This is a genomic window from Aeromonas sp. 602200, assembly GCF_049173895.1.
Taxonomy (GTDB): domain Bacteria; phylum Pseudomonadota; class Gammaproteobacteria; order Enterobacterales; family Aeromonadaceae; genus Aeromonas; species Aeromonas veronii_A.
In genome coordinates this window covers 1-230,686 of the sequence record NZ_JAAKSL010000002.1, presented here as the reverse complement: position 1 = coordinate 230,686, position 230,686 = coordinate 1, and the positions used below count along the sequence as shown (strand labels likewise).

At 58.0% G+C, this 230,686-nt stretch carries 193 protein-coding genes and 3 tRNA genes; 104 read left to right on the top strand and 92 right to left on the bottom strand.

All coding sequences use genetic code 11. The features are described from left to right. Nucleotides 1–128 precede the first annotated feature (128 nt). The 6 genes from G5221_RS04125 to G5221_RS04100 form a co-directional block, all read right to left on the bottom strand. Nucleotides 129–344 carry a YdcH family protein gene (locus tag G5221_RS04125; protein ID WP_005337763.1) on the bottom strand — a complete coding sequence of 72 codons (216 nt, stop codon included), beginning with the start codon at nt 342–344 and terminating at the stop codon, nt 129–131. Nucleotides 345–629: 285 nt separating this feature from the next. Then, nucleotides 630–1,220 carry a hypothetical protein gene (locus tag G5221_RS04120; RefSeq protein WP_204382038.1) on the bottom strand — a complete coding sequence of 197 codons (591 nt, stop codon included), beginning with the start codon at nt 1,218–1,220 and terminating at the stop codon, nt 630–632. Further along, the gene (locus G5221_RS04115) at nt 1,217–2,578 is read right to left on the bottom strand and encodes an MATE family efflux transporter (protein WP_115521104.1); all 1,362 of its coding nucleotides are present in this window, start codon (nt 2,576–2,578) and stop codon (nt 1,217–1,219) included. The genes G5221_RS04120 and G5221_RS04115 overlap by 4 nt, the downstream gene beginning before the upstream one ends. 121 nt (nt 2,579–2,699) lie before the next feature. Then, nucleotides 2,700–4,523: a SulP family inorganic anion transporter gene (locus G5221_RS04110; protein WP_005361668.1), complete on the bottom strand. Its 1,824-nt coding sequence runs from the start codon at nt 4,521–4,523 to the stop codon at nt 2,700–2,702. A 71-nt stretch (nt 4,524–4,594) separates the two neighbouring features. Then, nucleotides 4,595–5,185: a nucleotidyltransferase family protein gene (locus tag G5221_RS04105; RefSeq protein ID WP_421262874.1), complete on the bottom strand. Its 591-nt coding sequence runs from the start codon at nt 5,183–5,185 to the stop codon at nt 4,595–4,597. Further along, nucleotides 5,172–5,432 (bottom strand): GNAT family N-acetyltransferase, encoded by a 261-nt coding sequence (locus G5221_RS04100; RefSeq protein ID WP_005337747.1) that lies wholly within the window; start codon nt 5,430–5,432, stop codon nt 5,172–5,174. Before G5221_RS04100 ends, G5221_RS04105 begins: the two co-directional genes overlap by 14 nt. Before the next feature lie 194 nt (nt 5,433–5,626). Here G5221_RS04100 and G5221_RS04095 point away from each other — a divergent pair, with 194 nt between their 5' ends. Then, complete coding sequence (locus tag G5221_RS04095; protein ID WP_139407190.1) at nt 5,627–5,929, top strand: hypothetical protein; 303 nt, start codon at nt 5,627–5,629, stop codon at nt 5,927–5,929. Here G5221_RS04095 and G5221_RS04090 read toward each other — a convergent pair. The 4 genes from G5221_RS04090 to G5221_RS04075 are packed head-to-tail and all read right to left on the bottom strand — an operon-like array spanning nt 5,926 to nt 9,705. Beyond that, the gene (locus G5221_RS04090; RefSeq protein ID WP_421262873.1) at nt 5,926–7,110 is read right to left on the bottom strand and encodes an iron-containing alcohol dehydrogenase; all 1,185 of its coding nucleotides are present in this window, start codon (nt 7,108–7,110) and stop codon (nt 5,926–5,928) included. The genes G5221_RS04095 and G5221_RS04090 overlap by 4 nt on opposite strands. 18 nt (nt 7,111–7,128) lie before the next feature. Continuing rightward, a complete protein-coding gene (locus tag G5221_RS04085; protein ID WP_040094758.1) occupies nt 7,129–7,647 on the bottom strand; it encodes a hypothetical protein in 519 nt (172 codons plus the stop codon). After that, on the bottom strand, nt 7,628–8,248 hold the full coding sequence (locus G5221_RS04080; protein ID WP_043821368.1) for a TetR/AcrR family transcriptional regulator: 621 nt from the start codon (nt 8,246–8,248) through the stop codon (nt 7,628–7,630). The genes G5221_RS04085 and G5221_RS04080 overlap by 20 nt, the downstream gene beginning before the upstream one ends. 11 nt (nt 8,249–8,259) lie before the next feature. Further along, a complete protein-coding gene (locus G5221_RS04075; protein WP_421262872.1) occupies nt 8,260–9,705 on the bottom strand; it encodes a coniferyl aldehyde dehydrogenase in 1,446 nt (481 codons plus the stop codon). A 212-nt stretch (nt 9,706–9,917) separates the two neighbouring features. On the opposite strand from G5221_RS04075, the gene G5221_RS04070 reads away from it, so the two are divergent. The 3 genes from G5221_RS04070 to G5221_RS04060 all read left to right on the top strand — a co-directional run bounded on the left by G5221_RS04070 (nt 9,918) and on the right by G5221_RS04060 (nt 11,843). Beyond that, entirely contained in the window at nt 9,918–10,211 is a 294-nt protein-coding gene (locus G5221_RS04070) for a hypothetical protein (protein WP_005353197.1), read from the top strand. A 221-nt stretch (nt 10,212–10,432) separates the two neighbouring features. Further along, on the top strand, nt 10,433–11,401 hold the full coding sequence (locus tag G5221_RS04065) for a nucleoside hydrolase (RefSeq protein WP_005337734.1): 969 nt from the start codon (nt 10,433–10,435) through the stop codon (nt 11,399–11,401). 106 nt (nt 11,402–11,507) lie between these two features. Next, nucleotides 11,508–11,843, top strand: coding sequence for a DUF3634 family protein (locus G5221_RS04060; protein WP_005353195.1), 336 nt, complete (start codon nt 11,508–11,510; stop codon nt 11,841–11,843). Nucleotides 11,844–11,931: 88 nt separating this feature from the next. Here G5221_RS04060 and G5221_RS04055 read toward each other — a convergent pair whose 3' ends face one another. After that, nucleotides 11,932–13,137, bottom strand: a complete 1,206-nt coding sequence (locus G5221_RS04055; RefSeq protein ID WP_421262871.1) for a c-type cytochrome — start codon at nt 13,135–13,137, stop codon at nt 11,932–11,934. Further along, complete coding sequence (locus tag G5221_RS04050; protein ID WP_421262870.1) at nt 13,134–15,059, bottom strand: NAD(P)-binding protein; 1,926 nt, start codon at nt 15,057–15,059, stop codon at nt 13,134–13,136. The genes G5221_RS04055 and G5221_RS04050 overlap by 4 nt, the downstream gene beginning before the upstream one ends. Before the next feature lie 613 nt (nt 15,060–15,672). Between G5221_RS04050 and cyoA the strand changes: the two genes are divergently transcribed. From cyoA to G5221_RS04015, 7 genes are all read left to right on the top strand, one after another. After that, nucleotides 15,673–16,665, top strand: a complete 993-nt coding sequence (gene cyoA / locus G5221_RS04045) for a cytochrome o ubiquinol oxidase subunit II (RefSeq protein ID WP_421262869.1) — start codon at nt 15,673–15,675, stop codon at nt 16,663–16,665. A 2-nt stretch (nt 16,666–16,667) separates the two neighbouring features. Next, on the top strand, nt 16,668–18,644 hold the full coding sequence (gene cyoB, locus G5221_RS04040) for a cytochrome o ubiquinol oxidase subunit I (RefSeq protein ID WP_421262868.1): 1,977 nt from the start codon (nt 16,668–16,670) through the stop codon (nt 18,642–18,644). A gap of 4 nt (nt 18,645–18,648) precedes the next feature. Beyond that, entirely contained in the window at nt 18,649–19,263 is a 615-nt protein-coding gene (locus tag G5221_RS04035) for a cytochrome o ubiquinol oxidase subunit III (protein ID WP_041208604.1), read from the top strand. Next, nucleotides 19,264–19,593 (top strand): cytochrome o ubiquinol oxidase subunit IV, encoded by a 330-nt coding sequence (locus tag G5221_RS04030; protein ID WP_139396561.1) that lies wholly within the window; start codon nt 19,264–19,266, stop codon nt 19,591–19,593. It abuts the gene before it with no gap. Nucleotides 19,594–19,604: 11 nt separating this feature from the next. Beyond that, nucleotides 19,605–20,498 (top strand): heme o synthase, encoded by an 894-nt coding sequence (gene cyoE, locus G5221_RS04025; RefSeq protein WP_005347202.1) that lies wholly within the window; start codon nt 19,605–19,607, stop codon nt 20,496–20,498. Between the two features lie 166 nt (nt 20,499–20,664). Further along, nucleotides 20,665–22,035 carry an MFS transporter gene (locus G5221_RS04020; RefSeq protein ID WP_421262867.1) on the top strand — a complete coding sequence of 457 codons (1,371 nt, stop codon included), beginning with the start codon at nt 20,665–20,667 and terminating at the stop codon, nt 22,033–22,035. A gap of 60 nt (nt 22,036–22,095) precedes the next feature. Beyond that, nucleotides 22,096–22,470 carry a DUF805 domain-containing protein gene (locus G5221_RS04015; protein ID WP_421262866.1) on the top strand — a complete coding sequence of 125 codons (375 nt, stop codon included), beginning with the start codon at nt 22,096–22,098 and terminating at the stop codon, nt 22,468–22,470. A gap of 81 nt (nt 22,471–22,551) precedes the next feature. Here G5221_RS04015 and G5221_RS04010 read toward each other — a convergent pair whose 3' ends face one another. From G5221_RS04010 to manA, 8 genes are all read right to left on the bottom strand, one after another. Continuing rightward, nucleotides 22,552–23,655: an ElyC/SanA/YdcF family protein gene (locus G5221_RS04010; protein ID WP_421262865.1), complete on the bottom strand. Its 1,104-nt coding sequence runs from the start codon at nt 23,653–23,655 to the stop codon at nt 22,552–22,554. 326 nt (nt 23,656–23,981) lie between these two features. Next, nucleotides 23,982–24,734, bottom strand: coding sequence for a DNA/RNA non-specific endonuclease (locus tag G5221_RS04005; protein ID WP_421262864.1), 753 nt, complete (start codon nt 24,732–24,734; stop codon nt 23,982–23,984). A gap of 233 nt (nt 24,735–24,967) precedes the next feature. Further along, nucleotides 24,968–26,860, bottom strand: a complete 1,893-nt coding sequence (locus tag G5221_RS04000; protein WP_421262863.1) for a PTS fructose transporter subunit EIIC — start codon at nt 26,858–26,860, stop codon at nt 24,968–24,970. A gap of 442 nt (nt 26,861–27,302) precedes the next feature. Then, the gene (locus tag G5221_RS03995; protein WP_266135106.1) at nt 27,303–29,741 is read right to left on the bottom strand and encodes a GH92 family glycosyl hydrolase; all 2,439 of its coding nucleotides are present in this window, start codon (nt 29,739–29,741) and stop codon (nt 27,303–27,305) included. 305 nt (nt 29,742–30,046) lie between these two features. Beyond that, nucleotides 30,047–32,569 carry a GH92 family glycosyl hydrolase gene (locus G5221_RS03990; RefSeq protein ID WP_421262862.1) on the bottom strand — a complete coding sequence of 841 codons (2,523 nt, stop codon included), beginning with the start codon at nt 32,567–32,569 and terminating at the stop codon, nt 30,047–30,049. Nucleotides 32,570–32,631: 62 nt separating this feature from the next. Then, nucleotides 32,632–35,034, bottom strand: coding sequence for a GH92 family glycosyl hydrolase (locus G5221_RS03985; RefSeq protein WP_266135104.1), 2,403 nt, complete (start codon nt 35,032–35,034; stop codon nt 32,632–32,634). Nucleotides 35,035–35,089: 55 nt separating this feature from the next. Next, on the bottom strand, nt 35,090–37,786 hold the full coding sequence (locus G5221_RS03980) for a GH92 family glycosyl hydrolase (protein ID WP_421262861.1): 2,697 nt from the start codon (nt 37,784–37,786) through the stop codon (nt 35,090–35,092). Nucleotides 37,787–38,424: 638 nt separating this feature from the next. Then, complete coding sequence (manA, locus tag G5221_RS03975; RefSeq protein ID WP_335843680.1) at nt 38,425–39,615, bottom strand: mannose-6-phosphate isomerase, class I; 1,191 nt, start codon at nt 39,613–39,615, stop codon at nt 38,425–38,427. Nucleotides 39,616–39,731: 116 nt separating this feature from the next. On the opposite strand from manA, the gene G5221_RS03970 reads away from it, so the two are divergent. Both G5221_RS03970 and icd read left to right on the top strand, forming a co-directional pair. Beyond that, nucleotides 39,732–40,607 carry a helix-turn-helix transcriptional regulator gene (locus G5221_RS03970; protein WP_421262860.1) on the top strand — a complete coding sequence of 292 codons (876 nt, stop codon included), beginning with the start codon at nt 39,732–39,734 and terminating at the stop codon, nt 40,605–40,607. 156 nt (nt 40,608–40,763) lie between these two features. Continuing rightward, entirely contained in the window at nt 40,764–42,017 is a 1,254-nt protein-coding gene (icd, locus tag G5221_RS03965; RefSeq protein WP_005347179.1) for an NADP-dependent isocitrate dehydrogenase, read from the top strand. 72 nt (nt 42,018–42,089) lie between these two features. Here the strand turns inward: icd and G5221_RS03960 are convergent, their stop codons facing one another. The 4 genes from G5221_RS03960 to G5221_RS03945 form a co-directional block, all read right to left on the bottom strand. Further along, on the bottom strand, nt 42,090–42,266 hold the full coding sequence (locus G5221_RS03960) for a hypothetical protein (RefSeq protein WP_005337712.1): 177 nt from the start codon (nt 42,264–42,266) through the stop codon (nt 42,090–42,092). Between the two features lie 496 nt (nt 42,267–42,762). Beyond that, the gene (locus G5221_RS03955; RefSeq protein WP_005347176.1) at nt 42,763–42,939 is read right to left on the bottom strand and encodes a hypothetical protein; all 177 of its coding nucleotides are present in this window, start codon (nt 42,937–42,939) and stop codon (nt 42,763–42,765) included. Nucleotides 42,940–43,218: 279 nt separating this feature from the next. After that, nucleotides 43,219–43,668, bottom strand: a complete 450-nt coding sequence (locus tag G5221_RS03950; protein ID WP_216953259.1) for a C40 family peptidase — start codon at nt 43,666–43,668, stop codon at nt 43,219–43,221. A 193-nt stretch (nt 43,669–43,861) separates the two neighbouring features. Continuing rightward, entirely contained in the window at nt 43,862–44,770 is a 909-nt protein-coding gene (locus G5221_RS03945; RefSeq protein ID WP_216953260.1) for a hydrogen peroxide-inducible genes activator, read from the bottom strand. 146 nt (nt 44,771–44,916) lie between these two features. On the opposite strand from G5221_RS03945, the gene G5221_RS03940 reads away from it, so the two are divergent. Beyond that, nucleotides 44,917–45,519 (top strand): peroxiredoxin C, encoded by a 603-nt coding sequence (locus G5221_RS03940; RefSeq protein ID WP_216953261.1) that lies wholly within the window; start codon nt 44,917–44,919, stop codon nt 45,517–45,519. A 181-nt stretch (nt 45,520–45,700) separates the two neighbouring features. Here G5221_RS03940 and G5221_RS03935 read toward each other — a convergent pair whose 3' ends face one another. The 6 genes from G5221_RS03935 to G5221_RS03910 all read right to left on the bottom strand — a co-directional run bounded on the left by G5221_RS03935 (nt 45,701) and on the right by G5221_RS03910 (nt 51,897). Then, on the bottom strand, nt 45,701–46,666 hold the full coding sequence (locus G5221_RS03935) for an alpha-L-glutamate ligase-like protein (RefSeq protein ID WP_216953262.1): 966 nt from the start codon (nt 46,664–46,666) through the stop codon (nt 45,701–45,703). A gap of 3 nt (nt 46,667–46,669) precedes the next feature. Continuing rightward, nucleotides 46,670–48,208, bottom strand: a complete 1,539-nt coding sequence (locus G5221_RS03930; RefSeq protein WP_216953263.1) for an inactive transglutaminase family protein — start codon at nt 48,206–48,208, stop codon at nt 46,670–46,672. A 3-nt stretch (nt 48,209–48,211) separates the two neighbouring features. After that, nucleotides 48,212–49,000 (bottom strand): ATP-dependent zinc protease, encoded by a 789-nt coding sequence (locus G5221_RS03925; protein ID WP_227342371.1) that lies wholly within the window; start codon nt 48,998–49,000, stop codon nt 48,212–48,214. A gap of 52 nt (nt 49,001–49,052) precedes the next feature. Further along, nucleotides 49,053–50,030, bottom strand: a complete 978-nt coding sequence (gene cmoB, locus G5221_RS03920; RefSeq protein WP_266135100.1) for a tRNA 5-methoxyuridine(34)/uridine 5-oxyacetic acid(34) synthase CmoB — start codon at nt 50,028–50,030, stop codon at nt 49,053–49,055. Further along, nucleotides 50,027–50,773 (bottom strand): carboxy-S-adenosyl-L-methionine synthase CmoA, encoded by a 747-nt coding sequence (gene cmoA / locus G5221_RS03915; protein ID WP_236768462.1) that lies wholly within the window; start codon nt 50,771–50,773, stop codon nt 50,027–50,029. The genes cmoB and cmoA overlap by 4 nt, the downstream gene beginning before the upstream one ends. Before the next feature lie 275 nt (nt 50,774–51,048). Beyond that, a complete protein-coding gene (locus G5221_RS03910; protein WP_266135099.1) occupies nt 51,049–51,897 on the bottom strand; it encodes a DUF72 domain-containing protein in 849 nt (282 codons plus the stop codon). 162 nt (nt 51,898–52,059) lie between these two features. Here G5221_RS03910 and G5221_RS03905 point away from each other — a divergent pair, with 162 nt between their 5' ends. The 3 genes from G5221_RS03905 (at nt 52,060) to G5221_RS03895 (ending at nt 54,953) form a co-directional block, all read left to right on the top strand. Then, nucleotides 52,060–52,311 carry an FmdB family zinc ribbon protein gene (locus G5221_RS03905; RefSeq protein ID WP_005337686.1) on the top strand — a complete coding sequence of 84 codons (252 nt, stop codon included), beginning with the start codon at nt 52,060–52,062 and terminating at the stop codon, nt 52,309–52,311. Between the two features lie 32 nt (nt 52,312–52,343). Then, nucleotides 52,344–54,110, top strand: a complete 1,767-nt coding sequence (aspS, locus tag G5221_RS03900; protein WP_005337684.1) for an aspartate--tRNA ligase — start codon at nt 52,344–52,346, stop codon at nt 54,108–54,110. 102 nt (nt 54,111–54,212) lie between these two features. Beyond that, nucleotides 54,213–54,953 (top strand): YebC/PmpR family DNA-binding transcriptional regulator, encoded by a 741-nt coding sequence (locus G5221_RS03895; protein ID WP_005337681.1) that lies wholly within the window; start codon nt 54,213–54,215, stop codon nt 54,951–54,953. A 520-nt stretch (nt 54,954–55,473) separates the two neighbouring features. Here G5221_RS03895 and adhE read toward each other — a convergent pair. Continuing rightward, complete coding sequence (adhE, locus tag G5221_RS03890; protein WP_421262859.1) at nt 55,474–58,140, bottom strand: bifunctional acetaldehyde-CoA/alcohol dehydrogenase; 2,667 nt, start codon at nt 58,138–58,140, stop codon at nt 55,474–55,476. A gap of 840 nt (nt 58,141–58,980) precedes the next feature. On the opposite strand from adhE, the gene G5221_RS03885 reads away from it, so the two are divergent. The 7 genes from G5221_RS03885 (at nt 58,981) to G5221_RS03855 (ending at nt 66,738) form a co-directional block, all read left to right on the top strand. Continuing rightward, complete coding sequence (locus G5221_RS03885) at nt 58,981–59,616, top strand: YchE family NAAT transporter (RefSeq protein WP_005337678.1); 636 nt, start codon at nt 58,981–58,983, stop codon at nt 59,614–59,616. A gap of 279 nt (nt 59,617–59,895) precedes the next feature. Beyond that, complete coding sequence (locus G5221_RS03880; RefSeq protein ID WP_421262858.1) at nt 59,896–61,515, top strand: ABC transporter substrate-binding protein; 1,620 nt, start codon at nt 59,896–59,898, stop codon at nt 61,513–61,515. 98 nt (nt 61,516–61,613) lie between these two features. Beyond that, entirely contained in the window at nt 61,614–62,534 is a 921-nt protein-coding gene (gene oppB / locus G5221_RS03875) for an oligopeptide ABC transporter permease OppB (protein WP_005337672.1), read from the top strand. A gap of 14 nt (nt 62,535–62,548) precedes the next feature. Beyond that, nucleotides 62,549–63,460 (top strand): oligopeptide ABC transporter permease OppC, encoded by a 912-nt coding sequence (oppC, locus tag G5221_RS03870; protein WP_005337670.1) that lies wholly within the window; start codon nt 62,549–62,551, stop codon nt 63,458–63,460. Nucleotides 63,461–63,514: 54 nt separating this feature from the next. Beyond that, nucleotides 63,515–64,495, top strand: a complete 981-nt coding sequence (locus G5221_RS03865; protein WP_100646210.1) for an ABC transporter ATP-binding protein — start codon at nt 63,515–63,517, stop codon at nt 64,493–64,495. Next, a complete protein-coding gene (oppF, locus tag G5221_RS03860) occupies nt 64,496–65,491 on the top strand; it encodes a murein tripeptide/oligopeptide ABC transporter ATP binding protein OppF (protein WP_421262857.1) in 996 nt (331 codons plus the stop codon). 302 nt (nt 65,492–65,793) lie between these two features. After that, the gene (locus tag G5221_RS03855) at nt 65,794–66,738 is read left to right on the top strand and encodes a TerC family protein (RefSeq protein WP_005337664.1); all 945 of its coding nucleotides are present in this window, start codon (nt 65,794–65,796) and stop codon (nt 66,736–66,738) included. Between the two features lie 65 nt (nt 66,739–66,803). Here G5221_RS03855 and alr read toward each other — a convergent pair whose 3' ends face one another. Further along, nucleotides 66,804–68,030 carry an alanine racemase gene (gene alr / locus G5221_RS03850; protein ID WP_103422279.1) on the bottom strand — a complete coding sequence of 409 codons (1,227 nt, stop codon included), beginning with the start codon at nt 68,028–68,030 and terminating at the stop codon, nt 66,804–66,806. Nucleotides 68,031–68,203: 173 nt separating this feature from the next. Here alr and G5221_RS03845 point away from each other — a divergent pair, with 173 nt between their 5' ends. Further along, nucleotides 68,204–68,653: a methyltransferase family protein gene (locus tag G5221_RS03845; protein ID WP_421262856.1), complete on the top strand. Its 450-nt coding sequence runs from the start codon at nt 68,204–68,206 to the stop codon at nt 68,651–68,653. 93 nt (nt 68,654–68,746) lie between these two features. Here the strand turns inward: G5221_RS03845 and tapW are convergent, their stop codons facing one another. Both tapW and G5221_RS03835 read right to left on the bottom strand, forming a co-directional pair. After that, nucleotides 68,747–69,886: a type IVa pilus ATPase TapW gene (gene tapW, locus G5221_RS03840; protein WP_139473595.1), complete on the bottom strand. Its 1,140-nt coding sequence runs from the start codon at nt 69,884–69,886 to the stop codon at nt 68,747–68,749. A gap of 58 nt (nt 69,887–69,944) precedes the next feature. After that, the gene (locus tag G5221_RS03835; RefSeq protein ID WP_005353120.1) at nt 69,945–70,301 is read right to left on the bottom strand and encodes a DMT family protein; all 357 of its coding nucleotides are present in this window, start codon (nt 70,299–70,301) and stop codon (nt 69,945–69,947) included. A 112-nt stretch (nt 70,302–70,413) separates the two neighbouring features. Between G5221_RS03835 and G5221_RS03830 the strand changes: the two genes are divergently transcribed. The 3 genes from G5221_RS03830 to G5221_RS03820 all read left to right on the top strand — a co-directional run bounded on the left by G5221_RS03830 (nt 70,414) and on the right by G5221_RS03820 (nt 73,113). Beyond that, a complete protein-coding gene (locus tag G5221_RS03830; protein ID WP_013723600.1) occupies nt 70,414–71,145 on the top strand; it encodes a substrate-binding periplasmic protein in 732 nt (243 codons plus the stop codon). A gap of 97 nt (nt 71,146–71,242) precedes the next feature. After that, nucleotides 71,243–72,250 carry a vitamin B12 ABC transporter permease BtuC gene (btuC, locus tag G5221_RS03825; protein ID WP_421262855.1) on the top strand — a complete coding sequence of 336 codons (1,008 nt, stop codon included), beginning with the start codon at nt 71,243–71,245 and terminating at the stop codon, nt 72,248–72,250. A 65-nt stretch (nt 72,251–72,315) separates the two neighbouring features. Further along, nucleotides 72,316–73,113, top strand: a complete 798-nt coding sequence (locus G5221_RS03820; protein WP_421262940.1) for an ATP-binding cassette domain-containing protein — start codon at nt 72,316–72,318, stop codon at nt 73,111–73,113. Between the two features lie 116 nt (nt 73,114–73,229). On the opposite strand, the gene G5221_RS03815 is transcribed toward G5221_RS03820, so the two are convergent. Continuing rightward, nucleotides 73,230–74,291 (bottom strand): 3-deoxy-7-phosphoheptulonate synthase, encoded by a 1,062-nt coding sequence (locus G5221_RS03815; RefSeq protein ID WP_201995127.1) that lies wholly within the window; start codon nt 74,289–74,291, stop codon nt 73,230–73,232. 144 nt (nt 74,292–74,435) lie between these two features. Between G5221_RS03815 and G5221_RS03810 the strand changes: the two genes are divergently transcribed. Further along, nucleotides 74,436–74,816, top strand: coding sequence for a diacylglycerol kinase (locus tag G5221_RS03810; RefSeq protein WP_005337641.1), 381 nt, complete (start codon nt 74,436–74,438; stop codon nt 74,814–74,816). An 81-nt stretch (nt 74,817–74,897) separates the two neighbouring features. Here the strand turns inward: G5221_RS03810 and serA are convergent, their stop codons facing one another. From serA to G5221_RS03790, 4 genes are all read right to left on the bottom strand, one after another. Continuing rightward, nucleotides 74,898–76,130, bottom strand: a complete 1,233-nt coding sequence (serA, locus tag G5221_RS03805; RefSeq protein ID WP_005337639.1) for a phosphoglycerate dehydrogenase — start codon at nt 76,128–76,130, stop codon at nt 74,898–74,900. A 324-nt stretch (nt 76,131–76,454) separates the two neighbouring features. After that, on the bottom strand, nt 76,455–77,108 hold the full coding sequence (gene rpiA / locus G5221_RS03800) for a ribose-5-phosphate isomerase RpiA (protein ID WP_005353106.1): 654 nt from the start codon (nt 77,106–77,108) through the stop codon (nt 76,455–76,457). 161 nt (nt 77,109–77,269) lie between these two features. Beyond that, nucleotides 77,270–77,866, bottom strand: a complete 597-nt coding sequence (locus G5221_RS03795; RefSeq protein ID WP_005337635.1) for a 5-formyltetrahydrofolate cyclo-ligase — start codon at nt 77,864–77,866, stop codon at nt 77,270–77,272. Nucleotides 77,867–78,078: 212 nt separating this feature from the next. Continuing rightward, nucleotides 78,079–79,413, bottom strand: a complete 1,335-nt coding sequence (locus G5221_RS03790; protein ID WP_106844006.1) for a Na+/H+ antiporter NhaC family protein — start codon at nt 79,411–79,413, stop codon at nt 78,079–78,081. A 333-nt stretch (nt 79,414–79,746) separates the two neighbouring features. Here G5221_RS03790 and dapB point away from each other — a divergent pair, with 333 nt between their 5' ends. From dapB to carB, 3 genes are all read left to right on the top strand, one after another. Then, nucleotides 79,747–80,559: a 4-hydroxy-tetrahydrodipicolinate reductase gene (dapB, locus tag G5221_RS03785; RefSeq protein WP_005347132.1), complete on the top strand. Its 813-nt coding sequence runs from the start codon at nt 79,747–79,749 to the stop codon at nt 80,557–80,559. A gap of 667 nt (nt 80,560–81,226) precedes the next feature. Then, the gene (gene carA, locus G5221_RS03780; RefSeq protein ID WP_216978446.1) at nt 81,227–82,363 is read left to right on the top strand and encodes a glutamine-hydrolyzing carbamoyl-phosphate synthase small subunit; all 1,137 of its coding nucleotides are present in this window, start codon (nt 81,227–81,229) and stop codon (nt 82,361–82,363) included. A gap of 20 nt (nt 82,364–82,383) precedes the next feature. Then, nucleotides 82,384–85,608, top strand: a complete 3,225-nt coding sequence (gene carB / locus G5221_RS03775) for a carbamoyl-phosphate synthase large subunit (RefSeq protein WP_421250390.1) — start codon at nt 82,384–82,386, stop codon at nt 85,606–85,608. A 124-nt stretch (nt 85,609–85,732) separates the two neighbouring features. Here carB and G5221_RS03770 read toward each other — a convergent pair whose 3' ends face one another. Beyond that, nucleotides 85,733–86,767: a sterol desaturase family protein gene (locus G5221_RS03770; RefSeq protein WP_421260292.1), complete on the bottom strand. Its 1,035-nt coding sequence runs from the start codon at nt 86,765–86,767 to the stop codon at nt 85,733–85,735. 257 nt (nt 86,768–87,024) lie between these two features. Here G5221_RS03770 and G5221_RS03765 point away from each other — a divergent pair, with 257 nt between their 5' ends. Then, nucleotides 87,025–88,206, top strand: coding sequence for a DUF1615 domain-containing protein (locus tag G5221_RS03765; protein WP_421250389.1), 1,182 nt, complete (start codon nt 87,025–87,027; stop codon nt 88,204–88,206). 63 nt (nt 88,207–88,269) lie between these two features. Here the strand turns inward: G5221_RS03765 and G5221_RS03760 are convergent, their stop codons facing one another. Both G5221_RS03760 and G5221_RS03755 read right to left on the bottom strand, forming a co-directional pair. Continuing rightward, on the bottom strand, nt 88,270–89,112 hold the full coding sequence (locus G5221_RS03760) for an NERD domain-containing protein (RefSeq protein ID WP_421250388.1): 843 nt from the start codon (nt 89,110–89,112) through the stop codon (nt 88,270–88,272). Between the two features lie 23 nt (nt 89,113–89,135). Beyond that, nucleotides 89,136–89,843: a phospholipase D family protein gene (locus G5221_RS03755; protein WP_219278319.1), complete on the bottom strand. Its 708-nt coding sequence runs from the start codon at nt 89,841–89,843 to the stop codon at nt 89,136–89,138. 481 nt (nt 89,844–90,324) lie between these two features. Here G5221_RS03755 and katG point away from each other — a divergent pair, with 481 nt between their 5' ends. Continuing rightward, on the top strand, nt 90,325–92,511 hold the full coding sequence (katG, locus tag G5221_RS03750; protein ID WP_421250387.1) for a catalase/peroxidase HPI: 2,187 nt from the start codon (nt 90,325–90,327) through the stop codon (nt 92,509–92,511). A gap of 106 nt (nt 92,512–92,617) precedes the next feature. On the opposite strand, the gene G5221_RS03745 is transcribed toward katG, so the two are convergent. Further along, the gene (locus G5221_RS03745) at nt 92,618–93,535 is read right to left on the bottom strand and encodes an autotransporter domain-containing protein (RefSeq protein ID WP_421262939.1); all 918 of its coding nucleotides are present in this window, start codon (nt 93,533–93,535) and stop codon (nt 92,618–92,620) included. 292 nt (nt 93,536–93,827) lie between these two features. On the opposite strand from G5221_RS03745, the gene G5221_RS03740 reads away from it, so the two are divergent. Further along, nucleotides 93,828–95,801 carry a methyl-accepting chemotaxis protein gene (locus G5221_RS03740; RefSeq protein WP_421262854.1) on the top strand — a complete coding sequence of 658 codons (1,974 nt, stop codon included), beginning with the start codon at nt 93,828–93,830 and terminating at the stop codon, nt 95,799–95,801. Nucleotides 95,802–95,869: 68 nt separating this feature from the next. Continuing rightward, nucleotides 95,870–96,745 (top strand): flagellar protein MotY, encoded by an 876-nt coding sequence (locus G5221_RS03735; protein WP_005337611.1) that lies wholly within the window; start codon nt 95,870–95,872, stop codon nt 96,743–96,745. Between the two features lie 84 nt (nt 96,746–96,829). Here the strand turns inward: G5221_RS03735 and gloA are convergent, their stop codons facing one another. The 9 genes from gloA to G5221_RS03690 form a co-directional block, all read right to left on the bottom strand. Beyond that, nucleotides 96,830–97,243 (bottom strand): lactoylglutathione lyase, encoded by a 414-nt coding sequence (gloA, locus tag G5221_RS03730; protein ID WP_005337610.1) that lies wholly within the window; start codon nt 97,241–97,243, stop codon nt 96,830–96,832. A 171-nt stretch (nt 97,244–97,414) separates the two neighbouring features. Further along, nucleotides 97,415–98,056: an endonuclease III gene (gene nth, locus G5221_RS03725; protein ID WP_421262853.1), complete on the bottom strand. Its 642-nt coding sequence runs from the start codon at nt 98,054–98,056 to the stop codon at nt 97,415–97,417. A gap of 13 nt (nt 98,057–98,069) precedes the next feature. Beyond that, entirely contained in the window at nt 98,070–98,831 is a 762-nt protein-coding gene (locus G5221_RS03720) for an electron transport complex subunit E (protein ID WP_407706661.1), read from the bottom strand. 15 nt (nt 98,832–98,846) lie between these two features. Continuing rightward, nucleotides 98,847–99,479, bottom strand: coding sequence for an electron transport complex subunit RsxG (gene rsxG / locus G5221_RS03715; protein WP_005359614.1), 633 nt, complete (start codon nt 99,477–99,479; stop codon nt 98,847–98,849). 43 nt (nt 99,480–99,522) lie between these two features. Then, on the bottom strand, nt 99,523–100,575 hold the full coding sequence (gene rsxD / locus G5221_RS03710) for an electron transport complex subunit RsxD (protein WP_421262852.1): 1,053 nt from the start codon (nt 100,573–100,575) through the stop codon (nt 99,523–99,525). 11 nt (nt 100,576–100,586) lie between these two features. Then, nucleotides 100,587–103,337 (bottom strand): electron transport complex subunit RsxC, encoded by a 2,751-nt coding sequence (rsxC, locus tag G5221_RS03705; protein WP_421262851.1) that lies wholly within the window; start codon nt 103,335–103,337, stop codon nt 100,587–100,589. A 14-nt stretch (nt 103,338–103,351) separates the two neighbouring features. Further along, a complete protein-coding gene (gene rsxB, locus G5221_RS03700; protein WP_005350799.1) occupies nt 103,352–103,930 on the bottom strand; it encodes an electron transport complex subunit RsxB in 579 nt (192 codons plus the stop codon). Nucleotides 103,931–103,932: 2 nt separating this feature from the next. Next, a complete protein-coding gene (gene rsxA, locus G5221_RS03695; RefSeq protein WP_005337600.1) occupies nt 103,933–104,514 on the bottom strand; it encodes an electron transport complex subunit RsxA in 582 nt (193 codons plus the stop codon). A gap of 197 nt (nt 104,515–104,711) precedes the next feature. After that, nucleotides 104,712–105,356 (bottom strand): HNH endonuclease, encoded by a 645-nt coding sequence (locus tag G5221_RS03690; RefSeq protein ID WP_421262850.1) that lies wholly within the window; start codon nt 105,354–105,356, stop codon nt 104,712–104,714. 270 nt (nt 105,357–105,626) lie between these two features. Here G5221_RS03690 and G5221_RS03685 point away from each other — a divergent pair, with 270 nt between their 5' ends. Continuing rightward, entirely contained in the window at nt 105,627–106,094 is a 468-nt protein-coding gene (locus G5221_RS03685; RefSeq protein WP_216953278.1) for a hypothetical protein, read from the top strand. 163 nt (nt 106,095–106,257) lie between these two features. Next, the gene (locus G5221_RS03680) at nt 106,258–106,626 is read left to right on the top strand and encodes a VOC family protein (protein WP_216953279.1); all 369 of its coding nucleotides are present in this window, start codon (nt 106,258–106,260) and stop codon (nt 106,624–106,626) included. Between the two features lie 124 nt (nt 106,627–106,750). Here the strand turns inward: G5221_RS03680 and G5221_RS03675 are convergent, their stop codons facing one another. Beyond that, nucleotides 106,751–108,331 carry an alpha/beta hydrolase gene (locus tag G5221_RS03675; protein WP_421262849.1) on the bottom strand — a complete coding sequence of 527 codons (1,581 nt, stop codon included), beginning with the start codon at nt 108,329–108,331 and terminating at the stop codon, nt 106,751–106,753. A gap of 345 nt (nt 108,332–108,676) precedes the next feature. Here G5221_RS03675 and G5221_RS03670 point away from each other — a divergent pair, with 345 nt between their 5' ends. Both G5221_RS03670 and rluF read left to right on the top strand, forming a co-directional pair. Further along, on the top strand, nt 108,677–108,799 hold the full coding sequence (locus G5221_RS03670; RefSeq protein ID WP_005359634.1) for a hypothetical protein: 123 nt from the start codon (nt 108,677–108,679) through the stop codon (nt 108,797–108,799). After that, a complete protein-coding gene (gene rluF, locus G5221_RS03665) occupies nt 108,789–109,820 on the top strand; it encodes a 23S rRNA pseudouridine(2604) synthase RluF (RefSeq protein ID WP_421262848.1) in 1,032 nt (343 codons plus the stop codon). Before G5221_RS03670 ends, rluF begins: the two co-directional genes overlap by 11 nt. Nucleotides 109,821–109,887: 67 nt before the next feature. Here rluF and G5221_RS03660 read toward each other — a convergent pair whose 3' ends face one another. Next, nucleotides 109,888–111,162 carry a cyanate transporter gene (locus G5221_RS03660; RefSeq protein WP_421262847.1) on the bottom strand — a complete coding sequence of 425 codons (1,275 nt, stop codon included), beginning with the start codon at nt 111,160–111,162 and terminating at the stop codon, nt 109,888–109,890. After that, the gene (locus tag G5221_RS03655) at nt 111,155–111,685 is read right to left on the bottom strand and encodes a nucleoside deaminase (RefSeq protein ID WP_042056572.1); all 531 of its coding nucleotides are present in this window, start codon (nt 111,683–111,685) and stop codon (nt 111,155–111,157) included. The genes G5221_RS03660 and G5221_RS03655 overlap by 8 nt, the downstream gene beginning before the upstream one ends. Nucleotides 111,686–111,794: 109 nt before the next feature. On the opposite strand from G5221_RS03655, the gene G5221_RS03650 reads away from it, so the two are divergent. After that, on the top strand, nt 111,795–112,637 hold the full coding sequence (locus G5221_RS03650; RefSeq protein WP_421262846.1) for a LysR family transcriptional regulator: 843 nt from the start codon (nt 111,795–111,797) through the stop codon (nt 112,635–112,637). 47 nt (nt 112,638–112,684) lie between these two features. On the opposite strand, the gene rsmS is transcribed toward G5221_RS03650, so the two are convergent. The 3 genes from rsmS to G5221_RS03635 form a co-directional block, all read right to left on the bottom strand. Beyond that, nucleotides 112,685–112,840, bottom strand: coding sequence for a pleiotropic regulatory protein RsmS (gene rsmS, locus G5221_RS03645; RefSeq protein ID WP_076493688.1), 156 nt, complete (start codon nt 112,838–112,840; stop codon nt 112,685–112,687). Between the two features lie 94 nt (nt 112,841–112,934). Then, nucleotides 112,935–113,405, bottom strand: coding sequence for an acyl-CoA thioesterase (locus tag G5221_RS03640; RefSeq protein ID WP_227342392.1), 471 nt, complete (start codon nt 113,403–113,405; stop codon nt 112,935–112,937). 20 nt (nt 113,406–113,425) lie between these two features. Beyond that, a complete protein-coding gene (locus G5221_RS03635; RefSeq protein WP_227342393.1) occupies nt 113,426–113,728 on the bottom strand; it encodes a hypothetical protein in 303 nt (100 codons plus the stop codon). Nucleotides 113,729–113,869: 141 nt separating this feature from the next. Between G5221_RS03635 and G5221_RS03630 the strand changes: the two genes are divergently transcribed. Next, nucleotides 113,870–114,508 (top strand): tellurite resistance TerB family protein, encoded by a 639-nt coding sequence (locus G5221_RS03630; protein ID WP_139690650.1) that lies wholly within the window; start codon nt 113,870–113,872, stop codon nt 114,506–114,508. Nucleotides 114,509–114,662: 154 nt separating this feature from the next. Then, nucleotides 114,663–115,121, top strand: coding sequence for a GNAT family N-acetyltransferase (locus tag G5221_RS03625; protein WP_421262845.1), 459 nt, complete (start codon nt 114,663–114,665; stop codon nt 115,119–115,121). 93 nt (nt 115,122–115,214) lie between these two features. Here the strand turns inward: G5221_RS03625 and G5221_RS03620 are convergent, their stop codons facing one another. Continuing rightward, the gene (locus G5221_RS03620; RefSeq protein WP_266135077.1) at nt 115,215–116,630 is read right to left on the bottom strand and encodes a PLP-dependent aminotransferase family protein; all 1,416 of its coding nucleotides are present in this window, start codon (nt 116,628–116,630) and stop codon (nt 115,215–115,217) included. Between the two features lie 122 nt (nt 116,631–116,752). Between G5221_RS03620 and G5221_RS03615 the strand changes: the two genes are divergently transcribed. From G5221_RS03615 to G5221_RS03580, 8 genes are all read left to right on the top strand, one after another. Then, a complete protein-coding gene (locus G5221_RS03615) occupies nt 116,753–118,324 on the top strand; it encodes a cytochrome ubiquinol oxidase subunit I (RefSeq protein WP_421262844.1) in 1,572 nt (523 codons plus the stop codon). Next, nucleotides 118,324–119,463, top strand: a complete 1,140-nt coding sequence (gene cydB, locus G5221_RS03610; RefSeq protein WP_106843987.1) for a cytochrome d ubiquinol oxidase subunit II — start codon at nt 118,324–118,326, stop codon at nt 119,461–119,463. Before G5221_RS03615 ends, cydB begins: the two co-directional genes overlap by 1 nt. Nucleotides 119,464–119,479: 16 nt before the next feature. Next, nucleotides 119,480–119,590, top strand: a complete 111-nt coding sequence (gene cydX / locus G5221_RS03605; RefSeq protein WP_005337572.1) for a cytochrome bd-I oxidase subunit CydX — start codon at nt 119,480–119,482, stop codon at nt 119,588–119,590. A gap of 149 nt (nt 119,591–119,739) precedes the next feature. After that, nucleotides 119,740–120,699 carry an MBL fold metallo-hydrolase gene (locus G5221_RS03600; RefSeq protein WP_042081514.1) on the top strand — a complete coding sequence of 320 codons (960 nt, stop codon included), beginning with the start codon at nt 119,740–119,742 and terminating at the stop codon, nt 120,697–120,699. Next, nucleotides 120,692–121,021: a hypothetical protein gene (locus tag G5221_RS03595; protein WP_201995464.1), complete on the top strand. Its 330-nt coding sequence runs from the start codon at nt 120,692–120,694 to the stop codon at nt 121,019–121,021. Before G5221_RS03600 ends, G5221_RS03595 begins: the two co-directional genes overlap by 8 nt. Beyond that, nucleotides 121,009–121,866, top strand: coding sequence for a DUF692 domain-containing protein (locus G5221_RS03590; RefSeq protein WP_201995465.1), 858 nt, complete (start codon nt 121,009–121,011; stop codon nt 121,864–121,866). The genes G5221_RS03595 and G5221_RS03590 overlap by 13 nt, the downstream gene beginning before the upstream one ends. Then, nucleotides 121,859–122,653: a DUF2063 domain-containing protein gene (locus G5221_RS03585; protein WP_421262843.1), complete on the top strand. Its 795-nt coding sequence runs from the start codon at nt 121,859–121,861 to the stop codon at nt 122,651–122,653. Before G5221_RS03590 ends, G5221_RS03585 begins: the two co-directional genes overlap by 8 nt. After that, nucleotides 122,650–123,258 carry a DoxX family protein gene (locus G5221_RS03580; protein WP_064338242.1) on the top strand — a complete coding sequence of 203 codons (609 nt, stop codon included), beginning with the start codon at nt 122,650–122,652 and terminating at the stop codon, nt 123,256–123,258. The genes G5221_RS03585 and G5221_RS03580 overlap by 4 nt, the downstream gene beginning before the upstream one ends. Nucleotides 123,259–123,371: 113 nt before the next feature. Here the strand turns inward: G5221_RS03580 and G5221_RS03575 are convergent, their stop codons facing one another. From G5221_RS03575 to G5221_RS03545, 7 genes are all read right to left on the bottom strand, one after another. Beyond that, nucleotides 123,372–124,043, bottom strand: coding sequence for an NAD(P)H-dependent oxidoreductase (locus G5221_RS03575; protein ID WP_421206455.1), 672 nt, complete (start codon nt 124,041–124,043; stop codon nt 123,372–123,374). Between the two features lie 167 nt (nt 124,044–124,210). Then, nucleotides 124,211–125,389, bottom strand: a complete 1,179-nt coding sequence (locus tag G5221_RS03570; protein WP_201995468.1) for an MFS transporter — start codon at nt 125,387–125,389, stop codon at nt 124,211–124,213. 487 nt (nt 125,390–125,876) lie between these two features. Beyond that, nucleotides 125,877–126,680, bottom strand: a complete 804-nt coding sequence (gene dkgB / locus G5221_RS03565; protein ID WP_216953294.1) for a 2,5-didehydrogluconate reductase DkgB — start codon at nt 126,678–126,680, stop codon at nt 125,877–125,879. Between the two features lie 65 nt (nt 126,681–126,745). Continuing rightward, entirely contained in the window at nt 126,746–127,042 is a 297-nt protein-coding gene (locus tag G5221_RS03560) for a putative quinol monooxygenase (protein WP_064336428.1), read from the bottom strand. A 151-nt stretch (nt 127,043–127,193) separates the two neighbouring features. After that, nucleotides 127,194–127,748, bottom strand: a complete 555-nt coding sequence (locus tag G5221_RS03555) for a hypothetical protein (RefSeq protein ID WP_136501583.1) — start codon at nt 127,746–127,748, stop codon at nt 127,194–127,196. Between the two features lie 483 nt (nt 127,749–128,231). After that, entirely contained in the window at nt 128,232–128,498 is a 267-nt protein-coding gene (locus tag G5221_RS03550) for a VOC family protein (protein ID WP_421262842.1), read from the bottom strand. Continuing rightward, nucleotides 128,485–128,883, bottom strand: a complete 399-nt coding sequence (locus G5221_RS03545) for a DUF6404 family protein (protein WP_216953297.1) — start codon at nt 128,881–128,883, stop codon at nt 128,485–128,487. The genes G5221_RS03550 and G5221_RS03545 overlap by 14 nt, the downstream gene beginning before the upstream one ends. A gap of 195 nt (nt 128,884–129,078) precedes the next feature. On the opposite strand from G5221_RS03545, the gene G5221_RS03540 reads away from it, so the two are divergent. Then, the gene (locus G5221_RS03540) at nt 129,079–129,981 is read left to right on the top strand and encodes a LysR substrate-binding domain-containing protein (protein ID WP_042081961.1); all 903 of its coding nucleotides are present in this window, start codon (nt 129,079–129,081) and stop codon (nt 129,979–129,981) included. Nucleotides 129,982–130,152: 171 nt separating this feature from the next. On the opposite strand, the gene G5221_RS03535 is transcribed toward G5221_RS03540, so the two are convergent. The 4 genes from G5221_RS03535 to G5221_RS03520 all read right to left on the bottom strand — a co-directional run bounded on the left by G5221_RS03535 (nt 130,153) and on the right by G5221_RS03520 (nt 135,179). Continuing rightward, complete coding sequence (locus G5221_RS03535) at nt 130,153–130,386, bottom strand: hypothetical protein (protein WP_323912228.1); 234 nt, start codon at nt 130,384–130,386, stop codon at nt 130,153–130,155. Nucleotides 130,387–130,579: 193 nt separating this feature from the next. Continuing rightward, a complete protein-coding gene (locus G5221_RS03530; protein ID WP_421262841.1) occupies nt 130,580–132,556 on the bottom strand; it encodes a methyl-accepting chemotaxis protein in 1,977 nt (658 codons plus the stop codon). A gap of 217 nt (nt 132,557–132,773) precedes the next feature. Then, complete coding sequence (gene glpK, locus G5221_RS03525; protein WP_266135069.1) at nt 132,774–134,276, bottom strand: glycerol kinase GlpK; 1,503 nt, start codon at nt 134,274–134,276, stop codon at nt 132,774–132,776. A gap of 54 nt (nt 134,277–134,330) precedes the next feature. Then, nucleotides 134,331–135,179, bottom strand: a complete 849-nt coding sequence (locus tag G5221_RS03520; protein ID WP_005350866.1) for an MIP/aquaporin family protein — start codon at nt 135,177–135,179, stop codon at nt 134,331–134,333. 489 nt (nt 135,180–135,668) lie between these two features. Between G5221_RS03520 and glpT the strand changes: the two genes are divergently transcribed. From glpT to G5221_RS03475, 9 genes are all read left to right on the top strand, one after another. Continuing rightward, nucleotides 135,669–137,027, top strand: coding sequence for a glycerol-3-phosphate transporter (gene glpT, locus G5221_RS03515; protein ID WP_005337540.1), 1,359 nt, complete (start codon nt 135,669–135,671; stop codon nt 137,025–137,027). A gap of 102 nt (nt 137,028–137,129) precedes the next feature. Next, nucleotides 137,130–137,888 (top strand): DeoR/GlpR family transcriptional regulator, encoded by a 759-nt coding sequence (locus G5221_RS03510; protein WP_005347045.1) that lies wholly within the window; start codon nt 137,130–137,132, stop codon nt 137,886–137,888. 317 nt (nt 137,889–138,205) lie between these two features. Further along, nucleotides 138,206–139,693: a glycerol-3-phosphate dehydrogenase gene (gene glpD, locus G5221_RS03505; protein ID WP_005350869.1), complete on the top strand. Its 1,488-nt coding sequence runs from the start codon at nt 138,206–138,208 to the stop codon at nt 139,691–139,693. Nucleotides 139,694–139,789: 96 nt separating this feature from the next. After that, a complete protein-coding gene (glpQ, locus tag G5221_RS03500; protein WP_005337531.1) occupies nt 139,790–140,878 on the top strand; it encodes a glycerophosphodiester phosphodiesterase in 1,089 nt (362 codons plus the stop codon). Nucleotides 140,879–141,096: 218 nt separating this feature from the next. Further along, nucleotides 141,097–141,579: a serine protease inhibitor ecotin gene (eco, locus tag G5221_RS03495; RefSeq protein WP_204383560.1), complete on the top strand. Its 483-nt coding sequence runs from the start codon at nt 141,097–141,099 to the stop codon at nt 141,577–141,579. A 298-nt stretch (nt 141,580–141,877) separates the two neighbouring features. Next, nucleotides 141,878–142,249: a DUF413 domain-containing protein gene (locus G5221_RS03490; RefSeq protein ID WP_005350885.1), complete on the top strand. Its 372-nt coding sequence runs from the start codon at nt 141,878–141,880 to the stop codon at nt 142,247–142,249. Next, nucleotides 142,249–143,121: an HTH-type transcriptional regulator HdfR gene (gene hdfR, locus G5221_RS03485; protein ID WP_204383552.1), complete on the top strand. Its 873-nt coding sequence runs from the start codon at nt 142,249–142,251 to the stop codon at nt 143,119–143,121. Before G5221_RS03490 ends, hdfR begins: the two co-directional genes overlap by 1 nt. Before the next feature lie 171 nt (nt 143,122–143,292). After that, the gene (locus G5221_RS03480; RefSeq protein WP_204383550.1) at nt 143,293–144,234 is read left to right on the top strand and encodes a hypothetical protein; all 942 of its coding nucleotides are present in this window, start codon (nt 143,293–143,295) and stop codon (nt 144,232–144,234) included. Between the two features lie 145 nt (nt 144,235–144,379). After that, the gene (locus G5221_RS03475; protein WP_421254887.1) at nt 144,380–145,570 is read left to right on the top strand and encodes an amino acid aminotransferase; all 1,191 of its coding nucleotides are present in this window, start codon (nt 144,380–144,382) and stop codon (nt 145,568–145,570) included. A 116-nt stretch (nt 145,571–145,686) separates the two neighbouring features. Here the strand turns inward: G5221_RS03475 and G5221_RS03470 are convergent, their stop codons facing one another. Together G5221_RS03470 and G5221_RS03465 are read right to left on the bottom strand one after the other, a co-directional pair. Continuing rightward, complete coding sequence (locus G5221_RS03470; RefSeq protein ID WP_042081972.1) at nt 145,687–146,190, bottom strand: DUF2062 domain-containing protein; 504 nt, start codon at nt 146,188–146,190, stop codon at nt 145,687–145,689. Next, on the bottom strand, nt 146,184–146,702 hold the full coding sequence (locus tag G5221_RS03465; RefSeq protein WP_005350890.1) for a DUF2062 domain-containing protein: 519 nt from the start codon (nt 146,700–146,702) through the stop codon (nt 146,184–146,186). Before G5221_RS03465 ends, G5221_RS03470 begins: the two co-directional genes overlap by 7 nt. A 27-nt stretch (nt 146,703–146,729) precedes the next feature. Here G5221_RS03465 and G5221_RS03460 point away from each other — a divergent pair, with 27 nt between their 5' ends. The 12 genes from G5221_RS03460 (at nt 146,730) to G5221_RS03405 (ending at nt 158,411) form a co-directional block, all read left to right on the top strand. Further along, nucleotides 146,730–148,931 carry a DNA internalization-related competence protein ComEC/Rec2 gene (locus G5221_RS03460; protein ID WP_421262840.1) on the top strand — a complete coding sequence of 734 codons (2,202 nt, stop codon included), beginning with the start codon at nt 146,730–146,732 and terminating at the stop codon, nt 148,929–148,931. Nucleotides 148,932–149,035: 104 nt separating this feature from the next. Next, nucleotides 149,036–150,799 carry a lipid A ABC transporter ATP-binding protein/permease MsbA gene (msbA, locus tag G5221_RS03455; RefSeq protein ID WP_042056299.1) on the top strand — a complete coding sequence of 588 codons (1,764 nt, stop codon included), beginning with the start codon at nt 149,036–149,038 and terminating at the stop codon, nt 150,797–150,799. Next, entirely contained in the window at nt 150,799–151,794 is a 996-nt protein-coding gene (gene lpxK / locus G5221_RS03450) for a tetraacyldisaccharide 4'-kinase (protein ID WP_421262839.1), read from the top strand. The genes msbA and lpxK overlap by 1 nt, the downstream gene beginning before the upstream one ends. Nucleotides 151,795–151,915: 121 nt before the next feature. Continuing rightward, nucleotides 151,916–152,104, top strand: a complete 189-nt coding sequence (locus G5221_RS03445) for a Trm112 family protein (protein ID WP_005347033.1) — start codon at nt 151,916–151,918, stop codon at nt 152,102–152,104. Then, nucleotides 152,101–152,850: a 3-deoxy-manno-octulosonate cytidylyltransferase gene (gene kdsB, locus G5221_RS03440; protein WP_266135729.1), complete on the top strand. Its 750-nt coding sequence runs from the start codon at nt 152,101–152,103 to the stop codon at nt 152,848–152,850. Before G5221_RS03445 ends, kdsB begins: the two co-directional genes overlap by 4 nt. A gap of 212 nt (nt 152,851–153,062) precedes the next feature. After that, nucleotides 153,063–153,707 carry a UvrY/SirA/GacA family response regulator transcription factor gene (gene uvrY / locus G5221_RS03435; RefSeq protein WP_005337448.1) on the top strand — a complete coding sequence of 215 codons (645 nt, stop codon included), beginning with the start codon at nt 153,063–153,065 and terminating at the stop codon, nt 153,705–153,707. Between the two features lie 127 nt (nt 153,708–153,834). Then, nucleotides 153,835–155,688 (top strand): excinuclease ABC subunit UvrC, encoded by a 1,854-nt coding sequence (uvrC, locus tag G5221_RS03430; RefSeq protein ID WP_421262838.1) that lies wholly within the window; start codon nt 153,835–153,837, stop codon nt 155,686–155,688. Nucleotides 155,689–155,887: 199 nt separating this feature from the next. Beyond that, nucleotides 155,888–156,442 carry a CDP-diacylglycerol--glycerol-3-phosphate 3-phosphatidyltransferase gene (gene pgsA, locus G5221_RS03425; RefSeq protein WP_031227442.1) on the top strand — a complete coding sequence of 185 codons (555 nt, stop codon included), beginning with the start codon at nt 155,888–155,890 and terminating at the stop codon, nt 156,440–156,442. A gap of 181 nt (nt 156,443–156,623) precedes the next feature. Continuing rightward, a tRNA-Gly gene (locus G5221_RS03420) sits at nt 156,624–156,699 on the top strand. A gap of 35 nt (nt 156,700–156,734) precedes the next feature. Then, nucleotides 156,735–156,808, top strand: a tRNA-Cys gene (locus tag G5221_RS03415). A 41-nt stretch (nt 156,809–156,849) separates the two neighbouring features. Beyond that, nucleotides 156,850–156,936: transfer RNA gene (locus G5221_RS03410), tRNA-Leu, on the top strand. Between the two features lie 161 nt (nt 156,937–157,097). Continuing rightward, complete coding sequence (locus G5221_RS03405) at nt 157,098–158,411, top strand: tyrosine-type recombinase/integrase (RefSeq protein WP_005350905.1); 1,314 nt, start codon at nt 157,098–157,100, stop codon at nt 158,409–158,411. A gap of 154 nt (nt 158,412–158,565) precedes the next feature. Here the strand turns inward: G5221_RS03405 and G5221_RS03400 are convergent, their stop codons facing one another. Continuing rightward, entirely contained in the window at nt 158,566–158,754 is a 189-nt protein-coding gene (locus G5221_RS03400; RefSeq protein WP_265776019.1) for an ATP-binding protein, read from the bottom strand. Between the two features lie 306 nt (nt 158,755–159,060). Between G5221_RS03400 and G5221_RS03395 the strand changes: the two genes are divergently transcribed. The 12 genes from G5221_RS03395 (at nt 159,061) to brxL (ending at nt 177,614) form a co-directional block, all read left to right on the top strand. Further along, nucleotides 159,061–159,297: a helix-turn-helix transcriptional regulator gene (locus tag G5221_RS03395; protein WP_041980245.1), complete on the top strand. Its 237-nt coding sequence runs from the start codon at nt 159,061–159,063 to the stop codon at nt 159,295–159,297. A gap of 10 nt (nt 159,298–159,307) precedes the next feature. Then, entirely contained in the window at nt 159,308–159,640 is a 333-nt protein-coding gene (locus G5221_RS03390; protein ID WP_100653500.1) for a hypothetical protein, read from the top strand. Beyond that, entirely contained in the window at nt 159,637–161,913 is a 2,277-nt protein-coding gene (locus tag G5221_RS03385) for a DUF5906 domain-containing protein (RefSeq protein ID WP_100653501.1), read from the top strand. Before G5221_RS03390 ends, G5221_RS03385 begins: the two co-directional genes overlap by 4 nt. 682 nt (nt 161,914–162,595) lie before the next feature. After that, nucleotides 162,596–163,150, top strand: a complete 555-nt coding sequence (locus G5221_RS03380; RefSeq protein ID WP_421262837.1) for a hypothetical protein — start codon at nt 162,596–162,598, stop codon at nt 163,148–163,150. Nucleotides 163,151–163,695: 545 nt separating this feature from the next. After that, the gene (locus G5221_RS03375; protein ID WP_100653502.1) at nt 163,696–164,199 is read left to right on the top strand and encodes a BrxE family protein; all 504 of its coding nucleotides are present in this window, start codon (nt 163,696–163,698) and stop codon (nt 164,197–164,199) included. Then, nucleotides 164,196–164,978 (top strand): BrxA family protein, encoded by a 783-nt coding sequence (locus tag G5221_RS03370; RefSeq protein ID WP_100653503.1) that lies wholly within the window; start codon nt 164,196–164,198, stop codon nt 164,976–164,978. The genes G5221_RS03375 and G5221_RS03370 overlap by 4 nt, the downstream gene beginning before the upstream one ends. Beyond that, complete coding sequence (locus G5221_RS03365; protein ID WP_100653504.1) at nt 164,959–165,531, top strand: BREX protein BrxB domain-containing protein; 573 nt, start codon at nt 164,959–164,961, stop codon at nt 165,529–165,531. Before G5221_RS03370 ends, G5221_RS03365 begins: the two co-directional genes overlap by 20 nt. A gap of 15 nt (nt 165,532–165,546) precedes the next feature. Continuing rightward, nucleotides 165,547–169,197 carry a BREX system P-loop protein BrxC gene (gene brxC, locus G5221_RS03360; protein ID WP_100653505.1) on the top strand — a complete coding sequence of 1,217 codons (3,651 nt, stop codon included), beginning with the start codon at nt 165,547–165,549 and terminating at the stop codon, nt 169,195–169,197. A 2-nt stretch (nt 169,198–169,199) separates the two neighbouring features. Beyond that, on the top strand, nt 169,200–171,101 hold the full coding sequence (locus tag G5221_RS03355) for an Eco57I restriction-modification methylase domain-containing protein (protein ID WP_100653506.1): 1,902 nt from the start codon (nt 169,200–169,202) through the stop codon (nt 171,099–171,101). After that, nucleotides 171,098–173,035, top strand: a complete 1,938-nt coding sequence (locus G5221_RS03350; protein WP_100653507.1) for a type II restriction endonuclease subunit M — start codon at nt 171,098–171,100, stop codon at nt 173,033–173,035. The genes G5221_RS03355 and G5221_RS03350 overlap by 4 nt, the downstream gene beginning before the upstream one ends. After that, a complete protein-coding gene (locus G5221_RS03345; protein WP_100653508.1) occupies nt 173,032–175,554 on the top strand; it encodes a PglZ domain-containing protein in 2,523 nt (840 codons plus the stop codon). The genes G5221_RS03350 and G5221_RS03345 overlap by 4 nt, the downstream gene beginning before the upstream one ends. A gap of 2 nt (nt 175,555–175,556) precedes the next feature. Beyond that, the gene (gene brxL, locus G5221_RS03340) at nt 175,557–177,614 is read left to right on the top strand and encodes a BREX system Lon protease-like protein BrxL (RefSeq protein ID WP_210403400.1); all 2,058 of its coding nucleotides are present in this window, start codon (nt 175,557–175,559) and stop codon (nt 177,612–177,614) included. Between the two features lie 781 nt (nt 177,615–178,395). Here brxL and G5221_RS03335 read toward each other — a convergent pair. Then, nucleotides 178,396–179,751 carry an 8-oxoguanine deaminase gene (locus G5221_RS03335; protein WP_421262836.1) on the bottom strand — a complete coding sequence of 452 codons (1,356 nt, stop codon included), beginning with the start codon at nt 179,749–179,751 and terminating at the stop codon, nt 178,396–178,398. 1,148 nt (nt 179,752–180,899) lie between these two features. Between G5221_RS03335 and G5221_RS03330 the strand changes: the two genes are divergently transcribed. Together G5221_RS03330 and G5221_RS03325 are read left to right on the top strand one after the other, a co-directional pair. After that, complete coding sequence (locus G5221_RS03330) at nt 180,900–183,110, top strand: AAA family ATPase (protein WP_421262835.1); 2,211 nt, start codon at nt 180,900–180,902, stop codon at nt 183,108–183,110. A 2-nt stretch (nt 183,111–183,112) separates the two neighbouring features. Then, entirely contained in the window at nt 183,113–184,909 is a 1,797-nt protein-coding gene (locus G5221_RS03325) for a UvrD-helicase domain-containing protein (protein WP_421262834.1), read from the top strand. A 92-nt stretch (nt 184,910–185,001) separates the two neighbouring features. Here G5221_RS03325 and G5221_RS03320 read toward each other — a convergent pair whose 3' ends face one another. After that, entirely contained in the window at nt 185,002–185,643 is a 642-nt protein-coding gene (locus tag G5221_RS03320; protein WP_421262833.1) for a hypothetical protein, read from the bottom strand. Nucleotides 185,644–185,760: 117 nt separating this feature from the next. After that, nucleotides 185,761–187,137: a cysteine--tRNA ligase gene (cysS, locus tag G5221_RS03315; protein WP_041208491.1), complete on the bottom strand. Its 1,377-nt coding sequence runs from the start codon at nt 187,135–187,137 to the stop codon at nt 185,761–185,763. A gap of 212 nt (nt 187,138–187,349) precedes the next feature. Here cysS and G5221_RS03310 point away from each other — a divergent pair, with 212 nt between their 5' ends. The 4 genes from G5221_RS03310 (at nt 187,350) to G5221_RS03295 (ending at nt 193,111) form a co-directional block, all read left to right on the top strand. Then, entirely contained in the window at nt 187,350–187,847 is a 498-nt protein-coding gene (locus tag G5221_RS03310) for a peptidylprolyl isomerase (protein ID WP_033115878.1), read from the top strand. Next, the gene (locus tag G5221_RS03305) at nt 187,837–188,646 is read left to right on the top strand and encodes a DUF4269 domain-containing protein (RefSeq protein WP_421262832.1); all 810 of its coding nucleotides are present in this window, start codon (nt 187,837–187,839) and stop codon (nt 188,644–188,646) included. The genes G5221_RS03310 and G5221_RS03305 overlap by 11 nt, the downstream gene beginning before the upstream one ends. After that, the gene (gene lpxH / locus G5221_RS03300) at nt 188,643–189,398 is read left to right on the top strand and encodes a UDP-2,3-diacylglucosamine diphosphatase (RefSeq protein WP_421262831.1); all 756 of its coding nucleotides are present in this window, start codon (nt 188,643–188,645) and stop codon (nt 189,396–189,398) included. Before G5221_RS03305 ends, lpxH begins: the two co-directional genes overlap by 4 nt. A gap of 278 nt (nt 189,399–189,676) precedes the next feature. Next, on the top strand, nt 189,677–193,111 hold the full coding sequence (locus G5221_RS03295) for an ImpA family metalloprotease (protein ID WP_421262830.1): 3,435 nt from the start codon (nt 189,677–189,679) through the stop codon (nt 193,109–193,111). 177 nt (nt 193,112–193,288) lie between these two features. Here G5221_RS03295 and nrfD read toward each other — a convergent pair whose 3' ends face one another. The 4 genes from nrfD to pdsA all read right to left on the bottom strand — a co-directional run bounded on the left by nrfD (nt 193,289) and on the right by pdsA (nt 196,350). Next, the gene (nrfD, locus tag G5221_RS03290; protein WP_421262829.1) at nt 193,289–194,242 is read right to left on the bottom strand and encodes a cytochrome c nitrite reductase subunit NrfD; all 954 of its coding nucleotides are present in this window, start codon (nt 194,240–194,242) and stop codon (nt 193,289–193,291) included. 69 nt (nt 194,243–194,311) lie between these two features. After that, on the bottom strand, nt 194,312–194,980 hold the full coding sequence (netC, locus tag G5221_RS03285) for an Nrf-like electron transfer protein NetC (RefSeq protein WP_216953315.1): 669 nt from the start codon (nt 194,978–194,980) through the stop codon (nt 194,312–194,314). Next, on the bottom strand, nt 194,977–195,597 hold the full coding sequence (nrfB, locus tag G5221_RS03280; RefSeq protein WP_005346804.1) for a cytochrome c nitrite reductase pentaheme subunit: 621 nt from the start codon (nt 195,595–195,597) through the stop codon (nt 194,977–194,979). The genes netC and nrfB overlap by 4 nt, the downstream gene beginning before the upstream one ends. Before the next feature lie 153 nt (nt 195,598–195,750). Beyond that, nucleotides 195,751–196,350: a periplasmic diheme shuttle PdsA gene (gene pdsA / locus G5221_RS03275; RefSeq protein WP_421262938.1), complete on the bottom strand. Its 600-nt coding sequence runs from the start codon at nt 196,348–196,350 to the stop codon at nt 195,751–195,753. A 258-nt stretch (nt 196,351–196,608) separates the two neighbouring features. Here pdsA and G5221_RS03270 point away from each other — a divergent pair, with 258 nt between their 5' ends. Genes G5221_RS03270 through G5221_RS03260 form a run of 3 tightly spaced genes read left to right on the top strand, consistent with a single transcriptional unit; the run spans nt 196,609 to nt 201,720 of the window. Beyond that, a complete protein-coding gene (locus G5221_RS03270) occupies nt 196,609–198,693 on the top strand; it encodes an OmcA/MtrC family decaheme c-type cytochrome (protein ID WP_421262828.1) in 2,085 nt (694 codons plus the stop codon). Nucleotides 198,694–198,748: 55 nt separating this feature from the next. Next, nucleotides 198,749–199,723 carry a DmsE family decaheme c-type cytochrome gene (locus G5221_RS03265; RefSeq protein WP_421251570.1) on the top strand — a complete coding sequence of 325 codons (975 nt, stop codon included), beginning with the start codon at nt 198,749–198,751 and terminating at the stop codon, nt 199,721–199,723. Between the two features lie 11 nt (nt 199,724–199,734). After that, nucleotides 199,735–201,720, top strand: coding sequence for an MtrB/PioB family decaheme-associated outer membrane protein (locus tag G5221_RS03260; RefSeq protein WP_421262827.1), 1,986 nt, complete (start codon nt 199,735–199,737; stop codon nt 201,718–201,720). Between the two features lie 391 nt (nt 201,721–202,111). On the opposite strand, the gene G5221_RS03255 is transcribed toward G5221_RS03260, so the two are convergent. The 8 genes from G5221_RS03255 to G5221_RS03220 all read right to left on the bottom strand — a co-directional run bounded on the left by G5221_RS03255 (nt 202,112) and on the right by G5221_RS03220 (nt 208,463). Beyond that, nucleotides 202,112–202,867: a substrate-binding periplasmic protein gene (locus tag G5221_RS03255; RefSeq protein WP_216953321.1), complete on the bottom strand. Its 756-nt coding sequence runs from the start codon at nt 202,865–202,867 to the stop codon at nt 202,112–202,114. 127 nt (nt 202,868–202,994) lie between these two features. Beyond that, the gene (locus tag G5221_RS03250) at nt 202,995–203,750 is read right to left on the bottom strand and encodes a substrate-binding periplasmic protein (RefSeq protein WP_421262826.1); all 756 of its coding nucleotides are present in this window, start codon (nt 203,748–203,750) and stop codon (nt 202,995–202,997) included. A 122-nt stretch (nt 203,751–203,872) separates the two neighbouring features. Then, on the bottom strand, nt 203,873–204,619 hold the full coding sequence (locus G5221_RS03245) for a substrate-binding periplasmic protein (protein WP_005359739.1): 747 nt from the start codon (nt 204,617–204,619) through the stop codon (nt 203,873–203,875). Between the two features lie 71 nt (nt 204,620–204,690). Continuing rightward, entirely contained in the window at nt 204,691–205,221 is a 531-nt protein-coding gene (locus G5221_RS03240) for a GDYXXLXY domain-containing protein (protein WP_421262825.1), read from the bottom strand. Beyond that, entirely contained in the window at nt 205,218–206,222 is a 1,005-nt protein-coding gene (locus G5221_RS03235) for a DUF4401 domain-containing protein (RefSeq protein ID WP_421262824.1), read from the bottom strand. The genes G5221_RS03240 and G5221_RS03235 overlap by 4 nt, the downstream gene beginning before the upstream one ends. Further along, nucleotides 206,215–207,153: a DUF2157 domain-containing protein gene (locus G5221_RS03230; protein WP_421262823.1), complete on the bottom strand. Its 939-nt coding sequence runs from the start codon at nt 207,151–207,153 to the stop codon at nt 206,215–206,217. Before G5221_RS03230 ends, G5221_RS03235 begins: the two co-directional genes overlap by 8 nt. A gap of 163 nt (nt 207,154–207,316) precedes the next feature. Then, nucleotides 207,317–207,874, bottom strand: a complete 558-nt coding sequence (locus tag G5221_RS03225; RefSeq protein ID WP_421258514.1) for a TMEM165/GDT1 family protein — start codon at nt 207,872–207,874, stop codon at nt 207,317–207,319. Between the two features lie 259 nt (nt 207,875–208,133). Beyond that, nucleotides 208,134–208,463, bottom strand: coding sequence for a translation initiation factor (locus G5221_RS03220; RefSeq protein ID WP_139428489.1), 330 nt, complete (start codon nt 208,461–208,463; stop codon nt 208,134–208,136). Between the two features lie 119 nt (nt 208,464–208,582). Here G5221_RS03220 and G5221_RS03215 point away from each other — a divergent pair, with 119 nt between their 5' ends. From G5221_RS03215 to G5221_RS03205, 3 genes are all read left to right on the top strand, one after another. Continuing rightward, nucleotides 208,583–208,810, top strand: coding sequence for a FeoA family protein (locus tag G5221_RS03215; protein WP_005337384.1), 228 nt, complete (start codon nt 208,583–208,585; stop codon nt 208,808–208,810). Between the two features lie 128 nt (nt 208,811–208,938). After that, nucleotides 208,939–211,209, top strand: coding sequence for a Fe(2+) transporter permease subunit FeoB (gene feoB / locus G5221_RS03210; protein WP_421262822.1), 2,271 nt, complete (start codon nt 208,939–208,941; stop codon nt 211,207–211,209). Further along, entirely contained in the window at nt 211,206–211,445 is a 240-nt protein-coding gene (locus tag G5221_RS03205; protein WP_005350974.1) for a FeoC-like transcriptional regulator, read from the top strand. The genes feoB and G5221_RS03205 overlap by 4 nt, the downstream gene beginning before the upstream one ends. Nucleotides 211,446–211,544: 99 nt before the next feature. Here the strand turns inward: G5221_RS03205 and G5221_RS03200 are convergent, their stop codons facing one another. The 4 genes from G5221_RS03200 to gltB all read right to left on the bottom strand — a co-directional run bounded on the left by G5221_RS03200 (nt 211,545) and on the right by gltB (nt 219,817). Then, entirely contained in the window at nt 211,545–212,195 is a 651-nt protein-coding gene (locus G5221_RS03200; RefSeq protein ID WP_421262821.1) for a DUF2913 family protein, read from the bottom strand. Nucleotides 212,196–212,293: 98 nt separating this feature from the next. Next, entirely contained in the window at nt 212,294–213,589 is a 1,296-nt protein-coding gene (locus G5221_RS03195) for a DEAD/DEAH box helicase (RefSeq protein ID WP_005337380.1), read from the bottom strand. A 342-nt stretch (nt 213,590–213,931) separates the two neighbouring features. After that, complete coding sequence (locus tag G5221_RS03190) at nt 213,932–215,347, bottom strand: FAD-dependent oxidoreductase (protein WP_042056188.1); 1,416 nt, start codon at nt 215,345–215,347, stop codon at nt 213,932–213,934. A 12-nt stretch (nt 215,348–215,359) separates the two neighbouring features. Further along, entirely contained in the window at nt 215,360–219,817 is a 4,458-nt protein-coding gene (gltB, locus tag G5221_RS03185) for a glutamate synthase large subunit (protein WP_421262820.1), read from the bottom strand. Between the two features lie 611 nt (nt 219,818–220,428). On the opposite strand from gltB, the gene G5221_RS03180 reads away from it, so the two are divergent. From G5221_RS03180 to G5221_RS03150, 7 genes are all read left to right on the top strand, one after another. Next, nucleotides 220,429–221,358, top strand: a complete 930-nt coding sequence (locus tag G5221_RS03180; protein ID WP_421262819.1) for a TIGR01212 family radical SAM protein — start codon at nt 220,429–220,431, stop codon at nt 221,356–221,358. 351 nt (nt 221,359–221,709) lie between these two features. Continuing rightward, on the top strand, nt 221,710–223,854 hold the full coding sequence (locus tag G5221_RS03175) for a type I secretion system permease/ATPase (RefSeq protein ID WP_266135586.1): 2,145 nt from the start codon (nt 221,710–221,712) through the stop codon (nt 223,852–223,854). After that, nucleotides 223,847–225,280, top strand: coding sequence for an HlyD family type I secretion periplasmic adaptor subunit (locus G5221_RS03170; RefSeq protein ID WP_266135587.1), 1,434 nt, complete (start codon nt 223,847–223,849; stop codon nt 225,278–225,280). The genes G5221_RS03175 and G5221_RS03170 overlap by 8 nt, the downstream gene beginning before the upstream one ends. Before the next feature lie 37 nt (nt 225,281–225,317). Next, nucleotides 225,318–226,643: a TolC family outer membrane protein gene (locus G5221_RS03165; RefSeq protein ID WP_216953335.1), complete on the top strand. Its 1,326-nt coding sequence runs from the start codon at nt 225,318–225,320 to the stop codon at nt 226,641–226,643. Between the two features lie 138 nt (nt 226,644–226,781). Next, nucleotides 226,782–227,534, top strand: coding sequence for a transglutaminase-like cysteine peptidase (locus G5221_RS03160; RefSeq protein ID WP_421262937.1), 753 nt, complete (start codon nt 226,782–226,784; stop codon nt 227,532–227,534). A 3-nt stretch (nt 227,535–227,537) separates the two neighbouring features. Further along, on the top strand, nt 227,538–229,463 hold the full coding sequence (locus G5221_RS03155) for an EAL domain-containing protein (RefSeq protein ID WP_421262818.1): 1,926 nt from the start codon (nt 227,538–227,540) through the stop codon (nt 229,461–229,463). Between the two features lie 269 nt (nt 229,464–229,732). Further along, nucleotides 229,733–230,686: retention module-containing protein (locus G5221_RS03150; protein ID WP_421262817.1), on the top strand; the 954-nt coding region annotated here is incomplete at its 3' end.

Below are 230,686 nucleotides of genomic sequence, written 5' to 3'. Positions count from 1 at the left end.
AAAAATGTAACAAACAACTGCTCCTGTCGGTAGTGTGGTGGATCAACTAATTGAGTTAAGAGACAAAAAGCCCGGCGCTTGGGCCGGGCTGAGGGATAAATTGCTTATCCGGATTATCTTCGAGGCATCTATTGTGGATGTTGCTTGAGGATGTCGTATATCTCCTCTTTCAGTTTGAGTTTCTGTTTTTTCAGATCCCTCACCTCGGCGCTATAGTCGCTGGCGTGATGTTTTTCCAGCTTTCTAATCTCCGCATCCAGGTCGTTGTGCAAGTCAAACTTCTTCTGGAAATGGACATCACTGCTCTTCAGTTTCGAGATAAGTTCTCTGTACTCTGGGAACATGTAATGGAGCCTCCTTGGTTTCGTTTGATTGTGCCTTAGAGACCAAACTACCCCTTCCCCCCCCAGATAAATGTGATCCGGATCCAATTCGGCAACAATGGTTTGCTGCATAAAGAGTATGTTTTTTAACTTCTTGAATCAAAAGCAGATCAGACATTCATTAGTCAGAGGGAGAGGGATAAACTGGAATCCTGATCACAGTTGTGACGGCGGGATGATGGTCGCGAGCCGGTAAACGGCAGCAAAAAAGGGGCATAGCGCCCCTTCATATAACCGGTATGGCATTTACTCTTTTTTCTTTTTCTTCTCGGGCAGCGGCTTGCCGTCGCGGTGGATCACCTTGCCCGCTTCAAAGCCAATCTGGGCGGCCAGCTCCTCCAGATCCGCCGACTTGGCCTGATCCCCGATGGCGTATCGATAGTTGGCGATGGAGAGCTTGTCTGCCACCGGCGTGCCCGGGACAATGGGCTCGCGCCAGCCCTGGCCGATGTGAGCCACCAGGGTGCCATTCATCAGCAGCTCGCCAACAATCTCCTGGGTCGGGTTGCCCTTGCCGTAGGTGAGACCCTGCGGGTGCTTCTTGCCGACCAGTGGTTCGTTGCTGGCCGGGATCAGCTTGGTGCGGATCAGCCACTTGGGCTTCTTGGTGTTGCCCACCGCCTTGCCGGTCTGGTACTCGTTGATCTTGATGGTCTTGATCATCTGGGCCATGAAATCCTTGGTCAGCGCCTTCTGGGCGTCGCTGGTTTCATCGATGGCGATGGGGGCCACATACCAGGTCTGGGTGGCTTGAGCCTTGGGAGCGGCAGGGGCAGTTTGTGCCATGGCCAGGGGGCTGAGCAGGATGGCAGCCAGCAAGAGTCCTATCTTCTTCATTGTGATTCCGCTTTTGTTTCAACAAGAATTTTGTTTTGCCAGCGACGACTGCGCCAGCGCCAGAACATAGCCAGACCGCGCACCCACTCGTCGCAGGCCAGCGCCAGCCAGATACCGACCAGTCCATAACCCTGCATGATACCGAGGAAATAGGAGAGTGGCACGGCAATTCCCCACATGGAGAGCAACGCCATGTAGAGGGGGAAACGGGCATCCCCGGTGGCCCGCAGGGCGTTGATCACCACCAGATTGAAGGTGCGGCCGGGTTCGAGGATAAGGCTGATAAGAAACAGTTGCGCCACCTGGGTGATGATGTCGGCATCATCGGTAAAGAGACTGATGATGGTACGGCCATTGAGGGCCGCCGCCACGGCGATGACGCAGGTGACCGCCAGCCCCAGCTTGAGGCTCTTGAGCAGCTGCTGATAGGCGCGTTCGAACTGTCTTGCTCCCGCCAGATGGCCGATGATGATCTCGTTGCCAAGGCCGATGGAGAGGCCAAACAGCAGGATAAACAGGCAGATCTGAAAGAAGTAGGATTGGGTCGCCAGCGCCTTGTCACCCAGCAGTCCGACAAAGGCTGTCACCACCATAAACTGCAGCATCCAGGAGAGGTTCTCTCCTGCCGCCGGCAGGCCGATATGGAGCACCTTGCCCAGCATCTCCCGGCTGGGGTGGACGATATCGCGCACCACCAGTCGAATGCCGGTCTTGCGGGCGACCAGCCAAACCAGCAGCACCACGCCGATCAGGCGGCCCGCGACCGTGCTGATGGCGACACCGGCGACGCCAAGCTGGGGCAGGCCGAACCAGCCGTAGAGCAGCAGCAGGTTGCCGACGAAGGTGATGAGGTTGACGATCAGGGTCACATACATCGCCTGACGGGTGTGGCCGTGAGCGCGCAGGGTGGCCGCCAGACAGAGGGCTGCCGCTTCCGGTAACAGGCAGAGACCGATGATCTGCAAGTAAAGCGTCCCGTCGCTCATCAGGTTGGCGGGCAGGTTCATCAGCGCCAGCATGGTGCTGGCCCCCGCCATCACGCCGATGGCCGCTACCAGACCGATCAGCAGATTGAAGCCGATGGCGGTGTGGATCACCACCCGACTCTTCTCCCGATCGCCGGCCCCCAGATACTGGGTGATCACCACGCTGGTACCGATGCTGACGAAGCTGAACAATGTGATGGCGAGATCGAACACCTGATTGCCGACCGCCAGCGCCGCCACTCCCTGATAGGAGACGTGACCCACCATGAAGGTGTTGAGGGCACCGGTCAGAAAGTGCAGGGCGAGATCGATAAAGAGCGGCCAGGTCAGCGCAAAGAGCGTGCCCGGGCCTGCATGGGATTGAGATTGCATGGCATGTCCAACAGCTGGGAGGGCACGGGGGAGTGTCCTCTGGGGGCGCATTTAACACCAAGGCCAAGGCCGGTGCAATCCTTGTGCAGGATTGCACCGGCCAGGGGAGCAGGCCAAGGGATCAGGCAGGCGTGGCGCCCGCCTCCTGTTCGCTTGGCAAGGTGAGGCGAGCCGAGTCGGGCAGGGCATCATCCTGTGGCCAATTTGAGCGGATGGCATCTGTGGTGCTCTCCACCACCGCATCATCCTTGAACACCGGCTCGCGATAGCAGCGGGTCAGGCGCAGCGCCTGATACATGTCGGGGCAGAGGATGATCCCCTCATCGCCCACCCGCACGCCCGCCTGCTTTAGCCAGTGGGTCATCTGGCCGTGGCGACCCGCCATTACCATATGGATGCCGCGCCGTTTCAGCTCCTTGTGCAGCTCCCCCACCATGCTCATCACGCTGATGTCCTGATGGGTGAAGCAGGCGACCGCATCGATCACCAGACACTTGGGGGCTCGGGGATCCTGCACCAGCAGGGCCAGCACCCGCCGCTTGAAGTAGGGGGCGTTGAAGTAGGTGAGCGGCGAGTTGAAGCGATAGACCAGAATACCCGGGATCGCCTTGGCCTGTTCGTTGTCCCCCAGGGTACGCACCACCCCCTCGTCATCCATGCCGAGCAGCTGGTCGGTGGGGCGCATCACATTGCGCAGGAACTGGAACAGCCCCAGCAACACGGCAAGGGTGATCCCCGGGATCACCCCCATGGTGAGCACGCTGATAAAGGTGACCAGCGCCAGCCAGAAGGCGGATCGATCGGAGTTACGCAGGGCCCAGAGACCGCGAAAATCGGTGAGCGACAGAGAGGCCATTACCAGCACCACCCCGAGGGCGGCGGTGGGAATGTATTTGAGCGGCGCCGTCAGATAGAAGGTGATGAGGGCGATCACCGCCGCGGCGATGATAGAGACCAGCTGGCTCTTGCCGCCGTTGGCGTCGTTGACCGCGGTGCGTGAATCCGCGCCGCTGATGGCAAAACCCTGTGAGACCGCGGAGGCGAGGTTAGCCATACCGAGGGCCCGAAACTCCTTGTCCGCGTCGATTTCGTAACCGTTTTTGGCTGCAAAGCTGCGAGCGGTCAGCATCATGGAGACGAAGCTCACCATGGCCAGGTTAAGGGCGGGCAGTACCAGCTCCCGCATCAGACCGGGGGGAAATTCCGGCATCTGGAACGCAGGCAGGCCGGAGCCCACCGTCCCCAGGGTGGCGATATCAAACTGGCCGAGATTAAAGCCCCACACCAGCGCAGCGGTCACTACCATGGCCACCATGGAGGAGGGCCATGCCGGTTTGTAGCGCTTGGCCAGCAGCAGGGTGAGCAGGGCTACCAGACTCATGGCCAGGGTCGGCAGATGGGTCTGGGTGATATAGGTGGCCCCGCTGGCGATCCGCTCGATGAGGTAACGTTCGCTGAAAGTGAAGCCGAAGATCTTGGAGAGCTGGCCCACCATGATGGTGATGGCCACACCATTGAGCAGCCCCATCAGGATCGGGCGGGAGAGAAAGTCCGCCAGCACTCCCAGCTTGAAGCGGCTGGCAATCAGGCACCAGAAGCCGGTCATGGCGGTCATGGTCATCACCAGTTGCCAGTGACGGGTGGGGTCGCCTGCGGCCAGCGGCGTCACCACAGCGGCAATGACCGCACAGGTGGCGGCATCGGGGCCGACAATCAGCTGGCGGGAGGTGCCAAACAGGGCGTAGACCAGCATGGGCAGGATGCAGGAGTAGAGACCGACGATGGCACCCACCCCGGCAAGCTCGGCATAGGCGATGGCGACGGGCAGCGCCACTGCCGCCACCGAGAGTCCGGCGCGAAGATCTGGCATCAACCAGGCGCGCTGGTAATGCAGCAGGGCGGCGAGGCCCGGTAGCCAGCGTTCGAGAGAGAAGAAGTCGCGCATTATTTAACCCATTGAGTTACAACCAGCTTTTCCCCTAGTGTGCCCAAGGTTATCGAAAGATTGCAATCAGGTTATGGCCAGTTTACCTGAAGGTCAGGCCAGATAGCCTGCCAGCGTTTCTCCTTGATGCGCTGGGTAAAAATCTGTTTGTCCTGGCGACATTTGGGGTTTGCACTCACTTGCAGCGACCAGTTGATGGCAAAGCCGTAGGGGGCAAGCCACTCGAACTCGCCATCTCGGGTGAGGCGTACGCCGATGCAGGTGGGCACCTCGACCCAGTGGCTCAGCGCCTCAAGGCTGCTGGCAAACGGCGCCACCAGCTGCCGCGTGTGCATGCGAGCCTGATTGCGCACTTCCCACTGCTGGCCGGGTAGGCGTTTGGCGAGCCAAGCTTCGTGCTCCGCTTCGGCCAGCCCTTGCAGATCGGTTTTATCGAGATAGATAAGGTCGATATCGTTGAGCGGGGTGGGCACCGCCTTGTGGTGAAGGTGATCCCAGATGAGGTTGCGGATAAAACCGGCCCCCAGCGCCCAGTCGGGCAGATTGAGCTCGGCCGCGACTTGCAGGCAGGCCATCCGCTGCGGATCGGCCCGCAGCAGGGCTTCTGTTTTGGCTTGGAATTGCTGTTCGAGGGCGGAGTTCAGAGGTTCAGTTGTTGGCATTGCGGCGTAACCAGACATCAATGTAGCGGCAGCTCGGCACTATAGTGAGCCCCTCCGCCTGAGTCCAGTTGAAGAAGGCGCGCGCCAGCTGATCGGCAATCCCCTGTACCCGCAGCTCGGGGGGCACGAAGGTGCTGTAGGCGTCGATGGTCTTGGCATCGAGCCGCCGGTAGCGCAGTCTCGACTCTTTCCCCTCCACCATACAGATGAACTGCTGCTGGTTGGCCTGATGGATGATGTCGCTCATGGTGGGCACCTCTGGCATAAAGTTGGGTCTCTCGGCACAACATAACTGTTAGCCAAGGTATAGAACAGATAGTGGATGATGTATCGATTGTTATCAGGATTATTGAGCCAGCTCTTGCTCTCTGGCTTTTATCTTGGCACGAATCGATGTGGCAATAATCAGCAAGTTCGGAAGAGGTAAAAATGGACACGGTAATGTTGAAAGTTACCCGGAAGGTGTTGGCTCAAAGTCAGAACAGCCCGGATCAGCGGCAGATTGCGATTTCTGATGCATCTAACCCTGAACTCAAGGCTCAGTTTGAAACGGCAGGTAAAAATAGAAAAATTCGGCTGTTGTTGGCCAAGAGAATCTCATTGTGGATGGGAGATACGGGGGCTATTTGGTATAGCCACAATCGCGCCAGCAAAAAGAACCAAGAGGATTTTGATCAACTCTTTTCATTGTTGGCGCACCATCCTGATGCGCCATTCCAGTTTATTTGTGAGGTTGCGGGTTAGGCCCATGCTCGCTCCAGCAGGGTGAGTAACTGCTCACGGTCGGCGTCCTTGCGATTGAACAGCAGGGCACCGTCGTTGATCGCCAGATCGCGGATCTCGGTCAGTAGCGAGCGATCGCTTACCCCTGCCTCGCTCATGGAGCGCGGCAGCTTGACCGCTTGCCACAAGGTGTCGCGCAGGGTGCGAATAGCTGTGATGGTCGCCTCCGCCCGCTGATGGGCCGGGGTGGCAGCAAAGCGCTCTGCCCCCACCAGCGGCAACAGCAGCCGGGCCAACTCGCTATCCACCTCGGGGCGGTTGTAGTCGAGCACGGTCGGCAAAAAGAGGTTCATGCACAGCCCGTGGGGCAGATGGCAGCGGGCTCCCAGACTGTGGCCGAGGGCGTGCACCAGCCCCACCATGGAGTTGGAAAAAGCCATGCCAGCCAGCGTGGAGCCTTCCGCCAGTTGCAGCCGCAGCTGTTTGTTTTGCGGGTCGTGGATGATTTGCGGCAGGGCGCTGGCGATCTTCTCCACTGCCATCAGTGCCAGCGCATCGCTCACCGGGTTCTTGGCGGTACCGATAAAGGCCTCGATGGCGTGGGTCATGGCGTCCATGGCGGTAGCGGCGGTGATATTGAGGGGCAGCCCCTGGGTCAGGCGCGGGTCGAGCACCGCCAGCTGGGGCAGCAGGAAGGGGGAGGTGAAGGGCACCTTGCGCCCGCTCGCCTCATCCTTGATCACCGCCACCAGCGTCACTTCTGATCCTGTGCCCGCCGTAGTGGGCACCACCGCCAGCGGCTTGAGGGGACGGGTCAGGCAACCGGCGCCCGAGTAGTCGAGCAGATGATCCCCCCCCATGGAAGTGAGAATGTTGACTGCCTTGGCGGTGTCGATGACCGAGCCGCCCCCCAGTGCCACCAGACTGTCGCAGTCGAGCTCGCGGTAGCGTTTGGCGATCCGCTCCACCACGGCGGTGGAGGAGTCGGCCGGGATCTCGTCCCAGATGGCGGCGACCGGCAGCTCCCCTTCGGCCAGCACATTGGCCAGCAGGGTGGCAAGGCCGGTGGCATTGACCCCCTTGTCGGTCAGCAGCAGCGGGCGACGGGCCCCGAGGCTGGCCAGCTCGCTGGCCAGTTGCTCCAGCGCCTGTTCACCGGCCAGCAGTTTGACCGGGCAGAAGAAATCGTAATAGCGGCTCATTTCAAGGCTCCTTGCGCGTTAGCCGGTCACCAGACCCAGATAGATGTTACAGGCCCGGCCGATCTTGTTGGTCGGGGCGGGATAGTGGCGCAGCAGCGGCCGCGCGATAAAAGCGGGCAGGATCAGGGACTGCAACTGCTCAAGCCCCCGCACCAGATGCATGGCGACGGTCAGGTCTCCCTCCACCAGCAGCCGGTTTTCGCCAAATGCCTGATTGACCCCGAGCCGAAAACTCAGGGCGCGAAAGGCGATATTGGGGTGCTTGAAGCGTACCCGCAGCGGATGGATGGTGGCATGAGGGGCGGCTGGCGCACCGGGATACCAGCGCCCACCCTGCTTGTGCATGTTCATGGCGTAGCCGATGCCGCCTACTTCGAGGCGAATAGCCAACCCGTCCGGCAACGGCGCCAATTCACGGCGCACTGCCTCGTCGGTGCGGGCGGCGCGGCAGAGGGTGCGACCCACCACCCAGAGCAGAGTGGTGATCCAGAGGCGGCGGCCAAGGGCTGCCGCAGGTTCAAACATCCGTGTTTGCATGAGGATTGGCTCCTGAGATGGCTGACCAGAAGAGAGCGAACGCACTGGCTTGCCAGTAGTCGTCCTCTCCCAGCTCCGGTTGATCGACAAACAGTGATGCGCAGGCGAGGAACTGGCCCTGACACACCTCCAGCAACAGTGGCGCGGGAGCCTGCATCAGCTCGCCGCTGGCCTGCCCCTTTGCCAGCAGAGCAGGCAGAAAGCGCAGGGCATCGTTCAGGATCTGGCTGCGGGCCGGTCTGGCCAGCAGCGGAGAGTGAAAGAAGCCCAGCACGAATTTGAGCTCATTGGGATGCGCGAGCATCCACCCCATCGCCAGCTGCCAGTAGTGGCGGGTCTGGTCGTACAGCGGCAGGGTCGGATCTGCTTCATGGATGGCGCTCCCCATCCGGGTTTTCACATCCTGATAGAGGGCGAGGATCAGCGCCTCCTTGCTCGGAAAGTGGTGGAACAGAGTGCCGTTGGCCACCCCGGCCGCCTTGGCGATACGGGCGGTGGCGGCCCCCTGCAAGCCATCTTCGGCGCAGAGGGCGAGGGCGGCATCCAGGATCTGGCGGCGCTTGTCGGTCATGTTTTGTGGCTGCGGGATAGCCTGGTTCATGGTCATCTCCATCAGCGCAGGAAGAAGGCCATCATCAGCTTCTGGATCCAACTGTGGTAGGGCGGATGGATCAGGGAGCCGGTGGTGAACTTGCCGCGGGTCAGCACGGTTTTCGCCTTGGAGAAGGTAAGGAACCCCTCGTGGCCGTGGTAGTGGCCCATGCCGGAGGCGCCGATGCCGCCAAACGGCACATCGTCGGCCGCCACCTGAAACAGACTCTCGTTGATGGCCATGCCGCCGGAGTGGGTCTCCCGGGTCACCCGTGCCTGCAACTCGGGGTCGAAGCTCATCAGATAGAGGGCCAGCGGGCGGGGCCGCTCAGCCACATAGGTGAGCGCCTCCTCCAGGGTGTCGTAGGGGATAAGCGGCAGTAGCGGCCCGAAGATCTCCTGCTGCATCACCTGACACTGACCCGGCACCCCGGTCAGCAGGTGGGGCACCAGCAGGCGACGCTGATCATCGCGGGCCGGACTGCCACAGGGGTGGAGCTGGGCACCCGCCTGCTCGGCTTCATCGAGCCAGCTGACGAGACGTTGATACTGGCGGTCGTTGATGATGGCGCCGTAGTCAGCACTATTGAGCCCCTGAGGGTAGAGCTTGCTGAAGTGGCGGCGATACGCGGCGATAAAGTTATCCACCTCGCTGCGGGGCAGCAGCACATAGTCGGGGGCGACGCAGATCTGCCCGGCGTTGAGGCTCTTGCCGAAGATCATCCGCTCGACCGCGGTGGCGACCGGCATGTCGGGGGCGATGAGACAGGGGCTCTTGCCACCCAGCTCAAGGGTGAGGGGGGTGAGCTGGGGCGCGGCGGCGGCCATCACCAGCTTGCCCACCATGGTGGAGCCGGTAAACAGCAGGTGATCGAACGGCAGCGAGCTGAACGCCGCCGCCATCTGGGCATCCCCTTCGATGATGGCGATCTCGTTTTCGTCAAACACGCTGGTGAGCATTGTGCGCAGCACGGCGTTGGTATGAGGGGTGAACTCGGAGAGTTTCAGCATCGCCCGGTTGCCCGCCGCGATGGCGGTGATGAGGGGGCCAAGGCTCAGCATCACCGGAAAGTTCCACGGCACGATAATGCCGACCACCCCGAGCGGCTGGAAGTGCACCTCTACTTTGGCGGGGGCCAGCAGCAGGCCGGTGTGACGGCGGTGGGGCTGCATCCAGCGCTTGAGCCGCTTCTGGGTGTAGTTGATCTGCATGATGCAGGGCAGCACATCGGCGATCAGGCTGTCGTAGTGGCTGCGCTGACCATAATCTGCCGCCAGCGCCTTGCACAGCTGTCCCTTGTGGGCGAGCAACGCCTGCTTGAGTTTGGTCAGCTGCGCCCGGCGCTCGGCCAGGGTAGGCATGGGGTGAGCCAGACTCGCCCGCTTGAGCCGTGCCAACTGATCCGGCAGGGACAATTTGATGGCGAGGATATCCTCAGGAGTGTGTTGAAGCTGCGCCGCACCCATGTTGTTCTCCGCATGAAAAATGACCGACTGATTAGTCGGTCTAAATCTAGCTGTTTGTTACCGGAATGTAAAGCTGGCAAGCTGTCTGCCGTTCACCACGAGCCGGACGCAAGAGAGAACTGTGTGTCTCCCCACACTTTTGTGGTTTGCTCGTTGGTGGCTTATCTAATAAGGGGTAGTTTTTGGCTATTAACCTACACGGAGAGAGCACTATGACCAGGGAACTGAACAGCTTGTTGGCCCGGCTTGAAGATGTGGTTGAGCGGATGCCGGATTGCTTCAACACCTACGAATTCGCCCAGAAGCTGGCACTGCAATATCAGCCGGAATTCTTTGCTGCGGGCCACTCTCTGGCCGAGCACGAGGGCAAGGTACTGCGGGTGCTGCACCAGAAGATCGCCGAGGCGCTGGCAGGTAGCGAGATGGTTATTGAAGGGGCTCTGCTCCCCTGCGTCACCCCCTGGGGGGAGAAGGCGACCTCACCGCGCTGGCATCGCAAGCACTGAGGGTCGTAGTCAGGCAGATCACTGCCAGATAGCAGATAACGAACAACGATAAAGGGCGCGGCGCTGGCAACAGGGCCGCGTTTTTTTATGCTAATTGTCGCCAGCAGCGCCACCGCTTCCGGGAGCAAAGGCTCGGTCTGTGATCCCATGCCGGGATATGGGGGCGTCAGCCAGGTAGACTCTCCCTTTTGCCGCAGGGTTTGTCACCGTAGGAATTTCTCATGACCCATAAAATCATTCTGGATACCGACCCGGGTATCGACGATGCCATGGCCATCCTGTTTGCCGAGGCCCACCCCGCCATCGAGCTGCTCGCCATCACCACTGTTTTTGGTAACGCCACCATCGACAATGGCACCCGCAACGCCCTCTGGCTCAAGCAGAAGTACGGCATGAAGGCGGATGTGGCCAAAGGCGCTGCCGCCCCGCTGCTGCGAGAGCCGGTCGGCCCCACCACCATAGTCCACGGCCCGAGCGGCTTTGGCGACATGGAGGCGGGGGAGGTGACTATCGCTCCGGATCCCCGCCCCGCCTGGCAATATATTGTCGAGGCGGTCAAAGCCGCGCCGGGGGAGATCACTCTCGTCACTATCGGCCCACTGACCAATCTGGCGCTGGCGCTACAACAGGCCCCCGAGATTGTCTCGCTGGTGAAACAGGTAGTAGTGATGGGCGGCGCCTTTGGCGTCAACGGCCATCGTGGCAACGTCACCCCCTATGCCGAGGCCAATATCCACGACGATCCCGATGCCGCCGACCGGGTCTTTACCGCCGACTGGCCTGTGGTGATCATCGGGCTGGACGTGACCCAGCAGAGCTTCTTCAGCAGCGCCTATCTGGATGAACTCAGAGACAAGGCGGGGGAGCCGGGCCGCTTCCTGTGGGATGTCAGCCGCTTCTACCTGCGCTTCTACTCCGAGAAGTTGGGGCTCTCCGGTTGCCACGTTCACGATCCGTCCGCTATCGCCTATGTGATTGATCCGACCCTCTTTACCCTGCGGGAAGGGCCGGTGCGGGTGATCACCAGCGGCCCGGCCATCGGCCACACCCTGCAAAAGTTCGATGGCAAGCGCCACTCCCACGATGACTGGGCAGCCTATCGTCCGCAGCAGGTCGGGGTGGCGGTGCGCGATGAAGCCTTGCTGGCGCTCTATCGCGAGACGCTGGTGGGCTGGGGCAAGGATTGCTGAGCAAAGGGGCGCTATTGCGCTGACGCGGGGGCTGTGATCGGCGCCAAACAATCGGAGCGCACGGCCGCTTATACTGCCTTATATCAAGAGCTTGGGAGGGATGAAGATGGCCTGGATTTCCTTGATAGTGGCGATTGCGCTGATCTGGTGGTTGATGAAGCTGGGGCGTGGTGCCCTGTTCGAGATCCGTCTTGCACCCGGCAAGGTAGTGGTCAAGCAGGGCAAGGTGTCACCCGCCTTTATTGAGCATGCCAAGCAGATCCTGCGCCACGACACGGTGCGCGGTCGCATTGTGGGGCAGCGTGATGGCGATGGCGTCAAGCTGATCTTCTCCCGATCTATCCCCGAGCCGGTGGCCCAGCGGTTTCGCAATATCTTCCCCTATGGCGATTACCGCCAGCCAACGGCGCCACTGCCGGGGCCAAAATCCCGAAAGGGATAAGCACCGGAACCTGGTTAATCGATAGCAAACGGGCCTCCAGTGGAGGCCCGTTTTTTATGGCACTTGGCCAAGAGAGAGCTGACAGCCCTTACTCCTTGCCGTGCAGCTCGCGCTGGGCCTTGACCGCTGCCGCCTTGACGGCGGTGCCTTCATTGCCCCAGGAGGCGCGCAGGGTGTTGACCAGCTCGGCGAGCCGCTCGTCATCCATGGTCCAGCCATAGCCCGGCATGTGGTAACCCAGATGGCCGTGGGTGACCGGGGTCTCGGCGCCGTGCAGCAGCACGTTGATCAGGCTCGACGGATCGCTCGCCAGCACGGTGCGGTTGTTGACCAGCGAGGGGATGACGTGGTCATTGCCCTGGCCGTTGACCCCGTGACAGGTGGAGCAGTACATGGCGTAGTCCGCCTTGCCGCTGGCACTGGCGTAGGCGCGGGCCCCTTTCTCCGCCACCGGTTCATCTTTCAGATCGGTCAGATAGGTGGCGATGCTGGCCAGATCGGCGTCGCTGAAATACTGGCTGCTGTGAGTGATCACTTCCCCCATGGGGCCCGCGACCGCTTCATGCTGGCTGCGGCCGGTTTTCAGCAGGTCGATCAGCGCCTGCTTGCTGTAACGGCTGCCGCGAATGTCGGGGGCATACCAGCCATCCAGCGCCGCCCCGCTCAGGTATACGGGATCCGCCTCGGTCAGCGCTTTCTCCTGCATGCCAAGCCCGCGTGGGGTGTGGCAGCTGCCGCAGTGACCGGCACCCTGCACCAGATAGGCGCCGCGGTTCCACTCTTCGCTCTTGCCCGCCACCGGGGTGAAGCGGCTGTCATCGTGATAGACCCAGTTCCAGCCCATCAGCGGCCAGCGCATGTTGAGGGGCCAGGGGATGTCGCTCTCCCTGTTGGCGATGGCCAGCGGCTGCACCTCCTTCATCAGATAGTGATAGAGATCTTCGAGATCCTTATCGCTCATCTTGGCATAGGCGGTGTAGGGCATGGCCGGATAGAGGCGATGGCCATCGCGGGCCACCCCTTCGCGCATCACCTTGATGAACTCCGGCAGGCTGTAGTTGCCGATACCGTGGGTCTTGTCGGGGGTGATGTTGGTGGCAAATACGGTACCGATGGGGGTCGGGAACCCTTTGCCGCCCGCCAGCGGCTTGCTGGTTTCGCTGGTGTGGCAGGCGGCGCAATCGCCGAGCTTGGCCACGTATTCCCCCGCCGACATGGCGGGGGCTGCGTTGGCGGCAAGGGCGGGCAGAGCCAGCAGCAGGGCGCTGGCGGTCAGTGACAGGGCGCGGCTCATTGGGCACCTCCCTTGCTCATGGCAACCAGCTCGTTGACGGCGCGCCACGCTTCGTCGATGGCGGCGTGGGCGTAGGGGCTCCAGCCTGCATCCGAGTTGGCGATGGTGATGTTGCCGATCGGCTGGCGACCCAGTTCAATCCATTTTTCGCACTGCGCTTCGTCATCAAACAGGGTGTTGGTGACATAGGAGTAGCCGTGGGACCAGCGGTTGACCGTGATGGCAAGGATATCCTGCTCATGGTTGAAACCGGCGCTGCCGAGCATCCCCTGCAACTGTTCGCGGATCATCTGTTCATGCTGCTCGAACGGCATGCCGAGGATCATGGCGCGCCCCTTGCGGGACTGTTCGCGGGCCGACAGGCCGCTGCCCGGCAGGGTCGGTACATAGACCATGTGCAGGCACATCGGCTGATCCGGGCTCTTGGGATGCTCATAGCCACCCATGCTGACCGGATAGTCGAGCTTGACCCGGCTGTAAGGGGCTGCCGGGGAGTAGACCTCGTGCACCCCGAGCTTGACGAAGGCTTGCCAGTTTTTGATCACCACTTTGGTGTAGACCAGCGGCGCTTTGACGTTTTGGCGCAGCGCCTCCTTCTGGGGCTCCGGCATCTCGGGCACCATGTAGGGGATCATCATGTTGTAGCCAGCCATGATCGACTGCTTGGCCCGCACCCGGTGCAGTTTCCCCTCCTTGATGTAGGTGACATCCACCGCCAGCTTGCCGTCGGCGAGGCGCACGTTTTTGGCCTGCAACGCCGTGCTGCCAAGGCGCAGCTGCACCTTGTGCTCCGGCAGATCGAGCTTGCTGTAGTCAAACTTGGCCAGTACCACATCCTGCATGGTGTGACCCGGCGCCACCTGCGGGATGAGCTTGCGCACCATCAGGCGGGTGAGGCCGGCGTTGCCATCCGGGAAGTGGAAGATGTAGGGATCGTCGAGCTCAGCCTGCTCCTCGGCATCGAGCGGCGTCAGGTTGAGGCCGCCAAAGCCGGGCAGGGCACAGAGGCGGGCGTCGGCGCAGGCGGTGGCATCGATGCCGACAGCCTGAAAATCGTTGGTACGTTGCTGGAAGTAGGTGATGGCTCGTTCGCTCAGGCCCACCTTGTCGCGCAGGAAGGTGGTGTAGCTGTTGCGGGTGATCCACTCATCCTGCTGCTCGCGGGTCATGCCGCTCAGGTAGTCGGTCTTCTCCTCATGCAGGGCCAGCAGGGCGGCCTTGTCGGCATCATCGAGCGGGAAGTCACCGATAAACTCCGCCAGCGGACGGCCATTCAGGCGATCGCGCGGGATGTCATCCGCTACGTTATGGCCCGGATCACCGTTCACTATCTTGTTGACGCCAAAGTGCTTCTCGTCGAAATAGACGCCGCGGCTGAGCCCCAGATCCGGATAGAAGGTCTGCTGGAAGCCGGCGGCCAGCTCGTCGATGTTGACCTCCAGCGCTTTGAGCAGACCGAGCGCCACCGGGCTGTAGACCGAGCGCGGCGATTGCAGAGATTCACTGCCGCCGTAGCCCAGCCGCAGGCCATCGGAAGTGGTGAATTCGTTGCGCTTGGCGTGGCCGCCGAAGTCATCGTGGTTGTCGAGCAGCAGGATCTTTTTATCCGCGCCGAGCAGTTGCTGATAGAAGCAGGCTGCGGCCAGACCGCTGATGCCGGCGCCGACGATCACCAGATCGTACTCCCCCTCAAGGGGAACATTGGCAAAGTCATACTGTTTGCCATCGCGGGCGATGCTGTGGGCCGGTTCGAAAGAACCCGGGTGGTTGCCGCGCAGGCCGGTGAGGGCAGGCGGGTAGACCAGCGTCTTGTCAGCCAGCGCGCTGCCGCCTTCGGCAGCCTTGAGCAGGTTGATGGGGGCGATGCCTGCTGCGATGGTGATGGCGACGCCATTGAGAAAATCTCTGCGTGTGATGCTCATGGCAATCCCTGTTGTTTGAAGCGTTGAAAAAAAGCACAGAGCTGAAATGGTAGCTGGCAAGCAGCAAGGGGACGCAACCTACCGTCATATCCCGGTAGAGTCCATGGCTTTGATAATAAGTTATTAAACAAAATGATGAAGCTTGTAATGGCCAAAACAGGGGTAGATGTCTCCGCTTTGCATATTTATGAGACAAAACCTTGCCGAATTCATGGAATTAATTTGAATTCAGTTTGATTAATTATGGTTTTGATTGAGTTCTTTTTCGTTTTTCATATTTCCAGAGGGCACAAAAACCGTGCGGAAATAGTGTTTGTATTTTATGCGGATAGTTCAAAACCCGTTATTTGACCATGAATAGTACAAGGTTAATTGCGGTTGGTTCTCTAGCTCTGGTGCCAAGCTGATGGAAATAAAAGCAGGGTGAGATGAATTAATGATCAGCTTGTTTTATGCAGCCGCTTATTGGTCACGGGTTAACAACTGTTACATGCAAACGCCAACCTGGGCACAACATCGAGATTAATTTTTCATGTTGTTCACATAGTCAGGTTTTGTTCAGAATGATGCGTTTTTTTTACAACTTTAGCCTTGCGAAGATAAAGGACGCTGCATGAAACCTTTTGCATTAAAGAGGGGTTTGGGTGCTTTGCTGTTGCTCGCGGCCGCCGGCATGCTGACTGGCTGTGACATGGCTCTGATGAGCCCCAAAGGGCAGATTGGTCTGGAACAGAAATCACTCATACTGACGGCCCTTGGCCTGATGTTAATCGTGGTGATCCCTGTAATTATTATGGCCGTGGTATTTTCTCGTAAATACAGAGCTTCGAATACCGACGCCAAATATACCCCTGACTGGTCTCACTCCAACAAGATTGAAGCGGTTGTCTGGACCGTTCCCGTCATTATTATCGTTATTCTTGCCACTATTACCTGGAAAACATCTCACGAACTGGATCCTTACAAACCGCTGGATTCCACGGTGAAACCGATTCAGGTCGATGTTATTTCCCTCGACTGGAAGTGGCTGTTTGTCTATCCAGAACTGGGTATTGCATCGGTTAATGAATTGGCTTTCCCGGTCAATACGCCGGTCAATTTCCGGGTCACCTCCGATACCGTGATGAACTCCTTCTTCATTCCGCGTCTGGGCGGCCAGATATATGCGATGGCGGGCATGCAGACCAAGCTGCACCTCATCGCCAACGAGCCGGGCCAATATGACGGCATCTCCAGCAGCTATAGCGGTGCCGGTTTCTCGGGCATGAAGTTCAATGCCATCGCTACTCCGGATCAGGCCGGTTTTGATGCCTGGGTTGCCAAGGTGAAGGCGTCGCCAAAACAGCTGATCACCATGGATCAGTTCAATGCGCTGGCCAAACCGAGCGAGTTCCATCCGGTGGAGTACTTCTCCAGTGCCGACCCGAAACTGTTTGTCACTCTGATCAACAAGTTCATGGGTGACATGAAGCACGGCCAGCATCAGGGGATGGATCACTCACAGATGAACCATGGCGACATGGCGCAAGACGAACACATGGATCATGCCGGCCATATGAAGATGGCAATGGATGACAACTCTGTGAAAGCGGGATCCGAGGAATAACGATGTTTGGAAAATTAACGCTCGACGCCATTCCGTACCATGAACCCATCATCATGGTGACGGTGGCCGGAATTATTCTGGGGGGGCTGACTGTCGCCGGTCTCATCACCTATTTCGGCAAGTGGCAATATCTGTGGAAAGAGTGGCTCACCTCGGTGGATCACAAGCGCCTCGGGATCATGTATCTCATCCTCGGCATGGTAATGCTGCTGCGCGGCTTCGCCGATGCGGTGATGATGCGGACCCAGCAGGTGATGGCTTCGGCCGGTGGCGACGGCATTCTGCCACCGCATCACTACGACCAGATCTTCACCGCCCACGGCGTCATCATGATCTTCTTCGTGGCGATGCCGCTGGTGATCGGTCTGATGAACATAGTAGTGCCGCTGCAGATCGGTGCCCGTGACGTGGCCTTCCCCTTCCTCAACAACGTGAGCTTCTGGTTCACCGCCGCCGCCGTGGTGCTGATCAACATCTCCCTCGGGGTTGGTGAATTTGCCCAGACCGGCTGGCTGGCCTATCCGCCCCTCTCTGGGCTGGAGTACAGCCCGGGGGTCGGGGTTGATTACTGGATCTGGAGTCTGCAGATATCGGGTCTGGGCACCTTGCTGACCGGCGTCAACTTCTTCGCCACCATCATCAAGATGCGCGCTCCTGGCATGACCATGATGCGTCTGCCGGTGTTCACCTGGACGGCTTTGTGCTCCAACGTGCTGATCATCGCCTCCTTCCCGATCCTGACCGTCACGGTGGCCCTGCTCACCGCCGACCGTTACCTAGGCACCCATTTCTTTACCAATGACATGGGTGGCAACATGATGATGTACATCAACCTGATCTGGGCCTGGGGTCACCCCGAGGTGTACATTCTGGTGCTGCCGGTGTTCGGGATCTTCTCCGAAGTGGTGGCCACCTTCAGCAAGAAGAAGCTGTTCGGTTATACCTCGCTGGTGTGGGCGACCGTCGCCATTACCGTGCTCTCCTTTATCGTCTGGCTGCACCACTTCTTCACCATGGGTTCCGGCGCCAACGTGAATGCCTTCTTCGGCATCACCACCATGATCATCTCCATCCCGACCGGGGTGAAGATCTTCAACTGGCTGTTCACCATGTACCGCGGTCGCATCGAGTTCACCTCGCCCATGTTGTGGACCGTCGGCTTCATTATCACCTTCAGCATCGGCGGCATGACCGGGGTACTGCTCTCGGTACCGGCGGCCAACTTCGTGCTGCACAACAGCCTGTTCCTGATCGCCCACTTCCACAACGTCATCATCGGCGGCGTGGTGTTTGGCTGCTTCGCCGGTATCACCTACTGGTTCCCGAAAGCGTTCGGCTTCAAGCTCAACGATGTCTGGGGCAAGCGCGCCTTCTGGTTCTGGATTGTCGGCTTCTTCGTCGCCTTCATGCCGCTCTACGTGCTGGGCTTCATGGGCATGACCCGTCGCGTCAGCCAGCATCTGGATCCCCAGTTCCATGGCTGGCTGGTGGTGGCTGCCTGTGGTGCCGCGCTGATTGCCGTGGGGGTTCTGTGTCAGGTGATCCAGCTGGTGGTCAGCATCCGTGACCGCGAGCAGAACCGCGATCTGACCGGTGACCCCTGGGGTGGCCGTACCCTGGAGTGGGCAACCTCTTCCCCGCCGCCCTTCTACAACTTCGCCATCGAGCCGAAGATCAAGGGACTGGATGCCTTCTGGGAAGCCAAGCAGGACGGTTCTGCCTATCAGCAGCCCGAGCACTACGACCCGATCCATATGCCCAAGAACACCGGGGCAGGGGTCATCATCGCAGGCTTTGCCACCGTGTTTGGTTTTGCCATGGTCTGGCACATCTGGTGGATGGCCATCGCCGGCTTCATCGGCATGATTGCGAGCTGGATCATCCACAGCTTCAACGACGACGTGGATTACTACGTGCAGGTTGACGAGATCGAGCGGATCGAGCGTCAGCATTTTGAAAATATCAACAAGGTGGCGTGAAGCAATGGCGACCGACGTTCTACATCACACTCACGACGGTGCCCATGATCATGGGCACCACGATGCCGGTGCCAACAAGGTATTCGGTTTCTGGATCTACCTGATGAGTGACTGCATCCTGTTTGCATGCCTGTTTGCAACCTATGCAGTCCTGGTCAACGGCACCGCCGGCGGCCCGAGCGGCAAGGATATCTTCGAGCTGCCGTTCGTGTTTGGCGAAACCATGCTGCTGCTCTTTAGCAGCATCACCTTCGGTTTTGCCATGCTGGCGATGAACAAGAACCAGCTATCCGCCGTCAACGGCTGGTTGCTGGTGACCTTCGTGCTGGGGGCCGGCTTTATCGCGATGGAGATCTACGAATTCCATCACCTGATCGCCGAGGGCTATGGCCCGGATCGCAGCGCCTTCCTCTCCGCCTTCTTCACCCTGGTCGGTACCCACGGTATCCACGTGACCAGCGGCCTTATCTGGATCATCGTGATGATGGTGCTGGTGAGCAAGAAGGGGCTGACCGATCGCAACCGCTCCCGCCTGATGTGCCTGAGCCTGTTCTGGCACTTCCTCGACGTGGTGTGGATCTGCGTCTTTACCGTGGTCTATCTGATGGGGGCAATGTAAATGAGTCATTCCGTTGACAATCACGGCGCCAGCCACGGCAGCGCCAAGAGCTATCTGACCGGCTTCGTGCTGTCAGTCATTCTGACCGCGATCCCGTTCTGGATGGTGATGGATGGCTCCGCCTCCCACGGAACCGTGCTGGCCATCGTGGTCGGCATGGCGGTGGTGCAGATCTTCGTCCATCTGGTCTACTTCCTGCACATGAACACCTCGTCCGAGGAGCGCTGGAATCTGGTGGCACTGGTCTTTACCGTGCTCATCATCGCCATCGTGATCGTGGGCTCCCTGTGGATCATGTACAACCTCAACATCAACATGATGGTCCACTGAGCAGGCTGGCAATGATGATGAAGCAATACCTGCAAGTGACCAAGCCGGGCATAATCTTCGGTAACCTCATCTCGGTTATCGGGGGATTCCTGCTGGCCTCCAAGGGGAGCATGGACTTGCCCCTGTTCATTCTGACCATGGCCGGTGTATCACTGGTGGTCGCCTCCGGTTGCGTGTTCAACAACTACATCGACCGGGATATCGACTGCATCATGGAGCGCACCAAGAACCGTGCTCTGGTGAAGGGTCTGATCGCCCCCGGCGTATCGCTCTGGTACGCCACCGCGCTCGGCATTGCGGGCATTGCACTGCTCTACTTTGCGGCCAATCCGTTGGCCGCCTTGCTGGCAGTGCTGGGCTTCATTGTCTATGTGGGGGTCTACAGCCTCTACATGAAGCGTCACTCGGTCTACGGCACCTTGGTTGGCAGTCTCTCCGGCGCCGCGCCACCTGTCATCGGCTACTGTGCGGTGAGCGGTCAGTTCGACTCGGGGGCGCTGATCCTGCTGGCGATCTTCAGCCTGTGGCAGATGCCGCACTCCTATGCGATCGCCATCTTCCGTTTCAAGGATTATCAGGCGGCCAACATCCCGGTATTGCCGGTGGTGAAGGGGATCCCGGTGGCCAAGCTCCACATCACCCTCTACATCCTGGCCTTTATGGTGCCGACCCTGATGCTGTTCCTCGGTGGTTATGCCGGCTACAAGTATCTGGTGGTGGCCACCGCGGTGAGCGTCTGGTGGTTGGGGATGGCGCTGTCTGGCTACAAGCAGCTGGTGGATGATGCACTCTGGGCCCGCAAGCTGTTCATGTTCTCCATCGTCACCATCACTTGTCTCAGCGTGATGATGTCGGTGGATTTCCAACCGGAAGCAGCTCCCGTGCTGGTGAGCATGCTGCCCTGATAGTGTGAGTTGTGCCCCTAAATGCATGAAATCCAGAGCCGGGAACTTTCCCGGCTCTGTTATTATGGGGCAGCCCCGTCGGGCACTTTTCCCGTATATCGGGCGTGGCATGGCAGCTGTCGGCCACCCCGTTACTCTTCTTTTTCTCTGACCTATCGAGGCCATCATGAATGATTTCACCATGACGAGGGGCGAGCGCCGTGCCACCTGGGCGCTCGGCTCCGTCTTCTCGTTGCGCATGCTCGGCATGTTTATGGTGCTGCCGGTGCTGACCACCTACGGCATGTCGCTGGCGGGAGCCTCCGAGGCGCTCATTGGCCTGGCCATCGGCATCTACGGTATGACCCAGGCGCTGTTCCAGATCCCGTTCGGCCTGCTCTCCGACAAGGTGGGCCGCAAGCCCCTCATCGTCGGCGGCCTGCTGATGTTTGCCCTTGGCAGCGTGATCGCGGCGCTGACCCACTCCATCTGGGGCGTGATCCTCGGCCGTGCCCTTCAGGGGAGCGGCGCCATCTCCGCTGCCGTGATGGCGCTCTTGTCGGATCTCACCCGCGAGCAGAACCGCACCAAGGCGATGGCCTTCATCGGGGTGAGCTTTGGCATCACCTTCGCCATCGCCATGGTGACCGGCCCCCTCATCACTCATGCGCTGGGACTCTCCGGCCTGTTCTGGCTCATCGCCCTGCTGGCGCTGGTGGGCATTGCCGTCACCCTCTGGCTGGTGCCGACACCGACAACTCATCTGCTCAATCGCGAGTCCGGCATGGTCAGGGGCGGGATGCGCACTGTGCTGACCAATCCGCGCCTGCTCAAACTCAATCTCGGCATTTTGTGCGTGCATACCCTGTTGATGTCGAGTTTCGTGGCGTTGCCGCCGCTGCTGGAGCAAGCGGGTCTGCCTCGGGACAGCCAGTGGCAGGCTTATCTGGTCACCATGCTGATTGCCTTCGTCAGCGTTGTACCCTTCATCATCTATGCCGAGACGCGCAGAAAGATGAAGTTGGTGTTCCAGATCTGCGTGCTGGTGATGCTCAGCGCCGAAGTGGTGCTGTGGCAGGCTGGCCTGCAGCTGTGGGGCCTGCTCGCCGGCCTGCAGCTCTTCTTCATCGGCTTCAACGTGATGGAGGCGTTGCTGCCATCCCTGATCAGCAAGGAGTCGCCACCGGGTTACAAGGGTACGGCCATGGGGATCTACTCCACCAGCCAGTTTATCGGAGTGGCTATCGGTGGCAGCCTGGGGGGCCTGCTCTACAGTCTGGGTGGTGGCGCCCTGGTGTTTGGCGGCTGCTCTGCGCTGGCCCTTGTCTGGCTCGGGGTCAGCCTTACCATGCAGGAGCCCCCCTATGTGAGCAGTCTGCGCATCCTGTTACCGGAAGGGGTGGAGGCGAGCCCTGCACTGGAGCAGAAACTCCGAGCCTGCGACGGGGTGAACGATGTACTGCTGGCACGGAAGGAACGTTCGCTCTATGTGAAGGTGGACAGCAAGCGGGTCAGTCGCCAGGATCTGGAGCTGCTGGTGATCGACGCCGGACACTGATCGCGCTAAGCTCGGTTCGGATCTGCAACTACTTGTTTTTGAAAACAGTCTGGAGGCGCAATGAACTGGTATATCTCGGTCCTCAAGCAATATGCGGTATTTAGCGGGCGGGCCCGTCGCACCGAATACTGGATGTTCGTGCTGTGCAACGTCATCGTCATGTTGCTGCTCGGCATGGTGGACAAGCTGATCGGCGGCGATAAGGAGCTGGTAAGCTCGATCTATTCGCTGGCGGTGCTGCTGCCATCTCTGGCGGTGGCGGCCCGTCGTCTGCACGATACCGACCGCAGCGGCTGGTGGCTGCTGATCGGCCTTATCCCCGTTATCGGCACCCTGGTGCTTATCTACTTTATGGTTTGCAATGGCCAGCAGGGGCCAAACCGCTTCGGTGACGATCCCAAAGCGGCCCCCTCACAGGGCTTTATCGTCAGCTAACGGGCGAGGCTTGGCGAATCATCGGTCAATAAAAGAGAGGGAGGCATCGCGCCTCCCTCTCTTTTTCGTGTTGATGGCCGATCAACGCTCGATCAGCGGGGCGGAGCGGTAGCTCCACATACCGTAGGTGCGCAGGGCGTCGCGGTAGATGCCGAGCAGCTCGCTCTCGCTCGGGGTGGCCAGCTCCTCGAGGGGTTTGTCGGGGTAGCTGACGCTCGCCACCTTGATGTTGGCCGGGCCAATCTGGTCGCAGGCGATTTCCAGCACCGTCTGACCGCGGCGTACATGGCTGGCGGAGCTTACCAGCACCGCATAGTCAATCTGGTGGCGGGCGAGGGCATAGGCGCTGTAGAGGGCGTTATCCACCGTGCTGGTGGCGTAGTTCTCTTCAATCAGGCGGCTGCGATCGATGCCGTGGTTGGCCAGCCAGTCGGCCATCAGCTTGCCCTCGGTCTGGCGGTTCTGGGGCATGCCGCCAGTCAGGATGATCAGCGCCTCTGGGTCGGCCTTGGCCAGCGCCAGAGTGGTTTGCAGACGGCCCAGCAGGATCTTGTCCATGCTGCCGTCGGGATTGAGGGCGTAGCCCAGGGTGACGATGGCGCGTTTGCCCTCCCTGCTGGCCTTGACCTGATCCTCGGTCAGTTCGGTCTGCAGCGGGGCGGCGGTGATCCGCTGCACCCGGGCGATGATCTCCTCCAGATCGGCGGCGCGGCCGCCGTTGCGATCCGCCACTTTCGCCAGATAGCTGCGGGAAGCCTCCTTGTTGCCTTTCACCAGCTGCCAGATGGCGAGATAGCTGTTGATGTCGAGATCATCGGGGGCGACGGCCTGCGCCTGCTCCAGCAAGGTGATGGCGCGGCTCAGGTTGCCGTTGTAGATCTGTGCGTTGGCCGCCGAGATGAGCAGGTCGGTGCGGTAGGGTTCCAGCTGGTAGGCGGCCAGCAGCCGCTCGGTCACCAGCTCCATATTGCTTGGCATCTTGGCGGTAAAACCGGCGTGGGAGATTTTGGCTGGCGACTTGTAGATCTGCAGCGCCTCGCCGAGCAACATGTCCACCGCCTGGCGTTTGCTGACCAGGGTATTGAGGTCGTGCTCCATCTGCATCGAGCTCTCGGCCGCTTGCAGGGCGAGGGGCGAGAGCGCCAGCAGGCCGCCGAGGGTGAGGGCAAGAAGGGTCTGTTTCATCAAAAGGTCCTCTGTCGGGCTGAATCGCGCCGTGGCGCAGCGGCTTGTGGGCCGATGGGATAAGGCAAATGTGCGTCAATTCAGTCTGTTAGTGCCAAAGAGAGGGCAATATACCAGTTAACGGTGCGGCAAACTGTGAGTCGGGGCGGGCCGTCGGGTGATGCCACACCAGTTGCCGCAAAAGTGGTCGCAACGGGTCAGCAGCCATCTGAAAAGGGCAGGGGGAGCGTGACTCCCCCTGCTGGGAGGGGCGCTGGCCCCTCCCTCTATCTCTCGCGATTCAAGATAGATGGGGTGTCAATCTATCTGCTGATGAGTATTCGCGGTCAGTTCCACATCTGGGAGATGCGGGCTTCCAGCGTCTCTTGCTGCTCTTCGGGCATATCGCTGAAGAAGTTGAGCTGGGTCTGCTCTTCCACCTCGCGTACCGAGACCCGGTAGTCGGCGATCTGGCTGATGGGCACCTCTTCCTGCGGCATGATAAAGGCGATGGCCTGCAGTCTGGCCGGGTCCATCACGATCTTGTAGTAGGCGCTCGGGATCGCCACACCCTGACCGATGGACTCTTCAGAGCCGGTAAAGATGGGGCCGGTGATCACCTGCACATCCTTGCGGGAGACCGCCCACTTGTTCACCTTGTCCTCCAGCACGCGCCACGCCTTCTGGTTGAGCACCCCGATCTGCGGCGTCATGTTGCTCAGCAGGAAGCTCTCTTTCATGGTGTTCTTGTTCGATTTCATGTCCCCCGCCGGGGCCTGATGGCCACGGTCGTAGCCCGAGCCCTTGTAGTCGGAGAGGGTGGCGCGGTAGGCAACCGGGATCTCCCTGTCCTCGGCGAAGGCATCCTTGCGCGGCACTGTGCCCTGTGCGCTCTGGGCGGTCATCCGGTAGGAGACCCAGTCCGCCACCTTGTAGTCGTAGTTGTAGCCGACCGCATACCCTTCACGGCAGAGCTTCTGATCCGATTCGGAGGGGAGGCCAAAGCGCACGTGCTGGCCGCATTCCCAGTGGGCGGCCAGCAAGGGGGTGGCAGTGAGGGTGAGGGTAACAGCCAAAACCAATTTATTGATTTTTATCATTTTTGTGATGCTCCAGTTTAGTAGGCGGAGCCATTTGACATGAGATCTGACCAGCGCATCAATTGCTGTTTTTTTACACGTCACCGTTCTGTGACGGCTCGCCAAGATCCGTGATGTGACTGGTTAATATGTTTTGAATCAGTGGCTTGGTCGGTGGGATGATATGCGGTTGCTCGGCAGACAACGAAAAGGGGCCCGCGATGGGCCCCTTATGATGAGCGGTCTGACTGCTATCAGGCGGCGTTTGCCTTGTTGCCCAGCGTGCGGGCCAGCAGTGCTTCCGGATTGTGAATCGCCTCCTTGGTCTTCACATCGATGACCTCGATATCGGTGAAGCGTTCACGGTATTTGATGGCCACATCGTGGGCGAAGATGACGCAGCGGGCGTTGGCGACATCCTTGGCGGTGATGCGGTTGATGATGCCGTTGGCGCCCTGGGTCTCGACCTTGATCTTGATCCCCTGCTTGGCGGCGGCCTTCTGCAGGCTCTTGGCGGCGAGGAAAGTATGGGCTACGCCGGACGGGCAAGCAGTGATGGCCAGTACGTCTGCTTCCCCTTCCGCTTCAATGACTTCGAAGCTGGTTTGGGTGGCGGTCACGTCATCTTCTTCGCTCACTGGCTTCTTCAGCAGGTTGACGATGATGGCAGTGGTCAGGGCGCCGAGGATGGTACCCAGGATGTAGCCCATCTTGCCTTCAACAACCGGCAGGACAATCCAGCCACCCCAGGGGGCGTGATTGATACTGTGCATCATGAAGCCGGTGATGTTGCCGACGATGCCGCCTGCGACGATGGCCGGGATAACACGCATGGGGTCAGCAGCGGCGAACGGGATAGCACCTTCACTGATACCGATCATGCCCATGATGGCGGCCGCTTTACCGGATTCACGCTCTTCTTTCTTGTAACGCTTCGGAGACATGAAGGTCGCCAGCGCCATGCCCAGCGGCGGCACACAGATGGCGATACCGACGCCGCCCATCAGCCAGGGCTGGGTGTTGACCTGAGTCTGGGCAAACAGGGTAGCAACCTTGTTGACCGGGCCGCCCATATCGAAGGCGGTCATACCACCGAGAATGGCACCCAGCATCACTTTACCTGAGCCCGCCATGCTGGAGAGCCAGTGGTTCATCCCTTCCATCATGGCGGCGATCGGGGCACCGATCCCCCACATCACGATGCCACACACCAGGAAGGTACCGATCAGCGGATAGATGAAGATGGAGCCAAGGGAGGTCATGGAGTCAGGCAGCTTGATCCGTTTGAGCTGATTGACCACGAAACCGGCGATAAAGCCCACCAGAATGGCGCCGAGGAAACCGGTTTGATAGTGCTGAACGGCAATCCAGGAGCCGATCATGCCCGGGGCCAGGCCCGGCTTGTCAGCCAGCGAGTAGGCGATATAGCCACCCAGCACGGCGGTAAACAGGGTCAGACCGGCGATCCCCATGGTTGCCATGTCTTTGAGGAAGCCCGCTTCCGGCACGGCGCCCTTGCCGCTCATCATCACTGACAGGGAGAGCAGCACACCGCCCGCCACGATGAAAGGGATCATGTGGGAAGTACCAAACAGCAGGTGCTGCTTCATGGTATTGAGGCGATCCTTGAAGGTGCGATCGGTGGGTTCAACCGGAGCAGTGGCAACCGGTTTGGCGGCTGGGGCCGGTTTTTGCACTTTCGGGCCTTGCTTGAGCAGGGTCAGCGCTTGCTCGACGGTGGTGGCGGCTTTCATCTGCTCGATAAAGCCCGGTTCCAGCAGACGGGTCGAGAGCTCGGCCAGCACTTCGATGTGGTGGTTGGCGCCGCCATCCGGGGAGGCGATCATGAAGATCAGTTGAGTTGGCTTGCCATCTTCGGCGCCGTACTCGATACCCTGACGGCTGACACCGATGGCAATGGCCGGACGACTGACCGCCTTGCTCTTGGCATGGGGCAGGGCGACACCCTGCTCGAAGCCGGTGCAGTCCAGCTGCTCGCGGGCCCAGATATCCTTGACGAATTGCTGTTGATCAGACACGGCGCCATCGCGCGCCAGCATCTGTGCCATCTCGTCGAACAGAGCCTCCTTGCTGGTGGCCTTCAACTCCAGGCAGATGAGTCTGCCGTTGGTCATGGTGGGTAACATCTCACTCTCCTTCCCTGTAAGGGCTAAGTCATGCGTTGCGAATTGGGCTCATTATTGCCCTCAAGGGTAGGGTTGGACAGGCGATGAATGTAGCAATAACTGGATTTTTGTTGCATGGTTTTGCTGGTGTGATCCAGCTCGCAAAGTGTTGATCTTTAACTCAGTAGTGGTTTTTGTTTAATTAATGGCAGGATGTGACAGCGGTCAAGATATGACAGAAAAACCCTTGTAATGGGATTTACAGCCATTTTTTGCGGTTTATTGCCCGATTTAAGGCATATTTGAGAAAAACGGCTTAATGGCTGAACCTGGGCTTCCCACTGGAAAATAAAATGGCCCAGCGCTGATTGGATTTTATCAATCCATCTGGCGTGGGCCGTCGGGTATCACAAAGTGACATTTTCGGATTGCGTGCTGAATGTCACTTCAATGCTATCGATCGTTACTTTTGTGGCGGGGTATCGCCCATCACGAAGTGGAGGTTGCCCCCCGGTACAAACTCCTTGTGCTCGAAGAAGAGACCATCCTTGAGCGGTTTGCCATTGATGGTGACCGACTGGACATAGCGGTTCTTGGCGCTGTTGTTATCGGCGATGATGGTGAAGGTTCCCCCCTTGACCGGGATGGTCGCTTTGGCAAATAGCGGGCGGCCAATAGTGTAAACGGGGTCTGCCGCATTCACCTGATAGAAGCCAAGTGCTGACATCACATACCAGGCAGACATGGAGCCCACATCCTCGTTGCCTATGATGCCTGCCGGGGTGTTCGAGTACATGGTGTCGAGGATGTAGTCGACCGTCTCCTGAGTTTTCCAGGGCTCCGATGTCCAGTTGTAGAGGTAGGGGATATGGTGGGAGGGTTCATTGCCGAAGGCCACCTGACCCATCATCCCGGTCATGTCAGCGGTCTCCGACCCCTGACTCTCGGCGGCAAAGGTGGCGTCCAGATTCTGCTTGAAGGCCTCTTCTCCGCCCATCGCGGTTTTCAGACCCTTGATGTCATGGGGCACAAACCAGGTCCACTGCCAGGCGTTGCCCTCTGTATAGTTGCCGGTCTCATGTTCGGTGCCATAGGGATCAAACGGCGTCATGAAGGCGCCATCGATCATCACCGGACGCATGAAACCGGTCACCCCGTACTGGGCGTATTCGGCCGCATTGTGGTCGAAGTAGCGCTGATAGCCGTTAGAACGGGCCAGATAGCGCGCTTCGGCCGCCGGGTTGCCGGCCGCCTTGGCGATCCGGGCGATGGCCCAGTCATAGAAGGCGTTCTCCAGACCGTAGGAGACCGACTCGAGGGTGTAGTCAGCGAAGACGGGCTGACCGTCGATCCGCTGCACTGCCGGGGCAAAGCCGTTCTTTTCGATGTAATCGATGTGGTTGGTCAGGGTCTTGTCCAGCACCGCCTTGTCCCACTCGGTCGCCAGCATGGGGTAGTTGGTATAGGTGGAGGAGTCGATGGCGGCCGTGAGCGCCAGATTTTTCTCCTGCGCAGTGAAGGCATCGGGGTATTTGGTGATGGCGTCGGCAATCACCACCACCGCCGGATAGCCCACCATGGTGCCTGTCTCATCCCCCAGATGCTCCCACTTGGGCAGCAGGCCGCTCTCCAGATACTTCTGGAGCAGGTTCTTGGCATACTGCACGGCGCGGGTGGGTTCGGTGATGGTTTTAAGCGGGTGCAGCGCTCGCTGGGTGTCCCACAGTGAGTAGACCGAGAAGTTGGGCTGATCTTCGCTTGCCTGGCCATAGTGGATGGAGTAGCTGCCCTCCCCCTTGGCCTGCGCCCCTTTGCCCATGCCGCGGTAGTTGCCATCCACATCCTGATGGACGATGGGGGCGATCTTGGTGTGGTAGAGGGCGGTGTAGAAGATCTCGTTTTGCTCCTTGCTGCCCCCCTCGATGGTGAAATTGAGGGCGTTGGCCCACTTCTCGCGGGCGTTGGCGCGGGCCTCGTCAAACGAAACATCCCCTTCGGCCTGGTAGTTGTTCCATGCGCCGGTGGCATCGACCGCCGATAGGGCAACTTTGGCGTTCAGTTGGGCTGAGCCGCCCTCTTCAAATTCGACGTAAGCGGTGACATCCGCTTTGGATTTGGCCTTGTGCTCGGCGCTCAAGCCCTCTACCGGCACACCACCAGCGAGGATGTAGACCCCTTTGATCTTCTTGTCGAAGGTCGCATGGAAGAAGATCTTCTGGTTTTTCGCCCAGCCGGAGAAGTGAGTCGCATCTCGCTCGCCGGTGATGGTGTAGCCATCTTCGCTGACGGTGAGTTTGTTGCGCAGCGAACTCGATCCCCAGTCGCTGTTGAGGATCGAGTTCAAATCGATCTTCAGCCGTTGGGGTTGCCCCTGCGGATAGGTGTAGCGGTGAAAGCCCACCCGCTCGGAGGCGGTCAGCTCGGCCTTGATGCCATTCTCGGCGATGCGCACCGCATAGTAGCCAGGCTCGGCCTGCTCGGATTTTTTGTCCATTTTGACCGAGATGGCTTTGCGGTAATCATCGCTTTGCTCGATGTATTTGGATTTATCTTCGGTAAAGGGCAGGAACAGAATATCCCCCAGCCCCCCCATGCCGGTGCCTGAGAGGTGGGTGTGGGAAAATCCAAACAGGGTATCTTTGTCAAAGTGATAGCCGGAGGAGGAGTGCCAGCCGATCAACTCGGTATCCGGCGAGAGTTGCACCATGCCCTCCGGTACCACAGGGCCGGGAAAGGTGTGGCCGTTAAAGCCAGTGCCAACGAATGGGTTCACATATTGCAACACATTGGTTGGCGTTGGCTTTTGATCGTCGTTATTGTCGCTGCTGTTATCTGAATCGCAGCCGGATAACATGGCTACTGTGCTGGTCAGGGCAATGGCCAGAATATTTTTCTTGAACATATTGAGCGGCTCCATCGGGTAGAGGGTGAGCAGTCATGATCTATTTTTATGAGACCGGAGCGATCCCTGAGCAATATTGGTGCTCGATGGCATTGATCCCGGCGAGCACTATTATTCCCATGCCATCTGTTTCATCGACAGAGTAAAAAAGTGTCATTCACTAGATTTTTGTGGCAAGGCAGTCTGTTTGTGATCCGGGTATCATGTAATTGCGTACGGTATATTTTTGAAAATTTTTGTTAGTGAACAAAAAAGAGGCCCAAAGGAAGCTTTGGGCCTGAACATATATTGATAGTGCATGATGGTTATTTATTATCTGAGCGGATCGGTTTTTGCGCCGTCATGATAAATTTCAGTTCACCACCGGCACGAATATCGCTGTGATTGAACGTCAGGTTTTCCCCCAATGGTTTGCCATTGATGGTGACGGATTCCACATAGATATTTTGGGTGCCATTGTTTTCGGCGATCACGGTGAATTTTCCGCCATCGATATCCATGATCACCTTGTCAAACAGTGGCCGACCTATGGTGTAGACCGGGAGCCCCGGCGTGACCTGATAGAAGCCCAGCGCACTCATGATGTACCAGGCGGACATTTGCCCCACATCCTCATTGCCAATCAGCCCTGTGGTGGTCGGGTGGAAGAAGCTGCGCACCGCCTGATCCACATACTCCTGGGTTTTCCACGGCTCCTTGGTCCAGTTATAGAGGTAGGGAACATGGTGATCCGGTTCGTTCCCCATCACGAACTGCCCGATATAGCCGGTCATATCCCCTTGCGAGGTATCAGCGTTGGAGTTGGCGGTGAAGAGGGCATCCAGATTCTTCCGGAATCCCTCCTCGCCCCCCATCACCTCTTTGAGCCCCTCGATATCGTGGGGAACAAACCAGCTCCACTGCCAGGTGTTGCCTTCGGTAAAGTCCTGCCCCCTGTGCTCGGCCCGATAGGGCCAGAAGATGTCATAACGGCTGCTGTCGTTGGTGTCACAGTTTTGTGGTGGTGTAACGGGGTTGCCGTTTTTATCGATGGCGCAGGAGGGGTAATTGTTGACCCAGCTGCCATCGTAATTTTTGGGGCGCATAAAGCCGGTCGCGCCATAGTTGCCATATTGCGCCGGGTTGTAGTCAAAATAGGCGCGCCAGGTAGTCGCCCGGGCCAGATAGCGGTTCTCCGCGGATTTGTCGCCAGCCAGTCGGGCCAGCTGGGCGATGCACCAGTCATAGTAAGCATTCTCGACACCGTACGAGACGGATTCGTTGACCAGCTCATCGTACTTGTCCTGGGCCATGCCGCCCTCTTCCGGCTTGTATTTGACGTTGGCCGGAACATAGCCGTGCTGCTCGGCATACTGGCCGTGACGGGTCATCACGGTGAAGCGCTTGTCGCCGTTCCAGGGATCCTGATAGGGCACCCAGCTTTTGGTCAGCGCGAGGTCAAAGTTGGCGGAGACATTGGCCGCCTGCAGCGCCAGCTTTATCTCTTCCTGTGTGAATGCATCCGGGTATTTGACGATGACGTCGGCGATGATGGAGACCGCCGGGTAGCCGACCATCTCGCCGGTATAGTCGGAGTGCAGCTCCCATTTGGGCATGATGCCGCCGGTTTTATATTTGTTGAGCAGATCGTGCACATAGTCGATGGATCGCTCTTTTTCGATGATGGTCTTCAATGGGTGAGCGGCGCGGAAGGTGTCCCACATGGAGTAGACCGAATAGTTGGTAAAGCCCGGCTTGGCCTGATGCACCTTGCCATCCATTCCGCGATATTGACCATCCACATCCTGATAGACGAAGGGGGCGATGTAGGTGCGATAGAGCGAGGTATAAAACATCGTCTTGTCGGCATCGCTGCCACCCTCCAGGGTGAACTTATTGAGCACTTTCGCCCATGCCTGCTTGTTCTCCTGCACCACCTGATCGAAGCGGTAGTCATGTTCATCGGCGCGCAGGTTGGCCATGGCCCCCTCAATGCCGGTGCCCGAGATGGCCATCTTCATGGTGATGGGCCGTTCCCCTTTGGCAAAGTTGAGCTGGGTCACCACATCCCGTACCCGGGGTCTGGTTTCGCCATACCCGATGTAATCGGCCAACCCCACCTCGGTGTCGTTGCTCAATTTGCCATCGACATAGAGGATCTGATCCACAAACGGCTCGGAAAACTCGGCGTAGAAAAAGACCGTCTGCCACTGCCCCCACTCGTTGCTGGTTCTGGCTCCGGCAATGGCGTTGTCGCTCACCCGCTTGAAGTAAATATTGCGGGAGTGGTTACCGTACTGCTCCAGCAGCTCGTGCTGCAGATCAAGCTGGACTTTGCGATCTTCACCCGCCGGATAGCTGTAACGGTGGAAGGCGACCCGCTGGGTGGCAGTGAGTTCGGCCTTGATGCCGGTCTCCACCAGATCCGCTTTGTAATAGCCTACTTCCGACTGTTCGCTCGTCTTGTTGATGGTGACCGGGTCGGTATTGCTGCCGATGAAGGGCAAGAAGGCGAAATCATTGAGATCCCCCTTGCCTGCCCCCGAGATATGGGTGCTGCTGAAGCCGGAAAGCTTGGCCAGATGGTGGTGATAGTCGGAAGGGGATCCCTTGCCATTCCAGTTGGCCGGATTCCAGTTGTCCGGGCCCGGCTGGATCATCCCTTCCGGCATGACCGGGGCCGGATTGACATTGCCCAGCCCATCGGTGCCGATCAGCGGATCGACATATTGCAGCACCTGCAGGGCATTATCGGGACGGCCATTGTCAGTAGTCTCATCGTTTGTGTTGCAGCCATAGAGGCCAAGCAGGGCTGTCACCATGATGGCCAGCTTGTGGGGTTTGAACATCGTTGTTCCTCAAATTCCGGAGATGAAAAAGCGGCAAGCCGGGTGGCTTGCCGCTTGTAGAGTTACGGGGTCGGTTGCTGGTTGGTCATCACAAAACGCAGCTCACCACCGGGACGGATCTCGCTGTGGGCGAAGGTGTTGTACTGGTTGAGTGGCTTGCCATTGATGGTGACCTCTTTGACATAGAGGTTGTCCGGGCTGTTGTTCTGCGCTACCACGTTGAACTGACCGTCGGGCAGGTTGATGGTGACCTTGTCAAAGATGGGACGACCGATGGTGTAGGTCGGGTCGCCCGGGGAGATTTGATAGAAGCCCATGGCACTCATGATGTACCAGGCCGACATCTGGCCGACGTCTTCATTGCCGATCAGGCCATCCGGGGTGGTTTTGTAGAACTCCTTATAGACCCGGTCGAGGTACTCCTGCGCTTTCCAGGGCTGGGCGGTGCGATTGTAGAGATAGATGACGTGGTGTGAGGGCTCGTTGCCATGAATGTACTGCCCGATGTAACCGGTCATGTCCTGATGTGCTTCGCCCCCGTTGGGGTCGGCGTTGAACAGGTTGTCGAGCTTGTCGTTCAGTCCCTGCTGGCCACCCATGATCTCGGTCAGCTTGTCGAGATCCTGCATGAAGGACCACTGCCACTGCCAGGCATTGCCCTCGGTGTAGTAGAAGGCATCCGACTTGTAGGGATCGAAATCGGCCGCCGCGTATTTCAGGGCGCACGGGTCACCGTTTTTCAGCTCGGTCGGTACGAAGAAGCCTTTGCCATCGGCATTGCCAGCCTGGGGATCCCAATGTTTGAGCGAGTTGTAGGATCGTGCCTTGAACTCCTGATAGGTAGTCATGTCGCCCGCGGCTTTCGCCATCTCGGCGATGGTCCAGTCGTAGAAAGAGAACTCCAGCGAGTAGGAGACCGAGTTCCAGTTGGGATAACGGACGCACTGCTCTTTCTCGTGATAGCTGAGCTGACCGGCCATCAGCGAGCTCAGGATGTCGTCATGGATCTGCGGGTAATCGGCAGGCCGGTAGTGGGCCGATTTGACCGAGGCTTCCAGTGCCTCTTGCGCATCGATCAGCCCCTTGGTCACCGCATCGGCAAGGATGGCCGCCGAGGGGTAGCCAATCATGGTGCCGGTTTCCGAGCCGTGGCCTTCCCATTTGGGCAGCAGGCCGAACTCCACGTTGGATTTGCGGATCAGATCCTTGGCGTAGAGAGTCGCCTGTGGCGGGTCCATGATGGTCCACATGGGGTGAACGGCGCGGAAGGTATCCCAGGTCGAGTAGATGGAGTAGTTGGGGGTATCGCCAGGTTGCAGGGTGCGCAGGGTGCCTTGCATATCAAGATACTTGCCATCCACATCGTAGAGCTCGATAGGGGCGATCATCATGTGGTAGAGGGCGGTGTAGAAATTGGTCTTTTCGGTTTCCGTCCCCCCTTCGGTTTTGAGTGTTGCCAGCTTTTCGGCCCACGCGTATTCGGCGTCTGACTTCACCTTGGCGAAATCAAAGGTGGGAGCTTCCGCCTCCAGATTCTTCTGTGCTCCTTGCCAGCTCACCGCCGAGATACCGACCCGGATCTCGATCGGTTGGTCACCCTGGCCAAAATTGAGGTAGGCGGTCAGGTCATCCCCTTGATAGACGCTGTTGGGGCGCATCTCCCGGGTGGGCATCTTGTCCTGCTCGCCCAGCATGGCCCTGGCCACAGGTTGGTTGAATTTGGCGTAGAAGAAGATGTTCTGGCCCTGATGGTTCTGTCCCTGGAACCAGCCAGTGGAGGTTTTGCGGCCACGCAGGGTGTACTCATCCACCACTTCGATTTTGTTTTTCAGCGATTGGCCGTTGTTGTTCAGCAGGGTATGACCCAGATCGAATTTCACATTCCGATCCGCTCCTTTGGCGAAGGTGTAACGGTGCAAACCGACCCGTTTGGTGGTGGTCAGTTCAACCTCAATCTCCCCCTTGTTCAGTCTGGTTTTGTAATAACCGGCGCTGGCGTGCTCATTGGTTTTGTCAAAGGCGTTTATCTGGGCGTCGGCCATCTCGGCGTAGGGCAGTACCAGAATGTCGCCCAGATCGGTGGCGCCGGTGCCGGAGAGATGGGTATGGGAGAAGCCGTAGAGCGGAACATCGGTTGCGACGATCTCGCCCGTGAGATAATTGGAAGAGTCCCAGTAGCCGGAGGCTGAGTGCCAGGGGTTGAGTCCGCTCTCGTGATCGGTGTTGGAGCCAATAAAGGTATCCGGCGAGAGCTGCACCATGCCGGCAGGGCGGGTGGCACCGGGGAAAGTGTGGCCTGATGCGGCGGTGCCTATCATGGGGTCAACGTATTTCAGTACCGACAGATCGACAACCGGAGTTACCGGTTTCTCGATAGCGGTAGACTCGCTCTCACTGTTGCAACCGGCGATGCCACCGGTCAGTGCGGCAATCACCGCAAGAGAAAGAAGATTGCACTTGAACATGGTCATTCCATTTTTGAGTGGTGATGGGGGAGGAAGTCCTCCCCCGAACAGGTGATTAACGGGAACCGGCAGGCAGGTCGCCTTCGTGCAGGAAGGTGCCGATACCTTGCGCGGGCGGCAGATCTTCCGGCTGGCTGCCCCAATTCTGGTTGGGGCTATCGCCCATCACGAATTCAAGCTTGCCGCCACTGAGGATTTCCTCATGGGTGAGGTAGCTGCGATTGAACTCGCTGCCATTGAGGCGAGCGGACTGGATGTAGATGTTGTCGCGGCTGACATTCTGGGCCGTGACGGTGAACTGTTTGCCCGCACCCACATCGAGCGAGGCGGTTTCGAACATGGGGGTGCCAATCTCGTAGATGCCGGAGGAGGCATTGACCGGGAAGAAGCCCAGCGCCCGGAACACGAACCAGGCAGAGAGGGTGCCAAAGTCATCGTTGCCACAGATGCCGTCAGGGGTGTTCTTGTAGCAGACGTTGGTGGCTGCCACGATGGCGGCCTGTCCCTTCCAGGGCTGTCCTACGTAGTTGTAGAGGTAGGGCACATGGATATCGGGCTCGTTGCCCTGCACATGCTGTCCCACGTTGCCGGTGTTGAATACCGGGAACTGGTTGTCGCCAGCGTTGCGATCCGGATAGGTACTCCAATAGTCGTCCAGCCGTTTGGCAAACAGTTCGCCCCGTTTGGCCTGAGGATTCTGGGTCTGGTCGAAGCGGGTCATCAGATCGACCAGGCCATGAATGTCATGTTGAACGCTGAAGGCGTATTGCCAGCCGTTGGACTCGGCGAATGACCAGTTGAACATGTCGGGGCGCCAATCCTTGCCCACTGCCCGGCCGGTTTTCGGGTCTACCCAACCGGCATCAATGAAGTTGCCAGCGTAGTCGCGGGCCTTGAACCACCCCTTGTACTGCTTGCCGCCAAAGTCAAACTGCGCCTGCCAGTTCTTGGATCGATCGGCAAACTCCTGATAGCGGGGGTCACTTTCGCCAAATACTGCCTTGATCGATTGGGCGATCGCCCAGTCATTCATGGAGTACTCCAGCGAGTAGGATGAGGTCCAGGCATCCTTGAAGGGGGAGTGAGATTCCCAGTCATTGCCCGGCGGTGTGTCATGCAACTGGGCAGGTACATAGCCTTGCTGCTCGTACTCCTTGATCCAGGCGACCCCCTGGCTGGTGGCTGCGCGGGCGTCGGTGATCATGGCGGTCACCAGTCGCTCCTTGATCTCCTGACGTTCCGCATCGCTGAAGCCCAGCGCGATCATCCGTCTGTCCAGCGAGCCTTTGGAGAGTACGTCGTGGATCACCGGCGTGGAGTGCATCCCCATCATCATGCCGGTCTCGTTACCCTTGAAGGTCCACTCCGGCAATCTGCCCTTGCGCAGGTTGCCCAGATCGTCCATCCACTCCTCCTCGGCGTAGGAGAGCATGGAGAGCACCACATCGGCGAGGCGATCCGGCTCCAGCAGTGACGAGAGGGGTTGTACTGCGCGGTAGGTGTCCCACAGGGAGAAGGTGTCGTAACGGGTAAAGTCCGCTTTGCCATCCCGGTTGGCATCGGCGGTGCGAACCGACTCCTTGAGGGTATCGATCTGCTCGCCCCACGGTGTGTTGCCATCCGGATAGGCGTTGCGCCCCTGATGCACCTGGCGGTAGCGCCCGTCCAGATCAGAGTGAATGGTCTGGCCCAGATAGGTGTGGTAGAGCGCGGTATAGAAGGTCTGTTTGTACTCCTCATCCCCACTGACCCGGATCTTGCCCAGCTCCTTTTCCCATTTTTGGGTCGCAGCCTGACGGACATCGTCAAACGACATATTGGCCACTTCGGTCATGTTGAGTGAGGCGCCAGCGTTGCCATCCCGGCCGATCTCGACGTTGGAGAGGGCTACCTTGGCCTCGACGACCAAGCCCGCCGCCGCGGTATCAAATTCCACATAGGCACGCGCGTACTGATATTTGCCACGGGTCTCGTTGCCGATCTCGGTGGTGCCTTCCGGCAGGTCCAGATAGCGGTTCTGGTCTTTGTCAAAGTAGGCGAAGCGGATGTTTTTGATGGGCTGGTCGAACTCCATCACGAAGAACTCTTTCTGGCTGGGGGCCCAGCCGTCAGAGAAGCGATGGCCCTCGATCCGGTTGTGGGTTTTGTCCCATTTCAGATAGGAGTCGGAGGTGTAGTCCCAGTTGACCTTGAAGCCGAGGTTGACCACGATTTCCGATTTTTTATCTTGCGGGAAGGTGTAGCGATGAACCCCCACCCGATCCGAGGCGGTCAGCTCGGCCTTGATCCCGTAATCCTTCAGATTGACCTTGTAGTAGCCCGCCGTTGCCTCTTCATCCTTGTGGCTGTAGCGGGAGGCCTCCAGATTCAGTGAGGCCGACCCCTCGTTCAGCATGAAATTGGAGCGTGAGTTGATCGGCATCACCAGAATATCGTTGAGATCTCCAGCTCCGGCGCCCGAGAGGTGAGTGTGGGAAAACCCGGCGAGGCGGTTGTCGTGGTAGTAATAGCCGGAGATATATTCCCAGCCATTGGCCCCATTATTGGGCGACAGCTGCACCATGCCATGCGGGGTCGTGGCGCCGGGATAGGTGTTGCCTAAATTACCTGTGCCGATGAACGGATTGACGTAACGGGAGACGTTAGTCTCTTTATTGTTATCGACAGCGGTATCCGAGTCATTTTGACAACCGGATATACCAACCAGGCCAGCCAGTACGGCACACGCGAGCAGGGAACGTTTCAGTTTCATATTTGTCGCCACAGGTTAATGAAAGTAGGGTATCGAACGTATAAAAACAGATAATGCAGAACGCCGGGCCAGCCAATGAATATCTGCCGGATGAGAGAGCCATCTGCATGTATTACCCCGACTGTCACTGGATATAGAGGGTGACGGGGGGAATATCAGCCAGATAAAATGGATCTTGAAAACGATCTGGCCATACAGGCGGAAAAATAAATGCGCAGAAAAATAACAGGCACCCAGAGCCTGATTTAAAAAACGCCCCTTACACTTATGAAATAAGTGGCTGAGCTGTGTTACATCTGGAATATATAAATGCTCTTAAATGTTTTTCCTGCTGCCTGTAAATTAACGGTTTCTATTATTTCGTTGATTAATATCCTGGGACAGAGGAAAAAAATGGCATTAACTGGATTTTTATGACGTGTGGGGAAGGGTGTGAGCTGGCTCGCATAACCGCAGGGTGGCGTGACCAGGGAGGCTAAATGATATTAATCATTATAAGTCAACGTGTTATTCTTAGACGTTGAGTTAAATGGCCGATTTTGTGAGTCGTACTGGGCTCCACATGATCAGATGCGCTGAAAAAAAGAGCCCTGCTGGGCCCTTTGAACAGAGGGTGATGAGGCGATGGCCCACCAGGATCAGCGGTTGCTGGCGCGGGCAAAACGCCCTTCAGCCGTCACGCGATAATCGCCGGTGCTGGCGGGTACAAATGCAGATTGCCCTATGGTCAGTGTCAGACGCTCGCCATCCTGGCCAATGAGGGTGATGGGCCCATCGATGGCGAACAGGATCTCGGCATTGCCGGTGGTGAGGGCATATTCGCCTGCGCCATATACGCTGAAGGTGAAATCCGGTACCGGCACGTCGAAGTGCTGTACTGTGCCTTCCATGCGAGGGGTGAGCAGGATCTGGTCGTCCGGTTTGGCGACACAGCGGGTGCAGGCCAGCAGCTCCGGCACATCCATGTATTTGGGGGTCAGACCGGCACGCAGCACGTTGTCCGAGTTGGCCATGATCTCGAGGCCAGTGCCGTGGATGTAGGCGTGGGGGGTCTGGGCATCGAGGAACATCGCCTGACCAGACTCAAGTGTCACCACGTTGAGCAGCAACGGCGAGAAGAGCCCCACATCCCCCGGGTACTGGTTGGCCAGCTTGCTGATGGTGGCGAAAGTCTCTTCATCCTGATGGGCGGCGGCATAGGCCAGTAGGCCAGCCAGCGCCTCGTCCTTGCGATCACCGCTGAGGATCAGCAGCTGGTGGAAGAAGTGCTGCAGGCCAGCTTCATCCTGTGACTGGCGAAGCGCCGCGGTCAGGTCGACCAGTGCGGGCAGCGCCATGCGATCGAACAGGGCCAGGATGGCCGGGATGGCGCGAAAGCCGTTCATCGCCTGATAGCGAGTGAGGGCAAAGACCAGCTCCGGCTTGTGGTTCGGATCCTTGTAGTTGCGGTTGCTCGCCTTGATATCGATGCCTGCGGCCTCTTCTTTGGCAAAACCGGCTTCGGCCTGTGCCTTGCTCGGATGTACCTGAATGGAGAGGGCTTGCTCGGCGCAGAGCACCTTGAACAGGAAGGGGAGTGAGCCGAAACGAGCCTGGGTAGCTTCGCCCAGCATGGCGACGGGGTTGGCGTCAATCAGGCTGGAAAGCTTCACGGTCTCTCCTGCCAGGGTCACTTCGGAGCAGCCATTGGGGTGAGCGCCCATCCACAGTTCAGCTTGTGGTTTGCCTTCGGGATTTTTGATGCCAAACAGCGTGGTCAGGGAGTCACGACTGCCCCAGACATAATCCTGGATCGGGTTGCACATTAGAAAAAACGGCGGGTAGCTCATGGATGGCTCCTTGTATCAGAACGATTTTTTGGGAATTTCAGTCTGGCGCGGACTATAGCATGGCAGGGGCAGCGCACCGCAATCGGTTGCTCTCTGCATCTTGATCAGGATCATTCATGAGTATCATCTTTACCCAGCTGTTGGACGGCTTTCTAAGTGAGGGGGGAGGCTTTGAGAAGGTGTTGTTTGCCTCTGACAAAGGGGTGCCTCCCTGCTTCAGTTATCAGGTCAATTTTCCGCGTCTCGAGCTGGTATTCAGTGGCCACTATCTCAACCAGATCTGGTCCCCGGAAGGGGATGTGCAGTCGGTACAGATGGGGCCGCGGGAGGCGATGTACATTCCCCCCAACGGCTGGAACAAGCCGGATTGGGACAATGACTGTTCCGTGCTCAGCCTGTTGTTCGGCAAGCGTCAGATAGGGTTCAGTCTGGTGAGCAAGCACAAGGGAGACACCGGCTTCTTCGATGTGCAGAAGCACAGTATTCAGGCCGGTGCCGGACGGGCGCTCGATCATATCCTGCTCTCCCTCAACACCCTTGCGCAGGAGCCGATAAGGGCACCGATGGACAATCACCTGCTGCAGGCGCTGCTAAGTTATTCACGGCAGTTGCTGGTGGAGTCAGAGAGCGGTCGTCCTCGTGGCTCCGATCTTTTTCACGGCATCTGCATCTACATTCAGGAAAATTTCCACCGCCCCATCAGTCGCGAATGCATCGCCGCCCGCTTCAATCTCTCCCCCAGCCATCTCTCACGCCTGTTCCGCGAGCAGGGTCATATGCGCCTTGCCGATTACATCAGCTGGGTGCGGATCGATCGGGCCAAATTCATGCTGAAAAAGTACCGCTTTCGTCTTGAAGAGGTGGCCAGTCGCTGCGGTTACAGTGACGTGAACTACTTCTGCCGGGTGTTCAAACAGAAGACCGGTTTGACCCCTTCCCAGTACCGTTCCCTGAGTCAGCCGCAGGCGGCGGCCAGCGAGCTGGAGGGATAACTGGGCGAGGTCGGAGAGGCGTGGTGACGGCGCACTGGCGGGTGGCTACCTCTTTGGTCTGACATGCTTTCTTGTCGTTTTATTATGAAAATGAATGGGCTAAGATGGCCGCGCGCAACAAACAAGTTGATAACAAACGGAAGTTAGGAGATGCCGATGGAAAGCAAAGTAGTAATCCCGACCCAGGGTCAAAAAATCACAGTCGATGCCAACGGCAAGCTGCAGGTTCCCAACCATCCGATCATTCCGTTTATTGAAGGGGATGGCATCGGTGTTGACGTAACCCCGGCCATGTTGAATGTGGTGAATGCTGCGGTCGAGAAAGCCTACAAGGGCGAGCGCAAGATCGCCTGGATGGAGATCTATACCGGCGAGAAATCGACTCATGTCTATGGCGAAGGTGCCTGGCTGCCGGCCGAAACCCTGGATTTCATTCGCGAATACTGCGTGGCCATCAAGGGCCCGCTGACTACTCCGGTCGGTGGCGGTATTCGCTCCCTCAACGTAGCCCTGCGTCAGGAGCTGGATCTCTACATCTGCCTGCGCCCGGTGCGTTACTACGACGGCACCCCGAGCCCGGTGAAACGTCCTGATCTGACCGACATGGTGATCTTCCGCGAAAACGCCGAAGACATCTACGCCGGCATCGAGTGGAAGGCCGACAGTGCCGAAGCGAACAAGGTGATCGCCTTCCTGCAAAACGAGATGGGCGTGAAGAAAATTCGCTTCCCCGAGTCCTGTGGTATCGGCATCAAGCCGATGTCCAAGGCCGGTACCGAGCGTCTGGTGCGTGCCGCCATCGAGTATGCCATCGACAACGATCGTGACTCCGTGACTCTGGTGCACAAGGGCAACATCATGAAGTTCACCGAAGGTGCCTTCAAGGATTGGGGCTATGCTCTGGCCCAGAACGAGTACGGTGCCCAGCTGATCGATGGCGGCCCATGGTGCTCCTTCAAGAACCCGAAAACCGGCAAGACCATCGTCATCAAGGATGTCATCGCCGACGCCTTCCTGCAGCAGATCCTGCTGCGTCCGGCCGAGTATGACGTCATCGCCTGTATGAACCTCAACGGTGACTACATCTCCGATGCGCTGGCTGCTCAGGTGGGCGGTATCGGTATCGCGCCGGGTGCCAACATCGGTGATGGCGTGGCTCTGTTCGAGGCAACTCACGGTACTGCACCGAAATATGCCGGTCAGGACAAGGTCAACCCGGGCTCGCTGATCCTCTCCGCCGAGATGATGCTGCGCCACATGGGCTGGGTCGAAGCGGCCGATCTCATCATCAAGGGGATGGAAGCGGCGATCCGCAACAAGACCGTCACCTATGACTTCGAGCGTCTGATGGAAGGGGCCACCCTGCGCTCCTGTTCCCAGTTTGCTCAGGACATGATCGACCAGATGTAATCTGCTGCTTGCCAGAAACGCAAAACCGGCGCCATGTGCGCCGGTTTTCTTATCGCGAAAGAGTGCAGGGGCTTATTGCGCCTGCTCTACGTGTTGCTGATAGCGTTGCTGCCATTTGCTGGTTTCTGCTTCATCACCCTGGGCCTTCCAGAAGGCGCAGATGGTGTTGGCAAGTTCCGAAGCCATCGCGTGATCTCCGTCACGTCGGCTCATCAGATAATCTCCCAGCCAGCTTTGATATTGTTTCATTACCCGATCTCCTTATCTCATGTGCCCTTGAAGGTGCCCACCTTGACGGGAGCCTGTCGGCTCATCCTGGGGGGAACATCATCAGGCATGATGGTGCAAAGTCACGACCCGGGCAGAGAGCCCGATGGGCAATCTGGCGGCGAACGTGACGCGAGATGTCAAAAAATGAGCGCCATTTTAGCACAAACTGACCAACTTGGGGAAATTGTCGCCATGGATTGCGACAGAACTGCCCATCCCCTTGTTCTCAAAACAGAAAACCCGCCGTGAGGACGCGGTTGGTTTGGATGAAACCCGGGGAAACAGGGTGGGGAACCCTGTTGTGTCCGGTTGCATCGACGAGCTCGACACTTGGTTCTGGATGAGCACTGTCATGGACTCAAGAAATGGTAGAGGGGGCATGCAAAAGGGCGTTATGCGGGAACTGGCTATGCGCGAAGCAATAGGGGGCAGCCTTGCTGCCAACAGATGGCTGGCAGCAAGGTGACGGTCGGGATCAGGTGGTCTTTTCCAGATGGTTCTGGTAAATCTGCTGCCACTTGTCCAGTTCGGTTTCATCTCCCTGTTGTTGCCAGAACTCGCAGATGGAACTCGCCATCTCGCATGCCATGGCGTGGTCGCCGTCACGGCGACTCATCAGGTATTGCCCCAGCCAGTTTTGATACTGTTTCATTGGATGATCTCCTTATCTATTTAACCCTTGATACTGCTGCTGTGAGCCACCCGTCCGGCAGTGCTGTCACAGCCACTTTCGCTGCTTCGCTTATTGTCAATCAGGACAGATAGCGTATGAGAAAAGCGCGAAAGTGCTAAAAATTGGCCACCACCTTATCACAAAATGGTATGAAAGGCAGGTTTTGGGGCCAATTGAGTTTTCAGTGCAGGGGATTATCTCGACCTGGCGACCGGGATTGACGGAGTCCAGCAGTATAACGGGCAGGTGTTTGAACCTTTACTGGGTTACCCGACGGGCTTGCCAATAGCGGCTGTTCCAGTAGACATTGTCGAGTCTCGAACGGATTACACCCTTGCTCGTGGAGGCGTGGATAAACTCGCCGGCACCGGTATAGACCCCCACATGGTACTGCTGCCAGCCGGTTTTGAAGAAGACCAGATCCCCGTGTTGCAGCCGGTAGCGATCCACCGGTTTGCCGATACTGGCCTGGGATTCGGTGGTTCTTGGCAAGTTGACTCCCAGCACCTGATTGTAGGCGAGCTGGGTGAAGGCGGAGCAGTCGAGTCCGGCGCGGTTGGTGCCGCCCATCCGGTAGGGGACGCCACGCCACTGCTGGTAGAAACCGTCAAAGGCACTGCTCTGCTGACGGGGCGGCGGTGGCTCTGGCGTGCTGGAGCAGGCGGCCAGCAGCAGGGTCAGCAGGGATAGCATCAGCTTGCGGTACATCGGAGAGCTCTCCACAACGGGGTCTACCAATAGAGACGTCTGTTAACCGCCACCCCGGACAGAATGTGGTGACGGCCGCCAGTGGCGTGACAACTTTTCCATCATAAACAGGGATCTGGCTTGATACCTAGTCCCGCAAGGAGAAAATGCGGCAAGTGAGCGAAAAACGCCAGCCTGCGGCTGGCATTCGGGGTCAGTGGGCGGGATTGATCAGTGGGGTAAGCAATTCGGCCAGCTTATAGAAGGTTTGCACCCGGGTGGTACTGGGACGCCAAACCATGCCGATCTCGCGATAGGATTTTTCCCCCGGCAGGGGAATGGCGACCAGATCCGAATTGGCAAGAATGCCGGCGTCGATGGCCATCTGAGGCAGGAAGGTAGTGCCAAGTCCCGCCTCGACCATCTGCACCAGAGTGTGCAGGCTGGTGGCGGCAAAGGGATTGATCTTGCTCTTGTCCCGCAGACGGCAAGCGCTCACTGCGTGCTCGGTGAGGCAGTGCTCCCGCTCCAGCAGGAAGATGCTCTGGTTTGGCAGCTCCTTGTAGTCGAACGGGGTGTGCAGACCGGCCGCCATGCTGGCGGGCATCACCATGTGGAACGGATCCTGGCCGACGGTCTTGCAGTGAAAACCACCGATCTCGATGGGGAGGGCGAGGATCAGCAAGTCGAGCTGACCTTGTTCCAGCTGTTTGAGCAGATTGCTGGTGGTGTCTTCCCGCAGTAACAATTCGAGGTCAGGATAGGTTTTGCTGCATACTTTCAGCAGTTTGCTGAGCAGGAAGGGGGCGATGGTGGGAATACAGCCCAGACGCACGGTCCCCTGCATCACACCACCCTGGTGTTGACCTAGTTCCATCAGATCTCGCGCATCGGAGAGCAAATTGCGAGCGCGCTCGACGATTTCCATGCCGACCGGGGTCATAATGAAGCTCTTGTGGTCCCGCTCCACCAGTTGCAGGTTCATCATCTCTTCCAGCGTCTGGATCCCGGTACTCAGGGTCGACTGGCTGACATGACAGGCCTTGGCGGCGCGGTTGAAGTTCTTGTGCTCGTCGAGAGCGACCAGATATTGCAGCTGTTTGAGGCTGGGCCAACGTTGCATAGGAAAATCCGATTAATGCTATCTATTTAATTTGATTTAACTAATCTACCACCGGGTCTATAGTTTGTCGCTTGAATTAGACGGACTAGGCTCTTGGTAGCCCAATCCTGACTGGATTGTTCACTTCACTTAAAGAGGAATTGAATATGGTATTGGTAGGCCGTCCCGCACCCGATTTTACCGCCGCAGCCGTTCTGGGTAATGGCGAGATCGTTGATTCGTTCACCCTCTCATCCCACATCAAAGGCAAGGCAGCCGTCCTGTTCTTCTATCCGCTCGACTTCACCTTCGTCTGCCCGTCCGAGCTGATTGCCTTCGATCACCGTCTGGAAGAGTTCAACAAGCGTGGCGTGGAAGTGATCGGTGTTTCCATCGATTCCGAGTTCTCTCACAACGCCTGGCGCAACACCAAGATCGAAGACGGCGGCATCGGCCCAGTCAAGTACCCCTTGGTTGCCGACATCAAGCACGAGATCTGCAAAGCCTATGATGTCGAGCACCCGGAAGCCGGTGTGGCGTTCCGTGGCTCCTTCCTGATCGACAAAAACGGTGTTGTTCGTCACCAGGTAGTCAACGATCTGCCGCTGGGTCGCAACATCGACGAGATGCTGCGCATGGTGGATGCCCTGCAGTTCCACGAAGAGCACGGCGAAGTGTGCCCGGCTCAGTGGGAGAAAGGCAAGAAAGGCATGACCGCCTCCCCGGATGGCGTTGCCAAGTATCTGTCCGAGAACGCCGCTTCCCTGTAATCAGGTCTGCGTGCCGGATAGTGAAAAACCGATGCCCAGGCATCGGTTTTTTTATGGCCGTTGTTTGGCTGTCTGGTTCTGTCCCATTGCTCGGCAGGATTGTCGTTGCCGGCAGCGCGCCGATAAACGGCAGTCATAAAAAAGCGCGCCCTTTGGCGCGCTTTTGACATGGGGGGCGGGACTACTCGTCAAAGATACCGAAGTGTTCTTTGGCAAAGTTGACCCGCTGCGCCACGCTCATCTTGACCTGTCCCAGCTTCTCGATGGTCTTGAGGTTGGGCACCAGGCCACGACCGTTGGCGATTTGAATGGCCAGACCCGGGCGGGCGTTGAGCTCCAGCAGCATGGGGCCGCGGAACTTGTCCAGCACCATGTCGGTACCGATGTAGCCCAGACCAGACATCTCGTAACAGGAGGCGGCCAGGGTGAGCAGGGTATCCCAGTGGGGTACCTTGAGCTCATAGAGGTCGAGGCCGGTATCCGGGTGGTGTCGCAGCGGATTGCCAAACTGCACCGCCCGCAGCGCGCGGCCGGTACGCAGGCACAGACCCACCCCAACGGCGCCCTGGTGCAGGTTCGCCTTGCCATCGGAGGCCGAGGTGGAGAGGCGCATCATCGCCATCACCGGGAAGCCTTTGAAGATGATCACCCGGGCATCGGGCACCCCTTCGAACGAGTAGCCGTCGAATACGTCATCGAAGTTGATAAGGCCTTCGACCAGCGCTACGTCTGGCTTGCCACCAAGCGAATAGAGCCCCGCCAGAATGTTGGAGACATGGCGCTCCAGATCCTGGCCGTTGCAGGCGCTGCCGTTGGGTTTGTAGAAGAGACCATCTTCCTGACGCAGGATCACCAGGATCCCCTTGCCGCCAGAGCCACGGGCCGGCTTGATGCAGAAGCCCGGCCAATCTTTTACCAGCTCGGTGATGCGACCTACATCGTGCTGGGCACGGATGGTGCCGATCAGCTCAGGCACCGTCACGCCTGCATCCAGCGCAATTTGCTTGGTCTGCAGCTTGTCATCCACCAGCGGATAGAGGCTGCGCGGATTGTAGCGGCTGATGTAGGAGTGGTTGCGCTTGTTCATGCCGAGGATGCCTGCCTGCGACAGGCTCCACGGGGTGGTGTACTTTTCCCAGAACCACATCTGTTACTTGTCCTTACCCGGGGTGGCGCCAGACTTGATCTCGTCCACCAGCGGCTTGAAGCGCTTCAGCTCACTCAGCTTGTAGCCGGTGTAGTTACCCATCAACAACACGGTCGCCATCAGTACCAGCTGCAGGCCGAGGAAGTTGAACGTGAGGTGACGGATCAGTTCGTTGTCCATGGCCAGATAGGCGATGATGGCCACCAGCAGGGAGCCACCGCCCTGACGGAACACCTCTTTCGGGCCCTCTTCTTCCCACAGGATGGACATCCGCTCGATGGTCCAGGAGAGGATGATCATCGGGAAGAAGGTGATCTTCATACCGTCGGTCAGCCCCAGCTTGAAGGCAAAGGCAGAGAAGATACCGATCATCGAGATCACCATGATGATGATGGCCGATATTCGGGCGACCAGCAGCAGGTTGAGCCGTGACAGATAGGAGCGGATCACCAGACCTGTGCCGACGATCAGCAGGAAGCCCACCAGACCGGTGATCAGCTGGGTCTGGATAAAGGCGACGGCGATCAGCACCGGCATAAAGGTACCGGAGGTCTTGATGCCGACAATCACGCGCAAGAACACCACCATCAGCACGCCGATCGGGATAAGCAGCAAGCCCTTGAACAGGGTCTGCTCTTCCAGCGGCAGGCTGTGGATAGAGAAGTTCATCATCTCTGATTTTTCAAACTTCTGGGCCAGCGCCACGCTGACCGGCTGCTCCTGCTCGATCATCGAGAAGCTGACACGGGAGTTGTGACCACCGGTCACATCCAGCAGGGCGCCGGAGTTGTACTCCCACAGCAGCAGGTTGGCCGGACGGCCCTGTTCACCGGTTTGCGGGTTGAACAGCTTGTAGTCGGTCGGGCTGTTGAATACCTGCAGGTAATCCACCAGCTCCTGACGACGGCGGCCATCTTCCAGATTCAGAGCATGCACCACGCGGGTGGGGACGTCAGCATTGTTGAGCAGCTCGGCGATCAGGTTGGCACGGCTCTTGTGCTTTTTCAGCAGCTCGGCGTTCTGCTCCTGCTTCTCGATCTCCTTGATGATCTCGCGAGTCAGGGTGTAGCCGTCGGCAGAGCGCTCCTGGGCCCGCTCGAGGATCTGCTTCATCGCGGTGGCATAAGGCTCACTCTCGATCTGCTTCTCGATGGCAGGCGGCTGCGGATTGGCGGCCGGTTTGGCATGGGCATCTGCCATCATGTCGACGCGGTAGTAGAGCTCCTGACGGCCGGAGGCGGTGCGGATGGACCACTCGGCGCGGGCATCGCCATCTTTCTCGACAAAGGAGAGGCCGTAGCCGGGGCTGGCGGCGTTCTCGTTCATCAGGGTGAAACCGGGCTGGGTGCCCGGAATGGCCAGGGAGGCGATCACCGGCTCACCGGTCGCCTCAAACTCCAGCTTGGCTTCGATGGACCAGATCTGGCGCTTTTCACCGGGCGTCAGCGGCACATCCAACGCGATATGGTGATAGATCGTCATCCCCAGGCCGACAATGTACAGCAGGGCTACCAGCAAATAGAACGGCTTACGGGAAACCATGGATTATTTCACATCCTTGAGCTTGGGTTTGGGTTGGATATATTCGCGGGCCACATCAACCACGGCGATGTCTTTCAAAAATTCGCGACCCAGCAGCACCGGGAAGGTCATGTCGCTGCGGTCCTTCAGGGTAAATTCGGCTTTCTCGGTCATGTCGCCAATCCGTACCGCCAGACGGACCACCGGACGGCGGTCGAGATCGTCGGCAGAGGCCTGACGCACCCGCACATGGCGTACCAGCGGCGCTTCGATCTGGATCTTGTCATCCACATCCTGATGACTCAGGAAGAAGCGCACCCAGTTTTTGCCATTGCGTTCGAAAATGGTGATCTCCTGGGCACTGATGGAGGAGGTGGTCGCACCGGTATCGACCCGCGCCTGGAAGGCGTCGTTGGCGGCATCAACCCAGATCCACTCCGCTTCACCGACCATCAGCTTGCCATCGATGGTGTGGCCCTGATTGGGGGCCGGGCACTTCTCGGTGGGGATGGCCATCGGTTTGGGTGGCTCGGAGGGGAGAGCTGCGAGCTTGTGATCTACTTGCTTGACGGACTCTTTCATATTGGTGACATCTGTGTTGAGCTGAACCAGCAGGTGCTGTTGCTGCACATACTGCTTCTGTTGCTGTTCCATGGATGTTTGCAGGCGCAGCTCGCTCTGGCTCAGCTCGCTACGAAGCTCGGCCAGCGTCAGAGCGGGAACCTGAGGCGTTTTTTCCATATTGACACACCCGCCGAGACTGAGCAGGGATAGCAGGGTCATTCCTTTTAATTTGCTTTTCATGTCATTCATTTAACTGTGCTTCCTGGAATTGGGTCAGTGTAACTTCCACAAGCGCCACCGGCTAGTCTTTGGCCTTGCGGGCAATCAGTACGGCACGTTTCGGCGCCGGGTGTCCTTCTACCGTGAGTGCCGGATTGTCTGGATCCAGATAGTCACTCAGGGATTCATTAATCATCCAGTCGGTACGACGCTGTTCGTCCGTGCTGGTCATATTCTCGTCTACTATTCGCACGTCGGTGAAGCCGCAGCGCTCGACCCATAGCTTGAGGGCGCGGCTTGAGGGAATAAACCAGACGTTGCGCATCTTGCCGTAACGATCGGTGGGCATCAGTACGTCGTTGACACCGCCGTCAATCACTAGCGTCTCCAGCACCAGTTCGCCATCATCTTTCAATTGATTGCGCAACTGCTCGATGTGCTCGATGGGGGATTTGCGGTGATAGAGCACTCCCATGGAGAAGACGGTGTCAAAGGCACGCAGCTCCGGCAGCTCCTGAATACCGAGCGGCAACAGGTGGGCACGCTGATCATTGCCTGCGAAGTGGCGAATGGCCTCGAACTGGCAGAGGAACAGCGGACTCGGGTCTATGCCGACTGCAAGCCGAGCCCCTTCACCCACCATGCGCCAGAGGTGGTAGCCGCTGCCGCAACCCACATCCAGCACGTAACGGCCCTGGAGCGGGCTGATATGGGGCAGCACCCGATCCCACTTCCAGTCGGAGCGCCACTCGGTGTCGATATGGATACCGTGCACGGTGAAGGGCCCCTTGCGCCAGGGCATGAAGTGGCGCAGCAGGCTCTCGACCTTCTTGCGCTCCCCTTCGCCCAGGCTCTCGGCCGAGCCAATCTCGACCCGGCTTTTCAGCTCGATGTTGCCGGGGGAGACCACCGGCAGCTTGTTGAGGGCGCGGTTCCAGCGCGGCAGATCGCCATGCTGGTTGTCATGTTGCCAGGTGTGCAGCTGGGCGGGCAGGGTATGCAGCCAGTGGCTCAGCCGGTTTTTGGCAATCAGTTGATAGAAATTGGCAAAGTCGATCATGGCTGGGCGTCGCTGGATTTGATGGCAATCATGGAGCCGAAGTTGAAGCACTGGAACCAGAGATCCTGATGGACGAAACCGGCATCCCGCAGGCGTGCCTGATGCACCGGCAGGCTGTCGGTGCGCATCACGTTCTCAAGGGCAGTGCGTTTCTGGCTGATCTCCAGCTCGCTGTAGCCATTGGCCCGCTTGAAGTCGAGATGCAGATCGATGAGCAACTCGTTGACCGGTTCATCTTCGAAGCGGAACTTTTCGCTCAGGATCAGGATCCCGCCCGGGCGCAGCCCATCGTGAATACGCTGGATCAGGGCGGCCCGTTTCTCTGGCTCGACAAATTGCAGGGTGAAGTTGAGCACCACCACGGAGGCGTTCTCGATCTCGATGTCGCAGATATCCGCCTCTACCAGCTCCACCGGCACCTCGGATTTGAAACCGGAGAGGTGGGCGCGGGCGCGTTCGATCATCGGGTGGGAGAGATCCACCGCGGTAATGCGGCAGCCGGGCTGGCTGACATGGCGACGCATCGCCTGGGTCGCGGCGCCCAGTGAGCAGCCGAGATCATAGAGTCGGCTCTCGGGTTGGGCGTAGCGGGCGGCCATCATGCCGATGGCAGAGATGATGTTGCTGTAACCCGGCACCGAGCGCTGGATCATATCGGGGAATACGTCGACGACCTGTTCGTCAAAACAGAAGTCGCCCAATCGGGCGATCGGGGCGGCAAAAATTTGGTCTTTGGTCTGCATGCTGGCGCAACCTGACAGTCGGGACATCACCCGGCTGTATTGTTCAATTGAGTCGTTGGATGATACCCATCAGAGTAGGTCAATCATCTGTTTACGAACGGGGTGGCTGGTCGTGAAATCCTTTGGACCGCTCCTGCTCGTACGGGCCATGTTCCGGACCCTTACTTGGGGCGGTAGTGTAGAGGATTGATGGCCGTTTGTCTTGACGCCAGGGCTTGCCACGCCACAAAAAAGCACTTTTTTTGCAGCGAAATGATGGCCGCAGAATGGGTTGGCTAAAAGCGCAGCACTCCCTGACGTGCGCGATCGTTTTCCCCCGGCCAGGGGGCCATCTCCTGCCCCAGCAGACGACTTACCTGACGGGCCAGCTCGGGGGCTTGGGCGTTGTCGGCGGTGTGGATGTAGAGGTAAAGATCCTTGCCCTCGGCCAGCCACTGGCGCCAGTGGGGGAGCCAGCTGGGCAGGAAGGGGTGATTGGCCGCCGGATCCGGCAGGCCGATAAAGCGCACCATGGGGGCGTTGGCGGTAGCCAGCAGATGCACCGGCAGGCGTGGCTTCTTGCCCTGGGCATCGACAAGGGCTGGCGTGGTTGCTGGCACCGAGAAGAGTGGCCGGCTGTCGAGCATCACCCGGTTCACACCCTGTTCCATCAGCAGCCGGTTCAAGGCCCGCTCGGCCTCCCCCTTGGCGAAAAAGTCGGGGTGACGCACCTCGAGGGCGTAGCGAAACGCCCGTGGCAGCCGCTCGATAAAGGCCGCCAGTCTGGCCAGCCCCTGTGGCCCAAAACGAGCGGGCAACTGCAGGGTGAGCAGCCCCAGCTTGTCGTGCAGCGGGGCGAGCAGGCGAATAAAGTCGGCGACTTGTTTGTCTGCGCTCACCAGATCGCTCTGGTGGCTGATGGTTTGCGGAAATTTGAAGTTGAAACGAAAGTGATCGGGCACCGCATCGGCCCAGCGATGTACCGTATCCGGTGTTGGCAGGGCGTAGAAGGTGGTGTTGCCCTCCACCGAATTGAACACGGTGGCGTAGTGGGCGAGGTGTTCGGCAGGCTTGGCGCCAAGGCCCAGCAACTGGCCGGGCCAGCTGGGGTGGGACCACTGTGGCAGGCCCAAATAGAGGCTCATGATGGCTATTCTCTTCGCTCTAGGTGCATTCGTGCCGATTTTTTGCCCGCTTTTTGCCATCGAGTGCAAAAAACTGGCGAAAGGAGGCCGCTGGCCATTTTACCCAAAAGGGGGTTTTCCTCTATAATGCCAGCCCTTTTGTTTTTCAATTTCTTGTGACCCATGCCTATCTACGAATATCGTTGCGACGTCTGTGGCCATGAATTGGCAAAACTGCAAAAGCTTTCCGATGCCCCCCTGACCGACTGTCCGGCCTGTAGCAAGCCGAATCTGGTCAAGCTGATATCGGCGGCAGGCTTCCGGCTCAAGGGAACCGGATGGTACGAGACTGATTTCAAACCGGGTAAGAAAAAGAATCTGGCCAGCTGTGAGACAGACGGTGCTTGCCAGTCGTGCCCGGCGGCCCAAGGTTAACCGTCTCTCTACAATTTCGAAGGAAGAAGTCCATGCGCTCTATCTATTGCGGACAGGTCAATGAGGCCCATGCAGGGCAGACCATTACATTGTGCGGTTGGGTTCATCGTCGTCGTGATCTCGGCGGTCTGATCTTTATCGATATGCGCGACCGGGAAGGGATCGTTCAGGTGTTCTTCGATCCGGACAAGCCGGACGCGTTCGCCCTGGCCTCCGAGCTGCGCGGCGAGTTCTGCATCCAGGTGACCGGCGTGGTGCGCACCCGTCCCGAGTCCCAGCGCAACAGCGACATGGCCACTGGCGCCATCGAAGTGTTCGCCCACGAACTCAACATCATCAACCGTGCCGAGCCGCTGCCGCTGGACTTCAATCAGGTCAACAGCGAAGAGATCAGCCTCAAGTATCGCTACCTGGATCTGCGTCGTCCCGAGATGGCCAAGTACCTGAAGACCCGTGCCAAGGCCAGCGCCTTCGTACGCCGCTTCATGGACGAGCACGGCTTCCTCGATATCGAGACCCCGATGCTGACCAAGGCCACCCCGGAAGGTGCCCGTGACTATCTGGTGCCGAGCCGCGTGCACAAGGGCAAGTTCTACGCTCTGCCGCAATCTCCCCAGCTGTTCAAGCAACTGCTGATGATGTCCGGCTTCGACCGTTACTACCAGATCGTCAAGTGCTTCCGTGACGAAGACCTGCGTGCCGACCGCCAGCCGGAATTCACCCAGATCGACGTGGAGACCTCCTTCATGACCGCGCCGCAAGTGCGTGAAGTGATGGAAGAGATGATCCGCAAACTGTGGCTGCACATCCTGAACGTGGATCTGGGCGACTTCCCGATCATGACCTTCGACGAAGCCATGCGTCGTTACGGCTCCGACAAGCCGGACCTGCGTCTGCCGATGGAGCTGGTCGATGTGGCTGATCTGCTGACTGCCGTCGAGTTCGCCGTGTTCGCCGGCCCTGCCAACGATCCGAAAGGCCGCGTGGCAGCCCTGAAAGTACCGGGCGGTGCCGAGCTCTCTCGCAAGCAGATCGACGAATACACCAAGTTTGTCGGCATCTACGGTGCCAAGGGTCTGGCCTGGATGAAGGTCAACGAAGCCGCCAATGGTATCGAAGGCGTGCAGTCTCCGGTTGCCAAGTTTCTCTCTGACGCCATCGTGCGCGAGATCCTGGCCCGTACCGGCGCTGCCGACGGCGACATCATCTTCTTTGGCGCTGACAGCAAGAAAGTGGTCTGCGATGCCATGGGCGCCCTGCGTCTGAAAGTGGGTCGCGATCTGGGCCTGCTGGAGAACAGCTGGAAACCGCTGTGGGTCATCGACTTCCCGATGTTCGAGGAAGATGGTGAAGGTGGTCTGGCCGCCATGCACCACCCGTTCACCGCGCCGAGCAACATGAGCCCGGCCGAGCTGAAAGCCAACCCTGTGGGTGCTTACGCCAACGCCTACGACATGGTGATCAACGGCTACGAAGTGGGTGGCGGCTCTGTCCGTATCCACAACAGCGAGATGCAATCCACCGTGTTCGATATCCTGGGTATCACCCCGGCCGAGCAGCGCCTGAAGTTCGGCTTCCTGCTGGATGCGCTGAAGTACGGTACCCCGCCGCACGCCGGTCTGGCCTTCGGTCTGGACCGTCTCAGCATGCTGCTGACCGGCACCGAAAACATTCGGGACGTCATCGCCTTCCCGAAAACGACCGCGGCTGCCTGTCTGATGACAGATGCCCCCAGTCTTGCCAATGCCGCCCAACTGGGTGAGCTGGCGATTGCAACCACCGTCAAGGGCGACGAGTAAGCCGATACCGGCACCGGAGGCCGCCGCCGTGCGGCCTCTGTGTTTCCCTTGGGTTAGTCATGATCAGTGTTACTGACATTTAAAAAATAACGGAGAGTCTCTATGGCAGGTCACAGTAAATGGGCCAACATCAAACACCGCAAGGCCGCTCAGGACGCCAAGCGTGGCAAGATCTTCACCAAGCTGATCCGCGAAATCACTACCTCCGCGCGTCTGGGTGATGCCGATCCGGCCAACAACCCGCGTCTGCGTGCTGCGGTGACTGCCGCCCTGACCAACAACATGACCCGCGACACCATCAACCGTGCCATTCAGCGTGGCGCCGGTGGTGGCGATGGCGAACAGCTCGAGACCATCGTGTACGAAGGTTACGGCCCGGCTGGCTCTGCGGTGATGGTAGAGTGCCTGACCGACAACCGTAACCGTACCGTAGCCGAAGTGCGTCACGCCTTCAGCAAGTGCGGTGGCAACCTGGGCACCGACGGCTCCGTTGCCTATCTGTTCAGCAAGAAAGGTCTGCTGACCTTCGTGGGTGTGGACGAAGATGCCCTGATGGATGCTGCGCTGGAAGCGGGCGCCGATGACGTGGTCACCGAAGAGGATGGCACCATCGAGGTGTACACCACCCCGAACGACTTCGGTACCGTGCTGGATGGTCTGGAAGCTGCCGGCTTCAAGGCCCAGAGCGCCGAAGTGACCATGATCCCCTCCACCGAAGCTGAGCTGGATGCAGAAACTGCACCCAAACTGATGCGCCTCATCGACATGCTGGAAGATCTGGACGACGTGCAAGAGGTTTACCACAACGGCTCCATCTCCGATGAAGTCGCTGCGACCCTCTGATCGCTGAATCGTGCTCTCCCGATGGCAGCCTGATGGCTGCCATTTTTTTATCTTTGCATCGTGGCAACTGCTGATTGATGTGTCGGTTGATCAACCGGTGCAACAACTCTCTTCACTGACAGTCTTCTCCGCTTTCTCTGCGAATTATCATTGCTCTGTCCCTGCTGCCCTGCACGTACGCCAGTCGGCAGTTCTGCTGCGTTGCGTTAGCGAGGCTCCGCTTATCCTGTTTATCATACCTTTAGCTCTGTAGATGACGTTGACTGTTCACATCTGCCCGTCAGGGTAATTCGTTGCGGGTAGGGGATAGGAGGTGATGGGGCGTGCTCTTGTTATCAGAGGGGACCATCAATACAGAGTCACAGGTTGGGATATCGATAGCGGATTGGCTGGGGCGAGTTGGTTGGTTGGGAAGTTAGGGGCTGCACTACCGCAATCGGTTGGAGAGAGGAGCTCTGTGATAAGTGGCAGATAAAAAAAGCCCGCGCAGTGCGCGGGCTTGTTATCTCAGGACTGGTTATCAGGCCTTGGATTTCTTCTTGCCTTCAACCTTGGCTTCAACCGGGGCAGCAGTTACCGGAGCGGCTTCGGTGAACGGACGACCGTAGTAGGAGTCCAGCAGCACCTGCTTCAGCTCGCTGATCAGCGGGTAGCGCGGGTTGGCGCCGGTGCACTGGTCATCGAAAGCTTCGATAGCCAGCTGGTCAACCTTGGCCAGGAAGTCAGCTTCAGTCACGCCAGCTTCGCGGATAGAGGCCGGGATACCCAGGGTAGCCTTCAGCTCGTCCAGCCAGGTCAGCAGCTTCTCGATCTTGGCTGCGGTGCGGTCACCGGCAGCAGTCAGACCCAGGTGGTCAGCGACTTCGGCGTAACGACGACGAGCCTGCGGGCGGTCGTACTGGGAGAACGCAGTCTGCTTGGTCGGGTTGTCGTTCGCGTTGTAGCGGATGACGTTGCTGATCAGCAGGGCGTTAGCCAGACCGTGCGGAATGTGGAACTCGGCACCCAGTTTGTGAGCCATGGAGTGGCACACACCCAGGAAGGCGTTGGCAAACGCGATACCGGCGATGGTGGCAGCATTGTGCACCTTCTCACGAGCGATCGGGTCGTTGGCACCGTTCTGGTAGCTGGACGGCAGGTACTCTTTCAGCATTTTCAGGGCTTGCAGCGCCTGGCCGTCGGAGTACTCGTTAGCCAGTACGGAAACATAGGCTTCCATGGCGTGAGTCACGGCATCGATACCACCGAAGGCACACAGGGACTTCGGCATGCCCATGACCAGGTTGGCATCAACGATGGCCATGTTCGGGGTCAGCTCGTAGTCAGCCAGCGGATACTTCTGACCAGACACTTCATCGGTTACTACCGCAAACGGAGTGACTTCAGAGCCGGTACCGGAAGTGGTGGTGATACAGACCAGTTCGGCCTTCACGCCCATTTTCGGGAACTTGTAGATACGCTTGCGGATATCCATAAAGCGCATGGCCAGATCTTCGAACGCGGTGTTCGGGTGCTCGTACATCACCCACATGATCTTGGCTGCATCCATCGGTGAACCACCGCCCAGCGCCAGGATAACGTCCGGTTTGAAGGAGTTGGCCATCTCGGCACCCTTGCGAACCACAGCCAGGGTCGGGTCAGCTTCTACTTCGTAGAACACTTCCACTTCCATATTCTGTGCTTTCAGCAGGCTGACCAGTTCATCGGCGTAGCCGTTGTTGAACAGGAAGCGGTCAGTTACGACCATGGCACGCTTTTTACCTTCCAGGTCGCTCAGAGCGATCGGCAGGGAACCACGACGGAAGTAGATGGATTTCGGAAGTTTGTGCCACAGCATGTTTTCTGCCCGTTTTGCGACTGTCTTCTTGTTGATCAGGTGCTTCGGACCCACGTTTTCGGAGATGGAGTTACCGCTCCAGGAGCCGCAACCCAGGGTCAGGGACGGAGCCATTGCGAAGTTGTACAGGTCACCGATACCGCCTTGGGTAGACGGAGTGTTGATCAGGATACGCGCGGTCTTCATCTTGTCGCCGAAGTACTTGATGCGGTCAGCGTTGCGGTCCTGGTCGGTGTACAGACCTGAGGTGTGGCCGATACCACCGATGTTGACCATGTCACAGGCCATATCAACGGCGTTTTCGAAGCTGCTTGCACGGAACATACCGAGCAGCGGGGACAATTTCTCGTGAGCAAACTCATCTTCTGCACACAGCTTGACGCCTTCACCGATTAGGATCTTGGTATCAGTCGGTACAGTCACGCCTGCCATCTCGGCAATCTTGGTGGCTGGCTGGCCAACGATGTTGGCGTTCAGGGCACCGTTGATCAGGATGACTTTACGTACCTTGTCAGCATCTTCTTTGGAGAGCACGTGGCCCTTGTGGGATGCAAAGCGCTCTTTAACCTGGTCGTAGATGGCATCAACAACGATGACTGCCTGCTCGGAAGCACAGACCACGCCGTTATCGAAAGTCTTGGACATCAGGATGGAGGCAACGGCACGCTTCACGTCGGCGGTTTCGTCGATAACGATAGGTACGTTACCGGCACCTACACCGATAGCAGGCTTACCGGAGGAGTAGGCTGCTTTCACCATGCCCGGGCCACCGGTGGCCAGGATCAGGTTGATGTCTTCGTGCTTCATCAGGGCGTTGGAGAGCTCAACAGACGGTTGGTCGATCCAGCCGATGATGTCTTTCGGCGCACCAGCGGCAACAGCTGCATCCAGTACCAGCTTGGCAGCGGTATTGGTGGAGTTCTTGGCACGGGGGTGCGGGGAGAAGATGATGGCGTTGCGGGTCTTGAGTGCGATCATGGATTTGAAGATCGCAGTGGAGGTCGGGTTGGTGGTCGGAACGATACCACAGATGATACCTACCGGCTCGGCGATGGTGATGGTACCCATCTGATCATCTTCGCTCAGAATACCGCAGGTCTTCTCGTCTTTGTACTTGTTGTAGATGTATTCGGAGGCGAAGTGGTTCTTGATAACCTTGTCTTCGATGATACCCATACCGGACTCTTCCACGGCCATCTGGGCCAGGGGGATACGGGCGTTGTTGGCGGCCAGGGCGGCGGCACGGAAGATCTTGTCTACCTGCTCTTGAGAGAAGCTGGCGAATTCACGCTGGGCTTCCTTAACGCGGGCGACCAGTGCATCCAGTTCAGCCAAATTGGTTACTGCCATGTTTATCTCCTGATTATTTGAAAACTGTTTAGTAAGACGTTGGCAATGCCCGGCAATTATAGTCGCCTTGTCAAGACGGTATCGTTGCAACAGCTTTTTCACATGCCTTACTAAATCGCTTTCTGAGTCGATTATAGAGCGGGGCTGACTCAGAAAAACTTGATCTGGATCATGTGTAACAAAAGAACAAAAGAAATTTTATTTCACAATCCTTGTTTGACTGATGTTATCGGAATGTGCATCAAAGGGAAAGGTGAGAGACTTGTTAATGCAGAGCAATAAACCACATTTATCAAGTGGTTAATTGCACTCGGTCATAGTATTACAGAGCTATTTTGGCGGTATAGGTTAGCAAATATGAGTGAATTGGTTTCAAAATCACCGACAAACGCACTTTATTCCAGCGTTTGTTGCAAAAATGATTGTTGTTTTAATCCATGACTAATCCGCTTTATTCCCCGAGGACGCCATTTCTGCCCGCTTTCCCGGTTTTTGCATTGTGGCTCTATTACCAAGTCAATGAAGTGATGTCTGGCCTGAAATAGTGGGAAGGCAAAGTGTGGATTCTCTCGAGTCACTTGGTCATTCGGTCAGTCATCGTCGGACTCTCTGGTCATGATTAAGCAGGCTTGCGCTCACTTTTCTGGCGCGTGTCGGGCGGTAGAAAGGGCTTTTGGCATCGGTTTATGCCAGTTAGCGCGGATGCATTAGATGAACTAACTAAAAAACCCTCAAAATGGTGAGATTATTTGATTGGTACCCACTCTGGCTATGATGTAAATTTACGCACGAAATTAATGGACTGGCCCGCTGGGCCCGAAACTCTATTGGAAGGCGCCTATGGCAGCAATTGACGTCTCGTTGTATCTGAAGTTTTTTGTCGGTTTGTTCGCAATTATCAACCCGCTTGGTTTGTTGCCGGTGTTTGTCAGCCTGACCAGCCACCATACCCAGGCCGAGCGGATGAAAACCAATACCACCGCCAATATCGCGGTGATGGTTATCCTGTTGGTCTCCATGTATATGGGGCAGCTGATCCTCGATGGGTTTGGTATCTCGCTGGCATCGTTCCGTATTGCCGGTGGGTCGCTGATTACCCTGATTGCCTGGTCGATGCTGCAGGGCAAGCTGGGCGAGGTGAAGCACAACAAACAGGAAAAGGGCGAACTGGCGGTGCGCGAGTCTATCGCCGTGGTACCGCTGGCGCTGCCGCTGATGGCGGGCCCCGGTGCCATCTCCTCGGTGATTGTCTATGCCAGCCAGAGCCACTGGCAGCAGCTGCTCGGCATGTCAGTGGTTGTCGTGGTCTTCTCCTTCTGCTCCTGGCTCATCTTCCGCGCCGCGCCGCTGCTGTTCAAGATCATGGGCAACACCGGCATCAACGTGGTGACCCGTATCATGGGTCTTATCATGATGTCGCTGGGTATCGAGATCATGGTGGCCGGTATCAAGGGGGTTTTCCCCAGCCTGATGTGAGCCAGCTCCGCTTTATGAAAGCCGGTCCTCGTGACCGGCTTTTTATTGGTTGCTTTTTGCTCGGTCTTTTCTAGAATCGGTCGTTTGTGTGAAAAATGAGCGCTTTGCTGGTGTTTTAATACTGAAAAAGCGCATGCTAGCTGATTTTTTGACCAGAAAATGACGATTACCCTGACAATATCTGTTGCATTATCGGAATTGGCAGGGAATTATGCTGGGAGCGGGTTTTAACCCCGTCACTTTAAAAAATGCATGGAATGTTCTTGTTGGAGTAGGGAAATGACTCATAAAAAAACAATGATTAACACATTGCTGGTGGCTGCACTGTTTGGTGGCGTCAATGTGGCTCAGGCTGCCGATGTTCCGGCGGGAACCAAGCTGGCTGAAGTCCAGCAACTGGTAAAAGGCAACGGCTCCGAGCCTGCGACCCTTGACCCGCACAAGACCGAAGGAACGGTCGAATCCAATATCCTGCGCGACCTGTTCGAGGGTCTCGTTGCATCCGGCCCGAAAGGGGAAATTCTCCCGGCTGTGGCTGAATCCTGGGAAACCAAGGATAACAAGCACTACGTCTTCCACCTGCGCAAAGATGCCAAGTGGTCCAACGGTGACCCGGTCACTGCCCACGATTTCGTTTTTGCTTTCCAGCGTGCCGTTGATCCGAAAACCGCCTCTCCTTACTCCTGGTATCTGGAGATCCCGACTATCGCCAATGCCTCCGAGATCATCGCAGGTAAAAAGCCGGCTGATACGCTGGGCGTGAAGGCGACCGACGACTACACCTTCGAAGTGCAGCTCGAGAAAGCGATCCCTTACTTCGTCAGCATGCTCTCCCACACCACCACCTATCCGGTACCGAAGAAGGTGATCGAGAAGTTCGGTGACAAGTGGACCCAGCCGGAAAATATGGTATCCAACGGTGCCTATACCCTGAAGAGCTGGGTGGTGAACGAGCGCGTCGAAGTGGAGCGCAACAAGCACTACTGGAACGATGGCAAGACCGTCATCAACAAGGTGGTCTATCTGCCCATCCAGTCTACCAACGCTGACCTGAGCCGCTATCTGGCGGGCGAAGTGGACATCACCTATCAGATGCCCATCGAGCGCTTCAAGCAGATGAAGAAAGAGAAGCCGGACGAGCTGAAAGTGACCGGTTATGTTGGTACTTACTACTACCAGTACAACGTCAAGAAGAAGCCGTTTGACGATGTGCGCGTCCGTACTGCGCTCTCCTATGCCATCGATCGCGACGTGATCGCCGACAAGGTGATGGGTCAGGGTCAGACGCCCGGTTACACCCTGGTGCCGGACTTCGTCGATGGCTTCAAGCCGGTCGCCCCCGAGTGGTCGAAGATGACCCAGGCCGAGCGTGATGCCAAGGCCAAGGCGCTGCTGCAAGAGGCCGGTTTCGATGCCAGCAAACCGCTGAAGTTCGAGCTGCTTTACAACACCGATGACAACCACAAGAAAGTGGCTGTGGCCGTTGCCTCCATGTGGAAGAAGCTGGGGGTGCAGGTGAGCCTGGTCAACCAGGAGTGGAAAACTTACCTGGAAACCAAGAAACAGGGTCAGTTTGACGTAGGTCGTGCCGGCTGGATCGCCGACTACAACGAAGCCTCCTCCATGCTGGATCTGATGCAGACCACCCACGGTAACAACGACGGCAAGTACTCCAATCCGGAGTTCGACAAGCTGATGGATTCATCCCGTGATCAGGTCGATGTGGCTGCCCGTAACAAGCTCTACGTCCAGGCTGAAGAGATCCTGGCCAAAGACATGCCGATCGCCCCCATCTACCAGTACGTGACTGCCCGTATGGTCAAACCCTATGTAGGTGGCTACCCGGCCAACCCGCTGGATAACCTCTACAGCAAAGATATGTACATCATTGCTCACTGATTTAAAGCAACAAGTCGCATAACAAGCAGGGCCCGCCGGACGGCGGGCCTTTATTACAACCGCGACCATTTGGAAGCAGTACAGGACAGGAAATGTCTATGTTGAAATTCATTTTTAAACGGCTATTGGAAGCGATCCCGACTCTGCTGGTCTTGATCACCGTCTCTTTCTTCATGATGCGTTTCGCCCCCGGTAACCCCTTTACCAGCGAGCGTTCACTGCCCCCCGAAGTCATCGCCAATATCGAGGCCAAATACGGGCTCGACAAACCCATTGGCATGCAATATCTCACTTACCTGGGCAACCTGGTGCAGGGTGATTTGGGCCCCTCTTTCAAATACAAGGATTTCACCGTCAATGATCTGGTGAGTCAGGCGCTGCCTGTTTCCGCCAAGATCGGGACCACGGCCTTCTTCTTCGCTGTGTTGCTGGGGGTCACCTTCGGTACCATAGCGGCACTGAAACAGAACACCATCATCGACTATCTGCTGATGTCGTCGGCCATGGCCGGGGTGGTGATCCCGGGCTTTGTGCTGGCGCCCTTGCTGGTGCTCTTTTTCAGTATTCATCTGGGTTGGTTCCCTGCCGGTGGCTGGCAGGGCGGTGGCATCCAGTTTATGGTGCTGCCGGTGTTCGGCATGATGATGTACTACATCTCTGCCATCTCGCGGATCATGCGGGGCAGCATGATCGAGACCATGAACTCCAACTTCATCCGTACCGCCCGTGCCAAGGGCTTGCCGCTGCGCCATATCATCCTGAAACACGCGCTGCGTCCGGCCATGCTGCCAGTGGTCTCCTATCTGGGCCCGGCCTTTGTCGGCATCATCACAGGCTCCGTGGTGATCGAGACCATCTTCGGCCTGCCGGGGATCGGTCAGCTGTTCGTCAACGGTGCCCTTAACCGTGATTACTCCATGGTGCTCGGCCTGACCATTCTGGTCGGCGCCCTCACCATCACCTTTAACGCTGTGGTCGATATTCTCTACGCCTTTATCGATCCCAAGATCCGTTACTAATTCGGGAGTTCATCATGGTTGTTTCAACTGAGAAACGCGATGCCGTCGAGGCGTTCGCGCAAAAGGTCGAGGTGGTGGAGGGGCGCTCCCTGTGGAAGGATGCCCGTCGCCGTTTCCTGCGTAACAAGGCGGCCCTGACCAGCCTGATCATTCTGACCATCATCGGTCTGGCGGTCATCTTTGGCCCCCATTTGTCCCAATACACCTTTGACGATCCGGACTGGGGCGCCATGCAGTCGCCGCCGGATATGGAAGCGGGTCACTACTTCGGTACCGACAGCCTGGGGCGCGATCTGTTCGTGCGCACCCTGCTGGGCGGTCGCATTTCCCTGATGGTCGGCATCATGGGCGCCATGGTGGCCGTCATCATCGGCACCCTGTATGGTGCGGCCTCCGGCTTTATCGGCGGGCGGGTCGACAGCCTGATGATGCGGGTACTGGAGATCCTCAACGCCTTCCCCTTCATGTTCTTCGTCATCATGCTGGTCACCTTCTTTGGCCGCAATCTGGCACTCATCTTTATCGCCATCGGGGCGGTGAGCTGGCTCGACATGGCGCGTATCGTGCGGGGCCAGACTCTCAGCCTCAAGAGCAAGGAGTTTATCGAGGCGGCCCACGTCTGCGGCGTCTCCAAGTGGAAGATCATCACCCGCCATATCGTACCGAACGTACTCGGTATCGTGGCCGTCTACGCCACCTTGCTGGTGCCGGGGATGATCATGTTTGAATCCTTCCTGAGTTTCCTGGGCCTTGGGGTTCAGGAACCGATGACCAGCTGGGGTGCCCTGCTGGATGAAGGCTCCAAGTCGATGGAAGTGGCCATCTGGCAACTGCTGTTCCCCGCCTGCTTTATGGTGGTGACCCTGTTTTGCTTCAACTTCCTCGGGGATGGTCTGCGTGACGCCCTCGATCCGAAAGATCGTTAATCGAGCATCGGATCGACAGGAAAGCATCACGAAAGATCGATAAGGAGTTTTTATATGAAGTTACTGGATGTGAAAGATCTGCGGGTCGAGTTCAAGACCCCGGACGGCAATGTGGTGGCGGTCAACGACCTCAATTTTTCTCTCTCTGCGGGTGAAACCCTGGGGATCGTTGGCGAGTCCGGTTCCGGCAAATCCCAGACGGCCTTTGCCATCATGGGGCTGCTGGCCAAAAACGGCATTATTACCGGTTCCGCCAAGTTTCAGGGTGAGGAGATCCTCAACCTGCCGGAGTCCAAGCTCAACAAGATCCGCTCCGAGAAGATCGCCATGATCTTCCAGGACCCCATGACCTCGCTCAACCCCTACATGAAGGTGCAGGATCAGCTGATGGAAGTGCTGATGTTGCATAAGGGCGTCAGCAAGGCTGAAGCGTTCGAAGAGTCGGTACGGATGCTCGATGCGGTCAAAATTCCTGAAGCACGCAAGCGGATGGGGATGTATCCCCACGAGTTCTCCGGCGGTATGCGTCAGCGGGTGATGATCGCCATGGCGCTGCTCTGCCGGCCGCAACTGCTGATCGCCGACGAGCCGACCACCGCGCTCGACGTGACCGTGCAGGCCCAGATCATGACCCTGATGAACGAGCTCAAGCGCGAGTTCAACACCGCCATCATCATGATCACCCACGACCTTGGCGTGGTCGCCGGTATCTGCAACAAGGTGCTGGTGATGTATGCCGGTCGTACCATGGAGTACGGCAAGGTAGACGATATTTTCTATCGCCCGAGCCACCCCTATACCGAAGGCTTGCTGCGCGCCATTCCCCGCCTCGATACCGAAGGGGAAGTGCTGCCCACCATCCCGGGCAATCCGCCCAACCTGCTGCGTCTGCCGACCGGCTGCCCCTTCCAGGAGCGTTGCCACCGGGTCAGCGAGATTTGCGGCCAGCAGTCACCAGTTCTGACCCCGTTCAACGACGGTCGAGAGCGTGCCTGTCACTGGGTTTCGGATGCCATCAACAAGGGGGCCAACTAAATGGGTGCCGACAAAAAATTGCTGTTGGAAGTGTCTGACCTCAAGGTTCACTTCAGTATCAAGAGTGGCAAGGCGTGGCCCTGGGCCAAGCCGTCTGATCTCAAGGCGGTCGATGGCGTGACCTTGCGTCTCTATGAGGGTGAAACTCTTGGTGTTGTGGGGGAATCCGGCTGCGGCAAGTCCACCTTTGCCCGCGCCATCATCGGTCTGGTACCGGCCACCGATGGCAAGGTGGTGTGGCTGGGTGACGATCTTACCAAGCTCGATCAGAATGCCCTGCGCGAGAAGCGCAAAGAGATCCAGATGATCTTCCAGGACCCGCTGGCCTCCCTGAACCCGCGCATGACCATCGGCGACATCATTGCCGAGCCGCTCATCACCTTCTATCCCAACCTGCCGCGGGAAGAGGTGAAGGAGAAGGTGCGCGCCATGATGAGCAAGGTGGGGCTGTTGCCCAACCTGGTCAACCGCTACCCGCACGAGTTTTCTGGCGGCCAGTGCCAGCGGATCGGTATCGCCCGGGCGCTGATCCTCGAGCCCAAGATGATCATCTGCGACGAGCCGGTGTCGGCGCTTGACGTATCCATTCAGGCGCAGGTGGTCAACTTACTCAAATCCCTGCAAAAGGAGATGGGGCTGTCGCTTATCTTCATCGCCCACGATCTGTCGGTGGTCAAGCATATCTCCGACCGGGTACTGGTGATGTATCTGGGCAACGCCGTCGAGCTGGGGACTCGCAAGGAGATCTTCGCCAACCCGTTGCACCCCTACACCAAGGCGCTGATGTCAGCGGTGCCGATCCCGGACCCTGAGCTGGAGCGCAACAAGGTGATCCAGATCCTGGAGGGGGACTTGCCCTCACCGATGAACCCGCCGTCCGGTTGCGTGTTCCGCTCCCGCTGCCCGGTGGCTGGCCCCGAGTGCGCCAAGACCCGCCCCGTGCTGGAGGGGAACTTCGATCACGCGGTCTCCTGCCTCAAGGTCGACCCGCTCTGATGGGGATGTGTTGAACCTGTTTGCGGGGCTCCTTGATGGGGCCCCGATTTATTTCTGGCGGTAGTGAAGATGCCTCTTGGCGTTATCTTTTACCGCTGCTACTATCCGCGCAACAAGGGGAGTAACTTCTCGCCGGTTTGTCGTCATTACGGTGCACCCATTTCCTGCAGTGCACCCGGCAGCCGGGCAGTCGATGCAAATCAGCTGTAAGTGAGACCTTGCCGAGAGGCAAGGTGTATCTGCTCCAAACGCAAACCCATGCCTCTCGGTCGTGGGTTTTGTCGTTTTTGGGAGAAGTGAACATGGGTGAATGGTGGATGTGGACCGGTTTCTTCAGCATAGTGCTGGTCCTGTTATGGATAGACATACGCTTTGTCGGTGGCGGCAAGTCACACAAGGTGTCCCTCAAAGAGGCGGGCGTCTGGTCCCTCATCTGGGTCAGCGTGGCGCTGCTCTTCAACCTGGCCATCTGGCTTTGGCTCGATCACAGCGCGGGCCGTGAGATTGCCAACCAGAAAGGGCTGGAGTTCCTCACCGGCTACCTCATCGAGAAAGCGCTGGCAGTGGACAACGTCTTCGTCTGGCTGATGCTGTTCGGCTACTTTGCCATTCCAGCCGAGCTGCAGCGCCGGGTGCTGCTGTACGGGGTACTGGGTGCCATCGTGATGCGTGCCGGTATGGTGTTCGCGGGCAGCTGGCTCATCGAGCAGTTCCACTGGATCCTCTATCTGTTCGGCGCTTTCCTGCTGCTGACCGGTGCCAAGATGTTGTGGGCGGCCGACAAGGAGCCTGACTTGGCCAACAATCCGCTGCTAGGCTGGATGCGCCGTCGCTTCAAGGTGACCGAGACCCTGGAAGGGGAGAAGTTTTTCGTCTGGCGTGACGGTGTGCGCTATGCCACCCCGCTGCTGCTGATCCTGGTGCTGGTGGAGGTGAGCGATCTCATCTTCGCGGTGGACAGTATCCCGGCCATCTTCGCGGTGACCACGGATCCCTTCATCGTGCTGACCTCCAACATCTTCGCCATCATGGGTCTGCGTGCCATGTACTTCCTGCTGGCGGGTGTGGCTGATCGCTTCGCCCTGCTCAAATACGGTCTGGCGCTGATCCTGATGTTTATCGGGGTCAAGATGCTGCTGCTGGATATCTTCAAGATCCCGACCGGCATAGCACTGGGCGTAGTCGCGTTGATCCTGCTGGCATCCATGGGGCTGAGTCTGTTTGTGACCCGTAAAAAGGCCGCTTGAGCGCGGCAGACAATTAAGCAATCACAACAAGGGCTCCCGCGGGAGCCCTTTTTTATATCGCGTGATCAGCGTTTGATCTTCTTGGGGTTGGTGTAGCCCCAGATGGTGTACATGTCCGCCAGCAGGGCGCCGTTGTACTCCTCGAGATCCGCCTGTTTCACTTCGGCGTCACCCTGACGGCCAAACAGCACCACCTCGTCGCCGGGTTTCACCCCTTTCAGATCAGTCACATCCACCATGATGGTGTTCATGGAAGTCTTGCCGACCACCGGTACCTTCTGACCCTGGATCAGCACATAGGCTTTGTTGCTGAGGGCACGGCGATAGCCATCGGAGTAGCCCAGCGGCAGGTTGGCGAGCCAGGAGTCACGCTTGAGGGTAAAGGTGCGGTCATAACCGACGGTGTTGCCCGCTGCATAGTGGTTGACAGAAGCGACCTGGGTCTTGAATGCCATCACCCGCTTGTATTCGGTGTGGGAGGGGATGGAGTCGCCGTAGAGCAGGCCGCCCGGGCGCACCATGTCGAAGTAGGCGTCCGGCACGGCCAGAGTGGCGAAGGAGTTGGCGGCGTGGATGGTGATCTTGCTGCGATCCAGCTTGCCCGCTTCCAGCAGCCACTGGGAGTCCAGTTTGAACTGGGCCAGCCCCATCTTGACGTCCTCTTTCTCCTCCACCGGGAAGTGGGTCATGATGCCGACCGGGGTGATCCCCTTTAGCTTGAGCATAGCCAGCGCATCCTGCTTGGCATCGGCCAGACGCAGGTCGATGCCGTTGCGGCTCATGCCGGCGGAGTTGAGTGCAATATGCACCGGAATGGTGGTGTGGTGGCGCTGTGCGATATCGGCGATACCCTGGGCACTGACCAGACTGCCGATCAGCTCCTCCATCTTGTAGGGCAGGGCCTGCTCTACTTCATCCGGGGTGGCAGCACGCACCCGCATCAGACGGCCGGTAAAGCCCTTCTCGCGGGCGACGCGCGCCTCTTCGTTGCTGGCGATGCCGATGCAGGGGATATTGGCCTTGACCACGGAGGGGACCAGCAGGTCGATGCCATGACCATAAGCGTCGGCCTTCATGATGGCGCAGATCTGCGGGCCCTTGTCGCCGAGGCGATCCTTGAGGGTCTGGATATTGTGTTCAAAGGCGCCCAGATCCACTTCCAACCAGGCGTTGCTGGCGGTTTGCTCCTGGCCGTTGCGATGATCCGTCGCAAGGGGCAGATAGGGAGCCGCAACGGCTTGGCCCGCGAGCAGGCCGAAGATCAGGGTAGCCAGCAGAGTTTTCTTGTGCATGGTGATTCCTTTTTGTTATTCGCGTTGGATAGTTTGGACGGGGTCGGCCACATTGGTGGTGGTTTAACCACAACTTGTTGTTATTATTATGATCTTTGTCACTCTCAACAGGCGCTGACTGGTTGGGAGTCTACCGCAACACGGGTTCGGCCGACACTCGTCAGGGGAAGAAAATGGTTAATCTTGAGTTACGTTTGCCACCACCGCTGATCTTTCTGCTCTGTGCCGGGGCCATGTGGTGGCTAAGAGAGGAGAGTCAGCCCGGCATCGGGGCAATGGCGCTGATGGCTGTGCTGGTCGTTGCGGGGGCCATCATGGGCTTTGGTGCCCTGCAACGGTTTCGTCACCACCAAACCACGGTCAGCCCCACCAAACCTCAGCACACCAGTCGTCTGGTGACCTGTGGCGTCTATCGTGTCAGTCGCAATCCCATGTATCTGGGACTGCTCTGCTGGCTGGTCGCCTGGGGCTGTTATCTCGGTGGAAGTTGGGTCTGGGTTGGGCCAATCGTGCTGGTGGCCTGGCTGACCCGCTTTCAGATCATGCCGGAGGAGCGGCTGCTATGCGCCCGTTTCGGCGACGAGTATGTGGCGTATTGCCAGCGCGTTCGCCGTTGGTGCTGACTGGCTATGATCTGCGTGAGCTGAGGGATAAGTCGGGTCAGCTGTGCGGGATAAAGAGAACCCCGGGCGGGCCCGGGGTTCTCGAGGGGCTAGTTAGAAAAAATCGCCCTTCTCGTCCTTGGTGGGTTCGAGGCTCCAGCCGGTGGCATCGCTGCTGCTGGCAATCTGCCCCTTCTCCTTCCACAGCTTGATCTTGAGGCGCAGGTTGTTGGCCGAGTCGGCGTTCTTTACCGCCTCTTCTTCCTCAATTACCCCTTCCACTACCAGATCAAACAGGGCACTGTCAAAGGTGACCATACCGAGGGCCTTGGATTTTTCCATCACCTCTTTGAGGCCGCCAAATTCGCCGCGCTTGATCATGTCGCGGATGGTGTGGGTGCCAAGCATGATCTCCACCGCGGCCCGGCGACCGCCATCGGTGGTTTTCACCAGCCGCTGGGAGACAAAAGCCTTGAGGTTGTTGCCCAGATCGTTGAGCAGTTGGGGGCGGCGCTCCTCGGGGAAGAAGTTGATAATGCGATCCAGCGCCTGGTTGGCGTTGTTGGCGTGCAGGGTGGAGATGGCAAGGTGGCCGGTTTCAGAGAAGGCCAGCGCATGTTCCATGGTCTCGCGATCGCGGATCTCGCCAATAAGAATGACATCCGGCGCCTGACGCAGGGTGTTTTTCAGGGCGGCGTGGAAGCTGCGGGTATCCACGCCAACCTCCCGCTGGTTGATGATGCTCTTGCGGTGACGATGAACGAACTCCACCGGATCCTCGATGGTGATGATGTGGCCACCGCTGTTGCGGTTGCGATGGTCGATAAGCGCCGCCAGCGAAGTGGATTTACCCGAGCCGGTACCGCCGACAAACAGCACCAGACCGCGTTTTTCCATGATGGTGTCGAGCAGCACAGGCGGGAGTTTGAGATCTTCAAAGCGGGGGATTTCGGTCTTGATGTTGCGGGCCACCAGAGAGACTTCGTTGCGCTGCTTGAAGATGTTGACCCGAAAGCGGCCGATCTGGGGCAGGGAGATGGCGAGGTTCATCTCCAGATCCTTGTCAAATTGCAGTTTCTGCTCGCCATCCATGATCTCGGCGGCGATCCGCGCCACTTCACCCGGCTCCAGCGGCGTTTCGTTGAGGGGGCGCAGGCCGCCGTTAAACTTGGCGCAGGGGGGCGCGCCGGTCGACAGATAGAGGTCTGAGCCATCCTGCTTGGCCAGGATCTGTAACATGTCTCGCAATTCCATTTTTTTGCCTCGTCGATCAATGAGATGCCATGAGCGGGATGATATTGAGTGTACAGCCTCAGGCGCCGGTCAGTTTCTCGCGAAAGACAAAAAAGACCGCACCGAGAATGCAGAGCCCTGCCCAGAGATAGTCCCATTTCAGATCTTCCTTGAGATAGAAGATAGAGAAGGGGACGAATACGGTGAGTGTGATCACTTCTTGCAGGATTTTAAGTTGGCCCACGCTCATCACCGTATGGCCGATGCGGTTGGCAGGCACTTGCAGCAGGTATTCGAACAGGGCGATACCCCAGCTCACCAGGGCGGCAATGATCCAGGGTTTATGGTTCATGCTCTTGAGGTGAGCGTACCAGGCGAAGGTCATAAAGACGTTGCTGCAGAGCAGCAGACCGATACTGGCGAAAATCGGGTTCATAGGGTTCTCCTTGAAAATCCGGCGCATTTTATCCCTGAACCACGGGTTTTCATACGTGGTGCGGGAGGGTATTTTTAACCAACAGGATAAGCCGTGCGAGGTATGCGACGGGATGGGCAAGTTATGCGGGATTGTGTTGTTACTGTTATTTGCCATGCCGGTGCGAGCGACCCCGACGCTGACGGTGGCCACCGATCTGTGGCCGCCATTTCGCATCCTGCAAGCGGATGGCCGGTTGCAGGGGCTCGACATGGACATCCTGCGCCGGTTGCAACAGGCGAGCGGCATTGAGTTGCAGGTACGGCGGATGCCGTGGGGCAGGGCGCTCAAGCAGATGCAGACCGGTCAGGTCGATCTGATGATTGGCCTCGCCTATACCGCCGAGCGGGCGCAGTTTATCGACTATCTGCAGCCAGCCTACTATCAGTGCTGGCCCGCGTTTTATGGTCAGCCGGTCAATGTGGCCCGGATCCACCAATACCGCGATCTGCAGGGGGTGAAGGTGGGCTATGTGCTCAACTCCGCCTATTTTGAGCCCTTCAACAGTGACAGCCGCCTCGACAAGCACGGAGTACCCACCGAAGATCAGCTGCTGCGCATGGTGCAGCGCGGCCACCTGCCGCTGATGATTGGCACCGACTGTCAGGTGGACTATGCCCTGAGTCAGGGAAATGCCAGCCGGATAGGCAAGGCGGACTACCGCCCCGCCACGCCGGTGACCCTCTATCTGGGGATGAGCAAGCACTCACCTCATCAGTCGTTGCGCCAGCCCTTGCTGGTAGCGCTGCAAAATCTGGTGGCCAGCGGCGAGATAAGCGTGATGGCAAAGCGTTACCAGCCTTGACCTTGGGTGGCAAGCCACTGTTATCATGCCCTTTTCCTGCTTCTTCCCCGGCGCAGCGACAGGGCCGGGGGGAAGCCTTGTTATTCGGGGATCATCCTTGTACCTCTCCCTTATCGCCCGCCAGCAGCGCTGGCAGCGGCGCTGGCTCTGTGGCCTGACGCTGCTGACCTTGCTGCTGTTTCTCTTCTCCCTCGTCTGGGGCGAGTTTGTGCTGCTGCCCTGGCAGCCCCTTGGCGATCTCGAACAGCGCATCCTGCTGGAGCTGCGTCTGCCGCGAGCCTTGCTGGCCCTCTTGGCTGGCGCCGCGCTTGCCTGTGGCGGCGCCGTGCTGCAGGTGATGCTGCACAACCCGGTGGCAGAACCCGGGCTGCTTGGCGTTTCAAGCGGGGCAGGCCTTGCCGCCATGGTGGCGATGGCGGTAGCCAAATCCCTCGGTGCCTATCTGCCCGGCTGGGGGCTGTCGCTGGCGGCCTTCGGTGGCGCCCTGCTGGTGACCATGCTGCTCATTCGGCTGGCTCGCCGGGCGCGTCTCGGCCATGCCCGCTTGCTACTGTTTGGGGTGGCTATCGGTATTCTCACCAATGCCGCCATGACCTGGCTGATGTACTTTGCCGACGACGGCTCCTTGCGTGAATTCATGTTCTGGATGATGGGCAGCCTCTCTTACGGCAGCCAGCAGTTTGCCTGGTGGTGGCTGGTGCTGCCGCTCACCCTGGGCTGGCTCTGCTGGCAGGGCAAGGCGCTGCAACAGTTGCTGCTGGGGGAGACCCAGGCCCGCCTGATGGGGATGGATGTCGACAGGATGCGAGTACGGCTGGTGCTGGCGGTCTGTCTGCTGACCGGTGTGGCGGTATCCCTGTGCGGGGTGATCGGTTTTGTCGGGCTTGTGGTGCCCCATCTGCTGCGGCTCTGTGGCGGTAGCGATCAGCGTTTCCTGCTGCCTGCGTCGGCGCTCGGTGGTGGGGCCCTGCTGCTGGCAGCCGATCTGGTTGCTCGATCCACCCTGAGCGCGGGGGAGTTGCCTATCGGGGTCATCACCGCCTCGGTGGGGGCGCCGCTCTTTATCTATCTGCTATTGAGGCAAACTGCCGATGGTGCTGCATGAATATCTGCATGATTTGGTCGGGGCGCGCAGTCACCTTATTTACCCGTTGTTGAGGCAAGATGTCGATGTCGCCCGCTGATCACATGCCGGTTTCTTCTGGTGCTACTGCGCCGCGGCTGGAGGCGCGCGAGCTCGCCATTGCCGGACGGCTCTCTCCCCTCAATATCCGTTGGCATGACGGCCAGCTGGTGGCGCTGCTCGGCCCCAATGGCAGTGGCAAGTCCACCCTGCTCGGTGCGTTGGCGGGGATTTTGCCCGCTAAAGGCACAGTACTGCTGAGGGGGGAAGTGCTTACTGACCTGAGTTGGCCCGAGCTTGCCAAACGGCGCGCTATGTTGCCCCAGCGTCAGCCCCAGCTGTTTCATATTCCGGTGTTTCAGGTGTTGAGCCTGGGGCTCGATGAGGCGGTTTCGCCCGCCAGGCAGAGCGAGGCGATAAATGCACTGTGCGAGGCATTGGAGCTGGAAGCCTTGTTGGCCCGGGACTTCAGCCGTTTGTCGGGGGGCGAGCAGCAGCGGGTGCTGATCGCCCGCACCCTGCTGCAGGTGTGGCCGAGCCTCAATCCGACCGGCAAGGTGCTGCTGCTGGACGAGCCGCTGGCGGGGCTCGACCTGCATCATCAGCTGGCGCTATTACGGCTGCTGAAAAAGCTGGCCGGGCAGGGATTGCTGGTGGTACTTGCCATCCACGATATCAATCTGGCTATCGACTGGGCCGACCGCATTCTCTGCCTGCAAGGGGGCGCTGTGGTGCGCGAAGGGGGTGTCGAGCTGGTGGATGAGGCACTGCTGGTGCAGGTATTCCAGATCAGCACCGATCGCATCGAAGCGGCAGGCCGGGTGTGGTTTATGCCCAGTTTATAAGTAGGGTGTATAGGAAAGAGCGCGCATGTAGGGTCGATTAGCGAAGCGTAATCGGCCGATAGCAAGAAGAAGGGGCCAGTATCAAAAATACCGGCCCCTTTGGTTTTATTCGCAGTTCAAGCCTGTTTGCTCAGGCGCACCTGCGCCGCCTCTGCCAGCATCGCCAGCAGGGTTTCGGTATCGTTCCACGATAGACAAGCATCTGTGATGCTCTGGCCAAAGGTGGCGGCGCAGCCGTTCTCCACATCCTGACGCCCTTCCACCAGGAAGCTTTCTGCCATGATGCCGGCGATGCCGGTACGGCCGCGGCGCAGCTGATCGCAGATATCTTGCGCCACCAGCAGCTGACGACGGTGATCCTTCATGCTGTTGCCGTGGCTGAAATCGACTACCAGACGCTCCGGCAGGCCCACATCGGCCAGCGCTTCACACGCTTCATCGACACTGGCGGTGTCGTAGTTGGGGCGGTGGCCACCGCGCAGGATCACATGACCAAAGGGGTTACCGGCGGTGCGGTAGATGGTCATCTTGCCGTCCTTGTCCGGCGAATAGAAGATGTGGCTGTGACGGGCGGCGCGCACCGCATCGATGGCGATGCGGGTATTGCCGTCGGTGCCGTTCTTGAAGCCAACCGGGCAGGAGAGGGCCGAAGCCATCTCGCGGTGTACCTGGGATTCGGTGGTACGTGCGCCGATGGCGCCCCAGGTGATGAGGTCGGCAATATACTGGCCGGTCACCATATCGAGGAATTCGGTGGCGGTTGGCATGCCCAGTTCGTTGATATCGACCAGCAGTTTGCGCGCCAGTTTCAGCCCTTCGTTGACATCGAAGCTGCCATCGAGGCGCGGATCGTTGATCAGCCCTTTCCAGCCGACGATGGTGCGCGGCTTCTCGAAGTAGGTGCGCATCACGATGCAGAGGCTCTCTTTATACTGCTCGCGCAGGGCGTTGAGGCGCTGGGCATACTCGCGAGCAGCAGCGGGATCATGAATAGAGCAGGGGCCGACAATGACCAGCAGGCGCTGATCGTCTCCGGCTAGAATGGCTTCCACTTCGCGACGGGCATCCAGCAGATTCTGGGCAATGGTATCGGTGATCGGAAACGCGTGTGCAAGCTCGCTCGGAGTGATCAGTGACTCCAGGCGACGGGTGCGCAATTCATCTGTGTGAATGGACATACAACTCAAGTCTCGAGTGGGTGGTGTCAGCCGCAAGGGGCGAAAAAGCAAAGAGATAAAATAAAGCAAAAGTCCCCTGATTGAAACCTTGGGGGGCTCTGATAGGATGTGAGGCCAAAATCGATTCCAAATGAGGTAGATAGCGTGGCAAAGCCAGGGGCAACCGGGGTCACCCGCATCATCAACGCAACCGGTTACAGCATGAAGGGGCTCAAGTCAGCCTGGATTAACGAGGCGGCTTTTCGGCAGGAGCTGATGCTGATCCTGTTGCTGATGCCACTTGCCTTCTGGCTGGGGGATTCTCTCAACCAGATCCTGCTGCTTATCGTCATCAGTTGGCTGGTGGTGATCGTCGAGATCCTCAACTCCGCCATTGAAGCTGTGGTAGACAGGGTTGGCTCTGAGCATCATGAGCTCTCCGGTCGCGCCAAGGATCTGGGCTCTGCCGCCGTCTTTATCGCGCTGGCCCTTAATGCCCTGGTATGGGGCGCGCTGGTGGGCCGCAACCTGTTGGGATGGTGGTAAGTCACTACGCTGCCTTTAGGTTCTGCTTCATAAAAAAGCCCGTCATCACGACGGGCTTTTTGCTGCGCAGATAAGGGGCTATCAGTGGAGGATGCGGGCACGGATGGTGCCGTTGATCTCCTTGAGCTTGGCTAGCGCCTTCTCGCTGTGCTCGGTCTCCACGTCGATCACCACGTAACCGATATGGCTGCTGGTTTGCAGGTATTGACCGGCGATGTTGATCCCCTCTTCGGCGAAGATCTGGTTGATCTGGTTCATCACCCCCGGCTGGTTGCGGTGAATGTGCAGCAGGCGGCTGGAGCCCTTGTGGCCCGGCAGCGACACTTCCGGGAAGTTGACGGCGGAGAGGGTAGAGCCGTTGTCGGAGTATTTGACCAGCTTGTTGGCCACTTCCAGCCCGATGTTCTCCTGCGCCTCATGGGTGGTGCCACCGATGTGCGGGGTCAGGATCACGTTCTCCAGCCCACGCAGCGGGCTTTGGAACTCCTCGTCGTTGGACTTGGGCTCGACCGGGAAGACGTCGATGGCGGCGCCGGCAATATGGCCGCTCTTGATGACGTCAGCCAGCGCATCGATATCCACCACGGTACCGCGGGCGGCGTTGATAAAGATGGCGCCCGGTTTCATCATCCGCAGCTGCTCGGCTCCGATCATGTTCTTGGTGGAGGCGGTCTCCGGCACGTGCAGGCTGATGACGTCAGACATATTGAGCAGCTCGACCATGCTCGGCACCTGAATGGCGTTACCCAGCGAGAGCTTGTTCTCGATATCGTAGTAATAAACCTTCATGCCGATGCTCTCGGCGATGATGCCAAGCTGGGTACCGATGTGGCCGTAGCCGATGATGCCGAGCTTCTTGCCGCGCGCTTCCACCGAGCGGTTGGCCAGTTTTTCCCACACGCCGCGATGGCACTTGGCGTTCTTCTCGGGGATGCCGCGCAGCAGCAGCAGGATCTCGCCCAGTACCAGCTCGGCGACCGAGCGGGTGTTGGAGAAGGGGGCGTTGAAGACCGGAATACCGCGGATCTGGGCCGCCTCCAGCTCGACCTGGTTGGTACCGATGCAGAAGCAGCCGATGGCGACCAGCTTGTTGGCGGCGTCGAGCACCTTCTCGGTGATCTGGGTGCGGGAGCGCAGCCCGATGAAATGGACGTCGCGGATCTGCTCGATCAGCTCCTCTTCGGAAAGCGAGGTCTTGAGATACTCCACACTGGTGTAACCTGCGGCACGAAAGGTCTCAACGGTGTTGGGGTGAACCCCCTCCAGCAGCAGAACCTTGATTTTATCCTTGTCCAACGAAAACTTGGCAGTCATGACGATCCCTCTGTATGTGCAAACGTAAGTGCAGATTTGGTGTGCGAAGAAAACCGTAAAGTAGCAAAAACGTTTGGGAGAGGGAATATTTGTGACGAAAGTCAAATTCTTTGAAGTTATCAACGAATGTTGTAAACATCCGTATGCAACTTGTTGAGGGATAAATAAAAACGGCGCCATCAGGCGCCGTCATTTATTCACAGTGCAATGTTTGGGTCATATCCCATCTCGGGGCTCAATCAACGCCGCTGTTGCGTCAGGGCTGGTAGAGTGGCGCTGGCGGGCGAGGGAGGATGCCGCTGCACTGTGCTACCGGTGTCGGGATTACTGGGTAATCACGCCGTCCGGCGTACCGATCAGGACAACATCGGCGCCGCGGGCGGCGAACAGGCCGTTGGTGACCACGCCAACGATGGCGTTCAGTCTCACTTCCAGCGCCTTGGCGTCGGTAATGGCCATGCCTTTCACATCCAGAATGTGGTTGCCGTTGTCGGTGACAACCCCTTCACGCCACACCGGGTTGCCACCCAGTTTGCGAATTTCGCGGGCCACGTATTCGCGGGCCATCGGGATCACTTCCACCGGCAGCGGGAACTGGCCCAGCACGTCGACGGTTTTGGTGTTGTCGATGATGCAGATGAACTTGTCAGCGACGGCGGCAACGATCTTCTCGCGGGTCAGGGCTGCGCCACCACCCTTGATCATGTCGCGGGTTGCGTTGATCTCGTCGGCGCCATCCACATAGACGGAGAGGGCGTCGATCTCGTTGAGATCATATACGGTGATGCCGAAGCCCTTGAGGCGCTCGGTAGAGGCCACGGAGCTGGATACCGCCCCCTTGATCTCGTCCTTCATGGTCGCCAGCGCGTCGATAAAGTGGTTGACGGTAGAGCCGGTGCCCACCCCGACGATGGTGCCGGGAACCACATACTTGAGCGCAGCCCAACCGGCCGCCTTCTTCATTTCATCTTGAGTCATGATCGTTCCTTAAGAAAAAAGCGGGCGCATTATATCCAACCCGGTACCCCGTCGCGACCTTGTTGCTCACGTTCCTGGGCAAAAAGAGGGACTTTGTAAATCGTTTGCCTGTTTATTCTGCGTTTGCGCACACAAAGCAGGGGCTGCCTGCCAAAAACAGCCTATTCAAAGCGCCAGCAGTGGCTCGGGGTGATGATCTGGGGCAGCGGCACATCCCACTCCTCTTGCGGGACCGCATCCACCTGCTGGCAGTCGTGGGCAATGCCGAGTGGCTTGGGCCCCAGCTTGTGCTCATGCCAGATGGCGAGGGTGCGATCGTAGTAGCCGCCCCCCATGCCAAGGCGATTGCCCTGGGCATCGAAGGCGACCAGCGGGGTGCAGATAAGATCGAGCGTGCTGTGGGGCACCACCTGCAGGATATCCAGCTCCGGCTCTTCGATGCCGTAGCGGTTGCGCACCATGGGGCTGGTGGCGGTATAGCGCAAAAAGAGCAGGTGACCCGGGGTAAAGGGGTGGAGCACCGGCAGGTAGACCTCTTTGTGCTGGGCCCACAGCCAATGGATGGTGGGCAAGGGGTTGATCTCCCCGTCATTGGCCAGATAGAGGGCAATGCGTTTGGCGGCGAGGATCTCGGGGTGTTGCTTGAACTGGGCCAGCAGCTGTTGGGCCGCCGCCTGCTGCTCGGCCGGACTCAGATTTTTGCGGCGTTGACGAACCAGTTGGCGCAGGGATTGACGTTCGGGTTGGGACTCATGCATGGGGAACCTCTGGTATAGCTGCGCATCGATGGCTTGAACGCGCTCTACCTTAGCACATTCACTCTTGACGTTAAGGGGGACAGGGGAACTCCCGCCCCGGACGGCTGATGCCCGGGACGATGGGATTAATGCTGGCGGGTCCGATAGTGAGTCAACAAGGGCCAGGGTGTGGCCCCTGTTGACAGCATGTCGGCGCGCCAGCGTCTGGTCTGTTACTTGTCAGCTTTGCCGCGCATCTGGTGCTTCACAAACACTGCAATGAGTGCCGCTACCGCGAGTGCCATCGGGTAGAAACTCATGCTCACCACGGCTAGCGGCGACAGGGCGAAGATGGATCCCAGCAGCAGCGCCTGTGCGCCCCAGGGGATCAGACCCTGTACCACGCAGGAGAAGATATCGAGCATGGAGGCGGCGCGTCGCGGGGTGACACCGTGGTGTTCGGCCAGATCCCGGGCTACCTTGCTGGCGACGATAATAGCCACCGTGTTGTTGGCGGTGCAGAGGTTGGTGAGGCTCACCACCCCGGCGATGCCGAGCTCGGCGGCTTTCTCGTTCTGTTCACCATTGTGCTCGCGAGTGAAACGGGCAATCAGGGCGCTGATGCGCTCGCTGATCCAGGCCAGACCACCCTGACGCTCCATCAGGGCGCCGAGACCGCCGATCAGCATGGAGAGCAGGAAGATCTCCTGCATGCCGGTAAAGCCCTGATAGATATCTTTGCTGAACTGACCGATGGCGTAGCCGTTGATCATGCCCACCACTCCGGCGGCCAGAATACCGATCCCCAGCACCACAAACACATTCACTCCGGCGAGCGCCAGCCCCAGGATCAGCAGATAAGGCATCACCTTGAACAGCTCGATGGCGCTGCCGCTGGCAGGGGATTCACCCACTGAGCCCAGGGTCAGATAGAGCAGGATCACCGCGATGGCGGCAGGGGCCGCAATCTTGAAGTTCTCGCGGAACTTGTCCTTCATCTCGCACCCCTGACTGCGGGTTGCTGCTATGGTGGTGTCGGAGATGATGGAGAGGTTATCGCCAAACATGGCGCCGGAGAGAATGGTGCCTGCCATCAGTACCGGATCGATACCGGCCGCCTGCGCCACGCCCAGCGCGACCGGCGCCACGGCACCTATGGTGCCCATGGAGGTGCCCATGGCGGTAGCAATAAAGGCAGAGATGAGGAACAGCCCGGGCAACAGCGCCCAGCCGGGAATGAGGGAGAGACCTAGCGCCACGGTGGCATCAACCCCGCCGGTGGCCTTGGCCACGCTGGCAAAGGCGCCCGCCAGCAGATAGATAAGGCACATCGCCATGATATTGCTGTGGCCGACCCCCTTGAAGAAGGTCTCCAGATTGCTGTTGAAGCTCTCTTTGCCAAGCAGCAGGGCGAGCATCACCGCTGGCAAGGCAGCAACCGGAGCGGGCAGCTGATAGAAGGCGAATTCGACCCCCTGCAGGGTCAGCCAGGTACCGGTACCGATAAAGAGTGCGAGAAAAACCAGAAGTGGCAGCAAGGCCCTGGCACTGGGTTGAGTCTGGATCATGTGTTCCTCTGAAATTGAACAATGACCTCCTGTCATGAACTGCTTTGTGCCTGTATCGGATAGGGATAGGGGAAAAACAGGGCGGGCATCCTGCCGCATTGGGGTGCCCACAGTAGTGAGTCAATCCCTTAAGGTCAAGATAGACGTCCAGATGGATAGGTGTTTTTATCTTTCGATTTTGTCACTCTGACTAAATCCGTTAAATGTTCGGATTAAATTAAATATTTCGTTTATTTGTCGGTTGTCTCTGCTGGCTCACTGTGGGCTTTTCAAAGCTGGCACAGGCTGGTAAAACGGTCTCTTTCCATAATTAAAAGAGATGAGAGGGTGGAGATGGACAATCCGATCCGTGTGGCCGTGATGGGCTGTAATGGTCGTATGGGCAAGGTGCTGCTGGAGGCCATCACCAACACCGATGGCGTGGTGGTCGGGGCTGCGCTGGAGCGGCCGGGCTCGGCGGTGATCGGTCTTGATGCCGGTGAGCTCAATGGGCTGGGCCATCTGGGCGTGGCCATCAGCGACAGTCTGGACAAGGTGCGCGATGAGTTTGACCTCATCATCGACTTTACCCGCCCCGAGGTGACGCTGGCCAATCTGGCCTTTGCGCTGGCCCACCACAAGCAGATGGTGATCGGCACCACCGGTTTTGACGATGCAGGCAAGGCCGCCCTGAAAGAGGCAGGCAAGCAGATCGGTATCGTGTTCGCCTCCAACTACTCGGTCGGGGTCAACCTGGTCTTCAAGCTGTTGGAGCAGGCCGCCAAGGTGATGGGGGATTACACCGACATCGAGATCATCGAGGGCCACCATCGCCACAAGGTGGATGCGCCATCCGGTACTGCGCTCTCCATGGGGGAGGTGGTCGCCAAAACCCTGGGCCGGGATCTCAAGGAGTGCGCCGTCTATGGCCGCGAGGGGATCACTGGCGAGCGGGATCGCAACACTATCGGCTTTGCCACTATTCGTGCCGGCGATCTGGTGGGGGAGCATACCGTCATGTTTGCCGATATCGGCGAGCGGGTGGAGATCAGCCACAAGGCCTCCAGCCGCCTGACCTTCGCCAACGGTGCTGTGCGCGCGGGCAAGTGGCTTGGTCAGCAGGGTGCCGGTCTTTATGACATGCAGGACGTGCTCAATCTCAAGTGATGTCTCTGTGCTGCACTTTCGTACTACAGCTGACAGCAAAAACCCCGGCTTGCCGGGGTTTTTGCTGTCAGTCAGCCAGAGTTTGTGTAAAAAGGCTCGCTTCCTTCAATTTTTATCTGAATGCCTTATAAATCACATTATTGCTTTATCCACCATATTTTCCCTTCCTGAATGTCATCACCAGGTAACAGATTTGAGCATCTTTATGGCGGATTAAGCCATTTTTTTACACGACAAAGAAGAGACTAAAAATTCAAACAAGGAAAAACGTTTTCCATTTTTTATGTTCACTCTTGTCATCATAAAAGCGTCAAATCTGTCATTAATGTTTTTTATGTAAAAATAAACAACATTGTTTTAATTGGTTTTTTTGTTCATTTTTGTTGCTATTGCTGGCTTGGCGGCATCTTTTGTTGGTGGTTTTTCCTTTTCTTTCGCTGGAGGGGGTTGCAAAGCAGTTGAGTGCATAGATAATGGGTAATGTTGCTTTTTTATTGAATTTAGATGCATTTCATCTGAGAAAAGACGTTGAAATGCCACTTTTTTTAAGTAGAATGCGCCCAATTTGCCAGAAATCTGCCGGGTTCGAGTCCTGTCCAAGACCGGAACCGAGCCCGCAACACCCAGGTAAATTGCTGAATTTAAAGCTAAATAACTGGAGGTTGTCTTGAATCACACTGCATTGCTAGTGCTGGAAGATGGAACTGTGTTCAAAGGCGTGTCGATAGGCGCCGAGGGATGTTCCGTTGGTGAAGTGGTTTTCAATACGTCGATGACGGGCTATCAGGAAATCCTCACCGATCCCTCTTATTCACGTCAGATAGTCACCCTCACTTACCCCCATATAGGCAACACCGGCACCAACAGCGAAGATGAAGAGTCCAGTCAGATCCATGCTCAGGGATTGATCATCCGGGACCTTCCGATACTTGCCTCCAATTTCCGCAATCAGCAATCCCTCTCCGAATACCTCAAGTCTCACAACATCGTTGGCATCGCCGACATCGACACCCGTAAACTGACCCGCATCCTGCGCGAGAAAGGCGCTCAGGCTGGCTGCATTCTGGCCGGCAAGCAAGTCGATGAAGCCTATGCCCTCGAACAGGCCCGCGCCTTCCCAGGTTTGAAGGGAATGGATCTGGCCAAAGAGGTGACGGTTGGTGAGGCGTACAACTGGACCGAAGGCAGCTGGCAGCTTGGCAAGGGGCATGTCACCCCGGATGCTGACCAGCTGAAATATCACGTTGTGGCCTATGACTTTGGCGTCAAGCGCAACATCCTGCGGATGCTGGTTGACCGTGGCTGCCGCCTGACCGTGGTACCGGCCAAGACCCCGGCCGCCGAGGTACTGGCGATGAACCCGGATGGCATCTTCCTCTCCAACGGCCCCGGCGACCCCGAGCCGTGCGACTACGCCATCGACGCCATCAAGGCTTTCCTTAATACCAACACGCCGGTGTTCGGCATCTGTCTGGGTCACCAGCTGCTGGGTCTGGCCTCCGGCGCCAAGACCGTCAAGATGAAGTTCGGCCACCACGGTGCCAACCACCCGGTCAAGAGCCTCGACGACAACACCGTGATGATCACCGCTCAGAACCACGGCTTTGCAGTGGACGAAAACACCCTGCCGGATTGCCTGCGCGCCACCCACGTCTCCCTGTTCGATGGGTCACTGCAGGGCATCCATCGCACCGACCGACCGGCCTTCAGCTTCCAGGGTCACCCCGAGGCGAGCCCAGGCCCGCACGATTGTGCCGGTCTCTTTGACCACTTTATTGAATTGATTAAGCAGTATCGCGCCTAAGGAAAAGAGGAAAGAGTTTCATGCCAAAACGTAACGACCTTCAGAGCATCCTGATCCTCGGCGCCGGCCCCATCGTCATCGGCCAGGCCTGCGAATTTGACTACTCCGGCGCCCAGGCGTGCAAAGCCCTGCGCGAGGAGGGTTACCGCGTCATTCTGGTCAACTCCAACCCGGCCACCATCATGACCGACCCGGAGATGGCGGACGCCACCTACATCGAGCCCATCACCTGGGAAGTGGTGCGCGAAATCATCAAGAAAGAGCGCCCGGACGCCATCCTGCCCACCATGGGCGGCCAGACTGCGCTTAACTGCGCACTGGCGCTGGAGAAGCATGGCGTGCTGGCCGAGTTCGGTGTCGAGATGATCGGTGCCACCGCCGACGCCATCGACAAGGCCGAAGACCGCTCCCGTTTTGACAAGGCGATGCGCAGCATTGGCCTCGAGTGCCCGCGTGCCGGCATCGCCCACAACATGGAAGAGGCGTGGGGCGTGCAGCAGATGGTCGGCTTCCCTTGCATCATCCGTCCCTCCTTCACCATGGGCGGCTCAGGTGGCGGCATCGCCTACAACACCGAAGAGTTCGTCGAGATCTGCGAGCGCGGTCTGGACTTGTCGCCGACCAAAGAGCTGCTCATCGACGAGTCGCTGATTGGCTGGAAAGAGTACGAGATGGAGGTGGTGCGGGATCGCAACGACAACTGCATCATCGTCTGCGCCATCGAAAACTTCGACCCCATGGGTATCCACACCGGTGACTCCATCACGGTCGCGCCAGCCCAGACGCTGACCGACAAGGAATACCAGCTGATGCGCAACGCCTCCATGGCGGTGCTGCGCGAAATCGGCGTCGAGACCGGCGGCTCCAACGTCCAGTTCGGTATCAACCCGAAAGATGGCCGCATGGTCATCATCGAGATGAACCCGCGGGTGTCGCGCTCCTCGGCGCTGGCCTCCAAGGCGACCGGTTTCCCCATCGCCAAGATCGCCGCCAAACTCGCCATCGGTTACACCCTGGACGAGTTGATGAACGACATCACCGGCGGCCGTACTCCGGCCTCCTTCGAGCCGGCCATCGACTACGTGGTTACCAAAGTGCCGCGCTTCAACTTCGAGAAGTTCGCCGGTGCCAACGACCGTCTGACCACCCAGATGAAGTCGGTCGGCGAAGTGATGGCCATCGGCCGCAACTTCCAGGAGTCCCTGCACAAGGCCCTGCGCAGCCTCGAGACCGGCAAAACCGGCTTCGACCCCATGGTTGACCTCAATGCCCCGGACTCCCTGACCCGCATCCGTCACGAGCTGCAGGATGCCGGTAGCGACCGTATCTTCTACATCGCCGATGCGTTCCGCGCCGGCCTCTCCATGGATGGCATCTTCAAGCTGACCAAGATTGACCCCTGGTTCCTGGTACAGATTGAAGACCTGGTGAAGCTGGAAGAAGAGGTGAAAGAGCGCGGCATGGCCGGTCTCGATGCTGACTTCCTGCGAGCCTTGAAGCGCAAAGGCTTTGCCGATGCCCGTCTGGCCAAGATCCTCGGTGTGGCCGAAGGGGAAGTGCGCAAACTGCGTGCCCGCCACAACATCTTCCCGGTCTACAAGCGGGTAGATACCTGCGCCGCCGAGTTCGCCACCAACACCGCCTACATGTACTCCAGCTATGACGAGGAGTGCGAAGCGGCCCCGAGCAACCGCGACAAGATCATGATCATCGGCGGCGGCCCGAACCGTATCGGTCAGGGTATCGAGTTTGACTACTGCTGCGTGCACGCGGCGCTGGCCCTGCGCGAAGACGGTTACGAGACCATCATGGTCAACTGCAACCCGGAGACCGTCTCCACCGATTACGACACTTCCGACCGTCTCTACTTCGAACCGGTCACCCTGGAAGATGTGCTGGAAATCGTGCGCATCGAAAAACCCAAGGGCGTTATCGTCCAGTACGGCGGCCAGACCCCGCTGAAACTGGCCCGAGCACTGGAAGCCAACGGTGTGCCGATTATCGGTACCAGCCCGGATGCCATCGACCGCGCCGAAGACCGCGAGCGCTTCCAGTCTGCCGTCGAGCGCCTTGGCCTCAAGCAGCCGGAAAACGGCACCGTCACCGCGCTGGAGCAGGCCGTGTTGCTGGCCGAGCGGATCACCTATCCGCTGGTGGTGCGCCCCTCCTACGTGCTGGGTGGCCGCGCCATGGAAATCGTCTATGACGAGCAGGATCTGCGTCGCTACTTCGCCGAGGCGGTGAGCGTCTCCAACGAATCGCCGGTACTGCTGGACCGCTTCCTGGACGATGCGACCGAGCTGGACGTGGATGCCATCTGCGACGGCACCGACGTGGTCATCGGCGGCATCATGGAGCACATCGAGCAGGCCGGTATCCACTCCGGTGACTCCGGTTGCTCCCTGCCTCCTTACACCTTGTCCAAGAAGATTCAGGACGAGATCCGCGAGCAGGTGCGCAAGCTGGCGCTGGAGCTCGGCGTTATCGGCCTGATGAACGTGCAGTTCGCGGTCAAGGGCGATGACATCTACCTCATCGAGGTGAACCCGCGTGCCGCCCGTACCGTGCCGTTCGTCTCCAAGGCGACCGGTGCCCCGCTGGCCAAGATTGCCGCTCGTGTGATGGCCGGCCAGTCGCTGCAAGAACAGGGCTTTACCAAAGAGATCATCCCGCCCTACTACTCGGTGAAAGAGGTGGTGCTGCCGTTCGCCAAGTTCCCGGGGGTTGACCCGTTGCTGGGGCCAGAAATGCGCTCTACCGGTGAGGTGATGGGGGTAGGCAGCAGCTTCGCCGAGGCCTATGCCAAGGCGCAGCTGGGGGCCAACCACGCTGTACCGAAAGAGGGGCGTGCCCTCTTGTCGGTGCGTCACAGCGACAAGGCGCAGGTGGTCGATTTGGCTGCCAAGCTGCTGGAGCTGGGCTACGAGCTGGATGCCACTCACGGTACCGCAGTCGCACTGGGTGAGGCGAGCATCAACCCGCGCCTGGTCAACAAGGTGCATGAAGGTCGCCCGCACATTCTCGACCGTATCAAGAATGGCGAGTACACCTACATCGTCAACACCGCCGAAGGGCGGGTGGCGATCCAGGACTCCAAGCAACTGCGTCGCGCCGCCTTGCAGAACAAGGTGGCGTATACCACCACCATGAACGAGGCATTCGCGACCTGCATGGCCATCAGCGTTGATGCCACTGCCAGCGTCAACTCGGTGCAGGAGCTGCACGAGCGGGTGAACAACCGCTAACGCTCTGCAAGCGAGCCATGCTCGCATCGCATAGATGACAAGCCCCCGCCAGCAATGGCGGGGGCTTTTTTATGACGACGGGTTGGGGGCTGCGAGGAGCGGACTTATGGGGCGCAGAGCGTAACTACCTTAAATCAGGCTGTGGCTTGCGGCTGCGTGGACGGGGCAGGGCATGCCACAGCTTGCGGGCCGTGACCAGAAAGGGGCGCAGGATCAGCGCGCTCAGGCGGCTGTAGCGCACATTGTCTTTCGGGCCGACCCCGAAGGTGAGTGGCTCTGGCTGGTGGTTGGTGACGTAAAGAGTGCCGAACCACCAGTCCCACAGTGACAGGTTGATACCGAAGTTGTGGTTGAAGTGGCGGGGATCCCGGCTGTGGTGGATCTGGTGTTGGGCCGGGCTGTTGAAGATATGCTCCAGCCGAGGGCCAAACGACAGCCAGATATGGCTATGGCGCAAATTGGCGGCCAGCGAGTTGAAGATCAGCACCAGATAGCCCACCCCAAACAGGGTGTAGGGGCGCACGGAGCCGCCGCACAGCCAGTAGAAAGCACCGGAGTAGAGGGCGAGCGCGCTCCCCTTGAGCAGGATTTCAGAGAGCTTTTCCACCAGATGAATGCGGCTGGCAGTCGGTGGCACCAGCACGGTGGCGCTGTGGTGCACCTTGTGAAACTCCCACAGCCAGCGGCTGTGAAAGAGACGGTGCAGCCAGTAGTGGACGAAATCGCTGACCAGAAATACCCCGAGACCATAAAGCATCATCAGCCAGCTCGCCTCGGCCAGACGGGGACGCGCCCCCCACAGACGGTTAAGCGCGGAGGTAATATCCGTTGCCTGCAAAAGCCAGGGGTTAAGCAGGGTCAGGAGCGGCACGATCAGGGCCACATGGAGCAGGGCGCGCACCAGATAGTACTGATAATCGAGCAGGGCAGAGGGATGCAGCCAGAGGGCCCGGCCGCCGAGAAAACCGGCGAAACTGCCCGCTGCCGGGCCTTGCTGGCGCCGGCGCACACGGTAGAGGAGGTAGGCAATGAGGCCGGATATCAGCAGAAAGGGGAGCCCAAGCCGCCCGTTGAAGTCAAACAGTCCGGTCAGGCAGTGCCAGATCGGAGTGAGCAGCCACTGCTGCACGTAAGCAAAGAGATGGGTGAGCGTATCCATAGGGTCCATACCGTGAGCATCCTGGCGGCGGCATTCTAAATGTAAACAACTCTCGATAAAAGCCCATGCCTGTTGTCGGGTCATTCCTGTTATCTGGTCATATATGGGGGCGCTCCTGTTGCGGCAACCCCTGTCTGGTCAGGGAGAGGGGCGAGGCGATGGGACTTTAGCCTTGTGGATCAATTCTCTACAATGAGCCATCATGTGTGCGCCCGCCGCCGGGCGGGTTTGCCTCCAGCCTCAGTACCGGATATTCGATGACGCTCTCTCTCTTCTCTGTTTCCCCTGCCATGCGCACGCTGGCGCTGCTGATCCCCTTGCTGCTGGCCGGTTGTGCCAGCGATCCCGCTTCTGTCCCGGCGCCTGGCGACACAACGGGCGCGACAGTGCCCGCCAAAAAGGCGACCCCGCCAGCCATGCAGCCGCGCAAGCCGACGGACATGAAGAGCCGCATCGTGAGGTTTCTGCCCCGCCATGTAGTTGACAAGCAGGGGTGGGCCAACGATGTGGTGACGGCACTCACTACCCAGGGGGTGACAGTCAATGACCACAACGTCTGTACCGTGCTGGCGGTAGCGGAACAGGAGGCGACCTATCAGGCCGACCCCGTGGTGCCGGGCCTTGGCAAGATCGCCTGGAAGGAGATCAACTCGCGGGCGGCCAAGCTGCTGATCCCCGAGTTTATGGTGCGGGCCGCGCTCTCCATCAACTCGCCCACTGGCAAGAGCTACGCCGAGCGGATCGACAAGTTGCGTACCGAGCGGGAGATGAGTGAAATCTTCGAAGACATGATCAGCATGCTGCCGATGGGCAAGACGCTGTTTGGCAACCTCAACCCGGTGCATACTGGTGGCCCGATGCAGGTGAGCATCGCCTTTGCCGAGGCCAACGCCCGTGGCTACCCCTATCCAATCAAGGATTCCATCCGCCACGAAGTCTTTACCCGTCGCGGCGGCATCTGGTTTGGCACCAAACATATCTTCGGTTATCCCGTCGACTACCCGGATACCCTCTACCGCTTTGCCGATTTCAACGCCGGCTGGTACGCCAGTCGCAATGCCGCCTTTCAGGCCGCCGTCAGCCGCTTGAGCGGTACCACGTTGGCTCTAGATGGCGATCTGATCCGTTATGACTCCGACCTGCCGGGCAAGACGGAACTCGCGGTCTATACCATCGCCAGCCGGATCAACATGAGTCAGCAGGCGATCCATCAGAGCCTCAAACTTGGCGATACCGCCGAATTTGGCCAGAGCGACCTCTATCATCGCGTGTTTACGCTGGCAGACCAGAAAGCGGGCAAGCGGTTGCCCCGCGCCATCCTGCCGGGCATTCAGCTGAAAAGCCCCAAGATCACCCGCAACCTCACCACAGCCTGGTTTGCCAAGCGGGTGGATGACAGGGAGCAGCGCTGCGTGCGGCAGATGGCGACCATTCGCTAAGAAACACAACAAGGGCGGCCAATTGGCCGCCCTTGTTGTTTCCGATGTTTAGCGATCATCAGCTTACCGCGTGATGATCTGCCGGCATTTCGGGTAAGCGCTGCATCCCCAGAACTGTTCCCCCTTGTTGCTGCCACGGTGTGCTGTGCGCAGCACCATGGCACAACCACATTTTGTGCAGCACTGCTGGGCGTGACTCGTGTCATGAAGGATGGGGAGATCCTCTTTTAGCATGCTGACGTGATTGCTTGGAGAAGAGGGAATAGCAGGTTGGTTGTGACGCGCCTTTAGCTGCGCCACATGCTGCTTATGGGTCTGCCAATTGGCGGCCAGTCGTTCCCGCTGGATGGTTTCGATCACCCGGGTGACCTCGGCAGGGGTCAACACTGGCGTGCTCTTGCCCTTGATATAGCGAATAAGTCCGCGATTCATCACGTTATCCGGCATCGGGGTTTTAAAGGTGCAGTCGCCAATAAAGTAGATGATCGAGTGGAGCTGATGATCCGCTAGCCCCAGCAGGGATTTGAGCGTCATCAGGTGTAGATAGTTTTGGCGCAATGGATTTTGAAAGCTGTGCCTGCGGCGAAAGAGCTGCTGTGTCCAGCTCTTGTGGGCCGGATTGCCAAATATCCACCCCTTGATGTTTTTGGTCTCGATGACAAACAGTCCGAAGCGCGAAACGAGCACATGGTCGATCTGGGTGCTCCCCTCAAGGGTCGGCAGGGTCACGTTCTTGAGCAGATGGTACTCCCGCTGGTCGAGAAACAGCCGGATACCGAGATTGATAAATGCCTCCCCGATCATCCCCTTGAACCAGGGCGTTTTGATCAGGGCGGCAATCAGCAGAAGGGGCAGCAGATACCAGAGCTGGCCCAGCAGAACCGCAATCACAGGTGTGAAGTCCATTTCACATTTATCCAGTCAATGGATTAGAAGGGGTTCATCGTCTCTGGCCAGAGGAAATAGGGGCCAAATTTGGGGCTCATTCTAAATTCACCGCCTTCATCTTTACCCTTGGCTGTCAGGTAATGCTTGCTGTCGCGCAGTTCAAGCAAGCCGTGAGTCACCATTTTTTCCAACAACTCATTGGTTTTGATCCCCCACTTTTGCGCCAGTTTGGATGAGGTTAGTTTTTCAGTGACAGATTCACCTTCGCTGGCGGAAGGTTGTTGGGGGTCAGCTTCATTAACCACCCGCTCCAGGGATATGCGGATTTCGTCGCTAACCCGGATAATCCGTTGGGCCTCGTCGTAGGCATCACGGTAAAGATCGTGATCCTCCGAGCGCTGGATCAATACCCCCATTTCGTTGTTATTGACCTGACTGAATTCGTAGAGATTCAAGCTGGTGATAATGCACATCTCCTCATTGAGATAGCACTTGGCGTGGAGGTTTTTACAAAAGCTGGTGCGGATATAGGTGAGCTCCTTGAGCCAGCTGATCTCTTCCGGTTGTAGCTCACTCTTGCCATAGACAATTCGTACATCGATCTTGAGCCGATTCTTGTCGGTCAGCAGCTCTTTGATCCTGTCGTTGAGTTTGAGGAAAGGGCTTATCAGGATCAGCCGCTCTTTGGCATCCTTGATAAGTTCTTCAAGAAAGTAGTTGGTTGCACTGGTATTCAAAAACTTGGCCATGGCAAAAATCTCTATCCCTGTTGCATCGTGATGACGTAAAGGTCGGGTGGCTTGTTGAATGTCTGTGAAGGCATGCTGGGTGAGAGCCTTTCCCGCCGAACGTTCGTTGATTAAGTGGCGTCCACTGCTTATTGAATGTGGGGGTGACCACGGGGTAAGAGAGTTCCGAATTACTCCGTTTTTGTCAATTTCGTCGTGTCATATCTGTGACCATTTCCCCAAGCCTGTCAGATGGTTTGCCTGTCTTTCGTGCTTCATGTAAAGGGCGACATGATGGTTAAGAAACACATCAGGTTGGTTTTTGCTCTCGAGCTATGCTCTATAGCTCCCTTTTTCTCCAGACACGAGATAGTTCAATCGTAAAACCAGATTGAATTGAACTTTTTTATTCGGTTTTTTAAGTGGGTGGTGGGGGGTAGGCTAGTCTCAACTGCGAAGCGAAGGGTTTCGCCGTCATTATGAGCACAATGAGGATCTGAAGATGGACAAACACGCTAGCGGGGCCGGTCAGTGCCCCTTTGCCCACGGTGCCAATACCTCTGCCAGCCAGGAGCATCAAGTCTGGTGGCCCAATGCCCTCAACCTCGACATCCTGCATCAGCATGACCGCAAGACCAATCCGATGGATGAGACTTTCGATTATGCCGACGCCTTCAACAGCCTCGATTACGATGCCCTCAAGGCCGATCTGCATGCCCTGATGACCGATAGCCAGCCCTGGTGGCCGGCCGACTGGGGCCACTACGGCGGCCTGATGATCCGCATGGCCTGGCACTCCGCCGGCAGCTATCGCGCAACCGACGGCCGCGGCGGCGCCAACACCGGCAACCAGCGCTTCGCTCCCCTCAACAGCTGGCCAGACAACGGCAACCTCGACAAGGCCCGCCGTCTGCTGTGGCCGATCAAACAGAAGTACGGCAACAAGATCTCCTGGGCTGACCTGATGATCCTGGCGGGCAACGTTGCCTATGAATCCATGGGGCTCAAGACCTTCGGCTTTGCCGGTGGCCGCGAGGACATCTGGCATCCGGAAAAAGATGTCTACTGGGGCTCCGAGAAGGAGTGGCTGGCGCCGAGCGGTAGCGAAGGGAGCCGTTACAGTGGCGAACGGGATCTGGAGAACCCGCTGGCAGCGGTGATGATGGGGCTGATTTACGTCAACCCGGAAGGGGTGGATGGCAACCCGGATCCCCTGAAAACCGCCCACGACATGCGCGTCACCTTTGCCCGCATGGGGATGAATGACGAAGAGACAGTGGCGCTCACCGCCGGTGGTCACACCGTTGGCAAGGCTCACGGCAATGGCAGCGCAGCCAAACTGGGGCCAGCCCCCGAAGGGGCTGATGTGCACGAGCAGGGGCTGGGCTGGATCAACCACGAGAGCCGCGGCATCGGCCGTGACACTGTGACCAGCGGTCTTGAAGGGGCCTGGACCAGCAACCCGACCCGCTGGGACAACGGCTACTTCAAGATGCTGCTGGGCCACGACTGGTGGCTCAAGAAGAGCCCGGCCGGTGCCTGGCAGTGGGAGCCCGTCGCCATCAAGGAGGAAGATCGCCCGGTGGACGTGGAAGACCCCTCTATCCGCTGCAACCCCATCATGACCGATGCGGACATGGCGCTGCGCTTTGACCCCGTATACCGGGAGATCTCCGAGCGCTTCGCCGCGGATCAAGCGCTCTTCTCCGACGCCTTTGCCCGCGCCTGGTTCAAGCTGACCCACCGCGACATGGGGCCGCGCAGCCGCTATCTGGGGCCAGAAGTGCCGGGCGAAGTCATGGTGTGGCAGGATCCGGTTCCGGCGGTGGATTACCAGCTCTCCGATAAGGAGGTGAGCGAGCTCAAGGCCAAACTGCTGGGCTGCGGCGTGGCGCCGTCAGATCTGATTGCAACCGCGTGGGACAGTGCTCGTACCTTCCGCGGCTCCGATTATCGCGGCGGTGCCAACGGTGCCCGCATTCGCCTCGCGCCAATGAAAGCGTGGGAAGGCAACGAACCGGCTCGCCTCGAGAAGGTGCTCAACGCCCTGATCGCCCTGCAGGCCACCCTGAGCAAGCCGGTCAGCATCGCCGACCTGATTGTGCTGGGCGGTAGCGCAGCGGTGGAGCAGGCGGCCAAGCTGGCCGGCGTTGATATCGTCGTCCCCTTTGCGCCGGGTCGCGGCGATGCCAGCGCCGAGCAGACCGATGCCGAGTCGTTCGCCTTCCTCGAGCCGGTTCACGATGGTTTCCGCAACTGGCAGAAGGGGCACTACAAGGTGCAGCCGGAGGAGATGCTGCTCGACCGTGCCCAGCTGCTGGGGCTCACCGCCCGCGAGATGACGGTGCTGGTCGGCGGGTTGCGGGTGCTTGGCACCAACCACGGCGGCTCGGCCCACGGCGTCTTTACCGACCGGGTCGGGGTGCTCAGCAACGACTTCTTCGTCAACCTGACCGACATGGCTTATAGCTGGCAGCCGACTGGCCGCAACAGCTACCAGATCGTGGATCGCCAGAGCGGTGCGGTGAAGTGGACCGCTACCCGGGTTGATCTGGTGTTTGGCTCCAACTCGGTGCTGCGCGCCTACGCCGAGGTCTATGCCCAGCAAGATGGCAAGGAGAAGTTCGTCCGCGACTTCGTCAAGGCCTGGGTCAAGGTGATGAACAACGACCGTTTCGATCTGAAATAAGTCGCTTCAACCTGCATGAGAACGCCAGCCGCAAGGCTGGCGTTTTTTATGGTGGCGGTGATAGCTGCATGGTGCAACTCGGTGGATGCTCCTCTGGCAGCCCGGGTTAGAAGCTCATGGCCAGCCCGATGGAATAACCGCAGGTGTTGTGGCTGAACATGTAGCGGGCAACCAGCCGGGTACGGGTGACAATGATGTCGTACTTGCTGCTGTCCAGCTCCAGACCGGCGCCGATGGAGTTGAGGGAGTCAAAGCCAAGCAACCCCCGTTGCTCCCCCAGATATGCGGTATGGGCCCCCTCCAGTACATAGCGCACCGGCCTGTCGAGCAGGGTCCAGTGGAACAGCGGGGCGCGGCGGCGCAGATAGAGGCCGAGGTTCTCCGCCTCGGCGTGACCACGGACGCTGGCCGAGGTGCCGCCAAAGCTCTGCAGGTGCTGATAGGAGTAGCGCAGTTCGGCATCTATGTCCTGGGCCGGTGAAAAGAGTTCGTAATCGAGCATCAGCGAGCCACCCAGCCCGTACATATTGAGCTGACCCCCATCGAGAAAGTCCAGCGAGTAGCCCTTGGTACGATCAAGCAGCCAGTTGCCGATCCGCAGGTCGCTGGCCATGGTACCGAGCGAGACGTTGGCTATGGGGCGCAGCACCCAGTGGCCGCCACGCGGATCTTTGTGAAGGGTGACATCCCAGCCGATCCCGCCCGAAGCGGTCAGGCTATTCCACTTGGTCGGTATGGTGCGACTCTCGGTACCATTGCTTATCACAAACTGGGGGTCGTAGCGGCTGTAGCCCAGCGCCCCCTCCAGATAGATGGGCACGGCTTCGCTCAGGGTTGCGCCGCCTCCCAGTTGCCCCATGTTGAGCGCAGAAGATTGGCCAGTGCTGCTGCCGATGTCCAGGTTGCTGGCGGTGATGTCCGGCACCACGCTGAAAGTCATCAGCGAGATCACCGCATTGGCCCGTTTTTGCGCCCAGTCCTCCTCCTGATCGTCAAGGTTGTTACTGGCCGCGAGTGACGCCATGGGCAGGGTCGCCGCGAAGAGGGCGCAACCCAGACGGTAAAGCGGGCAGAGCGGGTGTTTCATGGCTGGATTCCCCAAACAAGCGACCTCCTGTCGCCCTGATCTACTGTAGCGAGTTTCTCTCTGGCTGTCTCGACCTGACCATTGGGCTGGGCTATGGGGGGGCTGCGTGGCCATCTACAGAAAATGGTTGATGCAGCTCATGGTTCTGGCCAATGGCAGATGTCGTCAGCGGCATAAGCGAGCAGGCCGGATATAATCAACGCGTTGATAAAAATGACAGGAGTGCGGGATGAACAGACTCGGATTGGCCGGCAAGATGTTGCTGGCAATTTGCCTGCCGTTATTGGCGCTGCTGTTTTTCGCCAGCCACTACGCATACGACAGATATCGGGTGACCCATGAGATGACGCAAGCCCTGCAGCAGCTGGCTGTGGTCGAACGCAGCGCCCAGTTGGTGCACGAGCTGCAAAAGGAGCGTGGCATGTCGGCGGGGTTTATCGGCTCTGAAGGGCGCAAATTTGCAGATGCCCTGCCACGTCAGCGGCAACAGGTTGATGAAGCCATTCATCGCTTTCAGGGGTTGGAGAGGGGGGTTGCCCACGAGCAGGTGGATCTGGCTTTGCGCGAGTTGATGGGGATCCGCAATCAGGTGGACAAACTGGCCATAGAGGCCCCGCGTCAGGTCGCCTTTTATAGCCAGTTGATTGCTTCTCTGCTCAAGGTCGTGGATGAGATTAGTCTGCGTAGCCAGGATGCCGCTATTGCCTTGCAGACCAATGCCTACGCCGCATTTTTGCAAAACAAGGAGCGTATGGGGATGGAGCGGGCGACCCTCAGCAATGTCTTTGCCAAAGGGAGTTTCACCCCGGCTACCTTGCAGCAATTTATGTCCCTGCTCTCTGCCCAGCAGAGCTATCTGGAGCGTTTTCGCGCCGTGGCAAGCGAGCCGCAGCGACGCCTGCTTGAGCAAATTGAGAAGAGTCCGGTGATGGCAGAGGTCGCGAAATATGAGCAGCTCGCCCTGGGCAAGATGACCGAGGGGAGCTTTGGCGTCGATCCGGAGCGCTGGTTTGCCGTGAGCACCGAGAAGATCGACCAGCTCAAACAGGGCGAAGATCAGCTCTTCCAGCAGTTGTTCGAACGGGTTGAGCAGATGCAGGGAGAGAGTCAGCGCAACTTCTGGTGGGGGGCTATGGCGGTTCTGTGCTGCCTGCTGTTGACTACCCTCATCAGTTGGAAGGTGCTGCGGGATGTGCATCTGGGCTTCGTCGCTCTGCATCGCACCTTTTCACGGCTCGTCAATGACAATGATCTGACGGTGAGGGTCAACTGGCAATCGGGTGACGAGCTTGGGGCATTGGCGCGGGATCTCAACCACTTTCTGCAGCATCTGGAAGGCTTGTTGCTGGAGGTGCGCCGCTCCTGTGAGATATTGACCCGTAGTGCCAGAAACTCCAGCGAGGTGATTGCCGAAGTGAATGAAGGTGTGGTGCGTGGCGTCGGTCAGGTTGAACTGGTTGCCACCGCCGCAACGGAAATGGCTTCGACGGTGGCCGAAATTGCTCGCAATGCGACCCAGACCTCACTGGCGACCCAGCAGGCCATTGGCCGTGCCCGGCAGGGGGACAAGGAGGTGGATCAGACTATCGCCGCCATCGAGCAGGTGGCTGGCACCCTCGACGAGACCCGGCTGTTGGTCAACAACCTGCATCAGGATACCGAGTCCGCCGTCGAGGCACTCAACCTCATCAAGCAGATCTCCGATCGCACCAATCTGTTGGCCCTCAATGCCGCCATTGAGGCAGCCCGTGCCGGTGAGTCGGGGCGCGGCTTTGCCGTGGTCGCCGATGAGGTTCGTTCACTGGCTGCCCGTACCCAGCAGGCGGCAGATGATATCGAACAGATGCTCTCCCGTTTGCGGGCTGGAGCCCTTCAGGCGGTGGTGGCCATGCAGTCGGGCAGCGAGCAAGCGGGCCTCAGTGTCAGTGAAGCGCAGCGGGCGGGTCACGAGCTGACCGACATCGTCAATGAGGTGCGCAAGGTGAGTGACATGACGGCACAGGTGGCTACCGCAACCGAGCAGCAGCGCTACGTAACGGACGATATCCAGCACAACGTAATGACCATCCGCGAAGTGTACGAGGCCCATCGCCAGCACTCGGTCACCCTGCAGCAGAATAGTGTCGAACTGGATCAGTTGGCACGGGAGCTGGCTGGACGAATTGCCAGCTTCAAGTTGCTGGAGAGAGCCTCTCCCCACTGATCCATTTGCGCTAAAGCTTGTCCCTCCCTGGCCGATACCCCTTGTGAGATCGTGTGGAGGGCAAGCAATTGAACGCTTGGGTGTTGGGGTTGGTCAGCATATCCGTGAGTATGCAGTTACAGGCTGGGGTCACCGAATTTGGTGCCGGTCTGGATCAATCCGTCTGGCGTTTGACCTCCGATACCCAGATTGAGTGCCGCCTCGAGCATCCTATTCCCAACTGGGGAACGGGGGCTTTTGTCAGCCGCGCCGGGCGCAAGATCAACCTCGACTTCGAGCTCAAGGGCAAGCGGCCACAGGCCCAGACCCAGACGGTGAGTCTTGGCATCATGCCGCCGGTATGGCGCCCGGGGATAGCCGGGCGAGAAGTGAGTCAACTGCGTTTCTATCAACAGTTCGATGGGCTGGTGGAGGGGCAAACCGCCTGGACCATGCTCGACGAGCTGGAGGGGGGGCGGATGCCGACCTTCCAGTATCGGGACTGGTATCGCCAGAACCGCGCGGTGCGAGTGTCCCTCTCGTCGGTCAACTTTCGGGTGAAATATCAGGCCTTTATCGACTGCCTGAGTGGGCTCTTGCCCTACAGCTTCAATGACATCGCCTTTAGCGTGCTTACCTACGACAAGAACAGCGATCAGCTCTCCATTCCCTCCAAGCGGCGGTTGGCGATGATCAGCGAGTTTATCAAGGCGGACAAGAGCATCGACGTGGTGGTGATCGACGCCTACAGCGACAGCTATGGCGGCCGCTGGCCGAACCTGAAACTCTCCGAGAAGCGGGCCGATGCCATCAAGAAGGTGTTTGTCGATCTGGGGATTGATCCCGGCAAGATCTCGGTGGAGGGACATGGCGAGAAGCAGCACGTCGCCTCCAACGAAACGGAGCAGGGTCGTGCCAAGAACCGGCGGGTGGTGATCAGTATGGGGCGCAATGGCGAGATCTAGTGCTGTCCCCGGCAAAGAGGCATAAAAAAGAGCGCATCTGCGCTCTTTTTTGATCCTGCCATTAGGCAGTGGGATTAGGGCAGCTTAGAAGCTGTCACCCAGCCCTGTACCGGCATCTTTCTTGGCAATCAGTTCAATCTTGTAACCGTCCGGATCTTCGACGAAGGCGATGACGGTGGTGCCACCCTTGACCGGGCCCGGCTCGCGGGTGATCTTGGCACCGGCGGCGCGCAGCGCTTCGCAGGTGGCATAGATGTCGTCTGCTTCCAGCGCGATGTGGCCATAGGCAGAGCCCAGTTCGTACTCGCTCACCCCCCAGTTGTAGGTCAGCTCGATCACCGCTTCATCCTTCTCGTCACCGTAACCGACGAAGGCCAGGGTGTACTTGTACTCGCTGTTCTCGCTCTTGCGCAGCAGCTTCATGCCAAGGACACGGGTGTAGAAGTCGATGGAGCGTTGCAGATCGCCGACACGCAGCATGGTATGCAGAATTCTCATTGCTCAGTTCTCCGGGTTGGTGATGTGTACTGCTTTCAATCTCGGTTGCGAGGCCATCAGCTTTCTGGATAGACCTTCTCTTTGTACTCGCAGAGGTCCTCGATGATACAGGAACCACTGCAGCGGATGTTTGCGAGCGAGACAGGTAGGACGGTTGTAGCGCCCAGTCATTCAGCTCTCTGGATAGACCTTCTCTTTGTACTCGCACAAGTCCTCGATGATACAGGAACCACAACGGGGCTTGCGAGCCAGACAGGTGTAACGTCCGTGCAGGATCAGCCAGTGGTGGGCATCCAGCTTGAACTCGGCGGGTACCACTTTGAGCAGCTTTTCCTCCACCTGATCCACGTTCTTGCCCACCGCAAAACCAGTGCGGTTCGATACCCGGAAGATATGGGTATCGACAGCGATGGTGGGCCAGCCAAAGGCGGTGTTGAGGACCACGTTGGCGGTCTTGCGGCCGACGCCGGGCAGGGCTTCCAGCGCTTCGCGGTTCTCCGGCACCTCGCCGCCATGGCGCTCCAGCAGGATGGCGCAGGTCTTGATGACGTTCTCGGCCTTGGTGTTGAAGAGGCCAATGGTCTTGATGTACTCCTTGAGCCCCTCAACCCCGAGATCCAGCATCGCTTGCGGGGTGTTGGCCACCGGATAGAGCTTGTCGGTCGCCTTGTTGACGCTGACATCGGTCGCCTGCGCCGAGAGCAGCACGGCGATCAACAGCTCGAATGGCGAGTTGAAGTTGAGCTCTGTGGTGGGGTGGGGGTTGTTTTCCCGCAGTCGCTCGAGGATCTCTCTGCGTTTCTGGTTGTTCATGCCTTGCGTCCGATCATAGCTCGGTCGCCCGGACGCGGGCCGGGGCAACGTTGCAGTGGGCTATGGTAGCGGCCTGTTTGCGGTCCCGCCAGTCGTTGATGGCGTTCTTGGCGGCGATCAGCAGCCCCAGCCCGATAAAGCCGCCAGGCGGCAAAATCGCCAGCAGCAGGCTTGCATCGGCGTGGAACAGCTCGATGCGCAGGGATTTGGCCCACTCGCCCAGCAGTAGCTCGGCGCCATCAAACAGGGTGCCCATGCCGATGATCTCGCGCATGCCGCCCAGTACAAGCAGCACCAGGGTAAAACCAAGGCCCATCATCAGACCGTCGAGGGCCGCCAGCAGCGGCGGGTTCTTGGAGGCATAGGCCTCGGCGCGGCCTATGATGACGCAGTTGGTGACGATGAGGGCGATAAAGATGCCGAGCGCCTGATAGAGGCCATAGGTGTAGGCGTTCATCAGCAGCTGCACGCTGGTCACCAGCGAGGCGATGATCATCACATAGACAGGGATGCGAATATCCTTCGGCACCCAGTTGCGCACCAGCGAGACGGCGAGGTTGGAGCAGACCAGCACCGCCATGGTGGCAAGGCCCAGCCCCAGCGCATTGGTAAAGGTGGAGGAGACGGCGAGGGTAGGGCAGAGCCCCAGCACCTGCACCAGCGAGGGGTTGTTCTTCCACAGCCCCTGACTCATCAGCTCCTTGAGCTCGCCCTTGCGGCTTTCCAGCTCGGCAATCGGGGCTGCGCCCGTTTCAATCTGTTCCATCTGGTTCATGATGGTTCGACTCCGTTAGTTCGCCGCCGGACAAGCCGGGGCGTTGCTGAGCAGTTCGGGTTGCTCCTGCTGCAGTTTAAGCAGGTTCTTCACCGCCTTGACCACGGCACGCGGGGTGATGGTGGCGCCGGTAAAGGCATCGAACTCGCCGCCATCCTTCTTCACCGCCCACTGGGGCTCGTTGTCATGGGTCAGGAATTTTCCGGCAAAGCTGTTGATCCAGTCTGATTTCTTCAGCTCGATCTTGTCACCCAGGCCCGGGGTCTCGTTGTGAGCGAGCACGCGCACGGCGGTGATGGTGCCCTTGGCATCAAAGCCCGCCACGATGCGGATCGCCCCGCTGTAGCCATCCGGCGCGATCGCCTCCAGCGCATAGCCGGTTACCACGCCATTTTTGCTGGCGGTATAGAGGGCTTGCGGCTGATCGCTGCCGAGATACTTCCTGCTGGTCACCTGCTTGCAGCTGGCCACCAGATCGTTGTCATAGCTCCCCTCCGGCAGCAATACCGAGAGGGTCTGCTGTTTCTCCAGCTGTTGCTGGTGGGCGATTTTATCCTTGGTCAACTCGTTGGTCAGTACCACCAGCGCGGTACAGCCCAGCGCGAACATCGCCAGAATAAGGCCGTTCTTGCGCATGCTCTTTAACATGTCCGAGCTCCGTCAGCTGTGATGGGGAAAGAGGGCAGAAACATCATTGGCGACGAGCTCCATACAATTTCGGGCGAGTCAGGCTGTCAATAAACGGCACACAAAGGTTGGCCAGCAGCACGGCGAAGGCGAACGCATCCGGATAGCCGCCAAAGCGGCGAATGATGTAGACCAGCACCCCGATCAGCACGCCATAGACCAGTCGACCGCGCGGCGTGGTGCAGGCACTGACCGGATCGGTGGCGATAAAGAAGGCCCCCAGCATGGTGGCGCCGCTAAAGAGATGGAACATCGGCGTAGCGGTCGCATCCGGGCTCACCAGATAGCCGATGGTGGAGGCCGCCAGCAGGGCACCGAGAATCGCGGTGGGAATGCGCCAGTTGATCACCTTCTGCTGCAGCAGGAACAGGCCGCCCAGCAGATAGCCGAGGTTGACCCAGCTCCAGCCGATGCCGCCCCAACCCTCAAACAGCGGGCCGCTCAGGATCTCGCCGGTGGTGAGCCCCTGAGTCAGGCCGGTTTTCAGGGTATCGAGGGGAGTCGCCATGGTGAGACCATCCACCCCCTGCTTGAGCTGGGCCATGCTGTAGCCGTCGAGGCTAAAGCCGGTGAAGATGACCGACGCCGCATCACCAAAGCCGAGGCTGTAGGCGCGCACGCTCTCCGGCGGCAGCCAGCTGGTCATCTGCACCGGGAAGGAGACCAGCAGCAGCACATAGGCGACCATGGCCGGGTTGAACAGGTTCTGGCCCAGTCCGCCGTAAAGGTGCTTGGCGACAATGATGGCAAAGGCCGTGCCCACCACCAGCATCCACCATGGTAGCAGCGGCGGCAGGGAGAGACCGATCAGCACGGCGGTGAGCGCCGCACTGCCATCCATCAGGGCAGGCTTGATGGCGCGGCCACGGAGCTTGAGCACCAGCGCCTCGCACAGCAGCGCAGTGACCAACGCCAGCAGGATCTGGATAAAGGAGCCCCAGCCGAAGAACCAGGTCTGGGCCAGCAAGCCCGGCACGCAGGCCAGGATCACCAGCAGCATCAGGGTTCGGGTCTGTTTGCGGTTATGGGCAAACGGCGCAGTCGCAATATTGAACATGAGTCTGTCGATTACCTTGTGGTTGTTCGGTCGGCTGACGGTGCATCTTCAGCGGCGGTCTCTGCGGCTCTGGCTGCCTCGGCCGCCAACTTCTTCGCCTTGGCGCGGGCCACGGCGGCTGCAATGGCCGCTTTTTTCGGATCAACCGGGGCATCAGCAGCAGGGGCTCTCGCTTCAGGAGCCTCTGCTACGGCAAGTGGTTGCTCACTGCTGGCAGCATCGCTTTGCATCGGCTCAGCCGGTGCGCGCTCACCCTCAGTTCCGGCACTCTCTACCTGAGTACCGGCACTTTCTACCCCAGCACCGGCATTTTCTACCTCAGCACTGGTACTTGCGCTCTGCTGGGCCAGCTTTTTGGCCTTGGCACGGGCGATGGCTGCGGCGATAGCGGCCTTCTTGGGATCGACCGCTTCACTTGCAGCCGTATCGCTTTGGCTGGTGGTTACTTCGCTCTTGGCTACCGTCATGTCGCGGGTCTGTGCGCTGGCAGCTGGCTCACTCTTCGCATCCTCAGCACCGGCACTTTCACCCTGCTGGGCCAGCTTTTTGGCCTTGGCGCGGGCAATGGCAGCGGCGATAGCGGCTTTCTTGGGATCAACCGCTTCGCTGGCCGCAGATGGCGCATCGCTTTGGGTTGCAGCGGATTCGCTGGTGCCTGTGTTTGCAGTCAGATCGCCCTCAGCGCTGTCACCCTGCTGGGCCGCCTTTTTGGCTTTGGCCCGGGCGATGGCAGCAGCAATAGCGGCTTTCTTGGGATCAACTGCTTCGCTGGCAGCAGATGGCGCATCGCCTTGCGAGCCTGCGTCGGCTACCGCGCTGTTGGCTGCGCTTACCGGTTCGCCACTGGCCTCGGCCTTTTTGGCTTTGGCACGGGCAGTGGCGGCGGCAATTGCTGCCTTTTTCGGATCAACTTCTGCCTTTTGCTGATCAGCATCTACCGCAGGCGCAGCAACGGCTTCGGCAGCCACAGGCTCGGCGCTATCGCCAGCCTGAGCGGCTTTCTTGGCCTTGGCGCGGGCCAGTGCGGCAGCGATGGCCGCTTTCTTGGGATCGCTGGCGGGGTCAACCGCCTCGGCGGATTGCGGCGCAGCGGCTGTTTCGCTGTTTGCGCTCTCGGCCAGCTTGGCGGCGCGGCGCGCTTCCGCTTCCCGTTTGCGGGCTTCGCGGGCGGCAATCACGGCGCTGTTGTCGGGCAAGCCCTCGGCGGTGGCGGCAATGGCTGTGATGGGGGTATCCTGCTTGGCCTTGATGCGGGCCAGTGCCGCTGCCACCGGATCTTCGCCGCCTGCGGCCGTCATGGTTTGACGGCGCTGGGCGGCGGCTTCGGCGTGGCGCGCTTCGCGGGCCGCTTTCTCCCGCTCGAAGCGGGCCTGCTTGGCCTCGAAACGCTGCTTGGCGCGCTCGGCTTTTTCGGCCTCGGCGCGGGCTTCGCGAATGTCGTCTTTGGCGATCTTGTAGTACTGCACCAGCGGGATCTCGCTGGGGCAGACCCAGGCGCAGGCGCCGCACTCGATGCAGTCCATCAGGTTGAGCTTCTCGGCCTTGTCATACTCCTTGGCGCGGCTGTACCAGTAGAGCTCTTGCGGCAGCAGGCTGGCCGGGCAGGCATCGGCACAGGCGCTGCAACGGATGCAGGCCTGTTCCGGGCCGGGTGCGGGCAGTTCTGCTTGCGTCGGCGCCAGCAGGCAGTTGGTCGCCTTGACCACCGGCACCATGGCGTGGGGCAGGGTAAAGCCCATCATGGGGCCCCCCATGATCACCCGCTGCTCCGCTTCCGGTTGCAGCTCGAAACGCTGCAACAGCCAGCGCACCGGCGTACCGAGGCGCACCCAGGCGTTGCCGGGCTTCTTGAAGCTGTCCCCAGTGAGGGTGACGATCCGCTCGATCAGCGGCTCGCCGTCGATAATGGCGCGCTTGATGGCAAACACGGTGGCGACGTTGAGCACCATGATGCCGATATCGACCGCGCGGCCCCCCTTGGGCACCTGACGTCCGGTGAGCAGCTCGATGGTCTGCTTGGCACCGCCCGAGGGGTACTTGGTCGGCACCGTCTTGACCAGCACATCCTCATCGGTGGCGTGACGGGTCAGTTGCTCGATTGCCTCGGGCTTGTTGTCTTCCACCCCGATCAGGGTCAGCTTGGGTTTGAGCAGGTGCTTGAGCACCCGGATGCCATCCATGATCTCGTCGGCGTACTGCTGCATCAACCGATCGTCGGTGGTGATATAGGGTTCGCACTCCAGCCCGTTGACGATCAGGATCTCGGTGAGCTGGCCGCGGCCATCGAGCTTGCTGTGAGTGGGGAACACGGCGCCGCCAAGGCCCGCTACCCCCGCCTGCTGGATGCGTTCGAGCAGCTCGCCCCGCTCCAGATTCCAGTAATCGGGTTTGCCGTTGCGCTCGCCCCAATCATCCTTCCCATCGGGGGTGAGAATGACGCAGAGATCGCCGAGTCCGGAGGGGTGGGCAACCGTGTGGTTGGCAATCTCGGTGATGGTGCCGGAGGTGGAGGCATGAACAGGGACGACCCGCCCCTTGGCATAACGGGTCAGCGGCTGCCCTTTTTTGACCTTGTCGCCCACCTGCACCAGCAGATCGCCGGCGGGGCCTGCGTGCTGGCGCAGCGGAATGATGAGGCGCGGCGGCAGACCGGCGTCTACCACCGGGCTCAGGCTTGATTGCAGCTTGTTGTCGGCGGGGTGAATGCCACCGTGAAAGTCCCAGAGCGTGCCGGCTTTGATACGTTCGAGTAAGGAATGCATGGTTGCTCCGCTGTTTATTCCACTATCTTGACCGGAATCTTGCCCGGAACATGCACGTTATTGAGATCCCACTTCCAGTTATCGACCGTGGTGGGCACCGGGATCATCTCGATGCAGTCGGTCGGGCAGGGATCGACACAGAGATCGCAACCGGTGCACTCGTTGGCAATCACGGTATGCATCGCCTTGGTGGCGCCGACGATGGCATCCACCGGGCAGGCCTGAATGCACTTGGTGCAGCCGATGCACTGATCTTCGTGGATAAAGGCGACCTTTTTGACTGGCACTGCAGCCTCGTCACTGCCCCCCAGCGGCTGGGGCTCTACCCCCATCAGATCGGCAATTTTGCGCATGGTGGCCTCGCCACCGGGTACGCACTTGTTGATCTGATCGCCGTTGGCGAGCGCCTCGGCGTAGGGTTTGCAGCCGGGATAGCCGCACTGGCCACACTGGGTCTGGGGCAGCAGGGCATCGAGCTGATCGACGATGGGGTCTGCTTCCACATGAAACTTGACGGCGGCAAAGCCCAGGATAATCCCGAACGCCAGCGCCAGCAGGGTGAGCACCAGAATGGCAAAGAGAATATGGATCATGGTTATATCTTGATAAGGCCGGTAAAGCCCATAAAGGCCAGCGACATCAGACCGGCGGTGATCATGGCAATCGACACCCCGCGAAACGGCGCGGGCACATCGGCGGCGACCAGACGCTCGCGCATGGCGGCAAACAGGATCAACACCAGCGAGAAGCCGGTGGCGGCGCCAAAGCCGTAGATCACGCTCTGGATAAAGTCGTGTCGCTCATTGATGCTGAGCAGCGCCACCCCGAGCACCGCACAGTTGGTGGTGATGAGGGGCAGGAAGATCCCCAGCAGGCGATAGAGGGTCGGGCTGCTCTTGCGCACCACCATCTCGGTAAACTGCACCACCACGGCGATCACCAGAATAAAGGCGAGGGTGCGCAGATAGGCGATATCCAGCGGCAGCAGGATATAGTGCTCCACCAGATAGGAGCTGGCACTGGCAAGGGTCATCACGAAGGTGGTCGCCAGCCCCATGCCGATGGCGGTTTCCAGCTTGCCGGAGACCCCCATAAAGGGGCAGAGGCCGAGGAATTTCACCAGCACGAAGTTGTTAACCAGCACGGTGCCGATCAATAAAAGCAGGTACTCAGTCATCAATTACCGTCACTGAAAGTCGGGTTATCGGGGTTTGAAGGCGGGCGGTATTATCTGACGTTAGGGCCAGTTAAACAACCGCAAGGCCGCATGGTTATTATGCAACTGGATAATTTAGCCGGGGTTTTGGGCAAGAATCCGGTGGGTTTTGCGTCAGTAAGCAACACTGCTTGAACAATCTACCTCTGAGTGGGTGATTATTCGCGAACGAGACGTTTAATCCGTTGATAAAGAGCCTCGACAATCTCCGTTTTATTACAGCCGTAGTGCATCTCTCGGTGGCAATTAGGGCAAAGGGCTACCGTGTTGCTAACCGTATCTGAGCCACCCTCTGCTAGCCCTTTCAGGTGATGTACTTCCAAGAAGGGTTCCCCTGCGACAGTTATAAAGGGAGCAGGTGCGTTACATGATTCACATTGTTGGGTTGCATTTTGCAGTACCCACTCCCTGACTTGCAGGTCTCGTTCATGACTGTTGGTGATGACATAACGTGACTGGGGTGTTTCGACCCCTTGTGGAAGCGGCTGCTCCAGCGCGTTTTTGTAAGAGCGAAGGTTAAGTTCCTGTTGGCGGATAAGGCGTTCGATATGTGTAAAAGCGGTTGAACCCACATTTTTGGCGGGTTTTAACCCGGGTAGCCACTCTCGTCCCATTTCGGCACAGACATATGAGATGTTCTGCATCCGATATTCGAAGGATTTCTCCGTACGCCCGAATTGGCTCGCCAATTCCCGGTAATAGTGTTTTTTCACGAAGGGTTCACCAAGAGATGCTTTGGTTTGCATATCCAAATATGCAATAACCGCAGCCCTTAGCTCTTCTTCTGTCCAGTTATCGCTCAAAACCAGATCCTAAGTAGAGGAGATAATGCTGTTGGGATTGGCCGGTATCACAGTGATAGACGGCGTCATCCGAGTGTGCTTTTATCGCCTGGCATATTAATCCAAACGACACCGCATTTCAGCTGTCATTTTGCGATAGCGTGCGCCCAGTCCATAAATTTATCTAAATAAATCAGTAGGCTAGTTTTCATTTTCATGTTTTAGGCACGCTATTGGATAGGCTACGCAACTATGTTGCGTTGCACGTAACACAACCACAGGGAGGTGGTGATGGATCCGGTTTCCTATCTTTTTTCGGCTTATCTCAATCTGGTACAGCAGCAGGTTGCGGATATCTATGGCACCGAGGCCAAGACGCTGGTGGTGCAGTATGAGGGGGAGTCGGTCCCGTTCTCTTTTCAGCTGTGGCAGATCCAGCAGCCGAGCGTTTGTCGTCCCTACCAGCAGGATGTACGGCGTTTTAGCCAGTGCACGGTCAAGGCGTCAGCACTGTTTCACAAGCTATGTGATGACTTGACCCGGCAGGATGACAGCAGCTGGCAACTGCCCAAATTTCGCACCATGTATTGCTCGGCAGCCGTCAGTTATCGGCCCCTTATCGCCGAAATAGGAGATGCCAAACAGAGTCCGGCCAAGCTGGCAGAGCGGGCTTGCAATCAGGCGATTCTGGCGGCGATGGATAGCGAAGATGAGACCCTGCAGGCCCAGCGGAATAAAGCGTGTGCAGCGGTGCAGTAACGCGAATTTATTTGACCAGATCATTTGCGTTCTCTTTGCGCGCCACGGCACACATGGGCTCTCTCTTGCCGGGTAAGATGGGGTTGCCCGCCGTGGCGGTAACAGTCGGATGCTTGCGGGCATATGTCGGTCACATCAGCCAGATCACCACCAGGAGGTAACCATGATCAGCCATATCGACCATCTGGTATTGACGGTCAGTGATATCGAACGGGCCGTGGCGTTTTACAGTTCGGTGCTCAATATGGAGGCCATCACCTTCGGTACGGGGCGCCGGGCGGTAGGGTTTGGCAACCAGAAGATCAATCTGCAGCTGCTTGGGCAGGAGCCGCGCAATCGGGCGCAGGTGGGGTCGGGGGATGTCTGCCTTATCACCCGCTGGCCGCTGGAGCAGGTGATGGCCCAGCTTGCCTGCCACGGGGTGGAGATTGTCGAGGGGCCGGTGACCAAAAGCGGTGCTTGTGGGCCGATAGAATCCATCTACTTCCTCGACCCGGATCAGAATCTGATAGAAGTGAGCATCTATCCCTGAGCCCACCAAGCCATCAGTCCCATCGTCATAATCAATAGAAAGGGGCCGTTAATTGACGGCCCCTTTCTTGTATCGCTATCACGCCAAGCACCGTCGGCCGCTTGGCCGATGTGGCAGAGTCGCCCTAGAAAGGCGCGCTGCTCTCGTCGCTCTCCTGTAAAAACTGCTCCAGCTCGGCCTGATAGGCCGCATCAGGTTGACCACTGCTGGCAGGGGGTACGGCGGCAGGCCGGACGACGGGAGGGGCGGTGAGGGTCTCCATCACCCGCTGCTGCAGATAGGGGTAGAAGGGGTTGGAGGAGGTGCGGGTGAGGGCGCCGGGGTTGACGATCAGCACTCCGCGCTCGCCACGCAGGGCCAGACCACCGAGGTTGATGCCGTATTGCTCCCGCTGCTGCGGGCGCGCCGCCATGCCATAGAGGGGGTCGTCCATCGGGAAGGGGAGCGCCACATGGGAGAGGGAGTAGATCTCCTTGGGATAATCGATACCCAGCGGGCGGAGCTGCTCAGGCTGATCTGCGCTGGCCAGCGTTCTGGCCTGCGTCGCGGGGGAGGCGGGGTCCACATTGCCCACCACGGTGAGGCGATAGTGCCCGGGGGCGTTTGGCAGCAAGCGGTGCAGCGCCAGCTCGGAGGCCGAGCTCATCAGCGGGCCAAACAGAGTACTGCGGTTGATATCAAACAGCACCAGTTCGCTGCCGTTGGCCGGCAGGTAGTGGTAGAGATCGGCAATGATGGAGCGAGTGCTGACGGTGTAGTCCATCACCGACTGGAAGGTGAGGGCGGGGGGAAACGCCGCCAGCTCGCCACTGGCGGCCAGCTGGCGCACCTGTTGCTGGATGGCGTGGGTCAGGCGATAGGACTGGCGCGCCCCGTTGACCGGAAACGAGTTGTACTTGAACGGGTTGAACTCCGGCATGGTGTCGAGCCAGGCGGCGTTGGCAAAGGCGGGCAGCAGAGCGGGCACGGCCTTGAGCCCGGCGAAGCGGGCAAAGCGGGTCACCCCGATCATCGGGGAGATCAGCACCAGCCGATCCGGTTTTGCCAGCGCACCGCTCGGGTCGGCCAGCGCATCGAGCGCATATTTCACCGCCAGCGCTCCGCCGTTGGAAAAGCCCACCAGATGCAGCGGCCGCTTGCCCGGTGCCAGCAATCTGGCCTCCCGCACCGCCAGTCGGGTGGCGGCCAGCCAGGTCTCCCAATCCACATCCACGAGGCCAGCGGGCACTGTGCCGTGGCCAGGGATCCTCAGCCCCAGCGCAAGAAAGCCCTGCTCCTGATAGCGTCTGGCCAGATGGCGCAGGCTGTAGGGGGAGTCGGTCAGGCCGTGCAGCAGCACCGCTACCCCTTTGGCTTCCCCCTCGGGGCGCAGCAGGTAGGAGCGGTTCCAGTTCTGCTGAAAGCGGGCGGGATTGATGGGGGCGTCCTGATAGTAGCGATTGCTGGCCAGTTGCTGCTCCGGCGGTGTTTTGGCGACTACCTCGGTGGCCATCAGCTCGAACAGCTCTGCTTCGCGGGCCAGATAGGCTTGCCAGTCGCTGCTGTCGAGCTCATCAGCGCTGAGTTCGGGGGGCACCACTGTGTGCCACAGTTGCAGCGGCGCTGCCTGCCAGGAGAAGTAGGCGATCACCGCCCATGCGGTCAGCAACAGCAGCAACAGGGTCAGCAGAGCACGGCGAACAAGGCGGCGAGTGTGAGCCAGCATGGTGCAATCCTTGGCGATAGAGATGGGGTCGCCTCTGGGCGGGCGAGTTCGGCGCAGCACATTGGGCGCTGCCAATCGGCTTAAAGCCTAATGGAAACAAGGTGATATGTATAGTTGATGGCGTTCGTCCGCGCTGGCTGTGGGCGCCTGATCACGACGTTGGCATCAGGCTGGCCGTTCAAAGGTTGCATCGCGGGCCGTCTGGCGGCGTGAACTTGTTCGCGAATGCCTGCTTGGGCGCTGCGACCTTGCAACTATCTGCCCCTGAAAGAGGGCAATTATGCTACTGTAGCGGCGTTTTTTGATGGATAAGCTGGCATTGGCCTTTTTTGAAGATGGAATGGTATGCAGAACTTTGACGTAGTGAATTGGCTGATGCAGCAGACAGCCTCCCCGGCGCAGCCGGAACAGGCGATGGCACAACCGGGCGCGGCCCAGAACCTGTGGCAGGTGATCCATGCTGGCTAACGAATCCATGCGCCTGAACAAATACATCAGCGAGAGCGGTATCTGCTCGCGCCGCGAGGCCGACCGCTTTATCGAGCAGGGCCACGTCTTTATCAACGGCAAGCGGGCCGGGATTGGCGATCAGGTGCAGGTTGGTGATCTGGTCAAGGTGAATGGTCAGGTGATCGAGCCCCGCGAGGCGGACAGTCTGGTGCTGATCGCCCTCAACAAGCCGGTGGGCATCGTCAGTACCACAGAGGCGGGCGAGAAGGACAACATCGTCGATTTCGTCAACCACAGCACCCGGGTCTTCCCCATCGGGCGGCTCGACAAGGATTCGCAGGGGCTGATTTTTCTCACCAACCACGGCGATCTGGTCAACAAGATCCTGCGGGCGGGCAACGATCACGAGAAAGAGTATCTGGTGACCGTCGACAAGCCGGTGACCGATGAGTTTGTGCGCGGCATGGCGGCCGGGGTGCCGATCCTCGGTACTGTGACCAAGAAGTGCAAGGTGAAGAAAGAGGCGCCGTTCGTCTTTCGCATCACCCTGGTGCAGGGGCTTAACCGCCAGATCCGCCGCATGTGCGAGCACTTCGGTTTTGAAGTGACCAAGCTGGAGCGCATCCGCATCATGAACGTCAGCCTCAAGGGGCTGCCGGTGGGCGAGTGGCGCGATCTCACCGACGACGAGCTGATCGATCTGTTCAAGCTGATTGAGGACTCCTCCTCCGAGGTGAAACCGGCCAAAGGCGACAAACCCAAGGCGGCCAAGGCTCCTGCGGCGCAAAGCGCCAAACCGGGGCAGGGCAAGAAGCCGCGCCGCGATGACGATCACGAGATTGGCGGGCGTCCCAATGTGCCGGGCCCGGAAGCTTTCGAGAAGAAGCTGCCGGTGGGCAAGGGTGGCGCGGGCAAAGGTGCTGCCAACAAGGGCGGCGCTAGCAAGGGCAGTGCAGGCAAAGGGGCACCCAAGGGTGGCAAACCGGCCGCAGGCAAGCCGCGCACCGCTAACACAGGACGGCAGAAGAAGGGGCGCTGAGTTGCCCCTCTGAGTGGCGTCAGCCTCGTCTTGTCACCCCAACACTGTTATCCCCAACACACCGGCCTCAGGCCGGTGTGTTGCTTTGGGTCGCAGCACTGGCCGGGAGGGCCGTCGAAAGGGTTGGCTCGCTGGCGGTCGTTAACCGCATAACGCGAGGGTAGTGGTGCGGGTCGAGGCGCAGCACCAGCAGGCTCATCAGCAGCAAGCCCCCCAGTTGCCACTGCCAGGCGGCCGCAAAGTCGCCCACATAGTGATAGAGCCGCGCCGCCACCCAGGGGCCGGTGGCCGCCAGCATAAAGCCGAACCCCTGCATCAGGGCGCTCAGGGTGCCGGCACGGCGCGGGTCGGGCAGGTGATCGAGCGCAATCACCATGATGAGGGAAAAGCTGCCGCCCAGACCGGTACCGCACAGCATACACCAGAGAATGGGGGCACTGGCTGGCGCCAGCCAGAGGCCGCCAAATCCCGCCAGCTGCATGGCGATGGCAAGCCCCATCCACGGCCGCCGATCCTGACTGCGGGCGGCCAGCAGCGGCAAGCCGAGGCCGCTGGCGGTCTGCGCCAGTGCCAGCCAGGCGACCAGCTCGCCCGCTTGCGCGGCGCTCCACCCTTGCGCCATATAGGCGGGGGCCAGCCAGGCCACGACTATGCCGTAGCCGCTGTTGATGATGCCAAAGCAGACGATCAGCAACCAGCTGCGTGGCAGGGTGATCAGCCGCTGTTCGCCGTGGGGAATCGCGACCTCCGCGGTGCTTGGCAGACGCACTTTCCACCCTAGCCAGATGAGGGCCAGCAGCACCGGTAGGCTCCAGAGCGCCAGTGCCCGCGACCAGTCGAGGCTGACTGCCAGCCGTGGGGTTAGGCTGGCCCCCAATGCCCCACCCCCCATCATGCAGGCGGAGAAGATCCCCATCACTTGCGGCACCTTGCGGGCAAAGTGCTGCTTGATAAGGGCGGGCAGCACCCCCTGCACCAGCGCCGAACCCAGGCCGCAGAGCGCAGCTGTGGTGATCAACAGGGCGCCGCTCTGGGCATCAAAACGCAGGGCACTGCCCGCCGTGAGCAGCAGCAGGGCCAGCCCCAGCAGGGTGGTGGCGCTGGCAAGGCTGCGCAGGCGCGGGGTGAGCAGCACGCCGACCCCGATGAGCCACAGCGGCAGCAGGGTAAGCCAGGCCAGGGTATCCATCCCCAGCGACAGGGCGCGGCCAATCTCGCCGCTCAGCGGGCCGATGGCGGTAAGAAAGGGGCGCAGATTCAGGCCAGTCAGGATCACCAGCACCAGCAGGGCAAACTGCTGGCGGCGCGCTTCTGCCGGGCGTTCGAAAGTCCCTTTACTCATGATCAGGCGCTGCTTGTGTGGCTTGTTGTAACTGGGAGCCGTAGAGATCCGCCGCCGTCATGGTGACGGCCAGTTTGACCAGCGGCAGAGGTGGCGGTGCCAGCGGCAGTCCCAGCGTTTGATAGGCGGCAGTGCTGTCAAAGCCGAACGGGGCCGCATCGGCGTTATCAAAGGCGTAATAGACGGCGGCTATACCGTTCATCACCAGCGCGCCGAGGCACATGGGGCAGGGGTGACCGCTGGCATAGACGATGCTGCCCGCGAGCGGCGCGCTCTGGCTTGCCTTGCGCAGCGCCTCCAGCTCGGCGTGACGGGTGGGATCGCCATCCAGATGAATGCCGTTGACCGCGCTCGCCACCAGCTGGTCATCGCGCACCAGCAGGGCGGCGAAGGGGCGACCGCCCTGCCGGTGATTTGCTCTGGCCAGTTGCACCGCCTGCTCCAGCCATTGTCGGTGAGTCTGGAGTGAGGTTGATGGGGTGAGCGAGCGAAGAGGGGTAGACGCTACAAGAGGCTGTGACATGATGAAAAACCCTGATTTGACAGAACAAATGCCAGCCTAGCGGCGAAAAAAGTCATTTGGAAATTAAATGATATAATGAGTTTCAGTGGTTTTGTAAATGGAGTGCCCCATGCTGGATCCCCTGTTGCTGCGCAGTTTTGTCGCCATTATCGACACCGGCAGTTTTACCCGCGCCGGTGAACGGGTTCATCTGACCCAATCCACCATCAGCCAGCAGATCCGCCGCCTTGAGCTGCAGCTCGGCTGCCCGCTGCTCGATCGCGCTGGCCGAAGGGTGGTGGCGACTGCGGAGGGGGAAAAATTGCTGGGGCTGGCCCGCCGCATTCTGGCGCTGCTGGCGCAGGCCGAAGAACAAGTGACGGAAGGGAGCGTGGCGCTCAGCCTCGGGGTGCCGGAGGATTTCGCCGCCGGTGCCATCACCCCGGTACTGGCCGCCTTTGCCCGCGATTACCCCGAGGTGCGGCTGGAGGTGGAGAGCGGCCTGAGCCACGAGATCTGGCAGCGCTTCGAGGCGGGAGAGCTGGATCTGGCGCTGGTCAAACAGACGCGGGGGCAGGGTTCGCCCCTTGCCAGCTGGCGCGAGCCGCTGGTGTGGGTCGACAGCCGCGACTGGCCCGCCCGGGAACGGGATCCGCTGCCGCTGGTGGTGTTCCCGAGCGAAGGGCTCTATCGGCGCCAGATGACCGAGGCGCTCGATGGTCTGGGGCGGCGTTGGCGTATCGCCTATGTCAGCGCCAGCCTCGCCAGTTTGCAGGGGGCGGTGAACGCGGGGATCGGGGTGAGCTTGCTGCCCAAACGGCTGATGCCCGCCGATCAGCTGGCCCTGACCCAGTGGCCCAAGGTGGCGCCGGTGGAGCTGGCGCTCCATGCCGGGGGAAGCGGGAGCGAGCCGCTCACCCGCTTGAGTGCGGCCCTAATCGCCCTCTGTGACGAGGTGATGGGGCCGCAGTGAGTGGCTATGTGGTGAAAAACTGAAGTCGGAAAGATAAAACGGGGGGATCAGTGATCCTTCCCCTCCGCCAGCTTGCGCTCGTAGTCATTTTTTACGATGGTCAGCGCCGCCAGCACCAGCTCGGGGGCCAGCTCATTGGTTTCCAGCAGTTCAATCAGATCCACCGCGAGTTTCACCTCGGGCGGGGCAGTTTCCAGTGACATGGGCAGGGTTCCGGTTGCGGGAAGAGGGGGGATTATACAGGGGCGCCGTCGTTGGCCGAAAGCGCCCGCTCTGTCGGGGTGTGAGGCACCAAGGTCAGAGGTGCTGGCGCATCTCCTTGTCGATCTCCTCGCGCAGGGCGATGAGCTTTTTGGCGTACTGCTGCAACTGCAGATCGCTCTCGCTCACCGGCTGCCACTGGGGCACCGGGGTCGGTTTGCCCTGCTCATCCATCGCCACAAAGATGATGATGCAGTGGGTGGTCTTGTGGCGCTCGGTGTCGGTGGGGTGGCGGCTGTAGACATCCACCGCCAGATGCATGCTGGTGGTGCCGGTGTGGATCACCTGAGCTTGCACCTCCACCAGCTGGCCAATCTGGATGGGGCGCAAAAAGCGGATCCCCCCTACATAGACGGTCACCGCATAGCCGCCACACCAGCCAGCGGCGCAGGCATAGCCCGCCTGATCGATCCACTTCATCACCATGCCGCCATGCACCTTGCCGCCGAAGTTGACGTCAGAGGGTTCGGCCAAAAATTGCAGGGTCAGTTCACGGGGGGGGATCATGCTCTCTCCTTGGTTCGGGGTCATTGACGGTAGCTCTTGCGGTAGGCGTCAGCCTGTTGGCAGGGGGGCAGGTTGTTGAGGTCGGGCCGCTTGTTGCCCTCGCGCTGGCCGAAGCTGGTGAACTCCTGCTGACACTTGTCGGCCTTGCCGCCCTCCTTGATGCAGGCGTCGATCCGCTGTTGCTTGCCCTGCTCGACCAGTTGCTGCTGAGCTTGCTGGCAGGCGGCATCCAGCTTGGCCTGCTGGGCTGAGCGATCCAGCTCGCTGGCGGCACTGGCCGTGCCGCACAACAGCAGAACCACGAAAGGGGTGATGATGCGCATCCTGATGCTCCTTGTTGACCTGTTTCAGGTATACCGCGAATGGCGGCAGGATGCACAGGGGACGGCGCAATAATGGGGCCCATTCACTCTTGGTTCATCAGTCTGGCGCCAGCATGGGCCGAACAATAGCGAGGTGCCACGATGAAACAGATGCTGGAACAGTTGTTGGGGGCTGGCAAAGGCTGGCTCAACGAAGGCGGCGACAAGCGCAAGGGGCAGATGCAGGGAGCGCTGGCCGGTGGCGCGCTCGGTCTGCTGCTGGGCAATAAAAAAGTGCGCAAATATGGCGGCAAGGCCGCTGCCGTGGGCGGCGCGGCGGCCCTTGGCGGGCTGGCCTACAAGCTCTATCAGGATTGGCAGGCCCAGCAGGCGGCACCCGCCCAGCCTACCCATCCCGTCAGTACCCTGGAAGGCAATGCGCTGGATGCCCGCGCGGCACTCTTGGTGCGTGCCATGGTGGCGGCAGCCCGGGCCGATGGCCATATCGACGGCGCCGAGCGCCAGAAAATTCAGGAGTACCTGACCGAACAGGGTCAGAGCGATGTGGCCCGCTGGATTGACGCCGAGCTGGCCCGTCCCCTCGATCCCCATGCGCTGGCGCGGGAAGTGACCGACATGGAGCTGGCCACCGAGGTCTATCTCGCCTCCCTGCTCGCCATCGAGGTGGATCACTTTATGGAGCGAGGCTATCTCGACGAACTGGCGCGCGCCCTCAAGCTCGATGACAACCTCAAGGGGAGCATCGAGCGGCAGGTGGCCCAGCTTAACGCCCCCGCTTGATATCCCTCATCGCCATGGATTGCCGATAACGCCCCGCTCAAGGGGCGTTGTTGTTTCTGCTGCCCGCCAAAAGATACGGATGAGCCTATTTGGATTGTGGGGCACAGCCCCTAAGATGGCGCAGGACCATCACCATTTTTGCAAGGAGCAACCGTTGGAGATACGCAAGGCAAGCGAACTGGATATCGACGCCATTGTCGAGCTGAACCGGCAGATTGGAGAGCTCCACCATCAGCACTATCCCGAGGTGTTCTGCCCGCCGTCACCAGAGGAGCGGGCATTTTTGCTCGATGCCATTGCCGCCGAAGGGCGTCTGTTCTGCGTTGCCGAGCAGGATGGCAGGGTGGTGGGCTTTTTGACGGCGCGGATAGACATCAATGAGAGCGTGCCTTTTCTCACCCGTGCGCCGATCTGCCGCATTGGCTCGGTTGTGGTGGATGAGCAGCACCGCTCCCGCGGGATTGGCAAGGCGCTGATCGCCCATTGCGATGAGTGGGCCAAGGCCCGTGATGCTCAGCAAATCCGGCTGGAGGTGATGGCCTTCAACGAGCGCGCCCAAGCCCTCTACGAGGCGCTGGGCTTCAAGGTGCAGTCGCAGATCATGGCCAGATGATCCGTTTTTGATGGCGAGCCAAGGCGCGTCACTCCCCAACTACACAGGCCCGTTACGGGCCTTTGTTCGTTTCGTCAGCGGCTCTTTGCCTCGTTACTTTTCATCGAGCTGCGCGGCAATCAGCGCAGCCAGCCGGGTGAGGGCCTGCTCCAGCTGCTCGTTCCAGGGATGGGAGCTGTTGAGGCGCAGGCAGTGGTTGTGTTGCCCCTGACTGGAGAAGAGGGCGCCGGGGGCGATGGAGAAGCCGCAGTCGAGCGCCATGGCGTGGAGGGCACGGCTGTCGAGGCGGGGCGCAAACTCCAGCCAGAGAAAGTAACCGCCATCGGGGGCGGAGATCCGCACCTCGCTTGGCAACAGTCGCTGCAGCGCGGCCCGCATCTGCTGCTGGCGCTGGGCCAGAGTGTGGCGCAGGCGGCGAAAGTGGGCATCCACCCCGCCCTGGCGCAGCATCTCGGCCAGCGCCAGCTGGCTCGGCACATTGGTGGAGAGGGTGGACATCAGTTGCAGCCGCTGGATCCGCTCGGCATGGGGCCCCGCCACCACCCAGCCGACCCGAAAGCCCGGCGCCAGACACTTGGAAAAGGAGCTGCAGAGCAGGCTGTCACCGTGCTGATCCCAGTGCTTGATGGGCTTGGGGCGCTCGCGGCCGAAGTAGACCTCCGCATAAACGTCATCCTCCACCAGCGGCACCTTGTGGGCGTTGAGCAGTGCCATCAGCCCCTCTTTGTGCGCATCCGGCATGGTGTGGCCCAGCGGGTGTTGCACATTGCCCATCAGCCAGCACGCCTTGACCGGAATGCGGGTGAGGGCGTCGGCCAGCAGGTCGAGATCGATGCCCACCCCCGGGATCACCGGGATCTCCACCGCCTTGAGCTTCAACCGCTCGATGGCCTGCAGGGCACCATAGAAGGTGGGGGACTCCACCACCACCCAGTCACCGGGCTCGGTCAGCACCTGCAGGCTGAGGGAGAGCGCCTCCATGGCGCCGGTGGTGATGATGATCTCCTGCGGATTGACCGCCACCCCGTCGCTGGCGTAGCGCTGGGCGATGGCGCGGCGCAGCGCCTCGTTGCCGGGGGGCAGGTCGGCCACCGTGCTGAAGGGATCGAGCTTGCGCATGCAGCTGGCCAGGGCACGCCCGAGCTGGGGATGGGGGAACAGAGTCGGGTCTGCTACCGACATGCCAAGGGGCACCAGATCCCGCGATTTGCTCGCCTGCAACACCTCGAACACCAGATCGTTGATATCCACCGAGCCGCTGTAGTGGGTCTGGCTCGGCGTGTGCTGCACGACCTGTGGTGAGGCGGCTTTGACGTAGTAACCAGACTGGGGGCGGGCGAGGATCCGCCCCTGACTTTCGAGCAGTTGATAGGCCTGCAACACCGTCATGGGGCTGAGCCCGTGGGTCTTGCAGCTCTGGCGAATGGAGGGGATGCGCTCCCCCGGTTGCCAGATACCATCGTCGATCTGGCTTTGCAGGCGGTCGGCCAACTGCTGGTAAAGGGACATGATCTGGATCAACTGTTATAGGTGTAATTCAATATAACTGCATCTGTTATAGGTGTCATGCTCCGTGATGTACTTGTCACGCACGAAACGTGCAAGGCAAATACAACAAAAGAGAGTGACGCATGATCAATCCGGATGACGTGGTCAGCCTGTCTCGCCTGCAATTTGGCGCCACGGCCCTGTTCCACTTCCTGTTTGTGCCCCTCACGCTGGGGCTGTCCTGGATCCTGGTGATCGCCGAGTCGGCTTATGTGATGACCGGCAAGGTGATCTATCAGGACATCACCCGCTTCTGGGGCAAACTGTTTGGCATCAACTTCGTCATGGGGGTCACCACGGGGATCACCATGGAGTTTCAGTTCGGCACCAACTGGGCTTACTACTCCCACTATGTGGGGGACATCTTCGGTACCCCGCTGGCCATCGAGGGGCTGATGGCCTTCTTCCTCGAATCGACCCTGGTGGGGCTCTTCTTCTTCGGTTGGGACAAGCTCTCCCGCGGCAAGCACCTGCTGGTGACCATGCTGGTGGCGCTCGGCTCCAACCTCTCGGCGCTCTGGATCCTGATCGGCAACGGCTGGATGCAAAACCCGGTGGGGGCCGAGTTCAACCTGCTGACCCAGCGCATGGAGCTGGTGGATATCGCCGCCGTGCTGTTCAACCCGGTGGCGCAGGTGAAGTTCGTTCACACCGTCGCGGCGGGCTATGTGGCGGCCTCCATGTGCGTGATGGGGGTGAGCAGCTGGTATCTGCTGCGCAAGACGGAAGTGCAGTTTGCCCTGCGCTCCTTCGCCATCGCCTCCGGTTTCGGGCTGGCGGCCATCCTCTCGGTCATTGTGCTCGGGGATGAGTCGGGCTATCGCACCGGCGAGGTGCAGAAGGTTAAGCTCGCCGCCATCGAGGCGGAGTGGGAGACCGAGCCAGCCCCTGCGTCATTCACCCTGTTCGGCTTCCCGGATCAGCAGGGTGAGACCACTCACGCCGCCATCAAGATCCCGTATCTGATGGGGATCATCGCTACCCGCTCCATCGACGAGGCGGTGACCGGCCTCAAGGATATCAAGGTGCAGAACGAGGCGCGCATTCGCAGCGGCATGGTGGCGGCCGAGGCCCTCGACCAGATCCGGCAGGGCGATGACAGCCCGGCCAACCGCGCCCGCTTCGAGCAGCACGGCAAGGATCTCGGCTACGGCATGCTGCTCACCCCCTATGCCAGCAATATCGCCAAGGCCGGTGAGGCGGAGATTGCCAAAGCGGTCGATGACTCCATCCCGCCTGTGGCACCGCTCTTCTGGGGCTTTCGGGTGATGGTGGGGCTTGGCGTCACCATGCTGGGGCTGATGGTGGTGAGCTTTGTCCAGCTCTGCCGCAACCGGCTGCAAGACTCGCCACGGCTGCTCAAGACCCTGCTCTGGAGCATTCCGCTGCCCTGGATTGCCATCGAGGCGGGCTGGCTGGTGGCCGAACTCGGCCGTCAACCCTGGACCATCAGTGACGTGCTGCCGGTCTCGGCCTCGGTCTCTTTGCTTCAGCCGGGCCAACTCTGGTTCAGCCTCATCGCCATCTGTTCCATCTACACCCTGTTGCTGGTGGTGGAGCTGTTCCTGTTGCGCCATGTGATCCGCAAGGGGCCCGCCATTCTCCATACCGGCCGCTACAGCGGTGAACAACCCGAACTTGCGAGGATCGCCTGATGGATTACGCAACCCTGAAACTCATCTGGTGGGCGCTGGTGCTCTTCATGATGGTCGGTTTTATCGTGATGGATGGCTTCGATCTCGGCATCGCCATGCTGCTGCCGGTGGTGTCGAAAGATGACGACGACCGCCGTCTGGTGATCAACAGCGTGGGACCGGTGTGGGAGGGCAATCAGGTGTGGCTGATTGCCGGTGCCGGCGCCCTGTTCGCCGCCTGGCCGCTGGTTTATGCCGCCGCTTTCTCGGGGCTCTACATCCCCATGGTGGTGCTGCTGCTCGGGCTCTTTCTGCGTCCGGTCGGTTTTGACTATCGCAGCAAGCTGGCCGATCCGGTGTGGCGCCGCTGGTGGGATCGGGCACTGGTGGCGGGTGGCCTGATACCGGCGCTCATCCTCGGTGCGGCTATCGGTCTGGTGATGGAGGGGCTGCCGTTTCGCTTCGACACGGCGCTGCGTCTGCACTATGGCGCCTTCGACTTCCACTGGGGCTGGTTGCTCTCGGTGCTGGCCACTGCCATCAGCCTGTTGCTGCTGCACGGCGCCGGTTTTCTGCAAGCCAAGGTGACTGGCACCCCTGCGCTGCGCGCACGGGGGATCGCCATCCTGCTGGCCCCGCTGGTGAGCCTCTGCTACCTGCTGGCCGGCTGGCATCTGGTGGACCTGCAAGGGTTTCAGCTGACCGGTGTGGGCACACAACCCTTTGACCCGAATGCTGCCATCAGCCCGCTGATGAAGGGGGTGATCCCCCACGCCGGAGGCTGGCTGCGCAACTACTTTGACTATCCGCTGCTGTGGCTGGTGCCGATCATCGGGACGCTGGCGCCGCTGGTGAGCGGGATTGCCTCCTGGCTGGAGCGGGGCCGAATTGCGCTGCTGGCCAGCGCCATCGCCTGCGCCGCCATGCTCTGCTCGGTGGCCATCGCCCTGTTCCCCTTCGTGCTGCCCTCATCCCTCGATGCGGTCAGCAGCCTGACCCTGTGGGACAGCACCTCCAGCTACAAGACCCTGGCCATCATGTTCGGCCTCGTGCTGGTGCTGATGCCGGTCAACCTGGGCTACACCGGCTGGGTCTATCGGGTGGTACGCGGCAAGCTCGACCGAGCCCGCATCAAGCGCGATAGCCATCAACTCTACTGACCTCAAGGGATCTGCTATGTGGTACTTCACCTGGATTTTGGGCCTCGGATTCGCCCTGCTGCTGGGCCTGTGCAACCTGCTCTGGCTGGAAGCGCGCTGGCAGGCGGACGAACGGGACGGTAACTGACGGCGGGGGGCTCGCGCCCCGCCATGGCCGGTGGCTGGCGTTCACTCGTCGCCATCGGCCCCTCTATCCCCCCTCTTTAAACGACACAAACGACACAAACGACACAAACGACACACTTTCAACCGACAACCAACCGACAGGTAATTGTGATGAAACAGAGATTGAAAGCGGTGGCGCTGGCCATCGGGTGCGCGCTCACCGTCGCCCCGGCCTGTGCCGAACCGGTACAACTGACGCCACTGGATAAAACCTTCACCCTGCAGGTGCTCGGCAGTGGCGGCCCCATCTCCGACGACCTGCGTGCCTCCTCCAGCGAGGTGATCTGGTGGAAGGGGAAATCCCGCATCCTGATCGATGCCGGTGGCGGCGTCTACCTGCGCTTCGGCCAGGCGGGGGCCAAGCTCGAAGAGGTCGATTTTATCGGCATCACCCACTTTCACACCGATCATGTGACCGACCTGCCCGCCCTGCTCAAGGGGGCCTACTTCTTCGAGCGCAGCGATCCGCTGGATCTGGCGGGGCCAGAGGCCGGCTCGGCCTTCCCCAGCATGAGCGGCTACTTTGATGCCCTCTTCAACAAGGACAAGGGCGCTTATGCCTACCTGAGCGGCTTCAAGGATGGCACCGATGGCCTCTTCCCCATCACCTTGCACGATGTGCCCTACCAGAGCCCGCAGCCCCACACCGTCTATCAGCAGGATGGGCTGACCATCACCGCCCTCGGCATCCCTCACGGTGACGTGCCCTGTCTGGCCTATCGCATCGAGAGCGCCGAGGGAACCATCGTTATCTCTGCAGATCAGAACGGCAGCAACCCGGCCTTTGTGCCGTTTGCCAAGGGGGCCGACATTCTGGTGATGCCGCTCGCCATCCACGAAGGGGCCGACCCTGTCTCCGCCTCGCTTCACGCCAAGCCGTCGGTGGTGGCCAAGATTGCCGCCGAGGTGAACCCCAAGCTGCTGGTGCTCAACCACTGGATGGGGGTCGGCCTCAATCACAAGAAAGAGGCGATGGCCATCGTCAAACAGCAGTTCCACGGCCAGATCGTGGCCGCCCGCGATCTCTCCAGCTACCCCGTTTCATCCGTCAAGGAGTCCGCCCATGAGTAACTCAAGCAGCAACAAAACCACCGGCAAACTGACCCTCTCCATCGCCATGACCAGCCTGATTGCCCTCACTCCGGGGCTGGCGCTGGCGGCCACCCCGAGCGATGCGCCGGTCAAGGCCGCCCCCAGCGAACAGCACGGCGGCAAGTGTGCGGCGGGCAAGTGCGGCACCGAGAAGCGCTTCGAGAAGCAGGCCCTCGACAGTGATCCGCAGGGGCGGCTGGTGCGCGCTCGCGATGGCAAGTGTGGCGTGGTGGGAGAGGGGATTGATGGCAATACATCCAGCCAGGGCAGCAAGATGACGGAGGGGGTATGCGGCCAATAAGCTCCCGCAGTCGGGGGATCGGGCTGCGTCAGGAGCATCTGGATGCGCTCTGCTCCGGCCCCGTCCGCCCCGGCATCGACTTTCTCGAGCTGGCGCCGGAGAACTGGATGGCCATCGGCGGCGCCAGGCGCGAGCAGTTGCACCGGATCGCCGAGCGGTACCCGCTGGTGGCCCACGGCCTCAGCCTCTCCCTCGGCGATTGCCAGCCCCTCAATCGCACCCTGCTCAGCCAGATCCGCACCTTTCTGGACGAGTTCGGCATCGAGATCTACAGCGAGCACCTGAGCTTTTCCCGCGACCAGCAGGGTTATCTCTACGAACTGCTACCGGTGCCGCGCCAGTGGGAGAACATCCCCTATCTGGCCGAGCGGATCGCGCAGGTGCAGGAGGCGCTGGCCCGCCCGCTGGTGCTGGAAAATATCTCCTACTACCACGGCTATGACCACGAGATGCCGGAGGAGGATTTTCTCGCCGAGCTGGTGGCGCGCAGCGGCTGCGAGCTGTTGCTCGATATCAACAACGTCTTTGTGAACAGCCGCAACCACGGTTACTGCCCCAAGCGGATGATTGCCGGGCTGCCGAGCAGTGCGATCAGCTATTTTCATATCGCCGGTCATCTGGAAGAGGCGGATGGCACCTTGCTGGATACCCATGGCAAACCGGTGTGCGAGGCGGTGGTAGCGCTGGCCCGTTATACGGTGCAGACCCACGGCCTGCGCCCCCTGCTGCTGGAGCGGGATCACCATCTGCCACCGCTGGCAGAGCTGGAGGCCGAGCTGGCGCGGGTGCACGGCGCCTGTTGCGAGGCGATCGACAGTCAGGTGCGGGAGGTGCGTTATGGGTAGACGGTTATCTCTGATCACTGCGCCCAAAACGGCGCCGCAGCGGATGCAGCTGCAGACCGCCTGGCTGGCGAGCCGGGTGCGGCTGCCGCAGGATGGCATCGCCAGCCACTATGCCCGCAGCGTGCGTGCCAATGTGGCGTCGGTGCTGGAGAGTGCCTTTGTGCTCACCCACGCTCATTGGGCGCCGGTGGACAGGTGGCTGCTGGTGGAGGGCTTTGTTATCCAGCACGGCGCCGAGACCCCCGAGTTTCACCATATCGCCACCGAGTTTGTCCGCTATGTGCAGCATCGCCACAGTGAGGGCTCTCTCAACTGGCCCAAGCAGCGGCTGGCGCTGCTGGAGTACGAGTGGGCCTGCCTCTGTGTCGAGATTGATGAAGGGGTGGTGCCGCAAGTTATATCGGGGGTTGAGGTGACGGCGGAGAGTCCGCTTGTGCTCAATCCCACCCTGCAACTGCTTGAGCTCCCCTTTGCCATTCGTCGCAGCGGCGTGGTGCCGACCCGGCAGGGCAACCACTTCTATGGCCTGTTTCGCAGCCCGGAGCATCAGGTGGTGACCCAGCGGTTGCGCGAATGGGACGTGGCGCTGATCCAGTTGCTGCAACAGCAACCGGGGATCACCCAAGCCGCGTTCCTGCAACAGGTACAACAGGTTCGCAGCGACTTTGATCTGAGCGAGTGGGCACGCCATTTTCACCGGCTGGGTCTGCTGACCTTGCCCGTCTGTGAGCGCCAGACTGGCACTCCCTTGCCCTCATTTAGCAAACACCAAGGAGAATTCCCATGAACAACACCCTGATCCAGTGGTACGAGCGGGCGGTAGCCCAGTGCAAGCGGCTCGATTTTCTGGCCCTGCTGGCCATTCGCCTCTATCTCATTCCGGTCATCTATGTGGGGGCCCACTCCAAGGTGATGGGGTTTGCCGGCACGGTCGCCTGGTTTGGTGCCCCGGTCTCGGAAGGAGGGCTCAACCTGCCGTTCCCGACCCTGCTCGCCTTTCTGGCGGCGGGCACCGAGGTGCTGGGTTGCATCTGCATCGCCCTTGGCCTCTTTACCCGCATCATGGCCATTCCCACCATCTTTCTGATGAGCGTGGCGAGTGCCATGGTGCACTGGAAGCACGGCTGGGATGCCATCGCCACCGGCAGCATGGAGGCCACCTTGCGCCTCAACGGCTTTATCGAGTGGCTGGCGGCGAACTTCCCCGGTCGTTACAACTACATCACGGAGCTCGGGGATCCCGTGATGCTCAACAACGGGATGGAGTTTGCCGCCACCTACTTCGTGATGCTGCTGGTGCTGCTGGTTTACGGCGGGGGCCGCTACGTCAGCCTCGACTACTGGCTCAAACGTGCCGTGACCGGCAAAGCAGGCGTGCAACAGGCGGCATAAGGCTTGCCCACGGATAACAAAAACCATAACGACAGAGCGTGAAAAACAGCGAGCGGCCGAGGGCCGCTCGCTGTTTTTGTGCTGTGTGGGGAGAGTGTCAGCTGCGTCAGCCGCTACTGGTAGCGGCCGACTGCGATGGGGGACTCCTGCTCAATCTGGCCAAGGCGCTCGGCCCACTGAGCGAGCCAGGCTTCCCGCTCTTCTTGCGAGACCCGCACCGGTGCATAACAGATATGGGGGCGCAGCACATCGAAGCCGACAAATTGCAGGATCCCGCGCTGGATGGGGCGCAGCACCCCGTCGATATCGCCGTTGAAGCCGTCGGGCAGATAGGTCTCGGTAGGGCCGCCGGTGGTGAGGCTCAGCAACGCCCGCTTGCCGCGAAACTTGCCGCTCTCGTAGATATGACCCTGACCGTAGACCCGCCCCATGGCAAAGACTCTATCCACCCACCCCTTGAGGATGGCGGGCAGACCAAACCACCAGAGCGGGAACTGGAAGATCAGCAGATCGGCCGCCTCCAGCTTTTGCATCTCCTGCTCCAGCAGCGGGGCGAAGCTGCCCTGCTCGGTGGCAGCCAGTTCTTCAAGCTGCAGCTTGAGAAAATCGGGATCGCTGGCGGCGGTGAAGTTGCGCCGATCCGAGACGGGATCAAAGCCCATGGCATAGAGATCGCTGGTCATCACCGTGTGGCCCGCCTGCTCCAGCGCCCTGATGGCGTGGCAGAAGAGGGCACCGTTGAAACTTTTGGGTTCGGGATGGGCATAGACGATAAGCACCTTCATAACAGACTCCGTGGCAAATGATGCGAGGGTGACAGGCTTGGTTACTGAAAAAGTGACTGAAACAGTTGCTGAAATAGTTGCCGGGTTGACGCTGTGTCACAGCATAGAAGCCTGCCGCACCGATTGCAGCAGGCGCCACGCCCTTGCGTGACGCCTGCTGGCGCAGCTTATGCCTGACAGGCGGCGAGCCGGACGGCTTCGCGGCGCTCGCTGACATGGGTCAGTCCGTAGGCCAGCAGTACGATAAGGGCGCCGATCCAGGGGGTGTGCATCAGGCCGAGGTGCTCCACCACCAGGCCACCGACGACGGAGCCCAGCGCGATGCCAACGTTGAAGGCGGCGATATTGAGGCCGGAGGCCACATCCACCGCCTTGGGGGTGTGCAGCTCGGCCTGTTTGACCACCAGCACCTGCAGACCCGGCACGTTGCCGAAGGCAAAGGCGCCCCACACCAGCACGGTCAGCACGGCCAGCACCGGATGGGGGGCGGTGAAGGTGAGGGCCAGCAGCACCAGCGCCAGACCGGCAAACAGCAGCTTGAGCGCCGGCAGGGGACCCATCTTGTCGGCCAGCTTGCCACCCCAGATATTGCCGATGGCGACCGATACCCCGTACACCAGCAGGATCAGGCTCACCGCACCGGCGCTAAAGCCGCTCACCTGCTGCAGGATGGGGGCGAGGAAGGTGAAAGCGGTGAAGGCGCCGCCATAACCGAGGGCGGTCTTGGCGTAGACCAGCAGCAGCGGCTTCTTGGTCAGTACCGAGAGTTGCTCGCGGATGGTCGAGGCTGCTCCCTTGGGCAGGTTGCCCGGGATCAGCAGCAGGCTACCCACCATGGCGATGAGGCCCAGCAGGCTTACCACCAGAAAGGTTTCACGCCAGCCAAAGACCTGACCAATCCAGGTGCCGAGCGGTACGCCTGTCACCAGCGCCACGGTAAGGCCGCTGAACATGATGGCGATGGCGCTCGCTGCCTTCTCTTTGGCCACAAGACCCGTGGCGATGGTGCTGCCTACCGAAAAGAAGACCCCGTGCGCCAATCCGGTCAGGATGCGGGCCACAATCAGGCTCTCGTAACCGGGGGCCTGCCAGGCCAGCAGGTTGCCGGCGGTAAAGAGCGCCATCAGCCCTACCAGCAGCCACTTGCGCGGCACCTTGCCGGTGAGCGCTGTGAGCACGGGGGCGCCGATGGCTACGCCAAGGGCATAGAGGCTGACCAGAAGGCCCGCCGAGGGAAGCGAGACATTGAGCTGCTCGGCAATGGTGGGGATAAGCCCCACGATCACAAATTCGGTGGTGCCTATCGCAAAGGCACTCAGGGTAAGGGCAAATAACGCCAGTGGCATAACAACTCCTTGGTTAGGGACTCCCGACGGGAGAATGGCGCCAGTATGCCGATGGGTTTTGTTGGCAAAAATGACGGTGACATCAAATTACTTTTGCCAAATCAGCAGCAATGGCGATGAGTAGGAGGGGAATGGGAGAGACAAGAGTGGCCGCAAAGAGGGGGGAAGAGAGATGAGATCGAAGTGACTGGAAAGCAGAGACAAAGCGTGTTGAGCGAGTAGGGTATAAAGAGGAAACGGGGGCGGGGGTAATGGAAGGAGACAGGGTTGGCTGAACCTGCTGTGCGTGGGGGAATGAGCAACGAGTGAGATGAAAGGGCAAAAAAAGCGGGAGGCATGATACCTCCCGATTTTGCTGAAAAATGTCGTTGAGCGTTATTTGCACCCTTCTCCCGTCGGGAGAGGGGATAGTTCGCAGTTGCAATAGGCTCGTGAGAGTTGCCGGTATCCGCCGTCGAAGCAAGAGAGCCCATGTCTCCCTTCCCGTTTAATCCCAATCTGGTGCAAAGTCCGGGTTGGCGCAGCGCTCACCCCGATCCAGCGTGGCGATGGCGGCCATCTCCTCGCTGCTCAAGGCGATATCGAGAGCGGCCAGATTGGCAGCCTGATTCTCCCGCTTGGTGGAGCTCGGGATCACTGTCATGTCCTGCGCCAGCAGCCAGGCCAGCGACACCTGTGCAGCCGATACCCCGTGGCGTTTGCCAATCTCCATCAGCAGCGGCTCGCTCAGCACCTTGCCATAGGCGAGCGGCATATAGGCGGTGACGGCGATACCGTTAGCTTTGCAGAACTCGACCACCTTGCGGTTTTGCAGCAGGGGATGAACCTCGATCTGCTGGTGGGCGATGGCCCCAGGCCCCAAAATCTCGATAGCCTGTTTGAGCTGGGCCACGGTGAAGTTGGAGACCCCGATCTCCCGGGTCAGGCCCCGGGCCTTGGCCTCGGTCAACTGCTCCAGATAGACTGCCATCGGCACCTCATCCTTGGGGGAGGGCCAGTGGATCAGCGCCAGATCCAGATAGTCAGTGCCCAGTTTTTCCAGGCTTACCTCCAGGCTCGGGAGCACCTTGCCCGGGCCAAACTCGCTGGTCCACACCTTGGTGGTCAGGTAGATCTCGTGGCGGGCAACAGTGCTGCGGGTCAGCACGGCGCCGACTTCGGCTTCGTTGTCATAGATCTGGGCGGTATCGATATGGCGATAGCCCAGCTCCAGACCGTTGGTCAGGGTGGCAAGCAGCGGCTCGCCCTTCAGGCGGAAGGTGCCCAGACCCATGGGTGGCATATTGATCATCTTATTCCTCAATGGGGTGGTGGTTGGCCCTTGATGGGCTGAACAGAAACAGGCTCTAGGGCCAGTCAGGCGCCCAGTGGCTGATAGCGGCGAATGGTGCTGCTGGCAAACCAGGGCTCGGCCTTGGCGACAAATTCGGTAAAGTGGGGTTGGCCCTGATGGGCGGTGAGGGCCGCTTCGCTCTCCCACACTTCGTAGAGCATCCAGCTGTGGGGATTGTCCAAGTCTTGGTGCAACTGATAGCGCTGGCAGCCCGCCTCTTGCAGCGTGGCCGCAATCAGCGGCTCAAGGGCGGCGCGAAACTGGGCGGCGAATTCGGGTTTGGCTTCAAGCTGGGCAATCACAATCACGGGTGATGACATCTGAACCTCCTTGGCAAAAACGAAGGGTCAGTATGCCTGTCGTGACTTGCTGGAAACAGGGCGCTGGTCGCAAAACAGTATTGAGGGGAGAGCAGCAATGGGGTAATCCAGGACATATAAGAGGAATACGCTAATGACCTCATTACACGAATCAACAATTTATTTTTTTAGTTTCTAAGTTTCGACCTATTCTGATTGCAAGCGTCAGGATCTTATGTGCTTCTACATAAGCTTCGATTGTAGGTGATTTGCTGAATGTTCCATCCATCTTAACATCTTGAACTATTGCATCTACTAAATGATGAAAGTTAATAATTTGCTTCGATGTTTCATGATCTACCACGCCCAAATGTTTACAGTTTTCTTGATATACTCTGGAATAATGAGGCGGGATATCGGAGGCTAATATGTATGTATCATCTGGATTTTCTTTTAAATGAGCAATGGCGTTATTGATACTGTCAAGAAACCCTCTTGTTTCCATTAAATTAAGTAATGCGGATATTTCGGTAATCAGAGATCTTGTAATTTGTAATGAAAACATTTTCTCTTTTTTACGTTCAATTATGCTAGAAGTAATAATTGAACTGAGCGAACCCAAAACTGCACCGCCAAGGGCTGCAATAACTGGAATCCATTCGTTCGATCCTTTACTTCCAATAGCCTTGATTGATTCAGTTACAAGATTAATTTCTTCTGGGCTCATAGAACACCTTTTATAAAATTGCCATATAGATGGCATGATATTCTACTGTAATTACCTTCAAAATAACACCTTGAAATTTTGATGCAATCTGACAGCCATCTGCATCTGCAATAGAATGTAATAATATTTGTTGGGAACTGTGTCTTAAATGCCATGATTAAGTCAAGAACACGTAATATGAAATGAACACTTCACCTGTTTTTTTCAAAAAAACGGTTCGGTGTTTTCTTTTATAAACCTTTCGGATATGTAGTAGAGAACGATATTATGAATAATATGGATGTAGATTGTTTCACTTCGTCCAGTATTATCAGGCGCTAAATAGCTGTTCCGAATAATAGATCACTGCACTCGTACAGCTTCTACAAGTGACATTGAGCACGCATCGTGCGCTAAGCCTTGTCACTTCAGGCTTTCTCGCCAGATTGCACAAATGCCTTACGCCACAAGGCTTCCGGCAAGATGGAGCACTATTAGGATCAGTTATTTAGCTTGCACCGACCAGACCGCAAACTCATTGCCGCTGGGTTCAACGAAGTGGAAACGGCGTCCACCGGGGAAGTCGAATAGTGGGCGATTGATGGTGCCACCGTGTTGGCTTACCTTGGCTTGGGTCGTTTCAATATCGGCGCTGTAGTCGGGGCCGTAACCGACAAACTGCCAGCCAAATACGGCCTGAAAGAATGATTTGGTCGCGGCGAGATCCCTGGCCGCAAACTCCACATAGTTCAATTTTTCATGGGCTTTCATGCAGTTCGTCTCCCTCATCATCAGCATCGCTGGGTTCAGCAAGTTGTTCCCACGGGGTCAGTTTAAGCTGCTTGCGCCGTAGCCAGAGCCAAGATGCCATGGTCAGGCCGCAGAATCCCGCAAACAGGGCTGTTTGGCGCAGGGCAAACAGCGGATCTATCCCCATGGGGTGCCAACTGAAAAACCACATCGCCATGCCCCATACCAGACCAATGCCTACCCCGAATAGCAGAACGTTGGTTAGCCAACCCTCATAGTGAGGCGGTTTGACGGGATAACCGAACCTGCGCAGCAGTCTGCACAGCGGTGGATTGTAGTTGGCATGCCATACCCCTTTGTTAGCCAGCTCCTGATGGGCGGCGGCCAGCCGTTCTTCAAATGTCATGGTATTCATCCTTGTGAAATAAGTGGTGCCATACGGTGCTTTTCTGGCTGCATTGTACTGACAAATCGCGGGCATGATGTGGGCTCGCGGTCACGTTCTTTCTCTGTAGAAAAAAAGAACTGGCCTCACCGCACGCTTGCCAATCCACAGCGGCTGCGCCTATAAAGGGCCATTACTCTTGTCCGGATAACAGCAATGAAGACCCATTCTGATGAACTGACCCTGTTTGTGGCGGTGGTGGAGGCGGGCAGTTTTCGCCAGGCGGCGGAGAACCTCGGCATGGACAACTCGGTGGTGAGCCGTGGCATCAAGCGGCTGGAGGAGAAGCTCTCAACCGTGCTGCTCAATCGCACCACCCGCCGGGTCAGCCTGACCGAGGAGGGGAGCTGGTTCTATCAGCGGGCGGTGAAGATCCTGACCGAGATGAGCGAGGCGGAGGGGCATCTGCTGATGCGCCGGGAGCAGCCGGAGGGGATCTTGCGGGTCGATGCGGCCACTCCCTTTATCCTGCACCGGCTGGTGCCGATCATCGGCGAGTTTCGTCGTCGTTATCCTGCCATCGAGTTGCAGCTGCACAGCTCGGAGGGCTTTATCAATCTGATGGAGCGGCGGGTGGACATGGCCATCCGCATCGGCGAGCTGACCGACTCCTCCCTGCGTGCGCTGCCGCTGGGCCGTTCGCGGTTGCGGCTGCTGGCCTCTCCCGCCTATTTGAGCGAGCGCGGCACCCCGCGCCAACCGGCGGATCTGCTGAGCGGTCACGAGTTGCTTGGCTTTTTGCATCCCGATCACCTCAACCACTGGCCGCTGCTCAGTGCCGAGCAGGGTGATCGCTTTGCCATCACCCCCAGTCTGCGTGCCAGCAGCGGCGAAACTTTGCGTCAGCTAGCGCTGGCGGGGCAGGGGATTGTTTGTCTGTCGGATTTCATGACTGGGCCGGATCGGGAGAGCGGCGCGCTGGTGGAGGTGCTGGCCCGCAGCAACAGTGGCGCCTCGCGACCCATCAACGCGGTCTTCTACTCTGATGCCCAGCGGGATATCCGATTGCGGGTCTGGCTCGATTTTCTTAAAGAGCAGCTTGGCAGCCATACCCTGTAGTTCAGGTTGGTTTGTGCGGTTTGTTTGAACGGTTCGTCGCTGCGGTTTGCTTGGCGAAGAACAAGCCGCACCCTCGTTGCGGCCCATCAGCATTAGCCTGGCGGCAGATAAACAGACGGCCGACTTGAGGGTCGGCCGCCGGTTCGGGAAGGTGTGTGAGGTGAAGCGCAGTTAGCGGGGGGGGTTGCCCCATACCCAGCTGAGCAAGGCGCCGCCGATCACCGGCGGAATGGCCAGCAGCAGGGTCCACTGCCAGGAGAGGCCGCCGACGGTGGCGGCCAGTACGATGCAGGTGAGCACCACCAGTTGGGCCACCATCATCAGGAAGGTGCCTTCGCGGGGGGTCAGGGTCTCTTTTTGAGTGGCGACGTGGGCTACGGGCGCTTGATTGGTGGTGGGTTTCATGGCGATATCCCTCTGTTGAGTCTGATATCACTAAGCAATGGCCGTTCCACATTTTTTCATGTTAATTATCAATGACTTGCAAGTCTTGTCGTCATTCCCGTTTCGAGAGCGCAGGCAAAATGATTTGCAAAATGAAAACGCCACCCTGCGGTGGCGTCTTGGTTATTGAGAGGGAGAGGGGGAAGCGCCGGGCCTAGCCAATCCGGTATTGGCGGATCTGCTCGTCGATGGCTTTGGCCAGTTCGAACAGTTCGCGGCTGGCGGCATTGCTCTCCTCTGCGTGTTCACGCTGATGCTCGGCCACCATGGCGAGCTCGTCAAGCGCAGCTCTGGCTTGCCCCATCTGTTGATCCTGAGCTTGTGCCAGCGCGCTGATTTCGTTGAGTTCCCTTGCTGTCTGGTTAATTTGGCTGGTGGCATCGACCAGCACCTCTCTGGCTTGATGCATCCGGCTATAGCCCTCTTCGCTCAGGGTGTGGGAGCCTGCCATCGAGCTGCTGGCCTGCCGGGTACCCTCCTGCAGACGCAAGATAAGATCCTGCACATCCTTGGTGGCGGTCTGGGTGCGCACCGCCAGTTGGCGCACCTCGTCGGCCACCACCGCAAAGCCCCGCCCCATATCCCCTGCCCGGGCAGCCTCGATAGCGGCATTGAGGGCCAGCAGGTTGGTCTGGTTCGAGACATCGCGGATGAGGTTCATGATCTGGGTGATGTTGTTGCTGTCCTTGACCACCTCTTCAAGCAGTGCGGACGAGGTGCCGATGCTGCTGCGCAAAGTATCGAGACGATCGGCACTCTGGATCACATCCTGTTCGACACTGAGCATGTGGTCAGCGATGCGCCGGGTCACGTCGCTGACCCCCTCGGAACGGCTGGCGATCTGCTCGGCATTGCTGCCGATAGCAGCGACTACATTGGTCAGTTCTTGGATGCTCCTTGCCTGCTGGCACGCTTCTCCCGCCAGTGCCTGCGCCTGATGAAGGGTTTGCGAGGATTGGGCGGAGAGGGCACTCCCCGATTGTTGGAAGCGGGAGAAGCTCTGGTTAAGACTCTGGATCAGCCGGTTGAAGCTCTGGGCCATCTGGCCCAGCTCCGACTCGTCGGAGAAGTCGAGGCGGGTCGCCAGATCCCGATCGGCGGTGATGTGGTGCATGCCATCGGCAGCCTGACGAATCGGGCGACTGATGGAGTGAGCCAACCAGGCGGAGGCCAGCATCGCCAGAGTGCCGATGGCGAGCGACACCATGATGATTAGCTGGCGTGACTCATGTAATCCCTCTTCCAACTCGGCGCTGTTGATCTCGCCAATCAGCAGCCGGTTGAGGGTGGGGATGTAGCGTACAGCAAGAAGGTAGGTTTCTCCCTCCAGCGTCAGTGCCTCAACTGCCACCTGTTCCCCAGCCTTGGGGATAAGCCGTTTGACGGTATCGAGAAAGGATTGTTGATGGTGAGCGGCATCTTTTTGCTCCAGTGCGGGGTGGATCTCGATATTGCCTTCCATGTCCGCCAGATAGACCTGACCGCTCTTGCCGATCCGATAGCTGCTGATGAGCTTGCTCAGGGTGCTCATGTCGATGGAGGTACCGGTCACCGCCAGGGTATTGCCCTCGTGGGTGACGGCGGTGTTGATATAGAGGGAGGCTCGCTGGTTGAAATCGGAGATGTCGAGGTTCAGTTCGTAAGGTTGATTGCGCTGGAGAAAACCGTAAAACCACTCATCTTTCGGGTCTGACTCGCTCAGCGCTTTCTGGGCGGTGGGGCCGTCACTGAAGTTGAGCAAGGTGTTGGTCTGGCGAGGGGCAATAAAGACGTTACCGCCGAGACGTCGTTGCAGAGCCTGAAAGTAGCGCTCCATCTCGGGCCACTCAGCTTCTGGCATGCCAGCGGTCAGCCAGTCGATGACGAAGCTGTTGCTGGCGAGCGCTTGCGCCTCGGTCAGGTGCTGGGTCAGCTGGGCGGTCAGCTGGTTGGCAATGCGGTCCACACTGCTTGGCAGCTCATAGCGTTCGACCCGCTGCTGTGCCTGCGTGTGGGATATCTGCTCGAGGATCAGGGTGATGCAACTGATGGCGATAACCATCAGTATCGCTACGCCGGAGAGGATCCGGGTGCGGATCCCGAGCCCTGACCAGAGTGAGTGCAGTGTAAAACGGTGTATCGCCCTCTCCATATTTCTCTCCTCCATAAAGAAAGGCCGCATATGCGACCCAGATGATGATTATAGATAGAGAACTCAATTGTGTTGTGACGGTTGGTGAGAACAAGATTCACCAGATAAAAACAGGGGGAGCAACGGGAGGGGAGGGCCGGCAAGGGGTAGACAAAAAGAGGCCGACGTGATGGTCGGCCTCCTTGGTGTTTATCTCAACGGAATGTCGGGAGCCCGATCAATCCTCTTCAGCCCAACGGCGTGAACGCTCAACCGCTTTTTTCCAGCCGTTGTAGCGCTTGGCGCGATCGTCTCTGTCCATCTGCGGGATGAACTCGCGGTCCACGCTGAACTTGTCTTCCAGCTCGTCGGAGCTCTTCCAGAAGCCGACTGCCAGACCCGCTAGGAAGGCAGCGCCCATGGCGGTGGTCTCGATGCGGGTCGGACGTACCACCGGGGTGTGCATCATGTCAGCCTGGAACTGCATCAGGAAGTCGTTGGCCACGGCGCCGCCGTCTACCTTGAGGGCAGCCAGCTTGATGCCGGAGTCTTGCTGCATGGCATCCAGCACATCGCGGCTCTGATAGGCGATGGATTCCAGCGCGGCACGGATGATGTGGTTGCGGTTGGCGCCACGGGTCAGGCCGACCATGGTGCCGCGAGCATAGGGATCCCAGTAGGGCGCGCCTAGGCCGACGAAGGCCGGTACCAGATAGACGCCGTTGGTGTCACCCACCTTGGAGGCGAAGTAGTCGGTATCGCGGGCATCGTGAATGATCTTCAGCTCGTCACGCAGCCACTGGATGGTGGCGCCGCCCATAAACACCGCACCTTCCAGCGCGTAGTTCACTTCCCCTTTCGGGCCGATGGCAACGGTAGTCAGCAGGCCGTTGCTGGAGCGAACCGGCTCGGTGCCGGTGTTCATCAGCATGAAGCAGCCGGTGCCGTAGGTGTTCTTGGCCATCCCTTTTTCAAAGCAGAGCTGGCCGAACAGGGCAGACTGCTGGTCACCGGCGATACCGGCGATGGGGATGCGGGAGCCGCCACCACGGGTGGTGTAGCCGTACACTTCGGAAGAGGGTTTCACTTCCGGCAGCATGGACATGGGGATGCCCAGCTCGTCCAGCATCTTCTGATCCCACTTCAGCTCGCGGATGTTGTAGAGCATGGTACGGGAGGCGTTGGTCGGGTCGGTGACGTGCACTTCGCCATTGGTCATCTTCCAGACCAGCCAGGTGTCGATGGTGCCAAACAGCAGCTCGCCGTTCATCGCCTTCTCGCGGGCACCTTCCACGTTGTCGAGGATCCACTTCACCTTGGTACCGGAGAAGTAGGCATCCAGCACCAGGCCGGTGTTCTCGCGAACATACTCTTCCAGACCGCGTGCTTTGAGCTCTTCGCAGATGGCGGCGGTGCGGCGGCACTGCCAGACGATGGCGTTGTAGATGGGCTTGCCGGTGGCCTTTTCCCATACCACTGTGGTTTCACGCTGGTTGGTGATACCGATGGCGGCGATCTCTTCGCTGCGAAGGCCAGTCTTGGCCAGCACTTCGGTAAAGACAGAGGATTGGGTCGCCCAGATCTCCATCGGGTCGTGCTCTACCCAGCCCGCTTTCGGGTAGTGCTGGGTGAATTCGCGCTGGGAGGTACCGACAATATTGGCATCCTGATCAAACACGATGGCGCGGGAAGAGGTGGTTCCCTGGTCCAGAGCGACGACATATTTCTTTTCAGCAGACATGATGTTCTCCACGTTTCTATTTTCCACGTTTTTATACGTTGGAGGGGGCCGCTCTTATGCGGCAGCCTCTTCTTTGGCGGTTTGGGTCGCTTGCTCGGTGGTGACGACACGGTTGCCCGGGACGCAGGGAGCCAGCACTTTGACATACAGAGCGGTACCAATCTGGGCGCCAACGATGGGGCCAAGGATCGGAACCCAGAAGTAGGGGTTGTCACGACCACCGGTCAGGGCAACATCACCCCAGCCAGCAAAGAACGCGAACAGTTTCGGACCAAAGTCACGGGCCGGGTTCATGGCAAAACCGGTTAACGGGCCAAGGGAGGCACCGATCACCGCGATCAGGATACCGATCAGCAGGGCGGCAGCGAAACCCTTGGGGGCGCCGTTGTTGTTGTCACCCAGCGCCATGATGCCCAGCATCAGGACAGCGGTGATCACCAGCTCGACGGCAAAAGCTTGCATATTGGTCAGTAGGGCATTGGGGTAGGTGGAGAAGATCCCGGCGGTGCCGAGGCTCTCGACGCTGCCGCGCACCACGTTATGGGTCACTTCCCACTGGGTGAAAAGGTTACCATAAAGGAAGTAGACAAGGGCGGCGAAGCAGAAGGCACCGGCCATCTGGGCGATGATGTAGGGCACCACCTTGCGCTTGTCGAAACCGCAGAAGGTCATCAGCGCCAGGGTTACAGCCGGGTTCAGGTGAGCACCTGAAATGCCGCCGGTCACATAGATGGCGATGGCCACACCCAGACCCCAGGTAATGGAGATTTCCCACTGCCCGAAGTTGGCGCCTGCCAGCACCAGTGCCGCCACACATCCGACGCCGAAAAATATCAGCAGGCCGGTTCCGATAAACTCGGCGATGCACTCACCAAGCAGGGTATTGGGTCTTTGTATGCTCATACTTTTATTCCTTATATCCACCCGTAGAGGTTTGATGTTCCGTTCTATCTTTTTGTGTCTATCCGTTGCTGCCGAAAACGTTTCCTTGTTGTTTTTGCGTCTTGCGCAAACGATATGCTCGTTTGCGCTCGTTATCGGTCGTGACAGAAAATAACCCTTCCCGCTAATTTCACCATCCCCCCTCCATAGGAAATGTGGACAAGATCCCACTCATTGCTAAGAAAATGTGACGTAAAGCATCTTGATAACAGCCGCTTACCACTTAGGGGGTAGCTTGCAACCCTTGCCACACAAGGGCTGGCGCTTGCTGAGCAATTTCTCATTTGGAGCTTTTATTTGTAATAAAACTGCAATATTTGAGCATGCATCACAGATTAAATGAGCGCATATGAGCACAATTGGCTCGCTTGCGAATCGGTGGACTCACATGATTCGTCGGAATGGTCAGGGCATCCTCAACCGCCCATAACAACAATAAGGAAGCAGAACATGCTTAGTCTCTTCAGGCCTGCGGCGCACATCGACAGGCTCCCGGCTGACAAGGTCGACCCCTTCTACAAACGCATGCGTTGGCAGGTGTTTTTCGGGATCTTCTTCGGTTACGCCGGCTACTATCTGGTACGGAAAAACTTCAGTCTGGCGATGCCCTATCTGATCGAGCAGGGCTTCTCCCGTGGTGATCTCGGTTTCGCGCTCTCCGGGGTCTCCATCGCTTACGGTTTGTCCAAGTTCCTGATGGGGAACGTCTCTGACCGTTCCAACGCCCGTTACTTCCTCTCCGCCGGTCTGCTGCTCTCGGCTGCCATCATGTTCATGATGGGTACCATGCACTGGGCCACCTCCAGCATTGCCATCATGTTTGTGCTGTTGTTCCTGAACGGTTGGGCACAGGGCATGGGCTGGCCGCCCTGCGGTCGCACCATGGTGCACTGGTGGTCACAGAAAGAGCGCGGTGAAGTGGTTGCGGTCTGGAACGTGGCGCACAACGTGGGCGGCGGCATGATTGGCCCGCTGTTTATCCTCGGGATGGGCTGGTTCAACGACTGGCGCAGTGCCTTCTATGTGCCTGCGGCAGCGGCGGCCGCCATCGCGGTGATCGCCTTCTTCGTGATGCGTGATACCCCGCAATCGGTCGGTCTGCCTCCTATCGAGGAGTACAAGAACGACTATCCGAAGGATTACAACGAGAGCCACGAGCAGGAGTTCTCCGCCAAGGAGATCTTCGTCAAGTACGTGCTGCACAACAAACTGCTGTGGTACATCGCGATCGCCAACGCTTTCGTTTACCTCATTCGTTACGGTGTGCTGGACTGGGCGCCAACCTACCTGAAAGAGGCCAAGCACTTCACCGTCGACAACTCCTCCTGGGCTTACTTCCTCTACGAGTGGGCCGGTATTCCTGGCACCCTGCTGTGTGGCTGGATCTCTGACAAGATGTTCCAGGGCCGCCGTGCACCGGCCGGTATCCTGTTCATGGTGCTGGTGACCCTGGCTGTGCTGGTTTACTGGTTCAACCCGGCCGGCAACCCGACCATCGACATGATGGCGCTGGTGGCTATCGGCTTCCTGATCTACGGCCCTGTCATGCTGATCGGCCTCTATGCTCTTGAGCTGGCACCGAAGAAAGCTGCTGGTACTGCGGCAGGTTTCACCGGTCTGTTCGGTTATCTGGGCGGCGCCGTGGCAGCCAACGCCATGCTGGGTTATACCGTTGACCATTTCGGTTGGGATGGCGGCTTCATGGTGCTGACTGTCTCCTGCGTGCTCTCCATCATCCTGCTGGCGATGACCCTCAAGCATGAGAACATTGCCGTTGCGGCCAAGAAAGCGGCTGCCCATAAGGCATAAAACGTGATCCTCAGCTTATTGATCCCAAAGGGGATCAGGTAAACTGCCAAAAGGCCCCGCATCTGCCGGGGCCTTTTTTTGTCTCATCATCGGAGTGCAAGCGTGAAGCAAACCCAACGACATCTGGAGATCCTGGACGTCCTGACGCGGCAGGGATTTGTCTCGACCGACGATCTGGTGACCCACTTTGACGTCAGCCCCCAGACCATTCGCCGGGATCTGAACGATCTCGCCGAACAGAACAAGATCCGGCGCCATCATGGCGGTGCCTCCCTGCATTCGAGTACCGTCAATACCGCCTACAGCGCCCGTAAAGTGATGCAACTCAAGGAGAAAGAGCGCATCGCCCGCGAGGTCGCGGCCAATATTCCCGACGGCTCATCGCTCTTTATCGACATAGGCACCACCACCGAAGCCATTGCCCGCGCTCTGCTCGATCACCGCGAGCTGCGCATCGTCACCAACAACCTCAACGTGGCCAGCATTCTGACGGCCAAGGATGACTTCACCGTCATCATCGCCGGTGGCGAGATCCGCAACCGCGATGGCGGCATCGTGGGGGAGGCGACCCGCGACTTTATCGGTCAGTTTCGCATGGACTATGGTGTCATCGGGATTTCGGGGATCGACAACGACGGCTCCCTGCTCGATTTCGACTATCACGAGGTGAAGATTGCCCAGGCCATCATCGCTCACTCACGTCAGGTGTTCCTGGCCGCCGACCACACCAAGTTCGGTCGCAATGCCATGGTCAATCTGGGCAATCTCAGCCAGATCCACGCCCTCTTTACCGATCAGGAGCCACCGGAAAAGCTGACGCGATTGATGGCGCAACACCAGATCGCCTGCCACATCTGCTGACGGCGAAACACGCCAAGGCTGTGCCGGTCGCCCGTCAGGGCGGCCTCCTTTCTTTTTTTGTCTCCCATTCCTGCACTCATCTCACCCCTTTATGGGTATTGCCAAAACCACTATTCAATCTGGTTTTTTTGGCTAGTAACCCGCTGATTTCGGCCCGACGCCATTTGCTCAGCTGACCTGTCCTCTTTGCCACCTCTGGCGGGCTGTGGCGATCACACTTTCACCATAAAATGTTCGTTTGTTGTATTTTCATGTTCTAAAATGAGCGAAATCAAACATTGCTGTTATAGCAATCATAAAAATGAAAGTAGGTGAACATGAGCGAACATTATGATCTGGTCGTCGTCGGTGGCGGCATCAACGGGGTCGGCATCGCAGCCGATGCGGCAGGACGGGGTCTGAAGGTTGCCCTGTTTGAGGCGCAAGATCTCGCCTCTGCCACCTCGTCCAACTCCAGCAAGCTGATCCACGGCGGTTTGCGCTATCTCGAACATTACGAATTCCGGCTGGTGAAAGAGGCGTTGGCGGAGCGTGAGGTGCTGCTCGGTATGGCGCCTCACATTGCTCGTCCCATGCGTTTTCGCCTGCCGCACCGCCCGCACCTGCGTCCGGCCTGGATGATCCGCGCCGGTCTGTTCCTCTATGACAATCTGGCCAAGCGCGACAAGCTCAAGGGGAGCTGCGGTGTGCGCTTTCTGCCGCAAGATGGCTTGACCGCGGGGATCAACAAGGGGTTTGAATACTCGGACGCCTGGGTCGATGACGCCCGGCTGGTGGTACTCAATGCCATGATGGCCCGTGACAAGGGGGCCGACGTGCAGACCCGCACCCGTTGCATCAAGGCGGTGCGCGGTTCCAAACACTGGACGCTCACTTTGGAGCGGGAAGGGGGCGAGCAGTTCACCGTCACCTGCCGTGGTCTGGTCAATGCGGCGGGCCCCTGGGTCAAGACCTTCTACGACGAGAGCCTGCACGAGAAATCCCCCCGCGGCATTCGCCTTATTAAAGGCAGTCACATGATAGTGCCGCGCATCCATGAGCGCGAAGAGGCCTATATCCTGCAAAACGAAGACAACCGCATCGTCTTCGTCATCCCTTATCAGCAGGACTACTCACTCATCGGCACCACCGATGTGGAGCACCACGGCAGCCCGCGGGAAGCGAAGATCAGCGAGGCCGAAATTACCTACCTGTGCAAGGTGGTCAACGCCCACTTCACTCGCCAGATTGCGCCGAAAGATGTGATCTGGACTTACGCCGGGGTGCGCCCGCTCTGTGATGACGAGTCAGACTCGCCACAGGCGGTGACCCGCGACTACACCCTCGAGCTCTCTGGCGAATCGGATGGTGCGCCGCTCTTGTCGGTGTTTGGCGGCAAACTCACCACCTATCGCAAGCTGGCGCAGGCCGCCTGCAACAAGCTCAAGCCCTGGTTCAGCCAGATGGGGGATGACTGGACGGCGACCAGCCGTCTGCCCGGCGGCGAGTTTGACTGCTCGGTACGCGAGCTGGCCCGCGCCTTTGCGCTGGAGTTTGACTGGCTCGATGATCGCAGCGCCCTGCGCATTGCCGAGGCCTATGGTGCCCATGCCCGTCTCTGGCTGAAAGAGGATCGCGGCATTCACTTCGGTGGCGGCCTGTACGAGTCGGAAGTGCGTTATCTCATCGAGCGGGAGTGGGCCTGTTCACTGGACGATATCCTCTGGCGCCGCAGCAAGCTGGGGCTGCGCCTGAACGAGTCAGAGCAGCAAATGCTGCAGATCTGGCTCGACCAATACCATCAGGCTCTGCGCAAGGCGAGCTGATGAGTGACGGTGGGCAGTGCGCTGCTGCCCACCGTAAATATGAAACAAACCTCTGATAGAACAATTACCTACACACAATAATAAAGAGCATCACATATGAAAAAACTCGCCGTTTCCCTCATCGCCTTGAGCCTTGGGGCCTCCCTCTCATTACCCGTGTTGGCTGCCGATGAAGGCAAGGTGGTTATCGCCCACCGTGGCGCTTCCGGCTACCTGCCCGAGCATACCCTGGAGTCCAAGGCGCTGGCATATGGCATGGGGGCCGATTATCTGGAGCAGGATCTGGTGATGACCAAGGATGACCAGCTGGTGGTGATGCACGATCACTTCCTCGATGGCATCACCGATGTGGCGGCGCGCTTCCCCGGTCGTGCCCGTCCGGACGGTCGTTACTATGTGGTGGATTTCACTCTGGATGAGGTGCGTTCCCTGCGTATGACCGAGCCATTCCAGCTGGTGGATGGCAAGCAGGTGCCGGTCTATCCGGCCCGCTTCCCGCTCTGGAAGTCAGACTTCAAGATCCACACCTTCCAGGAGGAGATCGAGATGATCCAGGGGCTCAACAAGAGCACCGGCAAGAACATCGGCATCTACCCGGAGATCAAGGCGCCCTGGTTGTTCCGCCACGAAGGCAAGGATATCTCCAAAGCAGTGCTGAAGGTGCTCAAGGAGTACGGCTATACCGGGAAGGATGACAAGGTCTATCTGCAGTGCTTCGATGCCGATGAACTCAAGCGCATCAACAGCGAGCTGATGCCCGCCATGGGTATGGATCTGAAACTGGTGCAGCTGATGGCCGAGACCGACTGGAACGAGACCATGGTCTACGACGCCAAGGGTAAGGCGACCCCCTACAACTATGACTGGATGTTCAAGCCGGGAGCGATGAAAACCATCGCCAGCTATGCCGAAGGGATTGGCCCGTGGAAACCGATGATCGTCACCGAGCCGGGCACTTTGGGCAAACCGGTCTTCACCGGTATGGTAAAAGAAGCCCATGCGGCGGGCCTGAAAGTTCACCCCTATACCTTCCGTCAGGATGAGGGGCAGATCCCGGCCTATGCCAAGGACTTCACCGATCTCCTTAACATCTTCCTCTATCAGGCCGATGTGGACGGGGTGTTCAGTGACTTCCCCGACAAGGCGGTGGCCGTCATCAAGGCCCATCAAGAGGCGGCCAAATAGCACTCTGGCGCCATTTGAATGCAAAGCGAGGCCAATTGGCCTCGCTTTTTGTTTCAGGTTCCCGCAACGGGAGTGTGCGCCCTGTCAGAAAATAGCCAGATCACGTCATGGTGTGCCGGATCTGCATCATTTTACGCAGTTTTTACGTAGCAGATCGCTGGCATGAAATCGGCAGAGCGGTTAGTCTAGCGGCGTTGAACCAACCCCATGAGGTACAGATGAAAACCGTATTGCGTTTTAGCCTGCTGGGCGCCTTGTTGCTGGGTGGCCATGCCTTCGCCGCCGAGCCGAAAAAATTTGATATCAGCATGTTCCCAGCCGCTGACGTGAATCAGGAACGTGTGGTGATCCGCCTGCCTGAAGTCGAGAAAGAAGCCGACATGATGGTCGAGCTGCAGGTCGGCAAAAAGATGATGGTTGATTGCAACGTACCGCGTTTTGCAGGCAACCTGGAACAGCACAGCGTCAAAGGCTGGGGCTACAACTACCTGAAACTGGGCAAAGTCTCCGACCCCATCAGCACCCTGATGATGTGCCCGGATAACCAGCAAAAAGAGACCTTCGTCCAGGTCTACGGTCAGGGCTTCTTCGTGAACTACAACTCAAAACTGCCGTTCGTGATCTACGTGCCGCAGGAGTATGAAGTGCGCTACCGTCTGTGGCGTGCCGACAACCTGGCCCAACCGGCCATGATTGAGTAAGCATGTTTGAACCAAAGGTTCAGCTGGTTCACCTGATGTGATAAATAAAGCGCCGTATGGCGCTTTATTTTTGCCTGCACAGTCCAAAAAGTGACGTGCAAATTGGCTGCACGTTTACATAAGTTTATTATTTATCAACGTTTTTTGTGTGTTATGCCACAAAATCGGCGTCAGCGATGGGGCAAAGTGACTTCGATAAAAGAAATTTATTAACATAGTGAAAAAATTGATTTTGCACTCGGCGATGGCCTGATGATACTTGCCCGCAAAGGTCAAACTAACCAGAAAAAAGAGCACTATGAGCTTCGAATCAGACAAGCGTTTCAACGACTTCAAACATTTTCCCCGTGGCCTGCGTCGCAGTGGCGAATTCACTGTGGCCGAAGCGGACAGTCTGGAAAAGTATGGTACCGCCATGCTGGCACTCTACCAGGGCAACCTTGCACCCCGTGACGATGTCGAGTCCGCCTTCGTCGAGCAGGTCAAATCCGGCGAAGCCGGTGCCAACCCCCATGCCAAGGTGTGGTTCAAGTACCTCAAGGTGATCGGTCCCAAGCGCGTTCATCGCCTCTGCACCGTCGTTGGCGGCGCCAGCGAAGAGAGCAGCGGTGGCGGCAGCTTTGATGTCGGTGGTGGCAGCGGTGGTGGCAGTGACGAGTCCATCGATTAATGGATACCGAGCTGCTTCGGACCTTTATCGAGGTGAGCAAGACCCGGCACTTTGGCCGGGCTGCTGAAAATCTCTACCTGACCCAGTCGGCGGTGAGTTTCCGGATCCGCCAGCTAGAGCAGCAACTGGGTGTCAGTCTGTTTGCCCGTCATCGCAACAACATCCGCCTGACCGCCTCCGGTGAGCGTCTGCTGCCCTACGCAGACGCCATCTTGCACACCCTTGGTCGTGCTAAGCAGGATGTGGCGCTCTCGCCAGGATTCAGCCAGCAGTTGGCCATCGGCGCGCCCGCGGTGTTCTGGGAGCTCGATTTCAACGAGTGGCTCAATCACATCTATGCACTGGCGCCCGGTTTGGCGGTACGGCTGGAAACAGCCTCCCGCGAGCACCTCTGCCGCCAGCTGCTGGAGCGCTCCCTCGATCTGGCCCTGCTCTCCGAGCCCACCAAGATCGACGAGATTGCCCTGCATCCCATCGGTGAGCTGGTGTTCGAGCTGGTGAGCCGGGATCCGGCCGCCAATGCCGACAACCTGATGCAGATGCCGCACATCCACCTCGACTGGGGCACCAGCTTCGAGCCGCAACCCAGCCGCTTGCAGAGCCTGCAAAAGACCCCGGTGCTGCACTCCAGCTCCGCCAGCATGGCGTTACAGTTTGTGTTGGCCAATGGTGGGGCTGCCTACCTGCCGCGGCGGATGGTCAGTCCCTTCCTCGAGAAAGGGGCGCTCCATCTGGTGGAGGGGGGCCAGCCGCTGAGCCGTCCGCTCTATCTCGCCTATCTGGAGAAATCCGATCGCCGGGAGCTGATCGATCAGCTGCTGACCCTGCCACTAGGTTGGCACGACGCCGAGCTGCGCCTCAACGTCGAATAAGCGTCGAGTGTTATCCAAGGAAGAGCCCACCCCACGGTGGGCTCTTCTGTTTGGGGAAAATTGCAGGGAGCGAGGTCACGTAATTGGCGCGGGAGGCTTGGCGTCATCGGTCTGTAACGGTACCTTTTCAGGCTGTTTATCCGATTGAGCACTGACAGGGATGGATTGTAATTGATCGACTTTCGTCACCCCGAATGGCGGGCACTGGCGCAGCAGTTGCTGAGCCACTCACCTGTGGTGATCCGTGGCCGCCAGTGGCAACCGCTGGTGGGCCTGCTCAAGGATAACCAGCTGTTGCTCGCCCATGGCAGCCACAGCTATGAGCTCACCCCGGCCGGACGGCGCTATCTCACCCGCGAGCTGATGCTGGCCGAGATCGCCACCGCGCCCCCCGAGCCCGAGGAGTGGTTGCATGCTCAGGGCTGGCAATTGGGGGAGCAGGTCAATGAACGGGTGCTGGCGGCGCTCTATCACAAGAGCGAAGTGAACTTCACCCCCAACGAGCAGATCGATTTCGAGGACAAGGGGATCCGGCTCTGTGCCGATCAGCTGTTGCGTTTGCGCGCCGCCCAGTCGTTCAGCCTCTTTTTTAGCGGCGGCACCCTGATCGACGCAGCCCCCTGGTTGCAGGCGCTGGGGGAGGTGGCGCTGCCCGAGCGCACCCTGGCGGGTCTTGGCAAGATCCTGTGGGGGGAGGGGAGTATCGAGCGGGTGATCACCACCGACAGCGTCGGCGCCTTTGCCGAGCTGCCTCTTGAACCCGGCACCTTGCTGGTGTGGGCTCCCCCATCGGCTCCTCTGGCCTTGCAGCAGGTGGTGGCCGCCTTGCCCCCCAATGTGCTGTGGAGTCATCTCACCGCCCTCAACCCTGCCGGGGTGGATCGGCTGCAGGCGCTGGCCCAGCGGCTGGGTCGTCCGGCCAGCTGGTGGTTGCCCCGTGATCTGGCCCCCATCCTCAGCGCGTATGCCCAGCCTTTGACTGAGGCTCGGCCCTGGGAGCCGAGCCGGATCCCCAAGCCATTGTTAGCAGTTTGTAGCGGTTTGGTTGAGTCCAATGGTGGCTTGTCGGCCGAGGTGTGCGCGCTGGCACCAGCGTGGCATGCCGTTGGTTGAAATTGGCCAGAAAGCGAGCCAAAAAGCGGTTTTCCCCCATTGAACGCGGTGATATAAAGAGTTGACGAAGCGCTCGCCAGATGAGCGCTTTTGTTTATCAAGCCGCTTTGCCACCCAACGAACTCAACGGAATACAGGGAATACCATGTTTGAAAAGGTTGTTGCCGCCCCAGCGGATCCGATCCTGGGCCTGACCGAAGCCTTCCGCGCTGACTCTCGCAGCCACAAGATCAATCTGGGCGTAGGGATCTACAAGGACGAGTCCGGTGCCACCCCCATTCTTCACTGCGTCAAGAAAGCCGAGCAGAAGCTGCTGACCGACGAGAAGACCAAGAACTACCTCGGTATTGAAGGCAATATCGAATATGGCCGCATCGTGCAGCAACTGCTGTTCGGGCAGCACTCTGCGCTGGTTGCCAGTGGCCGCGCCAAGACCGCGCAAGCACCGGGCGGTACCGGTGCCCTGCGTATCGCGGCCGAATTCGTGGTGCGCAACGGTCTGGCCAAGACAATCTGGATCTCCGATCCCACCTGGGCCAACCACGTCAGCGTGTTCCAGGCCGCGGGCCTGACCGTCAAGTGGTACAAGTACTACGACGCCGCCACCAAGGGGCTCGACTTTGCCGCCATGCAGGCTTCGCTGGCCGAAGTGCAGCCGGGTGAGCTGGTGCTGCTGCACGGCTGCTGCCACAACCCGACCGGTATCGACCCCACTAGCGATCAGTGGCGCGCACTGGCCAAGCAAAGTGCTGCCGCCGGCTGGTTGCCGCTGTTTGACTTCGCCTATCAGGGTTTTGCCCGTGGTATTGAAGAGGATGCCGAAGGCCTGCGTATCTTCGCCGAGTGCCATGAGGAGCTGCTGGTGGCGAGCTCTTTCTCCAAGAACTTCGGCCTCTACAACGAGCGGGTCGGCGCCTTCACGCTGGTCAGCGCGACCAAAGAGATCGCCGACGTGGCCTTCACCCAGGTCAAGACAGTCATTCGTGCCAACTACTCCAATCCGCCGTCACACGGCGCCGCTGTGGTCACCGCCGTGGTGAGCGATCCGGCTCTCTATGCCGAGTGGGTCGAAGAAGTGGCTGCCATGCGGGTGCGTATTCGCGAGATGCGCGAATTGCTGGTAGAGAAGCTGGCTGCCCTCGGCGTGAGCCAGGATTTCAGCTTTATCCGCGAGCAGAATGGCATGTTCTCCTTCTCCGGTCTCACCAAGGATCAGGTTGAGCGCCTCAAGAGCGAATTTGCCATCTACATCGTCGGTTCAGGCCGGATCAGCGTAGCCGGGATCACCCGCGCCAATATCGATCCCCTGTGCGAGGCGATCGCCAAGGTGCTGTAATCACATCGCCTTGTGCTCTGGTACTATGCAGCACTATGCCATGAAAAAGCCCGTCACCTTGGTGACGGGCTTTTTTGATCGCCAACGGCTGATCGCCAAACAAGGGTAAGGGCGGCTCAGTGGTGGCGGGCACCTTGCCACAGCTTGCGCAGTTGCAACAGCAGTGCGGTCAGGGCGCCGCCGCTCAGGGCGGTGAGTACCGCCAGCAGCAGGCTGCCGAGCAGGAAGGGAGGCACCAGAGTGGCCGCCTCCTGCTCCAGCCAGTGCAGGGTCCAGCTGAGGTGGAAAGGCTCCGGCGTCTGATGCAGTACCAGACAACCGGTGCGATAGGCGTAGAGGTACATGAACGGCAGGGTCAGCGGATTGTTGAACCAGACCGCCAGCAGCGCCAGTGGCAGGTTGAGGCTGAATGCCAGCGCCAGACCGACTGCGATGAGCGAGTGCATCGGGATGGGGAACCAGCAGGCGAAGATCCCGGCCGCCACCGCACCACTCAGGGCGCGAGTGCCCCCTTGCCAGAGGGCTGGGGCAAGCAGTCGCTCACCAAACAGGGCAAACCACTTCTGCTGGCGCAGGGTATCGGGATCGAGCTTGAAGCGGGCAAACCAGCGACTCAGCATGGGCGGGCCATCTTGCGTTTTTGCCACTGGCGTACCGTGCTGATCCGCCAGAAGGTGCGGATCAGGGTGTAACCGATAAGAGAACTGAGCAGGGCAAGGATCAGCGAGCCCAGCAACAGCGGCGGTGCCACTGTGCCCAGCACCGAGACCAGCCACTCCCAGGTGAACTCAATCTCAATCTGCTGCGCTGAATGTCCCAGCAGCTGGCAACCCACCAGATAGGCGCCATAGAGCAGGGGCGGCATGGTAAAGGGGTTGGAGAGCCAGACCAGCGCCACCGAGAGCGGCAGATTGACCCGGCACAGGATGGCGCCACCGGCGGCCAGCAGCATCTGGCAGGGGAGCGGCACCCAGGCCATGAAGAGGCCCACCGCAAATGCCCCGGCGGCCGAGCGGCGGTTGAGGTGCCAGAGGTTGGCATCGAGCAGCAGTTTGCCGAACAGCCGCAGGTGCTTGTGTTCTTTCAGGGTTTGCTGATCGGGCATCCAGCGTTTAATGAGTCGTTTGGGCATATTGAAACCTTGCTAAATACTTGCTCCATGGATCTGCGTCTGTTGTCGTTTGCCCTGGGGGCAAGCTCCTCACTGCTCTGGCCATGGTTACCTTCACTCGCATGGGGGGGCCTGTTGCTGTCCCTGCTGATCCCCCTTGCATATTGCCGTGCCTGGCGGTGGCTGTTTCTCCTGCTCGGCATCCTCTGGATGCAGGCCAATCTTGCCTATCGGCTGGCCTGGCTGGAGCGGTTGGGCGATCAGACGAGCCACATGATAACCGCACAGCTGCAAAGTGCAGAGCCCGAGGGGGATAAATTTGTCCGGCTGCTGCTGCGGGTGAGCACCCTCGACGAGCAACCGGTGACACCTGAGCCCCTGATCCGGGTCAATGTCTATCAGGCATTACCCGCCATGACGGTAGGCAGCCGGATCACCCTGGTGACCTCGTTGAAACCGGCTCACGGTCTTGCCAACGAGGCGGGGCTGGATGGGCGGCGTCTGCTGCTGGGCAAGGGGATCACCGCCACCGGCAATTGGCGCCGGGTGATCGACATTCAACAGGCACCTGTGGGGTGGCGCGAACGTTGGTTGGGCGCGGCGACCGAGAGTTGGCGTCCGCTTGATTATGCTCCCTTGCTGGCGGCGCTCACTTTTGGCGAGCAGAGTGGCATCACAGATGCCCAGTGGGAGCTGTTTCGCGGCAGCGGCCTGACCCATATCATCGCCATTTCAGGGCAGCACATTGCGCTGGTGGCGGTGCTCGGGTGGTGGCTGGGCAGGCTGTTTGGCCTGCGTGGCGCCATCATCACCTCCCTGCTGTTTGCCGCCGTCTACAGCGCGTTGGCCGGGTTTGCGGTGGCCACCGAGCGGGCCCTGATCATGGTGCTGGTGTGGAGTGTGCTGCGCTGGAGCCGGCGGGAGTGGCCGGCCTGGCGCATCTGGCTGTGGGCCTTTGTGGTATTGACCCTCTGGGATCCCTTCGCCCTCTATTCGGCCGGCTTCTGGCTCTCGTTTCTGGCGGTGGCCATCTTGCTGTTGGTGGGATATCTCCACGACAAGCCGGGACTGTGGCAGATCCAGCTCTGGCTGTTGCTCGGTCTGCTGCCGCTGCAACTGGCGTTGTTCGAGGGGATCGCGCCCCTCGCCATGGTGATCAACCTGTTGGCGGTGCCGCTCTTTTGTATCGCCATCATCCCGCTGGCGTTGATTGGGGTGCTGCTGGCGCCGATCTCCACTTTGCTTGCCTACGGCCTGTTCTGGTTGGCGGATCTGGGGCTCGGGTGGGTGTTGACCATCCTGAATTGGCTTTCCGATCAACTGCAACTGTGGTGGCCACTGCCCGGCTGGTGGCTGCCGCTTTGCACCCTGCTGTTGCTGCTCTGGTTCGCCGCGCAGTGGCGCCCGGCACGTTGGCTGTTGCTACCGGGTCTGTGTGCGCTGTTGTTGGCGCTCTGGCCAACGCCAGTCCGCTGGCAACTGCGGGTGCTGGATGTGGGGCAGGGGCTGGCGGTGCTGATCAGCAAGGGGGAGCGTGCCATCCTTTATGACACCGGTGATCGCTATCCCGGAGGCTACAACATGGCGGACGCGGTGATTCTGCCTCAGCTGAGCCATCTGGGGATCCGGGTCATCGATCGCCTCATCATCAGCCACAAGGATCGGGACCATGCCGGCAATCGCAAGCGACTGCTCAGCGCCATGCCGGTGCGCCACGAACTCTCCTCTTACCCCTTTAGTGAGAGAACAACGCTCTGCCAGCGTGGGCAACAGTGGCGCTGGCAGGGGCTCTCGTTTGCAGTGCTCTGGCCCGAGCGCCCCGGTGGCGGGCGCAATAACGATGGCTGCGTGGTGCGCATCAGCGATGGGCAGCGCAGCATATTGCTGAGCGCCGATATCGAACGGCAGGCCGAACAGCGACTGGTGGCGCTGGAGGGGGAGGGGTTGGCCAGCACCCTGCTGGTGAGCCCCCATCATGGCAGTCGCACCTCCTCCACGCCCCCGTTTGTCGCGGCGGTGGCGGCAAAGGAGGTGATCCACAGTGCCGGTTTTATGAATCAGTGGGGCTTTCCCCGTCCCGATGTGGTGGCCCGCTATCGGGATGCCCGCCAGTGGATCACCGGTCAGCAAGGGTCGATTCTGGTCGAACCCACCGCAGCGGGCTTGAGCGTCACCGCCGAGCGAGATCTGGGGCCCTGGTACCGGCGCAGTGGTGAGTGGTGGAGACCGCGAGTGTGGTTTGAGCAATAATCGGCCATTTCTGCCGTGTAGGAATGCGATATAGGTGGCGGCGCTTGGTGTAAGCCTGCGCTTTGGCTAGAATAGCCCGTCATTTCCATTACTAACGGCTATTCATGCAACAAGAAACCTCACAAGAGAGCTGGCCAGTATTCAAACGCCTGCTCGGTTATGTCCGTGATCGCAAGCTGGGCCTGGTCGGTGGCATCATCGGGATGCTGGGCTACGCCGCCGTGGATACCACCTTTGTCTACTCCATCAAGCCGCTGATCGATCAGGGCATTAATGGCAACGACAGCACCGTTCTGAAATGGATGCCCTTCTTCGTCCTCGGCATCGTGGCCCTGCGCGGTGTCGCCAACTTTCTCTCCAACTACTGCATGGCCTGGGTCGGCAACCACGTGGTGATGCGTCTGCAACAGCAGGTGTTCAATCACATGGTGGCGATGCCGATGAGCTTCTTCGACCGTCAGAACACCGGCCATCTGCTCTCCAAGGTGACCTATGACGCGAGTCAGGTCTCCTCGGCGGCAAGTACCACGCTAGTGACCCTGGTGCGGGAAGGGGCGACCGTGGTCGGCCTGCTCGGCCTGATGTTCTGGCACTCCTGGCAGCTGTCAGTGATCTTTTTGGTGGTTGGCCCGCTGGTGGGCATCATCATCGGCCTTATCAGCCGTCGTTTCCGCCAGATCAGCCGTCACATCCAGCAGGCGGTAGGGGATATCACTACCTCCACCGAGCAGATGCTCAAAGGGCACAAAGAGGTGCTGATGTTTGGTGGCCAGAAGGTGGAAGAGAAGCGCTTCTTCCAGGTCAGCAACAACATGCGCCAGCAGACCATGAAGATGGTCGCTGCCGATGCCATCGGCAGCCCTGTGGTGCAGATGGTTGCCTCCATCGCGCTGGCGGCCTTCCTCTATGTAGCTACCATCGACAGTGTGCGCAGCGAGCTGACTGCCGGTACGTTTACCGTCATGATCACCTCCATGATGATGCTGCTCAAGCCGCTGAAAAGCCTGACCGACGTCAACAACCAGTTCCAGCGCGCCATCACTGCCTGCCACAGCCTGTTTGGCCTGCTCGACAGCGAGCCGGAGCAGGATACTGGCACCCGCACTCTGGAGCGTGCCCGCGGCGAGATCGAGTTTCGCAACGTCACCTTCACCTACCCGACCAAGGACACCCCGGCGCTGCACAACGTCAGCTTCAAGGTGGAGGCGGGTAAATCGGTGGCGCTGGTGGGCCGTTCCGGCTCTGGCAAAAGTACCATTGCCAGCCTGCTGACCCGCTTCTACGACATCGATCAGGGCGAGATCCTGCTGGACGGCATCAACATCCGCGAATACAAGTTGAGCGAGCTGCGCAAGCAGTACGCGCTGGTCTCCCAGCATGTTCACCTGTTCAATGACTCGGTGGCCAACAACATCGCCTACGCCGCAGAAGACAAATACAGCCGCGACCAGATCGTGCAGGCCGCCCGTATCGCTCATGCCGACGAGTTCGTCAGCAAGATGAGCAACGGGTATGACACTGTGGTTGGCGAGAACGGTGCATCCCTCTCCGGTGGTCAGCGTCAGCGTGTTGCCATCGCCCGCGCCCTGCTGCGCGATGCGCCGGTTCTGCTGCTGGATGAGGCCACCTCGGCCCTCGATACCGAGTCCGAGCGCCACATTCAGGCGGCTATCGACGAGCTTTGCAAGGCGCGTACCTCGCTGGTGATCGCCCACCGTCTCTCCACCATCGAGAAGGCAGACGAGATCCTGGTGATCGACGAAGGTCATATCGTCGAGCGCGGGAACCACGAAGCATTGATGGAGCAGCGTGGCACCTATGCCCAGCTGCGCGCTATTCAGTTTGGCAACGCGGGAAGCAAGGCCTGATGCTGGAACGGCTCTGGTATCGCAAAAGTGGCTGGCGCTGGTTGCTGGCCCCCTTTGCCCTGCTGTTCGCCATCATCAGCGGCAGCCGCCGCTACGCCTATCGTCATGGCTGGCGCAAGGGGTATCGCTCCTCCTTGCCGGTCATTGTGGTGGGCAATATTTCGGTGGGGGGCAATGGCAAGACGCCAGTGGTGGTCTGGCTGGTGGAGCAGTTGCAAGCCCGCGGCTATCGCCCCGGGGTGGTGAGCCGTGGTTATGGCGGCAAGGCGCCCCATTACCCCTATCGGCTGGATGAGACCAGCACCACGGCGCAGGCCGGAGATGAGCCGGTGCTGATTGCCCGGCGCTGCGGCTGTCCGGTGGTGGTTGCCCCGAAACGGGCCGACGCGGTACGACTGCTGGAGCAGAGCGGTGAAGTGGATATCATCATCACCGACGACGGCCTGCAGCACTATGCGCTGGCCCGCGACATCGAGCTGGTGGTGGTGGATGGTGCCCGCCGTTTCGGCAACGCCTGCTTGCTGCCGATGGGGCCGCTGCGCGAGCCGGTCACTCGTCTCAAACGGGTGGACGCCATCATCTGCAATGGCGGCGAGCCGGGCAAGGGGGAGTACCCCATGCAACTGGTCGCCGACACCCCGCGCCGGGTGCGCGACGATGCCCCGCTGGCTGACCCCTTGTCGGGGCCGGTCGATGCGTTGGCTGGGATCGGTCATCCGCCCCGCTTCTTTGCCACCCTGGAAGGGCTCGGCTATCAGCTGGATCAGCAGGCCGCCTACGGCGATCATCACCCCTTCGATCGGGATGAGCTGGTGGGCCGCTTTGCCAGCAAGCCGCTGCTGATGACCGAGAAGGATGCGGTCAAGTGTCGTCCGTTTGCCCTCGATAACTGGTGGTATCTGCCGGTCAGTGCCGAGTTGCCCGCCTCCCTGCTCGATGCCCTGCTGCACAAGCTGGGGACGAAGGGGAAGGGCGCGGCCAGGGCGCAAGATTAATCTCTCTCGCCTCGGCGGGGGAGCAGGGGGTTGATATGCCCCGTATGGAATATCTGGTTGCTCGACATCCATCGCTGGCGTGATGAAGCCGCCAGCGCGACATCGTTGAAGGAGTATCGTTTTGGCTTTGGACATCAAGTTGCTCGACATCATCGCCTGCCCGGTCTGCAAGGGTAAGCTGCATTACAACAAAGCAGTCCATGAGCTGGTCTGCCGTTTTGACAAGCTGGCCTATCCGCTGGAGGAGGGGATCCCGGTGCTGCTGGAGAACCGTGCCCGTCCGCTCAATAGCGATGAGCTACCGTCATGAGTTTCGTCGTCGTCATTCCGGCCCGCTATGCGTCAACCCGTCTGCCGGGCAAGCCGCTGGCTGATATCCATGGCAAGCCCATGGTGCAGCACGTGGTGGAGAAAGCCCTGCAATCCGGTGCCGATCGGGTGATCGTCGCCACCGATGACGAGCGGGTGCAGCAGGCACTGCTGAGCACCGGCGTCGAGGTGTGCATGACCTCACCGGATCACCAGTCCGGCACCGAGCGTCTGGCCGAGGTGTGCCGTCACTTCGGCTTTGCCGCCGATACCATCATCGTCAATGTGCAGGGGGATGAGCCGCTCATTCCGCCCGCCATCATTCGTCAGGTAGCGGATAATCTGGCCGCCGCCACGGCGCCGATGGCGACCTTGTCGGTGCCGATCAAGGATGCCGAAGAGGCGTTCAACCCGAACGCAGTGAAAGTGGTGACTGACAAGGATGGCTACGCCCTCTACTTCAGTCGCGCCAGCATTCCCTGGGATCGGGATCGCTTTGCCAAGAGCCATGAGCAGATTGGTGACCACTACCAGCGCCATATCGGCATCTACGCCTATCGCGCCGGCTTTATCCAGCGTTACGTAGACTGGGCACCGAGCGTGCTGGAGCAGGTCGAGGCGCTGGAGCAACTACGGGTGCTCTGGTACGGGGAGAAGATCCACGTCGCCCAGGCCCTTGAAGCGCCGCCGGTCGGGGTGGATACCCAGGCCGATCTTGAGAAGGTGCGGGCCTTTTTGGCCAAGTGATGGCCACAGCACTAAAGTCATGAAAGACGGTGTCGCAAGGCACCGTTTTTTGTTTTGAAAATTTATATAATTATTTGATTTTAAACGCTAAACATGGGTTTTCTCAAACTTTTGGCGTGCATGGTTTGCCAAAGCGACGAGTTTGGTTATGATGCAAGACGCCCTGTTAACCCTAACCGGGCGGCTAAAACGAGATAAAACGGGGTGTTTGGGTGATAAATGTATTCCTGGTCGATGATCATGAGCTGGTGCGTACAGGGATAAGACGCATTCTTGAAGATGTGCGCGGGATCAAGGTGGTGGGTGAGGCACAGAGCGGCGAGACCGCAGTTACGTTCTGTCGCCAACACCATCCGGACGTGATCCTGATGGACATGAACATGCCGGGTATTGGTGGTCTGGAAGCGACCCGCAAAATTCTGCGGATCCGCCCCGATGTACGCATCATAGTGCTGACCATTCATTCAGAAAATCCGTTCCCCACCAAGGTGATGCAGGCAGGCGCCGCCGGTTACCTGACCAAGGGGGCTGCTCCTGACGAGATGATCCAGGCGATCCGGTTGGTGCACTCCGGTCAGCGTTACATCTCCCCGGAGATTGCCCAGCAGATGGCCCTCAGCCAATTTGCCTCCGCTGACGAGAATCCCTTCAAGTCCCTCTCCGAGCGCGAACTGCAGATCATGATGATGATCACCAAGGGGCAGAAGGTGACTGATATCTCCGAGCAGCTCAACCTGAGCCCGAAGACGGTCAACAGCTACCGCTATCGGCTGTTCAGTAAGCTGGGGATCAACGGTGACGTGGAACTGACCCATCTGGCCATTCGCTATGGCATGCTGGATGCCGATACCCTCTAATCGGGTGGCGTGTGGTCACAAAGGCGGCGAGTGCCGCCTTTTTGCTTTTCTGCCCCTTTGCTTTTCGGGCGGCGAGGGCAGTATGCTCTGCCCGTCAATTTTTGCCTTTGTGTGAGCCGAGTAGCTGATGACCCTCTCTCCCGAACCTCTCTTCGACAGCAAGGCGTTTTTGAGCGCCGTCACCCATCAGAGCGGTGTCTACCGCATGTATGACAGCGGTGGCACCGTGATCTACGTGGGCAAGGCCAAGGATCTGAAAAAGCGGCTCGCCTCCTACTTTCGCACCAACGTCGACAGCATCAAGACTCGCACCCTGGTGCGCCAGATCGCAGATATCCAGGTCACCGTCACCCACACCGAGACCGAGGCGCTGATCCTCGAGCACAATCTCATCAAGCAGTACCAGCCCCGTTACAACGTGCTGCTGCGGGACGACAAATCCTACCCCTGGATCATCATCACCGCGCACCAGCATCCACGCATCGGCGTCCATCGCGGTGCCCGCAAGATCAAGGGAGAGTACTTCGGCCCGTACCCCTCTGGCGGTGCGGTGCGCGAGAGCCTGCACCTGATGCAGAAAATTTTTCCGGTGCGTCAGTGCGAGGATGCGGTCTATGCCAACCGCACCCGTCCCTGCCTGCTCTATCAGCTCAAGCGCTGCGCCGGCCCTTGCGTGCCCGGACTGGTGAGCGAGGCCGAATATGCCCAGCAGGTTGAGCTGGCCAAGCTGTTTCTGGCGGGCAAGAACCAGCAGGTGATTGGCGAATTGGTGGGCAAGATGGAGTCCGCCAGCGGCGATCTGCGCTTTGAAGAGGCGGCCCGCTACCGGGACCAGATCCTGGCGCTACGCCGGGTCACCGAGCAGCAGTCGGTGAGCGGCAACGTGCTGGACGAGCTGGATGTGGTGGGGGTGGCCTTCCAGCAAGGTGCTGCCTGTATTCACGTGCTATTTATCCGTCAGGGCAAGGTGCTCGGTTCGCGCAGCTACTTCCCGAAAGTGCCGGCCGATACCCAGCTCGACGAGGTGGTGCAATCCTTCCTGCTGCAGTTCTATCTGTCGGGGCAGGGGGGGCGGCAGATCCCGAGCGAGGTGTTGCTCGATGTGGCGCTGGAGGACGAGAGCGTCATCGCCGAGACCCTGAGCCAGACAGCAGGCTACAAGGTGCGGGTGGTGAGCCGTACCCGCGCCGAACGGGCCCGCTTTATCAAGCTCGCCTCCATCAACGCCGAGACGGCGCTGCGCTCGCGGCTGGCTCACAAGAGCACCATCACCGCCCGCTACAACCAGCTGGAAGAGCTGCTGGAGCTGGAGCGCCCCATCGCCCGCATGGAGTGTTTCGATATCTCCCACACCATGGGGGAGCGCACCGTGGCCTCTTGCGTGGTGTTCAACCGGGAGGGGCCGCTCTCATCGGAATATCGTCGTTTTAATATCGACGGTATCACTGGCGGTGATGACTACGCGGCGATGGAGCAGGCGCTGGAGCGCCGCTTTGGCAAGCCGCAGGAGCCGGACAAGGTGCCGGACGTGCTGTTTATCGACGGTGGCCTCGGCCAGTTGCGCCGCGCCGAAGAGATCCTGGCCCGTCAGCTGGAGTTCCTCGGCGGCAAATATCCGCTGCTGGTGGGGATTGCCAAGGGGGTCACCCGCAAGGCGGGGTTGGAAACTCTCATCATGGGGGAGAGTCACGAAGAGTTGCATTTACCGGCAGATATGCCCGCTTTGCACCTTATTCAGCATATTCGCGATGAATCCCACCGTTTTGCCATTACCGGCCACCGGGCCAGACGGGCCAAGGCCCGCACCAGCAGCAGTCTGGAGGATATTCCGGGGGTGGGGCCGAAACGGCGGCAGGCGCTGCTCAAATATCTGGGCGGCCTGCAGGAGGTCAAAAAGGCGAGCGTGGATGAACTGGCCAAGGTTCCCGGCATCAGTCAGGAGCTGGCCCAGACCATCCACGATGGCTTGCACAGCGCCTGAGCAGGGTTAGCGGTATGGCAACATCGCTAACTCCTTGATGCACAAGAGCCGTGACGCGGGGGGGCCGTAAATGCCATAATGGCCCTCGCATTTTGAGAAGATTGATGGATTAAAAAGACCAAGACGGGCGCCAGTGCGGTTGCATCGCAAATCGGCTTTGGCGCACTATGTAGCGACGTACAAGAAGTGGCTGAAAATAATGACAAACATACCTAACCTGTTGACGTTTTTCCGGATTTTGCTCATTCCCGTCTTCGTCATCCTGTTCTATCTGCCTTATCAATGGTCCTATCTGGCTGCCGCCATCATCTTTATTCTGGCTGCTGCTACCGACTGGTTTGATGGCTATCTGGCTCGTAAGCTCAATCAGTCCACCGCCTTTGGCGCCTTCCTTGACCCGGTTGCCGACAAGATCATGGTCGCTGCCGCACTGGTGGTCATCGTCGAACACTACAACACCATTTGGGTGACCATCCCCGCCATGACCATGATTGGCCGCGAGATCATCATCTCCGCCCTGCGCGAATGGATGGCCGAGCTCGGCAAACGCTCCTCGGTTGCGGTCAGCTGGATTGGCAAGTGGAAGACCATGATCCAGATGGTGTCACTCACCGGTCTGATTTGGCAATATAACGTCTGGATGGTATGGCTCGCCTATGTGATGCTCTATGTCGCTACAGTGCTCACCTTCTGGTCGATGTTCCAGTACATGAAGGCGGCCTGGGGCGATTTGACCCACCACGCCAACCTGTGAGTCACTGGCGCCGCAAGGTGAGGTTTCCGCTGATTTGAGGCAGGAAACGGCCAAAGGCGCTAAAACTGTTCAAAAAGGGCAAAAAATGCCCGAACGATCAGGTAATTAAATATTTCTGGTTGACTGGGCGAGGAACATCGCTAGAATGCGTCCTCGTAGTCAGGCAGTCAGCCAGACCAATGCGGGAATAGCTCAGTTGGTAGAGCACGACCTTGCCAAGGTCGGGGTCGCGAGTTCGAGTCTCGTTTCCCGCTCCAAATTCAGACAATAGAGAGCCAACTCTCTTTTGCATGGCGCGTTAGCAAAGCGGTTATGCAGCGGATTGCAAATCCGTTTAGTCCGGTTCGACTCCGGAACGTGCCTCCATATTGACAAGCCCGCCACGCGAGCTTGATACCGATTGCGGTGCCCGAGTGGTGAAATCGGTAGACACAAGGGATTTAAAATCCCTCGACGTTCGCGTCGTGCCGGTTCGATTCCGGCCTCGGGCACCATTAATACTTCCAAAGTATTCCGAAAAAGTTCAAAAAACCCAGTGAATTCAACGTCTCTGGGTTTTTTTACGTCCAGAACATTCCGAGTCATTCCTAACACATCCGCTATAAATTGGTATACGCTTAGGTATACATCGATTCGATAAAGGAGTCGTATACCAATGCCGCGAACCACCAGACCCTTGTCTGATACCGAGTGTCGCAATGCCCGCCCGCGAGAAAAAGACTATTCCCTGTTCGATGGGAATGGCTTGCACTTATTGGTCAAAAAGAACGGTACCCGTTCGTGGCGCTTCAAGTTCACTAAGCCTGATGGTAAGGCCGGGCTGATGGCGTTTGGTGATTACCCCATCCTGTCGTTGACGGAGGCCCGTGCCAAACACGCTGCCGCACGAAATTTGTTGGCCAAGGGTATTGACCCTGTCGTCCATAAGCAGCAGGTGCGTAACGACATTACCCGCAAACAAGTGAATAGTTTTGAGGCTGTTGCCCGTGAATGGCATGCAAATAATGCTGGCAAGTGGTCCTCCGATCACGCTTCACGCATCTTGACCCGGCTTGAAAAAGACGTGTTTCCATTGATTGGCCATTGCCCCGTTGCCGAACTCAAGACTCGTGACCTGCTTGTTCCACTGCGTAAGATAGAGCAGCGAAATGCGCTTGATTTGGCAGGACGAGTGCGGCAACACATCAATGGCATAATGAGTTATGCAATGCGAACTGATTTGATTGAGGCCAATCCTGCCGCTGATTTGACGGGGGCGTTGTCGGTTCGCAAAGTCCAGCATCATCCCGCGCTGCCGCTGCAGGATATTCCCGAGCTGGTGCGTCGTCTCGATAGTTATTCGGGACGTCTGCTGACCAAGATGGCGGTGAAATTCACCTTGTTAACCTTTGTCCGTTCGAGTGAATTGCGCTTCATGCGCTGGGATGAGCTCGATATCGAGCGAGCAATCTGGACGATCCCGGCGTCCCGCGATCCCATTGAAGGGGTTAAACATTCACATCGTGGTGCCAAGATGCGAGAACCGCACTTTGTGCCGTTGTCACGCCAGGCACTGGCCATCATTGAGGCGATCCGCCCTTTGACCGGGCGTTTTGATCTGGTATTTGCCGGTGACCATGATGTATCAAAACCCATGAGTGAAAACACCGTGAATAGTGCCTTGCGCCGCCTGGGTTATGACACCAAGGTGGAGGTATGCGGTCATGGCTTCCGGGCGATGGCCTGCAGCGCGTTGCTTGAATCAGGCCAATGGAGTGCGGATGCCATTGAACGGCAGATGAGCCATAAGGAGCGTAACGGTGTGCGGGCGGCTTACATTCATCGGGCCGAATTTATCACCCAGCGGCAACAGATGGTGCAATGGTGGGCTGACTGGCTGGACTGTTGCAAGCATCACTATGTGCCACCCCATGAATTTACCGGGTTGGAGAGCAATGTAATTCACTTGCCAAACAGTCTGTCTGTATAGACGGATCGGGTTGTCAATCAGCATCGAAAAATGACCAGGGATCAGCGTCCAACATTGACCAGGGTTAGCTGGCTGATTTCATCCTCTGTTTGAAGCGATAGGCGTCGTTGCCTGTCTCGATAAACTCACATGATCCTATCCAGCATCACCGTTGTCATCTTCTCCACTTGCTGAAGGCCAGGTTGGAGGTCAGGAGCGGGCTGGTGCGCTTGCGCAGCTTGCTGATCAGGTGAAACAGCAGAGCGCCTCCGCTTTCGGCAAACGGCAGATAGCTCAGTTTGCCCAGAATCACTGCATCGACATTGACCAACCGAATGGCAAGCAGCCCGGCTTTGCCTGCCACCTTTTCCTGCTCCAGTTCGCTGACCAGTACACCACTGTATAGAAACGCACTCGCTTGACCCGGCCCTCAGCATTGCATCCCAAGGCGATGCCAGGTGGGTTTGACCCGTCCCGGTTCCGCCGTTCAACAGCAGATTTCGTTGCTGTTCCAGGAAGTCATCCACACCTACTCGCCATTTAATTTCCCTTGTCAAGTGCGTCTCTGACGGGGTTTCCCCCTGTAGGGTTAGGAATTGGTGACGAAATGATAAAAATAAGGAGCCATGCTGGTGCATTTCGTTCCAGTACATGACAGGGAATGACTAACATGGCTAAAGAAAGCAAACCCACTCTGACCATTATTCGCCGTAATGAGGTTGAAGCCCGCACCGGGCTGTCCCGCTCTACCATCTACGCCAAAATGCGTCCCAATCCGAAGTACCCCAATGTTTATGACCCGACCTTTCCCAAACCGGTGTCCATCGGCGCAAAAGCCGTTGGTTGGATTGAAGAGGAGTTGGAAGCATGGCTCATCGCCCAGATCCAGAAGAGCCGTGAGGCGTAAGGAGGCGAGGATGACAGTCACCAATTACGCAAAAAAGAGCCGCCATGGTACGGCGGCCTCTTCGGTTAGCATGTTTGATATTGGCCAGATAATTAAACCTAGCGCTGAGAGCGTAGCACCTGCGCGCTCGCTGGCAAGCAAAAGCCTGTGCCGCGCAAAGTCGGTGATAATTAGCAGGGATGTTATTTGTGGCCAGTTCGCCCTGTATGGTGCTTCCCCTAGCACCAACAGCGCGCGCATCGAGGAAATGCACCGCCTTCAGGAAGCCTATGAGAACGATGACGGCGTGTCACTGTTCGATCACAAGCGTGCCATGCTGCGCGTGGTAGGGGGTACGGTATGAACGCAACCCTGCAAGCCAAGGCTGCAAATATCGAGGCCAACGGTCACGCTGTCATTCCGTATCAGGACAACGGCAACCCGAAACCCTATGGCAATGAGCAGCGCTACCCGTCCTCCATGGTGCGTGAGGATGACACCCTGTTTGGTGTTCGCTTGGATGAAATGGTCCTGCTGGACCTGGACGGTAACAAGGTACCCGAGGCGCCGCACCCCAGGGATCTGCTGGCGATGCTCGGATTGCCCAATCAGACGCTCCCGATCCAGTACCGGATGCTCACCGACACCCTGCCTGACGGTTCGTATCACTGGCTGTTCCGCTTGCCAGCAGGGGTAGACCTTGCCAGCTTGAAGCAGAGCGTCAACAACGCGAATGGACTGGCCGGCGTAGATGTAAAGACCGGCAATCAGCTGATCTACATCAAAGCCGGTAAGGTGCTGCGCGGCGATACCATCCCCCAACTGGCCGCTCTGCCGGAGGCTCCTGCCATCTTGTTGAGGTGGATCACCAAGCCCAAACATGAGCCAAAGGTGATTGCCCCCATGGTCAGCTCCGCAGAGACCAGCCGCTATGGAGAGAGAGCGTTGACGAGTGCCTGTGAGGCGATTGTCAGCGCGCCGATGGGGAGCCGGAACGAGACGCTCAACCGGGAGGCGCTGGGGGTGGCGCAACTGGTCGCTGGTGGAGAGATCTGCCACGCCGACGCTGAGCGTCAGTTGTTTGCTGCTGGCATGGCGTCTGGCCAATCGGTACAGGAGGTCAAGGCGACTATTGCCAGTGCGCACCAGAAGGGGATACAGGAGCCACGCCAAGCCCCGCCTAAAAGTAAGCTGTTGGCCGATAAGAAGGGCAACCAAAAAACAGGTTCTCTGCTGGCGGCTAATGTTGTTTCTCTGCGCCCTGAGCAGGACGACGCGGCGCTGATGCTGGATCAGATGAGTGCCTGCCAGCGCGGGGAGGCACTGGTTTCTAGTCTGGGAACCCTGGCCATCAATGTCGACACGAGCCAGGTGTACCGTTACACCGGCAGCCTGTGGGAGTCGATGCCGGATGCGGTGCTTGCGCGCTGTATGACGGCAATGTTTAAGCAGCAAGGCGCCAAACACAGTGCCCGGATAATCAACACTGCTGTGGATACCATGAAACTGGGCCTTGATGAGATACCGCGTCCGGCGCTCAACCTGATTGGTTTTGCCAATGGGGTCTATGACTTAGTGCTCCGCGCGTTTCGCCCGCATTCCCTCGTCGATGGTTTGCTGACTCACAACGGGATCGAGTACAGCGAGCCGCTGGTGGGGGAAACCCTGGCGCATTGTGCCCCCCACTTCATGAAGTGGCTGAGCTACGCAACCGACAATGATGCGGCCAAGATGGATCGCATTAACGCGGCGCTGTTTATGGTGCTGGCGAATCGCTACGACTGGCAGTTGTTCCTGGAGGTGACGGGGGAAGGCGGCAGTGGCAAATCGGTCATGGCAGGTCTGTGCGAGCTGCTGGTTGGCCAAGAAAACGTGGGCAGTAGCTCGATGAAACTGCTCGAGAGCAACTTTGGTCTGGAGAATGTCTGGGACAAACGCCTGATCTTGTTGCCGGACCAACCTTCGTACGTTGGCGATGGCCACGTGCTCAAGGCGATCACTGGTGGCGATAAAGTATCGGTCAACCCTAAAGGTAAGGCGATTTTCAGCACTCGGATCCCAGCTGTGTTGCTGGCCACCAACAACGTGCCGATGGTGTTTAACGAGCGCAACGGGGGGATCGCTCGTCGCCGGGTGATCTTCCACTTCGGACGAGTGGTGGCATCGGCTGATCGGGATGGGGCGCTTGGCGACAAGATTGCTGCTGAGTTACCGGTGATCATTCGCCATCTGCTGACCCGGTTTGCCGACCCTGACCTGGCCAAGCGTCTGCTGGAGGAGCAACGGGATGGTGCTGATGCACTGGCGGTGAAACGCGAGGCTGACCACGTACTCGACTTTTGCGCCACCTTGGCGTTTCTGGCTGAGCCGCAAGGGTTCTGTATGGGGGGAAATGTCGCCGTGATGAAGGAGCCGAGAAAATTCCTGTATCACCTCTACCTGGCTTATCTGGAGTACCACGGCTTGAACCGCCCACTCTCGCTTAATTCATTCAGCAAAGCCGTTAAACAGGCTGCAAAGGAGCTGGGCGCGGAGTACAAGACGCGCAAGACCAATGGCCAAACTCAAACCAATGTTGCACTCACCGAACTGGCAGAGGAGTACCTTCCGCGGGCCCTGAAGGCCGACATTACTTAATGAGGCCGAACGGTGGTGACAAGAAGGCTCCTTGCGGGGCCTTTTTTTCTAACTTGAGGGGAGGGGGCATACCCCATTTCATAGTCACTGAGTCACTTTACTGTGTGAATGTCTTGTCCTGCACGGGTTGGGATGCAGTGACCAACATTGATTCATGGTCACTGTTTGTCACTGGGTCACTGCCCTGATGCTTCTTGATGGATGGCAGATGGGAGATGACGCAATGAGTGGATCAGTGAAAGCAGTGCCCAAAAGAGTGATGTGAGTGACTCCCAGAGACCATGAAAAATCATGGTCACTAGCTGCTAGCCCAATGATGGCGGGATGTTTATCAAAACAGTGACCAAGTGACTATCACAGACAACTTCTTGCCACACACAGCTGCGTTTGCACTGACGGGGCTCCCCCTGTAGGGCTGGATACCTACTTGCCTCCTCGGAAATACTGGTCGCCTATGATCTATTCCCCTATGCATTCAACAGATTCCCCAGACTGGTACAGTATCGAATTTGCGTACTGTGCTGGCCGCCAGAGTGTTCGCCAGATAGCGATAGAGCACGGCATTTCACATACCGCCATTAACAAGCGGGCCAAGACGCACAAATGGTCAAGAGTCACAACACCTGTTAACGCTGCCTCATCTTCAGCTATGCCTACGGCTCCTATAAGTGGCGCAGAACACGTGGATTCTACAACTCAAGTTATGATCCCAGTTGTCACTCCTCAGGTTTCCACGGTGGAAACCAATACGTCGAATCCCAAGCCGGTAACAAGAGGCCGTCGGAGCGCATACACGAACGAGTTGGGGGAGGCCATATGTAGCGCCATTGCTGATGGGGTGAGTCTACGCGCAGTGTTGGCTCGTCCGGGTATGCCGTCCAAATCCATGGTGATGCGCTGGTTGGCTGATGAACGCTACGTAGAATTTAGGGACCAGTACGTGTGTGCGCGCGAGGATCTTGCCGACAAACTGGCCGACGAGATCCTCCAAATCGCCGATGACGGCAGCAATGACACCTTCCTCGACGCCAACGGGAACGTAAAAGTTAACCATGATGTGATTGCTCGTGCCCGCCTGCAGATCGATGCTCGTAAATGGCTGGCCGCAAAGCTGGCTCCCAAGAAGTATGGCGATGGGGGGCGGCGAGAAAATTCGGGCGTTAACCACGGGAGCATGCAGGTTAAATCGACAGTCACGTTTGTTAATCCACCCAACATAGTCGAGATGCAGATCTGAACTGGATGATACCGAACAGCATGTTCCTCAAATGCTTCGATGCGCTGGATCAGGGCTAGGGTGGGGTTGTATGGATCTGCAGATGGGCGCAGTGGGTGCAGAGCGCAGGCCTAACAACCGCACAAGGTCACGCTACCACCTCTTGCAATACCGGGCGGGAGCTGGCCGGGCGCGCGAGCCGAATTGGTTGCGTCGTGAGATCCTACAGGACTGCGAAAATTAACCTGTTAACCTTGGTCAATTTTGAACACAGCTCGCTGTTCATTTCGTTACTGATTGACAGAAACTTAACCTTGGTCAATTTTGAACGCGGCTTGCTGTTCATTTCGTTACTGATTGACAGAAACTCTTTATGTTAACATCGTCATCTCTTTGATTTGTCAGGTGATCCACTTTAACGTTTCAGGAACAAAATATTCTTGAACGCTAGAATGCGCGGGTTTCTCTTGAGTTCATTTGTGCAAAGAGCCCAGTCTGGGCGATACAACTGCAACTTATAGCAGTTCAGCCTAGCGGCACCGTTGAAAATCGATATAGGATCTTTGATGAATACCATCGCAAAAACAATCGCAGAACTACGGGTTCTGGTTGGCTACCTAGGGGAGCACGACCAAGCTAATTGGTGGGGCAGCCAATTCTTTGGTGCTACAGCTGCTGCTTTTTTGGCTCCAATATTTAACCGTTCTCTGTTTCTTGCCCAATACCAGGGGTCAACTGCGGCGGCAGCTAAGGTTCACGACGAGGTCATTGGTGTTGGCCGTATCTATCACCTATTTCGTTTGCCGCTTGGGTTAGAGCAAGCTTCTGCTGACGCTCTGAACGACATCACTTTCGTTCAAGCAGTGCAAGCTAGATTGGTAAGTCGTGAGTTTGCGCTGACACGCTTGACTGAATTGGCAAAAAAAACAGAATCCGCATCGCCAGGCCCCGTGTCACTGGGGCTGATGAGTCAAGACATCAGTGCCGAATTACAACGTGCTGCGGGCTTTTATTGTGCCGCCTTCACCTCCGGAATCCAGACGTTCCCCTACATTCGGGAGGCTGAGTGAATCAGCAGCTTTACACTACCCAGCTATCCGCGGGGTTGGGACTTTTAGACGAAACTAGGCAGCTGCTTCAGGTTTATCAACCTGGAATGAATGCATCACAGTTACATGAGGCTGCACTGACATCCGGCCGCTTTCCTTTGGTCACTGCGCGGCGACTACGCAATATCATCGTAGAGTGCTTTGCACCACGTTACCTGCGTGACCCATATGTTGCTTTACGCCTCAAAACCTTGGTGGGTCGCTTCACATCCTCCGAGCTGAATCAATTGTTCTTCCTCTACACTGCACGCGCCAATCTTCTATTAGCTGACTTTGTGCGAGAGGTTTATTGGCCCAGATACGCAGCTGGCCGAAATGATCTTCAACTGGAAGATGCGCATGAATTCATTACACACAATGTCCGGGAAGGCAAAACCAAAGCGCCATGGTCGGACATCACGGTAAAGCGCAATGCCTCGTATTTGATGGGCTGCTGCGCCGACTATGGATTGCTCACCACCACAGGCCGCAACCAGCGCTCGATTGCTGCGTATCGCATCTTGCCAAAGGTCGCAGCCTACTTGGCCTACGACTTGAAGTTCAGTGGTCTCGGCGACAACCAAATTGTTTCAAGCTCCGACTGGGATCTCTTCGGGCTGGAACGTGCCGACGTCCGTGATCAATTCAAGCGTCTGTCATTACAAGGCCTGCTCATATTCCAGGCCGCCTCTGATGTCGTGCATATCGGGTGGACCTATAAAAGCATGGAGGAACTGATCGATGTCATCGCTCAAAGCTGATTTCAATGAGTTGATGGAGCGAATCAAGCAAGGGCGCGAGTTTGGCCATGCCAGCTTTGAGCCCATTTTCTACTTGGTTTTTCCGCCCAATCAGATCCTCAATGTAAAGCGTGAAACTCCTGCGTGGGTGCATAGGCTGCGCAATGAAGGTTGGGAGGTAGAGACCTTTTCGATCGCCGAACATGTTGCTGACATTATCGAGAAGGCTCCACTTCGCAAGATCTGGCTTGCGGCCGATCAGAAGGCACCATTGGCATGGAGCAAGACCAATGCGTCGCTCGCCAATGCCATCAGCAACGGCGCATTACAGGCACGCATCGAAGCCAAGCTGGCCACGCTTGAGGGCAAGCCTAAGGCCATTTTGCTAGTCACCGATCTTGAGGCGCTGCATCCCTACACACGCATCGGAGTCATCGAAGGCAAGCTGCAAGGCAAGTTCCATGTGCCCACGGTGTTCTTCTACCCTGGTGTGCGCACCGGCAAGACCCGACTCAAATTCCTGGGGTTCTACCCCGACGATGGCAACTACCGCTCTGTCCACGTCGGCGGCTAATCATTGAGGTAAAACATGACGATCAAAAAACTCTTCGACCCCAGCAAGAACATCAATCGCAGCATTGAAAAGGTCATTACCTATGGCGTGTCACAAGAGGCGCGCCTGAAATCGGAAATCTCCGAATATGTGGTCACCGACAGCATCGACCAGCAGTTCGAGAATCTCCTGCTCAAAATGGAAGCCGCCATGGATATTGGTGGCGAAAATGAAGTCGGCGTTTGGGTGTCAGGCTTCTATGGCTCCGGTAAGAGCTCGTTTACCAAGTATCTGGGGTTGGCATTTGATGACAGCATCACTATTGATGGTGTTCCATTTATTCAGCATCTCCAAGATCGCCTGAAGCGTCAGCAAACCAAGTCCTTGCTTTCGAACGTAGCAAAGCGCTTTCCAGCTGCAGTGCTGATGTTGGACCTGGCCAGCGAACAGGTCGCCGGTGCGACCATGGAAGAGGTGTCAACAGTCCTGTTCTACAAGGTCCTGCAATGGGCGGGCTACTCGCGCAATCTTAAAGTTGCTGCGCTGGAACGTAGACTTAAGAAGGAAGGTCGCTACAACGAATTCCTTGATGCATTCAAAGAAGCTGCGGGCGGTGAAGACTGGAACAACTACCGCAATGACGAGTTGGTGGTCGATAGCCTCATCCCTGAGATCGCGCATAAGCTGTACCCCACGCTTTTCAAGACGCCCACCTCGTTCACCACCGAATCCAGTGAGATCGTCGTGTTCGAAAACGACCGTGTGCGTGAAATGCTGGAGATTGCCCGCGAGGCATCGGGCAAGGAATACATCATCTTCATCATTGATGAAGTCGGTCAGTACGTTGGCCCACGGCCCAACCTGATCCTGAACCTCGATGGTCTGGCGAAGAACCTGAAAAACATCGGTGACGGCAAGGTATGGATTGTCGGTACAGCGCAGCAAACACTTACCGCTGATGACGCGAAGGCTGCCCTCAATTCGCCGGAGCTCTTCAAGCTCAACGACCGCTTCCCGATCCAAATCGCTCTTGAATCCAACGACATCAAGGAAATTTGCTACACGCGGTTGTTGGGCAAGTCGTCAGTAGCTGAAAGCCAATTGGGCGGGTTGTTTGATCAGTATGGCCAACAGCTGCGTCAGAACACCAAGCTGGTCGATGCACGTGTCTATGGCGTCGACTTCGATCGCAAGGCCTTTGTCGATCTCTACCCGTTCCTGCCTGCGCACTTCGACATCCTGCTGCACTTGCTCGGTGCACTGGCTAAGTCTACGGGGGGCATTGGCTTGCGCTCGGCGATCAAGGTGGTACAAGACATTCTGATCGACGGCACAGAGAGCAAGCCAGCCGTAGCAGAGCAAGAGGTTGGCTGGTTAGTTACTACAGTGACGCTGTTTGATGCACTGGATAAAGACATCAAACGCGCTTTCGCCACCTTGCACGCATCGGTCGAGAAAGCCACCAAAATCCGCTTTTCGCATTCCGAGCTGCATCAAAACATCGCCAAGACCGTCGCTGTTCTGCAAATCTTGGGCAACCTGCCTATCACCCGGCAAAACGTCACCAGCCTGATGCACGCCAGCATCTCCGGGGCATCTCAAGCAGATGCGGTGGCCAAAGCGGTTGAAGAGCTAATCAACGACCCCATCGTTCCCTTTGGCGAACAAGACGGCAACCTTTGCTTCTTCAGCGAAAAGCTTAACGACATTGAGCAAGAACGCAGCCAAGTTGCCCTTCGCGGTGTTGAGCTGCGGCGCATCGTCAATGAAGCATTAACCAGTGTTTATGCACCACTGCCGGCTACCCAGTTGCACGGCTCCTACGCCGTCTCTACCGGGCTCAAGGCGCAATCGGCTGGCAACGTGCCCGCATCGTTGGCGGGTGAGCGCAATCAGATCCAAACCATTGTAGAGCTGGTCGACCCCAAAGAAATCGATAACGCACGTACCCGTCTCACTGACGAATCGCGTCACAACTCGTCCAAGTTCAACATCTATCTGGTGGGTCGCACCACGCCGGAAATGGATGAACTGACGGCCGACATCCACCGCTGCCGAGAAATCGCCAACCGCTACCGCAGCGATCCGGATCAAGAGATCCGCGAATACTGCAACGGCCAAGCCGACCGTGCCGAGCACCTCAGCACCAAACTGAGGGCGCAGATCCAGCGCAGTCTGTTGCAAGGCTCGTTCATCTTCCGAGGCCAGGTTGTTGCAGTGGATACGCTGGCAACCGACTTGCAGGATGCCGCGCGTAAGCACCTGAGCGAAGTTGCCGAACAAGTATTCGATCGCTACGCAGAAGCACCGGTGCGCGCCGGAACCGAACTCGCCGAGAAATTCCTCCGAGTCGGCAATTTGTCGGGCATCACCAGCGCGCTCGATCCGCTGAACCTTGTGCAAACCCAAGGCGGGCGGCATAGCATTCGCACCGACCACCTGGCCATGATCAGCATCCGTGATTACATCGATCGCAATGGCACCGTGGACGGCAAACGCCTGACCGACGTCTTTGCTGATGCGCCTTTTGGATGGTCAGCAGACACACTGCGCTATCTGGTGGCAGCCATGCTGCTGGCTGGTGAGATCAAGCTCAAGGTGGCGGGGCGCGAAGTGACCGTCAACGGCCAGCAAGCCATTGACGCTATCAAGACCAACAACACCTTCAAGAGCATCGGTATTTCGCTGCGCGGCGGCGACCGTCCGTCAAACGACGTGCTCGCACGCGCTGCAATCCGGTTGACCGAACTCACGGGCGACACCGTCGTGCCGTTGGAAGACGATATCAGCAAGGTCACCACCAAGCTCTTTCCACAACTGCAGCACCAATATGGCCCGCTCACCGAGAAGTTGCGCAGCCTCAACCTGCCAGGTGTAAATCGACTGCAAAACCTCACGCACGAGATTAACGACGTGCTGCTCACCGATGCGTCGGATGCGCCGCGCCGCTTGGGCAACGAGCAGTCCGAGTTGTTCGAAAGTCTCAAATGGGCGGCCGAAGTCAAACTCAAGTTGGAGCAAGGCCTGGAGCAAACGCTGCGCGATCTGCGTCAGCACTGCACGGCCATTGCCAGCCTGCCGAATGTGGCCTTGCTGGCCAAGCTAAAAGAAGAGTTGGCTGAGGCGCTCAGCCTGATTGAGGAGCGCCTGCAGCAGGCAGACTTCTATCGTTTTGCTGCCGATTTCAGCACCAGCCTCACCACCATTCGCGCCCGCATTCGCGATACGGTGATTGCGATGCAAGACCTGCTCAAAACACGCATTAAAGAGGCCGAGGTTGACCTTAAGCGCGTGCCGGAATGGGTCAAGCTCACCCAGCAAGAGCAAACCGAACTGCTGGGCAACCTTGAGCGCCTGATTGTAGATGTGGCCCCCGACTTGGCGGGCCTCACCACCATGCTCAACAAGGACTACGAACTGCAATCCCAAGTGCAATCGCTCAAGCATCGCATCGAGCGCTTGGGGCAACAGCGCATCAGGGAAGAGTTAGAAGCAGAAACGACACAACCGGAAGAGGCACATGAGCCAAAACCCATTGTGCAGCGTCAATTCAAAGCGAAGACAAAGATTACTTCATTGAATGATCTAGATGCCCTGATCTCGCAACTGCAACAACTGCGTGGTGAACTGAGATATGCCCATGAGTTTGCGCTCAAGCTCGAATTGCAGGAAGAGGGGGACGCATAAGCATGGCTTTTGATCAATCTACCCGTGGGCGTTTGCAAAAGCTGGTTAACAGTTGTCGCAGCCTGCTCTCCGACGAATTCAGCATTCAGCTTCAGCAGACCTACGGCCTGGACCCCAACACCGGTGAAGTCACGCCCATGGCCCGACTTACCCATCTGGACGACCGCCAGCGTCACACGGCCGAAGTGCTGCGCCAAACCCAGGCGCACTACTTGGGGGCAGATGCCGACGACACCAATCACCGCATTGCAGTGCTCGACCGTATGGTGCGCGAGCAAGCGTTTACCGTGCTCAATCGACTGGCTGCGCTGTTGATGATGGAAGCGCGCGGACAGTTAATCGAGTCGGTCAGCAAAGGCTACCTATCACGTGGCTACCAGCTCTATAGTCGCATTGCCGGTACGGCGCTGGGTGAAACCGGTCAGTCATATCAGGTTTATCTGTTCAGCGTGTTCGACGAGCTGGCGCAAGAGCTACCTGCTCTATTTGATCGCTATGCTGCCAACGGTTTGCTGTTCCCGCGTGAGACCGCCCTGCGTGCACTGCTGGATGAGCTTAACCACTTTGAGATTGCACCGCTCTGGGCTGCAGACGAAACCATCGGTTGGATTTACCAGTACTTCAACTCCAAAGAAGAGCGCAAAGCCATGCGCGATGCCAGCCAGGCTCCACGCAATAGCCGCGAGCTGGCCGTTCGCAACCAGTTCTTTACGCCGCGCTATGTGGTGGAGTTTTTGGTCGATAACACGCTGGGGCGTCTCTGGTTTAACGCCACGGGCGGACAAACAGAACTGCTGGACCGCTGCCAATACTTGCTGGCCAAGCCTGATGAGCAACCGCAAGCAGCCATCAAACTGCGCGACCCACGCACCCTCAAGCTGCTGGACCCGGCCTGCGGCTCTATGCACTTCGGTCTGTATGCTTTCGATCTGTTCCTTGAGATTTACCGTGAAGCCTGGGCCTGGGAACAGCAACATGGCCCAGGTTCGCTCGATGTCTCGACCCATCCCCAAGCTGCACTTAAGCCACTGAGCCAGACTTATGAGGACGAAGCTGCTTTTGCACGCGATGTGCCACGTCTGATTATCGAATACAACATCTACGGCGTAGACATCGATCCGCGCGCCGCGCAGATCGCCACCTTGGCGCTGTGGCTACGGGCGCAGCGTGCTTGGCATGATACCAACGTGAAAGCCAAAGATCGCCCGTGTATTGGTCAAGGCCATGTGGTAGCTGCCATTGCACCACCCGCTGAACGTGAATTGCGCCAACAGTTTGCCGCCAACCTCGATCAACGCGATGCCGAACTGTTCGAAAAGACGCTGCAGCTACTAAAGGGCTTACCGGAGATGGGCGTATTGCTCCAAGTCGAGCGCGAGCTACCGAATCTGATTAGCCAAGTCTATGTGGGCAAGGGCACAGACCTGTTTGCCGCGCAGGAGCAGGAAAGCTGGCAACAAGCTGAGGCGCGCCTGCGCGCTGAACTAACTGAATTTGCCCAGACCGCGAAATCGACCTACCAAGGGCGTCTATTTGCTCAAGATGCGCTACAAGGATTGCGCCTCATTGATCTGTGTCGCGAAATGTTCGATGTGGTAGTGATGAACCCGCCTTTTGGCGCGCTTGCCGCTAACACCAAAGACCAGCTCACCAAAGCCTATCCCCGCAGTAAGAACGATCTGTTAGCCATTATGGTAGAGCGCGGGCTGGAACTTCTGCGTATTGGCGGGCGCATTGGTGCCATCACATCGCGGACTTGCTTCTTCCTTTCGAGTTATCAGAAGTGGCGCGAGGGAGTAGTCTTGGGAATCGCTAAGCCTGAAGTCATGGCTGACCTGGGGTATGGCGTGATGGATGACGCGATGGTTGAAGCCGCTGCATATGTACTGGAGAAGAGGGCATGAGTCATTTTCTGAGACTTTTTAGTGCAGCTAATAAATCGCAAGCACTATTGCAGTCATGTAATGATTTCCGAGAAGCAAAAAATCAGTCCCAATGCTTTGAAGTGAATTCAGAAGAATTTAAAAAAATACCCGGCGCACCCTTCGCGTATTGGATTAGTGACGCAATTAGAAACTTATACATTGAGCTAGACCCCTTTGAAGTCGATGCCGCAATTAGAAAAGCCACAAAAGGTCTGGCTACGACTAATGATGAGCGTTTTATTCGCTCATTTTGGGAAGTAAAAAACACCCACTGGCTGCCCCTTGCAAAAGGAGGTGCATTTTCTGAGTTTTACTCTGATATTCCACTTGTAATAAATTGGGCCAAGAATGGGATCGAGTTGAAAGAATATTTGGACCACAAAATTGGTGAGCCTGGGCAATGGTCTCGATGGATTAATGCAATCGACTATTACCTTAGACCTGGTGTTACCTGGCCTAACTCAACAACACTGGACTTGAATGTACGAGTGTTGCCGAAGAACTGTATTTTTAGTCACATGGGATGTACAGCCTTCTTTGCGGAAGATAAAGCCGAAACGATCTTATCTAACTTGGCAATAATGAACTCTAGTCCATTTAGATTTTTAGTTTCATTGTCACTTGGTCTGGCTGCTGAGGCAAGGAAGCATTATGAAGTTGGAACGATTCAAAAAATCCCTGTTCCTAATCTCAGCAAAAGGCGACAAGAGTCGCTTGCGGTGCTGGCTAATCGAGCTTGGTCGTTGAAGCGCAGACTGGACACCATCGAAGAAACCTCCCATGCCTTCGCATTGCCCGCAGCATTGCGTGCTCGATTGGCCGATTACAACCCGCCTGCTACCGAAGCTGAGTTAATGCGCATTCAATCCGAGATTGATGACATTGCTTTTGATCTCTATAGCTTTAGCGAAGTTGATCGTGATGCCGTGCAAGGCAACCAAGATGTGACCAACGATGGCGATATCGAGGCTAGCGCAGATGATGAAGGCGACGAAGAAGACAGCGCAGCCTCCATTGACCACACGGCCGGCTTATTGAGCTGGGCCGTCGGCGTGGCCTTTGGTCGCTTCGACTGGCGCTTGGCCACAGGTGAGCGCGCAGCACCCGCCGAGCCAGAACCATTCGATCCGCTACCAGCTAAAAGCCCCGGCATGCTGCCAGATGGCGCGGAACCGTTCCATGCGCATGCTGGCATTCTGGTAGACGACCAAGGGCATCCGCACGATCTTGCTCGCTTGGTTGAAGAAGTGCTGAGCCGCGTTGATGTGTCCGTTCCGGATGATGTGCGTCGCTGGCTGCGCAAGGATTTCTTCGCCTTCCATCTGCAGCGCTATTCCAAGAGCCGCCGCAAAGCGCCTATCTATTGGCCGTTGTCCACCGCGTCTGGCAGCTACACGTTGTGGGTCTATTACCCATCCATGAACAACCAAACGTTGTTCACTGCGGTGAATGATTTCCTCGATGGCCCCAACGGCAAACTGACACAAGTCAGCCGTGAATGTGCAGAGTTGCGTATTAAGGGCAGCGGTCGTTCACGTGATGAGGAAAAGCAATTTGAGGCGCTGCAAACCTTCGAGCAAGAGCTCACCGACCTGCGCGACACCTTGCTTAAGATCGCGCCAACCTACCAGCCTAACCACAATGACGGTGTACAAATCACCGCCGCGCCGCTCTGGCCTTTATTCCGCCACAAGGCCTGGCAAAAGGTATTGAAAGACACCTGGACCAAGCTGGAAAAAGGCGACTACGACTGGGCACACCTGGCCATGGCCTACTGGCCAGATCGCGTGCGCGAGAAGTGCAAAACCGACAAATCCCTTGCCATCGCCCATGGGCTGGAAGATTTGTACATCGAGCCAGAGAAGGCTCCCAAGAAAACGCGCGGAAAAAAGAAAGCGGGAGCTAACGCATGAGTATTGCTGAATTTATCCAGGACAAAATATTGCGGCCTCGGTTGCAGAAAGCCGGGAGCCTCGTTGTATATGACCCCGCAGGCTATTACCAAAACGTCTGTAACGGTTTAGCCGACGAAAAGCTGCTGGTTGTAGATGCATCAAAGAGCAGTATTGATAGTCGGGTTGCTGCCATGCAGGGTCTGCGTGAGGTGATCGATCGGCAGCTCGCAGGGATCTTGGTTTATGTGCCAGCAAAAGCGCCCGAAAGCGATGAAGAACGGCAAACTGATCCATTCGCTCCCATCGCTGCAGCGGGAGCAATTTTCCCTGAAGGGGATGGTGACAGCTTTCAAAGCCTTTGCCTGAAGGCGAAGCCAGATCACACCACGGCGATACGGGCTATCTTCGAGCAGGATGCTTCACCTAGTTTTGCTGTGGTGGATGCGATTGGCGGCGGCTTGGGCTGGCCCAACTTGCGTGCGCTACTGGCAGTCGAGTCCGCCCGGGACATTCTGTTTGCGCTGCTTGTGCCAAACGATGCGCAGCAGGCCGCATTGAAAGGCAGCGATAGCTGGGTGACAGAGGCGCGTGATTTACTCCGCAATAGCATGGGGCTGACATTGAAGACTCGGGGCAAGACATGGGACTCTGTGGCCAACGAGTTGTGGCGTTTTGTCTTGTTCAGCGAGTTTGTATTTGATCTGCCTGGTAACTTGCCTGCCAACTTGAATGATGTGCCGCGAGCCGAGGTACATGCCAAACCTTTGATTGAAGACTTGTGTGAGCGGCTGCGTAATGATCGCCGTACCCAGACTACCTATATTGAACGCGCAGAGGAAATGGAGAGGGATTTCAATCTGGTCAGCCATTTTGATGGTTGGTCTGATTTGGGGAATCGAGATACGTTCCCGTTTGAAGAGCGCACATTTTTGAGCCGCGCTATCAACGGTATTTTACGCGATGACATTGACCTGGTAATGAGTATCTCAGAACACCGACAGCAGTCGGTGTGGACAGGCAAAGGCGAGAGCCGTGCCCAGTGGGATTTGATTCGATCTGCTGCTGAGTTGCTGCAAACCTGTGATGACATGGAGCGGCAACTTTCTGATAACGCTCGTAATCTTGATATGCTGGTGGCCTTCTATGTGAGCAACCTGCGTGAGGTTGATCGCTTACATCGCGAGTTCGAGCAGGCAGTGGGTGATTTCGACTGGCAAGATACGCAAAGCATCATGACGCCGGTCAAACAGCAAGTGCGCAAGCAGTATGGCAAACTGGCTGAGAAGGTGCAGCTGATCTTTACCCGGCATGTGCAGCAAAGCGGCTGGCCGCTAGCTGGACAGCTATCGAATGCTGATGTGTTCGACTGCATAGTCGCGCCCAAGTTGCAAAAGAACGGCCACAAGGTGGCGTACTTCATGATCGATGCGCTGCGCTACGAATTAGGTGTAGCGCTAGAGCGACAACTGTTGGAAGACGGACAAGTTGAAATTCAAGCTGCCATGGCGCAGTTACCGAGTATCACGCCTGTCGGCATGGCGAGTTTGCTGCCAGGTGCTGGGCAGCAACTTCGTATCAAGAACGATGAACAGTGTCTGCTACCAATGTTGGGTGATCAGGCGGTGGGCACAGTCGCTCAGCGTATGGATGTGCTTAATAAAAAGTACGGCCAACGTTTCGAAGAGGGGCGCCTAGAAGACTTTGTTCGCGGACGTTTCGATATTTCCCCTGAAACCGACTTGCTAGTGTTGCGTGCGGTTGAGATAGATAGCCACTTTGAAAATCACCCCGACACTGCGCCTGCTGAGATTACCAATGCGCTGAAGCGTATTCGGGTCGCTATCCATAAGTTGAAAGAGCGAGGTTTTCACGAGGTAGTGATTGCGACCGATCACGGCTTCTTCATGAACACCCACGCAGGTGCGGGCGATGTTTGCAGCAAGCCAGCTGGCAACTGGATTGGCATTCATGACCGGTGCGCACTGGGTGACGGTGCTGGCGATGGGAACCACTTGGTTATCTCAGCTGAGAAGATGGGTATACGGGGCGATTTTGCCAAGTTAGTAGCGCCATATTCACTGGCGGCTTACCGTAGTAGCTTGCTCTATTATCACGGCGGTATTTCGCTTCAAGAGTGCGTTGTGCCGGTGATAACGATGCAGTTAAAAGCATCCAATCAGCCTGCTCTTCAGAAAGCCTCAGTAGCGATGAGCTACAAAAACGGTGCCAAGGCAATTACTACTCGTATGCCCGTCATCGATCTTGCAATTGAAACAACAGATATGTTTTCGATTGAAAACAATTTTGAAATTTTGCTGGAAGCCCACAATAAAAAGGGTGATGTAGTGGGCGAGGCTAAAGCGGGAGGTGTTGTCAACCCGGCCACAGGAACATTATCTTTGACGCCCGGTGACAAGGTTCAAGTCACACTCAGGATGCACATGGATTTCGAAGGTAAATTCAAGGTAAAGGCTTTGCATCCAACAACTTATGCAGTGTATTGCCAACTTGACCTAGAAACGGACTATGCGGTGTAAAAATGATGAATGAACTTGACCAAAAGCTAACTGATACCTTTGATGGCAAGGTGTTGCGCAAGGATCTACTCCATCGAATCAAGAAGGGAACTAACGTTCCGACATTTGTGTTGGAGTTCCTGCTTGCGCGCTTTTGTGCGAGTGACGATCAAGCAGAAATGGATGCTGGTATGGAGGCGGTACTAGCCAGCCTGCAAGACAATTATGTAAAACCTGACGAGGCCAATGCCGCGCAGTCAAAGGTTGCAACCAAGGGCAAGCATCGCTTTATCGACAAGGTTCATGTGCGGTATGTCGAGAAAGAAAAGCGCCATTGGGCTTCATTGGAAAACTTCAACTCACAGCGTATCGCTATCGGTGATAAATTTTATCGAGACAATGACCGTTTGCTGGAAGGGGGGATTTGGGCTGAAGTAACGTTGGCACATAACGCCATCGAGGAAGACGACTACGCGTTTTACATTGAGGACTTACGTCCCATCCAGATCAGCCGCTTTGATTTTGACCGATATTGTGAAGGTCGAATGAAGTTCACCCGTGATGAATGGATCGCGGTGATCCTGCGTACCGTTGGCCTGGAGCCGACAAAGCTCTCAAAGCGTGTTTGCATGCATTTTATTGCGCGCCTAGCGGCACTCGTTGAGCCTAATTACAACTACATTGAGCTTGGGCCACGAGGCACTGGAAAGTCGTATTTCTTCAGTGAATTTTCCCCCTACGCCACACTTATTTCTGGTGGACAGGCGACTAAGTCGGCACTGTTCTACAACAACGCACGTCGTAAGGTTGGGTTGGTAGGTTTTTGGGACACGGTAGCGTTTGATGAGGTTGGCGGCATCAAAGTCAAAGATCCAGACACTATTCAGATCATGAAGGATTTCATGGCGAATGGACGCTTTTCACGCGGCGCAGAAGTGATCGCTGATGCCAGTCTTAGCTTTGTTGGCAACTTCGACCTTTCTATCAGCCAAGTAGTTAACTCGGCCGAACATGATCTTTTCCAGCCATTACCTGCAGAGTTTGACCTCGCCATCATGGATCGATTTGCAGCCTATATACCTGGTTGGGAAATGCCCAAGAACAGTAGTGAGTTTCTAACCAACTGCTACGGGTTCATTACCGACTACCTGGCGGAAGCATTCCACTACCAGTTCAAGCATACCAATCGATATGAAGAGGTCAGCAAGCGGATCCGTCTAGGCAAGAGTGTTGAAGGCCGTGATGAAAAAGGCATCAAAAAAACCGTTTGTGCCTTCCTGAAAATTCTGCACCCGACTGGTTCTCCGACCGATCAGGAATTCGAAGAATATGTTTCCTATGCGGTCGAGTGCCGTCGACGCGTGAAAGAACAGATGAATAAACGCAAACCCGATGATGAGTTTGCGCGCATCGATCTCTCATTCCTTAATGCGCAGGGGCAAGAGGTGATTGTCTATTGCCCTGAGTCGAAAGATGCTTCAGCAACACAGCAGCCTTTGCGGCGGAAACTCAACGACAAGAGTGCACATGAACGTAACGTGGCGACAGAGGTTAGACAAGAGTTACCTGCAATCCAAGATGAACCGATATCCTCTGTCGTTGTGCCTGATGAATTGATCGAACGCCATTTCACAATCATGTATGGGGATATGGGACATAGTTATGAGTCGATCATTGGCCCTTATCTACAAGGGGCTAAGGCTGTCGTCATTGAAGAACCCTATGTTCGGCTTCAGCACCAGATCCAGAATTTCGTTCGCTTTTGTGAATGTATTTTGAAAGCTGGGACAGTGAAGAAAATCAACCTTGTTACCGGATACGATGACAATACGCAGCTGGTCGATATCCAACAAAAACTCGACGAATTGAAGCAGAGCCTTTTGGAGCTTGATGTGGAACTGGAAGTGAAACTCAATCCGAACATGCACGATCGGGAGATCCGCATCGACAATGGGTGGGTCATCAAGATTGGTCGAGGACTGGATTTTTTCCAGAAACCAAGTGGCTGGTTTGAAGTGGGCACACATGATTTGAGTTTACGCAAGTGCTTAGAAACGAAAGTGGATATTTTCCGGGCTTGATTTCTCGGTAGTCTACGAAGCAACTGCCACCTTGACTGTTGAAGACTGTCTCAGGAAATGAGAGGTAAAGTGTTCACGTTGAACCGGAATCGGTGTTCATGATCGGCCGGAATATGCAGCAGGGCGGTGGTACTAAAATATTATTGGTATACGGATAGGTATACGATGAGTTTTTTATAATGCGCATTCGTTGATTTTAGAGGCTTTGGTGCGTCATCTTCGATTCCGGCCTCGGCACCATATTACAGTCTTAAAAAATATCAAAACCCGCATAGCCAAAGGCTTTGCGGGTTTTTTGTTGTCTCTCGTCGACTAATCAGGCCTTGTGATATTCCTCCGAGATTAGGGGAAGCATGTTCCGGCAGGGGGAAAAAAGCCCCTCATATGCTTGCTATGCCTGGCTGTGAGGTGGTGGATTATCCTCCCTGCACTTGTCATCTACTCCCAATTGAAACGGGAGATCCCTCCATTTCGCTATCCGACTCCATGGGGTCACAAGTAAGGGGCGCTGGTCAGCAGCAGAGGCTGCCTGATGAAATAGGCCCTCCCTATCGGGGGAAGTACAGGCGCCTCAGGTTCTGCCCCGGTAGAAAGGAGAGGGGCTGGTACCAGTTGTCTATCCAGAGGTTTCCTTGAAAGAGGCAAGGGCCAAGAGAGAGGAAGCCGCAGGCTGCGGGCCGATGCTATCGGCCCAAGTCTTGCCCGAAAGCAGAGCAAGGTGGTCCGCGGCTCACCAGTGAGAACAGCTTTGCGGCTATTGGCAGAGTGGCACCAGAGTCGGCTAGCCATGCACCAGCGCGGCGGCGGCCACCTTGTGACGGGCAATAAGCTGCTCGATATCCAGCCCCTCGATGGCGCCATCCACCACCCGCCACTTGCCGCCCACCATCACCCGATCGGCCCGCTCGGCACCGCACAAGATCAGGGCTGCGACGGGGTCGTGACTGCCGCTAAAGCGCAGATCGTCGAGCTTGAACAGCGCCAGATCCGCCTGCTTGCCGGGCAGCAGCTCACCGAGATCGCGGCGCCCGAGCAGCCGGGCCGAGCCAACGGTCGCCCACTCCAGCACCTTGCGCGGAGTAATGCGCTCGGCGCCGTAGCGCAGCCGCTGCAGATAGAGCGCCTGACGGGCCTCCTGCATCAGGTTCGAGGCATCGTTGGAGGCCGAGCCATCCACCCCGAGCCCCACCGGCGCACCGGCCGCCTCCAGCTCCAGGGTCGGGCAGATGCCGGAGGCGAGCCGCATATTGGAGACCGGACAGTGGCACACCCCGGTGCCCGCCGCCCCCAGCCGCGCAATCTCGTCCGGATTGAAGTGGATGCCGTGGGCCAGCCAGGTGCGATCGCCCAGCCAGCCCACCTTCTCCAGATAATCGACGGTGCGCAGGCCAAAGCGCGCAAGGCAGAACGCCTCCTCATCCAGCGTCTCCGCAAGATGGGTGTGCAGTCGCACATCGAGCTCGGCCGCCAGTCTGGCGCTCTCCACCATGATCTCCTCGGTCACCGAGAAGGGGGAGCATGGAGCCAGCGCAATCTGGATCTGCGCCCCGGCGCCGCGCTCATGGTACTGGCGCACCAGCCGCAGGCTGTCATCGAGGATCTGCTGCTGCCCCTGCACCGTGTGGCGCGGCGGCAAGCCCCCGTCATCTTCGCCAAGGCTCATGGAGCCACGGGTCAGCATGGCGCGCATCCCCAGCTCACGCACCGCCGCCACCTGAATATCGATGGACTCCTCCATCCCGCGCGGGAAGAGGTAGTGGTGATCGGCCGCCGTGGTGCAACCCGAGAGCAACAGCTCCGCCATCGCCACCTTGCTCGCCAGCGCCAGCCCATCCGGCGTCAATCTGGCCCAGACCGGATAGAGGGTCTTGAGCCAGGGAAAGAGCGGCTGATTGACCACCGGCCCCCAGGCGCGGGTCAGGGTCTGGTAGAAGTGGTGGTGGGTATTGATAAGGCCCGGCAGCACCACATGGTCGCGGGCATCGAACAGCTGATCGCAAGGCCGGGCAGGCTGCTGGCCTGCCGCCAGCACTTCGCTTATCAGGCCGTTTTCAATCACCAGCCCGCCGCGGCCATCGACCGTTTCGGGGGTAAAGGTGGCAAGGGGGTTTTTAATCCAGATACGGGTAGCGGACATGGCCGACTCCTCCATCAGTAACACATAGGGGTGAGCCAGCTCAGTTATACCCTGTCTGCTGATCCAGAGGCGGCGGCCAGCGACCGCGGCCAACCCAGTCTAGGCATATGGCGCAAAAAGTCTGTGATCGCCGTTTTGAATCAAGGTGATAGCGACGGATTGCCCAAGGCGACCAACCGCACAAGGCTTGCCCCGCAATTAATCAATCAGTAATTAACAAAAGCTTGTGCCAGCGCAAAAAAACCTCTGGTTTCTGATAGTTGCGTGATGGCCGCCATAGTTAAGCGCTCAATGAATCCGTAAGATATCTGGCGGCGCCTGTTGGCCCCTTTTCCCAAACCAAGGTCAACGGCGCAATGTGGCAGCGACAGTCAGGGGCGGTAGCGTCTTTCACGGAGACCAGCCGGTCTCCCGCCCCTGCGCCAGGGTAACCGTCCCCTCTCCCCCCTGCGGGTGAGCGGTAGGGTGCAATAAGCGCAGCGCATTGCACCAAGGTAACCATCCCCTCTCCCCTTGCGGGAGAGGGCCAGGGTGAGGGGTCGCCAACCCCGTTGGCATGACTTCACCAGCAGGGTCGGTAGGGTCGAGTAGCGTAGCGTAATCGTCCGTGCTAACCGCTCCCCTTGCAGGTGAAGCCAATGGCGCAATCTGCAAAGCCTGTTCCCACAAGCAACCCCGCGTCCAATTGAGGTGCAATTCACTTCGTTCATTGCACCCTACGGTAATGGCCAAATGGGCTCACCCCGGCGAACAACAGGGGGCAACAGCCAACCCGCAGTGCCGAGGCCAGTTAACAGGCGTAGGGTGCAATAAGCGCAGCGCATTGCACCGCGGTAACACACCCCAGCCTATTTGGGGCAAAGATCGGGCGGGTTGTTAGCTCAGAGTCAGCCCCTCGCCCACCCCATGGAGAGAGCAGATTGTCGCACCTATGCAACAAGCGCCATCGACATGGTTGCATAGGTGAAAAAATCATGGCGGGTATAACAGCAAGCGGCAGATATGCCTATCGGGAAACGGCTTTATATTGAAGGCCCGATAGTAAGTATTTCACCGTAATAACACCTGATTTCTCGAACGTCCGATTACGCTTCGCTAATCGAACCTACGGTCCTAAACATCTAATAAAACTGAATTCAAGAGGATATATGCACATTTCAAAGCTATCCCTAGTAAATTATAGGAATTTCAAGAATGCAAAGCTTTTATTTAATAATGGTATAAATACTATTATTGGCGAGAATGGTTCTGGCAAAACCAATTTATTCCGAGCGATGAGACTTCTACTTGATAATTCAATGCCTCGCTCGGCCACACAGCTTACCGAATTGGATTTTTGTAGGGCATTAGGAGACTGGCGTGGCCACTGGATCGTCATTAGCCTTGAGTTTAATGACATTGCAGGTGATGAAACTAGTCAATCACTATTTCTTCATGGTGTAGGAAACGCGGAAGATGATGTTGTTACTAGAGCAACGTACAATCTAATTTTCAGACCTAAAGCAAACATTCGCCAAGCACTGGCACTGCTTCCAACTGGGGATGTAGTAGCCATGAGAAATTATCTGGAAAGCATAACTATTGAGGACTATGAAACCATTCTCACAGGGAAAAGCACCGCTAATTTCAATGACCCCGCAGTATACAGAAACATAGTTGGTGATTTCGATAGAGTAGTTTTCCCTAGAGGATTGAATAACCCAGATATCGGTATACGCTTACCTAATATCCTCAATATGCCTAATGAAGTTTCGTTTACTTTTATTAAAGCTCTCAGGGATGTCGTTTCGGATTTTCATAGCAACCGAACCAACCCTTTGCTCACACTTTTAAAAAGTAAATCAGGTGACATCAGTCAAGCTGATTTCCAACCAATTGCTAATTTGATTGGGAGGTTAAATAATGAAATTGAAGGTCTATCAGACATTTGTAAAGTTCGTGATGATATAGTTACCACTATCAGTGATACTGTTGGAGATACATATTCACCTAACTCAATCTCTATTCGCTCTAGTTTAACTGATGAATCGGACAAGCTATTTCAGTCATTAAAGCTCTTTGTTGCAGAGTCGAATGATGGCTATGAAGGAACTATCCATGAAATGAGCTTAGGTGGTGCTAATTTATTATTTCTCACATTAAAGATACTGGAATTCAAATACCAGAAAGCCAATCAATCAATTGCAAATTTTTTGTTAATTGAAGAACCAGAAGCACATATCCACACTCATATTCAAAAGTCCCTATTCGACAATATTAGCTATGAAAACACCCAAATAATATATTCAACGCACTCATCACACATCTCAGAAGTGAGTAATATTAAGAACATGAATATTATTGGTTTTGTTGATGGCTTCTGTGAGGTATTTCAGCCATCAGTAGGGCTCAGTGAAGAGCGTGTGGGATTCGTTCAACGTTACCTTGATGCTATTCGCAGTAACTTACTGTTTGCTAAAAGTGTTGTTTTAGTCGAAGGAGATGCCGAAGAAATCCTGATTCCTATTCTACTTAAAAAAGTTTTAGGATTGAGCTTGGACGAAATTGGAATTACCCTAGTTAATATCAGAAGCACTGGTTTCGAAAATATTGCAATGTTATTTGATGATGAAAGGATAAAAAAGCGTTGCAGTATTATAACGGACCTAGACAAAGCCTTTTTTGATACTACAATCCTTCCACAAGATAGTGATGCAGATAAAAATAAAAAAGAAAAAGCCCTCGGTTCTCAAGAAACTGGGCTTGCTCGAAAAATAAGGCTTGATGCCTTCTGTCAAAATAACAATTGGATTTCAACTTTTTATGCAGATCATACGTTTGAAGTTGATTTCATAAAATCCTCTAACAGTTGTTACCTCAAGCTAATTGTCAAGGATGTCTACACTCAGCAAGCTACGATAAATACTTCTATTACTGAGCTATCTTCAACCGATATTGCAATTTCAGGTTCAAGAGCATTAACTATGGCAAACTATCAAGGTAAAGGTTGGTTTGCTCTCACACTAGGAAAAGTCATTGATTTTAAAACAATTATCCCTAACTACATTTTAGATGCTATCAAGTTTGCGCACGGTGACTTCAATGCAGGACTTATTTTAAAAATGATTAAGCACCGTTACGACTCAGTCATTGAACATGTCAAATTTGGCAGAAAAACCATCGACAGGCTTAATTTAGAGGGCAATGCAGGTCTAGTGCAACAATGGGAATCCTACTTGACTCCATATGAGAATGGATTGGCGATATTCACTCCAAAATTGGAAACATTTAGTCCAGTATATGGCGATATCAATGCACTCAAGACAGATCTAATAAACGATTTACCTTTTGAGAGAGATGGTATATTGACAAGGATCTAATTATGTTTGTGTGGGATAAAAGTGATCTAAATGATGAGCAAGTAGCGGCGATTAGCGAACCGAACAATGTTTTCTTAATTGCATGTCCTGGAAGTGGTAAAACGAGAACACTTACCTACAAAATTGCTTATGAGCTTTCGAGTTTAAATGACCCTAAAAAGTGGGTCGTCGCCATTACCTACACGCATAGAGCTGCTGATGAGATTCGCGATAGAATTGAAATTCTTGGTGTAGATACATCTCAGTTGTGGATAGGGACTATTCATGCTTTTTGTTTAGAATGGATATTGAAACCATATGGAATATACCATGAAAAGCTAAAGAATGGATTTAAAATAATTAACTCTTATGATTCTGAAGAAATAATATCGACGATATGCGCTAGCATTCGTACAGAACGAATTAATTATGGAGAGTGCAGTCATTACTACACGCCTCGTGGATTAACTTTAACTAGCGCAGGGGATAAGTATTTACTAGCAAGGCAGGTATTAGATAGGTATCACAACCATCTTGAAGAAAACAATAAAATTGACTTTGAACAAATTTTATATTTCACTCATGAAATTCTATCTAACAATTTATCTATTGCTAAGATACTAGCGAATTTGTTTTCATATATATTCATTGATGAATACCAAGACACCAAAGAAATACAGTATTCAATAGTTTCCAGCATTATAAAATCTAGACAAGGTCGGGTAAGAGCATTCATTGTTGGAGATCCAAATCAAGCTATTTATAGCTCGCTCGGAGGCTATGCAATAGCCCAACAAGAACTAGAGCAGTTAGCCGAAGTGCCATTTACCATCATGGCATTAAATAAAAATTATAGAAGTTCTAGAAAGATAATCGGCTATTATCGTAACTTTAATGTTTTCCCTAGTGAAATTATATCAGAAGGACAACTTCAGAATTATCCAAGCATTATTACTTATGACAGAATTACTCATAAGGATAGCCTCGTTGAAAAAATCAGCAGGCATATTGAACACAGCATTAATCATCTTGGTATTTTGGAGAGGGAGATTTGTATCATTGCACCTTGGTGGACGCACTTGGCGTCACTAACTCGTAGCTTGGTAAACAGATTACCTCAATATAATTTTGATGGCCCAGGTTTAGTACCCTTCTCAAGGGATATTGATAATTTTTGGTTCAAATTGACTCAAATCATCCTAACAGAACCATCACCAAATATGTATGTTAAGCGCCTTCGGTGGGCAGCGGATGTCTTATATGACCTAGAACTTGCGCAGGTCGATGTTCATTTACTAACACCAAAATGTTTACTGAAGATGATTAACTCTATTTTTATAGATGAAGATGACGGCCTAACTTATCTTCGCATTTTCTTTGAAAAACTTTTTAGTGAATTGGACATAGCCTTCACATTATATCCAATGTTAAAGGAACATCACGAATCGTTTTTCAATAGCTCACAGAATAGGATTGAACGACTAAATAGAGAAGATGAGTTTTTTGCAATAGACATTGCTGCATTTCGAAAAGCATTTAAACCCAGAACCGGAATCAAAGTGTCAACAATACATGGAGTAAAGGGCGGTGAATATGATGTTGTTATCTCCTTCGGCCTTCTTCAAGGTCTAGTACCTAATTTCAATGACCTTTCTGTAGAAAGTGCCAAAAAATTGATATATGTTATTGCCTCTAGAGCCAGAAAGAATCTACATCTTATTTCAGAAACGGGAAGAATGTTTGGTTATGGTCAAAATCAAAGAGCGCGACAACCAACAGAAATCCTACAGCAACTGAATTTTACATATGATCAAATTTGAATATGATACATATGGACCATGATATTTTCTCAACTTCCTTTCTCACAATAAAAAACCGCAGCCTCGGCTGCGGTTTTTTTTATTCCTGATTTCTATTTCCCCAACCCCTTGCACTGCTCTCCCCCTGCGGCGGGATAGGCGGTGAGCGTCTCATAGAGGGCGGCGCGCAGGCTGCCGGATTGGCAGAAATCACAGCTGCCGCCGGCGTCGATATCGGTGATGCGGGCGCCTTGCGGCCCGTCCAGTACCAGATAGGTGCTGACAAAACGGTAGGTGCCGCTGGGGGCGTCAAGCGGGGTGCCCGGCTCGCCAAAGGTGAAGCGCACCTTGACCTCGCTGCGATCCCGGCTGCCGGCGATGGCGCGCGAGGAGAGGATCTCCGAGCCCAGCAGGTTATCCCAGGCGTTGGGCAGGAAGGGGTTGCCCTCGACAAAGGGGGGCTTCTCGTCGGGGGCCTGGCGGGTGGCTATTTCGCGCGCCTTTGAGGCGGCATTGAGCAGGCAGAGCAGCTCGGGGGAGACGATAGTGGGCAGCGTGCCGCCAAGATCGCTCTGATAGAGGCCACTCGGTTTGACTTGGCGCTCCCAGTCGAGAAACTGGGCCACTTTAGCCTTGGCGCGGGCACTGGCGGCCGGATCGAGTTTGCCGCTGGTGGTGGTGCCCGCATGGGCCGGGGCGATCAGGGCCGCCGCAGAGAGGGCCAGTGCCAGCACGGGCCAGCTGGATATCTTCATGGTGCCATCTTCCTTATGTTCGCTTGCATGGGCCGCGCCTTGAACAAAGCGCCGGGCCCTGAAAAAAGAGCGCAGCCCAAGGGCTGCGCTCTGCGTCAGATCGTCAACCGGCGGCCCTTAGGCACGGCGCCAGCTGGTCTTGCCGGCGCTGTCTTCCAGCACGATACCCATCTCGGTGAGACGGTTGCGGGCGGCATCGGCAGCAGCCCAGTTCTTGTCGGCACGGGCCTGATTGCGCTCGGCGATCAGGCGCTCGATCTCGGCAACCTCTTCATCCGCTTCGTCACCCTTGAGGAAAGCCTCGGGGTCTTGCTGCAGGATGCCGAGCACGGCGCCCAGCTCGCGCAGACGGGCGCCCAGCGCGGCGGCAACGGCCATGTCTTCACCCTTCTGGCGGTTGATCTCGCGCACCAGATCGAACAGGGCGGAGTAGGCTTCCGGGGTGTTGAAGTCGTCGTCCATCGCCTCTTTGAAGCGAGCCACCTGCTCGTCGCCACCGGCAGCAGCGGCCACCGGCAGATCGCGCAGGGCGGTGTACATGCGCTCCAGCGCGGCGCGGGCTTGCTTGAGGTTATCTTCCGAGTAGTTGAGCTGGCTGCGGTAGTGGCCAGACATCAGGAAGTAACGGACGGTTTCGGCGTCGTAGTGAGCCAGCACGTCGCGGATGGTGAAGAAGTTGCCAAGGGATTTGGACATCTTCTCTTTATCCACCATCACCATGCCGCTGTGCATCCAGGTGTTGACGTAGTCGCCACCGTGGGCGCAGCAGGACTGGGCGATCTCGTTCTCATGGTGCGGGAACTGCAGATCGGAGCCGCCGCCGTGGATGTCGAAGTGGTTGCCAAGGTGCTTGGAGTTCATGGCGGAGCACTCGATGTGCCAGCCAGGACGGCCCGGGCCCCAGGGGCTTTCCCAGGTCGGCTCGCCCGGTTTGGACATCTTCCACAGCACGAAGTCGAGCGGGTTGCGCTTGGCATCCACCACGTCAACGCGGGCACCGGCTTGCAGCTGCTCCAGATCCTGCCCGGAGAGCTTGCCGTAGTCGGCATAGGATTCGACGATAAACATCACATCGCCGTTGTCCGCCACGTAGGCGTGCTCTTTTTCCAGCAGGGATTGCACCAGCTCGATGATCTCTTCGATGTGCTGGGTGGCGCGCGGTTCGATATCCGGGCGCACCATGCCGAGGGCGTCGAAGTCGGCGTGCATGTCGCCAATCAGCCGCTCGGTCAGCTCGTCGCAGGTCACTTGGGTCTCGGCGGCACGCTTGATGATCTTGTCATCCACGTCGGTGATGTTGCGCACGTAGGTGAGGTCGTAACCGGCGTAACGCAGGTAGCGAGCGACCACATCAAAGGCGACGAAGGTGCGGCCGTGGCCGATATGACAGTGATCGTAGATGGTGACACCACACACATACATGCCCACCTTGCCCGGGTGGATAGGTTTGAATTCTTCTTTTTGACGAGTGAGTGTGTTGTATATCTTCAGCATCTTCTAACCACTGCCTGTGAGTAAAATGGTTGGTCATGATACCCCGTTCAGGGGCAGAAAACGAGGCAGAAAACGTGGCCAATCCCGCCTGCCAGCACGGTTACGGCGCCAGAGAGACTATGCCGCCAGCCCCTGATGGGCTAGAATTGCCACCACTTTATGCCATACACCTGCGGGCACTTCGTCGTCCGCATCAAATGAAAGGACATATCATGGTCACTCTGCACACCAATCACGGCGACATCACCCTCACCCTGAATGCTGAAAAAGCCCCGGAAACCGTGGCCAACTTCCTGCAATACTGCCGTGACGGTCACTACGACAACACCATCTTCCACCGCGTTATCGACGGCTTCATGATCCAGGGCGGCGGCTATGCCCCGGGCTTTGAAGAGAAAGACACCCGCGCTCCCATCAAGAACGAAGCGGCCAACGGTCTGTCCAACAAGATCGGCACCATCGCCATGGCTCGCACCATGGAGCCGCACTCTGCCAGCGCCCAGTTCTTCATCAACGTGAACAACAACGACTTCCTCGACTTCAAATCCGCCACCACTCAGGGCTTCGGCTACTGCGTATTCGGTGAAGTGACCGCCGGCATGGACGTGGTCAACAAGATCAAGGGCGTCAAGACCGGCAACTACGGCCGTATCCACCAGGACGTTCCGACCGAAGACGTGGTGATCACCAAGGTGACCCTTGCTGACTGATCTCTGCCGACTCGGCACTGACAAAACTGCGGCCCCGGCCGCAGTTTTTCCATCTGCCTCCCCCACTGCCAGCCCAAACTGGCGCCGCCTCGACTATCTGGCCCACGGCAACCCGCGCCAGCGCTCGGCCCATGCCCTGCTCACCGCCGGTGTGTGGGATGAGCTGGCAGCGCAGTGCGCCGATCTGGCGCTGGTGAGCACGCTCACCATCGGCCTCGATCGGCCGGGCAGCGATCTCGATATTCTCTGCCAGCATGCTGATCCCGCCGAGTTTGCCGCGACGCTCGAAGCTCAAGGTTGGCTGGCGAGCCACAAGAGCGACAATATCTGGCTGCTGCAGCGCACCTTTTCCTGCCTCGACCAGCACTTTGCCGATAGTAGTGCCGATAACGGTTGTGATAACCGCACCACCAGCTGGCCGCTGGAGCTCTATGTCACCCCAGCTCCCATCGAGATGCAGAACGGCTGGCGCCACCTCACCTTGATGGCGGCCCTGCTAGAGCGTTTTGGTGATGCCTTCTACCGTGACGTGCTACGTCTGCGCCTTGAAGAGGGACTAAAAGGGGAGGCGGCCATGTGCCGGTTGCTTGGGCTGGCGGGAGATCCTTATGAAGCGCTGCTGACGCTGGAGGGACGCAATCTTGCCGAGCTGGCATGGCAGCCGCCATCCCGTGACGATATCCATACCTCAACTGGCGCGATGGCGCCCGCAGCGCACTATTCGTCCCCTGTTGTGTCTACTACCTCTGCCACCCCTGTTTGCCCTGTTTCGACCGAGAGCCCGACCCCCACATCATGAGCACCCTCTTTATCAGTGACATTCACCTCTCTGCCCAGCGGCCCGATATGACCGCGGCACTGGTGCGCTTTCTCGAGCACGACGCCCCCGGCGCCGATGCCCTCTATGTGCTGGGGGATCTCTTCGAATTCTGGGTTGGCGATGATGACCCCAATCCGCTCCATCAACAGATGGCCGATGCCTTCTTGGCCCTGAGCCAGCAGAACGTGCCCATCTACTTTATCCACGGCAACCGCGACTTTCTGCTGGGCCAGCAGTTTGCCAAGTGCGCGGGGATGACCCTGCTGGGTGACCCTTGCGTGATCGACCTCTATGGGGAGCGGGTAGTGCTGAGCCACGGCGATCTGCTCTGCACCCTGGATGAGGGGTATCAGAAGTTTCGTCGCATCACCCAGCTCAAGTGGCTGCGCTGGCTCTTTTTGCGGCTGCCGCTCGCCCGCCGTCAGGCCATCGCCTGCAAGATGCGCGGCCAAAGCCAGATGGAAAATGCCCACAAGAGCCAGATCATCATGGATGTAACGCCCGCGGCGGTGGACGAGATGCTGCGCCAGCAAGACTGCCGGATGATGATCCACGGCCACACCCACAGACCCGCCATCCACGACTTCATCCTCGATGGCCAGCCCGCGCGGCGCATCGTGCTGGGGGACTGGTTCGAGCAAGGCTCGGTGCTGGTCTGTCGCCCCGGCGAGCAGCAGCTGGAGATGCGGGCGCTGGCAACGATCGACCCCGCCGCTCATCCATCCGTCTGACATCCCCCCTGTGCGGGTTGCAGGTAAAACCTGCGGCCCGGCGCCCCCCTGTAAACCCGGTGAACCGACGTAGAACGGCGAGTTCGGGTATGCCTATGGGCTGTTCGGCCCATCTGTACCGGTTCTGCTGCGCCAGCAAGGGCAGCAATCGACCAAAAAGCATGCAAGGTGCTGAAAATAAAGATAATTAACCATTCAATCAGCGTTGAAATAAACGAAACCGCTCATTAGACTACCGACTCCTCCCACCCGTCGTAACACAAGGAACGTATCAAACAATGAAAAAGACGGTTCTCACCCCCTTACTGGCGCTGTTGATCACAGGCTGTGGCGGCGGTGATGGCGAACAGGAAGAGACCCCTATCCGCCCCCCTGTCACCCCCAATTATTTCGAGGCATCCAGCCAGAGCAGCGCGGGCGGACAGTTGAACCCCACCAGCCTGCGGTTGGCGGCGGGTGAACAGGGGCGCTTCTCGGTACAGGCTGACAGCGGTTACCTCCTGACCGAGATAAGCGGCTGTGATGGCACCCTGGACGGCCTCACCTATACCACTGGCCCCATGCGCAGCGATTGCCAGATCTCGGCCAGCTTCACGCAGGAGAGTGCAGCCGTCTATTTCAACGTCACCACCCAAGCTTCTCTGGGAGGCGCGGTCAGTCCCGACTACCTGCGCCTGAATGCGGGTGAACAGGGGCGTTTCACCGTGCAGCCCGAGAGTGGCTTCGTGTTGGCAAACATCACAGGGTGTGAAGGCACCCTGACGGGCAACACCTACACCACAGCACCCATGCGCGCCGATTGTCAGATCTCGGCCCGCTTTATCAGCGATGCCGCCAATGCGATTGCCCGGGAAGATCATACCCTTGCCAGCGAGCAATCCCTGAACGCCCATGCCCGTGCGACGATTGCCGACAGTGAGGCGCACCGCACCGAACTGGTTCGCAGCCTCTATCAGGGAATGGCACAGATCAGCTGGAACCCGAGCCACGACTCCATCACCTTTTCCAGCTTCCAGCCTGAGAGCACGGTGACCCTGCTCCCCTCCAACATCAATGGCAAAGGGGAGAGCGAGATCCGGGGGCTGGTGATGGTCTCCGAGCAAGCCGATTACCGTCAGGCTGCCATGGGGGCTAACCTGTTTTCCGTTGACCGCACCCCACAGAGCGAGGCGCTGCTCAAGGGGCTGATTGGCTGGCTGACCCGGGGCAAGGATAGCGATGGCCTGCGCATCCTCACCACCCAGATGCCTAGTCGCGCCGATAGCGTCTATTTTCCCCATAACGAAGGCATGCGGGACTGGCTCAAGGCGATCTATCCCGACAAGCACAGCATCAACCCGGCCAATACCTGCGATTATCAGGCGCTGAGCGACTGTATCGACACCATGGCGCCGGAGCTTATCGTGATCAGCGATATCGACCGCCAGGGGCTGGGGTATCAGGGGATCGCACAGGGGATTGCCAAGGCCAAAGCGGCCGGGATCCCGCTGCTGCTCTCCAACTATCGGCGCGATGCCAGCCCGCTGCTAAGCCCCCTCTATCTCGATATGGGGCTGGTCACCTGGGGCAACTACTGGTCAAAACTCAGAGCAAGTGATCTGGCAGTGACCTCCATCATGGCACCCGACCCCCAGCTGATGGCGGTCGATACCCTGCTTGGCAACCTTCAGGATCGCAACTTCACGACCCAGTGGCTCGATAGCTGCGGCGGCAACTTTATCAATTGCGGTGGCTCGGAGAGCTTCAACCAGCAGTTCAAGCAGGGGGCCGACTGGCTAAGAAATGGGGCCATCACCCTCGACAAGGCCGGGATCAGCCCCTTTGCCCGTGAGGGCGCGACACTGCTGCCCGCCACCCTGCTGCTGGCCGACAAATACCGTGCCGCCATCGACTACCCCATCGCCTGGGATGAGCATCAATCCTGGCAGCAGGCGATGTTTGCCGACTGGCTGGTGAGCTATGCCCGCACTCGTACCCCGGCCCAACCCGATCTGGGGGAGTACGTCACCGATCGCAGCAAGGTAGTGAAGGGACAAGCGGCTCACTATGCCTATCCCGCAACGCTCACCGACAGTCGGCGCATTGCGGTTCCCTACAGCGGGCAGTGGACCACCACCGGCTGGTATGCCCTGCCGGGACAAACCATCACCCTGAGACGCACCGATAACGCCGATGTGTCCGCTACCGTCCGACTCAACTACCACAGGCCCAACACCAATCGCGCCTATGAGCAGAAGATCTATCGAGCCCCGCTGGAGCTGACCACCGGACGACTGATCTTGGCCAAGGGGGGCCGCGTCACCTTCACCTCGCCCTATGGCGGCCCTATCTACCTCTATCTGGAAGGGGCGGCTGCATCGCTGGCCGTCCAGGTGAGCGCCACGGGCGTCACCCGTCATCCGGCCATCATGGATTTCAGTGATGAGCAGCAGATCCGCGAGTTCAACGAGCGGCTGGAACAAACCGAGCTGCCCCATATCGATCTGCGGGCCGATGGCGCAGAACAGCATCTGCGCCGGGATCGCTTCACCAAGGCGGTGGGTGGCGTCATCCCCGACACCAATGCCCTGCTCGACAGCATCGCCCGGGATCACATCAATGGTGTCTACACCCTGGCGGGCCTGAAAATTCAGGGCAAGGGGCTCGATGAGTCGCTGCCTGCGGATGTTAAAAACGCCTGCGTGGCACTGTTGGGGGAGGGGTGTCTCGATGAATCGCTCCATACCCGCACCATCATCCAGCATGCCAACTATGACCAGAATGCCCATTGCGGCAGCGGTTGCAGCGGCAACCCGTGGGACTCTTCCGGCAGCATCAGCCCGACCGGCTGGCTCGACAATCACGAACTGGGCCACAACCTGCAGACCAACCGGTTGAACGTGCAGTACGCTGCGGCAGGCGATGCCGACAACTGGAGTGGCTACGGCAGCCGGGCGGGGGAAAACTCCAACAACATCTTCCCTTATGTGGTGAAGTGGCGCGCCCATTATCTGAGAGATGGCAACACGGCGCCCATCAAGGATGGACACATGAATCACAAGGATCTCTTCTATGTGTTCATGTCTGATGCGGCGCAGGTAAGGGACAGGAGTGGCAACCGCCTCGTGCTCGGGGCCAACTGCAAGGTGCTCGATACCGGCGAGAGTCGCTACGAAGCCCCCTGGAAGAGCAATGCCTACGCCGTCCACAACGGCTATCGCATGGCGTTTTATATCCAGATGGTATTACGCGCCCACCGTATGCTCCTGACTGATGGCACCCGGCTGAACGATGGCTTCACTATCTTCACCCTGCTCTATCAGCATTCACGGATCTTCGGCGCGGCAGCCGACAGTGAAGCGCAGTGGAATGCCAACAAGGATAGGCTCGGCTTTAGCCTGTTCCCCTACTCGGGGCATGCGGTCTATGGCGGCAAACGGGTGCGCGACATACCGGGCAATGACTTTATGCTGGTTGCACTCAGTCGGCTCACCGGTTGGGACTGGCGCAATCATTTCGATCTGCTCGGCCTGCGTTACTCAAGCCTCGCGGTCGCTCAGGTGCAGGCCAACCAGCGTTATGGCAGCCTGCCGATGGGGATGTATGTGCTGGAGGATGACCTGCCCCCTGCCAACATGAGCGAAGGCGTCACATTCCTGCTGCTCTCTGAAAGCGACGGATCCACCCTCTGGCCCCGCAACAGCGGTTCGCCAAGCGCCTGCCCAACACCCTGAATCCGGTCATCACGATAACTACGACAAGCGCCCGGCTGGGCGCTTGTTGTTTATCCGGCCTTTGGCCCCATGGTGGATGCCGAGAAGGTTGGGGAGTCTGCGTGGAGAAGAACGAGCCGAAAATGTGTAAGCCTGTGTAAGGACTAAACACATCTCTGGCCCATCCACGCAGCAATGTTACAGCACCGTCATCTGACCGGCATAGAGGATGAAGTAGCGCAGCAGCAAGATCCCCACCAGGCTCAGGCTGCAGACCAGCACCAGGTGGGAGCGCTGGTGCTGGCGAGCTGGCGAGCTGAACAGCCCCAACAGTTGGGGAAGCAGGATGCCGATGCCAATCACGCCAAACCAGAAGACCTGCGACCAGAAGCCGCCGCCTATGGCCGCCCACATCGCTGCCTCCCGCTGGCCGCCACCGAAGTAGAGGCCGGTGAAGAAGCAGACCAGCAAGAAGATCTCGATAGCCACCATGGGACGCTCGAAGCGGTGCACAAAGCTCACCCCCTTGCTATGGCTGCTCTCCTTGAACAGAGTCACCGCCAGCAAGATGGTGGAGGCGACCCCTGAGCTGATACCGGATACCAGAAACAGCGCCGGCAGGATCGGGTTATTGAGCATGGGGTAGGTCTTGAGCGCCGAGAGCAGGAAGCCGGTATAGGCCCCCAGCAGTACGGCCAGCAACAACAACAGGGGAGTAAGCTGTCGCTCGATCTGTGCCATCTTGCCTATCAGGGTATCGATGAAGGCGAACCTGTCCGCCAGCAGGTGCCGCCGCAACCCCTCGATCTCGGCTCTGAAGACCACCGCCAGCCAGGCAAACAACACCGTCATATAGACCTGAAACAGCATGACCCCCATCGACATCACGGAATCGAACTGATAGTGGAACATCAGCTTCCAGAAGGTCCAGGGACGAGCCAGGTGGAAGATGAGGATCAGCAGCCCCAGTATCACGCTGAGCGGGGCCAGAATGGCGGTCGCCCTGATGATGCCGCTCTCGCTGCCGGCCCCGCGCTGGCGCAACAGCACCGAGAGGGTGACTGAACCGGCGGAGATCCCCAGCAGAAAGAGGTAGATGGCGATGGGACCATCCCAGACCAGTGAGTCGAAGTGAAATGCGTTATGCCACATGGTACATACCTCCCGTTTCGCTACTCACCATCTGCAGAGGGATACCGTCATGATGCGGGTTATGAGGACTCATGATTTTACCTCCCCTTTCGGTACCCGATACATCTTGGGCGAGGTGCCGAGGAACTGTTTGTAGCGATAGGTGGTTTCATGCACCAGCCGTCTGGCGATCGGGCTGTGAGGATCATCCAGATTGCCGAACACCAGCGCCTTGGTAGGGCAGGCTTCGACACAGGCGGGTTGCTTGCCGTTGGCCAGATTGGTTTTGCGGCAAAAGTCGCACTTGTCGGCAATGCGGGTGACCGGGTTGATAAAGCGTACCTGATAAGGGCAGGCCGCCAGACAGTAGCGGCAGCCGACACAGAGATCGGGGTTGATGTCGACGATGCCATCCTCGGCCCGGATATGGGATGCACCCGTCGGGCAGACATGCACACAGGGGGCGTTATCACAGTGCTGGCAGGACTTGCGGAAAAACCGGTACTCCTGATCCGGATATTCACCCACAGGGCCGGAGCGCAGGATCTGCAGGCGGGCTACCCCTTGTGGCACCTGATTGACTTCCCGGCAGGCATCCATGCAGGCGGTACAACCGATGCAGGCGGTCTCATCGTGGATCATGCCGTAGCGTACCCCCCCGATGGTCATGCTGTTGGCCAGGGCGCGGGGCGACCCCGTCATCAGGATCAAGGCGCTGGCACTCATCCCCACCATAAACTCGCGACGGGTCGTGCTCATGCGCCCTCCTTGGCCGCGGCTTGCTGCCTGGCCTCATGCTGCTTGCTGTGGCAGTCGACGCACAGCTTGATGCGGGCCTTCTCGGGGATGCCGACCATGGGCTCTTTGGCCGGGTGCAACTGATGGCAGCTGGTGCAGGTCACGCGAGTCGCATGCACGTCGTGAGCCCACAGCGCCTTGCGCAGATCGTCGGGCTCATGGCAGCTCATGCAGACGCCGTTTTGCTGGCTGAGCGGGAAGGCATCGTCGCCAAAGCGCATCACGTCGACAATGCCACCACGCTGTTTGCGGTGCTGGGCTGACGGGTTGCCGTGACAGTTGGTACAGGTCACCGCTTCATTGGTATTGGGGTTGGTGACGCTGGCATGCTTGCCATGCATCCCCTCGTTTCCGTCGTGGCACTTGTCACACTTGGCGAAACGGGCGGCCGCTTTTTTCTCGGCTGCGGCTTTCTTCGCGGCTTTGGCCTGGCGTGCGGCCAGTGCATCGGCGGCACTGCTATCGGCCACAGTGCTGACGGCAGCAGACGCTGGTTCGACGGCGGTCGCTGCGAGGGCAAACTCGCTTGCACCCAGACAGATCGTGGCAAGCAAGGCCCACTGCATTATTTTTTTCATACTGGACTCCGGATCAAAGAGGTTCAGCGGCGTTATCCACCCCCTGACAAGAAAAAGAGCGACAAATACCTCCCAAAATGCCAGAAACGGGCAAGAGTCCCCCACCCACGACAGAGTGGGGGCTTGATCAATGGATAAACCTGACCGCTTTGGTTATTGCTGGCTGGCGTAGTACTCGGCCAACGCCTGGAGATCGGCATCACTCATGGCAATGATGGCGTTATTCATCTTCTCGTCATTGCTGCGCTTGCCGGCCTTGAACTCTTGCAGGGCCATCAGTATGTAACCTTTTGGCTGACCGGAGAGGATGGAGGCTTCATCGTCGGCAACGGAGCCACCTTCGGAGTGACACTTCTTGCAACCTGACTCCTCATGCAGTTTTTGTCCTGCTTTGGCCAGTGCGGCATCGAACGGCTGCTTCATCGGCTGGTAGGGCAGTTCGGCATAGTAAGCTGCCAATTCGTCGATCTGATCGTCGCTAAGACCCTTAACAATGTCGGTCATGTTTCCCTGTTTGCTGGTGTCACCGGTGACATGATTAACGGTCTTAGCAGGGCGGCCATCTAGGTAGCTTCGCATCTGCTCCGCAAGATTAGATTCTGCTATTCCGGCGATTGTCGGAATATCTGTATGTGAGCTGATCCCCTGATTACCGTGACATGCGTTACATGTTTTGGCCATCTCGTCGACCCCGGCAAAGGCTGGCCCAATTGAACCAATCAACAGAGATAACCCCACCACTTCCCATTTCATGCTTCGCTTCATTTTGCACTCCCTTTGACATAAAAATCGAAAAAGACAGCTTATACCGTTTTTTTATTCGAAAAAGTGGGCTCAGTCCCGCTTTTGAGACTTCTGTCAACGTCGAGAGCCACATAAACCTTATAATTTGGGTGGAAATGGTTTTTGACCAAGGTGGGGCTCAAAAGGCTTCAATGTTGCATGTTTTTGGGACTTTTCTGAGACAGCTCATACATGAAATAAAAAATCCGATAAAAAAGGATAAACAAGATGAAATACTGGAAAGCGCTGGTGGCAGCTGCAATGGTGCTCACCCTCTCGGCCTGTGGTGGCGGGGGGGATGGCAGTGATAAGAGTGAGCCACCCACCCCTCCTCCAGGAACCCCTGGATCTCTGATTATCTCGGCGTCGACACCGGTTCTCACCCCGGATGGTCAGCTCTCGGTACAGTTCAACGTGACGGACAAACAGGGCTCGGGTTACGACCTGGGCGCTACGATCCCCTCATTCACCCTCAACAAGATGATCCCCGGCCGCGATGCCACACGTGAAGACCCGGCCATCTGGAAGAGTTTTATCTACCGTTCCGGCAAAGCCACCAGTGAAAACAGCGGCAAGCTGGAGTCACTGGGCAATGGGCAATATCGCTACACCTTTGCTATTAACCCCACCACAGTGCCGGATCCCTATCCTGCTGATTCACAGAGCAACAATGGCGTGATTAGTTGGGATGAAACGGCGACTCATCGTGTGGGTATCTTTTTTGGTGGCAGTAACAATGTCCCCGTCACCAACTATGTGCTGGACTGGGTGCCGGCTGGGACGCGCGCCGCTTTGACCCGGGATATCGTGGATCAGAGCAGTTGTAACAGTTGTCACATGAAGCAAGCGATCAAACACGCGGATCGCGCTGACCCCAAACTCTGTGTCACCTGTCACAACGAGAGCAATCCGGCCATTGCTACCCGCCGCTCTCTGACGACCATAGTGCACAAGTACCATGGCAATCTGGATAGTACGGATACCAAGACGGTCAGCCACTTCCCGCAAGACTCGCGCAACTGCGATACCTGTCACAAGGACGCCACGCCAGCCACCCTCAATGCCGGTAACTGGCAACATGCCCAGGAAAAAGCGTGTGGTGCCTGTCATGCCGATTCAACCAGCTCCACAGGTTTTGATGCTCACATCACTGGCAAGATAAACAGTGGCGCAGTCTGCACCCAGTGCCATGGCGCTGATCCGGCCAGCAGCAAGTCCCCCTACATGGTCCACCTGGGTTACATGGCCAACGAGGCGATTGGACGCGACAAGCTGCAGTTCACGTTCGATGACGTTCGCTATGCCGCTCCCAATATCGAGATCGAACTGACCGTCACCGTCGACGGTACGCCGGCCGAGAGCGTTAATGACGTGCTGAAATATGTCAAAGATGGCAATCCGGCCATTCTGGTCAATTGGGATCAGGGCCAGGGATTCGAGCTGGCCACCACCAATCCGCAGACCTTCGTCTCTGGCAACAAGATCGAGTTCAGCAAGTGTGTCAGCCAGGGCACAGGCCGCTTCCTGTGCAGCAAAGAGACGGGCAACGAGGTCAACGGCACCCTGGCTGCGACCATCGCTGACTTGAGAGTCTGTGTGGCGCGTAAAGCCGATCGCAACGGGGCGTTTGCCGCAGGGGATCTGCTGCCTTGCAGCAGTACTGCCAGCGCACTCTCCCTGATCGCCATCAATCCGGTCAGCGCCTACTTCCGTGCCGAAGGGGGCATCGACAGCAGCTATCTGCTCAAGGCCGGTGCGGATCTCGCTTCCTGCAACAGTTGTCACAAGGATCTGGCAGTCCACATGAGCAATCATGCGGCCAAGGATATGAGCCAGTGCACCAGTTGCCACAACGCGACCCGTACCTCGTTCTATGCGGGGGTGCCGGGGGACCTGAAATATCACGTCCACTCCTTCCACGCGCTGGGCGCCAAACATGGGGGAAGTGCTACCTTCCCGGGCGATATCAGCAACTGCGAGTCCTGTCATACCCAGGGGCAATACAACCTGCCCAACCAGCAGAACGCGCGCCCCTCTCTGGTCGCCACCACGGCTGACAACAAACAGCCCAAATACTTCAGCCCGGTGCTGGTGGTCTGCTCCAGCTGCCACCTCAAATCACCGCTGGGGTTGGTCAAGCCGGATAGCCCGGTGGCAGGGGATGAGTGGGCTACCCACATGAAGAATAACGGCGCCGTCTTTGGTGCAGAGACGATCGAAGCCGCAACCGGTGTTGAACAGTGTGCCTCTTGCCATGCCGTCGGGCAGGAGCAGGGTGTCGACAAGGTTCACAAGGTCTACGACTTCCGTTGATGAAATCCTGCGGTCAGGGGGTAACCCCTGGCCCTTCGCCGTTGAAGGAAACAAGATGAAAAAGACCATCACGCAGTGGTTATTGGCTGGCATGCTGGCCCTGAGCTGCCTGTCAGCCTGGGCCAAGATCGATGCCGCGCAACCCGCTGGCGATGCAGATCCGCGACTCCAGATTGAATCGGCTCTGGACAAGAAATTTGACCAGGGAAAATACTCCCCGAAGGGAGCTGATACCTGCCTCAAGTGCCACGATTCAGATTCACGCAAACCCGCGACCGGCATATTCCACAGTGTGCACGGCAATCTGGGCAACCAGAATGGCCCCATGGCCGACCGGCAGTGTGAAGCTTGTCATGGTCCGGCAGGCAACCACACGCGCAATCCTCGCAAAGGAGAGAAACGGGAGCCGATGATCACCTTTGGTCCCGATTCACCTGTGCCGGTCGAGAAGCAGAACAGTGTCTGTCTCTCCTGTCATACCGATACCAACCGGATGGGCTGGCATGCCAGTGTTCATGCGGTCGAGGATCTCTCCTGTACCAGCTGCCACACATTGCACCAGGCCAAGGATCCGGTGATGGACAGCAAGAAACAGGTCGAGACCTGCACCAGCTGCCATGCCGCAGAGAAATCGGATCTGCACAAGCGCACCAGTCATCCCATCCTGAATGGCGAAATGCCCTGCTCCAGTTGCCACAACCCGCACCAGTCACAAAATGAGGCCAGTCTGAAACAGCCGACCGTCAACGAGAGCTGCTACGAGTGCCATGCCGAGAAGCGGGGCCCCTTCCTGTGGGAGCACGAGCCGGTGACCGAGGATTGCTCCCTGTGCCACAGCCCCCACGGCTCCATCAATCAGGCGCTGCTCAACAAGCGCGTTCCCCAGCTGTGTCAGGAGTGTCACAGCGCCCCCCATGCCAACGTGTCCATCCCAGAGGGGGATCTCAAGGTACGTGGCGGCAGTTGCCTGAATTGTCATAACCAGATCCACGGGACCAACCATCCGAATGGGCAGTCCCTGCGACGTTGAGGAGAGATGTCATGAAACAATCAACACTTTGGCTCTCCTTGCTGACCATCTTCTCGGCCCATGCCGCCGAGGAGTCGCTGGCTGTCGAGGATTACTCTCTGCAATCGGCCAAGGAGGCCAAAACCGCACGCTGGCGCTGTGCATCCTGTGAAAGCGAGAGTGGCTGGTTTGGTGAGGTGGGGCTGGGCACAGGCTACATCAACGATGATGGCGCGACCCGTTTTCGCAACTGGGTGCCCGCCGTCAACGATACCGGCATGCTGGGGATCTTCAACGCTGACCTGCAGTATCGGGGGGAGGGATCCCGTTATGGGGCACTCGAGGCCAGGGATCTCGGAATGCGCCGTTTCAGCATGGCACTGGAGCAAGGGTACTATGATGGCGCGCGCGCCAAAATTGGCTACTCCGAAACCCCCTTCTACTGGAACAGCCATGGCAAGAGCGTCTATCGCCCTGACGATACACCGATGACGGCTGGCGCTCTGGCCGAATTTGACAAGGAGGTGGTCCGCAAGAAGCTGACCATGGGGCTTGCCTATACCCCCAAGAGCCCATGGCGCCCTTATGCCGATTTCTCTTATGAGAAAAAAGAGGCAACGCTGGCCACTTATCAGTCCAGCATCCCGGGGATAGGCAGCATGCCGGGCTTTGTACCCAAGCTGGTCGATGGCAGCAGTACCACCCTGGTCAAGAGTGGCATCAGCTACCTGGGTGAAGGCTGGCTGGTTGATCTGGCCTACAACGGCTCACTCTATCGCAACGAGGAGACCGCATTCTATTTCGGTTCGGCCAGCGACCCCTATGCCAATGAGCGGGCTTACGAACCCGACAACAGCTTCCATCAGGTCAGTTTGTCCGGCCAGTACAACTGGGACAGGCAGAGTCTGAGCGGTCGCATTCTCAGCAGCCGAACAACGTCGGATGGCAATCTAGCCGCCTTCCGGCAGGTGCCGATCACCCAGAGCGATTTCCACGGTGAGATCGATACCATCCAGACCAATGCCAAATGGGTGGGGCGTTTTGGCCGGGATTTGACTCTGCGGGCCGGGGGCGAATACCGGGATCGGCAGGACAACTCGGACAAGCAGGTTGTTATTGGCAAACAACGGCAGCCGGGGGATCGTTCTCACAGTAAAGCCAATCTGGAAGCGGATTACCGCCTGAGTCGATCGGTCAAGGTAACCGGGGGTTACCAGTATCGTGCCGATGAACGGGAGTACGCGGATCGTCGCAAGACGGATGAGCAGACATTGTTCCTCAAGAGTCGCTATCGCCCGGTGGGCGATCTGCAACTGGGGGGCAAACTCTCCTGGAGCACCCGGGATGGCTCTGAGTGGAAAAATAACAACCCCAATGTCAGCCCGACCTTGCGCCAGTTCTATCTGGCCAATCGTGACAGGTTCGAACTGCGCGGCGATCTGCAGTATGCCTTCAGCGAGCAGTTAAGCTCCTCGCTGGAAGGGTGGTGGGCACGGGCCAACTACCCGGAGCCCGACATCGGACTCAGTGAAGGGGAGGATTACGGTATCGATCTGACCCTTAACCAGCAGTTTGATGAGAACCTCAGTGGCCATCTCTTCAGCAACGTACAGTGGATCACCTCAAGCCAGAACCATGCCTACACAGGTGCCCCGGACTGGGATCCCTATTCGACCCGGGTTCGTGACCAAATCACTACTCTGGGAGTGGGTCTAAGCCAGAAGAAGGCGTTTGATTTGGCGCTGGAACTGGGGGTGGATTACAGCTTCTCCTATGGCCGTGGCCAGACAGATGCCAGCAAGGGTTATGACTACCCCGACCTGACCAGCAAGCAACACCGTCTGGAAGGCTATGCCCTCTATCAGCTCGACGAGAAGCAGTCACTGCGCTGGGATATGCGCTACGAGTTCTACCACGATGTGGACTACCTCTACACCGGTGAGGAGTACAGCATGGGTCATGTTAACCAGAACTATAACGGTTACTTCACCGCTATCTCCTGGCTCTACAAGTTCTAACGCCGCAAGTGCCACAAGGGGAGCCTGGCTCCCCTTTTTCATGCCCGGCACAGACACCCGAATGCGGATAGCAATTGATGCCTGGATGCCGCGAGGCATGTTGCTATCTAATTGATTTTCTATATTTCAGATCTTCCCAGCAGCTGGGTTGCGTGGCGGCACTGCGACGTTAGGCCGCTGATCTTGTGTGGCGCCGAACGGGCCGATCGGTTGATGGTGGGCGACAAGTGGCGGGTGTGAATGGCGCCGTCGTGGGGCTCGATATCGAACAGCTTATCGCCCTTCACAAGGTGGCTGCTGCTGTGCTGGTACGTGGCCAGGTGAGAGCAAACGGTAAAAAGCGAAGGGGCCCGCAGCGGACCCCTTGTTGTTGGCGCTTTTCGCTGCGCCGCTATTTGGCGGCGGGGGCAGGGAAGTATTTGCTGTGCAGCAGCGGGTATTCACTGCTCGCCAGCACCTGGGTCAAGCCGGTCTGGAACTCTTTGACCAGTTCGTCGCTTACCGGATGGCTGAAGGCGAAGCAGAACTGCTCCGAGCTAAGTACCCACTGCTCCTTGAAGCGGGCGGGGTCGAGTTTTTGCTCGACGATCAGCTGTTCCATGGTGGTTTTGTTGGTGGAGACCAGATCGATTCGACCTGAGGTGAGCATCTTCAGCGCTTGTGCCAGCCGATTGGCTGCCATCAGCTTTGTCTCGTCAAAGCCGTTGTTGAGTAGCAACTGTTCTCCCACATCAGCCCGTACCGCCCCGATATTGAATGCTTTGGCATCATCGAGCTTGGTGATGGTGATATTGCGCTCGGCCAACCCTACCAGCACGATTTCGGCGTAACCGATGGGACAGGCCCATTTGAACAGAGGATCCCGCGCCTGGGTGCGGGCGGTGGAGAAGAGTACCGCATTGGGCTTTTGGGTCAGCAGGTAGTAACCGCGCGCCCAAGGCATGATGGTGATGGGCTGCGCCGGGGTATTGGTCTTTTTCCATACCAGTTGCAGCAGTTCGACCGCGAGGCCGGTGGGGGCGCCACTGGCATCGGCGTAGTTGTAGGGTTTGTACTCTTCGGTAATGTAGTGAAGCTTTGCCAGCTCGGGGCTGGCGTTGGCAAAGGAGGTAACAAGCAGTGTGGCCAACCCGATCCATGGTTTCATTTCTCTATCCTGCTCAAGGGAATACCTATGCTCAATTGTGACCAAGCCGGATGATTTCGCCAAGGCGGGTTTGCAGTTTGGCAAAAAGTGCAGGAGGCCGCCGGCATGTTGTGCTGTGTTGCGAGGGTCAGAGAGACTGGCGCAGTGGCAGGTATTTGGCTTGCAGTTGCGAAAATTGAGGGGAGGCCCGGGCACGATCCAGAGCTTGTTGAAAGCGGCTTATATCCCTGTCTGGCACCTGACGGCTAAAGGCATAGCAGAGTGGCTTGCTGTCGAGCACAAAGGCCACATTGAAGTCATTCAGATCCATGTTGAGGTCCTTGAGGGTTTGATAGCCGACCAGCTTGTTGGTAGCAAAGAGATGGGTACGGCCCGAGGCGAGCATTTTTGCCGCCTGGCTGAGACGGTTTGCCTCGACAAGGTTGCTTTCATCCAGACCCCGCTCCTGCAACAGCTGACTCGATACGGTCGAGCGCACCACCGCAATCTTGTATTGTTTCATTTGTTCGGCAGAGACAAGGGTCAGCTTGTCAGCTGCGCGGCCAAGCAGCACAAAGTCCGAGTTGTCGATGGGGCAGGCCCACTTGAAAAGCGCTTCCCGTTCGGGTGTCCGTGCGGTGGCAAACAGCACCACATTGTGCTTGCTGCTTAGTTCTTTGTAGCCGCGGGCCCACGGCAGAATGCGTATTGGTTGGGGGGAAAGGTCACTATATTGCCAGATCATCTGCAGCAGTTCGACGGCAAGGCCGGTGGGCTGACCCTGTGCGTCACTGAAGTTAAAAGGCGGGGAGATTTCGGTGCAGTATTCGAGCTTGTCCAGATCTGCACGGGCAAAGCTGGCCCACAGAAGGAGTAGGATGTGGGAGAGATGCCATGTCCGCATGGAAGAGATCCTTCACTATATCGACGATGCCAAACAGTGTGACGGCTCGAGTTCGCAATAGCCAGCTCCTTGACGGGCAACCATAGTGCGACTGAGGGGGCCATTCCAGCTGCAGCCGAGAGTCAGCGCACCGGCAGGTATTTGGCCTGCAATTTGCGAAACTCCTCCGAGGCGAGGGCGCGGGTCAGGCCCTGCTGAAAGAGGGTGATCTCGCTGTCTGGTACTTGACGGCTGAAGGCGTAGCAGAGCTGCTCGGCGCTCAGCACCATGGCCACGTTGAAGTCGTCGCTGCTCAGCTTCAGTTCGCGAATGGCGTCATATCCCGCCAGCTTGCTGGTGGCGAGCAGGTCGGCGCGGCCGGAGAGCAGCATCTTCAACCCCTGCGACAGGCGGTTGGCCGGGATGATGTTGTTGTCATCCATGCCGTTGTTGAGCAGCAGCTGTTCGGCGGCATCCGAGCGCACCGCGCTGATCTTGTATTGGCTCATCTGATCGAAGGCGGTCAGGGTGATGTTCTGCGCTTTGCGGCCGAGCAGTATGTACTCCGAGTAGCCGATGGGGCAGACCCACTTGAAGAGATCCTCCCGCGCCTGGGTGCGGGCGGTGGAGAAGAGCACCACGTTGGGCTTCTGGGTTAGCAAGTAATAACCTCGCGCCCAGGGCAGGATACGCACCGGCTGGGGTGTCACGCCGCTGTGTTGCCAGATCATCTGCAGCAGATCGACCGCAAGGCCGGTGGGCTGGCCTTGCGGATCGCTGAAGTTGTAGGGGGGGTACTCTTCGGTGAGGTACTCGAGCTTGCCCAGATCAGCCCGGGCCGTCGAGGCCCAGCAGAGCAGCAACAGATGACAGATCAGCCATATCCTCATTGGGAACATCCTTAGCGATCAACCTTCCCTTGAGTGTGACCATGAACAGAGTAAATAGCCACTCACTGCCGTTACCAGCGGGCGCGGATCTGCCCGATGGGTTGGTAGGCCTCATCCCGCAGCCCTACCAGCAGGGTCTTGCCATCCGCTTGCAGCCGGAACTCGCCGTAGCGGGCCGTTTCGTATTGCTCCCCCGTGCCCTCTTCAAAGAAGTAGGCATCGGGGCCAATCTGCCACTGCCACTGCCACTGCCGCTCGCTCTGGTGCACCTGCAATAGCCGCTCATCGCTGGCGAGTCGATCCGGTTTGCCATCGACCACCAGAGTGGCTACCTGATGGGCATCGAGGCGGATCACCAGGGTGTCGCTGCCCTTGTCTTGATTAGCTCTGGCGTCGCGGCTGGTCAGCTCGCGGGCAATTTCATAGTTGAGCCGCATGTAATCCCCCTGCATCAGGGAGCGGGGATCGACCGGAGCGAGCCGCAGCAGCACCACTTCGCCGCTGCTCATGGCGTACTCATAGCGCCAGACGGTGGCATTGATGCCCGCCAGGATGGCGAGGCCGCTCAGCAACAGGGCGAGCTGTCGGGTCACAGGTTTCATGAATCGCTCCTTGCCGCGAAGGTGGTGAGCAGCTGGCGGGCCCCCAGCAGCAGGATGCCGGAGCCAAGCAGCAGCCAGGATTTGGTCATCAGGGTGAGCCCCAGATCGTAGTAATAGAGCGAGCCATAGCCGAGCAGCAGCAGGGCCGAGAGGGTCATCAGCCCCAGACTGCCGGCATAAAACCCGAGGATCAGCACCAGTGCGCCTGCCCCCATGCCGGGGATAACGGCGCTGATCAGCACCAGCGGCAGGCCAAACAGCAGAGGGAGCTTGAGCTTCACCATCACCGCCAGCAGCAGGGCGGCGCAGAACAGGGGATTGAGCCAGAGCGGCAGGCGGGACAGCCCCAGTTCGTCCAGCACGCTGCTGCCGCCATCCCACAGCGGATGGTGCAGACGGCCCAGCACCAGCAGGGAGAGGGCGAGCCCCAGCGTGATGGAGTGGTAGAGCTGGTGGCGCTCTGGATCCCTATCTGCCCGCAGCCAGCAGAAGGTGATGGCCGCCATCACCAGCGGCAGGGCCAGCAGTTGCAGCCCGAGGCAGGCGAGGCCAAGAGTGAGCAGCAGTGCCGCCGCCACGCTGTGAAACAGCCGCACCAGCCAGTGATCGAACAGCATGGCGATGGCAAGGGAGAGCAGGCACAACCCAAACCAGAGCAGGGCGTGATGAAGATCAAGCTGATCGAGCAGGCCATAGAGCAGCCAGGCATCAGCCGCCAGGGTGAGGGCCAGCACGAACTGATCCCAGAGATCGCCGCTTTGGCTGCGATTGAGGGCGTAGGCCCCCGCCAGCAGCACGGCCCCGAGCAGCAGGGCACTGTTGGCCTCGCGGGTCAGCTGCTCGAAGGTGAGAAACAGGAAAAAGAGCAGGAACAGGGCGGCAATCCAGCCCACCAGCCCGAGCAGAAAGCGGCTCGACCAGTGGGGTTGGGTATCACGGGGCTGATCCCCTTCCACCAGATTGGCCTGTTGCAGTGCTTGCCAAAGGGTCAGATCACTCATGAGACCTCCGTTGTTGTTGCAGCCAGCGGGCGGCGGTGACAGAAAGGCCGATGGCAATCAGGCTCAGCAGCAAGAAGCCGTTGATGTCGGGCTCCATCCACTTGCCCAGCGCCGCGAGGATGACGGCAATCAGACTGAGGCTCCCCATGGCGAGTCCGGCGATAAATCTGTGATGCCACAAGGCATAGGCGGTGGCGAGCCAGCCAAGCCAGAGCGGCCACACCAGCGGGGAGGCGGCATCAAACAGCGCCAGCAGGGTGAGCAGGGTGGCTCCCAGACCGGCGGCAAGGCCCGCCAGCCAGCTTGGCATCAGGCGCCAGCGGTTTGGTGCCAGCAGAAGCAGACCCCAGAGGGCGGCGTTGAGCAGGGTCAGGCACCAGCCCAATCCCTCTTCATCGAAGGTAAAAAAGAACGTGAACAAACCGAGCCGCCAGTAGAGCACCAGCGCCAGCTGACCGAGCAGCCAGCTTAAGGTCCAGAGCAGGGGGCTTTGGCCAAATACCGCCAGCGGCACCAGCATCAGCGCCCAGGTGGCGAACAGCTGCCAGGGATCGGCGCCGGTCTGGTAGGTCTGACCCACCAGCGCCAGCAGGGCGCCGATATTGAGGGCGATAGCGAGCAGCAGCGCCTGACGGGGGGTATCCCCCGGCGGTTTGCGCCACAGCAGAAGCAGCATGGCGAGCAGCGGCGCTTCCAGCAGGGCGAGGCGGGAGACCCGGCCCAGCTCCTGCCAGTTGAAGGCGACGAAGAAGATGAGGCCAGCCCCGATACAGATGGCGCCGAGCCAGAGCAGCAGCCGGTCAAACAGCCACTGCCAGCGCGCCGGATGGGGGGGAAGATCGGCGAGGGTCAGGGCGTCTACCAGCTTCTCTGGCGCCAGCCGTCCCTGTTTGACCCATTCGAGAAGCGTCTCTCTTGATACGTTGTGCATGGGGGGACTCCACGAGGTTTGCCCCATTATGGCATGAGGCACCCGCAACCGTGCACTGCCCCTTAGCTCTACGGCTGGTGGTGCGACAGCGGATTACGCAATAGACACAGCAGCAAACAAAAAAGCCCTCCACAGGGGAGGGCTTGAGCAGCGGAAAAGGCGATCAGGCAAAGATCAGAGTGCTCACCCCGAGGCCGACGAAGAGGATGGCGCAGGCGATGCGGATCCCCTTGAGCGGCAGCTTGTCTGCCCCCAGCTTGCCGATCAGCACCACAGGCACGTTGGCCAGCATCATGCCGAGGGTGGTGCCGGTAATGACCTGTACCAGCGAATCATATTTGGCGGCCAGCAGCACGGTGGCGATCTGGGTCTTGTCGCCAATCTCGGCGATGAAGAAGAGCACGAAGGTGGCCATAAAGGGGCCGTATTTATCCAGCGAGCTCTCCTCGTCATCCACCTTGTCCGGCACCAAAATCCAGATAGCCATGGCGATAAAGGCGATGGCGACCAGCCAGGTCATTATCTTGGGATCGAGCCAGCGGCTGATGAACTCACCAATCCAGGCAGCGCCCGCATGGTTGAGCAAGGTAGCCGCCAGCATGCCGGCGATGATGGGCCAGGGCTTGCGAAAACGGCAGATGAGCAGCAACGCCAACAGCTGGGTTTTATCGCCGATCTCGGCAATAGCGACGCTGAGGGTTGAGGTTAACAAGGCTTCCATAAAAATGACCGGGGGACGGAATTGTTATAAACCAAAGACAAGCCTGCGCCATCCGTCCCCGGTATTGGCACTGGCCCGTCAAAGGTCTTGTCAAATCCATGGCTGGCATGGATCACCCTGACCATGGTGATTTGGCACCAAGTATGTTGATCAGGGTCGCAAACCGGTATTCATGAAATGGATGGCACCGGCGTGCGAGACTACTCCCCCTCGATGGGAGCGGGCATTCTAGGGAAAAACCGCATGAGTGACAAGGGGATCAGCCACCCACCAGCTTGACGCTGAAACCGGCTTTCTCCAGCTCGGTTTTGATCAGGTCCCGTTTATCCCCCTGGATCTCGATCACTCCCTCCTTGATACCGCCTCCGGTGCCGCACTTTTTCTTGAGCAGGGTGGCCAGGGATTTTTGCTGATCGGCGGGTACGCCATGAATGGTGATCACCCCGGCGCCCTTGCGCCCTTTGGTCTCGCGGCGAATGCGCACGGTGCCGTCAGTGGGGAAGGGGGAGGCGGATTGGGGAGCGCTCTGCTCCTTGATCATGCCGCCATCTGTGCTGTAAACGAGGCGGCTGTTGTTGTCGTGATTCATGGCATTACTTTATGGGTTAGCTAAGCGGAGTTTGATTTTACTCAAATAAAAGTTGAAGACACAGCTTATAATGCCCCAAGTAAAAGAGAATTATTATTGTTTAACTTCAGGAGTCAGTCATGGTACTCACGCAGTTGTCACCGGGACAGAGTGCTCGCATCAAGAATATGAATCAGCTCGCCCGGCCGCTGCGCCGCAAACTGATGGTGATGGGCCTGTTGCCCCAGACTGAAGTCATTTATCTGCGCTCCGCCCCCCTGGGGGACCCGCTCCAGATCCAGTGCCAGGGGATCTGTCTCTCCATGCAAAAGAGTCTGGCCCAGCAAATAGAAGTCGAGCCGGTATAACCCCCTGTTCGGCTACCGCTTCGGTCAAGAAAGTCACCGGGAGCGGTTCAGAGACAAGAAGTCGAACCTGCAAAGCAGCTTGCCACTCGCACGCGGCGGGTTCAGAAGAAAATAGAGGTAGAGCTGGTATGAATTATTCCCTGGTAACGGTAGGTAACCCCAATAGCGGTAAGACCTCCCTGTTCAACGCCCTGACCGGCGCCCGCCAGCAGGTAGGCAACTGGAGTGGCGTCACCGTCGACAAGAAGATGGGTGAGTTCAGCGCGGGTGAGCATCACTTCAAGCTGATGGATCTGCCCGGCATCTATAGCCTGGCGGGTCAGGATGGCAGTCTGGACGAGCAGATCGCCAGCCGCTTTGCCCAGGGCCAACAACCCGACCTGCTGCTCAACGTCATCGACGCCGCCAATCTGGAGCGCTCCCTCTACCTCACGCTGCAACTGCGCGAACTGGGCCTGCCCATGGTGGTGGTGCTCAACAAGCTGGATATCCTGCAAAAGCGCCGCATCGTCATCGACGATAGCAAGCTCGGCAAATCCCTCGGTTGCCCTGTAGTGGCCCTCTCTGCCCACAACAGCAAGCAGGTTGCCGCCTTCAAGCAGCAGATCCGGCAGTTTATCGGTCAGCCGCAAGCAGCCTTGCAACTCGATTACGGCCAAGAGCTTGAAACCGATCTGGCGGAGCTGGAGACCCTGCTCGCCCCGCATCACCTCACTACCCGTGGCCGCGCCCTGCGCCTGCTGGAAGAGGATGCGGTGATGCAGGAGACCCTGCTGCCCGGTCAGCAGGCGGCCGCCGCCAATGTAGTGGCTCGCGCCCATCAGGGACAGGATATCGACCTGCAACTGGCGGATATTCGCTACGGCCATATCCACCAGTGGGTACAACAGGCTCGTCAGCAGAAGGGCAAGCTCACCGAGGCCCAGAGCGAGTGGCTGGATCGGGTGCTGCTCAATCGCTGGATTGGCATCCCCTTCTTCCTGTTTGTCATGTACCTGATGTTCCTGTTTGCCATCAACGTCGGCAGCGCCTTTATCGACTTCTTCGACATCATGGGCGGTGCCCTGTTTGTCGATGGGGTGCACCACCTGCTGGGGCTGGTCAATGCCCCCGAGTGGCTGGGCGCCATTCTGGCAGACGGCTTCGGCGTTGGTTTGCAGACCGTGGCCACCTTTATTCCGGTGATTGGCTGCCTCTATCTGTTCCTCGCGGTGCTGGAGAGCTCCGGCTATCTGGCCCGTGCCGCCTTCGTGGTGGATGCCCTGATGCGCCGCCTCGGCCTGCCGGGCAAGGCGTTCGTGCCGATGCTGATGGGCTTTGGCTGTACCGTCCCCTCGGTGATGGCGACCCGTACCCTCAACTCCGAGCGGGAACGGCTGATGACCTCCGCCATGGCGCCCTTCATGTCGTGCGGTGCCCGTCTGCCGGTTTACGCCCTGTTTGCGGTGGCTTTCTTCCCCGAGTCAGGTCAGAACCTGGTGTTCGGTCTCTACCTCATCGGCATTCTGGTGGCGGTGCTCACCGGCCTGTTGCTGCGTAGCACCCTGCTGCCGGGCAAGAGCGACTCCATGCTGATGGAGATGCCGGATTACGAGTGGCCGCGTCCGGTCAACGTTGCCATCAAGACCTGGCAGAAGCTCAAATCCTTCGTCTTTGGTGCCGGTAAAACCATCGTGCTGGTGGTCGCCGTGCTGAGCGTGTTCAATTCCCTGGGTACCGATGGCAGCTTCGGTCATCAGGAGCAGGAGAGCTCGGTCCTGAGCAAGATAAGCAAGGCGGTGACCCCGGTGCTGCACCCCATAGGTGTACGCGATGACAACTGGCAGGCCACGGTCGGTATCGTCACCGGTATCTTCGCCAAAGAGGCAGTGGTCGGTACTCTCAACAGCCTCTACGCTGGTGGTGGCGATGCAGAGGAGGAGAGCGAGTTCTCGCTGGTGGCCAGTTTTCACGATGCGATCGATGCCGTAGCGGCCAATCTGGCGGAGATCAACCCGAGCGACCCCATGGGGCTTGATGTTGGCAACCTCGACGACCAGAAAGCTGCCGCCGAGGCGCAGGAGGTCGATGTCTCCACCTACGGCAACATGCAGACCCACTTCGACGGGGCGGCCGGTGCCTTTGCCTACCTCTTGTTCGTGCTGCTCTACATGCCTTGCGCCGCTGCCATGGGTGCCCTGGTGCGGGAAACCGGTCGTCAGTGGGCGCTAATGACGGCGGTATGGTGCAACTATATGGCCTTTATGTGCGCCACCCTCTTCTATCAGGTGGCCACCTTTGCCGCTCATCCGGAGCAGAGCCTGTTCTGGATCGTCAGCTACGGCCTCTCTCTGGTACTGCTCTGGTGGGCCGGTCGCCGTCACGGTGACATCGTCGCCCGCAAGGTGGTGACCTTATGATCCTGCGCGAGCTGGGGGATTACCTCGCCGCGCAGCAGAAGGTGAGCCGGCGCGATCTGGCTCGCCACTTCCACACCTCGGAAGATGCGGTGGAGGCCATGCTCGGCGTCTGGATGCGCAAGGGACGGGTCATCAAGCGCGAGAGTCGGGTCTGTGGTGGCAGTTGCTGCGGCAAGAGCGAAGAGGTGATGTTCGAGTGGTGTGATGCGGGTCAGATTGGCATCAAGATCCGCTAAGCGATAGCCACACTTCATCATCAAACATCGAACAATAAAAAACGGCAGACCCTGCTTTAAATGAGGGTCTGCCGTTTTTATTGCTGAAAACAGGCGAGGTCAGGCGCTCTGGCGAGCCTCGCTCAGCAGTGCCAGCGCCGGTTGGGCGTTGTTCGGCATCAGCCGGTAGGCCTTGTGGTGCTTGACCAGGGTGGTTTTCTTGTTGCCCTGGCTCAGCAGCAGGCCGTGCTTGAAGGCCGCCTCGGCCAGCACCTTCTCGTCACCGCGCACATAGAGGGTGAGGGGTTTGACAAGCTCACCGTCCTCGATATGGCCTGCATATTCGCTATGGCTTACCACCAGACTCGCCTGACCGCCCGATTGCAAGCGCAGCTTGGTGTTCACCTCGCTCTCGGTCAGCACCAGCCAGCCTGCCGTTGCCAGCTCCTCCAGCAGGGCCGCCAGCTTGGCCCCCAGTTGTTGCGAGTTGGTCATGGCGCACTGGTATTGGAAGGCGATGCGCTCCAGCAATCCCTTGAGATCGGCGCCCGCTCCCAGGGTGCGGCCAAGCTGCACCCAAGCTTTCAAATCCTCCATCACCAGACGGGAGAAACGCTTCTCCTTGAGGGAGTCGGCCATCCAGGTGCAGAGAAAGTGGCTCTCTTGCGCCGGAGTGCGCTTGCCCGCCTTTTGCTCGGCGGTGCGGGCCAGTTCGGCCAGGCTTTGAGTGGCCATCTCGAGCAGGGCCTGATTGTAGGTCGGAGAGGTCATAAGCAATCCTTGAGTTGACCACCAGGGGTCAACACCGATGACAGAGATGGCAAAGGCGCCAGTGGCGCCTTTGCGGTTCAATAGAGCAACTGCCCGCCTTATTTCGGCTGACGGGGCTTCTTGGCTGCAGCCAGACGCTTGAGGCGCTGACCCTGCAGCTTGGCTTCGGCCATCACCTGGGCCACGGCGTTATCTTCACGCTGCGGACGCTTGCCGAAGCGGCGACGCTCCTGCAGCTGTTTGATCAGCTCGTCACGGCTGCTCACCTCATAGCCCGGCACCATGATGCGACGGATCTTCTGGCCGATCAGGGCCTCGATCTCCAGCAGGGTGCGCTCCTCTTCACGGCTGACGAAGGAGATGGCCATGCCGCGCTTGCCGGCACGACCGGTACGACCGATGCGGTGCACGTAATCTTCCGCCAGGAACGGCAGATCATAGTTGACCACGTATTCCAGGTCCGGGATGTCCAGACCACGGGCGGCCACTTCGGTGGCGACCAGTACCCGCACCTTGCCTTCCATGAATTCGCGCAGGGCGCGGCGACGGTTGCCTTGGGCCTTCTCGCCATGGACAACGGCGGACTTGATGCCGTCGAGGTTCAGCTCCTCGACCAGCACATCACAGCTCTCGCGGGTACTGGCGAACACCAGCACCTGCTGCCAGTTCTGCTTGCCAATCAGCTCTGAGAGCAGCTCGCGCTTGCGCTTCTGCTCGACCGGATAGACGGTGTGGCTGACGGTGTCGGCGGTGGAGTTCTGCTTGTTGACGCTGACGATCTGCGGTCTGTCCAGCATCAGGTTGGCCAGCTTCTTCACCGCATCGGAGAAGGTGGCGGAGAAGAGCAGGTTTTGACGGGTCTTGTTGACCGCTTGCAGGATCTTCTGCACATCGGCACTGAAGCCCATGTCGAGGATGCGATCCGCTTCATCCATCACCAGACACTCGACGCCAGAGAGGCTGAGGTTGCAGGCGGTGAGGTGCTCCAGCAGACGGCCCGGGGTGGCCACAATGATGTGAGCGCCCGCTTTGAGCTTCTTGGCCTGCACGTCCTGCTTGCCACCTCCGACGATGGTGATGGTGGTGATATCGAGATACTTGGCGAAGTCATTGATGTTGCTCGCCACCTGAGCCGCCAGCTCGCGGGTCGGGGTCAGGATCAGCACCCGGGCGTTGGAAGGCTGGACCGGAGCCGGATTGTCTACCAGACGCTGCAAGATGGGCAGGGCGAAGGCGGCGGTCTTGCCGGTACCGGTCTGGGCGCTGGCCAGCACATCGCGGCCACGGCGAATGGCCGGGATCGCCTGTTGCTGCACAGGGGTCATCTCCTGATAACCGCAATCTGAGACAGCACGCAAAATCTCGGGGGCAAAATCGAACGATTCAAATCTCATAATGGGTTCCTGTGTTCCAGCTGGGCTGTGTTTGGCTTGGTTAGCTCGGCATGAGCGAGACGGAGGTTGTAACCACCGACGGCTGCGCCTGACATCAAGTCAGAGAGTGAGCCGGAAAATGGCGGGCGCGAAGTGTAACAGATAGACGTCACAAATTCTGCCTCAAATGGTTGGAGTTTTTCCCGTGGCAGTTGCCCAGTGTAGGAGCCATCGCAAGGCACTGCATCTAGTTATCTTCACGGCTGCCAGGAGCGTATGAGCGGTTGGTGAGCGTGCATAGAAAATCAGCCCCGCATTGGCAGGGCTGACTGTTAGGGAACATCACGGCTGTGGCCGGTCAGATCAGACCGCCAGATAGTCCATGATCCCTTCGGCCGCTTTGCGCCCTTCGTAGATGGCGGTCACCACCAGATCGGAGCCGCGTACCGCGTCGCCACCGGCGAACACCTTGGGGTTGCTGGTCTGGAAGGCATATTCCGCCTGCTCGCGGGCCTTGATGCGATCCCGGTTGTCGAGCTCGATGCCGAACTCCGCCATCCAGGGTTGGGGGTTGGGTTGGAAGCCAAATGCCATCACCACCGCATCGGCAGCCAGCACCTGCTCGGAGCCTTCGATAACCACCGGATTGCGGCGGCCATTGGCATCGGGTTCACCCAGCTCGGTGCTCACCACCTTGATGCCGACGGTGCGACCGTTGGCATCCAGCTCGACCGCCACCGGCTGCAGGTTGAACATGAATTCAACCCCCTCTTCGCGGGCGTTTTTCACCTCCCGCTTGGAGCCCGGCATGTTCTCCTCGTCGCGGCGATAGGCGCAGATCACCTTGTCAGCCCCCTGACGGATGGCGGTACGCACGCAGTCCATGGCGGTATCGCCACCGCCCAGCACTACCACCTGCTTGCCGGCGAAGTCGATGTAGTCGGCTTGTGCCTTCTCGAACCCCAGCAAGCGGTTGGCGTTGGCGATGAGGTAGGGCAGGGCGTCATAGACGCCCGGCGCCTCTTCGTTGGCAAAGCCGCCCTTCATGTACTTGTAGGTACCGACCCCGAGGAAGACCGCGTCGAACTCGCCGAGCAGATCGGCGAAGGTGATATCCTTGCCAACTTCGGTCTCGAGACGAAACTCCACGCCCATCCCCTGGAAGATCTCGCGGCGACGCTGCATCACCTCTTTTTCCAGCTTGAAGGAGGGGATGCCGAAGGTGAGCAGGCCGCCGATCTCCGGATATTTGTCAAACACCACCGGGGTGACGCCATTGCGTGCCAGCACATCGGCACAGGCAAGGCCAGCAGGGCCGGCGCCGATGACGGCGACCCGCTTGCCGGTCTTGACCACGTTCGAGAGATCGGGCTTCCAGCCCATCTCGAACGCCTTGTCGGTGATGTATTTTTCGATGTTGCCGATGGTCACCGCGCCGAAGCGATCGTTGAGGGTGCAGGATCCCTCACAGAGGCGATCCTGCGGGCAGACCCGACCGCACACTTCCGGCAGGCTGTTGGTCTGGTGGGAGAGCTCCACCGCCTCCAGAATGCGCCCCTCTTTGGCCAGTTTCAGCCAGTTGGGGATGTAGTTGTGAACCGGGCACTTCCACTCGCAGTAGGGGTTGCCGCACTCGAGGCAGCGATCCGCCTGCATCTGTACCTGCGGCTGATTGAAGGACTCGTAGATCTCCACAAACTGGATTTTGCGGATCTTGAGCGGCTTCTTGGGCGGGTCGACCCGCTGGACATCGATAAACTGAAATACGTTCTGGCTCATAGGGTTCCCTCCTTATTGCGCCTGGATTCTGAGTTCTGCACTGGAACGGCTGGTGTGACCCAGCAGCGATTTCACGTCGCTGGACTTGGGTTTGATCAGCCTGAACTTGGGCACATAGGAGTCGAAGTTGGCCAGGATCTCCTCGGCGCGCGAGCTGCCGGTCTCATTGAGGTGCGCCGTGATGATGCCGCGCAGGTGCTCCTGATGGATGGCGAGATCCGCCACGTCCAGCAGTTCCACCAGCTCGGGGTTGGTGCGCTTGGCGAAGTTGCCGCACTCGTCGAGCACGTAGGCAAAGCCGCCGGTCATGCCCGCCGCGAAGTTGACGCCGGTCTGACCGAGCACGGTGACGATGCCGCCGGTCATATATTCACAGCCGTTGTCGCCAATCCCCTCGACCACCGCGAGCGCACCTGAGTTGCGCACCGCGAAACGCTCGCCAGCAGTGCCTGCGGCGTAGAGTTTGCCGCCGGTGGCGCCGTAGAGGCAGGTGTTACCGATGATGGCTGCTTCGTGGGATTTGAACGCCACACCGACATGGGGTTTGATCACCAGCTTGCCGCCGGTCATCCCCTTGCCCACATAGTCGTTGGCGTCACCGGTGAGGATCATCTCGAGGCCGCCAGCGTTCCAGACGCCGAAGCTCTGGCCTGCGGTGCCGTTGAAGTGCACCTTGACCGGATCCGCCGCCATACCCTGGTTGCCGTGCCGCTTGACGATCTCGCCCGAGAGACGCGCGCCCACCGAGCGGTCGGTGTTGCGAATGTCGTAGCGGAACTCGCCGCCGCTTGAGGTTTCCACCGCTTCCAGCAGATCTTCCACCATCTTGAGGTTGAGCGGCCCCTTGTCGAAGGTGGGGTTGTGCTGCTGACTGAACAGGCTGGAGCCTGCCGGTGCTACCGGACGGGCCAGAATGCCGGAGAGATCCAGCTTGGCCTGACGGGCGGTGAGGCCGGGCAGGGCTTCCAGCAGATCGGTGCGGCCAATCAGGTCGGTCAGCTGGGTGACGCCGAGCTGAGCCATCAGCTCGCGGGTCTCCTCGGCGATGAACTTGAAGTAGTTCATCACCATCTCCGGCAGGCCGGTGAAGTGCTCGCGACGCAGCTTCTCATCCTGAGTGGCAACGCCGGTGGCGCAGTTGTTCAGGTGGCAAATACGCAGGTATTTGCAACCGAGTGCCACCATGGGGCCGGTGCCAAAACCGAAGCTCTCGGCGCCGAGGATGGCCGCCTTGATGATGTCGAGGCCGGTTTTGAGACCGCCATCCACCTGCAGTCGTACCTTGTGGCGCAGACCGTTGGCGACCAGCGCCTGTTGGGTTTCAGCCAGACCCAGCTCCCACGGGGAGCCGGCATATTTGACCGAGGTGAGAGGGCTCGCGCCAGTGCCGCCGTCATAACCTGAGATGGTGATGAAGTCGGCATAGGCCTTGGCCACGCCGCAGGCGATGGTGCCGACGCCAGGCTCGGAGACCAGTTTCACCGACACCAGACAGCTCGGGTTGATCTGCTTGATGTCGAAGATGAGCTGGGCCAGATCCTCGATGGAATAGATATCGTGGTGCGGCGGCGGCGAGATCAGGGTCACGCCGGGCACGGAATAGCGCAGCTGGGCGATCTGGGCGGTGACTTTGTCACCGGGCAGCTGGCCACCTTCGCCGGGCTTGGCGCCTTGAGCCACCTTGATCTGCACCACATCGGCGTTCATCAGGTAGTGGGGGGTGACGCCAAAGCGGCCGGAGGCTACCTGCTTGATGCGGGAGTTCTTCTCTGTACCGAAGCGCTTGGGATCTTCGCCACCTTCGCCGGAGTTGCTCTGACCGCCGAGGCGGTTCATGGCGACAGCCAGTGCCTCGTGGGCCTCAGGACCGAGGGCGCCGATGGACATGGCGGCGGAGTCAAATCGGGGGAACAGCTTGTCGGCTGGCTCAACTTTATCCAGCGCGACCGGATTGTCGACCTTCTTCAGGGCCAGCAGATCGCGCAGGGTGGCAACCGGGCGCTCGTTCACCAGACGGGCGTACTCTTTGTAATCGGCATAGTTGCCGGAGCGCACCGCGGTTTGCAGGGTCTGCACCACATCCGGGTTGTAGGTGTGGTACTCGCCGCCGTGGACAAACTTGAGCAGGCCGCCGTGGGGGAGGGGCTTGCGCACCAGCCAGGCCTGACGGGCCAGATTGTGCTGATCCTGCTGGATGTCGGCAAAGTCGGCACCCTGAATACGGCTGGAAACGCCGCGGAAGCAGGTATCGACCACCGACTTGGCCAGGCCCACCGCTTCAAACAGCTGGGAGCAGCGATAGCTGGCGACCGTGCTGATGCCCATCTTGGACATCACCTTGTAGAGCCCCTTGTTGATGCCGTTGCGGTAGTTGACCATGGCCTGGCGCAGGGACATGGTGAGCACGCCCTCTTCAACCTGTTTGGCCAGGGTTTCGTAAGCGAGATAGGGGTAGATGGCGGTCGCGCCAAAGCCCAGCAGCACCGAGAAGTGGTGCGGGTCACGGCAGCTTGCAGTTTCCACCAGAATGTTGGCGTCACAGCGCAGGTTGTTGTCCACCAGGGTGCGCTGTACCGCGCCCACCGCCATGGCGGCCGGGATCGGCAGGGTATCGGCGCTGATATCGCGATCCGACAGCACCAGCAGTACGGTGCCACTCCTGGCGGCGGTTTTGGCCTCATCGCAGATGCGCACGATGGCCGCTTCCAGCCCCTCTTCTGGCTTGAAGTTGAGGCTGATCACCTGATGACGGTAGTACTCACCTTCCAGTGCCAGCAGCTGGTGGAAGTCGGAGTAGAGCAGGATCGGCGACTGGAACAGCACCCGGTGGGCGTGCCCGAAGGTCTCGTTGAAGACGTTCTGCTCGCGACCGATACAGGTGGCCAGCGACATGACGTGGTTCTCCCGCAGCGGGTCGATGGGCGGGTTGGTCACCTGCGCAAACATCTGGCGGAAGTAGTCATAGAGGGTGCGCGGGCCGGAGGAGAGCACCGCCATCGGGGTATCATCCCCCATGGAGCCCACCGCTTCCTGACCATTTTCACCGAGAACCCGGATGATCTGATCCAGCTCCTCGAAGGAGTAGCCAAACAGCTTCTGATAGGTTTTCAGCTGGTCGTCGGAGAACTCGCGGCTACCGGTCTGGCTGTCGTCCATCTGCTCGAAGGGGACCAGTCGGCGGCAATGTTTATCCATCCACTGCTTGTAGGTGTGGCGGTTCTTGAGGTCGTCATCGATCTCGAAGCTGGTCCACACCTTGCCGTTGCTGGTATCCACCACGAACAGCTCGCCCGGGCCGACCCGGCCCTTCTCCAGCACTTCGTCCGGGGTGTAGTCCCAGGTACCGACTTCTGAGGCGAGGGTGATGAACTTGTCTTTGGTGATGACGTAGCGGGCCGGACGCAGACCGTTGCGATCAAGTGCGCAGGTGGCGTAGCGACCGTCGGTCATGACGATACCGGCGGGGCCATCCCACGGCTCCATGTGCATGGAGTTGAAGTCGTAGAAGGCGCGCAGGTCGTCATCCATGTTCGGGTGCTTTTGCCATGCTGGCGGGATCAACAGGCGCATGGCGCGGAACAGGTCCATGCCACCGGCGAGGAAGAGATCCAGCATGTTGTCGAGACTGGAGGAATCCGACCCCGTGGTGTTGACGAAGGGGGCCGCTTCCTGCAAATCGGGAATGAGCGGCGTCGCAAACTTGTAGCTGCGCGCCTTGGCCCACTGGCGGTTGCCGGCGATAGTATTGATCTCGCCGTTGTGGGCCAGATAGCGAAACGGCTGGGCCAGCGGCCAGCGCGGGCTGGTGTTGGTGGAGAAACGCTGGTGGAAAACGCAGATGGCCGCCTGCATACGGATGTCGGCGAGATCCAGATAGAAGCGCGGCAAGTCCACCGGCATGCACAGTCCTTTATAGACGGTGACCAGATTGGAGAGGCTGACCACATAGAAGTAGTCGTCGTTGACGCGCTTTTCGATGCGGCGGCGCACGATATAGAGGCGGCGCTCGAGATCCTTGTCGACCCAGCCGGGCGGGGCGTTGACAAAGACCTGTTCAATGCTGGGCAGGGAGGCTTTGGCGATGGTACCCAGTACGTTGGTATCGACGGGCACCTTGCGCCAGCCGACCAGACTCAGGGTCTCTTTTTCCAGCTCTTCGTCGATGATGTCGCGGGTCTGCTGGGCCAATACGGGGTCAGGGTTGAGAAACAGCATGCCGACCGCATAGTTGCGGCCAAGGTGCCATCCCTTCTCCTCGGCGACAGCTCTGAAGAAGCTGTCCGGTTTTTGCAGCAGCAGACCGCAACCATCGCCGGTCTTGCCATCGGCGGAGATCCCGCCGCGGTGCTGCATGCGAGCCAATGCTGACATCGCGAGACGGACAAGCTTGTGGCTGGCTTCCCCTTCCATGTGGGCCAACAGGCCGAAGCCACAGTTATCCCTCTCCAGCTTTGGATCATATAGTGACATTGCATTTCTCCCTTGCTCGGCCTTGTATCGCACAGTCATCACCTGACTGCATAAATTGCGATTGGCTCTTGTGGTTCCGTCTGCCTGACGTGGCGAATCTCCAAACTAATGGGATTTTCTGGCGAGGTCAATCGCAGGTCAGGTTTGTCTTCATGGTTACATTCGCATAACAAAATGTCGGGTTAGGGGGATTAGCTCGCAGTTATGGAGTGTTTATTCTGTGTGGCTTGATTTTGTTGGTTAAATATATCGCCATTGACGGGCTCAATGGTGCGCTCGGCGACGATGGGCGAATGTAGTAATTTTACCAACCCGATGTGGCCGACAGCGGAAGGGATCACATTTTCAATATCCCATGCTTGCAATTGTGTGCTGTCGGGTCTCTTTGAATTTTTCATTGTTCAACAGTGGGTTATCAGGTCTCATTTTCATATGGATGTTTACTGTTTGAATCGTCAAAGAACTGTAAAAATCCTTTTTTTGCGCTTTTTCTCTATATTTATTCAAAATTGGTCGGGTATTTATATGTTTTACCCTCTCCGCTAGCTTGATCCAGCTCAGCCCCTGTTTTGCGCAAGCTCGTACAATGGCGCTCCTTTAGCGGAGGTGTCATGCAGTTACACGAACTCGTCAATACATTCGGTCAGGATCTCAAGCAACGTCACGGTCAGAAGATCCACAAACTCTCCATCCACGGGGCCTTCACTTGCCCGAACCGGGACGGCACCCTGGGCCGTGGTGGCTGCACCTTCTGCAATGTATCCTCTTTTGCTGACGAATCGGCTCAGCAACTCTCAGTGGTGCAACAACTGCTGGCTCGCCGAGACGAAGTCACCCGTGCCAAGCGCTATCTTGCCTACTTTCAGGCCTATACCAGTACCTATGCCGAGGTCGAGTATCTGCAGCGGATGTATGAAGAGGCACTGTCGGTGAGCGATATGGTGGGGCTCTGCGTGGGCACTCGCCCCGATTGCGTGCCGGATGCGGTGCTGGATCTGTTGGCGGGCTATCAGGCCCGGGGTTACGAGGTGTGGCTGGAGCTCGGGCTGCAAAGTGCCAACGACAATACCTTGCAACGGATCAACCGCGGCCACGGTTATGCCGCCTATGAGGATGCGGTAAGACGTGCCCATCAGCGCGGCATCAAGGTATGTGCTCATCTGATCGTTGGCCTGCCGGGCGAAGTGCCGATGGACAGCCTCGATACCCTGCATCGTATCGTTGAGACCGGTGTTGAGGGGATCAAGCTGCATCCGCTTCATGTGGTTGAAGGCAGTACTCTCGGCAAAGCGTGGCAGGCGGGGCGGCTTGAGGTATTGACGCTGGAGCAGTATGTGGAAGCCGCTGTCGCCATGATCCAGCACACGCCGCCCGAGGTGGTGTATCACCGGATTTCGGCCTCCGCGCGCCGCCCAACCCTGCTTGCTCCCGCCTGGTGCGAGAATCGCTGGACTGCGATGGCGGACATTGCACGAGCACTCTCCTTGAGTGGCCCTCAGGGTCATGCACTGGGAAGACCCTTCATACTTCCTGACCTATAATTGAGTTCGTAATTATTATTTTCACGTAAAACATAGGGTTATATAAAAAGTTCATACCATAAACTATAGTTTTGGTACCTGCAGGTTGATATAGTGATGCGCCACAATAAATGCCATTATCAATTAACACCTCCATTTACCTGAGGGAGGCGTCGGCATGATGCTCACAGGCTGGTTTTACCAATCATCATGCAAGGAAAATTGGTGGTGAGTGTCACGATGTATCCGGATAGGTTTATTCCCTGATCAGGCTCATCTGTGGGAGGGGGCTCGTTTTTAGAGTCGCTATAGCAGGAAAATATGAGTGATACCCCTCTCGTATCGACCTTATTAATGCAGTGACGGGATGCTATGCAAGCAGAAACAAGTCGTATCGATGAGTTATTGGAGTGTCTGGTCTTCTTGACCCGCTTTTATGGTGTGCCCAACAGCCAGGATGCCCTGACGACCGGGTTGCCACTGGTCTCCGGACGACTGACTACAGCACTCTTTTGTCGTGCTGCCGAGCGGGGCGGGCTATCTGCCCGTGAAGTGATCCAGCCGCTTGATCAGATCTCTCCCTTGCTGCTGCCCTGCGTATTGCAGATGCGTAACGGTGGCGCCTGTATTTTGCTGGAGTGGAACGAAGATCGCAGCCAGGGGAAAGTGATTTTCCCGCAGGCAGGTGATGCCGCCCAATGGCTGACTGCTGCCCAGCTGGGTGATGAGTATTTGGGGCGTCTCTTTTACGTTAAGAAGCAGTTCAAATTTGACGAGCGCTCTCCCAAGGTGCTGGAGACCCGTGATGGCCACTGGTTCTGGAGCACTTTGTTTGAATCTCGCGGAATCTATCGCGATGTGCTGATCGCCTCCATTCTGATCAACCTGTTTGCCATCGCCAGCCCCCTCTTTACCATGAACGTCTATGACAAGATTGTGCCCAATCTGGCATTTGATTCGCTCTGGGTGCTGGCGGTCGGGGCCATGGTGGTCTTTACCTTCGATTTTGTGATGCGGCAGTTGCGCAGTTACTTTATCGATATCGCTGGCAAAAAGTCTGATGTGCTGCTGTCCGCCAAGATTTTCGCCAAGGTGATGGGCATGCGGATGGAGTCTCGTCCCGCTTCCACCGGCGCTTTCGCCAAACATCTGCAGGAATTTGAATCGGTGCGGGAGTTTTTCACTTCCGCGACGGTTTCTACTCTTATCGATCTGCCTTTTGCCGTCTTCTTCCTTTTTATTATCTGGATGTTTGCCGGTGTGATGGTGGTGGTCCCCATCGTCGCCATGCTGATCCTGATCGCCTACAGCTTCTATATTCAAGAGCCGCTCAAAAAGTCCATCGAAGAGGGTTCCCGGCTGGCCTCTCAGAAAAATGCCAACCTGATCGAAAGTATTTCCGGGCTGGAAACGGTCAAAATTTTTGGCGCCGAGAGTCTGTTCCAGCACCGTTGGGAGCAGGCTGTTTCCCATATTTCCACCTGGGGTGTACAAACACGGCGAATTACCAACTCCATGTCGTCACTGGCCAGTTATATCCAGCAGGTGGTGACGGTCGGTCTGGTGATTGTCGGTGTTTACCAGATCTCCGAAGGCTTAGTCACCATGGGGGGGATGATTGCTGCCGTGATGCTCTCCAGTCGTGCCATTGCGCCCATGGTGCAACTCTCAGTGTTGTCGACCCGTTATAACCAGGCCAAGTCTGCACTGGATATTCTGGAAAAAATCATGCAAACCCCGGGTGAGCAGGAGGAAGGCAAGCAATATATCCATCATCCGGTGATTGCCGGTCGAATTGAATTCGAAAATGTTTCGTTCAAATATCCAGGAATGGAAACCAGCACCCTGCACCATATCAATTTGCGTATTCAGCCGGGTGAAAAGGTGGCAATTATCGGCCGGATTGGGGCGGGTAAAACGACCCTCGAGAAGTTGTTGATGGGGCTGTATCGGCCGACTGACGGTTCGGTCCGGATCGATGGTTTCGAAATAGACCAGTTGCCTCCCTCGGTGATTCGTCGCAATATCGGTTGTGTTCCCCAAGATGTCATTCTCTTTTTTGGTTCGGTGCGAGACAACATCATGCTGGGTAATCCGCTGGTGGATGACGTGAGAGTCTTGCGTGCTGCCAAGCGGGCGGGCGTCACCAATTTTACCAACCGTGATCCCAACGGATTGGATCGGCAGATAGGTGAGGGTGGCCGTCAGCTTTCCGGTGGCCAGCGTCAGTCGATCCTGCTGGCACGCGCCCTGCTCAATGATCCCCCCATTCTGGTGATGGATGAGCCTACCTCCAACATGGACAACCAGTCCGAGATGCAGGTCAAACAGGAGCTCGCCAGACTGGGCCCGGAAACCACCTTGATCCTCATCACCCACAAGACCTCAATGCTGGATGTGGCCTCGCGAGTTATCGTCATCGAGCAGGGACAGATTGTGGCAGATGGTCCCAAAGAGGTGGTGTTGCAGCAGTTGAAGGAAGGCAAGGTGCGCGTGCAGGAGGTGTCCCATGGTTAAGGGGCTCATGAACTGGTTAAAACGCAGCAAAAATGCGCCTTCCGGTGATGTATTGCCGGCACCCGAGCATCTGGAGTTTGTCGATGACGGCGCGGCAGCTGTGTTGCTTACTACCCCAACCGGTGCCCGCATCCTGTTATGGTGCTGTTTCCTCTTTTTCATGAGTGCCATCGTCTGGGCTGCCTGGGCCGAGCTGGATGAAGTCACCGTGGGTCAGGGCAAGGTGATCCCATCCCGCCAACTACAGGTGATCCAGAATCTGGAAGGGGGGATAGTCAAAGAGATCTTCGTCAAAGAGGGGGATATCGTCGAGAAGGGACAGCCGCTGCTGCGCATCGATGACACCCGTTTCCGCTCCGATTTTCGAGAGCGTGAGCAGGAGCTGGTCACTCTGAAAGGAGATATTGCACGGTTACGGGCCGAAATGGCCAGTGTTGAGGTTAAAAATGATCCCGCACTGGGGTGGCGTGAACAGGTAGTGGTGGGAGAAGCGCCAATTCAGTTCCCGGATGGCTATGAAACCGTCTTTCCCGAATATGCCAACCGTGAACGCTCGGTACAACGGGATCGCCTTAATAACCTGAAGAACCAGCTCTATATTCTTGGTCAACAGATCGAGCAGAAAGAGCAGGAACTGATTGAACTGAATGCCAAAATTCGCACAGTAAATCGCAGTGTGGATCTGGCCAGACAAGAGCTCAATATTAGCCGTCCACTGGCAAAAGAGGGTATAGTGCCTCAAGTGGAGCTAATTAAGCTGGAGCGGCAGGTCAACGAGATGCAGGGGGAGCTGGAGAGCAACCGTCTGCTGATACCAAAACTCAATTCGGTGTTGCGTGAGACTATTTCCAAGCGCAATGACATAGCGCTGAAATTCCGTGCTGACTCCCAGACGGAACTGAATGAGAAGCAGGGGCGACTTGGCCAGTTGTCAGAAGGGCAGGTTGGCTTGCGAGATAGGGTTGATCGGACCAGCGTGATTGCTCCGCTCAAGGGCACCATCAAGAAACTCAAGATCAACACCCTGGGCGGCGTGGTGCAGCCCGGCATGGATTTGATGGAGATAGTGCCGCTGGAGGACACCTTGTTGGTTGAAGCCAAGGTGTCGCCGAAAGATATCGCCTTCCTGCGACCGGGGCTGGATGCCATCGTCAAGATCACTGCCTACGACTTTACAATCTATGGAGGATTGCATGGCAAGGTTGAACAGATAAGTGCGGACTCGATCCAGGATGAGGAGGGGAACTCCTTTTATCTGGTTCGGGTGCGTACCGAGAAGAGTTACTTGGGCGATGAGCTTAACGCACTTCCCATCATCCCCGGTATGTTAGCCAGTGCTGATATCATTACTGGTAAAAAAAGTGTCCTAGACTATTTACTTAAGCCGATTTTACGGGCTAAGCAGTCGGCACTGAGAGAACGATAAGCCAACAATCTAAAAACAAAACATGACTGGAGATAACATGAAAAAAACGATTGTTGCCATGCTGGTCAGTGGCATCACCCTGATCCCTAGTTTGGGTCAGGCCCAGACTCTGGAAGAGTCGGTGGCACAGACACTCGCTACGCATCCCAAGATCAAGGAAGCGTTTGATCTCTACCAGGCACGCCTCTATCAGCATGATGGCGCCAAGGGTGGCTATTATCCTACGATCGATCTGCGTGGCGGCGTAGGCTATGAAAAGACTGACAGCCCTTCTACCCGGGCTGCTGGTTCAAACAGCAATATTGATGACTCCATGACTCGCAAAGAGGCTGGACTCAGTTTGCGGCAGATGTTGTTTGATGGCTTTGATGTCAGCAACAACGTCTCCCGAACTGAAGCTGAAGCCAACGCCCAGCGTCTGGCGATGATCTCCGAAGCAGAGAATACCGCGCTGCGAGTGGCTGAGGTCTACCTCAATATGCTGCGCCAGCAGGAGATCCTGGAACTCTCCAAACAGAACCTGGAAACCCACGAACAGATCCGTAGCGACATTCAGAAACGGACTGATTCAGGGCTTGGTTCTACTGCTGATCAGACCCAGATTGATGGTCGTGTTGCCAGGGCCTACGCCAACCAAGCCGCCGCTGAAAACAACTACCGTGATGCGGAAAGCGAGTTTATTCGGGTGGTTAACGAGGTACCAAAAGATCTCGTTCAACCGGTACCTAATGCCGAGTTGGTCCCGGCTAGTCTCGATACTGCCCTGAAAACGGCGACAGAAGTTCACCCGACCCTGCTCTCATCCCTGCAAGATATTGAAGCGGCCAAGTATCAGCATGAAGGTGCCAAATCCGGTTTCTACCCTAACGTCACTTTTGAAGTGGACCAAAACTGGAATGAGGATATTGATGCCGTTAAAGGTCGCAATGACGATCTGACAGCTATGGTGCGGATGCGTTACAACCTGTTCCGAGGTGGTTCTGACGTAGCCGAGAGCAATGCAACTTCGGCACTGTACTCTCAGGCGAAAGACATTCATCTGAATGCATTTCGTCAGGTAGAAGAGGGAACCCGTTTGGCATGGAATGCGAAAGAGTCGCTGGCCAAACAGAAAACCTTCCTTAAAGAGCATGTGGATGCAAGCTACGATACCGTTCAGGCATACAAGAAGCAGTTTGGCTTGGGTCAGCGAACCTTGCTGGACGTATTGAACACCGAAAACGAATTGTTCGAAGCGCGTCGCAGTTATATCACTGCTGAGTATGATGCATTGCTGGCGGACTATCGCATCCTCAATGCGACAGGAAGTCTGCTCAATGCATTTAGCGTCAAGCAACCCGCTGAATGGCAGCCCAGGCAATAACCGTTTGCCAATGATCCCGCCGGGATGATGATGAACGCCAACATGGTGACTGCTGCTGGCAGTCACCATGTTTGGCTAAAGCAGGTGGTTGCACGGTTTTTGAGGAGTGCAGTAGCAATCATGCAGCAGGCATATGACGTGACACTCCTGCGTGGTACCGGAAGCAGATGGTGTGATCTCCTCAATAAATGGAGATACCGATCTCTACGTACTCTGCGCCACTCCTTATGGATCCTGCTGTTACCCTTCTCACTTTTGCTCTGTGCCAGCCAGCCTCTGCCACAGGAAGATCTCAACTTGATCAAGCGGGCGGAGCAGACCTATGGTGCCAGAGCCGGCAAGCGTGTAACCAGTTGGCGCATGCTGGTGATGGAAACGAAGGGAAAGGCACTGAGCGAGGCGAAAAAGCTCGAAAGAGTGAACAACTTTTTTAATCAAATGCGCTTTGTTGATGACATCAAGTTGTGGCGCAAGAAAGATTACTGGGCAACCCCGCTCGAGTTTCTGGGGGCTGCCGGAGGAGATTGCGAAGATTTCAGTATTGCCAAATATTCCACACTACTGGAATTGGGGATCCCGGATGAAAAAATGCGGATGGTTTATGTCAAGGCCCTTGATTACAACCAGTTCCACATGGTGGTGGCATATTATGAGACCCCCTCTTCTGTTCCGGTTATTTTGGATAATTTGATAGGCTCTATTCGACCAGCTACCCAACGGCGAGATTTGGTACCTATCTATAGTTTTAACGGTAGTCACTTGTGGTTGATGAAGGCGCGAGGCCAAGGGGAGCTGGCTGGCCAATCATCTCGCTTGGGATTATGGAATGATTTACGCAATCGCATGACATCGGGGCGATTGGCTAGGCCTGTGGTGAATTTGGATGATTAACCTATGACGCTTTATAGACAGTTATTGGCCACCATGTTGCTGTTGTTTGGACTGTTGTTTGCAGCTACGTATTGGGTGCAATTCAATTCGACACGAACTTATCTGGCACAACAGCAGGAGACAACGGTAATCAACACCGCTACGTCACTGGGACTGGCATTAACTCCTTATCTTGAAAATGGCGACAAGGTGGGAGCTGAGTCGGTGATTAAGGCCATATTTGATGGTGGTTATTACCGTATGGTTCGTCTTGACCTGCTTGCGTCGAAAGATGTGATTGAAGAAGAAAACAGCAGCCGTATTCAAGGTGTACCTGACTGGTTTATTGAACTTGGCTTGTTTCCGGAAGTATCCAATGAGTCAATTCTGACGTCTGGCTGGCTGCAACTTGGCAAGCTCAAGGTGGTGGGCCACCCAGGACAAGCCTATCACGAACTGTGGGCAGGGATGAGCGAACTGGCGACCTGGTTTGTGATTGGATTTTTGGTAACCACGATCTTGCTTATGCGTGCACTTAATTTCCTGTTAAAACCGCTCAAGCAGATTTGTGAGCAGGCCGTCGAGATTGAATTGCATCATTTTGGGCATACCATTCCAGAGCCCAAGACCTATGAATTGAAGCAGGTTGTACAAGCGATCAACATCTTATCCGGAAAGTTGGCGGTGCAATTCAAAGAGCAGGCCGACGAGGCGGAGAAACTGCGTGAACGAGTTTATGTGGATGCCGTTTCTGGCTTGGGTAATCGAGCCTATTTTGTTGGTCAGGTTAATGCCTGGATTGCAGAATCTGGCCAAGGGGGCATCATGTTGGTTGCGGTAGATATGCTCGATGATATCTACCGTGATGAAGGTTTTGCTGCCCGTGATAATATGGTCAAATCTATAGCAAAAATCTTACGCGAACAGCTTAAGGGATGGGATGGTGCAGCTGTGGCGCGGATATCAGCGACCGAATATGCTCTGCTCTGCCCGACAGATGATTTGGGTCAGCTTAAGGAGTTGGCAGAAATTATCAATTCTCGTATTGCTGATCTGGTCGTGAACCCAATGGCGGAGGGTAATCCTCTCTCCGTCATTGGTATTGCAGGTCGTGATGGTAATGATGATCTCTCAGTCCTGTTGACTAAAGCGGATAATGCACTCGGCAAGGCGCGTAATGAACGCCGTGGTGCTGTTGTCATGGAAGGGGGAGCCGAGCAGGGGTTGATGGGGCGCTTGGCATGGCGTGATTTGGTTCAGGATGCTATTTCGCATCACCTCTGGCGATTCAAGGCTCAGCCAGCTTGCCGATTTGATAACGGGGCCAGGTTGCATGCCGAGTTGTTTGCATCTATCTCTCGCGATGGCACGGACTATTTTGCCGGTCAGTTTTTGCCTGCCATCGAACAGTTCAAATTGGGGGGCGATTTTGATCAGGCAATACTTGATGCATGTGTTCCCTTACTGCACAAACAAGCGGATCTAGTGCTGGCAATTAATATAACGGCAGGTTCGCTTTGTTCGGATGAGTTTTTGACCTGGCTGACGCACTATCTGGTCGAACATGGCGAATTGAAAGAACGGCTGTTATTCGAGATACCCGAGGCAGCCATTATGAAGCACAAAGATCATGTGGCCGCTTTGGTAGGCGCATTGCAGGTCCATGGTTTCCAGTGGGGGGTTGACCACTATGGCCGTCACTTCCAGTCACTGGGCTATCTGGAGGAGTTAGCGCCTGCCTATGTCAAGGTGGATCACGGTTATACCAGTCAGGTCATGGAGCCGGGTGCTGACACCTCATTCTTGGCTGCAGTGTGCCGAGCTGCACACAATGCCGGTGTGACCACCATTGCAACCCGCGTCGAAGATCAACATCAAGTGGAACTGCTTTCCAAGTTGCATATCGATGGTTATCAGGGATTTGTGCATCCTGCTTTCCCCTTGTCTTGATTGATATGTACACTGTAGAAATGGCCCCGAATGGGGTCATTTTTTATATCAATACAATATATTATTTGATTTTTTTATTATCAAATTAATATGGGTGTTATTTGGTTCCACTTTTATCGTTATGATTTTAATGAAGAAAAAATAACCTTTCGATTTTATTCTCTATATCGGTTTGAGGGCAGTCAAACCTATAGATTATTGCAACGGAAAAGCACGTTATCTCCCTCTACGGTGTAGACATCAAGATCTGTCACGTTGGAGCAATGGATATGCGTACCCAAATCATCGACAAGTCCGTGGTTGTCTCAGCTATCGAAGGGAATGTGGAGATTGTGCTGGCTGATGGCAGCAGTCGCCCCCTGCAAAAGGGGGAAATACTCCAGCCCGGTGCCAAATTGACCATAGCGGATGATGCCAAGCTTGTTCTTTCCCCCTATGACGATACACCAGCGCAGAATGTACCCACCGGTTCCGAATTAGCAGAACCGGGACAACCGCAAGGTGGTGCCAGCACGGAGGGCGCTCCTTCTGACATTGCTGCATTGCAAGAGTCAATTTTGCAAGGCGTTGACCCGACGCAAAACTTTGAGGCTTCAGCAGCAGGTGGTGCACCTGCTGCCGGTGGTGGCGGTGGTATTGGCGGGGTAGCAGGAGCAAGCGGCAATGGTGGCTTTGTCACCATTGATAGAACCGGTGATGCGACCATTGCCGAGGCCGGTTTTGATACCAATTATCAGGCTGAACCCATTATCAACACTGAGCAAGCGGCTGAACCACTGTTAGAACCGGAGCCACTAACTAATCTCTTGTTGGATGAGAGTGAAGTATTTTCGATGGATGAAGATAACCCTGTCAGTGGTGATCTTTTGGCCAATAGCTCCAACCCGGATGGTCCCTTGGCTCAATCCATCATCAGCTATAGCTGGGGTAGTAATATTGATGTTCCCGCAGGTGTTACATCGACCCTTACTGGCATTGGTACGCTGATCATCAACAGTGATGGCTCTTTCACCTTTACCCCCGCTCCTGACTATTCTGGTGCAGTTCCTACAGTGAGTTATCTGGTCACCGATAGTTCTGATGTTGTTACTTCGACCTTGACGCTGATAGTGACGCCACAAGATGACATCGACTTCAACGTCGAGACCCTGAATGCGGGTGCGACCGAAACGGATGGCACGGTACAGGTGCTGCTGACCAACACGGTGAGTATCAGCGATGGC

Bases quoted from the DNA above. Each gene is read 5' to 3' on its own strand.
- G5221_RS03795 (WP_005337635.1), bottom strand. From the start codon at position 77,866: ATGCATGAGTCCCAACCCGAACGTCAATCCCTGCGCCAACTGGTTCGT.
- cyoB (WP_421262868.1), top strand. From the start codon at position 16,668: ATGTTTGGAAAATTAACGCTCGACGCCATTCCGTACCATGAACCCATC.
- G5221_RS03930 (WP_216953263.1), bottom strand. From the start codon at position 48,208: ATGGTTTCCCGTAAGCCGTTCTATTTGCTGGTAGCCCTGCTGTACATT.
- G5221_RS03250 (WP_421262826.1), bottom strand. From the start codon at position 203,750: ATGCGGACATGGCATCTCTCCCACATCCTACTCCTTCTGTGGGCCAGC.
- G5221_RS03350 (WP_100653507.1), top strand. From the start codon at position 171,098: ATGAGTCATTTTCTGAGACTTTTTAGTGCAGCTAATAAATCGCAAGCA.
- G5221_RS03790 (WP_106844006.1), bottom strand. From the start codon at position 79,413: ATGATCCAGACTCAACCCAGTGCCAGGGCCTTGCTGCCACTTCTGGTT.
- G5221_RS03265 (WP_421251570.1), top strand. From the start codon at position 198,749: ATGAAAAAGACCATCACGCAGTGGTTATTGGCTGGCATGCTGGCCCTG.
- G5221_RS03600 (WP_042081514.1), top strand. From the start codon at position 119,740: ATGAAACAGAGATTGAAAGCGGTGGCGCTGGCCATCGGGTGCGCGCTC.
- hdfR (WP_204383552.1), top strand. From the start codon at position 142,249: ATGGATACCGAGCTGCTTCGGACCTTTATCGAGGTGAGCAAGACCCGG.
- glpD (WP_005350869.1), top strand. From the start codon at position 138,206: ATGAGCGAACATTATGATCTGGTCGTCGTCGGTGGCGGCATCAACGGG.
- G5221_RS03575 (WP_421206455.1), bottom strand. From the start codon at position 124,043: ATGAAGGTGCTTATCGTCTATGCCCATCCCGAACCCAAAAGTTTCAAC.
- nth (WP_421262853.1), bottom strand. From the start codon at position 98,056: ATGAACAACCAGAAACGCAGAGAGATCCTCGAGCGACTGCGGGAAAAC.
- G5221_RS03175 (WP_266135586.1), top strand. From the start codon at position 221,710: ATGCAAGCAGAAACAAGTCGTATCGATGAGTTATTGGAGTGTCTGGTC.
- G5221_RS03570 (WP_201995468.1), bottom strand. From the start codon at position 125,389: ATGCCACTGGCGTTATTTGCCCTTACCCTGAGTGCCTTTGCGATAGGC.
- brxC (WP_100653505.1), top strand. From the start codon at position 165,547: ATGACGATCAAAAAACTCTTCGACCCCAGCAAGAACATCAATCGCAGC.
- G5221_RS03225 (WP_421258514.1), bottom strand. From the start codon at position 207,874: ATGGAAGCCTTGTTAACCTCAACCCTCAGCGTCGCTATTGCCGAGATC.
- G5221_RS03580 (WP_064338242.1), top strand. From the start codon at position 122,650: ATGAACAACACCCTGATCCAGTGGTACGAGCGGGCGGTAGCCCAGTGC.
- feoB (WP_421262822.1), top strand. From the start codon at position 208,939: ATGAATTATTCCCTGGTAACGGTAGGTAACCCCAATAGCGGTAAGACC.
- dkgB (WP_216953294.1), bottom strand. From the start codon at position 126,680: ATGATCAATATGCCACCCATGGGTCTGGGCACCTTCCGCCTGAAGGGC.
- G5221_RS03760 (WP_421250388.1), bottom strand. From the start codon at position 89,112: ATGGACTTCACACCTGTGATTGCGGTTCTGCTGGGCCAGCTCTGGTAT.
- G5221_RS03765 (WP_421250389.1), top strand. From the start codon at position 87,025: ATGACGCTCTCTCTCTTCTCTGTTTCCCCTGCCATGCGCACGCTGGCG.
- G5221_RS03755 (WP_219278319.1), bottom strand. From the start codon at position 89,843: ATGGCCAAGTTTTTGAATACCAGTGCAACCAACTACTTTCTTGAAGAA.
- cyoA (WP_421262869.1), top strand. From the start codon at position 15,673: ATGAAACCTTTTGCATTAAAGAGGGGTTTGGGTGCTTTGCTGTTGCTC.
- G5221_RS04000 (WP_421262863.1), bottom strand. From the start codon at position 26,860: ATGTTACCCACCATGACCAACGGCAGACTCATCTGCCTGGAGTTGAAG.
- G5221_RS03520 (WP_005350866.1), bottom strand. From the start codon at position 135,179: ATGAGCATACAAAGACCCAATACCCTGCTTGGTGAGTGCATCGCCGAG.
- cydX (WP_005337572.1), top strand. From the start codon at position 119,480: ATGTGGTACTTCACCTGGATTTTGGGCCTCGGATTCGCCCTGCTGCTG.
- G5221_RS04055 (WP_421262871.1), bottom strand. From the start codon at position 13,137: ATGAGCCGCGCCCTGTCACTGACCGCCAGCGCCCTGCTGCTGGCTCTG.
- G5221_RS03615 (WP_421262844.1), top strand. From the start codon at position 116,753: ATGATCAATCCGGATGACGTGGTCAGCCTGTCTCGCCTGCAATTTGGC.
- G5221_RS03660 (WP_421262847.1), bottom strand. From the start codon at position 111,162: ATGAGTAAAGGGACTTTCGAACGCCCGGCAGAAGCGCGCCGCCAGCAG.
- cyoE (WP_005347202.1), top strand. From the start codon at position 19,605: ATGATGATGAAGCAATACCTGCAAGTGACCAAGCCGGGCATAATCTTC.
- pgsA (WP_031227442.1), top strand. From the start codon at position 155,888: ATGACAAACATACCTAACCTGTTGACGTTTTTCCGGATTTTGCTCATT.
- G5221_RS04050 (WP_421262870.1), bottom strand. From the start codon at position 15,059: ATGAGCATCACACGCAGAGATTTTCTCAATGGCGTCGCCATCACCATC.
- G5221_RS03195 (WP_005337380.1), bottom strand. From the start codon at position 213,589: ATGAGATTTGAATCGTTCGATTTTGCCCCCGAGATTTTGCGTGCTGTC.
- G5221_RS03180 (WP_421262819.1), top strand. From the start codon at position 220,429: ATGCAGTTACACGAACTCGTCAATACATTCGGTCAGGATCTCAAGCAA.
- glpK (WP_266135069.1), bottom strand. From the start codon at position 134,276: ATGTCTGCTGAAAAGAAATATGTCGTCGCTCTGGACCAGGGAACCACC.
- G5221_RS04115 (WP_115521104.1), bottom strand. From the start codon at position 2,578: ATGCAATCTCAATCCCATGCAGGCCCGGGCACGCTCTTTGCGCTGACC.
- G5221_RS03940 (WP_216953261.1), top strand. From the start codon at position 44,917: ATGGTATTGGTAGGCCGTCCCGCACCCGATTTTACCGCCGCAGCCGTT.
- G5221_RS03365 (WP_100653504.1), top strand. From the start codon at position 164,959: ATGTCATCGCTCAAAGCTGATTTCAATGAGTTGATGGAGCGAATCAAG.
- G5221_RS03245 (WP_005359739.1), bottom strand. From the start codon at position 204,619: ATGAGGATATGGCTGATCTGTCATCTGTTGCTGCTCTGCTGGGCCTCG.
- aspS (WP_005337684.1), top strand. From the start codon at position 52,344: ATGCGCTCTATCTATTGCGGACAGGTCAATGAGGCCCATGCAGGGCAG.
- oppF (WP_421262857.1), top strand. From the start codon at position 64,496: ATGGGTGCCGACAAAAAATTGCTGTTGGAAGTGTCTGACCTCAAGGTT.
- G5221_RS03465 (WP_005350890.1), bottom strand. From the start codon at position 146,702: ATGCCCAAACGACTCATTAAACGCTGGATGCCCGATCAGCAAACCCTG.
- G5221_RS04030 (WP_139396561.1), top strand. From the start codon at position 19,264: ATGAGTCATTCCGTTGACAATCACGGCGCCAGCCACGGCAGCGCCAAG.
- alr (WP_103422279.1), bottom strand. From the start codon at position 68,030: ATGCACAAGAAAACTCTGCTGGCTACCCTGATCTTCGGCCTGCTCGCG.
- G5221_RS03540 (WP_042081961.1), top strand. From the start codon at position 129,079: ATGAAGACCCATTCTGATGAACTGACCCTGTTTGTGGCGGTGGTGGAG.
- G5221_RS03395 (WP_041980245.1), top strand. From the start codon at position 159,061: ATGGCTAAAGAAAGCAAACCCACTCTGACCATTATTCGCCGTAATGAG.
- G5221_RS03205 (WP_005350974.1), top strand. From the start codon at position 211,206: ATGATCCTGCGCGAGCTGGGGGATTACCTCGCCGCGCAGCAGAAGGTG.
- G5221_RS03680 (WP_216953279.1), top strand. From the start codon at position 106,258: ATGATCAGCCATATCGACCATCTGGTATTGACGGTCAGTGATATCGAA.
- G5221_RS04020 (WP_421262867.1), top strand. From the start codon at position 20,665: ATGAATGATTTCACCATGACGAGGGGCGAGCGCCGTGCCACCTGGGCG.
- G5221_RS04015 (WP_421262866.1), top strand. From the start codon at position 22,096: ATGAACTGGTATATCTCGGTCCTCAAGCAATATGCGGTATTTAGCGGG.
- G5221_RS03835 (WP_005353120.1), bottom strand. From the start codon at position 70,301: ATGAACCCGATTTTCGCCAGTATCGGTCTGCTGCTCTGCAGCAACGTC.
- glpQ (WP_005337531.1), top strand. From the start codon at position 139,790: ATGAAAAAACTCGCCGTTTCCCTCATCGCCTTGAGCCTTGGGGCCTCC.
- G5221_RS03910 (WP_266135099.1), bottom strand. From the start codon at position 51,897: ATGAGCCTCTATTTGGGCCTGCCACAGTGGTCCCACCCCAGCTGGCCC.
- G5221_RS03855 (WP_005337664.1), top strand. From the start codon at position 65,794: ATGGGTGAATGGTGGATGTGGACCGGTTTCTTCAGCATAGTGCTGGTC.
- G5221_RS04100 (WP_005337747.1), bottom strand. From the start codon at position 5,432: ATGAGCGACATCATCCATCAGGCCAACCAGCAGCAGTTCATCTGTATG.
- G5221_RS04065 (WP_005337734.1), top strand. From the start codon at position 10,433: ATGACCCATAAAATCATTCTGGATACCGACCCGGGTATCGACGATGCC.
- carB (WP_421250390.1), top strand. From the start codon at position 82,384: ATGCCAAAACGTAACGACCTTCAGAGCATCCTGATCCTCGGCGCCGGC.
- G5221_RS03555 (WP_136501583.1), bottom strand. From the start codon at position 127,748: ATGAGCCCAGAAGAAATTAATCTTGTAACTGAATCAATCAAGGCTATT.
- G5221_RS04090 (WP_421262873.1), bottom strand. From the start codon at position 7,110: ATGAGCCGCTATTACGATTTCTTCTGCCCGGTCAAACTGCTGGCCGGT.
- G5221_RS03215 (WP_005337384.1), top strand. From the start codon at position 208,583: ATGGTACTCACGCAGTTGTCACCGGGACAGAGTGCTCGCATCAAGAAT.
- G5221_RS03865 (WP_100646210.1), top strand. From the start codon at position 63,515: ATGAAGTTACTGGATGTGAAAGATCTGCGGGTCGAGTTCAAGACCCCG.
- brxL (WP_210403400.1), top strand. From the start codon at position 175,557: ATGATGAATGAACTTGACCAAAAGCTAACTGATACCTTTGATGGCAAG.
- G5221_RS03595 (WP_201995464.1), top strand. From the start codon at position 120,692: ATGAGTAACTCAAGCAGCAACAAAACCACCGGCAAACTGACCCTCTCC.
- G5221_RS03375 (WP_100653502.1), top strand. From the start codon at position 163,696: ATGAATACCATCGCAAAAACAATCGCAGAACTACGGGTTCTGGTTGGC.
- G5221_RS04005 (WP_421262864.1), bottom strand. From the start codon at position 24,734: ATGATAAAAATCAATAAATTGGTTTTGGCTGTTACCCTCACCCTCACT.
- tapW (WP_139473595.1), bottom strand. From the start codon at position 69,886: ATGGAATTGCGAGACATGTTACAGATCCTGGCCAAGCAGGATGGCTCA.
- G5221_RS03535 (WP_323912228.1), bottom strand. From the start codon at position 130,386: ATGAAACCCACCACCAATCAAGCGCCCGTAGCCCACGTCGCCACTCAA.
- G5221_RS03770 (WP_421260292.1), bottom strand. From the start codon at position 86,767: ATGGATACGCTCACCCATCTCTTTGCTTACGTGCAGCAGTGGCTGCTC.
- gloA (WP_005337610.1), bottom strand. From the start codon at position 97,243: ATGAGAATTCTGCATACCATGCTGCGTGTCGGCGATCTGCAACGCTCC.
- G5221_RS03635 (WP_227342393.1), bottom strand. From the start codon at position 113,728: ATGCGCATCATCACCCCTTTCGTGGTTCTGCTGTTGTGCGGCACGGCC.
- G5221_RS03530 (WP_421262841.1), bottom strand. From the start codon at position 132,556: ATGGAGAGGGCGATACACCGTTTTACACTGCACTCACTCTGGTCAGGG.
- G5221_RS03270 (WP_421262828.1), top strand. From the start codon at position 196,609: ATGAAATACTGGAAAGCGCTGGTGGCAGCTGCAATGGTGCTCACCCTC.
- G5221_RS03335 (WP_421262836.1), bottom strand. From the start codon at position 179,751: ATGTCCGCTACCCGTATCTGGATTAAAAACCCCCTTGCCACCTTTACC.
- G5221_RS03255 (WP_216953321.1), bottom strand. From the start codon at position 202,867: ATGAAACCATGGATCGGGTTGGCCACACTGCTTGTTACCTCCTTTGCC.
- G5221_RS03980 (WP_421262861.1), bottom strand. From the start codon at position 37,786: ATGAAACTGAAACGTTCCCTGCTCGCGTGTGCCGTACTGGCTGGCCTG.
- G5221_RS03985 (WP_266135104.1), bottom strand. From the start codon at position 35,034: ATGTTCAAGTGCAATCTTCTTTCTCTTGCGGTGATTGCCGCACTGACC.
- G5221_RS03895 (WP_005337681.1), top strand. From the start codon at position 54,213: ATGGCAGGTCACAGTAAATGGGCCAACATCAAACACCGCAAGGCCGCT.
- G5221_RS03745 (WP_421262939.1), bottom strand. From the start codon at position 93,535: ATGGCGTCACTCGCGGCCAGTAACAACCTTGACGATCAGGAGGAGGAC.
- pdsA (WP_421262938.1), bottom strand. From the start codon at position 196,350: ATGAAATGGGAAGTGGTGGGGTTATCTCTGTTGATTGGTTCAATTGGG.
- rpiA (WP_005353106.1), bottom strand. From the start codon at position 77,108: ATGACTCAAGATGAAATGAAGAAGGCGGCCGGTTGGGCTGCGCTCAAG.
- G5221_RS03235 (WP_421262824.1), bottom strand. From the start codon at position 206,222: ATGAGTGATCTGACCCTTTGGCAAGCACTGCAACAGGCCAATCTGGTG.
- G5221_RS03295 (WP_421262830.1), top strand. From the start codon at position 189,677: ATGAAAAAGACGGTTCTCACCCCCTTACTGGCGCTGTTGATCACAGGC.
- icd (WP_005347179.1), top strand. From the start codon at position 40,764: ATGGAAAGCAAAGTAGTAATCCCGACCCAGGGTCAAAAAATCACAGTC.
- G5221_RS03240 (WP_421262825.1), bottom strand. From the start codon at position 205,221: ATGAAACCTGTGACCCGACAGCTCGCCCTGTTGCTGAGCGGCCTCGCC.
- G5221_RS03880 (WP_421262858.1), top strand. From the start codon at position 59,896: ATGACTCATAAAAAAACAATGATTAACACATTGCTGGTGGCTGCACTG.
- G5221_RS03310 (WP_033115878.1), top strand. From the start codon at position 187,350: ATGGTCACTCTGCACACCAATCACGGCGACATCACCCTCACCCTGAAT.
- G5221_RS03675 (WP_421262849.1), bottom strand. From the start codon at position 108,331: ATGCTGGCTCACACTCGCCGCCTTGTTCGCCGTGCTCTGCTGACCCTG.
- G5221_RS03960 (WP_005337712.1), bottom strand. From the start codon at position 42,266: ATGAAACAATATCAAAGCTGGCTGGGAGATTATCTGATGAGCCGACGT.
- G5221_RS03165 (WP_216953335.1), top strand. From the start codon at position 225,318: ATGAAAAAAACGATTGTTGCCATGCTGGTCAGTGGCATCACCCTGATC.
- G5221_RS03325 (WP_421262834.1), top strand. From the start codon at position 183,113: ATGTTTGTGTGGGATAAAAGTGATCTAAATGATGAGCAAGTAGCGGCG.
- G5221_RS03355 (WP_100653506.1), top strand. From the start codon at position 169,200: ATGGCTTTTGATCAATCTACCCGTGGGCGTTTGCAAAAGCTGGTTAAC.
- G5221_RS03550 (WP_421262842.1), bottom strand. From the start codon at position 128,498: ATGAAAGCCCATGAAAAATTGAACTATGTGGAGTTTGCGGCCAGGGAT.
- G5221_RS04120 (WP_204382038.1), bottom strand. From the start codon at position 1,220: ATGAAGAAGATAGGACTCTTGCTGGCTGCCATCCTGCTCAGCCCCCTG.
- G5221_RS04070 (WP_005353197.1), top strand. From the start codon at position 9,918: ATGACCAGGGAACTGAACAGCTTGTTGGCCCGGCTTGAAGATGTGGTT.
- G5221_RS03720 (WP_407706661.1), bottom strand. From the start codon at position 98,831: ATGAACCAGATGGAACAGATTGAAACGGGCGCAGCCCCGATTGCCGAG.
- G5221_RS03475 (WP_421254887.1), top strand. From the start codon at position 144,380: ATGTTTGAAAAGGTTGTTGCCGCCCCAGCGGATCCGATCCTGGGCCTG.
- G5221_RS03470 (WP_042081972.1), bottom strand. From the start codon at position 146,190: ATGCTGAGTCGCTGGTTTGCCCGCTTCAAGCTCGATCCCGATACCCTG.
- G5221_RS03650 (WP_421262846.1), top strand. From the start codon at position 111,795: ATGCTGGATCCCCTGTTGCTGCGCAGTTTTGTCGCCATTATCGACACC.
- G5221_RS03670 (WP_005359634.1), top strand. From the start codon at position 108,677: ATGCAGAACTTTGACGTAGTGAATTGGCTGATGCAGCAGACAGCCTCC.
- G5221_RS03815 (WP_201995127.1), bottom strand. From the start codon at position 74,291: ATGTCCATTCACACAGATGAATTGCGCACCCGTCGCCTGGAGTCACTG.
- cydB (WP_106843987.1), top strand. From the start codon at position 118,324: ATGGATTACGCAACCCTGAAACTCATCTGGTGGGCGCTGGTGCTCTTC.
- G5221_RS04010 (WP_421262865.1), bottom strand. From the start codon at position 23,655: ATGAAACAGACCCTTCTTGCCCTCACCCTCGGCGGCCTGCTGGCGCTC.
- G5221_RS03590 (WP_201995465.1), top strand. From the start codon at position 121,009: ATGCGGCCAATAAGCTCCCGCAGTCGGGGGATCGGGCTGCGTCAGGAG.
- msbA (WP_042056299.1), top strand. From the start codon at position 149,036: ATGCAACAAGAAACCTCACAAGAGAGCTGGCCAGTATTCAAACGCCTG.
- G5221_RS03545 (WP_216953297.1), bottom strand. From the start codon at position 128,883: ATGACATTTGAAGAACGGCTGGCCGCCGCCCATCAGGAGCTGGCTAAC.
- G5221_RS03945 (WP_216953260.1), bottom strand. From the start codon at position 44,770: ATGCAACGTTGGCCCAGCCTCAAACAGCTGCAATATCTGGTCGCTCTC.
- G5221_RS03685 (WP_216953278.1), top strand. From the start codon at position 105,627: ATGGATCCGGTTTCCTATCTTTTTTCGGCTTATCTCAATCTGGTACAG.
- G5221_RS03330 (WP_421262835.1), top strand. From the start codon at position 180,900: ATGCACATTTCAAAGCTATCCCTAGTAAATTATAGGAATTTCAAGAAT.
- rsxC (WP_421262851.1), bottom strand. From the start codon at position 103,337: ATGCATTCCTTACTCGAACGTATCAAAGCCGGCACGCTCTGGGACTTT.
- G5221_RS03935 (WP_216953262.1), bottom strand. From the start codon at position 46,666: ATGTGGTTCTGGGAAAAGTACACCACCCCGTGGAGCCTGTCGCAGGCA.
- uvrC (WP_421262838.1), top strand. From the start codon at position 153,835: ATGACCCTCTCTCCCGAACCTCTCTTCGACAGCAAGGCGTTTTTGAGC.
- G5221_RS03950 (WP_216953259.1), bottom strand. From the start codon at position 43,668: ATGTACCGCAAGCTGATGCTATCCCTGCTGACCCTGCTGCTGGCCGCC.
- G5221_RS03830 (WP_013723600.1), top strand. From the start codon at position 70,414: ATGGGCAAGTTATGCGGGATTGTGTTGTTACTGTTATTTGCCATGCCG.
- netC (WP_216953315.1), bottom strand. From the start codon at position 194,980: ATGAGCACGACCCGTCGCGAGTTTATGGTGGGGATGAGTGCCAGCGCC.
- G5221_RS03490 (WP_005350885.1), top strand. From the start codon at position 141,878: ATGAGCTTCGAATCAGACAAGCGTTTCAACGACTTCAAACATTTTCCC.
- G5221_RS04110 (WP_005361668.1), bottom strand. From the start codon at position 4,523: ATGCGCGACTTCTTCTCTCTCGAACGCTGGCTACCGGGCCTCGCCGCC.
- G5221_RS04095 (WP_139407190.1), top strand. From the start codon at position 5,627: ATGTTGAAAGTTACCCGGAAGGTGTTGGCTCAAAGTCAGAACAGCCCG.
- lpxK (WP_421262839.1), top strand. From the start codon at position 150,799: ATGCTGGAACGGCTCTGGTATCGCAAAAGTGGCTGGCGCTGGTTGCTG.
- rsmS (WP_076493688.1), bottom strand. From the start codon at position 112,840: ATGTCACTGGAAACTGCCCCGCCCGAGGTGAAACTCGCGGTGGATCTG.
- G5221_RS04060 (WP_005353195.1), top strand. From the start codon at position 11,508: ATGGCCTGGATTTCCTTGATAGTGGCGATTGCGCTGATCTGGTGGTTG.
- G5221_RS03990 (WP_421262862.1), bottom strand. From the start codon at position 32,569: ATGTTCAAACCCCACAAGCTGGCCATCATGGTGACAGCCCTGCTTGGC.
- dapB (WP_005347132.1), top strand. From the start codon at position 79,747: ATGGACAATCCGATCCGTGTGGCCGTGATGGGCTGTAATGGTCGTATG.
- G5221_RS03905 (WP_005337686.1), top strand. From the start codon at position 52,060: ATGCCTATCTACGAATATCGTTGCGACGTCTGTGGCCATGAATTGGCA.
- G5221_RS03585 (WP_421262843.1), top strand. From the start codon at position 121,859: ATGGGTAGACGGTTATCTCTGATCACTGCGCCCAAAACGGCGCCGCAG.
- eco (WP_204383560.1), top strand. From the start codon at position 141,097: ATGAAAACCGTATTGCGTTTTAGCCTGCTGGGCGCCTTGTTGCTGGGT.
- G5221_RS03390 (WP_100653500.1), top strand. From the start codon at position 159,308: ATGACAGTCACCAATTACGCAAAAAAGAGCCGCCATGGTACGGCGGCC.
- G5221_RS04075 (WP_421262872.1), bottom strand. From the start codon at position 9,705: ATGGGTGCGGCGCAGCTTCAACACACTCCTGAGGATATCCTCGCCATC.
- cysS (WP_041208491.1), bottom strand. From the start codon at position 187,137: ATGCTGAAGATATACAACACACTCACTCGTCAAAAAGAAGAATTCAAA.
- G5221_RS03155 (WP_421262818.1), top strand. From the start codon at position 227,538: ATGACGCTTTATAGACAGTTATTGGCCACCATGTTGCTGTTGTTTGGA.
- cmoA (WP_236768462.1), bottom strand. From the start codon at position 50,773: ATGCAGACCAAAGACCAAATTTTTGCCGCCCCGATCGCCCGATTGGGC.
- G5221_RS04125 (WP_005337763.1), bottom strand. From the start codon at position 344: ATGTTCCCAGAGTACAGAGAACTTATCTCGAAACTGAAGAGCAGTGAT.
- G5221_RS03460 (WP_421262840.1), top strand. From the start codon at position 146,730: ATGGATCTGCGTCTGTTGTCGTTTGCCCTGGGGGCAAGCTCCTCACTG.
- katG (WP_421250387.1), top strand. From the start codon at position 90,325: ATGGACAAACACGCTAGCGGGGCCGGTCAGTGCCCCTTTGCCCACGGT.
- manA (WP_335843680.1), bottom strand. From the start codon at position 39,615: ATGAGCTACCCGCCGTTTTTTCTAATGTGCAACCCGATCCAGGATTAT.
- G5221_RS03405 (WP_005350905.1), top strand. From the start codon at position 157,098: ATGCCGCGAACCACCAGACCCTTGTCTGATACCGAGTGTCGCAATGCC.
- G5221_RS03630 (WP_139690650.1), top strand. From the start codon at position 113,870: ATGAAACAGATGCTGGAACAGTTGTTGGGGGCTGGCAAAGGCTGGCTC.
- G5221_RS03345 (WP_100653508.1), top strand. From the start codon at position 173,032: ATGAGTATTGCTGAATTTATCCAGGACAAAATATTGCGGCCTCGGTTG.
- G5221_RS03200 (WP_421262821.1), bottom strand. From the start codon at position 212,195: ATGACCTCTCCGACCTACAATCAGGCCCTGCTCGAGATGGCCACTCAA.
- G5221_RS04105 (WP_421262874.1), bottom strand. From the start codon at position 5,185: ATGCCAACAACTGAACCTCTGAACTCCGCCCTCGAACAGCAATTCCAA.
- G5221_RS03640 (WP_227342392.1), bottom strand. From the start codon at position 113,405: ATGATCCCCCCCCGTGAACTGACCCTGCAATTTTTGGCCGAACCCTCT.
- G5221_RS03885 (WP_005337678.1), top strand. From the start codon at position 58,981: ATGGCAGCAATTGACGTCTCGTTGTATCTGAAGTTTTTTGTCGGTTTG.
- G5221_RS03845 (WP_421262856.1), top strand. From the start codon at position 68,204: ATGGTTAATCTTGAGTTACGTTTGCCACCACCGCTGATCTTTCTGCTC.
- G5221_RS03560 (WP_064336428.1), bottom strand. From the start codon at position 127,042: ATGTCATCACCCGTGATTGTGATTGCCCAGCTTGAAGCCAAACCCGAA.
- G5221_RS04085 (WP_040094758.1), bottom strand. From the start codon at position 7,647: ATGCAAACACGGATGTTTGAACCTGCGGCAGCCCTTGGCCGCCGCCTC.
- rluF (WP_421262848.1), top strand. From the start codon at position 108,789: ATGCTGGCTAACGAATCCATGCGCCTGAACAAATACATCAGCGAGAGC.
- G5221_RS04035 (WP_041208604.1), top strand. From the start codon at position 18,649: ATGGCGACCGACGTTCTACATCACACTCACGACGGTGCCCATGATCAT.
- rsxA (WP_005337600.1), bottom strand. From the start codon at position 104,514: ATGACTGAGTACCTGCTTTTATTGATCGGCACCGTGCTGGTTAACAAC.
- G5221_RS03170 (WP_266135587.1), top strand. From the start codon at position 223,847: ATGGTTAAGGGGCTCATGAACTGGTTAAAACGCAGCAAAAATGCGCCT.
- rsxG (WP_005359614.1), bottom strand. From the start codon at position 99,479: ATGTTAAAGAGCATGCGCAAGAACGGCCTTATTCTGGCGATGTTCGCG.
- G5221_RS03995 (WP_266135106.1), bottom strand. From the start codon at position 29,741: ATGTTCAAGAAAAATATTCTGGCCATTGCCCTGACCAGCACAGTAGCC.
- G5221_RS03260 (WP_421262827.1), top strand. From the start codon at position 199,735: ATGAAACAATCAACACTTTGGCTCTCCTTGCTGACCATCTTCTCGGCC.
- G5221_RS03925 (WP_227342371.1), bottom strand. From the start codon at position 49,000: ATGAATGACATGAAAAGCAAATTAAAAGGAATGACCCTGCTATCCCTG.
- glpT (WP_005337540.1), top strand. From the start codon at position 135,669: ATGCTTAGTCTCTTCAGGCCTGCGGCGCACATCGACAGGCTCCCGGCT.
- G5221_RS03955 (WP_005347176.1), bottom strand. From the start codon at position 42,939: ATGAAACAGTATCAAAACTGGCTGGGGCAATACCTGATGAGTCGCCGT.
- gltB (WP_421262820.1), bottom strand. From the start codon at position 219,817: ATGTCACTATATGATCCAAAGCTGGAGAGGGATAACTGTGGCTTCGGC.
- rsxD (WP_421262852.1), bottom strand. From the start codon at position 100,575: ATGTTCAATATTGCGACTGCGCCGTTTGCCCATAACCGCAAACAGACC.
- G5221_RS03970 (WP_421262860.1), top strand. From the start codon at position 39,732: ATGAGTATCATCTTTACCCAGCTGTTGGACGGCTTTCTAAGTGAGGGG.
- G5221_RS03620 (WP_266135077.1), bottom strand. From the start codon at position 116,630: ATGTCCCTTTACCAGCAGTTGGCCGACCGCCTGCAAAGCCAGATCGAC.
- G5221_RS04080 (WP_043821368.1), bottom strand. From the start codon at position 8,248: ATGAACCAGGCTATCCCGCAGCCACAAAACATGACCGACAAGCGCCGC.
- cmoB (WP_266135100.1), bottom strand. From the start codon at position 50,030: ATGATCGACTTTGCCAATTTCTATCAACTGATTGCCAAAAACCGGCTG.
- G5221_RS03820 (WP_421262940.1), top strand. From the start codon at position 72,316: ATGTCGCCCGCTGATCACATGCCGGTTTCTTCTGGTGCTACTGCGCCG.
- G5221_RS03230 (WP_421262823.1), bottom strand. From the start codon at position 207,153: ATGCACAACGTATCAAGAGAGACGCTTCTCGAATGGGTCAAACAGGGA.
- oppB (WP_005337672.1), top strand. From the start codon at position 61,614: ATGTTGAAATTCATTTTTAAACGGCTATTGGAAGCGATCCCGACTCTG.
- G5221_RS03190 (WP_042056188.1), bottom strand. From the start codon at position 215,347: ATGAGCCAGAACGTATTTCAGTTTATCGATGTCCAGCGGGTCGACCCG.
- serA (WP_005337639.1), bottom strand. From the start codon at position 76,130: ATGACTGCCAAGTTTTCGTTGGACAAGGATAAAATCAAGGTTCTGCTG.
- kdsB (WP_266135729.1), top strand. From the start codon at position 152,101: ATGAGTTTCGTCGTCGTCATTCCGGCCCGCTATGCGTCAACCCGTCTG.
- G5221_RS03385 (WP_100653501.1), top strand. From the start codon at position 159,637: ATGAACGCAACCCTGCAAGCCAAGGCTGCAAATATCGAGGCCAACGGT.
- adhE (WP_421262859.1), bottom strand. From the start codon at position 58,140: ATGGCAGTAACCAATTTGGCTGAACTGGATGCACTGGTCGCCCGCGTT.
- oppC (WP_005337670.1), top strand. From the start codon at position 62,549: ATGGTTGTTTCAACTGAGAAACGCGATGCCGTCGAGGCGTTCGCGCAA.
- lpxH (WP_421262831.1), top strand. From the start codon at position 188,643: ATGAGCACCCTCTTTATCAGTGACATTCACCTCTCTGCCCAGCGGCCC.
- nrfD (WP_421262829.1), bottom strand. From the start codon at position 194,242: ATGTGGCATAACGCATTTCACTTCGACTCACTGGTCTGGGATGGTCCC.
- G5221_RS03740 (WP_421262854.1), top strand. From the start codon at position 93,828: ATGAACAGACTCGGATTGGCCGGCAAGATGTTGCTGGCAATTTGCCTG.
- nrfB (WP_005346804.1), bottom strand. From the start codon at position 195,597: ATGAAAAAAATAATGCAGTGGGCCTTGCTTGCCACGATCTGTCTGGGT.
- G5221_RS03320 (WP_421262833.1), bottom strand. From the start codon at position 185,643: ATGAAGATATCCAGCTGGCCCGTGCTGGCACTGGCCCTCTCTGCGGCG.
- G5221_RS03220 (WP_139428489.1), bottom strand. From the start codon at position 208,463: ATGAATCACGACAACAACAGCCGCCTCGTTTACAGCACAGATGGCGGC.
- G5221_RS03655 (WP_042056572.1), bottom strand. From the start codon at position 111,685: ATGTCACAGCCTCTTGTAGCGTCTACCCCTCTTCGCTCGCTCACCCCA.
- rsxB (WP_005350799.1), bottom strand. From the start codon at position 103,930: ATGATCCATATTCTCTTTGCCATTCTGGTGCTCACCCTGCTGGCGCTG.